The 226,609-nt window shown below is 71.1% G+C and carries 211 protein-coding genes, 2 tRNA genes and 7 pseudogenes (2 of these 220 only partly in view); 121 read left to right on the top strand and 99 right to left on the bottom strand.

The genetic code is table 11. The features are described 5' to 3' along the window. The 3 genes from AS594_RS17175 to AS594_RS17165 form a co-directional block, all read right to left on the bottom strand. Positions 1 to 586 carry the 5' portion of a PadR family transcriptional regulator gene (locus AS594_RS17175; RefSeq protein WP_069927884.1) on the bottom strand. It extends 158 nt beyond the left edge of the window, so 586 of the gene's 744 nt are visible here — the first part of the coding sequence; it begins with the start codon at positions 584 to 586; the stop codon falls past the left edge of the window. A gap of 92 nt (positions 587 to 678) precedes the next feature. Continuing rightward, positions 679 to 1,392 carry a hypothetical protein gene (locus AS594_RS17170; protein ID WP_069927883.1) on the bottom strand — a complete coding sequence of 238 codons (714 nt, stop codon included), beginning with the start codon at positions 1,390 to 1,392 and terminating at the stop codon, positions 679 to 681. Positions 1,393 to 1,577: 185 nt separating this feature from the next. Next, positions 1,578 to 3,233 carry a protein kinase domain-containing protein gene (locus tag AS594_RS17165; RefSeq protein WP_069927882.1) on the bottom strand — a complete coding sequence of 552 codons (1,656 nt, stop codon included), beginning with the start codon at positions 3,231 to 3,233 and terminating at the stop codon, positions 1,578 to 1,580. 331 nt (positions 3,234 to 3,564) lie between these two features. Between AS594_RS17165 and AS594_RS17160 the strand changes: the two genes are divergently transcribed. Continuing rightward, positions 3,565 to 5,214: a protein kinase domain-containing protein gene (locus tag AS594_RS17160; RefSeq protein WP_069932673.1), complete on the top strand. Its 1,650-nt coding sequence runs from the start codon at positions 3,565 to 3,567 to the stop codon at positions 5,212 to 5,214. A gap of 11 nt (positions 5,215 to 5,225) precedes the next feature. Here the strand turns inward: AS594_RS17160 and AS594_RS17155 are convergent, their stop codons facing one another. The 3 genes from AS594_RS17155 to AS594_RS17145 form a co-directional block, all read right to left on the bottom strand. Next, positions 5,226 to 6,239, bottom strand: coding sequence for a phosphotransferase (locus tag AS594_RS17155; RefSeq protein WP_069927880.1), 1,014 nt, complete (start codon positions 6,237 to 6,239; stop codon positions 5,226 to 5,228). Positions 6,240 to 6,262: 23 nt separating this feature from the next. Continuing rightward, positions 6,263 to 6,679 (bottom strand): pyridoxamine 5'-phosphate oxidase family protein, encoded by a 417-nt coding sequence (locus AS594_RS17150; protein WP_069927879.1) that lies wholly within the window; start codon positions 6,677 to 6,679, stop codon positions 6,263 to 6,265. A 67-nt stretch (positions 6,680 to 6,746) separates the two neighbouring features. Beyond that, positions 6,747 to 7,421: a response regulator gene (locus tag AS594_RS17145; RefSeq protein WP_069927878.1), complete on the bottom strand. Its 675-nt coding sequence runs from the start codon at positions 7,419 to 7,421 to the stop codon at positions 6,747 to 6,749. Positions 7,422 to 7,747: 326 nt separating this feature from the next. Here AS594_RS17145 and pdhA point away from each other — a divergent pair, with 326 nt between their 5' ends. Genes pdhA through AS594_RS17130 form a run of 3 tightly spaced genes read left to right on the top strand, consistent with a single transcriptional unit; the run spans position 7,748 to position 11,324 of the window. Beyond that, the gene (gene pdhA, locus AS594_RS17140) at positions 7,748 to 8,896 is read left to right on the top strand and encodes a pyruvate dehydrogenase (acetyl-transferring) E1 component subunit alpha (RefSeq protein ID WP_069927877.1); all 1,149 of its coding nucleotides are present in this window, start codon (positions 7,748 to 7,750) and stop codon (positions 8,894 to 8,896) included. 2 nt (positions 8,897 to 8,898) lie between these two features. Then, a complete protein-coding gene (locus AS594_RS17135) occupies positions 8,899 to 9,879 on the top strand; it encodes an alpha-ketoacid dehydrogenase subunit beta (protein WP_069927876.1) in 981 nt (326 codons plus the stop codon). A 14-nt stretch (positions 9,880 to 9,893) separates the two neighbouring features. Then, positions 9,894 to 11,324, top strand: a complete 1,431-nt coding sequence (locus AS594_RS17130; RefSeq protein ID WP_069927875.1) for a dihydrolipoamide acetyltransferase family protein — start codon at positions 9,894 to 9,896, stop codon at positions 11,322 to 11,324. Positions 11,325 to 11,404: 80 nt separating this feature from the next. On the opposite strand, the gene AS594_RS17125 is transcribed toward AS594_RS17130, so the two are convergent. Beyond that, entirely contained in the window at positions 11,405 to 12,349 is a 945-nt protein-coding gene (locus tag AS594_RS17125) for a D-alanyl-D-alanine carboxypeptidase family protein (protein WP_420877793.1), read from the bottom strand. Positions 12,350 to 12,564: 215 nt separating this feature from the next. Here AS594_RS17125 and AS594_RS17120 point away from each other — a divergent pair, with 215 nt between their 5' ends. Both AS594_RS17120 and AS594_RS17115 read left to right on the top strand, forming a co-directional pair. Beyond that, on the top strand, positions 12,565 to 13,236 hold the full coding sequence (locus AS594_RS17120; protein WP_069932674.1) for a GntR family transcriptional regulator: 672 nt from the start codon (positions 12,565 to 12,567) through the stop codon (positions 13,234 to 13,236). After that, positions 13,233 to 14,558: an MFS transporter gene (locus AS594_RS17115; protein WP_069927873.1), complete on the top strand. Its 1,326-nt coding sequence runs from the start codon at positions 13,233 to 13,235 to the stop codon at positions 14,556 to 14,558. Before AS594_RS17120 ends, AS594_RS17115 begins: the two co-directional genes overlap by 4 nt. Positions 14,559 to 14,642: 84 nt before the next feature. Here the strand turns inward: AS594_RS17115 and AS594_RS17110 are convergent, their stop codons facing one another. Next, positions 14,643 to 15,467, bottom strand: coding sequence for a maleylpyruvate isomerase family mycothiol-dependent enzyme (locus tag AS594_RS17110; protein ID WP_069927872.1), 825 nt, complete (start codon positions 15,465 to 15,467; stop codon positions 14,643 to 14,645). 209 nt (positions 15,468 to 15,676) lie between these two features. Here AS594_RS17110 and AS594_RS17105 point away from each other — a divergent pair, with 209 nt between their 5' ends. Next, complete coding sequence (locus AS594_RS17105) at positions 15,677 to 16,462, top strand: carbon-nitrogen family hydrolase (RefSeq protein ID WP_069927871.1); 786 nt, start codon at positions 15,677 to 15,679, stop codon at positions 16,460 to 16,462. A 163-nt stretch (positions 16,463 to 16,625) separates the two neighbouring features. Here AS594_RS17105 and AS594_RS17100 read toward each other — a convergent pair whose 3' ends face one another. Beyond that, positions 16,626 to 17,150, bottom strand: coding sequence for an LURP-one-related/scramblase family protein (locus tag AS594_RS17100; protein WP_069932675.1), 525 nt, complete (start codon positions 17,148 to 17,150; stop codon positions 16,626 to 16,628). A 127-nt stretch (positions 17,151 to 17,277) separates the two neighbouring features. Between AS594_RS17100 and AS594_RS17095 the strand changes: the two genes are divergently transcribed. Next, complete coding sequence (locus tag AS594_RS17095; RefSeq protein WP_069932676.1) at positions 17,278 to 19,083, top strand: NHL domain-containing thioredoxin family protein; 1,806 nt, start codon at positions 17,278 to 17,280, stop codon at positions 19,081 to 19,083. Positions 19,084 to 19,126: 43 nt separating this feature from the next. Here AS594_RS17095 and AS594_RS17090 read toward each other — a convergent pair whose 3' ends face one another. The 4 genes from AS594_RS17090 to AS594_RS17075 form a co-directional block, all read right to left on the bottom strand. After that, complete coding sequence (locus tag AS594_RS17090) at positions 19,127 to 19,354, bottom strand: DUF6458 family protein (protein WP_069927868.1); 228 nt, start codon at positions 19,352 to 19,354, stop codon at positions 19,127 to 19,129. Between the two features lie 104 nt (positions 19,355 to 19,458). Further along, positions 19,459 to 20,751, bottom strand: coding sequence for a M18 family aminopeptidase (locus AS594_RS17085; RefSeq protein WP_069927867.1), 1,293 nt, complete (start codon positions 20,749 to 20,751; stop codon positions 19,459 to 19,461). A 65-nt stretch (positions 20,752 to 20,816) separates the two neighbouring features. Next, positions 20,817 to 21,530, bottom strand: coding sequence for a hypothetical protein (locus tag AS594_RS17080; protein ID WP_069932677.1), 714 nt, complete (start codon positions 21,528 to 21,530; stop codon positions 20,817 to 20,819). A gap of 94 nt (positions 21,531 to 21,624) precedes the next feature. Next, positions 21,625 to 23,451: an acyl-CoA dehydrogenase gene (locus AS594_RS17075; RefSeq protein ID WP_069927865.1), complete on the bottom strand. Its 1,827-nt coding sequence runs from the start codon at positions 23,449 to 23,451 to the stop codon at positions 21,625 to 21,627. A gap of 135 nt (positions 23,452 to 23,586) precedes the next feature. Here AS594_RS17075 and AS594_RS17070 point away from each other — a divergent pair, with 135 nt between their 5' ends. The 4 genes from AS594_RS17070 to AS594_RS17055 all read left to right on the top strand — a co-directional run bounded on the left by AS594_RS17070 (position 23,587) and on the right by AS594_RS17055 (position 26,991). After that, positions 23,587 to 24,060, top strand: coding sequence for an SseB family protein (locus tag AS594_RS17070; protein ID WP_069935146.1), 474 nt, complete (start codon positions 23,587 to 23,589; stop codon positions 24,058 to 24,060). A gap of 128 nt (positions 24,061 to 24,188) precedes the next feature. Continuing rightward, positions 24,189 to 24,734 carry an LppU/SCO3897 family protein gene (locus tag AS594_RS17065; protein WP_069932678.1) on the top strand — a complete coding sequence of 182 codons (546 nt, stop codon included), beginning with the start codon at positions 24,189 to 24,191 and terminating at the stop codon, positions 24,732 to 24,734. Positions 24,735 to 24,882: 148 nt separating this feature from the next. After that, on the top strand, positions 24,883 to 25,845 hold the full coding sequence (locus AS594_RS17060; protein ID WP_069935145.1) for a pirin family protein: 963 nt from the start codon (positions 24,883 to 24,885) through the stop codon (positions 25,843 to 25,845). Between the two features lie 90 nt (positions 25,846 to 25,935). After that, positions 25,936 to 26,991, top strand: a complete 1,056-nt coding sequence (locus tag AS594_RS17055) for an AI-2E family transporter (protein ID WP_069932680.1) — start codon at positions 25,936 to 25,938, stop codon at positions 26,989 to 26,991. Positions 26,992 to 27,067: 76 nt separating this feature from the next. Here the strand turns inward: AS594_RS17055 and AS594_RS17050 are convergent, their stop codons facing one another. Together AS594_RS17050 and AS594_RS17045 are read right to left on the bottom strand one after the other, a co-directional pair. Then, on the bottom strand, positions 27,068 to 27,901 hold the full coding sequence (locus AS594_RS17050; RefSeq protein WP_069932681.1) for an oxygen-binding di-iron domain-containing protein: 834 nt from the start codon (positions 27,899 to 27,901) through the stop codon (positions 27,068 to 27,070). A 98-nt stretch (positions 27,902 to 27,999) separates the two neighbouring features. Further along, the gene (locus AS594_RS17045) at positions 28,000 to 30,120 is read right to left on the bottom strand and encodes an ATP-binding SpoIIE family protein phosphatase (protein ID WP_069927860.1); all 2,121 of its coding nucleotides are present in this window, start codon (positions 30,118 to 30,120) and stop codon (positions 28,000 to 28,002) included. Between the two features lie 143 nt (positions 30,121 to 30,263). Between AS594_RS17045 and aspS the strand changes: the two genes are divergently transcribed. Both aspS and AS594_RS17035 read left to right on the top strand, forming a co-directional pair. Beyond that, positions 30,264 to 32,030, top strand: coding sequence for an aspartate--tRNA ligase (gene aspS / locus AS594_RS17040; RefSeq protein WP_069927859.1), 1,767 nt, complete (start codon positions 30,264 to 30,266; stop codon positions 32,028 to 32,030). Between the two features lie 208 nt (positions 32,031 to 32,238). Continuing rightward, positions 32,239 to 33,027, top strand: a complete 789-nt coding sequence (locus tag AS594_RS17035) for a hypothetical protein (protein WP_240509033.1) — start codon at positions 32,239 to 32,241, stop codon at positions 33,025 to 33,027. A gap of 67 nt (positions 33,028 to 33,094) precedes the next feature. Here AS594_RS17035 and AS594_RS17030 read toward each other — a convergent pair whose 3' ends face one another. The 3 genes from AS594_RS17030 to AS594_RS17020 form a co-directional block, all read right to left on the bottom strand. Beyond that, positions 33,095 to 35,188: a hypothetical protein gene (locus tag AS594_RS17030; RefSeq protein WP_069932682.1), complete on the bottom strand. Its 2,094-nt coding sequence runs from the start codon at positions 35,186 to 35,188 to the stop codon at positions 33,095 to 33,097. Positions 35,189 to 35,489: 301 nt separating this feature from the next. Next, entirely contained in the window at positions 35,490 to 37,109 is a 1,620-nt protein-coding gene (metG, locus tag AS594_RS17025; protein WP_069932683.1) for a methionine--tRNA ligase, read from the bottom strand. A gap of 116 nt (positions 37,110 to 37,225) precedes the next feature. Further along, entirely contained in the window at positions 37,226 to 39,121 is a 1,896-nt protein-coding gene (locus tag AS594_RS17020; RefSeq protein WP_069935144.1) for a VWA domain-containing protein, read from the bottom strand. A gap of 473 nt (positions 39,122 to 39,594) precedes the next feature. Here AS594_RS17020 and AS594_RS17015 point away from each other — a divergent pair, with 473 nt between their 5' ends. Then, the gene (locus AS594_RS17015) at positions 39,595 to 41,658 is read left to right on the top strand and encodes a PhoX family protein (protein ID WP_069927855.1); all 2,064 of its coding nucleotides are present in this window, start codon (positions 39,595 to 39,597) and stop codon (positions 41,656 to 41,658) included. Between the two features lie 108 nt (positions 41,659 to 41,766). On the opposite strand, the gene AS594_RS17010 is transcribed toward AS594_RS17015, so the two are convergent. Together AS594_RS17010 and AS594_RS17005 are read right to left on the bottom strand one after the other, a co-directional pair. After that, positions 41,767 to 42,768, bottom strand: a complete 1,002-nt coding sequence (locus tag AS594_RS17010; RefSeq protein WP_240509032.1) for a hypothetical protein — start codon at positions 42,766 to 42,768, stop codon at positions 41,767 to 41,769. Positions 42,769 to 42,861: 93 nt separating this feature from the next. Continuing rightward, entirely contained in the window at positions 42,862 to 44,337 is a 1,476-nt protein-coding gene (locus AS594_RS17005; RefSeq protein WP_069927854.1) for an APC family permease, read from the bottom strand. A 212-nt stretch (positions 44,338 to 44,549) separates the two neighbouring features. Between AS594_RS17005 and AS594_RS17000 the strand changes: the two genes are divergently transcribed. After that, on the top strand, positions 44,550 to 44,960 hold the full coding sequence (locus tag AS594_RS17000; protein ID WP_069927853.1) for an RNA-binding S4 domain-containing protein: 411 nt from the start codon (positions 44,550 to 44,552) through the stop codon (positions 44,958 to 44,960). A 20-nt stretch (positions 44,961 to 44,980) separates the two neighbouring features. Then, entirely contained in the window at positions 44,981 to 45,196 is a 216-nt protein-coding gene (locus AS594_RS16995) for a hypothetical protein (protein ID WP_069927852.1), read from the top strand. A gap of 351 nt (positions 45,197 to 45,547) precedes the next feature. Here AS594_RS16995 and AS594_RS16990 read toward each other — a convergent pair whose 3' ends face one another. The 3 genes from AS594_RS16990 to AS594_RS16980 all read right to left on the bottom strand — a co-directional run bounded on the left by AS594_RS16990 (position 45,548) and on the right by AS594_RS16980 (position 48,868). Beyond that, positions 45,548 to 47,518, bottom strand: coding sequence for an FUSC family protein (locus tag AS594_RS16990; protein ID WP_069932685.1), 1,971 nt, complete (start codon positions 47,516 to 47,518; stop codon positions 45,548 to 45,550). 135 nt (positions 47,519 to 47,653) lie between these two features. After that, positions 47,654 to 47,914, bottom strand: a complete 261-nt coding sequence (locus AS594_RS16985) for a DUF2630 family protein (RefSeq protein ID WP_069932686.1) — start codon at positions 47,912 to 47,914, stop codon at positions 47,654 to 47,656. A 117-nt stretch (positions 47,915 to 48,031) separates the two neighbouring features. Then, the gene (locus AS594_RS16980; RefSeq protein ID WP_069932687.1) at positions 48,032 to 48,868 is read right to left on the bottom strand and encodes an alpha/beta fold hydrolase; all 837 of its coding nucleotides are present in this window, start codon (positions 48,866 to 48,868) and stop codon (positions 48,032 to 48,034) included. A gap of 138 nt (positions 48,869 to 49,006) precedes the next feature. Between AS594_RS16980 and AS594_RS16975 the strand changes: the two genes are divergently transcribed. From AS594_RS16975 to AS594_RS16955, 5 genes are all read left to right on the top strand, one after another. Next, positions 49,007 to 50,386 (top strand): aminotransferase-like domain-containing protein, encoded by a 1,380-nt coding sequence (locus tag AS594_RS16975; protein WP_240509031.1) that lies wholly within the window; start codon positions 49,007 to 49,009, stop codon positions 50,384 to 50,386. Positions 50,387 to 50,492: 106 nt separating this feature from the next. Then, positions 50,493 to 50,948, top strand: coding sequence for a hypothetical protein (locus tag AS594_RS16970; RefSeq protein WP_069932689.1), 456 nt, complete (start codon positions 50,493 to 50,495; stop codon positions 50,946 to 50,948). A 133-nt stretch (positions 50,949 to 51,081) separates the two neighbouring features. After that, entirely contained in the window at positions 51,082 to 52,113 is a 1,032-nt protein-coding gene (locus AS594_RS16965; protein WP_069927847.1) for an ATP-binding cassette domain-containing protein, read from the top strand. Then, positions 52,110 to 52,976, top strand: a complete 867-nt coding sequence (locus tag AS594_RS16960) for an ABC transporter permease (protein ID WP_069927846.1) — start codon at positions 52,110 to 52,112, stop codon at positions 52,974 to 52,976. The genes AS594_RS16965 and AS594_RS16960 overlap by 4 nt, the downstream gene beginning before the upstream one ends. A 111-nt stretch (positions 52,977 to 53,087) precedes the next feature. Further along, the gene (locus tag AS594_RS16955) at positions 53,088 to 53,669 is read left to right on the top strand and encodes a tellurite resistance TerB family protein (protein WP_069927845.1); all 582 of its coding nucleotides are present in this window, start codon (positions 53,088 to 53,090) and stop codon (positions 53,667 to 53,669) included. 154 nt (positions 53,670 to 53,823) lie between these two features. Here the strand turns inward: AS594_RS16955 and AS594_RS16950 are convergent, their stop codons facing one another. From AS594_RS16950 to AS594_RS16930, 5 genes and pseudogenes are all read right to left on the bottom strand, one after another. Further along, entirely contained in the window at positions 53,824 to 54,174 is a 351-nt protein-coding gene (locus AS594_RS16950) for a PIN-like domain-containing protein (RefSeq protein WP_069932690.1), read from the bottom strand. Then, entirely contained in the window at positions 54,164 to 54,820 is a 657-nt protein-coding gene (locus tag AS594_RS16945; RefSeq protein WP_069933888.1) for a DUF433 domain-containing protein, read from the bottom strand. Before AS594_RS16945 ends, AS594_RS16950 begins: the two co-directional genes overlap by 11 nt. A gap of 59 nt (positions 54,821 to 54,879) precedes the next feature. Continuing rightward, positions 54,880 to 55,842 (bottom strand): hypothetical protein, encoded by a 963-nt coding sequence (locus AS594_RS16940; RefSeq protein WP_069935143.1) that lies wholly within the window; start codon positions 55,840 to 55,842, stop codon positions 54,880 to 54,882. A 206-nt stretch (positions 55,843 to 56,048) separates the two neighbouring features. Further along, a complete protein-coding gene (locus AS594_RS16935) occupies positions 56,049 to 56,291 on the bottom strand; it encodes a DUF397 domain-containing protein (protein ID WP_069932692.1) in 243 nt (80 codons plus the stop codon). Then, positions 56,288 to 57,158: pseudogene (locus AS594_RS16930) on the bottom strand (helix-turn-helix domain-containing protein). The gene AS594_RS16935 and the pseudogene AS594_RS16930 overlap by 4 nt, the downstream one beginning before the upstream one ends. Before the next feature lie 123 nt (positions 57,159 to 57,281). On the opposite strand from AS594_RS16930, the pseudogene AS594_RS16925 reads away from it, so the two are divergent. After that, positions 57,282 to 57,697: pseudogene (locus AS594_RS16925) on the top strand (ATP-binding protein). Between the two features lie 45 nt (positions 57,698 to 57,742). Here AS594_RS16925 and AS594_RS16920 read toward each other — a convergent pair. From AS594_RS16920 to AS594_RS47260, 9 genes and pseudogenes are all read right to left on the bottom strand, one after another. Next, positions 57,743 to 58,378: an FMN reductase gene (locus AS594_RS16920; RefSeq protein ID WP_069932693.1), complete on the bottom strand. Its 636-nt coding sequence runs from the start codon at positions 58,376 to 58,378 to the stop codon at positions 57,743 to 57,745. Further along, positions 58,375 to 59,469: an LLM class flavin-dependent oxidoreductase gene (locus tag AS594_RS16915; RefSeq protein WP_069927840.1), complete on the bottom strand. Its 1,095-nt coding sequence runs from the start codon at positions 59,467 to 59,469 to the stop codon at positions 58,375 to 58,377. The genes AS594_RS16920 and AS594_RS16915 overlap by 4 nt, the downstream gene beginning before the upstream one ends. A gap of 225 nt (positions 59,470 to 59,694) precedes the next feature. After that, a complete protein-coding gene (locus AS594_RS16910) occupies positions 59,695 to 61,044 on the bottom strand; it encodes a cation:proton antiporter (protein WP_240509030.1) in 1,350 nt (449 codons plus the stop codon). A 3-nt stretch (positions 61,045 to 61,047) separates the two neighbouring features. Continuing rightward, a complete protein-coding gene (locus tag AS594_RS16905; RefSeq protein WP_069927839.1) occupies positions 61,048 to 61,518 on the bottom strand; it encodes a cation:proton antiporter regulatory subunit in 471 nt (156 codons plus the stop codon). Between the two features lie 250 nt (positions 61,519 to 61,768). Further along, positions 61,769 to 61,942, bottom strand: coding sequence for a hypothetical protein (locus AS594_RS44695; protein WP_167367942.1), 174 nt, complete (start codon positions 61,940 to 61,942; stop codon positions 61,769 to 61,771). 127 nt (positions 61,943 to 62,069) lie between these two features. Next, positions 62,070 to 62,507, bottom strand: coding sequence for a hypothetical protein (locus AS594_RS16900; protein ID WP_069932695.1), 438 nt, complete (start codon positions 62,505 to 62,507; stop codon positions 62,070 to 62,072). Between the two features lie 194 nt (positions 62,508 to 62,701). After that, positions 62,702 to 63,229, bottom strand: a complete 528-nt coding sequence (locus tag AS594_RS16895) for an ATP-binding protein (protein WP_069932696.1) — start codon at positions 63,227 to 63,229, stop codon at positions 62,702 to 62,704. Continuing rightward, positions 63,223 to 63,837, bottom strand: coding sequence for an MEDS domain-containing protein (locus tag AS594_RS16890; protein ID WP_276207466.1), 615 nt, complete (start codon positions 63,835 to 63,837; stop codon positions 63,223 to 63,225). The genes AS594_RS16895 and AS594_RS16890 overlap by 7 nt, the downstream gene beginning before the upstream one ends. Positions 63,838 to 63,905: 68 nt before the next feature. Next, positions 63,906 to 64,067: pseudogene (locus AS594_RS47260) on the bottom strand (MEDS domain-containing protein); the annotation flags it as partial. A gap of 301 nt (positions 64,068 to 64,368) precedes the next feature. Between AS594_RS47260 and AS594_RS16885 the strand changes: the two are divergent. Continuing rightward, the gene (locus tag AS594_RS16885) at positions 64,369 to 64,755 is read left to right on the top strand and encodes a VOC family protein (protein ID WP_069932697.1); all 387 of its coding nucleotides are present in this window, start codon (positions 64,369 to 64,371) and stop codon (positions 64,753 to 64,755) included. Between the two features lie 85 nt (positions 64,756 to 64,840). On the opposite strand, the gene AS594_RS16880 is transcribed toward AS594_RS16885, so the two are convergent. Then, positions 64,841 to 65,485, bottom strand: coding sequence for a TetR/AcrR family transcriptional regulator (locus AS594_RS16880; protein WP_069932698.1), 645 nt, complete (start codon positions 65,483 to 65,485; stop codon positions 64,841 to 64,843). 98 nt (positions 65,486 to 65,583) lie between these two features. Here AS594_RS16880 and AS594_RS16875 point away from each other — a divergent pair, with 98 nt between their 5' ends. From AS594_RS16875 to AS594_RS16830, 10 genes are all read left to right on the top strand, one after another. Continuing rightward, positions 65,584 to 67,140, top strand: a complete 1,557-nt coding sequence (locus tag AS594_RS16875) for a DHA2 family efflux MFS transporter permease subunit (RefSeq protein ID WP_079148180.1) — start codon at positions 65,584 to 65,586, stop codon at positions 67,138 to 67,140. Between the two features lie 334 nt (positions 67,141 to 67,474). Further along, complete coding sequence (locus AS594_RS16870) at positions 67,475 to 68,863, top strand: MFS transporter (protein WP_069933890.1); 1,389 nt, start codon at positions 67,475 to 67,477, stop codon at positions 68,861 to 68,863. A 138-nt stretch (positions 68,864 to 69,001) separates the two neighbouring features. Next, complete coding sequence (locus AS594_RS16865; protein ID WP_256096909.1) at positions 69,002 to 69,238, top strand: acyl carrier protein; 237 nt, start codon at positions 69,002 to 69,004, stop codon at positions 69,236 to 69,238. 2 nt (positions 69,239 to 69,240) lie between these two features. After that, a complete protein-coding gene (locus AS594_RS16860) occupies positions 69,241 to 70,497 on the top strand; it encodes a beta-ketoacyl-[acyl-carrier-protein] synthase family protein (RefSeq protein ID WP_107358092.1) in 1,257 nt (418 codons plus the stop codon). Between the two features lie 125 nt (positions 70,498 to 70,622). After that, positions 70,623 to 71,531 carry an alpha/beta fold hydrolase gene (locus tag AS594_RS16855; protein WP_069932699.1) on the top strand — a complete coding sequence of 303 codons (909 nt, stop codon included), beginning with the start codon at positions 70,623 to 70,625 and terminating at the stop codon, positions 71,529 to 71,531. A gap of 29 nt (positions 71,532 to 71,560) precedes the next feature. After that, the gene (locus AS594_RS16850) at positions 71,561 to 71,752 is read left to right on the top strand and encodes a hypothetical protein (protein WP_069932700.1); all 192 of its coding nucleotides are present in this window, start codon (positions 71,561 to 71,563) and stop codon (positions 71,750 to 71,752) included. A gap of 90 nt (positions 71,753 to 71,842) precedes the next feature. Then, positions 71,843 to 72,430 carry a hypothetical protein gene (locus tag AS594_RS16845; RefSeq protein WP_069932701.1) on the top strand — a complete coding sequence of 196 codons (588 nt, stop codon included), beginning with the start codon at positions 71,843 to 71,845 and terminating at the stop codon, positions 72,428 to 72,430. Between the two features lie 267 nt (positions 72,431 to 72,697). Continuing rightward, the gene (locus AS594_RS16840) at positions 72,698 to 72,931 is read left to right on the top strand and encodes a chaplin (RefSeq protein WP_069927830.1); all 234 of its coding nucleotides are present in this window, start codon (positions 72,698 to 72,700) and stop codon (positions 72,929 to 72,931) included. Positions 72,932 to 73,070: 139 nt separating this feature from the next. Further along, positions 73,071 to 73,967, top strand: coding sequence for a chaplin family protein (locus AS594_RS16835; protein WP_240509029.1), 897 nt, complete (start codon positions 73,071 to 73,073; stop codon positions 73,965 to 73,967). A gap of 249 nt (positions 73,968 to 74,216) precedes the next feature. Further along, on the top strand, positions 74,217 to 74,534 hold the full coding sequence (locus tag AS594_RS16830; RefSeq protein ID WP_069932703.1) for a hypothetical protein: 318 nt from the start codon (positions 74,217 to 74,219) through the stop codon (positions 74,532 to 74,534). Between the two features lie 180 nt (positions 74,535 to 74,714). On the opposite strand, the gene AS594_RS16825 is transcribed toward AS594_RS16830, so the two are convergent. Beyond that, entirely contained in the window at positions 74,715 to 75,107 is a 393-nt protein-coding gene (locus AS594_RS16825) for a rodlin (RefSeq protein ID WP_069932704.1), read from the bottom strand. A gap of 209 nt (positions 75,108 to 75,316) precedes the next feature. Here AS594_RS16825 and AS594_RS16820 point away from each other — a divergent pair, with 209 nt between their 5' ends. After that, entirely contained in the window at positions 75,317 to 75,712 is a 396-nt protein-coding gene (locus AS594_RS16820) for a rodlin (protein WP_069927826.1), read from the top strand. A gap of 208 nt (positions 75,713 to 75,920) precedes the next feature. Here the strand turns inward: AS594_RS16820 and AS594_RS16815 are convergent, their stop codons facing one another. Further along, the gene (locus AS594_RS16815; RefSeq protein WP_069932705.1) at positions 75,921 to 76,418 is read right to left on the bottom strand and encodes a DUF5949 family protein; all 498 of its coding nucleotides are present in this window, start codon (positions 76,416 to 76,418) and stop codon (positions 75,921 to 75,923) included. Positions 76,419 to 76,476: 58 nt separating this feature from the next. Beyond that, on the bottom strand, positions 76,477 to 76,890 hold the full coding sequence (locus tag AS594_RS16810; protein ID WP_069932706.1) for an ArsR/SmtB family transcription factor: 414 nt from the start codon (positions 76,888 to 76,890) through the stop codon (positions 76,477 to 76,479). 126 nt (positions 76,891 to 77,016) lie between these two features. On the opposite strand from AS594_RS16810, the gene AS594_RS16805 reads away from it, so the two are divergent. Further along, positions 77,017 to 78,996, top strand: a complete 1,980-nt coding sequence (locus tag AS594_RS16805; protein ID WP_069935142.1) for a heavy metal translocating P-type ATPase — start codon at positions 77,017 to 77,019, stop codon at positions 78,994 to 78,996. Between the two features lie 214 nt (positions 78,997 to 79,210). Here the strand turns inward: AS594_RS16805 and AS594_RS16800 are convergent, their stop codons facing one another. Then, a complete protein-coding gene (locus AS594_RS16800) occupies positions 79,211 to 79,540 on the bottom strand; it encodes an ArsR/SmtB family transcription factor (protein ID WP_069935141.1) in 330 nt (109 codons plus the stop codon). A 119-nt stretch (positions 79,541 to 79,659) separates the two neighbouring features. On the opposite strand from AS594_RS16800, the gene AS594_RS16795 reads away from it, so the two are divergent. Further along, entirely contained in the window at positions 79,660 to 81,027 is a 1,368-nt protein-coding gene (locus tag AS594_RS16795; protein ID WP_069932709.1) for an NAD(P)-binding protein, read from the top strand. A 37-nt stretch (positions 81,028 to 81,064) separates the two neighbouring features. Continuing rightward, the gene (locus AS594_RS16790; RefSeq protein ID WP_069935942.1) at positions 81,065 to 82,030 is read left to right on the top strand and encodes an endonuclease/exonuclease/phosphatase family protein; all 966 of its coding nucleotides are present in this window, start codon (positions 81,065 to 81,067) and stop codon (positions 82,028 to 82,030) included. A 51-nt stretch (positions 82,031 to 82,081) separates the two neighbouring features. On the opposite strand, the gene AS594_RS16785 is transcribed toward AS594_RS16790, so the two are convergent. The 3 genes from AS594_RS16785 to AS594_RS16775 all read right to left on the bottom strand — a co-directional run bounded on the left by AS594_RS16785 (position 82,082) and on the right by AS594_RS16775 (position 84,368). After that, positions 82,082 to 82,537 carry a CAP domain-containing protein gene (locus AS594_RS16785; RefSeq protein WP_069932710.1) on the bottom strand — a complete coding sequence of 152 codons (456 nt, stop codon included), beginning with the start codon at positions 82,535 to 82,537 and terminating at the stop codon, positions 82,082 to 82,084. A gap of 168 nt (positions 82,538 to 82,705) precedes the next feature. Then, the gene (locus tag AS594_RS16780; protein ID WP_079144557.1) at positions 82,706 to 83,116 is read right to left on the bottom strand and encodes an ATP-binding protein; all 411 of its coding nucleotides are present in this window, start codon (positions 83,114 to 83,116) and stop codon (positions 82,706 to 82,708) included. Positions 83,117 to 83,177: 61 nt separating this feature from the next. Further along, the gene (locus AS594_RS16775; protein ID WP_069932711.1) at positions 83,178 to 84,368 is read right to left on the bottom strand and encodes a PP2C family protein-serine/threonine phosphatase; all 1,191 of its coding nucleotides are present in this window, start codon (positions 84,366 to 84,368) and stop codon (positions 83,178 to 83,180) included. A 199-nt stretch (positions 84,369 to 84,567) separates the two neighbouring features. On the opposite strand from AS594_RS16775, the gene AS594_RS16770 reads away from it, so the two are divergent. Then, the gene (locus tag AS594_RS16770) at positions 84,568 to 84,915 is read left to right on the top strand and encodes an STAS domain-containing protein (protein ID WP_240509028.1); all 348 of its coding nucleotides are present in this window, start codon (positions 84,568 to 84,570) and stop codon (positions 84,913 to 84,915) included. Here AS594_RS16770 and AS594_RS16765 read toward each other — a convergent pair. Both AS594_RS16765 and AS594_RS16760 read right to left on the bottom strand, forming a co-directional pair. After that, on the bottom strand, positions 84,912 to 85,412 hold the full coding sequence (locus AS594_RS16765) for a MarR family winged helix-turn-helix transcriptional regulator (protein WP_069932713.1): 501 nt from the start codon (positions 85,410 to 85,412) through the stop codon (positions 84,912 to 84,914). The genes AS594_RS16770 and AS594_RS16765 overlap by 4 nt on opposite strands. Positions 85,413 to 85,478: 66 nt before the next feature. Next, on the bottom strand, positions 85,479 to 86,360 hold the full coding sequence (locus tag AS594_RS16760; protein ID WP_069932714.1) for a SigB/SigF/SigG family RNA polymerase sigma factor: 882 nt from the start codon (positions 86,358 to 86,360) through the stop codon (positions 85,479 to 85,481). A 189-nt stretch (positions 86,361 to 86,549) separates the two neighbouring features. On the opposite strand from AS594_RS16760, the gene AS594_RS16755 reads away from it, so the two are divergent. Then, on the top strand, positions 86,550 to 87,182 hold the full coding sequence (locus AS594_RS16755) for a hypothetical protein (protein WP_069932715.1): 633 nt from the start codon (positions 86,550 to 86,552) through the stop codon (positions 87,180 to 87,182). A gap of 64 nt (positions 87,183 to 87,246) precedes the next feature. Here the strand turns inward: AS594_RS16755 and AS594_RS16750 are convergent, their stop codons facing one another. Together AS594_RS16750 and AS594_RS16745 are read right to left on the bottom strand one after the other, a co-directional pair. Beyond that, entirely contained in the window at positions 87,247 to 88,359 is a 1,113-nt protein-coding gene (locus AS594_RS16750) for a serine/threonine-protein kinase (RefSeq protein WP_167368025.1), read from the bottom strand. Positions 88,360 to 88,576: 217 nt separating this feature from the next. Beyond that, positions 88,577 to 89,158 (bottom strand): hypothetical protein, encoded by a 582-nt coding sequence (locus AS594_RS16745; RefSeq protein WP_069932716.1) that lies wholly within the window; start codon positions 89,156 to 89,158, stop codon positions 88,577 to 88,579. Between the two features lie 204 nt (positions 89,159 to 89,362). Here AS594_RS16745 and AS594_RS16740 point away from each other — a divergent pair, with 204 nt between their 5' ends. Continuing rightward, complete coding sequence (locus AS594_RS16740) at positions 89,363 to 90,871, top strand: alpha/beta hydrolase (RefSeq protein ID WP_069932717.1); 1,509 nt, start codon at positions 89,363 to 89,365, stop codon at positions 90,869 to 90,871. Positions 90,872 to 90,977: 106 nt separating this feature from the next. Here the strand turns inward: AS594_RS16740 and AS594_RS16735 are convergent, their stop codons facing one another. Next, positions 90,978 to 91,721 carry a PP2C family protein-serine/threonine phosphatase gene (locus AS594_RS16735; RefSeq protein WP_069932718.1) on the bottom strand — a complete coding sequence of 248 codons (744 nt, stop codon included), beginning with the start codon at positions 91,719 to 91,721 and terminating at the stop codon, positions 90,978 to 90,980. Between the two features lie 173 nt (positions 91,722 to 91,894). Here AS594_RS16735 and AS594_RS16730 point away from each other — a divergent pair, with 173 nt between their 5' ends. After that, positions 91,895 to 92,536, top strand: coding sequence for a LuxR C-terminal-related transcriptional regulator (locus AS594_RS16730; RefSeq protein WP_338120167.1), 642 nt, complete (start codon positions 91,895 to 91,897; stop codon positions 92,534 to 92,536). A gap of 97 nt (positions 92,537 to 92,633) precedes the next feature. Here AS594_RS16730 and AS594_RS16725 read toward each other — a convergent pair whose 3' ends face one another. The 6 genes from AS594_RS16725 to AS594_RS16705 form a co-directional block, all read right to left on the bottom strand. Further along, complete coding sequence (locus tag AS594_RS16725) at positions 92,634 to 94,553, bottom strand: ATP-binding cassette domain-containing protein (RefSeq protein ID WP_069935140.1); 1,920 nt, start codon at positions 94,551 to 94,553, stop codon at positions 92,634 to 92,636. Next, positions 94,550 to 95,512: an ATP-binding cassette domain-containing protein gene (locus tag AS594_RS46175; protein ID WP_240509266.1), complete on the bottom strand. Its 963-nt coding sequence runs from the start codon at positions 95,510 to 95,512 to the stop codon at positions 94,550 to 94,552. The genes AS594_RS16725 and AS594_RS46175 overlap by 4 nt, the downstream gene beginning before the upstream one ends. Positions 95,513 to 95,565: 53 nt before the next feature. Further along, on the bottom strand, positions 95,566 to 96,459 hold the full coding sequence (locus tag AS594_RS46170; RefSeq protein WP_069932721.1) for an ABC transporter transmembrane domain-containing protein: 894 nt from the start codon (positions 96,457 to 96,459) through the stop codon (positions 95,566 to 95,568). 122 nt (positions 96,460 to 96,581) lie between these two features. Next, positions 96,582 to 96,710: a SapB/AmfS family lanthipeptide gene (locus AS594_RS43025; protein WP_107357924.1), complete on the bottom strand. Its 129-nt coding sequence runs from the start codon at positions 96,708 to 96,710 to the stop codon at positions 96,582 to 96,584. 6 nt (positions 96,711 to 96,716) lie between these two features. After that, positions 96,717 to 99,365, bottom strand: a complete 2,649-nt coding sequence (lanKC, locus tag AS594_RS44690; RefSeq protein WP_069935139.1) for a class III lanthionine synthetase LanKC — start codon at positions 99,363 to 99,365, stop codon at positions 96,717 to 96,719. 155 nt (positions 99,366 to 99,520) lie between these two features. Then, the gene (locus tag AS594_RS16705) at positions 99,521 to 100,282 is read right to left on the bottom strand and encodes a DUF72 domain-containing protein (protein ID WP_069932724.1); all 762 of its coding nucleotides are present in this window, start codon (positions 100,280 to 100,282) and stop codon (positions 99,521 to 99,523) included. A gap of 219 nt (positions 100,283 to 100,501) precedes the next feature. Between AS594_RS16705 and AS594_RS47255 the strand changes: the two genes are divergently transcribed. Then, complete coding sequence (locus tag AS594_RS47255; RefSeq protein WP_069932725.1) at positions 100,502 to 101,299, top strand: LysM peptidoglycan-binding domain-containing protein; 798 nt, start codon at positions 100,502 to 100,504, stop codon at positions 101,297 to 101,299. Positions 101,300 to 101,769: 470 nt separating this feature from the next. Here the strand turns inward: AS594_RS47255 and AS594_RS16695 are convergent, their stop codons facing one another. From AS594_RS16695 to AS594_RS16680, 4 genes are all read right to left on the bottom strand, one after another. Beyond that, the gene (locus tag AS594_RS16695; protein ID WP_069932726.1) at positions 101,770 to 102,075 is read right to left on the bottom strand and encodes a putative quinol monooxygenase; all 306 of its coding nucleotides are present in this window, start codon (positions 102,073 to 102,075) and stop codon (positions 101,770 to 101,772) included. Between the two features lie 141 nt (positions 102,076 to 102,216). After that, positions 102,217 to 102,897 carry a type II toxin-antitoxin system HicB family antitoxin gene (locus AS594_RS45415; protein ID WP_069932727.1) on the bottom strand — a complete coding sequence of 227 codons (681 nt, stop codon included), beginning with the start codon at positions 102,895 to 102,897 and terminating at the stop codon, positions 102,217 to 102,219. A 175-nt stretch (positions 102,898 to 103,072) separates the two neighbouring features. Beyond that, positions 103,073 to 103,978, bottom strand: a complete 906-nt coding sequence (locus AS594_RS16685) for an SCO2400 family protein (RefSeq protein WP_069932728.1) — start codon at positions 103,976 to 103,978, stop codon at positions 103,073 to 103,075. A gap of 1,052 nt (positions 103,979 to 105,030) precedes the next feature. Continuing rightward, complete coding sequence (locus AS594_RS16680; RefSeq protein ID WP_069932729.1) at positions 105,031 to 106,548, bottom strand: FG-GAP-like repeat-containing protein; 1,518 nt, start codon at positions 106,546 to 106,548, stop codon at positions 105,031 to 105,033. Between the two features lie 269 nt (positions 106,549 to 106,817). On the opposite strand from AS594_RS16680, the gene AS594_RS16675 reads away from it, so the two are divergent. From AS594_RS16675 to AS594_RS16665, 3 genes are all read left to right on the top strand, one after another. After that, entirely contained in the window at positions 106,818 to 107,273 is a 456-nt protein-coding gene (locus AS594_RS16675; RefSeq protein WP_176741036.1) for an excalibur calcium-binding domain-containing protein, read from the top strand. Positions 107,274 to 107,422: 149 nt separating this feature from the next. Next, on the top strand, positions 107,423 to 107,845 hold the full coding sequence (locus AS594_RS16670) for a hypothetical protein (protein WP_069932730.1): 423 nt from the start codon (positions 107,423 to 107,425) through the stop codon (positions 107,843 to 107,845). Positions 107,846 to 108,050: 205 nt separating this feature from the next. Next, complete coding sequence (locus AS594_RS16665) at positions 108,051 to 108,449, top strand: VOC family protein (protein ID WP_069932731.1); 399 nt, start codon at positions 108,051 to 108,053, stop codon at positions 108,447 to 108,449. Between the two features lie 154 nt (positions 108,450 to 108,603). Here AS594_RS16665 and AS594_RS16660 read toward each other — a convergent pair whose 3' ends face one another. Both AS594_RS16660 and AS594_RS16655 read right to left on the bottom strand, forming a co-directional pair. Beyond that, positions 108,604 to 110,649 (bottom strand): PA14 domain-containing protein, encoded by a 2,046-nt coding sequence (locus tag AS594_RS16660; protein WP_069932732.1) that lies wholly within the window; start codon positions 110,647 to 110,649, stop codon positions 108,604 to 108,606. Positions 110,650 to 110,931: 282 nt separating this feature from the next. Continuing rightward, positions 110,932 to 111,005, bottom strand: a tRNA-Gly gene (locus tag AS594_RS16655). A 187-nt stretch (positions 111,006 to 111,192) separates the two neighbouring features. Between AS594_RS16655 and AS594_RS44685 the strand changes: the two genes are divergently transcribed. From AS594_RS44685 to AS594_RS16645, 3 genes are all read left to right on the top strand, one after another. Next, the gene (locus AS594_RS44685) at positions 111,193 to 111,366 is read left to right on the top strand and encodes a hypothetical protein (protein ID WP_167368023.1); all 174 of its coding nucleotides are present in this window, start codon (positions 111,193 to 111,195) and stop codon (positions 111,364 to 111,366) included. A 104-nt stretch (positions 111,367 to 111,470) separates the two neighbouring features. After that, positions 111,471 to 112,046, top strand: coding sequence for a dCTP deaminase (dcd, locus tag AS594_RS16650; protein ID WP_069927801.1), 576 nt, complete (start codon positions 111,471 to 111,473; stop codon positions 112,044 to 112,046). Between the two features lie 22 nt (positions 112,047 to 112,068). Beyond that, positions 112,069 to 112,566, top strand: a complete 498-nt coding sequence (locus AS594_RS16645) for a phosphoribosyltransferase (protein WP_069927800.1) — start codon at positions 112,069 to 112,071, stop codon at positions 112,564 to 112,566. A gap of 71 nt (positions 112,567 to 112,637) precedes the next feature. Here the strand turns inward: AS594_RS16645 and AS594_RS16640 are convergent, their stop codons facing one another. The 5 genes from AS594_RS16640 to AS594_RS16620 form a co-directional block, all read right to left on the bottom strand. Further along, positions 112,638 to 113,582, bottom strand: a complete 945-nt coding sequence (locus AS594_RS16640; RefSeq protein ID WP_069932745.1) for a Yip1 family protein — start codon at positions 113,580 to 113,582, stop codon at positions 112,638 to 112,640. Positions 113,583 to 113,700: 118 nt separating this feature from the next. Then, positions 113,701 to 115,152 (bottom strand): FG-GAP and VCBS repeat-containing protein, encoded by a 1,452-nt coding sequence (locus tag AS594_RS16635; RefSeq protein WP_069932746.1) that lies wholly within the window; start codon positions 115,150 to 115,152, stop codon positions 113,701 to 113,703. Between the two features lie 144 nt (positions 115,153 to 115,296). Further along, on the bottom strand, positions 115,297 to 116,445 hold the full coding sequence (locus AS594_RS16630; protein WP_069932747.1) for an FG-GAP repeat domain-containing protein: 1,149 nt from the start codon (positions 116,443 to 116,445) through the stop codon (positions 115,297 to 115,299). Positions 116,446 to 116,574: 129 nt separating this feature from the next. Then, entirely contained in the window at positions 116,575 to 118,842 is a 2,268-nt protein-coding gene (locus tag AS594_RS16625; RefSeq protein WP_069932748.1) for a (Fe-S)-binding protein, read from the bottom strand. A gap of 167 nt (positions 118,843 to 119,009) precedes the next feature. Further along, the gene (locus AS594_RS16620; protein WP_069932749.1) at positions 119,010 to 119,510 is read right to left on the bottom strand and encodes a sugar transferase; all 501 of its coding nucleotides are present in this window, start codon (positions 119,508 to 119,510) and stop codon (positions 119,010 to 119,012) included. A 180-nt stretch (positions 119,511 to 119,690) separates the two neighbouring features. Between AS594_RS16620 and dnaK the strand changes: the two genes are divergently transcribed. From dnaK to AS594_RS16600, 4 genes are read left to right on the top strand one after another with little or no spacing between them, the layout of a single operon-like run. Continuing rightward, positions 119,691 to 121,547: a molecular chaperone DnaK gene (gene dnaK, locus AS594_RS16615; protein ID WP_069927794.1), complete on the top strand. Its 1,857-nt coding sequence runs from the start codon at positions 119,691 to 119,693 to the stop codon at positions 121,545 to 121,547. Next, positions 121,544 to 122,221 (top strand): nucleotide exchange factor GrpE, encoded by a 678-nt coding sequence (gene grpE, locus AS594_RS16610; RefSeq protein WP_069927793.1) that lies wholly within the window; start codon positions 121,544 to 121,546, stop codon positions 122,219 to 122,221. The genes dnaK and grpE overlap by 4 nt, the downstream gene beginning before the upstream one ends. Before the next feature lie 48 nt (positions 122,222 to 122,269). After that, positions 122,270 to 123,475 (top strand): molecular chaperone DnaJ, encoded by a 1,206-nt coding sequence (gene dnaJ, locus AS594_RS16605; protein ID WP_069932750.1) that lies wholly within the window; start codon positions 122,270 to 122,272, stop codon positions 123,473 to 123,475. Between the two features lies 1 nt (position 123,476). Further along, positions 123,477 to 123,932 carry a heat shock protein transcriptional repressor HspR gene (locus tag AS594_RS16600; RefSeq protein ID WP_069927791.1) on the top strand — a complete coding sequence of 152 codons (456 nt, stop codon included), beginning with the start codon at positions 123,477 to 123,479 and terminating at the stop codon, positions 123,930 to 123,932. Between the two features lie 66 nt (positions 123,933 to 123,998). On the opposite strand, the gene AS594_RS44680 is transcribed toward AS594_RS16600, so the two are convergent. The 4 genes from AS594_RS44680 to AS594_RS16580 form a co-directional block, all read right to left on the bottom strand. Further along, on the bottom strand, positions 123,999 to 125,963 hold the full coding sequence (locus AS594_RS44680) for a fibronectin type III domain-containing protein (RefSeq protein ID WP_069932751.1): 1,965 nt from the start codon (positions 125,961 to 125,963) through the stop codon (positions 123,999 to 124,001). A 204-nt stretch (positions 125,964 to 126,167) separates the two neighbouring features. After that, positions 126,168 to 128,171, bottom strand: a complete 2,004-nt coding sequence (locus tag AS594_RS16590; protein WP_069932752.1) for a hypothetical protein — start codon at positions 128,169 to 128,171, stop codon at positions 126,168 to 126,170. Between the two features lie 85 nt (positions 128,172 to 128,256). Continuing rightward, complete coding sequence (locus AS594_RS16585; protein WP_069935138.1) at positions 128,257 to 129,267, bottom strand: LuxR C-terminal-related transcriptional regulator; 1,011 nt, start codon at positions 129,265 to 129,267, stop codon at positions 128,257 to 128,259. Positions 129,268 to 129,344: 77 nt separating this feature from the next. Beyond that, complete coding sequence (locus tag AS594_RS16580) at positions 129,345 to 130,328, bottom strand: helix-turn-helix transcriptional regulator (RefSeq protein ID WP_079144560.1); 984 nt, start codon at positions 130,326 to 130,328, stop codon at positions 129,345 to 129,347. A gap of 178 nt (positions 130,329 to 130,506) precedes the next feature. Between AS594_RS16580 and AS594_RS16575 the strand changes: the two genes are divergently transcribed. Further along, positions 130,507 to 130,650 carry a hypothetical protein gene (locus AS594_RS16575; protein ID WP_240509026.1) on the top strand — a complete coding sequence of 48 codons (144 nt, stop codon included), beginning with the start codon at positions 130,507 to 130,509 and terminating at the stop codon, positions 130,648 to 130,650. Then, positions 130,647 to 130,967 carry a Rieske (2Fe-2S) protein gene (locus tag AS594_RS16570; protein ID WP_069932754.1) on the top strand — a complete coding sequence of 107 codons (321 nt, stop codon included), beginning with the start codon at positions 130,647 to 130,649 and terminating at the stop codon, positions 130,965 to 130,967. Before AS594_RS16575 ends, AS594_RS16570 begins: the two co-directional genes overlap by 4 nt. A gap of 151 nt (positions 130,968 to 131,118) precedes the next feature. Here AS594_RS16570 and AS594_RS16565 read toward each other — a convergent pair whose 3' ends face one another. Then, entirely contained in the window at positions 131,119 to 131,556 is a 438-nt protein-coding gene (locus tag AS594_RS16565) for a pyridoxamine 5'-phosphate oxidase family protein (protein ID WP_069932755.1), read from the bottom strand. Between the two features lie 117 nt (positions 131,557 to 131,673). Here AS594_RS16565 and clpB point away from each other — a divergent pair, with 117 nt between their 5' ends. Both clpB and AS594_RS16555 read left to right on the top strand, forming a co-directional pair. Further along, positions 131,674 to 134,259, top strand: a complete 2,586-nt coding sequence (clpB, locus tag AS594_RS16560) for an ATP-dependent chaperone ClpB (RefSeq protein ID WP_069935137.1) — start codon at positions 131,674 to 131,676, stop codon at positions 134,257 to 134,259. Positions 134,260 to 134,388: 129 nt separating this feature from the next. Further along, the gene (locus AS594_RS16555; protein ID WP_069927783.1) at positions 134,389 to 134,931 is read left to right on the top strand and encodes a type III secretion system chaperone family protein; all 543 of its coding nucleotides are present in this window, start codon (positions 134,389 to 134,391) and stop codon (positions 134,929 to 134,931) included. Between the two features lie 226 nt (positions 134,932 to 135,157). Here AS594_RS16555 and AS594_RS16550 read toward each other — a convergent pair whose 3' ends face one another. After that, positions 135,158 to 136,381 (bottom strand): pyridoxal phosphate-dependent aminotransferase, encoded by a 1,224-nt coding sequence (locus AS594_RS16550; RefSeq protein ID WP_079148182.1) that lies wholly within the window; start codon positions 136,379 to 136,381, stop codon positions 135,158 to 135,160. Positions 136,382 to 136,499: 118 nt separating this feature from the next. Here AS594_RS16550 and AS594_RS41105 point away from each other — a divergent pair, with 118 nt between their 5' ends. From AS594_RS41105 to AS594_RS16475, 16 genes and pseudogenes are all read left to right on the top strand, one after another. Then, positions 136,500 to 136,700, top strand: coding sequence for a hypothetical protein (locus AS594_RS41105; RefSeq protein WP_176733118.1), 201 nt, complete (start codon positions 136,500 to 136,502; stop codon positions 136,698 to 136,700). A gap of 478 nt (positions 136,701 to 137,178) precedes the next feature. Then, positions 137,179 to 137,697, top strand: a complete 519-nt coding sequence (locus AS594_RS16545) for a DUF2617 family protein (RefSeq protein ID WP_069932758.1) — start codon at positions 137,179 to 137,181, stop codon at positions 137,695 to 137,697. A 54-nt stretch (positions 137,698 to 137,751) separates the two neighbouring features. Beyond that, the gene (locus AS594_RS16540) at positions 137,752 to 139,398 is read left to right on the top strand and encodes a polyamine aminopropyltransferase (RefSeq protein ID WP_338120166.1); all 1,647 of its coding nucleotides are present in this window, start codon (positions 137,752 to 137,754) and stop codon (positions 139,396 to 139,398) included. A gap of 87 nt (positions 139,399 to 139,485) precedes the next feature. Continuing rightward, entirely contained in the window at positions 139,486 to 140,358 is an 873-nt protein-coding gene (locus tag AS594_RS16535; protein ID WP_069932760.1) for an SRPBCC family protein, read from the top strand. A gap of 40 nt (positions 140,359 to 140,398) precedes the next feature. Then, the gene (locus tag AS594_RS16530) at positions 140,399 to 141,193 is read left to right on the top strand and encodes an aldose epimerase family protein (protein WP_069932761.1); all 795 of its coding nucleotides are present in this window, start codon (positions 140,399 to 140,401) and stop codon (positions 141,191 to 141,193) included. Positions 141,194 to 141,202: 9 nt separating this feature from the next. Continuing rightward, positions 141,203 to 141,742 (top strand): orotate phosphoribosyltransferase, encoded by a 540-nt coding sequence (gene pyrE / locus AS594_RS16525; protein ID WP_069927777.1) that lies wholly within the window; start codon positions 141,203 to 141,205, stop codon positions 141,740 to 141,742. 199 nt (positions 141,743 to 141,941) lie between these two features. After that, complete coding sequence (fbaA, locus tag AS594_RS16520) at positions 141,942 to 142,964, top strand: class II fructose-bisphosphate aldolase (RefSeq protein WP_069932762.1); 1,023 nt, start codon at positions 141,942 to 141,944, stop codon at positions 142,962 to 142,964. Positions 142,965 to 143,162: 198 nt separating this feature from the next. Continuing rightward, a complete protein-coding gene (locus tag AS594_RS16515; protein ID WP_069932763.1) occupies positions 143,163 to 144,638 on the top strand; it encodes an MFS transporter in 1,476 nt (491 codons plus the stop codon). An 81-nt stretch (positions 144,639 to 144,719) separates the two neighbouring features. Then, on the top strand, positions 144,720 to 145,133 hold the full coding sequence (locus AS594_RS16510) for a DUF3151 domain-containing protein (protein WP_069927774.1): 414 nt from the start codon (positions 144,720 to 144,722) through the stop codon (positions 145,131 to 145,133). 150 nt (positions 145,134 to 145,283) lie between these two features. Next, positions 145,284 to 146,126, top strand: a complete 843-nt coding sequence (locus AS594_RS16505) for a tryptophan 2,3-dioxygenase family protein (protein WP_069927773.1) — start codon at positions 145,284 to 145,286, stop codon at positions 146,124 to 146,126. After that, on the top strand, positions 146,119 to 147,336 hold the full coding sequence (gene kynU, locus AS594_RS16500; protein WP_176742710.1) for a kynureninase: 1,218 nt from the start codon (positions 146,119 to 146,121) through the stop codon (positions 147,334 to 147,336). The genes AS594_RS16505 and kynU overlap by 8 nt, the downstream gene beginning before the upstream one ends. A 136-nt stretch (positions 147,337 to 147,472) precedes the next feature. Then, positions 147,473 to 148,372, top strand: a complete 900-nt coding sequence (locus AS594_RS16495) for an alpha/beta hydrolase (protein WP_069932764.1) — start codon at positions 147,473 to 147,475, stop codon at positions 148,370 to 148,372. A gap of 86 nt (positions 148,373 to 148,458) precedes the next feature. After that, positions 148,459 to 149,334, top strand: a complete 876-nt coding sequence (locus tag AS594_RS16490) for an NmrA family NAD(P)-binding protein (protein ID WP_069932765.1) — start codon at positions 148,459 to 148,461, stop codon at positions 149,332 to 149,334. A 196-nt stretch (positions 149,335 to 149,530) separates the two neighbouring features. Further along, positions 149,531 to 150,817 carry a sensor histidine kinase gene (locus tag AS594_RS16485; RefSeq protein WP_420877898.1) on the top strand — a complete coding sequence of 429 codons (1,287 nt, stop codon included), beginning with the start codon at positions 149,531 to 149,533 and terminating at the stop codon, positions 150,815 to 150,817. Further along, a complete protein-coding gene (locus tag AS594_RS16480; protein ID WP_069932767.1) occupies positions 150,814 to 151,482 on the top strand; it encodes a response regulator in 669 nt (222 codons plus the stop codon). Before AS594_RS16485 ends, AS594_RS16480 begins: the two co-directional genes overlap by 4 nt. A gap of 69 nt (positions 151,483 to 151,551) precedes the next feature. Beyond that, positions 151,552 to 152,759 (top strand): annotated as a pseudogene (locus AS594_RS16475) (cytochrome P450). Positions 152,760 to 152,829: 70 nt separating this feature from the next. On the opposite strand, the pseudogene AS594_RS16470 reads toward AS594_RS16475, so the two are convergent. Together AS594_RS16470 and AS594_RS16465 are read right to left on the bottom strand one after the other, a co-directional pair. After that, positions 152,830 to 154,487, bottom strand: a pseudogene (locus AS594_RS16470) (ABC transporter permease). Next, positions 154,484 to 155,380 (bottom strand): ABC transporter ATP-binding protein, encoded by an 897-nt coding sequence (locus AS594_RS16465; protein WP_069927766.1) that lies wholly within the window; start codon positions 155,378 to 155,380, stop codon positions 154,484 to 154,486. The pseudogene AS594_RS16470 and the gene AS594_RS16465 overlap by 4 nt, the downstream one beginning before the upstream one ends. Positions 155,381 to 155,471: 91 nt before the next feature. Between AS594_RS16465 and AS594_RS16460 the strand changes: the two genes are divergently transcribed. Continuing rightward, positions 155,472 to 155,990, top strand: a complete 519-nt coding sequence (locus tag AS594_RS16460) for a GbsR/MarR family transcriptional regulator (RefSeq protein ID WP_069927765.1) — start codon at positions 155,472 to 155,474, stop codon at positions 155,988 to 155,990. A 53-nt stretch (positions 155,991 to 156,043) separates the two neighbouring features. Here the strand turns inward: AS594_RS16460 and AS594_RS16455 are convergent, their stop codons facing one another. Beyond that, on the bottom strand, positions 156,044 to 156,859 hold the full coding sequence (locus AS594_RS16455) for a diacylglycerol kinase family protein (RefSeq protein ID WP_069927764.1): 816 nt from the start codon (positions 156,857 to 156,859) through the stop codon (positions 156,044 to 156,046). 165 nt (positions 156,860 to 157,024) lie between these two features. On the opposite strand from AS594_RS16455, the gene AS594_RS16450 reads away from it, so the two are divergent. Then, the gene (locus tag AS594_RS16450) at positions 157,025 to 158,308 is read left to right on the top strand and encodes an adenylosuccinate synthase (RefSeq protein ID WP_069927763.1); all 1,284 of its coding nucleotides are present in this window, start codon (positions 157,025 to 157,027) and stop codon (positions 158,306 to 158,308) included. A gap of 113 nt (positions 158,309 to 158,421) precedes the next feature. Here the strand turns inward: AS594_RS16450 and AS594_RS16445 are convergent, their stop codons facing one another. The 3 genes from AS594_RS16445 to AS594_RS16435 form a co-directional block, all read right to left on the bottom strand. Further along, positions 158,422 to 160,275 carry a serine/threonine-protein kinase gene (locus tag AS594_RS16445; RefSeq protein ID WP_069932770.1) on the bottom strand — a complete coding sequence of 618 codons (1,854 nt, stop codon included), beginning with the start codon at positions 160,273 to 160,275 and terminating at the stop codon, positions 158,422 to 158,424. A gap of 81 nt (positions 160,276 to 160,356) precedes the next feature. Next, on the bottom strand, positions 160,357 to 160,806 hold the full coding sequence (locus AS594_RS16440; RefSeq protein ID WP_069927761.1) for a MarR family winged helix-turn-helix transcriptional regulator: 450 nt from the start codon (positions 160,804 to 160,806) through the stop codon (positions 160,357 to 160,359). Further along, positions 160,803 to 161,402: a DJ-1/PfpI family protein gene (locus AS594_RS16435; RefSeq protein WP_069932771.1), complete on the bottom strand. Its 600-nt coding sequence runs from the start codon at positions 161,400 to 161,402 to the stop codon at positions 160,803 to 160,805. The genes AS594_RS16440 and AS594_RS16435 overlap by 4 nt, the downstream gene beginning before the upstream one ends. 160 nt (positions 161,403 to 161,562) lie before the next feature. On the opposite strand from AS594_RS16435, the gene AS594_RS16430 reads away from it, so the two are divergent. The 4 genes from AS594_RS16430 to AS594_RS16415 all read left to right on the top strand — a co-directional run bounded on the left by AS594_RS16430 (position 161,563) and on the right by AS594_RS16415 (position 166,910). After that, positions 161,563 to 162,924 (top strand): aspartate aminotransferase family protein, encoded by a 1,362-nt coding sequence (locus AS594_RS16430; protein WP_069932772.1) that lies wholly within the window; start codon positions 161,563 to 161,565, stop codon positions 162,922 to 162,924. Between the two features lie 119 nt (positions 162,925 to 163,043). Then, entirely contained in the window at positions 163,044 to 163,739 is a 696-nt protein-coding gene (locus AS594_RS16425; protein ID WP_069932773.1) for a GntR family transcriptional regulator, read from the top strand. Next, positions 163,736 to 166,174, top strand: a complete 2,439-nt coding sequence (locus AS594_RS16420; RefSeq protein ID WP_079148183.1) for a dolichyl-phosphate beta-glucosyltransferase — start codon at positions 163,736 to 163,738, stop codon at positions 166,172 to 166,174. The genes AS594_RS16425 and AS594_RS16420 overlap by 4 nt, the downstream gene beginning before the upstream one ends. An 85-nt stretch (positions 166,175 to 166,259) precedes the next feature. Next, positions 166,260 to 166,910, top strand: a complete 651-nt coding sequence (locus AS594_RS16415; protein ID WP_069930555.1) for a hypothetical protein — start codon at positions 166,260 to 166,262, stop codon at positions 166,908 to 166,910. A gap of 17 nt (positions 166,911 to 166,927) precedes the next feature. Here the strand turns inward: AS594_RS16415 and AS594_RS16410 are convergent, their stop codons facing one another. Beyond that, positions 166,928 to 167,677, bottom strand: coding sequence for an SLATT domain-containing protein (locus AS594_RS16410; RefSeq protein WP_069927756.1), 750 nt, complete (start codon positions 167,675 to 167,677; stop codon positions 166,928 to 166,930). A 333-nt stretch (positions 167,678 to 168,010) separates the two neighbouring features. Here AS594_RS16410 and AS594_RS16405 point away from each other — a divergent pair, with 333 nt between their 5' ends. The 7 genes from AS594_RS16405 (at position 168,011) to AS594_RS16375 (ending at position 174,575) form a co-directional block, all read left to right on the top strand. Continuing rightward, a complete protein-coding gene (locus AS594_RS16405) occupies positions 168,011 to 168,346 on the top strand; it encodes a YbaB/EbfC family nucleoid-associated protein (protein ID WP_079144563.1) in 336 nt (111 codons plus the stop codon). A 63-nt stretch (positions 168,347 to 168,409) separates the two neighbouring features. Next, positions 168,410 to 169,009, top strand: coding sequence for a recombination mediator RecR (recR, locus tag AS594_RS16400; RefSeq protein WP_069927754.1), 600 nt, complete (start codon positions 168,410 to 168,412; stop codon positions 169,007 to 169,009). After that, positions 169,002 to 169,670, top strand: coding sequence for a DUF5063 domain-containing protein (locus AS594_RS16395; RefSeq protein ID WP_069927753.1), 669 nt, complete (start codon positions 169,002 to 169,004; stop codon positions 169,668 to 169,670). The genes recR and AS594_RS16395 overlap by 8 nt, the downstream gene beginning before the upstream one ends. A 209-nt stretch (positions 169,671 to 169,879) precedes the next feature. Then, complete coding sequence (locus tag AS594_RS16390; protein ID WP_069927752.1) at positions 169,880 to 171,151, top strand: aspartate kinase; 1,272 nt, start codon at positions 169,880 to 169,882, stop codon at positions 171,149 to 171,151. Between the two features lie 7 nt (positions 171,152 to 171,158). Further along, positions 171,159 to 172,217, top strand: coding sequence for an aspartate-semialdehyde dehydrogenase (locus AS594_RS16385; protein ID WP_069932775.1), 1,059 nt, complete (start codon positions 171,159 to 171,161; stop codon positions 172,215 to 172,217). Positions 172,218 to 172,485: 268 nt separating this feature from the next. Beyond that, positions 172,486 to 173,145, top strand: coding sequence for a SigE family RNA polymerase sigma factor (locus tag AS594_RS16380; protein ID WP_079148185.1), 660 nt, complete (start codon positions 172,486 to 172,488; stop codon positions 173,143 to 173,145). Beyond that, positions 173,142 to 174,575 carry a hypothetical protein gene (locus AS594_RS16375; RefSeq protein WP_240509025.1) on the top strand — a complete coding sequence of 478 codons (1,434 nt, stop codon included), beginning with the start codon at positions 173,142 to 173,144 and terminating at the stop codon, positions 174,573 to 174,575. Before AS594_RS16380 ends, AS594_RS16375 begins: the two co-directional genes overlap by 4 nt. 58 nt (positions 174,576 to 174,633) lie before the next feature. Here the strand turns inward: AS594_RS16375 and AS594_RS16370 are convergent, their stop codons facing one another. Together AS594_RS16370 and AS594_RS16365 are read right to left on the bottom strand one after the other, a co-directional pair. Then, the gene (locus tag AS594_RS16370) at positions 174,634 to 175,503 is read right to left on the bottom strand and encodes an SURF1 family protein (protein WP_069935136.1); all 870 of its coding nucleotides are present in this window, start codon (positions 175,501 to 175,503) and stop codon (positions 174,634 to 174,636) included. Between the two features lie 31 nt (positions 175,504 to 175,534). Continuing rightward, positions 175,535 to 177,370, bottom strand: a complete 1,836-nt coding sequence (locus AS594_RS16365) for a S9 family peptidase (RefSeq protein WP_069932777.1) — start codon at positions 177,368 to 177,370, stop codon at positions 175,535 to 175,537. Between the two features lie 278 nt (positions 177,371 to 177,648). Here AS594_RS16365 and AS594_RS16360 point away from each other — a divergent pair, with 278 nt between their 5' ends. The 5 genes from AS594_RS16360 (at position 177,649) to AS594_RS16340 (ending at position 182,841) form a co-directional block, all read left to right on the top strand. Further along, positions 177,649 to 178,956 (top strand): lipase family protein, encoded by a 1,308-nt coding sequence (locus tag AS594_RS16360; protein ID WP_069932778.1) that lies wholly within the window; start codon positions 177,649 to 177,651, stop codon positions 178,954 to 178,956. A 336-nt stretch (positions 178,957 to 179,292) separates the two neighbouring features. Continuing rightward, positions 179,293 to 179,748, top strand: a complete 456-nt coding sequence (locus AS594_RS16355; RefSeq protein ID WP_069927748.1) for a helix-turn-helix domain-containing protein — start codon at positions 179,293 to 179,295, stop codon at positions 179,746 to 179,748. A 170-nt stretch (positions 179,749 to 179,918) separates the two neighbouring features. Then, positions 179,919 to 180,446 (top strand): regulator component, encoded by a 528-nt coding sequence (locus AS594_RS16350; RefSeq protein WP_079144566.1) that lies wholly within the window; start codon positions 179,919 to 179,921, stop codon positions 180,444 to 180,446. Then, positions 180,443 to 181,666: an MAB_1171c family putative transporter gene (locus tag AS594_RS16345; RefSeq protein ID WP_069932779.1), complete on the top strand. Its 1,224-nt coding sequence runs from the start codon at positions 180,443 to 180,445 to the stop codon at positions 181,664 to 181,666. Before AS594_RS16350 ends, AS594_RS16345 begins: the two co-directional genes overlap by 4 nt. Further along, positions 181,663 to 182,841, top strand: a complete 1,179-nt coding sequence (locus tag AS594_RS16340) for a cytochrome P450 family protein (RefSeq protein ID WP_069927746.1) — start codon at positions 181,663 to 181,665, stop codon at positions 182,839 to 182,841. Before AS594_RS16345 ends, AS594_RS16340 begins: the two co-directional genes overlap by 4 nt. 438 nt (positions 182,842 to 183,279) lie before the next feature. Here AS594_RS16340 and AS594_RS16335 read toward each other — a convergent pair whose 3' ends face one another. From AS594_RS16335 to AS594_RS16325, 3 genes are all read right to left on the bottom strand, one after another. Then, a complete protein-coding gene (locus tag AS594_RS16335; protein WP_069927745.1) occupies positions 183,280 to 183,744 on the bottom strand; it encodes a hypothetical protein in 465 nt (154 codons plus the stop codon). Positions 183,745 to 184,346: 602 nt separating this feature from the next. Further along, positions 184,347 to 185,048 carry an HAD family hydrolase gene (locus AS594_RS16330; protein WP_069927744.1) on the bottom strand — a complete coding sequence of 234 codons (702 nt, stop codon included), beginning with the start codon at positions 185,046 to 185,048 and terminating at the stop codon, positions 184,347 to 184,349. After that, the gene (locus AS594_RS16325; protein ID WP_069927743.1) at positions 185,038 to 185,904 is read right to left on the bottom strand and encodes a GntR family transcriptional regulator; all 867 of its coding nucleotides are present in this window, start codon (positions 185,902 to 185,904) and stop codon (positions 185,038 to 185,040) included. Before AS594_RS16325 ends, AS594_RS16330 begins: the two co-directional genes overlap by 11 nt. 139 nt (positions 185,905 to 186,043) lie before the next feature. Between AS594_RS16325 and AS594_RS16320 the strand changes: the two genes are divergently transcribed. From AS594_RS16320 to AS594_RS16275, 11 genes are all read left to right on the top strand, one after another. Further along, positions 186,044 to 186,364, top strand: coding sequence for an SCO3933 family regulatory protein (locus tag AS594_RS16320; RefSeq protein WP_069927742.1), 321 nt, complete (start codon positions 186,044 to 186,046; stop codon positions 186,362 to 186,364). Positions 186,365 to 186,367: 3 nt separating this feature from the next. Then, positions 186,368 to 187,711, top strand: a complete 1,344-nt coding sequence (locus AS594_RS16315) for an FtsK/SpoIIIE domain-containing protein (RefSeq protein WP_069927741.1) — start codon at positions 186,368 to 186,370, stop codon at positions 187,709 to 187,711. A gap of 4 nt (positions 187,712 to 187,715) precedes the next feature. Next, a complete protein-coding gene (locus tag AS594_RS16310; protein ID WP_069932780.1) occupies positions 187,716 to 188,342 on the top strand; it encodes a DUF2637 domain-containing protein in 627 nt (208 codons plus the stop codon). A 14-nt stretch (positions 188,343 to 188,356) separates the two neighbouring features. Further along, complete coding sequence (locus tag AS594_RS16305; RefSeq protein WP_069927739.1) at positions 188,357 to 188,545, top strand: mobile element transfer protein; 189 nt, start codon at positions 188,357 to 188,359, stop codon at positions 188,543 to 188,545. A 19-nt stretch (positions 188,546 to 188,564) separates the two neighbouring features. After that, on the top strand, positions 188,565 to 188,720 hold the full coding sequence (locus tag AS594_RS43010) for a hypothetical protein (protein ID WP_107357925.1): 156 nt from the start codon (positions 188,565 to 188,567) through the stop codon (positions 188,718 to 188,720). Between the two features lie 11 nt (positions 188,721 to 188,731). Further along, positions 188,732 to 189,022: a hypothetical protein gene (locus AS594_RS16300; RefSeq protein ID WP_069927738.1), complete on the top strand. Its 291-nt coding sequence runs from the start codon at positions 188,732 to 188,734 to the stop codon at positions 189,020 to 189,022. Positions 189,023 to 189,111: 89 nt separating this feature from the next. After that, positions 189,112 to 189,660: a GGDEF domain-containing protein gene (locus AS594_RS16295; protein ID WP_069927737.1), complete on the top strand. Its 549-nt coding sequence runs from the start codon at positions 189,112 to 189,114 to the stop codon at positions 189,658 to 189,660. Between the two features lie 96 nt (positions 189,661 to 189,756). After that, positions 189,757 to 189,951, top strand: coding sequence for a hypothetical protein (locus AS594_RS16290; RefSeq protein WP_069927736.1), 195 nt, complete (start codon positions 189,757 to 189,759; stop codon positions 189,949 to 189,951). Then, a complete protein-coding gene (repSA, locus tag AS594_RS16285) occupies positions 189,948 to 191,348 on the top strand; it encodes a replication initiator protein RepSA (RefSeq protein ID WP_069927735.1) in 1,401 nt (466 codons plus the stop codon). The genes AS594_RS16290 and repSA overlap by 4 nt, the downstream gene beginning before the upstream one ends. Continuing rightward, positions 191,345 to 191,533 carry a helix-turn-helix domain-containing protein gene (locus AS594_RS16280; RefSeq protein ID WP_069927734.1) on the top strand — a complete coding sequence of 63 codons (189 nt, stop codon included), beginning with the start codon at positions 191,345 to 191,347 and terminating at the stop codon, positions 191,531 to 191,533. The genes repSA and AS594_RS16280 overlap by 4 nt, the downstream gene beginning before the upstream one ends. After that, positions 191,533 to 192,699, top strand: a complete 1,167-nt coding sequence (locus AS594_RS16275; RefSeq protein WP_069927733.1) for a site-specific integrase — start codon at positions 191,533 to 191,535, stop codon at positions 192,697 to 192,699. Before AS594_RS16280 ends, AS594_RS16275 begins: the two co-directional genes overlap by 1 nt. A gap of 77 nt (positions 192,700 to 192,776) precedes the next feature. Here AS594_RS16275 and AS594_RS16270 read toward each other — a convergent pair. Both AS594_RS16270 and AS594_RS16265 read right to left on the bottom strand, forming a co-directional pair. Further along, positions 192,777 to 192,850: transfer RNA gene (locus tag AS594_RS16270), tRNA-Pro, on the bottom strand. 317 nt (positions 192,851 to 193,167) lie between these two features. Then, positions 193,168 to 194,115 carry a metallophosphoesterase gene (locus AS594_RS16265; RefSeq protein WP_069927716.1) on the bottom strand — a complete coding sequence of 316 codons (948 nt, stop codon included), beginning with the start codon at positions 194,113 to 194,115 and terminating at the stop codon, positions 193,168 to 193,170. Between the two features lie 76 nt (positions 194,116 to 194,191). On the opposite strand from AS594_RS16265, the gene AS594_RS16260 reads away from it, so the two are divergent. Next, entirely contained in the window at positions 194,192 to 194,656 is a 465-nt protein-coding gene (locus AS594_RS16260) for a GatB/YqeY domain-containing protein (protein ID WP_069927715.1), read from the top strand. Positions 194,657 to 194,885: 229 nt separating this feature from the next. Here AS594_RS16260 and AS594_RS16255 read toward each other — a convergent pair whose 3' ends face one another. After that, entirely contained in the window at positions 194,886 to 197,129 is a 2,244-nt protein-coding gene (locus tag AS594_RS16255) for a transglycosylase domain-containing protein (RefSeq protein ID WP_069927714.1), read from the bottom strand. Positions 197,130 to 197,536: 407 nt separating this feature from the next. Here AS594_RS16255 and AS594_RS16250 point away from each other — a divergent pair, with 407 nt between their 5' ends. Further along, entirely contained in the window at positions 197,537 to 197,878 is a 342-nt protein-coding gene (locus AS594_RS16250) for a WhiB family transcriptional regulator (RefSeq protein ID WP_069927713.1), read from the top strand. A 36-nt stretch (positions 197,879 to 197,914) separates the two neighbouring features. On the opposite strand, the gene bagB is transcribed toward AS594_RS16250, so the two are convergent. After that, entirely contained in the window at positions 197,915 to 199,294 is a 1,380-nt protein-coding gene (bagB, locus tag AS594_RS16245; RefSeq protein ID WP_240509263.1) for an ATPase BagB, read from the bottom strand. Between the two features lie 92 nt (positions 199,295 to 199,386). Further along, positions 199,387 to 200,376 (bottom strand): ATPase BagA, encoded by a 990-nt coding sequence (gene bagA, locus AS594_RS16240; RefSeq protein WP_069927712.1) that lies wholly within the window; start codon positions 200,374 to 200,376, stop codon positions 199,387 to 199,389. Between the two features lie 70 nt (positions 200,377 to 200,446). Between bagA and AS594_RS43005 the strand changes: the two genes are divergently transcribed. Genes AS594_RS43005 through AS594_RS16225 form a run of 4 tightly spaced genes read left to right on the top strand, consistent with a single transcriptional unit; the run spans position 200,447 to position 202,847 of the window. Next, entirely contained in the window at positions 200,447 to 200,608 is a 162-nt protein-coding gene (locus AS594_RS43005) for a Sp36 family protein (RefSeq protein WP_019355547.1), read from the top strand. Next, entirely contained in the window at positions 200,605 to 201,075 is a 471-nt protein-coding gene (locus tag AS594_RS16235) for a RidA family protein (RefSeq protein ID WP_069927711.1), read from the top strand. The genes AS594_RS43005 and AS594_RS16235 overlap by 4 nt, the downstream gene beginning before the upstream one ends. Positions 201,076 to 201,126: 51 nt before the next feature. Continuing rightward, positions 201,127 to 202,020: an NUDIX hydrolase gene (locus AS594_RS16230; RefSeq protein WP_069927710.1), complete on the top strand. Its 894-nt coding sequence runs from the start codon at positions 201,127 to 201,129 to the stop codon at positions 202,018 to 202,020. Then, on the top strand, positions 202,017 to 202,847 hold the full coding sequence (locus AS594_RS16225) for an MBL fold metallo-hydrolase (protein WP_069927709.1): 831 nt from the start codon (positions 202,017 to 202,019) through the stop codon (positions 202,845 to 202,847). The genes AS594_RS16230 and AS594_RS16225 overlap by 4 nt, the downstream gene beginning before the upstream one ends. A 77-nt stretch (positions 202,848 to 202,924) precedes the next feature. Here AS594_RS16225 and AS594_RS16220 read toward each other — a convergent pair whose 3' ends face one another. Beyond that, positions 202,925 to 203,599: a Crp/Fnr family transcriptional regulator gene (locus tag AS594_RS16220; RefSeq protein WP_014046869.1), complete on the bottom strand. Its 675-nt coding sequence runs from the start codon at positions 203,597 to 203,599 to the stop codon at positions 202,925 to 202,927. Between the two features lie 254 nt (positions 203,600 to 203,853). Here AS594_RS16220 and nth point away from each other — a divergent pair, with 254 nt between their 5' ends. The 4 genes from nth (at position 203,854) to AS594_RS16200 (ending at position 208,477) form a co-directional block, all read left to right on the top strand. Beyond that, a complete protein-coding gene (gene nth, locus AS594_RS16215; RefSeq protein ID WP_420877792.1) occupies positions 203,854 to 204,879 on the top strand; it encodes an endonuclease III in 1,026 nt (341 codons plus the stop codon). A 232-nt stretch (positions 204,880 to 205,111) separates the two neighbouring features. Next, positions 205,112 to 205,852 carry an NUDIX hydrolase gene (locus AS594_RS16210; protein ID WP_069927707.1) on the top strand — a complete coding sequence of 247 codons (741 nt, stop codon included), beginning with the start codon at positions 205,112 to 205,114 and terminating at the stop codon, positions 205,850 to 205,852. A 12-nt stretch (positions 205,853 to 205,864) separates the two neighbouring features. Then, entirely contained in the window at positions 205,865 to 207,064 is a 1,200-nt protein-coding gene (locus AS594_RS16205) for a MarP family serine protease (RefSeq protein ID WP_069927706.1), read from the top strand. 30 nt (positions 207,065 to 207,094) lie between these two features. Further along, positions 207,095 to 208,477, top strand: a complete 1,383-nt coding sequence (locus AS594_RS16200) for a 6-phospho-beta-glucosidase (RefSeq protein ID WP_069927705.1) — start codon at positions 207,095 to 207,097, stop codon at positions 208,475 to 208,477. A 23-nt stretch (positions 208,478 to 208,500) separates the two neighbouring features. Here the strand turns inward: AS594_RS16200 and AS594_RS46150 are convergent, their stop codons facing one another. The 6 genes from AS594_RS46150 to AS594_RS16175 all read right to left on the bottom strand — a co-directional run bounded on the left by AS594_RS46150 (position 208,501) and on the right by AS594_RS16175 (position 216,727). Next, complete coding sequence (locus tag AS594_RS46150) at positions 208,501 to 208,689, bottom strand: hypothetical protein (protein WP_079144569.1); 189 nt, start codon at positions 208,687 to 208,689, stop codon at positions 208,501 to 208,503. A gap of 212 nt (positions 208,690 to 208,901) precedes the next feature. Next, entirely contained in the window at positions 208,902 to 209,915 is a 1,014-nt protein-coding gene (locus AS594_RS16195) for an alpha/beta fold hydrolase (RefSeq protein WP_176742711.1), read from the bottom strand. Beyond that, positions 209,912 to 210,376 (bottom strand): phage holin family protein, encoded by a 465-nt coding sequence (locus AS594_RS16190; RefSeq protein WP_069927703.1) that lies wholly within the window; start codon positions 210,374 to 210,376, stop codon positions 209,912 to 209,914. Before AS594_RS16190 ends, AS594_RS16195 begins: the two co-directional genes overlap by 4 nt. Before the next feature lie 40 nt (positions 210,377 to 210,416). Then, entirely contained in the window at positions 210,417 to 211,856 is a 1,440-nt protein-coding gene (nhaA, locus tag AS594_RS16185; RefSeq protein ID WP_069927702.1) for a Na+/H+ antiporter NhaA, read from the bottom strand. 252 nt (positions 211,857 to 212,108) lie between these two features. Then, entirely contained in the window at positions 212,109 to 214,076 is a 1,968-nt protein-coding gene (gene acs, locus AS594_RS16180) for an acetate--CoA ligase (protein ID WP_176733123.1), read from the bottom strand. A 200-nt stretch (positions 214,077 to 214,276) separates the two neighbouring features. Beyond that, the gene (locus tag AS594_RS16175; RefSeq protein WP_069930548.1) at positions 214,277 to 216,727 is read right to left on the bottom strand and encodes a bifunctional SulP family inorganic anion transporter/carbonic anhydrase; all 2,451 of its coding nucleotides are present in this window, start codon (positions 216,725 to 216,727) and stop codon (positions 214,277 to 214,279) included. Between the two features lie 281 nt (positions 216,728 to 217,008). Here AS594_RS16175 and AS594_RS16170 point away from each other — a divergent pair, with 281 nt between their 5' ends. Beyond that, on the top strand, positions 217,009 to 218,508 hold the full coding sequence (locus tag AS594_RS16170) for a polysaccharide deacetylase family protein (protein ID WP_107357927.1): 1,500 nt from the start codon (positions 217,009 to 217,011) through the stop codon (positions 218,506 to 218,508). Here the strand turns inward: AS594_RS16170 and AS594_RS16165 are convergent. Beyond that, entirely contained in the window at positions 218,486 to 219,481 is a 996-nt protein-coding gene (locus tag AS594_RS16165; protein WP_069927701.1) for an ATP-binding protein, read from the bottom strand. The genes AS594_RS16170 and AS594_RS16165 overlap by 23 nt on opposite strands. A gap of 102 nt (positions 219,482 to 219,583) precedes the next feature. Here AS594_RS16165 and AS594_RS16160 point away from each other — a divergent pair, with 102 nt between their 5' ends. Then, positions 219,584 to 220,408: a Fic family protein gene (locus AS594_RS16160; protein WP_069927700.1), complete on the top strand. Its 825-nt coding sequence runs from the start codon at positions 219,584 to 219,586 to the stop codon at positions 220,406 to 220,408. Between the two features lie 371 nt (positions 220,409 to 220,779). Here the strand turns inward: AS594_RS16160 and AS594_RS16155 are convergent, their stop codons facing one another. After that, the gene (locus AS594_RS16155; protein WP_069932783.1) at positions 220,780 to 221,655 is read right to left on the bottom strand and encodes an HAD family hydrolase; all 876 of its coding nucleotides are present in this window, start codon (positions 221,653 to 221,655) and stop codon (positions 220,780 to 220,782) included. Positions 221,656 to 222,085: 430 nt separating this feature from the next. Here AS594_RS16155 and ssd point away from each other — a divergent pair, with 430 nt between their 5' ends. The 7 genes and pseudogenes from ssd to AS594_RS41090 all read left to right on the top strand — a co-directional run. Next, positions 222,086 to 223,207: a septum site-determining protein Ssd gene (ssd, locus tag AS594_RS16150; RefSeq protein ID WP_069927698.1), complete on the top strand. Its 1,122-nt coding sequence runs from the start codon at positions 222,086 to 222,088 to the stop codon at positions 223,205 to 223,207. After that, positions 223,204 to 224,351, top strand: a pseudogene (locus tag AS594_RS16145) (TadA family conjugal transfer-associated ATPase). Before ssd ends, AS594_RS16145 begins: the two are co-directional and overlap by 4 nt. After that, positions 224,348 to 225,224: pseudogene (locus AS594_RS16140) on the top strand (type II secretion system F family protein). Before AS594_RS16145 ends, AS594_RS16140 begins: the two co-directional pseudogenes overlap by 4 nt. Further along, positions 225,221 to 226,021 carry a type II secretion system F family protein gene (locus AS594_RS16135; protein ID WP_069932784.1) on the top strand — a complete coding sequence of 267 codons (801 nt, stop codon included), beginning with the start codon at positions 225,221 to 225,223 and terminating at the stop codon, positions 226,019 to 226,021. The pseudogene AS594_RS16140 and the gene AS594_RS16135 overlap by 4 nt, the downstream one beginning before the upstream one ends. Positions 226,022 to 226,052: 31 nt before the next feature. Next, positions 226,053 to 226,247: a DUF4244 domain-containing protein gene (locus AS594_RS16130; protein ID WP_069927696.1), complete on the top strand. Its 195-nt coding sequence runs from the start codon at positions 226,053 to 226,055 to the stop codon at positions 226,245 to 226,247. After that, complete coding sequence (locus AS594_RS16125) at positions 226,234 to 226,578, top strand: TadE family type IV pilus minor pilin (protein ID WP_069932785.1); 345 nt, start codon at positions 226,234 to 226,236, stop codon at positions 226,576 to 226,578. The genes AS594_RS16130 and AS594_RS16125 overlap by 14 nt, the downstream gene beginning before the upstream one ends. Continuing rightward, positions 226,575 to 226,609 carry the 5' end (the start) of an Rv3654c family TadE-like protein gene (locus tag AS594_RS41090; RefSeq protein WP_069932786.1) on the top strand. 496 nt of this gene lie beyond the right edge of the window, so only the first 35 of its 531 coding nucleotides appear in the window; its start codon is at positions 226,575 to 226,577; its stop codon lies beyond the right edge, outside the window. Before AS594_RS16125 ends, AS594_RS41090 begins: the two co-directional genes overlap by 4 nt.

Below are 226,609 nucleotides of genomic sequence, written 5' to 3'. Positions count from 1 at the left end.
CGGCCGTCGCGGGAGCGTTCCCGGCCCTGCGCGCGGCCGTCGCGGAGAGCCGGGCGAGCCGGGACTCGGAGTGGTCGAGCCAGCGCGCCTCGGCCTCGGTCTGGAAGATCAGTTGTTCGAGTACGAGAAGCCAGGCGACGTCGTCGCGCGCCTTCCCGGCGTCCGCGCCCTCCACGGCGACCAGGGCCCGGGCCTTCAGGCGCGTGTAGTCCTGCATCGCCCGCAGAGTGGCGTGGCGCTGGGCCTGGATGACGGCCCGGATGTCGACGCCGGGGGCGCCGACGGCCATGGCGAGCTTGATGGCCAGTTCGTCGCGGGGCGGACTGGCGCGGTCGACGGGGCGCTCGAACCAGCTCCTGAGTTCGCCCCGCCCCGCGTCCGTGATCGCGTAGAGCGCGTGACCCGCGTCGTCCTCGCCGTCCTGGACGACCATGCCGTCGCGTTCCAGTCGGTTCAGGGTCGTATAGACCTGCCCCACGTTGAGCGGCCAGGTGGCACCGGTGCGCGACTCGAACTCGGTGCGCAACTGGGAGCCGTAGCGAGGGCCGTGCTCAAGAAGGGCAAGCAGCCCGTGACGGATCGACATACCGAGTATGTATACCGAGTATGTCGCCCGTAGCCAACCGTCCTGAGGGGGACATCGCGCGTAGGTCTTGAGGGGGACGGCCGCCGGGCAGGTCAGCCGCGCCGGAGCCGCAGACCTAGAAAACCGAGCCCAAGACCGAACAGCGTCAGCCCGGCGCCGAGCGGCAGCACATGGACGTCCAGCGGGTCGGACTGCGCCACGACCTGCTCATCGCCCCCGGGTGCCGCGCCCGGCGGGCGGTCGGACGGCGAGGCGGCGGGCGGCTGGACGGCCTCGTCGAGCGCCTCCTCGTGTACGTCCCAGGACTCGGGCGCGTACGACGTGCGGGGGGTCGCCGACGCGCTCGCCGACGCGGAACCGGAACGCGAGGCGGAGGGCCTCGGGCCGGCCGTGGCACTGCCCGACGGGCTCGCGCTGCCGCTCGGGGACGCCTTCTCGTCCGCCTCGTCGCTCCCGCCCGGGTCCGTGTCCTGTTCCGGCGCCCTGCCCGGACGCGTACGTCCCACCCCGGCCGGCCGGCCCGCCAGGCTCTCGGCCGGCGCGGCGGCGGAGGCAGCGGGCCGCCGCGGCCCGTCCGGGCCCGCGACACCCGCCTCGCGCTCCCGGCCGTCGCCCCGGGAAGCCGCGGACCCCGACGGTTCGGGCGGCCCGGACGGTTCGGACGGCTTCGACGGTTCGGACGGCCCGGAGGTGGCCACGGACACGGACACCGGCGTGGGTCCCGGCACGCGCTCTCCGGCGTACGCCCCCGGGACCGGCAGCGCCAGGACTGCGGCCACCCCAACCGCCGAGAACCGGACAGCCATGGGACTCCGCCTCCTGAACCGAAACGCGACGCCGGACCACCGTGTGAGCCGGACCACTGGACAACAGGCTCAGCGTCACACGCCGCGACACTCCCGGCACCTCGGGTCACACGAAAGGGGCCCTGCGCGCGTCACGCGCACCGGGCCCCTTCCCGCGTCCGCACCCGACGGCGCGGCCGTCCGGCCTAGTCCGACGGCGGGTTGCCGGTGGAGATCTCCAGCTCGATCGTGGCGTCGTCCGGGTCGATGTCGGAGCCACGCTTCGGATACTGGTTGACCACGAGGTCCTCGCCCCAGCTGGGGTCGTCGACCCGGGTCTCCTTGATCTTCCAGTTCGCCGCCTGGAGGCACAGCTTGACCGAGCGCAGGTCCTTGTAGAGGAAGCTCGGCACCTCGACCTTGTCCGGGTCCGTCGCCGACTCCCGGCCGGGGGAGCAGTCGGTGGTCTTCATGGTCCGCGTACGGTCCGGACCCCGGTAGCCGGGCTTCGCCGCGACCTCACTCTGCGTGGGGTCGTCGGTGCCCTGGCTCCCGCCCTCGGGGTCGTCCTCCTTGAGCGAGATGGCGGTGATCACGCCGCCGAGCGCCAGCAGTACGACCGCGATCGCCCCCACCAGCACCGGCATGTTCCGGTTGCCGCCACCGCCGCCGGGGGCGGCGCCCTGGGGCGCCATCGTGTACGGCGGCGGGGTCTGGGTGCCCTGCTGCATGTTGTGCGTCGCGTACGGCGCCGGCGTCGGATAGCCGTACGCGGGCTGCGCCGGGCCGGGAGCCGGGGTGGGCGGGCCGTACGGACCCGGCGTCGGCTGGTACGGCGCCTGGACGCTGCCGCTCTGCGGGAAGCCCGCCTGCTCGACCGGCGGGAACACGGCGGAGCCGACCCCGGACCCGCTCTGCGAGGGACCACCGGCGACGATCACCGGCGCGGCGCCCGCCTGGCCGGAACCCGAGACCCGCGCGCACTCGTCGCGCATCGCGGCGGCGCTCGGGAAGCGCTCGTTCGGGTTCTTCTTCAGCGCCCGGGCGACCAGCGCGTCGACGGCCGGCGGGATCGACCGGTTGATCGAAGAAGGAGCCACAGGCTCCTCCTGGACATGCGCGTACGCGATGGCGAGCGGGGAATCGGCGTCGAACGGCAGCCGCCCCGTGACCAGTTGGAACAGCATGATGCCGACCGAGTACAGGTCGGAGCGCGCGTCGACGCCGCGCCCCAGGGCCTGTTCGGGCGACAGGTACTGCGGCGTACCGACGACCATGCCGGTCTGCGTCATCGAGGTGACACCGGACTGCATGGCGCGCGCGATGCCGAAGTCCATGACCTTGACGACGTCGCGCTTGGTCATCATCACGTTGCCGGGCTTGATGTCGCGGTGGACCAGGCCCATCTCGTGACTGGTCTCCAGCGCCGCCAGCACATCCGATGTGATCTTCAGCGCTTTGTCGGCCGGCATGGCGCCGTACCGCTCGATGTCCGCCTGGAGTACCGAGCCGAGCGGCTGCCCCTCGACGTACTCCATGACGATGTACGGCATCAGAGCGCCGTCGCCCGCGGCGGAGTCGCCGTGGAACACGGTGTCCTCGCCGGTGTCGAAGACCGAGACGATGTTGGGGTGGGACAGCTTGGCGACCGCCTGCGCCTCGCGGCGGAACCGCTCGCGGAACGACTGTTCGCGCCCCAGCTCCGTGTGCAGCGTCTTGATGGCCACCTGGCGGTCCAGCGCGGAGTCGTACGCGAGGTACACCGACGCCATGCCGCCTTCTCCGAGCAGGTCGCGCAGCTGGTACCGCCCGCCCGCGACCGAGCCGCCCGCGTAGCGGCCCTGTCCGCCGTCCTGGCTCATTACTGTGCTTCCCCCTCAGCGCAAGATTTACGGGCCAAGTCTGCCCGAGGGCACTGACACGTCAAGCGCGATGCCCGTTCCGTGACCGTACGCGCAAGAAGCGTCGCGGAAGCGTTACAGCGCGGCTGTGGCACGGGGCCGCGGCCCGTCCGTGGCGTGTCCGGAATTTGCACGGGTACATCGGCAACGGCTTTGATGACCGGTCCATCTCGAACCGGAGCGTCGCGCGGAGGCTGTAGCGTGACGTGGCGGAGCACCTTGAGGACCATGTGCTCGAGGCCCATGAGGACGACCGCGGACGCGGCGCGGACAGAAACGACGGCGAGGACTGATGGCACCCGAACCCGAGGGAAGCGGCGGCGGAGTGTCGGATGCCCCGGAATCATGGGGTATGGGCGGATTGGTCGGCGATGGTCGCTACCGGCTGACGCACCGCCTCGGCCGCGGCGGCATGGCGGAAGTGTTCGCCGCCGAGGACGTACGGCTCGGCCGTACCGTGGCGGTCAAGCTGCTGCGCTCCGATCTGGCCGAAGACCCGACATCCAAGGCCCGCTTCACACGTGAGGCACAGTCGGTGGCCGGCCTGAACCACCACGCGGTGGTCGCCGTGTACGACTCCGGCGAGGACCAGGTCGGCGGCAGCGTCGTCCCCTACATCGTCATGGAGCTCGTCGAGGGCCGGACGATCCGCGAGCTGCTCCAGAACGCCGAGGCCCCTGGCCCCGAGCAGGCGCTGATCATCGTCTCCGGCGTGCTCGAAGCACTCGCGTACAGCCACCAGCACGGCATCGTGCACCGCGACATCAAGCCCGCGAACGTGATCATCACGCACAGCGGCGCGGTCAAGGTCATGGACTTCGGCATCGCCCGTGCCCTGCACGGCGCCCAGTCGACGATGACGCAGACCGGCATGGTCATGGGTACGCCCCAGTACCTCTCCCCGGAGCAGGCACTGGGCAAGGCCGTCGACCACCGCAGCGACCTGTACGCCACGGGCTGTCTGCTGTACGAACTGCTCGCGCAGCGGCCCCCCTTCACCGGTGAGACGCCGCTGTCGGTGGTCTACCAGCACGTGCAGGACATCCCCGTGCCGCCGTCCGAGATCTCGGAGGTGGCGCCGCCCGAGCTCGACGGGCTCGTCATGCGCTCCCTCGCGAAGGACCCGGACGACCGGTTCCAGAGCGCCGAGGAGATGCGCGGTCTCGTCCAGTACGGCCTGTCGATGCTCCAGGAGCAGGGCAGCCACACCGGCATGTGGAACACCGGCCCCGTCGCGATGCACGAGGGCGCGGGCACCCCGGCCGGCGGCACCTATCCGACGACCGCCATGGGCCACCCGAACCACGGCGACACCTCGCAGATGCGGGCCGGCGGCGCGATGCTGCCGCCGATGAACCCGGACGACGGGGCGTACGACGGCGGGCACGGCGGCAACCGCGGCAAGATGTGGATCTTCGCGGTGCTCGCGATCATCGCCATCGCGGCGGGTGTCGCCTTCGCGGTGGACCGGGCCGGCGACGGTGGCACCAAGGAGAAGAAGGATCCGCCGAAGGTCTCCCAGAGCGGCCCGACCAAGTCGGAGAAGGAGCCCTCCAAGGAGCCTTCCGACGACGAGGAGACCTCGCCCGGCACCGACCCGGGCACCTCCTCGACCGGTGGTCAGCAGCCGAGCTGGACCCCGTCCGACATCCCGTCGGCGCCCCCGAGCCACACCCCGTCGAACACGCCCAGCATCACGCCGTCGAGCCCGTCGGCGACCGCTCCGGGCACGACGACGGACGGTGGCACGACCGACGGCGGCACGACCGACGGCGGCACCGACCCGGGTGGCACGGACCCCGGCGACACCGACGCGGGCGGTACGACCGACGGCGGTACGACCGACGGCGGTACGGACCCCGGCGGCACCGACCCCGGCGGCACGACCGACGCCGGTACGACCGACGGCGGCACGACCGACGCGGGGGTCACCGGAGGCTGACCGGGGCGCTCTCACCCCGCGAAGGCCGCGCACACCGCCTCGTACTCCTTCGTCCACCACACCGCCAGGGCCGACGCCGCAGGGAACTGCGGGTCGGCCCTTCGGTCGTGCCGCTGGTAGCGCCAGCGCAGTATCCAGAAGTCGTTGAGCCGCTCCCACCACACCCGGTGCACCGCCGCGGCCAGCTCCTCCGCCCCGGCCCCGGCCGCCTCCCGGTACGCCGCCGCGTACGCCCGTACCTTCGCCAGCTCCAGCTCGCCGTCCGGCCGCACGAAGAAGATCGCGGCGGCCCGAACCGCCTCCTCGGCGCGCGGCTGCACCGCGAGCCGGTCCCAGTCGACGATCGCGGCGGGCTCGGCGCCCCGGTAGAGCAGGTTCAGCGGGTGGAAGTCGCCGTGCACCCACCCGGTGGCGGGCTCGGTGACCGGCGGGGGCCGCCGGTGCGCGTGCCGTTCGAGGAGCGCCCGCCGCTCGACGAGACGGTGTTCGGCCAGTACGTCGAAGGTGTCCCGGGGCCGCCGCCCGCGCGCCAGCGTCAGCAGCTCGTCGATCAGGGCGAAGGTGTCGGCGGGGTCGGCGCAGTCGTGCGTACGCCGGTCCGCCTCCTCCATGACCCGGTCGAGGCAGGTGTGCACGAGCCCCAGCAGCGCGCCCAGCCGCCGCGACTCCACCGTCGTGAGCTGGGCGCCGTCCCGGTGCCGGCCCTCGATCCAGGGGTGCAGGGCGTAGCAGCGGCCGCCGATCACGGTGACGGTGCCGCCCTGGGTGTCCTCCACGGGCGGCGCCACCGGGACGCCGAACGCCTGGAGGTGGCGGGTGGCGCGGTGCTGGCGTCGGATCGTGTCGCGGTCGCCGTCGAGGTGGTGCTTGAGGAAGTAGTCGCCGCGCGTGGTGACGAGGCGGTAGCCGTGGTTGAGCAGGCCCTGGGCCACGGGTTCGCAGGAGAGCGGGTCGCCGGTGTCGCGGTAGCGGCGCAGCAGGTCACCGACGGGCGGCGGAGGGGCGAGTACAGATGAGCGTGGCACCCGCCAGATGTTAGATCACCGAGTCACAGAGCGTGCTCGAACCGTCGCTCGGGGGCGCTGTTCAGGGTGTGCGCGGTGGCGAACTGCGGCTCTATGCGCATGTAGACGGGGTCGAACGGCTTCCCGTCGACGTAGTGGGGCCCACGGCCGAACAGCTCCAGCTCGGCCTCGGCCGGCTCGAAGATCTCGGCCGTGCCGGTGCACTGGACGGCCCACAGGAGCCCGTGGCCGGACTGGAAGTTGTCCGCGCCGTACGCGACCACGCTGCCGTGGCACGCCTGGTGGTGGTTGAAGCCCGCGTGCATGCGCAGCAGTACGCGCCCCTGTACGACGACGTGGCGGGCGACGGCGAGGAAGGGCAGGGCCCGCATGCTCGTGGCCACCCGGCCGTAGGGGACACGGCGGAGAAGTTCGATGGCGCGTAGGTCCTCGGTGGGCATGCCACTCACTGTCGGTCACCGGTGAGGGCCGGGAAAGGGACGGAAGTCCCGAATGGCGCGGGTGTGGCTAGCGTCTCTCCTCCGCCTGCTTGCGCGCCACGTACGCGGCGGCCTGCGAGCGGCGTTCCATGCCCAGCTTGGACAGCAGGCTGGACACGTAGTTCTTGATGGTCTTCTCCGCGAGGTGCAGCCGCTCGCCGATCACCCGGTTGGTCAGGCCCTCACCGATCAGGTCGAGGATTCTGCGCTCCTGCTCGGTGAGGTTCGCGAGCCGGCTGTCGCCCGTGGTGCTCCTGCCGTCGGCGTTGCCGGAGCGCAGCCGTTCCAGTACGCGGGCGGTCGCCACCGGGTCGAGGAGGGACTTGCCCGCCGCCACGTCGCGTACGGCGGTCAGCAGCTCATTCCCCCGAATGGCCTTGAGGACGTATCCGGACGCACCGGCCATGATGGCGTCGAAAAGTGCCTCGTCGTCGGCGAACGAGGTCAGCATCAGGCATTTGATGTCCTCATTTCGTGACCGGACCTCGCGGCAGACCTCCACGCCGCTTCCGTCCGGCAGCCGTACGTCGAGAACGGCCACGTCGGGACGGGTCGCGAGGATTCTGACCTGCGCTTCTTCGGCCGTACCGGCCTCCCCGACCACCTCGATGTCGTCCTCTACGGAGAGCAGTTCGTGGACGCCGCGCCGGACCACCTCGTGGTCGTCGACGAGAAATACGGTGATTTTTCCATCTTCGGGCACGCCGTCATCCTTACATGCGAACTCTTCCCGTGCCGTGGGTCGCCGGGATAACGTGCCCCTGTTCCGGCGGCCCGCAAGGCTGTGACCAGTGGTTGTTCCCGAATTCTTCGATTTACTTGGATTTCCAAGCAAAATCGCAGGTCAAATGGGGTTTCGCAGTTGTGCGAGGCACTGGGTAACGTTCCTTTGACAGGGCGTTTCGCCGGGGCACCTGTCACACCTGTTCCCGGCCGAGTCGCACCCACCCCGTGCACGAGGACGCAAGCAGGTGAGCCGCACTGGTCACCGGCAGACCCCGGGGGCCGGACAGACGGAGGAGCACGCACGTGACCGTGGAGAGCACTGCCGCGCGTAAGCCGCGACGCAGCAGCACCAAGCGCGTCAGCGCCAAGAAACCCCAGCGATCCGAGCCGGAGCTCGTACAGCTGCTCACCCCCGAGGGAGAGCGCGTCGAGCACCCCGACTACTCGATCGATCTCACCCCGGACGAACTGCTCGGCCTGTACCGGGACATGGTCCTGACCCGCCGCTTCGACGCCGAGGCCACCTCGCTCCAGCGCCAGGGAGAGCTGGGCCTGTGGGCCTCGCTGCTCGGCCAGGAGGCGGCCCAGATCGGCTCCGCACGCGCTCTCCGTGACGACGACTACGTCTTTCCGACGTACCGCGAGCACGGTGTCGCCTGGTGCCGTGGCGTCGACCCGACCAATTTGCTCGGAATGTTCCGTGGCGTGAACCACGGTGGCTGGGACCCCAGCACCAACAATTTCCATCTGTACACGATCGTGATCGGCTCGCAGACGCTGCACGCGACCGGTTACGCGATGGGTGTCGCCAAGGACGGCGCGGACTCCGCGGTCGTCGCGTACTTCGGCGACGGTGCCTCCAGCCAGGGTGATGTCGCTGAATCGTTCACCTTCTCGGCGGTCTACAACGCCCCGGTCGTGTTCTTCTGCCAGAACAACCAGTGGGCGATCTCCGAGCCCACCGAGCGCCAGACCCGCGTTCCGCTCTACCAGCGCGCCCAGGGCTTCGGCTTCCCGGGCGTGCGGGTCGACGGCAACGACGTGCTCGCCTGCCTCGCCGTGACCCGCGACGCGCTGGAGCGCGCCCGCCGGGGTGAGGGGCCGACGCTGGTCGAGGCCTTCACGTACCGCATGGGCGCGCACACCACCTCCGACGACCCGACGAAGTACCGGGCCGACGAGGAGCGCGAGGCGTGGGAGGCGAAGGACCCGATCCTGCGCCTGCGCACGTACCTGGAGAAGGAGGGCTTCGCCGACGCGGCCTTCTTCGACGGTCTGGAGACCGAGAGCGAGAGCCTCGGCCGGCGGGTCCGCGAGGCGGTGCGGGCCATGCCCGACCCGGACCAGATGGCGATCTTCGAGAACGTCTACGCGGACGGCCACGCCCTGGTCGACGAGGAGCGGGCGCAGTTCGCCGCGTACCAGGCGTCCTTCGCCGAGGAGGGAAAGTAGCCATGCCCGTACAGAAGCTTCCCCTCGCCAAGGCGATCAACGAGTCGCTGCGCACCGCCCTCGACACGGACCCCAAGGTCCTGATCATGGGCGAGGACGTCGGCAAGCTCGGCGGCGTCTTCCGCGTCACCGACGGCCTCCAGAAGGACTTCGGCGAGGAGCGGGTCATCGACACCCCGCTCGCCGAGTCCGGCATCGTGGGCACCGCGATCGGCCTGGCCCTGCGCGGCTACCGCCCGGTCGTGGAGATCCAGTTCGACGGCTTCGTCTTCCCGGCGTACGACCAGATCGTCACGCAGCTCGCGAAGATGCACGCCCGCTCGCTCGGCAAGATCAAGATGCCGGTCGTCATCCGCATCCCGTACGGCGGCGGCATCGGCGCGGTCGAGCACCACAGCGAGTCGCCGGAGGCGCTGTTCGCGCACGTCGCCGGTCTGAAGATCGTCTCGCCGTCCAACTCCTCGGACGCCTACTGGATGATGCAGCAGGCCATCCAGAGCGACGACCCGGTGATCTTCTTCGAGCCGAAGCGGCGCTACTGGGACAAGAGCGAGGTCGACACCGAGGCCATCCCCGGCCCGCTCCACACGGCGCGGGTGGTGCGTGAGGGCTCCGACATCACGCTCGCGGCGTACGGCCCGATGGTGAAGGTCTGCGTCGAGGCGGCAGCGGCCGCGGCCGAGGAGGGCAAGTCCCTGGAGGTCCTCGACCTGCGGTCGATGTCCCCGATCGACTTCGACGCGATCCAGACGTCGGTCGAGAAGACCCGCCGCCTGGTCGTGGTCCACGAGGCCCCGGTCTTCTACGGCTCGGGTGCCGAGATCGCCGCTCGCATCACGGAGCGGTGCTTCTACCACCTGGAGGCGCCGGTGCTGAGGGTGGGCGGCTTCCACGCGCCGTACCCGCCGGCGCGCCTGGAGGAGGAGTACTTGCCGGGACTGGACCGGGTACTCGACGCCGTCGACCGCTCGCTTGCGTACTGAGGAGAGCCGTGACGATGACTGAGATTTCCGCTCCCGCCGCCGACACGGCGCGCTTCCGCGAGTTCAAGATGCCCGATGTGGGCGAGGGTCTGACCGAGGCCGAGATCCTCAAGTGGTACGTCCAGCCGGGTGACACGGTCACCGACGGCCAGGTCGTCTGCGAGGTCGAGACGGCCAAGGCCGCCGTCGAGCTGCCGATCCCGTACGACGGTGTGGTGCACGAGCTGCGCTTCGCCGAGGGCGTGACGGTCGACGTCGGCCAGGTGATCATCACGGTGGACGTGGCACCGGGGACGACGGCCGGGGCGGCTCCGGCCGCCGCGCCGGCTCCCGCACAGGCTCCGGTCGCGGAGCCCGAGCCCGAGGCGAAGCCCGCCGCCCGCCAGCCGGTGCTCGTCGGCTACGGCGTCTCCGAAGCCTCCACGAAGCGCCGGGCGCGCAAGGGGACGGCGGCTCCGGCGGCCGCGGTGGCGGCCGTCCAGACCGAGCTGAACGGGCATGGGCCCGGGGCTGCCGCCCTCACGGCGGTGCCCGAGTCGCGCCCGCTGGCCAAGCCTCCGGTCCGCAAGCTCGCCAAGGACCTGGGCGTCGACCTGGCCGCGGTCACCCCGACCGGCCCCGACGGGGTCATCACCCGCGAGGACGTCCACGCGGCGGCCGTGACGCCGGCGCAGCCCGAGCCGGCCGCGGCGGCGCCCGAGCCGGCCGCGCCGCAGGCACCGGCCGCAGCCGCCGCCGAGGCGCCCCGGGAGTCCCGTACCCCGATCAAGGGCGTACGGAAGGCGATCGCGTCGGCCATGGTGAACAGCGCGTTCACCGCGCCGCACGTCACAGAGTTCATCACCTTCGACATCACGCGCACCATGAAGCTGGTCGAAGAGCTGAAGGCCGACAAGGACATGGCGGGCCTGCGCGTCAACCCGCTCCTGCTGATCGCCAAGGCGCTCCTGGTCGCGATCAAGCGCAACCCGGACGTCAACGCGTCCTGGGACGAGGAGAACCAGGAGATCGTGCACAAGCAGTACGTGAACCTGGGCATCGCGGCGGCCACGCCGCGCGGCCTCATCGTCCCGAACATCAAGGACGCCCAGGCGAAGACCCTGCCGGAACTCGCGGCGGCGCTGGGCGAGCTGGTGGCGACGGCCCGCGAGGGCAAGACGTCGCCGGCGGCCATGCAGGGCGGCACGGTGACCATCACCAACGTCGGCGTCTTCGGCGTCGACACCGGTACGCCGATCCTCAACCCGGGCGAGTCCGCGATCCTCGCGGTCGGGGCGATCAAGCTCCAGCCGTGGGTCCACAAGGGCAAGGTGAAGCCCCGCCAGGTCACCACGCTCGCGCTCTCCTTCGACCACCGCCTGGTCGACGGCGAGCTCGGCTCCAGGGTCCTGGCGGACGTGGCGGCGATCCTCGAACAGCCGAAGCGTCTGATCACCTGGGCCTGATCCGGGTCCGCCCGCAGCGGTCGCGTACGACGGTGCCCCGCCGGGATTCCCGGCGGGGCACTCGTACGTACGGAAGGTGATCAGTCCTGCTGTGCGCCCGAGGGCAGGGTGCGCAGCTTCATCGGGGACGACGTGGTGCTCGTGCCGAAGCCGTAGTTGAGCATCTTGCCGGCGTCGCTGTAGCGGTTGGTGACACTGGTGCTGTTCAGGACGACACCGACGAGCGTCTTCGTGCCGCGGGTGGCGGCGAAGACCAGGCAGGGGCCGGCCGTCGAACCGGTGCCGGTCTTGATGCCGATGGCGCCGCTGTAGGAGCCCAGCAGCTTGTTGGTGTTGTACCAGGTGTACGTGCGGGTGCCGCCCGTGCTGGTCGTCGCGGTGCTCTTGTACGACTTCGCCTTGACGACGGCGCGGAAGGTGCTGTTCTTCATGGCGTAGCGGGCGAGCTTCGCCAGGTCGCGCGGGGTCGAGTAGTTGTTGCCCGTCGTCGAGATGCCGTCGAACGAGTCGAACTTGGTCTTCGTCATCCCGAGGGAGCCGGCCTTCGAGTTCATCTTGGCGATGAAGGACTTCTTGCGGGCCGCGACGGTGGTGCCGGTGCCGAAGGTGTCGGCCAGGGCGTACGCCGCGTCGCAGCCGGAGGGCAGCATCGTGCCGTACAGGAGCTGACGGACGGTCACCTTGTCGCCGGTCTTCAGGTCGGCGGTGCTCGCGCCCTGCGCGGTGACGTAGTCGCGGTAGGTCCGCTTGACGGTCACCTTGCGGTTGAGGTCGACGTTGGTCGTGCTGAGCACCACGGCGGCCGTCATGATCTTCGTCGTACTGGCCATCTGGCGCTGGGTGTCCGCGCCCTTGCTGTAGACCGTGGCGCCGGTCGCGTTGTTCAGCATGAAGGCGCCCTTGGCGGTGACCGCCGGCGCTGTGGCCGCCTGCGCGGGCGCGGCCAGGGGCGAGACGGTCAGCAGCGCGCCGGTGGTGACGAGGACCGCGGCGGCTCTGCGGACGGCCGGGAGGCTGGTGATCAAAGAACGCTCCGAAGTTCGCGAATGCGTCGAAAGAGGACCACCCGGAGACGGGGGCCCCGAAAAGAGACTCGCGAGCGGGCCGAAAGGATGTATCTGATCGGCCGGTAATTTCATCACTTCACGAGCGGACGCGTAGAGCCGGGCCGCCCAGGAGCTCCCGTTCCGGGATGCGGACGCGTCTTTCTGTTGAACCCTGTTGTATCTATGCTGTGCGCATGCCTGCCGCGCCCCTCGCATCCCCTCCCGTCGTGAAGCAGCCCCCCGCCGCCGAGCGCGTCTACGCCCACATCAAGAAGGGCGTGCTGGACCGCCATTACGAAGGCGGCACCCTGCTCACCGAGGGCGACCTCGCCGACGCCGTCGGCGTGTCCAGAACGCCCGTACGGGAAGCGCTGCTGCGGCTCGAAGTCGAAGGGCTCATCAAGCTCTATCCGAAGAAGGGGGCCCTGGTCCTCGCCGTCTCCGCCCAGGAGATCGCCGACGTCGTCGAAACCCGGCTGCTGGTGGAGGAGTTCGCGGTGCGCCGCGCCGTGCCCGCCTCCCCCGCCCTGATCGCCCGTCTCGAGGAGCTGCTGGAGGAGCAGCGGCAGCGCGCCCTCGAAGGCGACCTCGCCGAAGTCGCCGCGGCCGACCGCTGTTTCCACGCCGAGATCGTCCGCAACGCCGGGAACCAGATCCTCTCCCGCCTCTACGACCAGCTCCGCGACCGCCAGCTGCGCATGGGCGTCACCATCATGGAGGCGCATCCCGACCGCATCGCCAAGAACATCACCGAGCACGCCGAGATGCTCGAAGCCATCAGGGCGGGCGACGTCGAGCGCGCAGCCCAGTGCGTACGCCGCCACGTCGGCCGGGTCAGGGTGCTCGTGCGGGGTGAGGACCGGTGAGGAGGCGCTCCAGGAGGAGCCCCTCCGCTCCCGCTCCCTGCCTGCCCGGCGATCCGCCCGGCGGCCGCCGCGCCGCCGCCGTCTGGGGCATAGGCGTCGCCGTCTACTTCGTCGCCGTCATCTTCCGTACGAGCCTGGGCGTCGCTGGCCTCGACGCCGCCGACCGGTTCGACGTCAACGCCTCCGCCCTGTCGACGTTCTCCATCCTCCAGCTCCTCGTGTACGCGAGCATGCAGATACCCGTCGGCCTCCTCGTCGACCGCCTCGGTACCAAGAAGGTCCTGACCCTGGGTGTCGTGCTCTTCACCCTCGGACAGGCCGCCTTCGCCCTCTCCCCCTCGTACGGCATGGCCCTCGCCGCCCGCGCCCTGCTCGGCTGCGGCGACGCGATGACGTTCATCGCCGTACTGCGCCTGGGCGCCCGCTGGTTCCCCGTCCGGCGCGGACCGCTGATCGCGCAGCTCGCGGGCCTGTGCGGGATGGCGGGCAACCTCGTCTCGACGCTCGTCATCGCGCGTCTGCTGCACGGGGTCGGCTGGACCGCCACCTTCGCGGGCAGCTCGCTCGCCGGGGTGCTCGTGCTCGTACTGCTGCTGCTGTTCCTCAAGGACCACCCCGAGGGGTACGAACCGGCCCCCGCCGAGCACGCGGGCGCCGCGTACGTCCGCAAGCAGATCGCCGCCGCGTGGCGCGAGCCGGGGACGCGGCTGGGGATGTGGGTGCACTTCACGACGCAGTTCCCCGCGATGGTGTTCCTGCTGCTGTGGGGGATGCCGTTCCTCGTCGAGGCGCAGGGGCTCACGCGCGGCACGGCGGGCGAGCTGCTGACGCTCGTGGTGCTGTCCAACATGGCCCTCGGCCTGGTGTTCGGGCAGATCATCGCCCGCCACGGCGCCGCCCGCGCGCCGATCGCGCTCGGCACCGTCGGGGCCACCGCCCTGCTGTGGGCGGCGGCCATCGCGTACCCGGGCGACCACGCGCCCATGTGGCTGCTCGTCACCCTGTGCCTGGTGCTCGGCGCCTGCGGCCCTGCCTCGATGATCGGCTTCGACTTCGCCCGTCCCGCCAACCCGCCCGAGCGCCAGGGCACCGCCTCCGGCATCGTCAACATGGGCGGCTTCGTCGCGTCGATGACGACGCTGCTCGCGGTCGGCGTGCTGCTCGACGCGACCGGCGACAACTACCGGATCGCGTTCGCCTCGGTCTTCGTGCTGGAGACGCTCGGCGTCGTACAGATCCTGCGCCTGCGCAAGCGGACCGCGCGCCGGGAGCGGGACCACCTGGTCGCCAGCCGCGTCGAGGCGGTACACGTCCCGGCCTGACGGGTTCGGCGGCCTCGGCGGCCTGCCGGTCTCGGCGGCCGTGTCCGGCCCGACGGGCCCGAGCGGCCTGACGCCGCCGCAGGATTACGGCGTGACGGCGAAGTTGCGCAGGATCGCGTCGGCCAGCTCCTGGTCGCCCTCGACCTTCACGAGGTCGGCCACCGCGTCGTAACGGACCCGCCCGCAGGCCAGGCGTACGTACGTCTCCCAGTCCAGGGCGATCGTCGAGAGCGGGCCGAGCGACGGCGTGCCGTCGACCGTGCCGCGCCCCTCCGCGTCCACCCGGACCGTGCGCATGAACTCCACCGGGCCGTGGACGTCGAACACGACGGCGGAGTTCGCGGGCGCGCCGGCGTGCTTCGCGACGACCTTGGGCAGGCCGAGCACGAGGACGTCGCGGGCGACGATCGCGCCGGGCGAGTCGAGGTTGCCGGGACGGCCGAACGTCGTACGCAGGTCCTGCTCGTGCACCCACGTGTCGAACGCCCGCATCCGCAGCGCCAGTTCCAGGGTCTGCTCGGCGCCGAGGGGGGCGCGGACCATGGTGTCGGGCGAGCGGGTCTCGTTGCGGAGCTGACGCTGGCGGCGGATGATCGTGTACTCGAGCTCCGAGGTCATCTCCGGCGCGGTGTGGTGCCGTCGTACGTCGACCTGCATCTCCATGTACCGCGCGAACTCCGAGGTCACGTGGTACAGGTCGCGCGGCAGCGAGTGGATCGGGCGCGGGTCGCCGAGCATCTCGCACTCCATGCCGATGATGTGCGAGACGATGTCGCGCACCGACCAGCCTGGGCACGGCGTGCGGCGGTTCCACTCCCCTTCGACGAGCGGTGTCACCAGCTCGGATATCGCTTCGATGGAGTGGGTCCAGGCTTCGGCGTACGTCTGGAGGCTGGGATGGACGGTCACGGGACCCCTCGTGCGGTTCAGTGGCGGTGGCGCGGGCTGGCTGGTCTGGCGGGACTGACTGGCTGGCGGGCGGGCTGGACTGACGGTGCGTGCCGGACTGCGTGGGAGGCTCGCACGCTAAGTTACGCTGCCCCGTGGCACCCTGGCAGTGCTTTGGTGTGACGATCGTAGGCCCGTGTTGACGGCTCGAATGCCAGGACGGTGGTAGTGTGCGCGCCTCTCTCATCCAGATCGCAGTAGACCCGGACGAACCGGTCAATTCCCGTCGGCAGCGCGTGGCTTCACTCGTGCGCGAACAGCGCGAGCGGCACGGCGCCGAGCTCGTCGTCCTTCCCGAGCTGTGGCCGACGGGTGCCTTCGCGTACGAGTCCTTCGTCACCGAGGCGGAGCCCCTCGAAGGGCCGACGTACGAGGCGATGTCGAAGGCGGCGGCCGAAGCGGGCGTGTGGCTGCACGCCGGCTCGATCGTCGAGCGCGACCCGGAGGGCCCCCTCTACAACACCTCGCTCGTCTTCGCCCCCGACGGCGAGCTGGTCCGTACGTACCGGAAGATCCACCGCTTCGGCTTCGACAAGGGCGAGGCCGTCATGATGGGCGCGGGCGGGGAGCTGGTCACGGTGGCGGCCGGGGGGCTCACCTTCGGCCTCGGCACCTGTTACGACCTGCGCTTCCCCGAGCTCTTCCGCGGCCTGGTCGACGCGGGCGCGACGGCGTTCGTCGTTCCGGCCGGTTGGCCCGCGAGGCGACGCGAGCACTGGACGCTGCTGGCCCGCGCCCGCGCGGTCGAGAACCAGGCGTACGTCCTGGCCTGCGGCACCGCCGGCACGCACGCGGACGTGGAGCAGGCCGGTCACAGCATCGTCGTGGACCCGTGGGGCGAGGTGCTGGCCGAGGCTGGCGCGGCGGAGGAGGTCCTGACCGTCGACCTCGACCCGGCGAAGGTGGCGGCCACGCGCGAGCAGTTCCCCGCGCTGAAGGACCGCCGCCTGCGGTAGGGCCGGCGCCCCCGGGGGCCGGCCCCTACCGGCCGGGCGCCCCCGGGGGCCGGCCCGCTCGTGCGGCGTCGGCCGAGGCCCGGGGCGCCGCTCGTGCGGCGCCGTCCGCGGCTCCCGGGCCCTGCTCCGGCTCCGGGCGCTGTCCGCGGCTGCCGGGCGGGCCCTACTCCCGCTCCCGCTCCGCCATCCGGATCACGCACACCGCCACCGCGATCAGCAGCGCCGGATCGGCTCCGGCCCGTACGACGTCCACGGCGTACGTGTCCCGCGTCCGGAACCACTTCCGCGAGATGCGGGCCAGCGGCTCGCCGTCGTGCTCGACCGTGAACTCACGGTCGAGCACGCGCCCCGTGACATCCAGCTCGGCCCCCGGCCCGGCCCCCAGCCCCGCCGCGGCCCCGGCGTCGTCCGCCAGGGCCACCCGGTAGTGGTTCCGCAGCAGCGACAGCCGCTTCTTGCGCACGGTCGCCAGCGTCTGCCCGTCCCGCTCCACGGTCATCGCGTCCCGGACGCTGAGCGCCTTCTCGCGCAGGGTGACCAGCACCCGGCCGGCCGGGTCCTTGATCTCCAGGGTGTCCCGCAGCCGCATCGCCTTGCCGTCGACGAGGAAGGCGTGGTGTCCGTTCTCGTCCTCGATCCAGTAGTCGTCACCGATGCCGAAGATCCTGTCGCGAACCAGATATTTCATGCCGCGATGCCTACCCGGTGCCCGTGGCGGGACGGGGGTCCGTACGCATATGCACGCTTTCGGGCCCACACGCCCCCGGCAGCACGGGCGTGATCCGGTGTGCGCGGGCGGATGGCAAGCTTGAAGCATGAACGATGCCGCCCCGGCGCCCACCCCCGCGCCCCGCCGTGCCCGTGTCCGTGCCCCCGAGCTGATCGGCAAGGGCGGCTGGCTGAACACCGGGGGCGAAGAGCTCAGCCTCGCCGACCTGCGAGGCAAGTGCGTAATTGTCGACTTCTGGACCTTTTGCTGCGTCAACTGCCTCCATGTCCTGGACGAGCTGCGGGAGCTGGAGGAGAAGCACCGCGACACCGTGGTGATCATCGGGGTCCACTCGCCGAAGTTCGTGCACGAGGCCGATCACGAGGCCGTCGTCGACGCCGTCGAGCGGTACGGCGTGCACCACCCGGTCCTCGACGATCCCGAGCTCGCGACCTGGAAGCAGTACGCCGTCCGGGCCTGGCCGACGCTCGTCGTCATCGACCCCGAGGGGTACGTCGTCGCCCAGCACGCAGGTGAGGGCCACGCGCACGCCATCGAGAAGCTCGTCGAGGAGCTGGAGGCCGCCCACGAGGCCAAGGGCACGCTGCGGCGCGGGGACGGCCCGTACGTCGCGCCCGAGCCGGTCGCGACCGACCTGCGCTTCCCGGGCAAGGCGCTGGTGCTGCCCGGCACCGGAAACTTCCTGGTCTCGGACACCACCCGGCACCAGCTCGTCGAGCTGGCGGCCGACGGCGAGAGCGTCGTACGGCGCGTCGGCGGGGACGGTGCCTTCAAGGAGCCGCAGGGACTCGCGCTGCTGCCGGACGGGCGGGTCGTCGTCGCCGACACCGTCGGCCACCGGCTGCGTACGTACGACCCCGCGACCGGCGCGATCGAGACCGTCGCCGGAACCGGGAAGCAGTGGTGGCAGGGCTCCCCCACCTCCGGGCCGGCCCGCGAGGTCGACCTGTCCTCGCCGTGGGACGTGGCGTGGTGGCAGGGCAAGGTGTGGATCGCCATGGCGGGCGTGCACCAGCTGTGGACGTACGACCCCGAGGCGGGGACGGTCCAGGTCGCGGCCGGGACGACCAACGAGGGACTGGTGGACGGGCCCGCCGCCGAGGCGTGGTTCGCGCAGCCGTCGGGGCTCGCGGCGGACGGCGACCGGCTGTGGGTCGCGGACTCGGAGACGAGCGCGCTGCGGTACGTCGACAGCGACCTGGCCGTGCACACCGCCGTCGGGACCGGGCTCTTCGACTTCGGGCACCGGGACGGCGCGGCGGAGCAGGCGCTGCTCCAGCACCCGCTCGGCGTGACCGCGCTGCCCGACGGGTCCGTCGCGGTCAGCGACACGTACAACCACGCCCTGCGGCGCTACGACCCGGCCACCGGCGAAGTGACCACCCTCGCGACCGACTTGAGGGAACCCAGCGACGCCGTTCTCGTCGGTGACGACATCGTCGTCGTCGAGTCCGCCCGGCACCGGCTGACCCGGCTGCGGCTGCCCGACGAGGCGGTACGCGTCGAAGCCGTCGCGCGCCGGACCCAGCGCGCGGCGACCGAGGTGGCGTCCGGGAAGCTGCGGCTCGACGTCGTCTTCCAGGCACCCGCGGGTCAGAAGCTGGACACGCGGTACGGGCCCTCCACGCGGCTGCTCGTGTCCTCCACCCCGCCCGCGCTGCTGAGCGCCGGCGAGGGTGCCGGGACCGACCTGAGCCGCGAACTGGAGCTGAACCCCGACGTCACCGAGGGCGTACTGCACGTCTCGGCGATGGCCGCCTCCTGCGACGACGACCCCGCCAACGAGTACCCGGCGTGCCACGTCCACCAGCAGGACTGGGGCGTTCCGGTCCGCGTGAGCGCGGAGGGAACGCCCCGGCTGCCGCTCGTGCTCGCCGGCCTCGACGGCTGAACCCGTCCAGGGCCCGGCGCGCGCGGACGACCGCCGCCGGGCCTCAGGGGTTGTGGTGGTGGTGCTGGTCGTCGGAGACCACGGTGGTGGTGGGGGGAACGACCATGCGACGGCGCCTGGCGACGCTGGCGTAGACCGCGACCCCGATGATCCCCACGAGCATCATGATGACCCCGACGAGGTCGAGGTTGACGCTTTCCATCTCCCAGTCGGTGGCGAATGCGAGTATCGCTCCGCCCGCGATGAGGAGAATAAATCCTCCCAGTCCCATGAGTTCCGCCTCCCTGTTGGCCCGGCTGTTCCGGGCCGGTGTACGTCCTTCGCGTACCCGGCCCTTCAACGGACAAGCCTGCGAGCGGTATTCGGGATTCGGGACTAGCCCTCCAGGAACGCCGTCATCGCGTTGGCCAGCAGGTACGGGTCGTCCGCCCCGCACAGTTCCCGCGCGCTGTGCATCGACAGGATGGCGACGCCGATGTCGACGGTCTGGATGCCGTGCCGGGCCGACGTGATCGGACCGATGGTCGTGCCGCACGGCATCGAGTTGTTCGACACGAACACCTGCCACGGCACCCCGGCCTTCTCGCACGCCGCGGCGAAGACCGCCTGGCCGCTGCCGTCCGTCGCGTACCGCATGTTGACGTTGACCTTGAGGATCGGTCCGCCGTTGGCGCGCGGGTGGTGCGTCGGGTCGTGGCGCTCGGAGTAGTTGGGGTGCACGGCGTGCCCGGTGTCGGACGACAGACAGATGGTGCCGGCGAAAGCCCGGGCTCTGTCGTCGTAGCTGCCGCCGCGCGCGAACACCGAGCGCTCCAGCACGTTGCCGAGCAGCGGACCGTCGGCGCCCGTGTCCGACTGCGAGCCGTTCTCCTCATGGTCGAAGGCGGCGAGCACCGGAATGTAGGGCAGGTGCCCGTCCGCCGCGCTGACGGCCGCCAGCGACGCGACGCCCGCGTGCACGGAGATCAGGTTGTCCATGCGCGGCCCCGCCACCAGCTCGCGGTCGCGGCCGAGGTAGGCCGGCCGGTCGATGCTGTGGGCCATCAGGTCCCAGCCGGCGATCTCGCCCTCGGCGAGACCCTCCTCGTCCTCCAGGAACCGGATCAGGTCCCCTTCGTGCACGTCGCCGAGGCCCCAGATCGGCTGCATGTGGCGCTGCTTGTCGAGCTTGAGGCCCTCGTTGACCGACCGGTCCAGGTGCACCGCGAGCTGCGGTACGCGCAGCAGCGCCCGGTCGATGTTGACCAGCCGGTACGAGCCGTCGCGCAGCGTCAGCCGGCCCGCGATCCCCAGGTCGCGGTCGAGCCAGGTGTTGAGCAGCGTTCCGCCGTAGATCTCGACGGCGATCTGGCGCCAGCCCTCGGCGCCCATGTCGGGCAGCGGCTTCACATGCAGGTGGGGGGAATCGGTGTGCCCGCCGACGATCCGGAACGGAGTGCTCGCTTCGGCGCCCTCCGGTACGTACCAGGCCACGATTGCTCCGCCGCGCAGCACGTACTTGCCGCCGGAGGTCGCGTCCCAGGCATCGGTCTCCGCGACCTGCCGGAACCCGGCCTTGTCCAGGCGCTCGGCGGCATTGGCCACCGCGTGGTACGGCGACGGGCTGGCCGCCAGGAAGGACATCAGGTCGTCTGTGTGGCCGCGGTCGAAGCGGGGAGGTGCGCTCATGGGGTTCACCATAACGAGGGTTAACCCCCGCCCCCAGCGCCCGCCTCGGAGCCCCGGCACCCGCCTCAGAGGCCCGGCGGCCGCTCGAACCGGCGCTGTATGGTCCGGCGTTCGCCGCGGCGCACCTGCGGCAGCATCCGCGGTATGCCGGGCGGCCGCTGCTGCTGCCGGCGGCGTCCCACGCAGAACAGACAGCCGTCCCCGGGCGGCGCGGTCGGGTCGATGGGCGAGCCGGGGTGTTCGGAGCAGCCCGACGCGTTGCGCGGCCGGGACAGCTCGCGGGCCACGATGAAGGCGCGGTGCAGGGTGTCCGCCAGCTCCACGAACTCCTCGCCGGGGGAGGAGACGGTGACGGCGAAGGCGCGGTCGTTGACCCGCCGGACGTATCCCTTGAGGACGTCCAGCGTGTACGGCGGGTCCGGTACGGGGTAGCCCAGGCGGCGCTGTTCGGCCGGTGCGGGGACACTGCGCTCGCCCCGGCGGCGGCGGTCGTTGCACAGCAGGCAGCGGCCCCAACCGGTGGGGGCCTCGGGGTCGATGGCGCCGTTGGGGTGCAGCTCGCAGCCGGTGTAGCTCTTGACGGGCGCGAGGTCGGCGGCCGTCTTGAAGGCGACGTACAGGGTGTCGGCGATCGGCTCGTACTCCAGCGGGTGGGAGCCGTTGTACAGGTCGCCGATCTGGTCGCCCACCGAGCCGAGCTTTCCGCGCAGCTCACTGAGCGCGTACGGCCGGCCGGCCGGGACGGAATAACCACCCCTGCGGGGTTCCATGGAACTCATGCCCACCAGAGTCGCACGGCTCACTGACAACGGGCCGGGTCCGTCCCCGGAGGGAAGGTCCCGGCCCGATGCCAGAGGGTTTTCCAGTGGTGGACTAGAAGGCCGCCTCGTCCAGCTCCATCAGGGACTGGTCGACGGACTCGGCCAGGGCGCGCTCGACGCCCACGCCCGGCAGGACGTTCGCGGCGAAGAACTTCGCCGCCGCGATCTTGCCCGTGTAGAACGGGACGTCCTTCGGGGAGGCGGTCGGCAGCTTCTCGGCGGCCACGGCCGCGCCGCGCAGCAGGAGGTAGCCGACGACGACGTCACCGGAGGCCATCAGCAGGCGGGTGGTGTTCAGACCGACCTTGTAGATGGACTTGACGTCCTTCTCGGTGCCCGCGAGGTCCGTGAGCATGGTGCCCACGATGGCCTCCAGGTCCACGGCCGCCTTGGCGAGGTGGTCGCGGGCCGCGGCGAGGTCCTCGCCGCCGGTGCCGACCGCGAGGAACTTCTTGATGTCCTCGGCGAGCGAGTTCAGCGCGGCGCCCTGGTTGCGGACGATCTTCCGGAAGAAGTAGTCCTGGCCCTGGATCGCCGTCGTGCCCTCGTACAGGGTGTCGATCTTCGCGTCGCGGATGTACTGCTCGATCGGGTACTCCTGGAGGTACCCGGAGCCGCCGAACGTCTGGAGCGACTGCGCGAGCTGCTCGTACGACTTCTCGGAGCCGTAGCCCTTGACGATCGGCAGCAGCAGGTCGTTCATGGCGACGAGCGCCTTGGTGTCCTCGCCCGCGGCCTCCTTCGCCGCGATCTCGTCCTGGACGGACGCGGTGTGCAGGACCAGGGCGCGCATGCCCTCGGCGTACGCCTTCTGCGTCATGAGCGAGCGGCGGACGTCGGGGTGGTGCGTGATGGTGACCTTCGGCGCGGTCTTGTCCATGAAGTTCGCCAGGTCGGGACCCTGGACGCGCTCCTTGGCGTACTCCAGGGCGTTCAGGTAGCCCGACGACAGTGTGGCGATGGCCTTCGTGCCGACCATCATCCGGGCGAACTCGATGATCATGAACATCTGGCGGATGCCGTCGTGCTTGTCACCGATCAGCCAGCCCTTGGCGGGGTGCTGGTCGCCGAAGGTCATCTCGCACGTGTTGGACGCCTTGAGGCCCATCTTGTGCTCGACGTTCGTGGCGTAGACGCCGTTGCGCTCGCCCAGCTCGCCGGTCTCCCAGTCGAACTCGTACTTCGGGACGAGGAAGAGCGACAGGCCCTTGGTGCCCGGTCCCGCGCCCTCGGGGCGCGCCAGCACGTAGTGGAGGATGTTCTCCGACATGTCGTGCTCGCCGGACGTGATGAAGCGCTTGACGCCCTCGATGTGCCAGGAGCCGTCCGCCTGCTGCACGGCCTTCGTGCGGCCCGCGCCGACGTCCGAGCCGGCGTCCGGCTCGGTGAGGACCATCGTCGAGCCCCACTGCTTGTCGACGGCGATCTTCGCGATCTTCTTCTGCGCCTCGTTGCCCTCCTCGAAGAGCACGCCGGCGAAGGCCGGGCCCGAGGAGTACATCCAGACGGCGGGGTTGGCGCCGAGCAGCAGCTCCGCGTACGCCCAGATCAGGGAGCGGGGCGAGGTGGTGCCGCCGATCTCCTCGGGCAGGCCCAGGCGCCAGTACTCGCTGTCCATGAAGGCCTGGTAGCTCTTCTTGAAGGACGCCGGTACGGGCGCGGTGTTGGTGGCCGGGTCGAAGACCGGCGGATTGCGGTCGGCGTCCTCGAAGGAGGCGGCGAGGTCGTTCTCCGCGAGGCGGGCGATCTCGTCGAGGATGCTCTTGGCGGTCTCGACGTCCATCTCCGCGAACGGGCCGGTGCCGTACAGCTTGTCGCGGCCGAGGACCTCGAAGAGGTTGAACTCGATGTCGCGGAGGTTCGACTTGTAGTGACCCATGGCAACGGCTCCGTTAAGGATCGGGAGGGCAGGTTCCTCGTACATCTACTACTAGCAAGTAGCTACGATGATGCTACCCGTCGGTAATAAGGCGCAACCCCTTCGGGCGATGTGTGACTGAGTAGGCTTGCCGCCATGTACGGCTACGACCAGAACCAGGGTGGACAGCAGCAGCAGCAGCAGCAGTACGCGCCGCCGCAGCCTCCGCCCCAGGGCGGCTACGGGGAGCAGCCGCTCTACCCGGAGCCGTCTCCGCCCTCGCTCGCCGACGCGGTGCGCGCCTTCACCACCGGATCGCTGTCCGCCGAGGACTTCCAGCAGATCTTCGCGACGTCGAAGGTCTACTGCCCGCGCGGCGACAACCCGGGATTCCTCGCGCTGCACAACACCCAGCAGCCGGTGATCCCGATGTTCACCTCGCTCAAGGAGCTGCGGAAGTACGCGGGCAAGGAGTCCAAGTACTTCGTGATCACCGGGGCGGAGGTGATCGATCTGCTCCCGACCGGGTACGGCTTCGTCCTCGACATGGAGGGTGAGCACCGGATGGTCTTCGACGCGAAGGCGGTGGAGCAGATGGTCGACTTCGCGATGCGGCGGATGTACGGCTAGACGCCGGTGCCGCGCAGGCGGCCGAGCGGGCCGTTCGTGGCCGGAGGGCCGCCTCGGTGGGGGAGTGTCGGCGTGATGTCATAGCGTGCTCACGCCAAGCACTCGCGACGTCACGGGGGAACATCCGCATGACTCATCCGCCGCAGCAGGGCCCCGGCCCGTACGGCCAGCCCTACCCGCAGGGCCAGCAGCCTCCGCAGCCGGGCTACGGCTACCCGCAGCAGCAGCCGTACCCGCAGCAGCAGGCGTATCCGCAGCAGCAGCCCTATCCGCCGCAGCAGCAGCAGTACCCGCCCCAGCAGCAGTGGAACGCGCCGCCCGCGCCGGCTCCGCCGTCCCGCAGCGGCCCGGGTGCCAAGAAGATCTTCCAGATCGTGGCCGGTGTGATCGTCGCGATCATGTGCGTGGTCGGCTACTTCGCGAGCCAGAACGACGCCGACCACGCGGAGGCCGGTGACTGCCTCAAGAACAACGGCACCACGGTGAGCCCCGACCTCCAGGTGGTGGAGTGCGGGGGCGCCGAAGCCGCGTACAAGGTCGTCGAGGTGATACCCGACACGCTGGAGACCTCGAAGTGCGAGGGCAAGTCGGACATCGGCTACCAGGAGAGCCGGACCGGCCGGCGCAGCTCGGGCAAGCAGTTCGTGCTCTGCATCGACGAGATCAAGAAGTAGGGACCGGCGGTACGCGAGAAGCGGTGCGAGCGGTGGCCGCGACGGACGCCCGACGGGACGCCCGGGAGGAATTCCTCCCGGGCGTTTCCCGTTACGGGTGGCAAGAAGTTCTACGTTCAACTAAAGTGGACGTACAAGGAGGCCCGCCATGCCCGCAGTAACCGTTGAAAACCCGCTGACCCTGCGGAAGGTCGCGGCGCCGATCGGCGCCGCAGCGCGTCCCGTGCTGGCCGTCACGACCGCTCCGGGCGGTTTCGAGGGTGAGGGCTTCCCGGTACGCCGTGCCTTCGCCGGCATCAACTACACGTACCTCGACCCGTTCATCATGATGGACCAGATGGGCGAGGTGGAGTACGCCCGGGGGGAGCCCAAGGGCACCCCGTGGCACCCGCACCGCGGCTTCGAGACGGTCACGTACCTGATCGACGGCACGTTCGAGCACCAGGACAGCAACGGCGGCGGCGGAAGCATCCAGAACGGCGACACCCAGTGGATGACCGCCGGGGCCGGCATCCTCCACATCGAGGCGCCGCCGGAGTCGCTGGTCGTGTCCGGCGGTCTCTTCCACGGCCTCCAGCTGTGGGTCAACCTGCCGGCCTCCGACAAGATGATGGCCCCCCGCTACCAGGACATCCGCGGCGGCCAGGTGCAGCTCCTGACGTCCCCCGACGGCGGAGCGCTGCTGCGCGTCATCGCGGGCGAGCTGGACGGTCACGAGGGCCCCGGCATCACGCACACCCCGATCACGATGATCCACGCGACGCTGCGGCCGGGTGCGGAGATCACGCTGCCCTGGCGCGCCGACTTCAACGGCCTGGCGTACGTCCTGGCCGGGCGCGGCGCCGTCGGTACGGACCGCCGTCCCGTCCACAAGGGCCAGACCGCGGTCTTCGGCGACGGCGGCTCGCTGACCGTGCGCGCGGACGAGCACCAGGACTCCAACACCCCGGACCTGGAGGTCGTCCTGCTCGGCGGGCGGCCGATCCGGGAGCCGATGGCCCACTACGGTCCGTTCGTGATGAACACGCAGGAAGAACTGAAGCGCGCCTTCGAGGACTTCCAGGGTGGCCGCCTCGGCACCATCCCGGCCGTCCACGGCATCGGCGAGTAAGAGTCCGGCACGCCCGCCCGGTTGACGAACGGTCACCCGGGCGGGCGCCCCCGGCGGGCCGTCGCGCGCCGTCCGTGATCCGCTGGGGCGGTGCAGCCGCCCGAGCCGACTCAGCCGCTCCTCCCCGAGTCCGCACGCCGGGTCGCCGCCTGGTGCGGTGTCGCCCTGCTCGTCACCGGGGTCGCCGCGGTCGGGGTCTGGCTGTGCGTCACCCTCAAGACCGCCGTCACGCCCGTACTGCTGGCCATTCTCGGTACGGCGCTGCTCGGCCCCCTGCACCGGCGGCTCGTCGCGATGCGGCTGAACCGGTCGCTCGCCGCCATGCTGACCTGCGTCGCGGTCGTCGCCGTCGCGGGCGGCGCGACGTACATCGTCGTCAGCGCGCTCGCCGAGACCGGCGACCAGATCATCGCCTCGCTCCGACTGGCCGCCAAGGACCTGGCCACGCACTTCGGGGCGGCGGGCACCTCCCTGGACGACGTGGCCGGCAACGCCAAGGAACTGCTCGGGAAGTTCGGTGGTACGGCGGCTTCCGGGCTGATCGCCGGGCTCAGCGTGGTCGGCGAGATGACGGCGGTCGCCGTCCTGGCGCTGCTGCTGATCTTCTTCTTCCTCCGGGACTCGGACAAGGCGGCGGACACCCTGAAGTCGCTCGCGCCGGGTTCGACGGGCGAAACCGCCGAGGCGATGGGCCGCCGCGCGTTCGAGGCCGTCGAGGGCTTCATGCGCGGTACGACGTTCATCGCGCTCATCGACGCGCTCCTCATCACCGTCGGGCTGCTGATTCTGCGCGTGCCGGGCGCGGTCGGGCTGGGCGCGCTGGTTTTCGTCGGCGCGTACATCCCCTACCTCGGCGCGTTCATCTCCGGCGCGGTCGCGATCCTGGTCGCGCTCGCCGACCGGGGGGTCGTGATCGCGCTGTGGACGCTCGGGATCGTGTTCGCCGTGCAGATGTTCGAGGGGCACGTCCTCATGCCCGTGATCCAGAGCCGGACCGTCCAGATGCATCCGGCCGTGGTGATGATCGCGATCACCGCCGGGGCGTCCGTCGCGGGCGTCCTCGGGATGCTCCTCGCGGTGCCGCTGACGGCAGCCGTCTTCGGGGTGGTCGGGGAGATGCGGCGGGGCGAGTACGAGCGGCACTGACCGGAGCCCCGGCCGTGCGGGCTGCGGGGCCGTGGCCGGTTCTGCGGTGCGGGGGCGGTTCCGTCGTACGGGCCGTTCACATGGCCTGTGGCGGGACGGCGCCGCCCGGGCCCGGTTCGAAGCTCGCCAGCATCTGTTCGAGCGCCTGCTGGTCGGGACCGACGAACGGATCGGCGCCGGGGGCCCCGGCGATCGTGTCGAGCATCCTCGGCGTGAGGCCGACGGCCGGCGGCAGGTGGGTGCACAGCACGGTCTCCGCTTCCATGGCGCGCAACGGCTGCACGGTGGCGAGGTACTTGCCGGTGTCGACGGTGTGGACCCACGGGCTGTCGACGGTGGCCCACAGCAGTTGTGCGGCCCGGAGGTCCTCCGGGGTGAGGTCGGCGGCCGTACTGTCCACGGCGGCCTCCGCGCTGGGCATGGGCCCGCCGAAGCAGTCGGAGCTGAAGCACGTCCGCGTGCGGTCGTCGTAGAAGCCGACGGTGGCCGGGTTGTCGAACAGCGGCGGCCGGAAGGCCCGGAGCATACGGCCGCCGCCCACGTCCAGCGACTGCCCCGGGTTGACCAGGCACACGCGGTCCAGCGGCAGGGGCCGCTCGGTCGACATGATCCCGGCGCCGAGGAACGTCGTCACGACGCGGGCCTCGGGGGCGGCGACCAGCAGGTCGAACAGGCCGCCCGTGTGGTCGCGGTCGGGGTGGGTGAGCCAGATCCAGCGCACGTCGGCGGGGTCCATGACGGAGCCGAGCGTGTCGAGGAAGTTCCGGTCGGGGAGGCTGAGGCCCGTATCGACGACGACCGGCTCGTCGGCGAGCAGAACGAAGGCGTTGACCGGGAGGAAGCCGATGCCCGGCACCTCCAGACAGTCCGCCAGGACGGTGGTGTCGGTTCCGATCTTCTGCATGCTCATGGCGGGTCTCCGTGGTCCCCCCGAGGGCGGAGCAGGGCGTCTTGTCGACCATTTTCCCTCTGTGGGGGCGGTACGGCGCTCCGGGAGCGAGGTGCCCGCTACAGCTGCGGCGCTCGGTCCTCGTACAGCTCGAACCAGATCGCCTTGCCCTCGCCCTTCGGGTCCACGCCCCACGTGTGCGCGAGCATCTCCATGAGGATCAGCCCCCGCCCGCTGGACGCCATCTCCCCCGGGCGCCGCTTGTGCGGCAGTTCGTCGCTGGCGTCCGTCACCTCGACCCGCAGCCGCCGTACGCCCGGTTCGCCCGCCGCCTCGGCGATCAGGAGCGCGTCGCCGTCGGTGTGCACCAGGACGTTGGTGACCATCTCCGAGACCATCAGCACGGCCGCGTCGAGCTGTTCCCCGTCCGCCCAGTCGTGCAGCAGATCCCGCAGCTGCTGCCGGGCGGCGGCGATACGTTCCGGCTCGGTCTGGGCGACCGTCAGTGCCGTACGCCGTACGGGGGCCAGCGGCACCGCCGTACCGGGGCCGCAGCCGCAGCCGTTCCCCTCGCGGCACAGCAGCAGTACGGCGATGTCGTCCTCGCGGCGGTCCACCAGCGGGCCCGTGGTGTGGTGCGAGGAGGGGCCGTGGACGCCCGACACCAGCGCGTCGGCGAGCTTTTCCAGGCTGTCGCCGGTGTGCTCCTCCATGATCGTGCGCAGCCTGGCCCAGCCGGTGTCCAGGTCGTGGCCGCCGGTCTCGATGAGACCGTCCGTACAGATCATGATCGTCTCGCCCGGTTCGAGAACGAGCCGCGTCGTCGGATAGTCCGTGTCCGCCACGATGCCCAGCGGCAGCCCACCCGCCGTGGGCCGGACCAGCACCGTCCCGTCACTGAGGCGCACGGCCGGGTCGGGGTGGCCCGCGCGGGCGATGTCGAGGAGCCCGGTGGCGGGGTCCGCCTCGATGTAGAGGCAGGTCGCGAAGCGCGGACCGGAGTGGTCGGCCGGGTCGTGGGTGTCCGTCCCCGGGAAGTCGTGCAGCCCGTGCAGGAAGCGGGAGGCGCGGGAGAGGACCGCGTCCGGGCGGTGGCCCTCGGAGGCGTACGCGCGCAGGGCGATCCGGAGCTGGCCCATCAGTCCGGCGGCCCGTACGTCGTGCCCCTGTACGTCCCCGATGACCAGGGCTATTCGCCCGCTGGGCAGCGGGATCATGTCGTACCAGTCGCCGCCGACCTGAAGGCCGCCGCCGGTCGGAACGTACCGGGCGGCCACCGTCATCCCCGGGATCTCCGGCCCCAGCGTCGGCATCATCGACCGCTGGAGGCCCAGGGACAGCTCGCGCTCGTTCTCGGCCACCGAGGCCCGCTCCAGGGCCTGCGCGAGCATCCTGGCGACCGTGGTCAGCACGGAACGCTCGTCGGGCGTGAACGCCACGGGGTGCGCGAAGCCCGCCATCCAGGCGCCCATGGTGCGGCCGGCCACCGTCAGGGGCACGAACGCCCAGGAGCGCGGCTCGTCGTTGCGGGCGAGGGGCCGGCCGGCGGGGTAGCGGCGGCTGTACTCCTCGGGGGACGAGAGATAGATGGCCCGCCCGGTCCGTACGACCTCGGACGCCGGATGGTCGGTGTCGCGCAGCATGTCGGCGAAGGGGAGGTCGTCGTCCGGCCCGTACCCGTGGTGGCCCAGGACCGTGATGCGGCTGCCCGACGAGCCGAAGACGGCGAGGCTGTCGGGTGAGAAACCGGGCATCGACAGGGACGCGGCGACCCGCAGCACCTCGGCGGTGGACCGCGCCTCCGCCAGCGCACGCCCCGCGTCCAGCAGGAACGCCTCGCGGGAGCGCCGCCAGTCGCCGGTGACGGGGGTGTGGGCGGCGTCGCCCGGCCGGGGCTCCGCGACCTCCTGGAGGGTGCCGAAGAGCTGGTAGTCGTTGCCCTCGACGACCGGCTTGGAGCGGCTGCGCACGGTTCTGAGCAGCCGTCCGTCGACGTCCATGATCCGCAGCCGGGCCTCGGCCAGCGTGCCCTCGGCGACCGCGAGGTTCACGACCCCGTTGATCTCGTTCCAGTCGACCGGGTGAAAACGGGAGCGTACGGCGGCCTCGGGCAGCGTCACGGGCTCGGCGGGCAGCCCGAGCAGCCGGGCGGCCTCCGCGTCGAGCGTGACGACCCCGGATGCGTTGTCCCAGCGCCACAGGCCGGTCGCGATGGCGGCCAGGATGTCCTCGGTACGCATTGCTTCATCTTTACAGGTCGTGGCCGGACCGGCTGGCCGAGGCCCGTCGGGGCGGGTACCGAACGGCAAATTAAAGGGGATGCGCCGGGCGGTAACCTTGGGTGCTCCGACTACCCCGAATCCCGAAGGCTGGATGAACGACGATGCATCGGTACAGGTCCCACACCTGCGGCGAGCTCCGCGCCTCTGACGTCGACACCGACGTCCGGCTGAGCGGCTGGCTGCACAATCGTCGAGACCTGGGCGGCATCCTCTTCATCGATCTGCGCGATCACTACGGCATCACGCAGCTCGTCGCCCGCCCCGGCACCCCCGCGTACGACGCCCTCGACAAGGTGAACAAGGAGTCGGTGGTCCGCGTCGACGGCCGGGTCGTCTCGCGCGGCGCCGACAACATCAACCCCGAGCTGCCCACCGGCGAGATCGAGGTCGAGGTCGCGGACGTCGAGCTGCTGGGCGCGTCGCAGCAGCTGCCGTTCCAGATCAACACGGACGACGGGGTCGGCGAGGAGCGCCGCCTGGAGTACCGCTTCCTGGACCTGCGCCGCGAGCGCATGCACCGCAACATCATGCTGCGTACGGCCGTCATCTCGGCCATCCGTCACAAGATGACGGCGCTGGGCTTCAACGAGATGGCCACGCCCATCCTGACGGCCACGTCGCCGGAGGGCGCGAGGGACTTCGTCGTCCCGTCCCGCCTGAACCCCGGCAAGTTCTACGCGCTGCCGCAGGCGCCCCAGCAGTTCAAGCAGCTCCTCATGATCTCGGGCTTCGACCGGTACTTCCAGATCGCGCCGTGCTTCCGCGACGAGGACGCCCGCGCCGACCGCTCGCCGGGCGAGTTCTACCAGCTCGACGTGGAGATGTCCTTCGTCGAGCAGGAGGACGTCTTCCAGCCGATCGAGAAGCTGATGACGGAGCTCTTCGAGGAGTTCGGCAACGGCCGCCACGTCACGTCTCCGTTCCCGCGGATCCCGTTCCGCGAGTCGATGCTGAAGTACGGCAACGACAAGCCCGACCTGCGCGCCAAGCTGGAGCTCGTCGACATCTCCGACGTCTTCGCCGGCTCGGAGTTCAAGGCATTCGCCGGCAAGCACGTCCGCGCGCTGCCGGTGCCGGACACGGCAGGCCAGTCGCGCAAGTTCTTCGACGGCCTCGGTGACTACGCCGTCGAGCACGGCGCGAAGGGCCTGGCCTGGGTACGGGTCGGCGAGGACGGTTCGCTGAGCGGCCCGATCGCCAAGTTCCTCACCGAGGAGAACGTCAAGGTCCTCACCGAGCGCCTGTCGCTGGCCCCCGGCCACGCGATCTTCTTCGGCGCGGGCGAGTTCGACGAGGTCTCCAAGATCATGTCGGCGGTCCGGGTCGAGGCCGCCAAGCGCGCCGGACACTTCGAGGAGGGCGTGTTCCGGTTCTGCTGGATCGTCGACTTCCCGATGTACGAGAAGGACGAGGAGACCGGCAAGATCGACTTCTCGCACAACCCCTTCTCGATGCCGCAGGGCGGCCTGGAGGCCCTGGAGACCCAGGACCCGCTGGACATCCTCGGCTGGCAGTACGACATCGTCTGCAACGGCGTCGAGCTCTCCTCCGGCGCGATCCGCAACCACGAGCCCGAGCTGATGTTCAAGGCGTTCGAGATCGCGGGCTACTCGAAGGAGACCGTCGAGCGCGAGTTCGCCGGCATGCTCCGCGCGTTCCAGTTCGGCGCCCCGCCGCACGGCGGCATCGCCCCGGGCATCGACCGCATCGTGATGCTGCTGGCCGACGAGCCGAACATCCGCGAGACGATCGCCTTCCCGCTCAACGGCAACGCGCAGGACCTGATGATGGGCGCGCCGACGACGCTGGAGGAGGCACGGCTGCGGGAGCTGAACATTCAGCTGCGCAAGCCGGTGTCCGAGAAGTAGGCGGCCGACACACCGCGTACCGACGCACGCGAAGAAGGGGCCCGGAACCGATCGGTTCCGGGCCCCTTCTTTCAGGTCGCGCGGGTGCCGTGGCCAAGCCGATCCGTCTCCCTGCGCGTTGAACGTCATGAGGGACCCACGCCGTGTCGGAACAGGCGCGGGGTACAGGACTCCTTACGTTCGGCAGCAAGAAGACGAAGGGGACAAAATGACGCGCCGGAACCGCACCATGGCTCCGCTGACCGCGCTGCTGACGGCAGCCGCACTCCTGACGACGGGCTGCGGCACCACGGGCACCACCCACACCCCACGCGCCGTGTCCGACCCCGGCGCCCCCGCGCACGAGGCGGCCGGGGGCCAGGCCGGCAAGGCCGCCCCGGGCCCGCAGAGGCCGCCCGGCCCCCTTCTCAGCCTGCCGGGCCTCGGCCCCAGGACCCTCGGCGCGGTCCCCGCGCACACCCGCCAGGCGCTGGTCGTCACCGGCGAGGGCCGCGACAAGAGCCGGGGCACGGCGGTCCTGTACGAGCGTGACCGCCCCGGCGCCCCCTGGCGGCCGGGTCCCGCCTGGCCCACCCACAACGCGGTGCGCGGCTGGACCGACAAGCACGTTCACGGAGACCTGCGCTCCCCGGTCGGCGTCTTCTCCCTCACCGACGCGGGCGGCCTGCTGCCCGATCCGGGCACGAAGCTGACGTACGACTCGGGCCCGGCCTTCACCGCCACGGGCACGGGCTCGGCCGGCGAACCGCTCGCGGGCTCCTTCGACTACGTCATCGCCATCAACTACAACCGCAGGCCCGGAACCACCCCCCTGGACTGGACGCGCCCGCTGGGAGCGGACCGGGGAGGCGGCATCTGGCTCCATGTGGACCACGACGGTCCGACGCAGGGCTGCGTCTCCTTCGAGAAGAAGGTGATGAAGCACCTGCTCCGCACCCTCGACCCGGCGAAGAAGCCGGTGGTGGTGATGGGCGACGCGTCGTCACTGCGCAGGTGACGGCGCTTCCTCACCGCGCAGGTGACGGCGTTTCCTCGCCACCCGCTCCACCCCGGCTCCCGCCCGCCTACGTGGTGACCGGCTCGGGGGATCCGTTCGGGCCCGAGTTCCGCGCCTCGGCGGCGGCGGTCTCGTCGGAACCGGGACCGCGCTGGCTCGGAATGCCCGGGGTGAGGTGGGCCGTCATGAGCGTGCGACGTTCGTCGGCCTCCGCGCACAGGGCCACGGCCGCCGCGTTGAAACGGACCAGGGAGGGCGGGTCGGAGGGGCCGAGGAGGTGCGCCTTCAGTTCCGTACGGGCCTTCGTGTACTGGTCCTTCTCCGGGAACCGGACCGACTCCAGGAGTTCCGCGACGCCGGACGCGTCGGGGCTGAGGACGGCGGCGGCGCGCACGGTCGGGAAGGCTGCCCGGAACTCCTCCTCCGTCATGCCGCTGGTGTTGGCGACGGCGTACGGCTTCTCGCTGTGCAGGTAGTCCGAGACGACGCTCGACACATCGCTGATCAGCAGGTGGGACTGGTTGAAGCAGCTGTAGATGCCCAGTCGCGGGGTGACGACGATCTGGTGCTGCCACTCGGGGAACGAGGCCCAGTAGGCCGCCTCCCAGGCTTCCGTCGCCGCCGCGACGAGCGCCGCGCGGCCGTCCTCGGGCCGGCCCTGGACCATCATCCGTTCCAGTTCGTCCGCGCCCGTGCGGAAGTCGCTGCTGGTGAGCCGGTCGAGTTCGGCCTTGCGGCGGTCGAGTTCGGCGACGGCCTCCACGCCGGGGCGGGGGCCGGACCGCCCGGCGGCGGCCTCGTTGATCATCGCCCGGATGCGCCGGTCGGCGGCGCCGGCCTCCGGGTCGACCGAGCCGGTCATCGGGTGCGGCTTGTAGAGCAGGCGTACGCCGTCGTCCTCCAGGAGCGCGCGGACGAGGTTCTCGCCCGCCAGGACGACGGACGTGTTGCCGGGGTTGCCGTCCCAGCCCTCCCAGGTGGGGGCGTACAGCACGGTCGTGTACGTGCCTTCGGGGGCGCCCGTCCAGGGCTGGATCGGGGCCAGCTGCGGGCGTCCCACCTCGACGACGTCCTTGTCGTCGACGCCTATCTCGGCCTGCCGGTAGCGCTCGCGGGCCGCAGGTCCCGCCACCCACACCTCGTCGTACGCCTTGGCGTACGGGTTGCAGCTGGACAGCTTGTCGCTCTCGCCGTGGTTGGTGAAGGCGTGCTTGATGGAGGGGATGCGCAGTACCTGCGAGGTCTTGCCGGAGTTCGCGGGGTGCAGCATCATCTTCAGCGTCGATGCCTCCAGGGCGAACATGTGGGCCACCCGGGGAATGCAGATGATGGGCACGTCGGTGGCCTGGATCTTCTGCACCATGAACCGCTCGCGCAGCACGATCAGCGGCTTGCCGTCCAGTGCGGAGAGCGTGGAGAGCCACATGTTGGCCTGGTACGCCGACGAGGTGCCGCCGGAGAAGTACATCGCCACGGTCGGCCGGTACTCCTCCAGCCAGCCGTCCAGCCACTCCAGGGTCTGGTCCTTGCTCGCGGGGCGCTTGCCGGGCAGAAGCCACGTGACGAGGTGGGCGGTGCCGGCGGCCATCAGCAGGAGCGACAGGCCGAGGCCGGCGGCCCCGGCGTAGATGTCCCCGGTCACGGCGGTGACGAGCAGCCCCGTGGTGGCGGGCACGGAGAAGGCCAGCAGCCGGTGGCCGGGGCGGCGGGCCAGGATGCGCGGGGGAGCGGCGCACAGCCGCAGCGCCGAGGCGTCGATGTTGCGGGTGACGACGGGCAGCGTGCGGCTGCGGCGGACCATCACCGCGACTCCCTGGCAGAGGAAGTGCAGGGCGTACACGAAGAGCAGCGCCACGGTCAGCGGGGCCTGCTCGCGCAGTGGCTCGATCCCGTCTATTCGCAGCAGCCCGAGGAGGATCAGCATGTCGCGCAGCAGCTGCCGGACGGTGACGTCGAAACGGACTCTGCTCAGCATCGACAGCAGCGCGGGCTGCCTGTACCGGAGGTAGAGGTCGACGGCGAGGCCCGCGGCGGCAGCGGTGACGAACACCGGCAGGTGGGCCAGCAGAGCGCCGACGAGCTGAGCGGCGAAGGCGGCGAATATCGCGAGCAGCGCGCCGAGCTGCTTGACGCGGCGCTTGTTGAGTCCAACAGAGGGCACGGTGACTGAACTCCTGGCGGGGAGGGGGGATCGGCCGGGGAAGCCGTCCAGGGGGAGCCGGTCTTCGCGCGCGCGTGTGTGGGGTTGCACGGCAGCGAGGACAGTCGGCGGCTGACCGTATGCCGTGTACGGCATTCGTCGCAATGCGCCGTGACGACCATCACCGCTGACGAGGCGCATGTCAGCGGCATTTGATCAACGTCGGAGCACCCTGCCCGCCCCGGGTGGACGGACAACGCGGCGGGGCCGGTCGGGGAGAGTGTCCCAGACCGGCCCCGTCGAGTGGTAGCTCACGTTCCGCTTACACCTTCTTCGGGTCCTCCAGGCGCGGGAACAGCACCGCGCCCTTCGTCACCGTCGCACCCGCCGGGAGCCGGCCCCAGTCGGCCGCGTCCTGGAGCGGCTGGTCGGCCAGGGCGCCCAGGGGCTCCTCGGCGCCCAGGGAGTCCCACAGCTTCTGCGAGGTCTCCGGCATGACCGGGTTCAGCAGGACGGCCATGGCGCGCAGCGACTCGGCGGCCGTGTAGAGGATCGTCGCGAGACGGGCCCGGCCCTCCGGCGACTCGTCCTTGGCGACCTTCCACGGTTCCTGCTCCGTGATGTAGCCGTTGACCTGCTTCACGAAGTCGAACACCGCCAGGATGCCGCCCTGGAAGTCCAGCTCCTCGCCGATCTTCCGGTCGGCCTCCGCGAGCGCCTTCGTGAGGCCGGCCTGAACCGCCGCCTCCGCGTCACCGGCCGCCGTCGCCTCCGGCAGCGTGCCGCCGAAGTACTTGCCGACCATCGCGGCCACGCGCGAGGCGAGGTTGCCGAAGTCGTTCGCGAGCTCGCTCGTGTAGCGGGCGCTGAAGTCCTCCCACGAGAAGGAGCCGTCCTGGCCGAACGCGATCGCGCGCAGGAAGTACCAGCGGTACGCGTCCACGCCGAAGTGCGAGGTCAGGTCCTGCGGCTTGATGCCGGTCAGGTTCGACTTCGACATCTTCTCGCCGCCTACCATCAGCCAGCCGTTCGCGGCCACCCGGCCGGGGACCGGCAGGCCCTGCGCCATCAGCATCGCGGGCCAGATGATCGCGTGGAAGCGCAGGATGTCCTTGCCGACCAGGTGGACGTTGGCCGGGAACGTGGTGTCGAACTTCGCCTGGTCCGCGCCGTAGCCGACGGCCGTGGCGTAGTTGAGCAGAGCGTCGACCCACACGTAGATGACGTGCTTCTCGTCCCACGGGACCGGGATTCCCCAGTCGAACGTCGAGCGCGAGATCGAGAGGTCCTGGAGGCCCTGCCGCACGAAGTTCAGGACCTCGTTGCGGGCGGACTCCGGCTGGATGAAGCCCGGGTTCGCCTCGTAGAACTCCAGCAGCTTCGGGCCGTACTCGCTCAGCTTGAAGAAGTAGTTCTCCTCCTTGAGGATCTCCACCGGCTTCTTGTGGACCGGACACAGCTTCGTGCCGTCCTCCGCCTCGATGAGATCACCGGGGAGCTTGTACTCCTCGCAGCCCACGCAGTACGGGCCCTCGTACCCGCCCTTGTAGATCTCGCCCTTGTCGTACAGGTCCTGCACGAACTCCTGCACACGGTCCGTGTGCCGCTTCTCCGTCGTACGGATGAAGTCGTCGTTCGCGATGTTCAGGTGCTCCCAGAGGGGCTTCCAGGCCTCCTCGACGAGCTTGTCGCACCATTCCTGGGGCGAGACCCCGTTCGCCTCGGCAGTGCGCATGATCTTCTGACCGTGCTCGTCCGTGCCGGTGAGGTACCACACCTTCTCGCCGCGCTGACGGTGCCAGCGCGTGAGCACGTCCCCTGCGACGGTCGTGTAGGCGTGGCCCAGGTGAGGAGCGTCGTTGACGTAGTAAATGGGGGTCGATACGTAAAAGGCCTTCACGCCTTCGCTCGTCCCCTGCTTCTCGGATCCAGTGGCCGCCATGGGCGAAATCCTAACGGCCCACAGGTGATCCACTCACACGCTTAACCGACGGTGAGACGCGGACGGCGGTGCCCGGACCTGCCGGGCACCGCCGTCTACGTGTCGCAGGGTGCCGCTCAGCCCTCGGTGCTCCGGAGGCTGGTGAGGCCGGTGACGAGCTGTGCGTACAGCTCCGCGTCCGCGACCTCGCTCGGGGCGGGGCCGGCGTGGAAGAACGCGGCGTTCGGGGCGTCCAGCTTCCGGAGGAAGTCGAAGCCCTTCGCGTCGTGCTCACCGAACGCGACGAACTGCCAGAAAAGCGGCTTCTCGGCGGTGTCGGCGAGGGCCTGCTTGGCCGGTCCCTTGGCGTCCGGGGGGCCGTCCGTCTGGAACACGACCAGGGCGGGGCGGTCGCTGCCGGACTTCTCGTGGTGCGCGACGACCTCTTCGACGGCGCGGTGGTAGCTCGTACGCCCCATGTGACCGATGGCGGCGTGCGTCTCGTCGACGAGGCCCTCGTACGCGTCCAGGGTGACGTCGACGGTGCCGTCGATGTCGGTGGAGAAGAAGACGACGTGTACGGCGGCCTTCTCGTCGAGGTGGGCCGCGAGCGCGAGCGTCCGGTCGGCGAGGTGCTGGGCACTGCCGTCCTTGTAGAACCCGCGCATGGAGCCGGACCGGTCGAGGACCAGGTAGACGTCCGCCCGTACGCCGTCCAGCCGCTCGGCCGCGAGCGCGGCGCCGGCGGCCTTGTAGTGGGCTGCCAGCGCGGGCGCGTGCGACGTCACGTGCGAGAGGGGGAGCGCAGGACCCGCGTCCCCGGCCCCGCCGCTTCCGGCGACGGGCCGGGGCTCGGGCTCCGGCTCGGCCTCCGCCGCGACGGGCTCGGCCTGGGCGGCTTCCGGCTCGGGCTCGGCTTCCGCTTCGGCTGCGACGGGCTCCGGCTCGGCGGCGGGGGCGGCCTCGGGCTCCGGCTCCGGCTCGGGCTCGGCGACGGCCTCGGCGGCGACCGGCTCGGGCTCGGGCTTTGCCTCGGCGGTCTCGGCGGCCTCGGGGGCGGCCGGCTCCGGCTCGACCTCGGCGGCCTCCGGGGTGGCCTCGGCGGCGGTGGCCGCAGGGGCTTCGGCGGCGGGCGGTGCGGGCTGGGCGTCGGCCTGCGGCTCGGGCTGAGGCTCGGCCTCGGTCACGACGGCGTCCGCGGCCGCGTCCACTTCCGCCGCGTCTGCCTCCGCCCCGTCCTTCTCCGCCGCGAGCGGCTCGGGCGCGGTCTCGGGCTCGGCGGCGGCAGGGGTCTCGGTGACCGGCTCCGCCTCCGGCCCGATGGCCGCTTCCGGTGCCTCGACGGCGGCGGTGGCCTCCGGCTCGGCGGCGGGGGCGGCCTCGGACGGTGCCTCGGCGGCGGCTTCCGGGGCCGCCGTCTCCGCAGCGGCGGTCTCCAGGGCCTCGGTCTCGGAGGTCACCGCATCCGAGGCCACGGGCTCGGGGGTCTCGGTCTTCGCAGCCACCGTCTCCGCCTCCACGGGCTCCGGGGCCTCGGCTTCCGCGGCCACCGTTTCCGGGGCCGTTTCCGCTGCGGCCGCGACCGCGGCCGGTGCCGGATCGGCCGACGCCGCCGTGGGCTGGGACGGGACCGGAGCCGAGGGCTTCTGGTCGGCCGGGCCGGACTGGGCCGGGACGTTCGGTCCGGGTGCGGGGGTCTTCGTACGGGACGAGGAAGCGGACGGCGACGGGTTGTCGAAGGCCGCCGCCACCAGGTCCGACGCGATACCCGGCGTCGGCTTCCCGGCCGGCTTCTCCGCCGCCGCGCTCTCGTCCTCCTTGGCCGGGGCCTGGGCGGGGGCCGGTACCGACGCCACCGTCTCCCGGGCCTCGGCGGTCGCGGATTCCGGTTCCGGCGCGGTGGCCGGCTCCGGCTTACGTTCGGCCTGGGACGGAACGGAAGCTGCCGCCGAGGTCTCCCGTGCCGGCGGCTGCTCGTTGCTCTCCGCTCGATCGCGTCCGAACACCTTGCGCAGCAAGCTCCGAATGCCCATGGGCGAGGCCTTTCGCATGAGTTGGGTGCGATGCACGCCCGCACCCGGCGGATGATCCCTGGCCAGGGCGGACACGTAAGGTTAGCGGCCCCGCCCGCCGATCTTCGGGAGGGTCGTACGTGCCGTTCCGGTTGCAGGCGCACGCGGCTCGCGCCGACGAACACCGGTACCGTACGCGCCCCCTCCGGGCGCCCCCGCCGGCCAGGTCGGCCCGTACCGCCAAAGCCTCCTGCGCGCCGACCACTTCTACCCCACCCGCCGTCGCGGGCGGCAGGAGCGAACCGGTGCGCACCGGGCGGAATCGCCGCCGTCAAGTCAACTTCCGCACGGCCGTCCCGCATTCACCTCACGTTCACCGTAAGGCCGCCGGAACGCGGGCGTACGCCCCTAACGTCACGGCCGAACACATTCCGACACGTTGTCGGCGCGGGTCGCGCCGAACCACATCCCGTAGAGCCATTCCGGAGGGGTCCGTGCGCAATCTGCTGCCGCTGCTCAACTCGCCGCACTCGGGTGGGCGCTCCGCGCTGACCTGTCGCTACCGCTGCGGAGACGCCTGTTTCCAGGACGTCCCGAACACCAGCGACAACGAGTACGCCGGCGACGTCATAGCCAGCGCTCTGTCGAGACGATCGATGATGCGCGCCGCCGCGGTGGTGACCGTCGCCGCCGCCGCCGGAACCTCGGCCCTCGCGGGCCCGGCCGCCCCGAGCGCCGTGGCCGCCGAGAGCGCCGCGAAGCCGCAGGCCGGCCCGTTCGGCAGGACGGACGGCGCCCGCGGCCTGCGCTTCGCGCCCGTCGCGCCCAACACGACCGACGCCGTCACCGTGCCCGACGGCTACACCCAGAACGTCGTCATCCGCTGGGGCGAGCCCATCCTGCGCGGCGCGCCCGCCTTCGACCCGGACAAGCAGTCCGCCAAGGCGCAGGCCGGTCAGTTCGGCTACAACAACGACTTCCTCTCGCTGCTCCCGCTGCCCGGCGAGCACGGCCGCCAGGTACTCGTCGCGAACCACGAGTACACGGACGAGATCCTGATGTTCAAGGGGTACGACCCGGCCAAGCCCACCCGCGAGCAGGTCGAGACCGCCTGGGCCGCGCACGGCCTGTCCGTCGTCGTCGTCCAGGAGGAGCGCAAGTCCGGCAAGCTCACGCCGGTCCCCCGCCACCACCTGAACCGCCGCCTGCACACGACGTCCGAGTTCCGGCTGACCGGCCCGGCCGCCGGCAGCGACCTGCTGAAGACGTCCGCCGACCCGACCGGCACGAAGGTCCTCGGCACGCTCAACAACTGCGCCGGCGGCACCACCCCCTGGGGCACGACGCTCCACGGCGAGGAGAACTTCAACCAGTACTACGCCAACGGCTCCAGCGCCACCGACAAGCGCTACGGCATCTCCACCGGCGCCACCGAGCGCAAGTGGGAGCTCTTCGACAAGCGCTTCGACGTCAAGCAGGAGCCGAACGAGCCGCACCGCCAGGGCTGGGTCGTCGAGCTCGACCCGTACGACCCCGACTCGACGCCCCGCAAGCACACCGCGCTCGGCCGCTTCAAGCACGAGGCCGCGCAGCCCCGCCTGACCGCCGACGGCCGCCCCGTCGTCTACATGGGCGACGACGAGCGCTTCGACTACTTCTACAAGTTCGTCTCCTCGAAGCGGATGAAGAAGGGCACCTCGCGGGCCGCCCGCGAGCACAACCTCACGCTCCTCGACGAGGGGACGCTGTACGTCGCCAAGATCACCGGCGACAGCCCGGCCGCCGAGATCGACGGCACGGGCAAGCTGCCCACCGACGGCGAGTTCGACGGCAGCGGCCAGTGGATCCCGCTCGCCACCGGCGACGTCTCGCACGTGCCCGGTATGACCGCCGAAGAGGTGTACGTCTTCACGCGCCTCGCGGGCGACAAGGTCGGCGCGACCAAGATGGACCGCCCGGAGGACGTCGAGCCGAGCCCCCGCACGGGCCGCGTGTACGTCGCGCTGACGAACAACACGGACCGGGGCAAGCCCGGCAAGGCGGGCGCGGACGAGGCCAACCCGCGCAACCTCAACAAGCACGGCCAGGTGCTGGAGCTGGCCGAGCACTGGGACGACCCGGCGTCGGACGGTTTCGCCTGGCGGCTGTTCCTGGTCGCGGGCGACCCGGAGGACCCGGCGACGTACTTCGCGGGCTTCCCGAAGGACAGGGTCAGCCCGATCTCCTGCCCGGACAACGTGGCCTTCGACCCGCACGGGAACCTGTGGCTGTCCACGGACGGCAACCAGCTCGGCTCGCACGACGGCCTGTTCGGCGTGGCGACGCGCGGTGAGCGGCGCGGCGAGCTGAAGCAGTTCCTCACGGTCCCCAAGGGCGCGGAGACCTGCGGCCCGATCATCCAGGACCGCCGCGTGCTCGTCGCGGTCCAGCACCCGGGCGAGATCGACGGCGCGAGCGTCGAGAAGCCGGCGTCGGTGTGGCCCGACGGCCCCGGCAGGATCGTCCGCCCGTCGGTGGTGGCGGTCTACCGCAAGGACGGCCGCGACATCGGCGTCTAGGGATGACACCGGAGGGGCTGGACGGTACCGCGCTGCGGCCACCGTCCAGCCCCTTCCGCGTCCAGGCGGCGAACACGGGCAGCGGACACCCCCCACACCCACGCGCCCCTACCCGACCTGCCCCCGCCACCTCACGTACTGCTCGTGAGCGTCCCCCGTGTACGACCACGGCACCCGCGCCGCGCGCCCTCCCAGCAGGGCGAACGTCTCTCGCGCCACCTCCGGCAGACCCGCGTAACAGGCGGCGTGGGCCAGGTGGTTCAGCTCGCCGACCTCCTGCGGCGCGACCGGTCCCGGCGGCCGCCCGCCCAGCCACCGCTCCCTCGTCCGGAGCACCTCCGTCACCGCGAGCTCGTGGTGCCAGTGCTGGTCGAAGCCGCGTACCGGCCGCCCCTGCGCGGCGGCGGCGACGTACCGGTACTCCTCCACCCGCGCGATCTGCACCAGCACCGGCAGCGGGGAGCCCTCGGGCGCCGCGCCCGCCGCGTCACGGGCGAAGTCGTACATCCGGCCGTGCGTACCGTGCCAGCGTGCCGAGTGGTAGCGCAGGAGCTGCACGTGGCCCTCCATGTTGTACGGATCGCGGCGCCGCAGTTCCTCCCACCACTCGCGCAGCTCCGCCCGGCCGACCCCGTCGCCGTACAGCCGCGCCACCGTCAGCAGCGACACCCACGGCATCGGGTCGGCCGGCCGCGCGTCGGCGGCGCTCAGGCAGGCCATGACGGCGACGTCGATGCGGGTGCGGTCGACCTCGGTGCCGCGTCCCGCCTCGATGGCCTGGTTGAAGACCCGTACCACCTCGGTCGCGGCCCGCAGCACCGCCGCGTCGGGGCTGTCCGGTTCGGCGGCCCGCCACGCCTCCACCACCGAGCTGGCGGCGGCGGCGTGCGAGAGCAGCCGCAGCCGGTGGGTGCGCAGGGGCCAGTCGTCACCGGTCGCGCGCAGCAGATCGCGTACGCCCTGCCAGCGGCCGATGACGATGTCCTGGCGGGCGGCGGTCAGCGGCCGGTCCCCGAAGTCCGGGTCGAAGTCGGGGGCCGGTCCGGGGCCGGTCCGGGAGCGGGAGCCGGAACCGGAGCCGGAAGAGAAGCGGCGGCGGAGTGCGGCCATCGGGACACCTCCTGCGCGGAAGACGTGACGGTCGGAGAACGGAGGCTGAAGGACGGTGGTGGCGGAAGCGGGGACGTAGCCGGCCGGGCCGGGTCAGAAGTCGGTGGGGAGGCCGGCATCGGCGTAATCCCGCCGCTCCGAGCCGGAGTTGACGTGCGCGGCCTCGATCGCGATGGCGCGGGTGGCGTCGAGGTGCGCCGGGCTGTAGTACGTGCTGCCGCGCCGCCAGTACCAGAGCATCGGTACGACGCCGACGGCCAGCCCGCCGAGGCCGATCGCGATGGCCGCCGCGTTCAGCTCGGTGAGCGAGGCCGCGAAGACGCAGAACATGAAGAGGGAGCCGAGCAGCGGCCACGCCCCGCCCAGCAGGAAGTCCTTCGGTGAGGCGAGGAGGGTCTTGCGGTAGGCGACGACGGCCGCGAGGCCCGCCAGACCGTAGTAGAGCGTGGTCTGGAGGCCGATCGCGGCGAGTGCGTCGGCCATGATCTCTTCCGTCGAGCCGAGCGCGTTCGAGGCGACGAAGAGCACCAGTGCGACCGTTCCCACGACGGCGACGGCGACCCATGGGGTGTTCCACCGGCGGTGTACGAGGCCGAACGCGGCCGGCATCGTACGGTCGCGGCCCATCGCGAAGAGCGAGCGCGTGACCTGGATCAGGGTGGTTTCGAGGGTGGCGATGGTGGAGAGCACCACGGCCAGAACCATGAGCTTGCCGCCGACGCCCGGCAGGATCGCGTCGCCGAGGACCGCCAGCACGTTCGTGTCGTGTGCCGAGATCTGTTCCGTCGTCAGAATGATGTTGACGGCGATGGTGAAGACGACGAACAGCAGGAAGACGACGCCCACGCCGACGAGCGAGGCGAGCCCGGCGGTGCGGCGGCTGTCGCGGGTCTCCTCGCTGAGGTTGCTGGTGACGTCCCAGCCCCAGTAGTAGAAGGCGGCGATCAGGGTGCCGGTGGCGAAGCCGGTGAATCCGTCGAAGTGGCCGAAGCCGAGCCACGACCAGTCGAAGGCGACCGCCGCGCCCCGGTGGAAGAGGGCCGCGACGGCGAAGAGGACGAGGATCACGAGCTCGACGCCGGAGACCAGGAGCTGGGCGCGGGCCGACAGACGCGCTCCGCCGAGTACGACGGCCAGCATCAGCAGGAACCAGCCGGCGCCGGCGGTGGTGGCGAGCGCGGTGTTCGACGCGAGGTCCGGGTCGAACAGGGAAAGAGTCATCTGACCTGCGGGAAGCGACCCGGCGACCATGAAGATGGTGGCGGCGACGACGAGTGCCCAGCCGCTGATGAAGCCGAGGAACGGGTGCAGGGTGCGGCCGACCCAGGAGTAGGTGGCGCCCGCGTTCACGTCGATGCGGCCGAGACGGCCGAAGGCCAGGACGATGCCGAGCATGGGTATCGCGCAGTAGAGCAGCGCGGCCGGACTCGCGAGCCCGACGGCTCCGACGAGCACGGCGGTGGTGGCGGCGAGGGAGTAGGCGGGAGCGCTGCCCGCGACGGCCATCACGATCGTCTCGAAGGTGCCGAGGGCGTTGGGCTGGAGCCCTCTGCCGGAGTTGTGGCTCATGCGGTTCCCCCACTGCTTCCGGAAGGTGCGCCGGGCGCAATGGGAATTCCCTGTTCCTCTTGCGTGGCACGAATTTGGCGACAAGTCAGAGATGCGGCCCACCCTTCCGGAGGCGGCGGAGTGGCTCCCTCCGGACGGGAGATGGTGCGCATAGTAGTGCGGGCGGCGGGGAAGCCGGGCACGCGGCGGCCGCTGGTCGTACCCTCGGAGGCATGGCTTCGGACGAGGTGGCGAACGGCCCTGGTGGCGGGAGCGTGCGGGTCGACGTCTGGATCTGGTCGGTACGGCTCACCAAGACCCGCGCGCAGGCGGCAGCCGCCTGCAAGGCGGGCCACGTCCGCGTCGGCGGCGAGCGGGTCAAGCCGGCGCAGGCGCTGAAGGCGGGCGACGAGCTGCGGCTGTTCCATGCTGGGCGGGAGCGGATCGTCGTGGTCTCGCGGATCATCCGCAAACGCGTGGGCGCTCCGGCGGCGGCCGAGTGCTACGTCGACAAGAGCCCGCCGCCACCGCCCCGGGAGTTCGTCGCACCGGTCGCCATCCGCGACCGGGGGGCGGGCCGCCCGACGAAGCGCGACCGGCGCGAGATGGAGCGGCTCCAGGGGCCGAGGCCGACGGCGGGCTGATTGCTGGCAGAGTGAGGCACATGTCGTCGACCTCTCCGCGCCGCCCGTGCCCCTTCTGTGGCCGTGAGGTCGCCGTCGTCGCGGGCCGGTTCGTACGCCACGACCCGCGCACGCGGACCGCCGCGGAGCTCACCCTGTGCCCCGGCTCGAAGCGCGGGGCGCCTTCCTCCGCGGCGCAGCGCACGCTCGACGGGTACGAGCTGCCGCCGTTTCCGGGCCAGTTGCCGCTGTTCTAGCCCCCTCCCCGAACCGGGGCTCCGGCCCGGACCCCGCTCCCCGAACGCCGGAGAGGCTCAGGGCCGCCCCCACACCCCACGGTGCCGGGAGGGGCTGTGGCGGGGCACTCCCCGCAGGGTGTCGAACGCGACGGGCCGGAAGCGAACGCAGCGGTGCCGGAAAGGTTCGGAACCCGAGGAGACGCCCCGGCGCGGCACCGGCCCCGAAGCCGCCGCGCACGGACACGCCCCGGCGCGGCACCGGCCCCGAAGCCGTCGCGCACGGACACGCCCCGACGCGGCACCGGCCCCGAAGCCCCCGCGCGCGGACAGGCCCCCGGCGTCGGCACCGGCCCCGAAGCGCCCCGCCGCCTACCCCCGCGGTCGCACCGGTGAAGCCACCGCCCGTGCCGCCGCCACCTCCTGGCGCAGTGGCGCCAGGACCGTCTCGTCGTCGCGCGGCAGTGCCGTGCGCACCTCCACCAGCGTGTCGCTCGCCCGCAGCCCCTCCGCCAGCTCGCGCAGCTCCCGGGCCACCTCCGCCACCTCCGCCCCGGCCGGCGCCTGCGCCCCGTGGTTGATCCGCACCCGCGCAGCCGTCGTCGCGTCCACGATCCGCTCGGTCGCCACCACGAGCGGCCACCACGCCGCCGCCCGCGCTCCCACGGGCGGCGGCTCGGTCAGCGCGCGCTGGAATTCGGAGCGTACGACCGACAGGTCCCGGTAGAGCCGCCTCCGCAACCGCTGCCGCTGCCGTTCCCCCTGCGCGTCCGGCGGCCCGAACGCGCACTCGACGTACCCCGCCGCATCCGCCACCGTGTCCGCGAGCCGTGCCCCCACCCGCGTGTGCCAGCTCTCCGGCCACAGCAGGTACCCGGCCACCAGTGAGATCGCGCAGCCGATGAGGCTGTCGTACAGACGCGGCAGGACGAGCCCGAACCCTTCATGGTTCAAGATGTCCGACAGCAGCAGGATGACCGGCGTGATGGCCGCGGTCTGGAACGCGTACCCCTTCGCCGTGAACGCCGGAATGAGCGCCGCCAGCACCAGCATCACCGGCACGTCCCACCACCCGCGCTCCAGTTCCGCCAGCACGGCCGCCGCGACGACCAGCCCCAGCGCCGTCCCGGACGCCCGCTGCACGGCCCGCGAGAAGACCGACCCGAAGTCGGGCTTCAGCACGAACACCACGGTCAGCGCCACCCAGTACGAGCGCGGTACGTCGATCAGCGACACGAGCGCCTGCGCCAGCCCGATGCACAGGGCGAGCCGCAGCCCGTAACGCCAGGACGACTGCGACAGCAGGACGTTCCGGGTGGCGCGGCGGACCCGCGCCCCGAGCGCCGCCGGACGGCCGAGCCGGTCGTCCAGGGTGCCCGCCTCGGGGTCCGCGCTCAGGACGACGGCCGCCGCGTGCCGCAGCGCGTGGTCGACGGCGCGCCCGGACTGCGAGGTCGGCGCGGGGAGCCGGAGCGCGAACGCGGACGCGTCGCCCGTGCCCCCGCTCGCCACCGCGTCGGCCAGCTCCCGCACGGCGGCCGGGATTTCGGGCGGCAGCGCCCGTCGGCGCAGGTGCGCGGCGGGCGCGGATTCGACGAGCGGTACGACGACGTTGAGCTGCGCGAGCAGCCGTACGAGCGGACTCCGCCGCCCGTGGTCCCGCGCCCGCCGCGCCAGAACCAGGTCGTACGCCGTGTTCAGGGCCTCGGTGACGGCCTGGCGCCTCGCGTCGTAGGTGTCCGAGTCCCGGCCCGCCGCCTCCAGCAGCCCGGCCGCCGCCCGGTACGTCTCCGCCACCGCGTCCCGCTCCGGCACCCCGCCCCGCAGCGGCCACGCGATCAGCGTCAGTACGAGGACGAACAGGCCGCCCAGCGTGAGCAGCAGCGGCGCGGTCCACCAGGGGTCGGGCATCGGCAGCCCGGCTCCGACGACGGCCTGGAGCAGGAGCAGCAGCCCGGACACGGAGGCGACGGCGCCGATCGTCGAGATCATCCCGGACACGAGCGCGACGAACGTCAGCACTCCTACGGCGAGCCACCCCTGCCCGTACACGAGCGTGCCGAGGGTGACGCCGATCGCGCCGAAGAGCTGCGGTACGGCGATGTTGAGCAGCCGCATCCGGTACGCGTCGGCGGTGTCGCCGATGACACCGGACAGCGCGCCCATCGACACGAGCGCCCCGTACACCGGCTCGTCGACGGCGAATCCGACGGCGAGCGGAGCGGCCATCGCGATCCCGGCGCGTACGACGGCGGCCCACGGCACGGGCGCGGACTGCGGCCGCAGCCCCTGCGTCAGCCACTCGGGCGGCGCCAGCCGGCCCCCTGCTCTCTGCTCAGCCATGCCCCCAACAGATCGAAATCGATCTCCTTATGCAAGTCCCGGCCGCCCGCCGCCCCACTGTCCACAGCCTGTGGACAACTTTCAGGGATGCCTCCGGGTCCTCTCCCGGCCTCAGCCCCGGCCGCAGCCCCGGCCTCAGCTCTTGTAGTTCTCCACCTCCGATGCCGGCCGCACCCGCGCCTCCCCCGGGTCCTCGCCGAACTCCGACTTCGCCCGGCGCTGACGCAGCAGGTCCCAGCACTGGTCCAGCTGGATCTCCACGGCTTTCAGCCGGGCGCGCTCCGCGTCGTCGAGTCCCAGCTTCCGGGTGGAGCGGTCGCGCAGCTCGCGCTCCTCGCTGACCAGACTGGTGATGTTGTCGAGAATCTCCTGGTCGGCGTCTTGCCTGTCCTCCATGACGACTCGCCTCCGTCGGCTCGTCAGGGCCACTCTCGGCAGGATCACTCCCACCAGCCCAGCACACCTCCGACCGCCGTGCAGCTCAAGCCGGTGATCAGCGCGCGTCAGCCTGCGTCAGCGCGCGCCGGGGCCCGGAACGGCCCGCCCGGCCAGGTCCAGGTGGTCCCGGAACACGGCGTTGAAGGCGCCGGGCCGTTCCAGGTTGGGGAGGTGGGCCGACGACTCGATGACCGCGAGGGTGGAGCCGGGGATCGCGGCGTGCATCGCCTCCGCGTCCGCCACGGGCGTGTACGTGTCGTCGCGCCCCACCACCACCAGGGTCGGGACGCTCACGCGGGTCAGCAGGTCGCGGTAGTCGGGCCGCTGGGCCCGCCCGCGCAGGGCCGCCGCGGCGCCCTCGGGGGAGGCGGCGGTCATCATGCGGTGGACGTGGGCCGCCGCTTTCGTGTTGTACGGAGCGACCATCCTGTCCAGTACCTCGTCGGCGTACCCCTTCATGCCCTCGGCGAGGAGCCGGTCGGCGGCGGCGTTGCGCGACCGCTTCCCCTCCTGTGTCTCGGCGGCGGGGAACGTGTCGGCGAGGACCAGCCCGGTGATGCGGTGGGGGAAGAGGCGGTAGCACTCCATCACGATCTGACCGCCCATGGAGAGCCCGCCGAGTACGGCGCGCTCGATGCCGAGGTGGTCGAGCAGGGCCGCGATGTCGTCGGCGAAGGAGGAGAGCGGGGTGATGCCGGGCACGACGTCGCTCTCGCCGTACCCGCGCAGATCGGGGGCGATCACGCGGTGCGTGGGGGCGAACGCGTCGACCTGCGGGGCCCACATGGTGCGGTCGAAGGGGTGGCCGTGGACGAGAACGAGCGGCGGGCCGCTGCCCTCGTCGGTGTAGCCGACGGTGAGGCCCTCGGGGCCCTTGCCGCTGACGCGTGCTGCGAGCTGTGCGGTTGCCATGGTGAGGAGGCTAGGCGCGGTCAACTGCTCGGTGCAATAGGCTCTTTGCTCTCGGTGCAATGTGCCGGGCGGTGGCGGGCGCGGGCCGTGAGCGGCGGTGATGTGGAGGGATGCGGCTTGGCGGAGGACTTCCGGCGGGTGGCCGATCGTGTGGCGGCCGAGATCGCGGCGGGCCGCTTGCGCCCCGGCGACCGGCTGCCCACGCAGCGCGCCTTCGCCCGCAGCCACCGGATCGCGAACTCCACAGCGATCAGGGTGTACGGCGAACTCGTGCGGCGGGGTCTCGCGGTCGGCGAGGTCGGACGCGGCACGTTCGTACGGGCAGCGCCGCCCTCCCCCGGACACGCGCTCGCGGAGGAGCGGACGCCCGAGCCGGAGACAGCCATGCAAGCCGGAACCAGCGGCTCAGCACCCACGACATCCGGCGCCCCCGCCATCAACCTGGAGCTCAACTACCCGGTCGCCGAGGGGCAGTCGGAACTCATGGCCGCATCCCTCGCCGGCCTCCTGCGCCCCGACGTGCTCGAAGCGGCCACCCGTCCGGCCGCGGCCGACGGCACCCCCGCGGCCCGGGAGGCAGCCGCGTCGCTGCTGGCCAGGGGCGGCTGGCGGCCCCACGCCGGGCAGCTCCTCTTCGCGGGCAACGGCCGCCAGGCCATCGCGGCGGCCATCGCGTCCTTCGTACGCCCGGGCGGCCGGCTCGGCGTGGAGGCGCTCACGTATCCGCTGGTCAAGGCGGTCGCCGAGCGGCTCGGGGTGACCCTGGTGGCGATCGAGGCGGACGACGGCGGCCTGTCCCCCGACGCGCTGTACGCCGCCCACCGCCGCGCGCCGCTCAGCGCGGTGTACGTCCAGCCGACCCTGCACAATCCGACGTCGGTGACGATGAGCGAGGAGCGGAGGGAGCGGCTGGCTGCGGCCTGCGAGGAACTGGACATCGGCGCGGTCGAGGACACGACGTGGGCCTTCCTCGCCCCGGAAGCCCCGGCTCCGCTGGCCGCCCGCGTACCCGCCCGCACGGTCCTCGTCGACAGCCTCTCCAAGCGGCTCGCCCCCGGCCTGACCACCGGTTTCCTGGCCGCCCCGGTTTCCCGCACCAGCCAGCTGGCGGAGGCCCTGCGCTCCGGTGCCTGGACCGCCGCCCGCTTCAATCTGGAGGCGGCCACCCGGTGGATCACGGACGGCACGGTCGCCACCGTCGAGGCCGCCAAGCGCGCGGACGCCGAGGACCGCCACCGACTGGTCCGGCGCCGGCTCGCCGGCTTCCGGGTCCGCACGGAGCCGCGCGCGTACTACTGCTGGTGGGAGCTGCCCGCGCCCTGGCGTACGGACACCTTCGTCGCGGCGGCGGCGGCCCGTGGCATCGCGGTCTCTCCCGGCCGAGCCTTCGCCGTACCGCCGTACGCCGCACCGGACGCGGTGCGGATCGGCCTGGCGACCCCGCCCGTCGAGGTGCTGTCGTACGCGCTGCGCACGCTCGCGGAGGTGGCGGAGCAGGGGCCGCCGGGCCGTCCGTAGATCCACTTGCCGACCACCGCCCACGGGTGTGACCTGGTAGCGAGGGTGGGGTGTGCGCGCGGGTGCGTCTGCGGGAGTGCGTGTGCGCGGCGGAAGGAGCTCTGCGATGGCTGGACACGCGGCGATCCCCGGCCGGTCTCGCAGGCCGGTCAAGCGCGGCAGGCCGACGGGACCGGCCCGCTCGGCAGGACCGGCGGGTACGACGGAACGGACCGGTGCGGCACGACGTCTCCGCGGCATCGTGCCCGCGGTGCTCGGCGTGGTGTACGGCTTCTACGCGTCCTTCCTCGCCCGCGACGCAGGCCCCATTACCGGCTGGAACGTCGTCTTCGGCATCCTGTGCGCGGTCGTCCTGGCTGCCCTCTGCTTGCTCCTGGGCCGCGTCCAGGGCGCGCTGATCCCCCTGGTCCGCGCCTCGGCGTACGGGACGCTCTTCGGCGTCGCGCTGGGCTTCCTGCACAGCCTGGCGGGCAACACCATTCTCGAATCCGCGGTGGTGGGACTGGCGCTGGCGGCCGGCATGGCAGCCGCGACGTTCTACATCTTCTACACGCGCGAATGAGCCACCGCGCCCGCTCGTCGCGGCGCCCGTGAATTTCCACGCGGGTTCTAGGACCAAAGAACGATTACTTCCGGCCCCCGGGGCGGTCAACACTGGGTAAGTCGAACCGACGACCCCTCGGAGGGGCGGAGACATGAGTGGTGGACACCCCGGGCCGGAGCTCGCCATCGAGACGGCGGGCCTGGTCAAAGTGTTCGGTGAGAACCGGGCCGTCGACGGAATTGACCTGGCCGTACCCGCCGGCACCGTGTACGGCGTACTGGGCCCCAACGGCGCGGGCAAGACCACGGCGGTGAAGATGCTCGCGACGCTCCTGCGCCCGGACGGCGGCGAGGCGCACGTCTTCGGCAAGGACGTGGTGCGTGAAGCCGACGCGGTGCGCGGAAGGGTCAGCCTCACCGGCCAGTACGCGTCGGTCGACGAGGACCTGACCGGTACGGAGAACCTCGTGCTCCTCGGCCGCCTCCTCGGCCACTCCAAGGCCGCCGCACGCGTCAGGTCGGCGCAGCTCCTGGAGGCGTTCGGGCTGGCGGAGGCGGCCGACCGGCAGATCAAGAACTACTCGGGCGGTATGCGGCGCCGTATCGACATCGCGGCGAGCATCCTCAACACCCCCGACCTGCTGTTCCTCGACGAGCCGACGACCGGCCTCGACCCGCGCAGCCGCAACCAGGTCTGGGACATCGTCCGGGCGGTGGTGGCGCAGGGGACGACGGTGCTGCTGACCACGCAGTACCTGGACGAGGCCGACCATCTGGCGTCCCGTATCGCCGTGATCGACCACGGCAAGGTCATCGCGGAGGGCACGAAGGGCGAGCTCAAGGCGTCGGTCGGCTCGGGCTCCGTGCATCTGCGGCTGCGGGACCCCGCACAGCGCCCCGAGGCCGAGCGGGTCCTGCGCCGGGCGCTGAACGTCGCCGTACAACTGGACCCGGACCCCGTCGCCCTGACGGCGACGGTCAACGGGAGCGCGAGCGACCTCGGCGCGGCGGAGCAGGCGGCGCGTGCGCTGTCGGAGCTCGCTTCGTCGGGAATCACGGTCGACAACTTCGCCCTGGGGCAGCCCAGCCTGGACGAGGTCTTCCTGGCGCTGACCGACCGGAACAAGCGGAGTGACCCGGAGAGCGGGACGATGAACGACTCGACCACAGGAGTGTCGGCATGAGCACCGTCGCGACCAAGGACAAGGGCCAGGCCCCCGACGAACTCACTTTCGAAGCTCCGAAGGCGGAGGAGCTCGCCGCGCTCCTCGTCAGCAAGGACCGGCCGCCGCGCCCCAGCGCGCTCTCCGCGTCCCTGACCTTCGGCTGGCGCGCCATGCTCAAGATCAAGCACGTGCCGGAGCAGCTCTTCGACGTGACGGCGTTCCCGATCATGATGGTGCTGATGTACGCGTACCTCTTCGGCGGGGCGCTGGCCGGATCGGTCGAGGAGTACGTCCAGTTCCTGCTGCCCGGCATCCTGACCATGAGCATCGTGATGATCACGATGTACACGGGCGTCGCCGTCAACACCGACATCACCAAGGGCGTCTTCGACCGCTTCCGCACATTGCCGATCTGGCGCCCGGCGCCGATGGTCGGCTACCTGCTCGGTGACGTGATCCGCTACCTGATCGCGTCCGTCGTCATGCTGTCCGTCGGCATGATCATCGGGTATCGCCCGGACGGCGGCGTGGTCGGCGTGGCCGCCGGTGTGGCGCTGCTGATGGTCTTCTCGTTCGCGTTCTCGTGGATCTGGACGATGTTCGGCCTGCTGTTGCGCACCGAGAAGTCGGTGATGGGCGTCAGCATGATGGTGATCTTCCCGCTGACGTTCCTGAGCAATGTCTTCGTCGACCCGAAGACGATGCCGGGCTGGCTCCAGGCATTCGTGAACAACAGCCCCGTCACCCATGTGGCCACGGCGGTGCGGGAACTGATGGCGGGCAACTGGCCGGCCGCCGACATCGGCTGGACGCTGGGCTGGTCGGCGGTGCTGCTTGCGGTGTTCGGGACGGTGACGATGCGCCTCTACAACCGGAAGTGACGGGCCCTTCTTTACTCCACCTTTGCCATTCGGGAACCCGGCCGCTGGCGGGGACGTTCACCTGACAGATCGCGAAGGCAATCGACAGCCGTACAAGCCGAGGTGGCACCAGTGGTGAAGTGGGACCGGATCAAGGACCAGGCCAAGAGCTTCCAGCAGGCCCAGAGCGCTCGGGGCGCGGGCGGGGCCCACGGGCAGAGCGGTGTCCAGGGGCAGAGCGGGGCCCACGGATCGGGCTCGGCCTCGGGCGGGTCCAAGGCCCAGCTCATCGGGCTGTTCAAGACCCAGCTCGCGTCGGTCAAGACGGAACTGAAGAGCGGCGCCTACCGGGACGCCAGCATGGCGATGTGCGCCCTGGTGGCCGCTGCCGACGGGCAGGTGGAGCCGGCGGAGCGACAGCGCGTGGAGGAGCTGATCGTCTCCAACGAGGTCCTCCAGAACTTCCCGGCGGACCAGCTCCGCCAGCGCTTCAACCAGCATGTGGACCAGCTCCTGGCCAACTTCGACCTGGGCAAGGCGGAGGCGCTGAAGGTGATCGGCAAGGCCGCGAAGAAGCCCGCCGAGGCCCGCGCGGTCATCCAGACCGGCATCGTGGTCGCGGGCGCGGACGGGCACTTCGAGCCGTCCGAGCAGTACGCCATTCGCGAAGCCTGCGCCGCGCTCGGTGTGCCGCCCACGGAGTTCGGCATCTGAGCCACGAGCACGCCACCCGGGCCGCCGGGCCGAGATCGTTCGGCGGCCCCGGGTGCCGCGCGCGCCCGGGGAACCGTGCCCTGGAACCGTACGTACCCGATCGGATCGTGCCGTCACGGCAGCGCGGGCACCGGCTCCCCGCCGGCGGCAGCACTCACGGCCGGGTGCGATCGATACGATCGCATCGCACGGCGTAGGCGGCCGGGCCACCTCGGCCGACCGCCTTGTGGATTACATCCTGATGAGCATGGAGGCGTTCGACCATCTGCACCGCCGCACCGTCCCGCACCGGCTGAATCTCCCGGTCCCTCGTCTTGATCCGGCCGTCCTTCGACAAGGGCACCCATCCCTGTGCCAGCCCGTGGACGATCCACTCCTCATCAGGGACATCCTGTGCGTCTGCGGGGAACACCTCCCCGATCCGGTGGACGCGCCATCCGAGCGCTCCGAGTTCCTCGGCGACACGTCGACCCAGATTCCGGTCGAGGAAGAACTCAGGCGGCAAGGCGCACCACGGCCCGGCACAGCGCGTGCACCTGCTCCGGCTCCATCTCGTACTCGTACGCGATGTCCTCGACCGATTCTCCGGCCTCCCAGAGGTAGGTCACCGCCTTGACCGGCACGCGGTTGGCCTCGACCACGGGAAGTCCGTGTCCGAACCGGGGGTCGATGACGACAGGGACCGTGGCCGGGTACTGCCTCAGCCGAAGGCTGAAAGGAAACTCGTCCCCCGCCTCCCACGACAGATAACGCAGGTACTCCGCGACGACCTCGTGGATGGGAGCCTGCCCGTCCCGGGCTAATCGGAGGTCGCCAAGCCCGTGCTCGACGAAGATGTCGACGCCGTCGGTCGCGATTCGCTTCGAGACCAAGCCGTACGGCGTGTCGAAAGCGTCTCGTACGGCCTCGGCCGCTTCGCGGATCTCACTCATCCGCAGTCCGAGGTCCCGCAGTGACCGCAGCACGTACGCCTCGGCCACGGCGACGAAGGGCACCGAAGGCTGTCGAGGGCCCACTGGCTCGACCCGATGGACCAGCGGCGCGCCGGCGGCTCTGCCCTTCAGCCAGCTGTCCAGCGTGGACTTGGGAATCTGTAGGTACGACGAGGTCTCCGTAGGCGTCAGGAGCCCGTCCGTGAACCTGTCGATCATGACCGTCTCCCTTCCGTCGAGCCCGTTGCTCGAATCCACATGGGTCTGCACGGCGGGCCTCAGCTCGTGCCCATGGCCATGCCCACGGCGGGGGCCGGGGCGAGGGGCGGGTACTTCGCGTGGTGGGTCTGCCAGGCCGCTTGCCGGCGGCAGTGGCCGCACTGGGTCTCGTCGCCCACGGGGCGGAAGACGTGTTCGGAGCCCGGCCCCTCGCAGGTGATGAGCGACCTCGGCAGGCTGTCCGTACGCGGGGGCCCGTCGGGCGTCCGGGGGGCGACGATCGCTCGCTGCTGCGGCATCTTCACCGTCAGGCGGTGCCGCAGGAACCCGACGGCGGAACGGACCCCGTTCGGGGGCAGTGCGCTGGTCAGCGCGTACCGCAGGTCGGCCGGGCTGATGCCTCTGCGCAGCCAGTCGGCCGCGATGCCGGAGAGCGTACGGGCCTCACTCACCCCCAGGTGCAGTTCGCGGCGCGACTGCCGCAGGGACAGCAGCACGTTTTCGGCGACGGCCCGTTGCGGGTCGTCCTCCTGGCTGCCCTCGGACTCGCCCTCGGACTCGTCCTCCGGTTCGTCCTGCGTCTTGGCGGGTGGGTGGGGGGTGTTCTCTTCCCCGTTCTTGTCCCCCGAAGGGTAGTCACCGGCCACCTGAGGCACCGGTTCACCGACCGTCCGCATGTGCGTACTCGGTACGTCGCCGTTCCGGACGGCCGCCGCCTCCTCGCTGGTGAGCTGGACGTTGGTGAGGAGCTGGTCCGTCACCCACCGGCCGCGCTCGTTCTGGTGCCGCCACTCGTGCAAGTACCCGCAGACGGTGAGGAGTTGCTTGACCTTCTGGTACGCCCGGCCCTTGATCCCGAGCCGCTCCGCGTGCGCGCTCAGCGGCCTCTCGGTCGAGCCCTCGGGGAGCCCCTGTACGTACAGAAGTAGGATCTTCGCGTCGCTGTTCAGACGCGGGTGCTGCACGACGTCGTGCGAAGCCTTGGTGTAGCGCCGAAGCGGCGCGATAGCATGCCGAAGCATCCTCGGGACTCCTTGGTAAGTCCTTGATGGTGAAGGTCCTCGGATTGGTGTTGGTAGCACCGCCGGGGACCGCCCCGTGTCCGGACGGACACGAAGCGTGATGATGCGGTCACCGTACAGCACCACGCCCAACTCCCGCATATGCCCAGCGAAATGCCCCCACCGACGGGTGAGGGCACTCGATTTCCGCTGTGTGGAGCGGTGCGTCAGGCGCGGGCGTACGAGACGAACGCGGCCCAGGACTCGGGAGCGACCGCCAACTGCGGGCCGTCGGTGACCTTGGAGTCCCGGACGTGGATGGCGGCGGGGTGCGCGGCGACCTCGACGCATTCGCCGCCCTCACGGCCGCTGTAGCTGGACTTGCGCCAGTCGTAGGCGACTTCGACGCACGTGCCGCCTTCAGCACCGCTGTAGCTGGACTTGAACCAGGTGAGCTCGTCGGTGTTCATCGGTCTCCCAGCATCTTCTCGATCAGGGCCAGCGACTCGCGGGACGTAAGAGCCTCCGCCCGGATCATTGCATAGCGATCCGCGAGTTCACGGACCTCCCGGGCGTCGGTGAACAGGTGCGGGTGGCCCTGGGCTTCTGTGTATCCGACCTGCTGCTCACCCTTGGTGGTCAACAGAGTGAGAGAGCCGTCCATGTTCGGGTGTTCCTCGCACTGTGTAGGCATCACCTGCAACTCCACGGTCCGCAGGCGACCGAACCGCAGCAGTTGCCGCAACTGCCCCTCGTGCACCGCGCGTCCGCCGATGGGCCGGCTGAGCACCGCCTCCTCGAAGACGAAACTGAACGTCGGCGAAGGCCATTGCTCGAAGACCTGCTGCCTCGACAGCCGGTCCGCCACCCGCTTCTCCACGATCTCTTCGCTCAGCAACGGCCGCCGCTGCGTGAAGATGGCCCGCGCGTATTCCTCGGTCTGAAGCAGTCCGTGCACAACCTGATTGCCGTAGTGCAGGAGTTGGACCGCCTCCGCCTCCAGTTTCGCGTAGTCCCGGTACCAATCGGGGTGTCGCGTTCGAGCCTTTTTCTGCGCCTCCCGTACGTCCGGGATCGCCGCCCGCAGCACCCCGCCCGCCTTCAGCGCGTCATCGGCCCGGTCCAGGAACTCCGGCTGCGGGTGTCCGTACGCCGCGTTCCATCGCGGAGATGAGGTCGAGCCCGCAGTGGGTCGCCGTCGCCAGGTCCTTCTGGCTCATGGCGAGGTTCTCGCGCAGGACCCGGACCTGTTTGCCGAGCGCGCGGAACAGGTGCGCGGTGCCGTCCGCCTCCGAGGGCAGCTCGGGGCGTGATTCCTGATGCGCGGATTCCGTCATGCCGTACCGCTTTCTCGGTCACGGCCGACGTGCCGTACATCGCGCCGTGCGTACCCGTACAGTTACCCAGCGTCCAACGGTTACTCCTGGTCAGGGTACGGCCGGGCAGACACGCTCTGTCACATGAACGCCGAAATCGCTTCCGTCACCGCCGAGTTCGTCCAGCGCTTCAGCTCCACCCGTCGCGGGGCCCGGCTCGCCCGCGTCCTCGCCGTCCAGCAGCTCGACGCCTGGGGCGTGCCCTTCGGCACGGGCCCTTCCGACGCCGTCGCCCTCGTCGTCGCCGAACTGGCCGCGAACGCGGTGACGCACGGTCACGTGGCCGGGCGGGACTTCGAGGTGCGTCTCCTGCTGCTCCGGGGAGGACGGGTCGTATCGAGGTGGCGGACACGCGCGGTGAGCGATGGCCGCGCGCCCGCCCCGGCGGGGACGGCGAGGGCGGGCGCGGACTGCTCGTGGTGGAGGCGCTGACGGACGCGCGGGGTGTGACGGAACGTCACGTCGGCAAGGTGGTGTGGGCGGACCTCGCCGTCACGTGAACCGGTCAGCCGCTCAGGGCCAGCCGGTCAGAGCCACTCAGCGGGTCAGCCGACCCGCAGCGCCGCGAGCTGCTCCGCGAACGGCACCACCGCTTCCTCGGTGGGCCGGCGCGTCCGGGCGCGCGACTCCATGAGCTCCGCCAGCTCGGCGCCCGCCCGCTCGATCCGGCGCGGAAGGTCGTCCGTACGGGAGTCTCCCTCCGAGCCCCAGTCCTCCGAGGCGGCGTACACCGCCGTCGGCACGACCAGCGCCCGCAGGTAGGCGAAGAGCGGGCGCATCGCGTGCTCCAGCACCAGGGAGTGGCGGGCCGTGCCGCCGGTCGCGGCGATGAGGACCGGCTTGCCGGCCAGGGCGGTGTTGTCGATCAGGTCGAAGAACGACTTGAACAGGCCGCTGTACGAGGCGGAGAACACGGGGGTGACGGCGATCAGTCCGTCCGCCTCCGTGACCGCGTCGATCGCGTCGGAGAGAACCGGGCTGGGGAAGCCCGTGACCAGGTGGTTCGCGATGGCGGTGGCCAGCTCCCGTACCTCGACGACCCGTACGTCGACGACCGGTACCTCGACGGCCGGCACGTCCGCGTCGCCCAGGGACGTGCGCGTCGCCTCCGCCAGCCGGTCCGCGAGGAGCCGGGTCGACGAGGGCACGCTCAGGCCCGCCGATACGACCACGAGCTTCATGCCGTCACCCCTTCCTGGGCGATCGCGGCGGCGACACGCGCCGCGTGGGTGGGACCGTCCGGCACCCGGGCCGGGCGGTTCTTGGCGAATTCCTTGCGGAGGACCGGCACGACCTCTTCGCCGAGCAGGTCGAGCTGCTCCAGCACCGTCTTGAGCGGCAGCCCGGCGTGGTCCATCAGGAAGAGCTGGCGCTGGTAGTCGCCGAAGCTCTCCCGGAATGTGAGCGTCTTCTCGATGACCTCCTGCGGCGAGCCGACGGTCAGCGGGGTCTGCTCGGTGAACTCCTCCAGGGAGGGGCCGTGCCCGTACACCGGCGCGTTGTCGAAGTACGGACGGAACTCGCGCACCGCGTCCTGCGAGTTCTTGCGCATGAACACCTGGCCGCCGAGCCCGACGATTGCCTGGTCCGGGGTGCCGTGGCCGTAGTGGGCGTAACGCTCGCGGTAGAGGTTGATCAGCCGGCGGAAGTGGTCCTTCGGCCAGAAGATGTTGTTCGCGAAGAAGCCGTCGCCGTAGTACGCCGCCTGCTCCGCGATCTCCGGGCTGCGGATGGAGCCGTGCCAGACGAAGGGCGGTACGCCGTCGAGCGGACGAGGGGTCGAGGTGAAGCCCTGGAGGGCCGTACGGAACTTGCCCTCCCAGTTCACGACGTCCTCGCGCCACAGCCGGTGCAGCAGGGCGTAATTCTCGACGGCGAGCGGGATGCCCTGGCGGATGTCCTGGCCGAACCACGGGTAGACGGGGCCGGTGTTGCCGCGCCCCATCATCAGGTCGACGCGGCCGTCGGCGAGGTGCTGGAGCATCGCGTAGTCCTCGGCGATCTTCACCGGGTCGTTGGTGGTGATCAGCGTGGTGGACGTCGACAGGATGATGTTCTCGGTGCGGGCCGCGATCCAGCCGAGCATCGTGGTGGGGGAGGACGGCACGAAGGGCGGGTTGTGGTGCTCGCCGGTCGCGAAGACGTCGAGCCCGACCTCCTCGGCCTTGAGCGCGATGGCCGTCATGGCCTTGATGCGCTCGTTCTCGCTGGGTGTCCTGCCCGTCGTGGGGTCGGTCGTCACATCACCGACGCTGAAGATCCCGAACTGCAACGCGCTCACCTCCGGGGTGGCGACCGTCCTGCGGCCTGTCGTTGAAAGTTTAACGACCGCTACAACGGTGCACGTCGCCCAGGTATTCCAGGGCCGCGCGACGGGTGTCGAGGGGTGCGCTTCGTGCGCAGGGCGCCTCCGTACTCCGGTGCCCACACGGCGCCCCCGCCCCCGCGACAGCCGGGCGGCGGAGGCCCGCTCACCGCCTCGGAGTTCCTCCGGCCCTCACCCGGTGGCCTGCGTCGCCGCCTCGCTCGGCTCGTCCGGGGACGGGAGGCCGGACGGGCGCAGGCCGGACGGCCCCAGGCCGGGCGTCCCGTCGGCTTCTCTCCCCGCCGCCTCCCGGCTGGCCTCGCCCCCGCTCTCACCCGCGCCCATCCCCCCGCCCTTTCCCTCGCCCGGGGCCTCGCCCCGGGCGCTCCGCTTTCCCCGCCGCATGCGCCAGACCAGTGGTTCCGTCCAGCGGGCCGCCAGGGGCCCCAGGATCACCAGGATCAGTACGTACGCCGTGGCGATCGGCCCGATCCGGGGCTCCGTCGCCACCGCCAGGCCCGCGATCACGATCGAGAACTCGCCTCGCGCCACCAGCGCCCCGCCCGCCCGCAGCCGGCCGCGCGGACCGATGTCCGCCCGCCTCGCGGCGTACCAGCCGGTGGCGATCTTCGTGAGCGCCGTCACGACCGCCAGCAGCAGTGCGGGCAGCAGCACCGGCGGAATGTCCGCCGGGTCGGTCGACAGTCCGAAGAAGACGAAGAAGACGGCCGCGAAGAGGTCCCGGAGCGGGGTGAGCAGCTTGTGCGCACCCTCCGCGACGTCCCCCGACAGCGCGATGCCGACCAGGAACGCCCCCACCGCCGCCGACACCTGCAACTGCTGCGCCACACCGGCCACCAGCACCGTCAGCCCCAGCACGACAAGCAGCAGCATCTCCGGGTTGTCCGACGACACCGCCCGGCTGATGAGACGACCGTGCCGCAGCGCGACGTACAGGACAAGACCGACCGTACCCAGCGCGATCACCAGCGCCACGCTGCCGCCCGCCAGACCGACGCCGGCGACCAGCGCCGTCAGCAGCGGCAGGTACACCGCCATCGACAGGTCCTCCATCACCAGGACCCCGAGGACAACCGGCGTCTCACGGTTACCGAGTCGGCCCAGGTCGGTGAGCACCTTGGCGATGACCCCCGACGACGAGATCCAGGTGACCCCGGCCAGCGCCACCGCCGCCACCGGCCCCCACCCCAGGAGGAGTGCGGCGACCGCGCCGGGTGTCGCGTTGAGTACGAAGTCGACCGCTCCCGACGGGCACTGGGTCTTGAGGCTGGTGACCAGCTCCGACGCGCTGTACTCCAGGCCCAGCAGGAGCAGCAGCAGGATGACGCCGATCTCGGCGCCGACCGCCACGAACGCCTCGCTCGCGTCGAGCGGCAGCAGCCCCCCGTGCCCGAACGCGAGCCCGGCCAGCAGGTAGAGCGGTATGGGGGAGAGGCCCACCCGCCCCGCCAGCCTGCCGATGAGACCGAGGGCCAGGATGACCGAGCCGAGCTCGATCAGCAGCGCGGTGGTGTTGTGCACGGCTCAGCCCCCCGCGATGATCTCGGCGAGCGCGTCGACGCCCTCGCGCGTGCCGACGACGACCAGCGTGTCCCCGATGGAGAGCCGGAAGTCCGGCCCCGGTGACGGCGTCGCGGTGGTCCGCCGGAGTACGGCGACGATCGACGCGCCGGTACGCGTGCGGGCCCGCGTGTCGGCGAGCGGCCTTCCGGCGTACGGCGACTTGCTCGTCACCGGGATGTGCTCGGTGACCAGGTCGATCCCGTCCGTGCGTACGGCGTCGATGGGAGCCGTGTCGATGAGATGCGCGAGGGCCGTGGCCTCGTCGGGCGACAGGGGCACGGAGAGCAGACAAGCGTCGGGATCGTCGCGGTCGTAGAAGCCGATGAAGCGCCGGCCGTCCTTGTGCACGACCACCGAGATGTGCTGGCCGTCCTCGGTGGTGAAGTCGTACTGCGTACCGACTCCCGGCAACGTGGTCCGCCGCGTGCCCATGGTCTGCCTCCCGGTGTCCCGCGCGGCCGGCGCATACGGACTTCCGGGCACGGCGGCCGGAAATCAGGACAGGGCGACCGGCTGCTTTGCCTTGGCATTACCTTACTCCGGGCCCGCGCGGCCTACCCGCCGGATGCTTCCTGCCTGATGGGCCCCGCCGGATGCGCCAGTCTCGACGGGCGCCCGCCCCTCCGGGCGCATGACGAAGGCGGCGGCGCCCCCCTCGGGGGACGCCGCCGCCCGGGCGGGGTCAGGGGCGGTGAGCGACCGCCGGGTCCTCGCCGCGGCTTTCACCGGCGTCGTCGGCCGCCTGCGACTGCTGCGGCTCGTGCGAGCCGGCGGACGCGGCGGCGGGCGGTTCGGACGAGCGGGCGACTTCGGCGCGCACCATGGCGTTCAGGGCGGCGTACGGGTCGATGGGCATGATGAACGTCCTTACGGTCGAGGGTGATCCAGCGCTGGAGCGGTCCTGAGCGCACGGCACGGCACGGACGTACCGGCCGAGCGGCTCTGACGGCACGGCACGGACGTACCGGCCGCGCCCGGCCCTCTCAGCAGCGCAACACCACCCACCGCCGCCCCCCGAGCGCCTCCGGCGCCTGGCGCGGCCCCTCCACCGGCCCGTCGAGGGCCGGGTGCCGAACGGCCGCCGTACGCCGGTACGACGCCACCGCGCCCGCCGCCCGCCCTCTGCTCCCGCTCCGCACGTGCGCCCGCCGGGAACCGCGGGCGCTCTCCCCGGCACCCCGCACTTCGCTGTCGGCGGCGTCCGACGGCTGGCCCTCCGCACCGGGCCCCGACCCGGAACCGGCAGGCGCCACTTCGCCCACCACACCCCACACGGGTGACCGGGCGGGCCCGGACGACCCCGGTGCCCCGGCCGGCCCCAGCACCGCGGCGAAGACCGCGGTGAGCACCAGCAGCACCGTCAGCGCGCCACTCGGCGCGCCGCAGCGCACCGCGCGTGGGACGTGGCGCATCGCAGGCATGTGGCTCTCGTCCCACGGGCGGGCGGGTTCCTAGCCGTACGCCGCCCAAGTCCCCTCCACCGGGCTAGCGCACGCCGTAAGACGTTCGTCACCGCGATACCGAGGCCGTCACCACCTCGTACGCCGCTGAAGGGCAACAAGGGCGACCAGAACTACGCGCTGCCGGCCGGCCTGGACCTCAAGGGCCGCCCGGCCTATCCCGGCAGCCACATGGCGAACACCACGACACTGCCCCCGGAACCACCCGAGGCACCGGCGCCACCCTCGTCGCAACCCACACCAGCCACACCGTTCGTACCAGCACCAGCAGCACCAGCACCAGCACCAGCACCACGAGTGATCACCAGCCGGTCGGTGATGAGCCGCGTCAGCCACAGCCCCCGTCCGCAGTGGCTGCCGGCCAGCCCCGGCGCAAGCTCCGGGATGACCGAGGAGGCGAAGCCGGGCCCCGAGTCGCTGACCGTGCATTCCAGAGCGCCGGGCGAACCCGGCGACCGGTGGAGCACCAGCCTGCCGCTCCCGCCGCCGTGCTCGACGGCGTTCGTCGCCACCGCGTCCGCGGCGAGGACGAAGTCGCCCCGCCGGGGCTCCGGGAGCCCCGCCCAGGCGGCGTACTGGTCGACGAGTACACGCAGCCGGGGTATGTCCTCCTGGGTGAAGTCGAACTCGAGCAGCGGCTCCCGCGGCCCGCCGTTGCTGAGGTGCACCCCTTCCGTCACCATGCCCGGACCACCTCCGTCAGCGTGAGGCGCCGTACCCGCTCCGAGCCGAGCCGGCGCAGCAGCACTGCCTGCGCGGTGGCGCAGCGGACCTCGACGCCGTCGTGCCCTGCGGCACCGGCGACGTGGTCGATGAGGTCGAGGGCGCAGCGTACGCCGAGAAAGTGCAGAGGCATCAGGTCCACCAGCAGCCGCCGGGATCCGGCGGTGCGCTCCAGTGCGTCGGTCAGGGCGGTCAGGAAGGTGTCGCGGGTGGCGTGGTCGGCCTCGCCCGCGATGCGGACCGACTCCCGCGTCCGTACGACCCGGAGTTCACCCAGCGACCCGAGCAGAGAACGCGGGTGCGCGTCCGACATCACGTCGAGCACGTCACCGTCGAACGCGCGCCGGTCGTAGGAACAAACCTCGTTGTACGGGCGCCCCTCGAACAGATGCTCGGCGTGGGACTCGCGGTACATCATCGTCTCGATGTCGGCGCCGAGGTCCGCCACCCAGTGCATGTCGATGAACGCCCGCAACCCCCGGTAGCCCTGCGCGACGGCGAGCGCCGTCTCCTCGCGGAGCCGCTCCCACTGCCGCTCGGGGGTGAACGCGCGGTCGGGCCGGACCAGTGCGATGCGCGCATGCTGCTGTGCGTCAGCTGCCCCCGCCCACGGGCCTCGGCGAGCAGCCGGCCGGTCGCGTCCAGGCGCGCGCGTACGACGTCGGGGTCGAGCTGCGGCGCCGGGAACACGATCACTTTCTCACCACGCGCCAGACCGGTACGGGCGTACGTGATGAGCGCCTCCCAGTTGGCCTCGTCGTCCTCGTAGCTGAGGAACGCGTGGTCCCCGGAACGCATCCCCTGTACGGGAATCAGGCCCGGATGCGCGTCAGCCCGTTTGTGCATCGTGTGTGCAGGTCCCTTCTCGCCGTCCGCCCAACCCTATGGATAGCGGAAGGAGTTGCGTAGCCGTACCGGAAGTCGCGGGACGGCACCCGAACGAAACAGGAACCGGCGCTCTCAAGCCCGCCCCCGGCCCGAAAACACCTGACACACACCGGGGCGCGGCCTAGGCTTGACCCACGGCATCGCGTGTCGGTCACCGTCCGGGTGAGGCATGGAGGTAGCCTGTGAGTTTGCCTTACGGAGGCATTCCACAGTGTCAGTGCAGCTGAATCACACCATCGTTCACTCCCGGGACAACCGGGAATCCGCCGAGTTCTACGCCCACATCCTGGGCCTGGAGATCTCGGCCGAGTGGGGCCCGTTCATCGCCGTCGAGCTGAGCAACGGCGTCACCCTGGACTTCGCGACGGTCCCGGCGGAGTCGATCACCGTCCAGCACTACGCCTTCCTCGTCACGGAGGAAGAGTTCGACGGCATTTTCCAGCGCGTCAAGGACGCCGGGATCACGTACTACGCCGATCCGCACGGCAAGCGGCCGGGCGAGATCAACCGCAACGACGGCGGTCGGGGCGTGTACTTCATGGACCCGGCCGGCCACGGCCTGGAAGCGATCACGCGCCCGTACGGCAGCGGGGCCTGAGGCACAACGGCCTGACCAGGGGGCGGGGCCGGGAGACCACTCTTCCGGCCCCGCCCTTCACCCGTCGCCCTTCACCCTTCGCCCGTCACTCGTCCCGCGGCGCGTAGTGGCTCAGGAACATGTCCACGCCACCGGTGATCAGGCGCTCGGTGAGGCTGTCGTCGATGGTGGTGCCGTACGCGCCGAAGACCACGTGCGGGAAGACCAGCAGGGCGTAGAGCTGGATGATCGCGGTCTCCAGGTCCGGAATGACGAGCCGCCCCTGCTCCGCCAGGCTGCGCAGCGCGCCCGCGACCGCCGGGTGGTGCCCCTCGGGCCCGTGGCCCTGCCACGCCTTGCCGAGTTCGGGAAAGCGGTGCAGCTCGGCCGCGACGAGGTTGCGCAGGGCGATGACGTCCTGATTGGTCCTCAGGGCGTTCACCCAGGTCCTGGCCGCGTCGACGAGCGCGGTACGGAGGTCCTCGGCCTCGGCGAGGTCTTCGAGGGCGGCGGCCGACGCGCTGCCGAGCGGCTCGTCGAGGGCCTCGGTGATGACGGCGGTGAAGAGCGCCTCTTTGCTGCCGAAGTGGTTGTAGACGGTCACCTTGGACACGCCCGCCCCGGCGGCGATGGCGTCCATGCCGACGCCGAACCCCTCCCGCAGAAACGCCTCGCGCGCGGCCCGGACGATCGCCTGCCGCTTGAGAGCGGCGCGGGGACCGCTGGGGCCCGGCTTGCTGTCCACGCTCATGCGATCACTATAACATTCAACTGAACTGAACAGTTGAGTTCAGTTGAACTGATCGGTACAGTACATTTCAACTTCCATCCCTCCCCTGGACGTGAACCGTGACCTCGACCACCAGCGCACCCCCACCCCTCGCCTCCGGCGCCCCGCCCGGCAGCCGGCGGTGGCTCACCCTCTCCGTGCTCGGCGTCAGCCTGTTCGTCGTGGGCCTCGACACCACGGTCCTGAACGTCGCCCTGCCCACGCTGGTGAGCGAACTGGGCGCGTCCACCAGCCAGCTCCAGTGGATCGTCGACAGCTACCTCCTCATGGCGGGCAGTCTGGTGCTCTTCTGCGGCAGCCTGGCCGACCGCCTGGGCCGCAAATGGGTGTTCATGGCCGGCCTGGGGCTCTTCACGGCGGCCTCGGTGGCGGCCGCGTACGCCGGATCGGTCACGACGCTGATCGTGGCGCGGGGCGTCATGGGCATCGGCGAGGCGCTGATCATGCCGGCGACCCTCGCGGTCATCGGCAACGTCTTCCCGCGAGGCGCCGAACGTACGAAGGCGATCGGGATCTGGTCGGCGGCGGTCGGCGCCGGAACAGTGGTGGGCCCCATGGTGGGCGGCTGGCTGCTGAGCCACTTCTGGTGGGGATCGGTGTTCCTGATCAACCTGCCGATCGGCATCGCGGGCCTGGTGGCGGCGGCCTACCTCGTCCCGAACTCCCTCTCCGCCACACCTCGGCGGCCCGACGTGCCGGGCGCGCTGCTGTCCATGGCCGCCGTGGCCAGTGTGCTGTGGGGGGTGATCGAGGGCCCGGCCAAGGGCTGGACCAGCCCGGCCGTACTCACCGCGTTCGGCGTGGGCGCCCTGCTGCTGGCAGCCTTCGTCGCGCACCAGCGGACCGGCGCGGCCCCGATGCTGCCCCTGCGCATCTTCCGCCACCGGGCCCTGGCGGCCGGCGACGTCCTCGCCCTGCTGGGCGCCTTCGCTCTCATCGGCACCCTGTTCATCGCCGTCCAGTACCTCCAGTTCGTGCTCGGGTACGACGCCGGGGAGACCGGCCTGCGCCTGGGGCCGGCAGCCGTCACGCTGCTGATCGCGGGCCCGCTCGCGGGCGTACTGGCGCCACGGATCGGTGTACGGGTCGTCTCGGCGACGGGCCTGGCCCTCCTGCTGGGAGCGGCGGTGGTCCTGGGCACGACCACACCCTCGGACGGCTACCCGCGCGTACTGATGTCGCTGCTGCTCCTGGGAGCGGGCGCCGGGTTCGTCATCACGTCCACGAGCGACGCCATCGTCGGCTCGCTCCCGGAGGCGGACCTGGGCATCGGCTCCGCCACCAACAGCGCGTCCATCCAGCTCGGCTCGGCGATCGGCGTCGCCGTCACCGGCAGCCTGCTGTCCGACCGTTACGCGGCAGCCCTGGCCGACACCCCCGAAGCCCGCGCCGTACTCGCCGACGCGCTGGCGTCCGCCGGGGAATCCCTGGGGACGGCCCTGGCGACCGCCCAGCACCTGCCGGCCGAAGCGGGCCGCGCCTTCGCCGAAGCGGCCCGGCGGGCGTTCATCGACGGCATGACCCCGGCGATGGCCGCGGCAGCGGCGGTAACCGCCCTGGGCGTGGCAGTGGCTCTGCTTTTCGCCCCCCGCAAGCCCACTCCCGAGAAGGACTGACGATGCCCCCCACCCCACCCGCCGACCGCCCCGACGCCACGGTGCCGACCCCGGAGCCCGCCCGTCCGGCCACCACCCCGCAGTCGCGTGCCACGGTGGCGGGAGGGGACGTGCCGGGGCGCTCCCCGCAGGGTGTCGAACGCAACGAGCCAGGGGGAAGCACCCCGCCGAACGTTCGGCTCCCGAGGAGACGCCCCGGCGCGGCACCGACCCCGGAACCCGCCCACCCCGCCACCCCGCCACCGCCCGCCCAGACCCACCACGCCGACGCCCACCACGGCCACGCCCACCACCACGACCACCACGCCCCACCCCCCGCCCCCGCCGCTGGCTCATGCTCGTCATCGTCTGCGTGGCTCAGTTCATGCTGATCCTCGACGTCACCGTCGTGAACGTCGCCCTGCCCGACATGGCAGCCGACCTCCACCTCGGCCGGGCCACCCTGACCTGGGTCGTCACCGCGTACACCCTCTGCTTCGGCGGCCTGATGCTCCTGGGAGGCCGGCTCGGCGACGCGTTCGGCGCGCGCCGCACCCTCGTCGCCGGGCTGTCGGTCTTCACCGCCGCCTCCCTGGTCACCGGCCTGGCCGAAACCGCCCCGGTCCTGCTGGGCGGCCGCATCGCCCAGGGAGTCGGCGCGGCCCTGCTGTCCCCCGCCGCGCTCGCCCTGGTCACGACCACCTTCCACGGAAAGGAGCGGAACAAGGCCCTGGGCGTCTGGGCCGCCATCGGAGGCACAGGTTCCGCGGCCGGTGTCCTGCTCGGCGGAGCCCTGACCGCCGGACCGGGCTGGCAGTGGGTGTTCTACGTGAACGTCCCCGTCGGCATCGCCCTGCTCGCCGCCGTACCCGCCTTCGTCCCGGCCCGCACCCCGCGGCCCGCCCGGCTCGACGTGCCCGGCGCACTCCTGGTCACCGCGGGCACCGGCTCACTCATCTACGGCCTGGTCAAGGCGGGCGACGCCGGCTGGGCGGCCCCCGCCACCCTGGTCCCGCTGGCCGGAGCCGCCGTCCTCTACGCCCTCTTCGCCGTCGTGGAACGCGTCACCCCCGTCCCCCTGATGGACCTCAGGATGTTCACCCGGCGCCCGGTACTCGCCGGCGCGTTCCTGATGCTGACCGCCACCGCGCTGCTCATCGCGTACTTCTTCCTCGGCTCCCTCTACCTCCAGCACGCCCGCGGCCTCGGCCCCCTGCGGACCGGCCTGGTGTTCCTGCCCGTCGCGGTCGCCATCGGCATCGGCGCCCACCTGGGTTCGCGCCTGGTCGGCAGAATCGGCAGCCGTACGACAGCGGTCGCCGGCATGGCGGTCGCCGCAGCCGGCACGGTGCCCCTCACCCGGCTCACCACCGACGGCAGCGTGTACGCGACGCTCCTCCCCGGCCTGGTTGTGGCGTCCCTCGGCATCGGCGCGGTGTTCGTGACCGCCACCGCGACCGCGCTGGCCATGGTGGACCACCATGAGGCGGGCCTCGCCTCCGGCGTCGTGAACACCTTCCACGAGGTGGGCGGTTCGATCGGCGTGGCCGTCGTCTCCACCGTCGCCGCGGCCGGCATCGAGGGCGGAATGGAAGCGGCCACCGGGTCCGCCACCGCGTCCACCACCGGCTTCACCGCCGCCTTCACCGTCTGCGCGCTGGCCGCGGCGGCGAGCGCGGCCGTGGCCCTGGCCCTGGTCCCGCGAGGAAAACCGCAGATGACGAACGGCCCGCACGTGCACTGAACCGCACCCCGAATCCCCGGAGCCGCCACTCCATTTCCGCACGCGCGAGCTATACGTCATTACATCGGGCGAACGTTGTAAGAGCCCGTCCGGGTGGGCGCGTATAAAGGTTGCCGGACGAACTCGGAGGAGCGACGAGTGGCCAGTGCGACAGATGCCGTCAGCACGCTGATGGTGCAGAAATTCGGAGTAGACCCGGCGGCCGTCCGTCCCGAGATCCCGCTCTACGAATTGCGTATGGATTCACTCGCACTGGAAGAATTCCGCATCCTCATCGAGGAGCAGCTGAATATCGACCTGGAGGACGCCACCCTGACCTCACGGAACACCGTGGGTGAACTGGTGGAACTCGTACACACCAGGACCCTCGGATGACCATGAGCGAACCCCGGACGAACCCGCCCTTCACGGCGGCGGTGACAGGGCTGGGCCTCGTCACAGCGGCAGGGGTCGGTACCGACGAGGCGTGGCGAAACGTCACGCGGGGTGAAGTCCGCGCCTCGTCCGTGGGCCGGCGCGACGAACTGCGCGACCTCCCGTGCGACTTCATGTACGGCATCCCGGTGGACGACCTCGACACCGAGCAGCTCCTCGGCGTCGCGGCCCAGCGCCTGATGGACCGTTTTTCCCAACTCGCCGTACTGGCCGCACGGGAGGCGGTGGCAGACGCCGGCCTGGACCCCTCCGTCTGGGAGAGCGGCAGGGTCGCGGTCGTCATCGGAAGCGCCCACGGCGGTCTCCCCTTCTACGACGAGCAGCACACCGCACTGACCACCAAGGGCCCGCGCCGGGTCTCCCCCAAGCTCGCGCCGCTGACGGTGGTCAACAGCGCGGCCAGCAGTGTCTGCATGGACCTCGGCGTCCGCGGACCGAGCCTGGCCGTCTCCACCGCCTGCTCGTCCGGCACGGTGGCGATCGGCACCGCCCACCAGATGCTGCGTACGGGTGCCTGCGACATCGCCGTCGCCGGCGGCGCGGAGTCGGTGTGCTCGCGGCTGCTGATCGCCAGCGCGTGCCAGATGAGGGCGGTGTCGACCCGCCGGGAGGACCCCGCCGCGGCCTGCCGCCCGTTCGACGCGGACCGCGACGGCTTCGTGGTGGGCGAGGGCTCCGGGCTGCTCGTCATGGAACGCCCCGAGCACGCCAGGGCGCGCGGCGCCCGGGTCCGGGCGGGCATCGCCGGCTACGGGGCGTCCAGCGACTCGTACTCGGCCGTCGCACCCGATCCCGAGGGCAAGGGCATCGAGAGCGCGCTGCGGACCGCGCTGACGGACGCGGGCGTCTCCCCCTCCGAAATCGGCCACGTCAACGCCCACGGCACGTCCACCGTGTTCAACGACCTCATCGAGGCGACGATGCTGCACCGGGTCCTGGGCTCCGGTCCCCTCGTCACCTCGACCAAGGCCATGACGGGCCACACCCTGGGCGCGGCCGGCGGGATCGAGACCGCGCTGACCGTGCTCGCCCTGGAGAACCAACTCGTCCCGCCGACAGCCAACCTGGACGCACTCGACCCCCGCATCCCGGTCGAGGTGGTCGCCAAGGCCGCACGCCCCGCCGCGTTCGACTGCGCGGTCAAGACCTCGCTCGGCTTCGGCGGCCACAACGCCGCGCTCGTCCTCACCCGCGGCTGACCGCACCCGCACCGCACCCGCACCCGAGCCCCACAGCGACCGCATCCCCACGCCCCCGCCCGCAGCCCGCCGCCCCGCCGGGAACCCGGCCGCACCCACCCCGCACGTCGAGAAGGAGAAGGAGCATGCCCGAGGAAACCGTTCGCTCGCTGTCGGTGGACGGGCTGCGCTACTCCTACCGGGTGCTGCGGCGGACCGGCCCAGACACCGGACCGCACACCGAACCGGTCGTCGTCCTCGGCGGCGCCTTGCAGGGAATGCTCGGCTGGCCCCAGATGGACGGGCGCCTCGGCCCGGTCGCGAACGTGGTGACCGCGGACCTGCCGGGCATGGGCAGCGCGGCGCCCCTGCCGCCGGGCCCGAGCGCGGACATCCTGTGCGCCGCCGTCACCCGGATCATCGACGATCTCGGCGTACCGCGCGTCAATCTCTTCGGCTTCTCGTACGGCGCCGCGCTCGCCTTCCGCTGCGCCCAGCACAACCCGGGCCGTATCGCCCGGCTGATGCTCGGCGGGGTCCCCGCGCACATCACGGAAGCCCAGCGGGCCCACTGGCAGTGCGCCACCGACCGGCTCGCCGCCGGGGACAGGGAGGGCTTCGCGACCCTGGTCACGGAGGCCCTGATGTGTCTCGACCCGGACCGGTACGTCGCCCGCCGCGACCTCGCGTACCGGTACGTGAGGCGGTCGATGCTGCACGCGGTCGAGCACTCCCCGCACGCCGCGGACTCCATGTTCCGCTCCCTCGGGGACCGGCCGGACTTCTCGGGCGGCCTGTCCGGAGTCCCGGCGCTGGTCTTCACCGGGGAGCACGACACGGTGACGTCGGCGGAGCGCCAGCGGGCGTTCGCCGCGACCATCCGGGGGAGCCGCTTCACCACCATCCGGGACGCCGACCACTGGGTCGTACTCGAAAAGGCGGACGAGGTCGCGGAATTGGTACTGCGCTTCTTCACCGACCGCCCGCTGGAGCCGGCCGGGTACCTGAGCGCGGTGCCGCACCAGAGTCACCCGGGTGTCCGGCCGCGGCCGTGACCTGCGGCGGCCGGGACCGTTGGCAGGACATGAAGACACCCAGCACGGCCGCCGTCGCCGGTGCCGCCGCAGCGCTCGTCACCGGTCTGGCGGCGGTTCTCGCGGGGCCCGCCCCGCTGGCTCTGGCCGATCAGCCCGACCGCCCGGCGCGCCTGCCGATCGAACTTCCCGACGTGGGTCACGAGAGCTTCCAAGGCATCGACAAGGCGCTCCAGTGCTGACAGAGCGTGCGGGAAAAGTTGCGGAGTGTGTTCACCGGTTGCACGGTGGCGTTGTCCCCACTCCGTAACCCCTCACGTAAGGACACTCGCATGGCGTTCGGCTCGGCCGGGGGCGCGATAGCGGCTCCGGTACCGGCCTCCGTAACGGCGCCGGCCGCCTCCGGAGACCCGCTGCCCGGCGCCGACAAGCTCACCCCGCAGGTCAAACTGCTGAGTGAGATGGGCGGGGTGGTGGCCCCCGTCACCCGCCTCCTCGACGCCGTGATCGCAGGGGGCGGCAAGCTGCCGCCCGAGGAGACCGCCAAGCACACCAAGGCGATCGACGAAGCCCTGAAGGCCCTCCCCAAGGCCCCCGGAACGGCCCTCGAAGTCCCGGCCGGACCGACCCCGGAACTGCCCTCCGTGGTGGCTCCCCGCGCCGCCGACGCGGGCCTGGAGCTCAAGGTCAAGGCGGTCGCCGACCTGCGCACCAAGGTCGACGTACTGCTCAAGGCCGCTGAGAAGGGCGACGCGGCGAAGGTGAAGGAGGCGGTCACGGCCACGATCACCGCCGTCCTCAACGTGGTCGTCAGCATCGTCGTCGGCGGCGGTCTCCCGGCTCCGGACCTCGCCGGTCTGCCCCCGCTGCACAAGGTTCCCGGCGCCGACGCGCCCAAGGCCCCCGGCTCGCCCGTCTGATCCCCCCGGCGACGCCTGCCCCTACCCGGTTCTCCCTGTTGGGGGGACCGGGCATTGGCGTACCGATGGCAATTCCCGCCCCGCCGGGCCGAAATGGAAGTTAGGGCGTTCGGGTGACGGTGGAAAGATAGCTTCTTTTATGGAGTTTCCTCGCTGGAAGCGGATCGTTACCGATGACGACGGCGACGCTACGGGCGTGAAGAAACAGACTCGTGCAGCGCGAAGGACGTGGCTGTGTAGGGTGTCGCCGCCGGAAAGGTTCTTAAAGTGAAGTACATGAAGAGCGCCGCATTCATCGCCGGCTCGCTCCTGGCCGTCGGTGTCGCCTCCCCGGCCATCGCCGACTCCGGTGCGAACGGTGACGTCAAGGGCAACCCGGGTGTCATCTCCGGCAACAACGTGCAGGTCCCGATCCACATCCCGGTGAACGTCTGCGGCAACACCGTGAACATCATCGCGCTGCTGAACCCGGCCTTCGGCAACGAGTGCATCAACAAGTAGTTCCCAGTCCGAACCGCTAGATGTTCGGTCGCGGTCGGCCCCCCGAGCGCACGCCATGCGCTCGGGGGCTAACTCGACCTCCCTCATCGCGCGCGAGCAATCGGCTCGTCCGCAGGCATGAAAGACAGGGAACGGCAAAGTGCGACAGGTTTTGAGCAGGGGCGTGTTCGCTGCGGCGGCGGCCTCCGGACTCCTCGCCATGACCGGGGGTACCGCTCTGGCGGACTCCGGGGCCGAGGGGGACACTTCCAACTCGCCGGGTGCTGTGTCCGGCAACAACGTTCAGGCGCCTGTACACGTTCCGGTGAACGCGTGCGGCAACACCATCAACATCATCGCGCTCCTGAACCCGGCCTTCGGCAACGAGTGCGTCAATGGCAAGCCGTCGAAGCCGCACAAGCCGGGCCACGGGAACCCCGGTCACGGGAACCCCGGTCACGGTGACCCCGGCCACGGGAACCCCGGTCATGGGAACCCGGGCCACGGTGACCCCGGCCACGGCAACCCCTCTGGTGGCGGCCACCCCGGTAACGAGCACCCCGGCGGCGGCAACCCCGGTGACAACCCGGACAGCAAGCCGCCGGTCGGCGGGCACCCCGGTGACGAGGGTCCGGACGAGGAGCGCCCGGACGACGAGCGCCCCGGTGGCGGTCACCCGGGTGACGAGCCGCCCCGCCACGAGCCGCCCCACCAGGAGCACCCCGGCGACGACGACTGCGAGGAGCCCCCGGCCGAGGAGCCCCCGGGCGAGACTCCGCCCGGCAACGGCCCGCCCGTCGAGGAGCCCCCGGCCCACGAGCCGCCGGTCCACCAGCCGCCGGCCGAGGAGCTGCCCACCGAAGAGGTGCCGGCCGACGAGCCGTCCGAGGAGCCCCGCGCCCAGGAGCCGCCCGCCGAGGTGCTCCCGGCCGCGCAGGAGGCCCCGAGCCTGGCCGACACGGGCGCCGGTGAGCTGGGAGCCGCCGCCGCGATCAGCGTCGCGCTGCTCGGTGGCGGTGTGCTGATGTTCCGTCGTGCCAGGGCCGCCCAGGTCTGAGCCCAGTACGCACGACAGCACGGTACGGAGCGGGTTCCCCGGAACCCGCTCCGTTCGCGTGTCCGGGGACGGCCGGGTCCTTGTTCCGGTGTCCGCATCCGAGTGAATCGCCAAGAACGGCGTACGACTTCAGTTTCTCACCGTCCGGGCCTTCGTTAGTCATGGTGTAAGTGGCATGGAACAGCAGCGTGGGAATGTCACGGGATTCGTAGTTCGCGGATTACGCCAGCACGAAGAGGGATTACTTGTATGAAGTACATGAAGGCCGCCTCGGCCATTGCCGTTTCGATGATGGCCGCCGGAACGGCCGCGGGAACGGCGTCTGCGACCGAAGCCGCCGACTACCGGGCGATGAGCCTGAACTCGGGTGTGCAGCAGCTGACCGACGCTCTGAACACCCACCAGCCCGTCGACTCCACCGTCCAGCCCCTCCTGCACACCGCGACCGACACCGCGCAGGCCGTCAACGAGGCCAGGAACGGCGACCCCTCGAAGCTCCTGGGCAACGCCGGGGAGGTCGCGAAGACGGCGGCTCCCATGCTCGGCGGGATGCCCGCCGGGGGCTGACAGCCTCCCGCGTTCCCCGCGGTGCCGGAAGGCCGGCGCGTACACCGTCTCTCCCGGTGTGTGCGCCGGCCTTCCGGCGTGTCCGGCCCGCCCGCCTGTACGTCCCGGGCAGGCCGCGGACACAGCAGTGCGCCCCTGACGACGGTCAGGGGCGCACGGGGGATCAGACCGCGATCAGCGTCAGTTGTTCTCCGCGCCGTTGGCCGCGATGGCGTTGTCCAGGACGTGCGACAGCGTCTCGTCGTCCTTGTTCTGCGAGGAGCTCTCGGCGCACTGCTGCTCCTGCGGGTTGGACAGGATGTCCTGAACGCCGATGTTGATGATGAGCACGTTCTGGAGGTTCTTCACCGGGACGGTGATGCACGGCTTGTTGAGCGTGCCCTGGATGATGGACAGCTGCGGGCTCTGCTTGCCCTTCGTGATGGAGTTGCCGTACTTCTGCACCGATCCGTTGCCGCTCGCGTTCGCGGTCGCCTGGTCGTCGCCGGCGGCGATCGCCTGACCGGCTCCGGCAGCGCCGAACCCGACTACAGAGGCCGCTACTGCCGCCGTGGCCATCATCTTCTTGAGCATTTGATTTCCTTGTTAGTCCGGTACTCAGGGTTCTGCGTCAGGCTCAACTTTCGTTATGATGATTGGTTGCGCTGATTCACTCGAATGGTATTCAAGGTCCTACGGCCCAATCTCGCAGGGCCAAATGGGTGACGCAGGAGAACTAACCCAGTGCTGCGGAGTTGGGCAGTGCGCCTCACCTCGGGGTACGACATGGAAAGAGGAAAACAGTGATCAAGAAGGTCATGGCTACCGCTGCCGTCGCCGTCTCCGTCATGGGCCTCGGTGCCGCGGCCGCCCCGCAGGCAATGGCGGCCGCTGACGACCAGGACACCCGCACCGCGAGTGGCAACGGGTCGAAGCAGATCTACGGCAACTCCGCCACGCACGGTGACATGAGCCCCCAGATGTCGCTCATCCAGGGCTCGTTCAACAAGCCGTGTGTCGCCGTTCCGATCAAGAACATCCAGAACGTGATCGGCCTCATCAACGTCGGCGTTCAGGACATCCTGTCCAACCCGCAGAACCAGCAGTGCGTCGAGAACTCCACCCAGAACAAGGGTGACGAGACGCTCTCGCACGTCCTGGACAACCTCCTCGCGGGCAACGGCGCGGAGAACAACTGACACCCGTCAGCGACGGCCCGGGTCACCGCACTCCCTCCTGCGCGGTGACCCGGGCCGGCACCCGGCCGGGACGCGGTGGAGACCCCAGCCACTCCTTCCGCCCCTGGTCACAGCCTTCAGGCCCTGTAGACGTGAATCGTTTACAGGGCCTGAAGGCTGTGGGGGGCGATCCTGGTACGGCGTGGGACCGGCGGACTGCCCGCGTGGGTCACTTGCGCAAGGTGGTCACGGGAATGACGCAGTGCGCGGAGGCCGCGATCACTTCCTCGTCGGCGACGAACGCCTTCAGGTCCTCCGCGTCGACGGGGACGCCCGGGGTGCCCCCGGGCCACGGGCGGGTGGTGAAGATGAAGTGCACGTGCTTGCGCTTGAGAGCCGCCGCGGTCCACTCCTCGGGGACGAGGCACTGAACGCGCAGGCTCGGCATCGTCAGTGACGCACTGCCACTCTCCAGGAGCAGGCTGATGGGCTCCTTGGACTTGGAGCCGTCGAAGATGCCCCCGCCGACCGGCAGGCCGGTCTGTTCGAGCAGCGCCCGCACGGCCTTCTCGCCGGCCTCGGGGCCGGCCGATCCGTCGCCCAGCGAATACGCGAGCAGGAAAGCCACGTCCCGGCCGTCATCAATATTCTCACCGGACCATGCGATTACCGAGATGGTGCCCAAGTGACTTTGTTCGACAGCGGTTTGAGCGGTCTGTGAGGTCATACAGCGGGACCTTAATTGCCCCCGGCTGGTACGCCCGTCCATAAGTCACCCGGTCGGCCTAACCGGATTCCCTCAATACCTCTGACGAGGAGGGCCCTTCGGTGACGTCCGGCCGGGTCTTCGCGGGAGCGTCGCGGGTGCCGAGGCGCAGGTGCTCGATGTGGTAGACGGCTTCGTCGAGGAGCTGGGCGACGTGATTGTCGTACAGGCTGTAGACGATCCGGCGGCCTTGCCGGGCGCCGGTCACCAGGCTCAGGGCGCGCAGCAGCCGGAGTTGGTGGGAGACGGCCGACTGTTCCATCCGTACCGCTTCGGCGAGTTCTGTGACGCCGCAAGGGCTCTGGCGGAGGCGGGTCAGGATCATCAGCCGGGACGGAGTGGCCAGGGCCTGGAGCGTGGCGGCGATGGTGGCGGCGGCGTCCGCGTCCAGGTGACCTGTGGGTGTGGCGCGTTCGTCGACTCCGTGTCCCATGGGTCCATCGTATCGGGGACGTCCCGGCCTATTAATGAAGATCTCTTCATGTATTCCGTTATGGTGGGGGCGTCCTTGCCGCTGGTGCGCTGCGTCCGGTTGCGCCCGATCGAGAGGTGTCCCTCGATGGTTTCCCTCCTGCTCGACGACCGGCCCGCGGCGCGGCTGCTCGCGGCGCCCGTGCCGGCCCGCCGTACGCGGCTGCTCGCGCTGCCGGAGGTGCGCTGGGCGGCCCTGTCCGCCGTCGCGTTCCTGCTCGCCTTCCCGCTCGACCTGGCTGGGGCGCCGGGTTGGACCTGGGGGCCGCTCTATGTGCTCTGTTACGTCGCGGGGGGCTGGGAGCCGGGGTGGGCCGGGCTGCTGGCGCTGAGGGAGCGCAGCCTGGACGTCGACCTGCTGATGGTGGTCGCCGCGGTCGGGGCGGCGGCGATCGGGCAGTTCCTCGACGGCGGGCTGCTCATCGTGATCTTCGCGGTGTCCGGCGCACTGGAGGCGCTGGCCACGCGGCGTACGGCCGACTCGGTGCGGGGGCTGCTGGACCTTGCTCCGGCCACGGCTGTGCGGCTGGGGGATGCGGACGAGGAAGTGGTGGGGCTCGAAGAGCTGCGGGTCGGCGACCTGGTGCTCGTACGGCCGGGGGAGCGGCTGCCGGCGGACGGCACGGTGGTCGACGGCGCCGGTGAGGTGGACCAGGCGACCATCACCGGGGAGCCGCTGCCGGTGGCCAAGGAGCCGGGGGACGAGGTGTTCGCGGGCACGCTGAACGGCACGGGGGCGCTGCGGGTCCGGGTGGACAAGGACGCGTCCGAGTCGGTCATCGCGCGCATCGTGGAGATGGTCGAGGAGGCGAGCGAGACCAAGGCGCCGACGCAGCTGTTCATCGAGAAGGTCGAGCAGCGCTACTCGGTGGGGGTCGTCGTGGCCACGCTGGCGTTGTTCGCCGTTCCGCTCCTGCTGGGGGCGGACTTCACCTCGACGCTGCTGCGGGCCATGACGTTCATGATCGTGGCGTCGCCGTGCGCGGTGGTGCTGGCGACCATGCCGCCGCTGCTTTCGGCGATCGCCAACGCCGGGCGGCACGGGGTGCTGGTCAAGTCGGCCGTGGTGATGGAGCGGCTGGGGGGCGTTACGCGGGTGGCGCTGGACAAGACCGGCACGTTGACGGAGGGGGCGCCCCGGGTTGCCGAGGTGCGGGTCGTCGGGGAGGGGGCGGCGAAGGGGCTCGGGTCGGCGGAGGTTTTGGCGCTCGCTGCCGCCGCCGAGCATCCGAGCGAGCATCCGCTCGCGCGGGCCGTTGTGGCGCTGGCGAAGGAGCGGGGGCTGCGGCTCGTGGCCGCCGAGGACTTCTCGTCCGTGCCGGGGCGGGGGGTGCGGGCCGTTGTGGCGGGGCGGGTGGTGCAGGTGGGCAGTCCTGCGGCGCTGCTCGGTGCTGGTGCTGCTGGTGGGGGTGCCGAAGTTGTTGTGGAGGAGATCGAGGGCTTGGGGCGTACCGCTGTGGTGGTGCTCGTCGACGGGGACCCCGTGGGCGTGCTCGGCGTCGAGGACCGGGTGCGTGCGGGGGCCGGGGAGGCGGTCGCCGCGCTCGGGCGGCTCACTGGCTCCGCGCCGGTGCTGCTGACCGGCGACAACGAGCGCGCGGCCGCGAAGCTCGCCGGCGGGGTCGGCATCACGGAGGTCCGGGCCGGGCTGTTGCCGCAGGACAAGGTCGCCGCAGTGCGGGAGTGGGAGGCGGCGGGGGAGAAGGTCCTGGTGGTCGGGGACGGGGTCAACGACGCACCCGCGCTGGCCGCCGCGCACAGCGGCATCGCGATGGGCCGGGCCGGGTCGGACCTGGCCCTCGAGACGGCGGACGCGGTGGTGGTGCGGGACGAGTTGGCGACGGTGCCGGCGGTCGTCGCGCTTTCCCGGCGTGCGCGGCGGCTGGTCGTGCAGAACCTCGTCGTCGCCTCCGTGTGCATCGGGGCGCTGGTGGTCTGGGACCTGGCCGGGCACCTGCCGTTGCCCCTGGGAGTGGCGGGCCATGAGGGGTCGACGGTGCTGGTGGGCCTGAACGGTTTGCGGCTGCTGCGCGAGTCGGCCTGGCGGAAGGCGGTACGGGACGCGTAGCCCGGGGCTTCGCCTCGCCGGGTGCGGGTGCGGGTGCGGGTGCGGGGGCTTCGGGGTCGGTGCCGCGCCGGGGCGTCTCCTCGGTTGCCGAACCTTCGGGCGGCGCTGCGGTCGGTTCGGGCGCGTCGCGTTCGACACCCTGCGGGGAGCGCCCCGGCACGTCCCCTCCGGCGGAGAGACGTCGCGAGGGGGGGCGGCCTTTGGCTCAGTGGGGTCAGGCGGTGTACTGGCCCAGCATTTTGCTCATCGCCGACAGCACCGACGGTGCCACCCGGTAGTAGACCCAGGTGCCGCGGCGCTCGGAGGTCAGCAGGCCCGCCTCCCTGAGCTTCTTCAGGTGATGGCTGACCGTGGGCTGGGAGACGCCCACGTCGGAGATGTCGCAGACGCACGCCTCGCCGCCCTCGTGCGACGCGACCGCGGAGAAGAGCCGCAGTCGGACCGGGTCGCCGAGTGCCTTGAACATGGCCGCCGTACGGACCGCATCCTCCGCTGAGAGCGGACGCTCGTTCAGCGGCGGGCAGCAGGGCTCCACATTCGACATGCGTCTATGTTGACACGCGTCGAAGCAGACCCTTGATTTGACCTCCATCTATGTTGACCGTTGTCAAATCAGGTGCCATGCTGACCGGACATTGATGGATGTCTATGTGAGGAGTTGCCATGAGCGAGTCGCGCGCGGTGCCCACCGTCGTTGTCGGCGCGGGCCCGGTCGGTCTGGCGGCCGCCGCCCATCTGGTCGGGCGCGGTCTGGAACCGCTCGTTCTGGAGGCGGGGCCGCGAGCGGGCGCGGCTGTTCGCGAGTGGGCTCACGTACGGCTGTTCTCCACCAGGGCCGAGGTCGTCGATCCGGCTGCCGAGAAGCTCCTGGCGCCCAGCGGGTGGAGCGCGCCGGACGGTTCGGTGTACCCCACCGGCGGCGACTGGGCCGAGCTCTATCTCCAGCCGCTCGCGGATGTCCTGGGGGAGAGAGTGCGGTACGGCGCCCGGGTCGTCGGCGTCTCCCGGGTCGGGCGGGACCGTGTGGTCGACGCCGGGAGGGAAGAGCAGCCGTTCTCGGTTCTGGTCCGGTACGGGGACGGGGCGGAGGAGCGGATTGTCGCCCGTGCCGTGATCGACGCTTCCGGTACGTGGGCCACTCCGGCTCCGATCGGCGGTGACGGGCTCCCGGCCCTCGGGGAGAGCGCCGCCGGCGACCGGATCTCGTACCGCGTCCCGGATCTCAAGGACCCGGCGGTCAGGGCCCGTTACGCGGGTCGGCGCACCGCCGTCATCGGCTCGGGCGCCTCCGCGTTCACCGCCCTGTCCTCACTGGCCGATCTGGCGAAGGACGCCCCCGGTACGCACGCCGTGTGGGTCCTGCGCCGTGGCATCGGAGGTGACACCTTCGGCGGCGGCGAGGCCGACCAGCTCCCGGCGCGCGGGGCGCTGGGGCTGCGGGCGAAGGCCGCCGTCGACGGCGGGTACGCCGATGCCGTCACCGGATTCCGTACGAGCGCCGTGGACCCGGGCGAGGACGGCCGGCTCGTGCTCGTGGCCGACGACGGGCGGCGGCTCGAACCGGTCGACGAGGTGGTGGTCCTCACCGGCCTCCGTCCCGATCTGTCCTTCGTCTCCGAGCTGCGGCTCGGACTCGACGAACGCCTTCAGGCGCCGACGGCGCTCGCCCCGCTGATCGACCCGAACGTCCACTCCTGCGGCACCGTCCCTCCGCACGGCGTCGTCGAGCTCTCGCACCCCGAGCAGGACGTCTACCTGGTCGGCATGAAGAGCTACGGCCGCGCGCCGACGTTCCTCGCCATGACCGGTTACGAGCAGGTGCGCTCGATCGCGGCCGCGCTCGCGGGGGACCGGGAGGCTGCCGAGCGCGTCGAACTCACGCTTCCCGAGACGGGTGTGTGCGGGGGCGCGGGCGTGTTCGAGGAGCCGGCGCAGGACGCGGAGCCCGCCGCCGGCGGCTGTTGTGCCGCTCCCTCCGGTGCGCAGGTCGTGCGGCTCGGCGCCGGGCCGGCCTCCGGAGGGGGATGCTGAGCGCCGGGGTGTGAAGGGTGCCCGCTACGGTCGGGCCATGAGCGGAGCGGGGAGCAGTGCCGGCGCCCGGGGGCGCTGGGGATGGCGGCGAGGGCGTGTTCTCGCCGGGGTGACCGTGTTGGTGGCCGGTCTCCTGGCCTTCCCTTCGGCTGTGCCGGACACGGCCGGGCGGCCCGGCAGCCTCCTGGAGACGTTCCTGCCCTGGCTCGGGCTCGTGGTCCCCGTACTGCTGGGCCTGGCGGTGCTGCGCCGCTCGCTCACCGCGCTGGTGGCCCTGCTGCTGCCCGTCGGCGCCTGGCTCGGCGGCTTCGGCGGGTTGCTGCTGAGCGAGGGCGGTCCGGCGTACGACCTGGTGGTCGTTCAGCACAATGTCAGCGACGAGAACACCGATCCGGCGGGCACGGCGCGGGCGTTGACGGAGCCGGATCCCGGGCTCGTCGCCGTCGAGGAGCTGACCGCCGGCGCCCTTCCCGCGTACGCGGCGGCGTTCGGTGCGCGGTATCCGCACCACGGCGTGGTGGGGACCGTGGGGCTCTGGTCGAAGTACCCGCTGACGGGCGTGCGGGTGGTGGACATCAGGCCCGAGGGGATCGGACCGGAATGGAACCGGGGGCTGCGGGCCGATGTGCGGCTGCCGGGTGGGGAGACCGTCGCGGTGTACGTCGCGCACCTGCCTTCCGTACGGATCCGGCCCGCCACCGGATTCGCTTCCGGGTGGCGGGACGAGAGCGCCCGTCTGCTGGGCGCGGCCATCGCCGAGGAGCGGCGGGGGAGGGTGATCCTGCTCGGCGACCTCAACGGCACGGTGGACGACCGTGGGCTCGATCCGGTCCGTGAGCAGATGTCGCCACCCGGTCGAGGCTTCGCCTTCAGCTGGCCCGCCTCCTTCCCGGTGGCGCGGATCGATCAGGTCCTGGCCCGCGAGGCGACCGTCACCGAGGTGTGGTCGCTGCCCGCGACGGGAAGCGACCACCTGCCGGTCGCCGCCCGCATCCGGCTGTGACGCTCGCGCGGTCCCGTGGCACGGAGCAGGGCTGACGGGTGCGGGGCGGGGCTAGCGGGGGACGGCGAGCACGAGCGTCCACCACGCCTGGCCCCGGCGGCTGCTGACACCCACCCCGGCGTGGCGGTAGGCGCAGGTGAGCATCGCGGCGCGGTGCTTGGGGCTGGCCTTCCAGAGGCGCAGCGCCGTGGCCGCGTTCGGCTTGGAGCGGGCGAGGTTCTCGGCGGCCCTGCGCCACCTGTAGCCCTCCTCCGTCAGCCGGTCACCCGGGCCGGACGTGTACGGACCGGCGTGGGAGAGCACGCCGGCGCGCGCCATGTAGTCACTGTGCCGCTGGGCGGCTCTGGTCATGGTGCGGTCGAGCCGTACCGGGCGGCAGCCCTGGCGGGCCCGCTCGCGGTTGAGGAGGCGGATCAGTACGGTCCGGTTCTGCGGCCGGTACTGCTGCCCGGTGACGGGGGGCCGCCACGTGTCCTCCCACGGGTCGGGCAGGAACTGGTGCGTCACGGGAGGGGGCGGTTCGGCCGGACGGGTGCCCGCGGACGGGGCGTGCGCCGCGACGCCGGCCAGCGAAAGGGCAAGGACCGACAGTGCGCCGTACGGCTTCTGACGGTACGTTTCCCCGGTCCGCGCACGGTTGCCCCTGTCTCGTCGGCGACTGTGACAACCATCGTGTCAGAGGCTGACGGCCGCGCAGATCTTCTTGCCTCCGCCGGGGGACGGGGTGACCGTGACGAAGCGGGCGAGGTAGTTGACCAGGGTCAGGCCGTAACCGCCCTCGTAGCCGGTGATGTCGGGGTGACGCGGGCGCGGCCGGGACGGGCTCGGGTCCTGCACGGTGATCTCCACCGCCTGGCGGACCCTGGCCAGCCGCAGCGCGGTGATGCCTCCCGCGTGCCGCAGCGCGTTGGTGACCAGCTCGGAGACGACCAGTACCACGTTGTCGGTCGTCTCCCGGGTGGGCGCCGGGGTCAGGTCGGACAGGAAGTCGCGAGCGGTGTCGCGCGCCTCGGCCGCCGTGTCGGGCCGCGTGATCGTCTCGGCGCTGCCGGTCCTCCGGTCGCGGGTCGTCTGCGTGCGGTTCATGTCGTTCACCTCCGTCGGACGGTAGGCCCTGCTCCGGTAACCCGGGGGCTCCTGCCCAGCTTTACCGGGCGCTAACTTCGTGTGTCCTGCGACCGAACCAGTCCAGACACACGACGAGGGCGTCGTCGCCGGGGTCCCCGTCGGTGTCGCGGTACGAGTCCAGCTCCTGGAGCACCGCGCGGGGTACCGCCGCGGCGGGCAGGAGGCTCGCCGCCTGGATGGCCCGCGCGAGAGCGCGTTCGCCGTAGGTATCGCCTGCCCGGGTGGCCGCGGCGTACACACCGTCGCTCACGAAGACGAGCCGGTCCCCGGGCAGTGCACGGAACTCCTGGGCGATGTACGCCGTCTCCTCGAACATGCCGAGGGGGAGCTGCGCCTCGAAGGGCACGCGCTCTACGGTCTTGTCGCGCTGCCGCCACAGCTGTGGCGAGCCGGCGTCGACGACCTGCACGTGGCCGGTGGCCAGCTCGAACGAGAGCAGGAGCGTGGAGACGTACGCCTCGCCGTGGTGCTGTCCGTAGATGGCCTGGTCGGCGAGGGCGGCCTGGTCGGCGATGCCGATGCCGGCGCGACGGGCGTTGCGCAGGGCGTTGACGGCGAGGTTGGTGAGAAGGGACGCCTGGATGCCTTCGCCCATGCCGTTGGTGACTGTGAGGGTGAGGTTCTCGGCCGTGGTGGCCCAGTCGAAGTTGTCGCCGTGGATCGCGTACGCCGGCTCCAGCTGGGCCCCGATGGCGTACTCCTGGCGGGAGCAGGCGCGGCCGGGCAGCAACTGCCACTGCATTTCGGCGGCGAGGGTGAGGCGGCTGACCCGGCGGGCCTGGAGGTACAGGTCGGTGTCGCGCTCCGCGACGATTATCTCGTGGCCGAGGAGTTCGGCCAGTTCGGTGAGTTCTTCGATGGCGTGGGGCGTGCATCTGTGTTTCGGCAGGCGCACGGTCAGGATGCCAAGTCTGTCTCCGCGGACGGTGACCGGCAGGTGCAGGTCGACGGCACCGTCCCGGGCCACGTACTGGCCGTACGGTTCCTGGCTGCCGAAGGCGCGGCCTTCGGGGCTGGCGTGGACGGGCAGGGGCTTCGAGGTGTGGGGCAGGGCGGTCACCGGCCGCAGGACCGTGAGGCTGTAATCGGCCATCAGGAGGCCCACCTCGGTGGCCTCGTAGTGCTCGACCAGTGCGGCACGTGCTGAATCGAGGAGGGCGTGCGGTGCGGCGGTGCGCACGGCACGCTCCACGGCCAGGAAATGCGTCACGGTCGGAGGTCCTCTTGTAAAGAAGTGGTGTGTTCGGGACGGTGCAGCGTAACGGTACGAAGGAGATTCGGTGTGCTCGATGGTGAGGAGAAGTCAATAGTTGCCAAGTAGCAACTGTTCCCCTACGTTGATTGTGCCGCACCATAGGGGCAGTGGCGCCGGTTCCGGCCGGTTCGCTGCCACATCTGAGGGGCCAGTTGTGCACACACGCAGCACCGGACAGCGCATGCTCCTCGTCACCCACCGGTCCGACCGGGCCGTCGTCATAGCCCTGCGCGGCGAAGTCGATCTGGAGTCGGTGGAACCCCTGCGCCTGGCGCTGGACCGCGAGGCCCGTCAGGGGGGAGTGCCGGTGGTGCTCGACCTGTCGGCCGTGGGATTCGCCGATACGGCGATGATCAACGTACTGCTCCGGGCGCGCCCCGGGCTCGGGGACCGGTTGCGTCTCGCCGCGCCCTCCGCGCTGGTGATGCGTCTGCTGCGGGTGCTCAGCCTGGACGAGGTGTTCACCATCCGGGCCGGCCGGGCCGCCTGCCTGGACGTCTAGGCGGGGCGCACCGCGCGGACCGGGGAGTCCTGCGAGGCCGCGCCGCCGACGGCGGCGGCCGCGGCGGCGCGGAAGGCGGCGAGACCGGTGGCCAGCTGGGCCAGGGCCTCGGGTGACATCGTTTCGAGTACGGGGGCGAGCTCCAGCACCTGGTACCCCCGTACCTCTTCAAGCAGCACGCGGCCCGGCCGGCTCAGATGCAGCTCCACTTCACGGCGGCTGGACGGGCTCAGGCGGCGTTCCACCAGGCCGGCCGCCTCCAGGCGGTCACAGAGCCGGCTCGTGGCGGGAGGGCTGGAGTCGAGCGTCTCGCCCAGCGCGCGCAGGTTGCCGCCGTCGAGGCGTTCGATGGCCAGCAACGCGCGGAGCTGCGAAGGCGAGATGGGCCCGGCCGGCGCTTTCAGGCGCGCTCCGCCCCACAGGACCGCGAGCAGATCCGTCACCTCGGACGCGGTGTGCGCCGGGTGTGGCGGGGGCGACGGAGGTCTGCGGGGCATCGTTCCACTGTGCCACCCCGGGGGCGGCGCTGTCAGTACGGGCCCGGTGATCGGGGACCGCACCCGTCAGTTCTCGGCGAGCATTCCGCTGCGCAGCTGCTTCAGTACGCGCGACAGGAGCCGGGAGACCTGCATCTGGGAGACGCCGAGCTCGGCCCCGATCTGGGCCTGGGTCAGCTCCTGGCCGAAGCGCATTTCGACGATCCGGCGGTCGCGCGCGTCGAGGCGTTCCAGGAGCGGCGCCAGGGTGTGCAGGTCCTCGACGCTCTCCATCGCCGGGTCCGGTGCACCGAGCCGGTCGGCGAACGTCGGACCGCTCGCGTCCGGTCCGTCGGCGTTGTCGTTCGGGGCGTCGAGGGAGCCGGCGGTGTAGCCGTTGGCTGCGACGAGGCCCTCGATGATCTCTTCCTCGGAGAGGCTCAGGTGCTCGGCGAGCTCCTGCACGGTGGGGTCGCGGTCCAGGCGCAGGGAGAGTTCCTCCTTGGCCTTCGCCAGGTCGACGCGCAGCTCCTGGAGCCGCCGCGGGACGTGGACGGCCCAGCTCGTGTCGCGGAAGAACCGCTTGATCTCACCGACGATGTACGGCACGGCGAACGTGGCGAACCCGACCTCGCGGCTGAGGTCGAACCGGTCGATGGCCTTGATCAGACCGATGGTGCCGACCTGGATGATGTCCTCCATGTCGCCGCCGCCGCCGCGGTTGCGGAAGCGGCCGGCGGCGAACCGCACGAGGGACAGGTTCATCTCGATGAGGGTGTTGCGCGCGTACTGGTATTCGTGCGTGCCCTCTTCGAGCACCTGGAGCTGGTCGAAGAAGAGCTGCGACAGGGCGCGGGCGTCCTTCGGGGCGACCTTGCCGGCGTCCTCGATCCAGGGCAGTCCCCCGACCGTCTCCACCTCAGCAGCGGTCTCCACAGACGCCGTCGTCGTTGTCGCCGTGCTCGTCATTGTCCTGCCCCTCCCGGTTTTCGGACCCTTCAAGAGGCGCTCCTGCCCCGGAAGCGGGATCCCATGCCTCGCAATCCGGATGACCTTCCTTATTACTCTCCGCGTTTACCTGGGGAAGATCTGGTAACACTCCGTAGCGACACAGTGGAAATCCTCGTGCGAGGAAGCCCCAAAGAAAGGCGGTAACTCATGTCTACGGGTGCTGTGGTTCTTCTGGGTGTGGTGGCCGCGATCATCACGGCTCTGTTGCTGGCCCGGCCGGTCGCGCAGGCCGCGCCCGGCGATCTGCGCCGCAGGTTCGGGCCGGAATTCGACGAGACGGCCGCTCGGCACGGCGGTGACGCCGGAGCGGCGGAACACGAGCTGGGCGAGAGGCTGCGCCGGTACGGCGGACTGCGGGTCAGGAGCCTGTCGCTGGAGGCGCGTGAGCAGTACGCCGCGCAATGGGCCGGATTCCAGGAACAGTTCGTCGACGCGCCGGGGCCGGCGGTCGCGCGCGCCAACCAACTGCTGAGCAGCCTGGCTCGCGACCGGGGTTTCCCGGCCGAGTCCGTGCAGCGGCAGTACGAGGCGCTGTCCGTGCACTGCCCGCACGAGGCGGGCGCCCGCCGGCTGCTGCACGAGGCGGCCGAACGGGCCGCGGCGGGTGACACGGACACCGAGGCGATGCGGCGGGCCCTGATCGCCGGGCGTGCGCTGTTCGCGGAGCTGGTCCGCACGCGGCCGCACGACGAGGGCGCCCGCGTGATCCGCGCGCTGCGCCTCACCCGCCGCCCGCGCCTGCCTGCCCAGCGGGTCGCCGCGCACACCCGCGCCGACTGAGCCGCGCCCGCCGCGTTGCGTGCCGCGTCACGGTGGTGCCCCGCGGCGGTGGCGCGCGGCGGGGCTACCGGGGTGACTCGGTGGTGGCTGTGGGGCTCGGCTCCGGGGTTTCGGCGGAGCTGCGTTCCGGGGACAGCCAGGCCATGCCGACGAGCACCGCCGCGAGGAAGGCGATGGCACCGGCGATCGCGCTCGCGACGCGCGGGCGGCGGCGTACGAACTTCCGGGTGCTCGGACGCTGCGTGGGCGGCGCCGCGCGGCGCCGGGAAGCCGGGCGCGGGGCGCCGGTGGAGGGGAGCGAGTACGTCGTTGTCGCGGGGGACGCGGGGGCGCCGGCTGGGAGCGGCGCGGGCAGCGGTTCGGGGTGGCCGCGCCAGGAGTCCAGGCGGAACCAGTCGGCCACCTGCTCGGCCGTCGGCCGGTCCTCGGGCTGCTTGGCGAGCAGACGCAGCAGGTACGACTCGAAGGGGCCGGGCACGTCGACGCCGAGGTTGCGCGGCGGTACGGGCACGGCGTCGACGTGCTGGTACAGCGTGCCGGTCGCGGTGTCGGCCTGGAACGGCGGGCGGCCCGCCAGCAGTTGGTAGAGGACGCAGCCGAGGGAGTACATGTCGGAGGCGGGGCCGGCGGGTCTCCCCAGCGCCCGCTCCGGTGCCAGGTAGAGGCTGGTGCCCACGATCTGGCCGGCGGTGGTGAGCGCCGTGGCGGGGTCGTCGACAAACTGGGCGATGCCGAAGTCGGCGATCTTGACCGTGCCGTCGTTGCTGGTCATGAGGTTGCCGGGCTTGATGTCGCGGTGCACGACGCCCTGGCGGTGGGCCGCTGCCAGGCCGGCGGCGGCCTGGGCGGCGATGTGGGCGACGCGATCGGCCCGCAGCGCGCCCTCGGAGACGAGGGTCTGGGCCAGGCTCGTCCCCTCGACGAGCTCCATGACGAGGTAGAAGCGGTCCTCCCACGCCCCGAAGTCGAACACCGCCACCAGGTGAGGGTGGCTCAGCCGGGCGGCGGTCTGGGCCTCCAGCCGGAACCGGGCCGCGGCCGAAGCGTCGGCCCCGTTGCCGAGCAGCAGTTTGACGGCGACTGGCCGGCCCAGCACCTCGTCCGTGGCCCGCCAGACCTCACCCATCCCGCCCCGCCCGATGGGTGTGTCCAGCCGGTATCTGTCCGCCACCAGCACTTGCGCACCAACCCCGATTCAATCTGACAATCTCAAGGCTGCTGAACCTACTTCACCCCGTTGCCGCCCCTTTCGGTGAGGGCGAGTTACGTACCGCGGTCGCGGCCCTGGAGTCGCGCACCATGGAGAGGTACGGCAACCCGCTCGGGCCGACGGCGGATCAGCAGTACGCCGGGCCTAACCGGTTGCGGTCCCGTGTGAGGCCCCCCGGAGGGGCTCAGACGACCAGGAACAGGAACGGAGCCGAGGTGGCCGCACCGGCGGCCGCTCCGGCCACCGTCTGCGCGACGGTGTGGTACCGCAGGGCGACCCGGGACCAGCAGACAGCGGCGGCAACGGCGTACGCGATCAGCCACCAGAGGGAGTGCACGGCGGCGAGCAGGGCCACGACGGCCGACGCGACCGCCGAGTCCACCGAGATCTTCCAGACGGTGTTCACGGCCAGCAGGAGGACGGTCATCGCCCAGAGGCCGAGCATCGCGTACAGAATCCCGGCGGGGGCGCCGCCGAGGACCATGAGGAGCGAACCGGCGCCGACCGAGCCGAGGATGACGAAGAAGATCGGTGCCCGCTTGGTGCGGTCGACGACGTGCCGGTCGCCCCAGGTTCCGCGCTTGCGCTCCCACTCGATGTACCCGGCGGGGACCAGACCCGCGCACAGGGCGCCGAGCAGGCCCCACAGCAGCCCGGTCCAGTCGCCGGCGGCGGCGAGCCCGATGCCTGGCATGCCCGCGAGCAGAACGTTGCGGGGCTGGAGGACATCGGTGACGGCACGGGCCGCCGTCATCGGTGCCGTCATCGATGCGGGCGCCTGCGGTGGTGCCGGCGTCGGACGGGCGGGGCCGTTCAAGTGCTTCTCTCCCGGGACGGACGTTCGAATGCCATCGGAACCGTAAGCGGCACACCCGTAGTACGCGTAGGCGGCCCTTGCGGGGGCTACCCCCACGTGCGGTGTCATGCCTGCCGCATGGGCAGTGGCGGTTCGCTCAACAACCCTTGTCGCATGACGACTTACTCCCGCAGAGCCCCCAGAACCCTCCTCCTCGCACTCTCCGCCGCAGCCGTCGCGTCCACCCTGAGCGCCGTCCCCGCCGCCACGGCTGCGACAGCCGTGCCCACCCTCACGTGGGAGCCGTGCGCCAGTACCGGCGGCCCCACCGACCAGGAGTGCGCGGAGCTGCCCGTACCGCTCGACTACCGCTACCCCGGCGGACGGCAGCTCACCCTCGCCGTCTCCCGTCTGCGCAGCGACCGCCCCGAGGCACGGCGCGGGACGCTGCTGGTGATCGCCGGGGGTCCCGGCAGCTCCGGCGTGCAGCGGCTGACGCAGAAGGCGGCGGCGCTGCGCAAGGAGATGAAGGGCGCGTACGACATCGTCAGCCTCGACCCGCGCGGCGTGGGCGGGAGCACGACGGCGAGCTGCGGGCTCGACGAGGGGGACCGCGACCTGGTGACCCTCCGGTCCTGGCCGGCACCGGACGGCGGGATCGCGGACAACCTCGCCCGATCCCGGCGCGTCGCCGACGCCTGCGCACGCAACGGCGGAGCAGTGCTGCGCAGCTTCACCACGGCGAACGAGGTGCGTGACATCGACCGCTTCCGTCAGGCCCTGGGCGAGGAGAAGCTCTCGGCGTGGGGGATCTCGTACGGGACGTACGTGGGAGCGGTGTACGCGCAGAAGTTTCCGCGGCACACCGACCGCTGGGTGCTGGACAGCAGCGGGGACCCCGACCCGTCCCGCGTCGCGCGGGGATGGCTGGCGAACATGTCGGCGGGTGCCGACAGCCGCTTCCCCGACTTCGCGGCCTGGGCGGCGGACCCGGCGCGGGAGGACGCGGGGCTGCGGCTGGCCCGGCGCCCGGAGGACGTACGCGCTGTGGTGCTCGGTCTGGCGGCGGAACTGGACCGGCGGCCGAAGGCTTCCGACCGGCCGGGCAGGCCGCTGACGGGCAACCGCCTGCGTCAGGCCCTCCAGGGCGCTCTCTACAGCGACAGCGCCTTCCCCCAGGTGGCGCGGCTCATCCAGCAGGCCCAGGACCCGGCCGCGACGCCGGTCCTGACGCCGGACATCGCCGGGGCACTGTCCGATCAGGTCGCGGCGGTGACGATGGGGGTGGTCTGCAACGACGTACGGTGGCCTGCCGCTCCGGCGTCCTCGTACGCGCGTGCGGTCGCCGCCGACCGGGTGCGGTACCCGCTCACGGCCGGTATGCCGGTGAACGTCACGCCCTGCGCCTTCTGGAAGGGCGCGCCGGTGGAGAAGCCCACCCGGATCACCGGCCGGGGCCCGTCCAACATCCTGATGGTCCAGAGCCTCCGCGACCCCTCCACGCCGTACTTCGGGGCCCTGCGGATGCGCGAGGCCCTGGGCGACCGCGCCCGCCTCGTCACGGTCGAGCACGGCGGCCACGGCGTCTACCTGGGCAACGGCAACGCCTGCGGGGACCGCGAGGTCACCCGGTTCCTGACGACGGGTGTCCGGCCGGGGCGCGACACGTACTGCGCGGACTGACGTCGCGGACTGACGTGCTGCGGGGACTGGCGTGGTGCGGGGACGGGCGTGCTGCGGGGACTGGGGTCAGCGGGCCGACGTACCGACGCACCGCGCGGACCGGCGGCTATTCGCCGATGTGCAGCGTCGCGAAGGTGATGTTGTCCGGGCCCCCGGCCTCGATGGCCCCCTTCCACAGTTCGAACGCGGCCCGCGCCCCGTCGTACTTCCGCATCACACCGTCGATCGCCTCGTCCGGGCACGGGTCGGTGAGCCCGTCCGTGCACACCAGGTAGCGGTCGCCGACGGACAGCGCGCGGGCCGTCACGTGCGGGGTCACGGCGCTGAACACGGGGCTGCCGCCGAGAGTCTGGGTGACGGCCGACGTGGTGCGGTGACCCGGCGGCGGCAGCGGGCTGTCGTCCACGCTCACCTGGCGGAGCCCGTCGGGGACGGCGGCGTCGTACACTTTGCTGTCGCCCACGTTGAACACCAGCAGCGCATCCGGCAGGACGACGGCGCCGGCGACCGTCGTTCCCATGGTGGTCAGGTCGGGATCACCGTCGGCGGCCGAGTACACCGAGCGATTGCAGATGTCCAGGGCTTCGAGGACGGACTGTTCGTCGCTCAACGCGGGCCCCAGCGTGGCGAGTTGGCGTACGACGAGCGAGCTGGCTACCTCGCCGGCCGGCTGCCCGCCGAGCCCGTCCGCGACGGCTACGACGAGCGGTGTGCCGAGGGGGAAGACGAGCGTCTGTGGATTCTCGGTCACGGTGCCGCACAGCGTCCACGGTCCGGCGACGAGGCTGTCCTCGTTGTGATCGCGAATCAGTCCGGGATGGCTCAGGGCAGTCACGGCTATGTACGGCACCGGAAGTCCCGCCTCTCCGCATGGAAGGCATGTCCCCTCCCCACCATTGTCCCGCCGGGACGCGCGGCTCGGCCAATGGCGATCCGGGTTTCGGCGGGGGATGATTCGACCGGGTGTGTTCGTCCGGTTGCGGCCGGATGCCCGACTTCGGCAGGGGACAGATGAAGCGACGTGTGACAGCAGGCCGCATGCGCCGGGTGGGAGCCACATTGATCCGGGTTCTGCTCGTCGAGGACACCGGCCTCATGCGCGGCGCGCTCGCCGCGCTCCTCGCCCGTGAGGGGGACATCGAGGTCGTCGTGGAGGCCGAGGGGAACGGCTCGGTGCTGGCGCGGGCACTGTCGTACCGGCCCGATGTCGCAGTGATCGACGTCGACTCCCCGCAGCGCGAGGAGCTGGCTCTGGGGGGCGCACTGTCCGCGCAGCTCCCGGACTGCCGGATGCTGCTGGTCACCGGCTCGTCCACCCGCGAGTGCCTCTGGCGTGTGCTGGCCCAGCACACGCCCGGCCTCATCGGGAAGGACGCGCCCGCGGACCGGCTGGTGGAGGGCATCCGCAAGGTGGCGAGCGGCCAGCGGTACATCGACCCGGAGCTGGCCGTACTGGCGGTCAACGCGGCCGAGAGCCCGCTGACGCCGCGCGAGCTGGAGGTGCTGCGGATGGGTGCCGAAGGGACTCCGACCAGGGAGATCGCGGACCGGCTGGCACTCTCGGTGGGGACGGTTCGCAACCACCTCTCGGCGGTCGCGAACAAGGTGGGGGCACGCAACCGGGTCGACACCATCCGGATCGTCCGGGAGTCGGGCTGGCTGTGAGGGTGGGCGGCCCCGGACCGGCGGGTCGTCCCGGACCGGCTGCTGGTCCCGGACCGGATGCTGGTCCCGGACCGGCTGGTCGTCCCGGACCGGCTGGTCATTCGGTCGTCCGGTGGGTGCGGCGGGCGCGGTGCGGCTGCACGGCGTACGCGTAGGCGGACGTGGGCGCGGGTGCGGGCTGGGGTGCCGCCTCGGGTGCGGGTGTCTGCGGCGTGGCGGGTGCGGGTCCGGCCGGGGATGCCGCCGCGGGTGCGGGGGCCGGTGGCCGGGCCGTGGCCTCCCAGTGGCCGACCAGGTCGCGGTAGAGGGCGGAGGAGGCCATCAGCTCCTCATGGGTGCCGAGCCGGGTCTGCGGACCGTCCAGTACGAGCACGACGTCCGCCCGCAGTGCCGAGCTGATCCGGTGGGCGATCACGATGAGCGTGCCGGGACGGCGGGCGAACGCCTGCTCCGCGACCGCTTCGGCGGCCGGGTCGAGGTGGCAGGTGGCCTCGTCCAGCAGAACGAGCTGTGCGGGCGGCAGGTACGCGCGGGCGAGCGCGAGCAACTGGCGCCCACCGGCGGAGAGTTCCTGCGGGTCGAGCGGCGCGTCGTAACCCCCCGGCCGTTCGGCCAGCGGGCCCGCGCCCACGGACTCCACCGCCCTGTCCAGCTCCGCCGCCGGGGCGTCGGGACTGAGGTAGGCGAGGTTCTCGCGGAGCGTGCCGTCGAACACGTACGCCTCCTGCGGGATCAGCACGCGCCGGCCGGCGAGGGCCGCGGGGGCGCAGGCAACGGGCGCCCGGACCGGATCGCCGCCGAGGAGCACCTGCCCCCTCAGCGGTACGAGCAGCCCGGCGACCAGCGCCGCCAGGGTGGACTTCCCCGCGCCGCTCGGCCCCACGACGGCCAGATGGTGGCCGGGGTCCAACCGGAGGTCGAGGTCCCGGATCACCGGCTCGGCGGAACCGGCGTACCCGAAGGTCACCCCGCACAGCTCCACCGACGGCCGCCGTGTCTCCTGTTCCGGCCCTGCCTCCCGCTTCCGCGGCGCGACGTCCGCCCGCTGTTTGTCCTCCTCCGGCGGCGTACGGGCCGCTTCCGCTATGCGGGCCAGTGAGACCGCCAGCCAGAGGCCGCTGCCCGCCAGGCCCCGTACGAAGTCCTGGAGGGCCGGTTGCAGGCCCTGCGACACGTACGCCACCGCCCCGAGGATCGCCCCGGCGCTCACGCCGCCGCGCACCAGCCACGGCGTACCGGCCAGGATCAGCAGGAGGGGAACCCAGCCGCTGATGCCCAGGGCGGCGGTCCGCAGCGCGGTGAGCCGGGCCAGGGCGCGGGCGGCCCGCACCGAGGCGTCGATCCGTTCACCGGTCCGCGCCTCGACGCGTTCCTCGGCGCCGCACGCCACCACGTCACGAAGTCCCCCCGCCGCCGCGCTCATCGTCTCGGCCAGACGCTCGTCAGCCACGACGACCGCCCGCTGACGCGCGGCCATCGCGCGCAGCGCCGACAGGAAGACGCCGAGCCCGAGCAGCAGCGGCGGCAGGACCAGCAGGAGCAGGGCGGGGTCCAGGGCGGCGAGTCCCAGCACGACACTCACCGCCGTGATGAGGAAGGTCTGGACGAACATGATCACCGCCCCGTACGCCTCCCGGGCGATCTCCACGTGCTCCGTCAGGCGCGCCACGGAGCCGGTGTCGGCGGGTTCGCCGTGCCGGGCCGAGCGGTGCAGGGTGCCGGTGGTGACCAGGGTGACCAGCTCGTCCCGGAACGGTTCGACGACCGAGGCGAGCCCGAGCGCGGTGTGCCGGGTGCCCCACGCGCCGACCAGGACGGCGACCGCCAGGACCCCCAGCCAGGCCGCGCCCTGGCCGGGCCGCCCGGCGAGGAAGCCGTCGTCGACGGCGCGGGCGATGACCCAGCCGGACAGCAGGGCCGGTACCGCCTGTACGAACGACCAGCCGGCGATCCGCAGGAACTCCCGGCGCCGCCGGTGCAGCGCCGAGCGGAGCAGCCTGCCCGCCTCCCGGTTCACGGGGCACCTCCCGGAGCAGCGACCGGCCGGTCCGGTCGGTCCGGTGGATCGCTTCTGCCGGACTGACCCGCCCGGTCCGCCCGGTCCGCCCGGTGCACCCGGTCCGGCCGGTCCGCCCGGTCCGGTCCGGCAGGTCCGGCCGACTGGAACACGGACCGGTAGCCCGGGTCCGTCCACAGCTCCCCGTGCGTTCCCTCCGCCCGGACCCGCCCTCCGGCCAGCCAGACGACGTGCTCCGCCCTCGCGGCGGTCGACGCCCGGTGCGTGACGACCAGGCGGGTACGGTCCGCCAGCGCGCCGGTCAGTACCCGGCTGATGTGGTGCTCGGTCACGGTGTCCAGGCTCGCGGCCACGTCGTCGAGCACCAGGACCCGCCCCGCCTGCACGAACGCGCGGGCTAGCCCGATGCGCTGAGCCTCCCCGCCCGACATCGGGGCCTGGCTGAGCGGGGTGTCGTACTTGGCCGGCAGATGCCGGACGAACGCGTCGGCCCTGGCCGCCGCCGCGTGGGCCACCAGTTCGTCGGCCGACGGCCGCCGGGGCCCGAACCCGATGGCTTCGGCCACCGTCTCGCCGAGCAGCACCGGGCGTTCGAAGCCGTAGGCGACCGCCCGGCGCAATTCGTCACGGGCCAGCCGCGGCATCGGTACGCCGTCCAGCAGCACCTCGCCCTCGTCCGGGTCCAGCAGCCGCCCGGCCAGCGCGGCCAGCAGCGACTTGCCCGACCCCGACCGCCCGACGACCGCGACCAGGGCTCCGCCGGGCACGGTCAGATCGAGACCGTCCAGTACGACGCCACCGTCCGCCGCGCGCACGGTGACCTGCCGGAAGTCGAGCCGCCCGAGCCCCGAGCCGCTCTCACGTCCTGCGCCCCCGTTCCCGAGCCCCGCACCACCGCTCCCGTCGCCCACCGCGCCGCCCGCGTCCACAGCCGGCAACCGCTCGTCGCCGTACCGCATGGCGGGTTCGTCGAGGACCTCCGCGATGCGCGACGCGGTCGCGCGCGCGAAGGTCAGCTTGCTGACCGAGGCCACGACCGAGCTGACCCCCATCGCCAGCAGCACGTACTCGCTCGCCGCCACGACCTGGCCGATGCTGATCCGCCCGCGCGACAGTTCCAGCCCCGCCACCGCCAGTACGGCGACTTGCAGCAGCGGTACGACCAGGGCGCTGCGCGCGCCGAGACCCTGGCGTACGCGCGCCACATGCCCAGGCCGTTGCTGTGCAGCTCCGGCAGCGGCGAGAGCACGCGCCCGGCCTCGCGGTCCACCGTCCCCGCCCCGGCGATCGTGCGGATTCCGGCGAGGGCGCCGACGAGCCGCCCGGCGATCCGGCCCTGGGTCGCGAAGTACTGCTCATTGAGGTCCGAGACGTCGCGGACGAACGCCCGCACCAGGAGTACGACAAGGGGGAGCCCGGCGAGGAACGTGACGCAGAGCCAGGGATCGATGAGCGCCAACGCCACGATGCCGCCGACGGGAGGCACGAGGTCGGTGAACGCCCACACCAGGCTGGAGGGCGCGCTGCCGGTCCGGGCGGTGTTGCCCACCAGGCGGCTGACCAGGTCCCCGGCGCCGAAGCGCCGGGCGGCGCGCTTGCCCAGCGCGAGTACCTGCCGCAGCAGGGTGCGGCGCAGCCACGCGATGGACCGGGCGTTGGCCACCGCCCCGATGAAGTCGTCCGAAGCGTCGCACGCCACCAGCAGCGCGACCGACACAGCGGCCAGCGACAGCCACAGCGCCGCGTCCTCGCCGCCGAGAACGGCGTCAAGGGCCCGGCCGACGACCGCCGGCAGGGCCAGGTAGACGCAGGCCAGCAGCAACGACGTGGCGGCCAGCGCGCCGACCGGCGCACCGCCCCGCCGGACCGCCGTGAGCAGCAGTTGGTCCGCCGCACGTCGGGACACGGCCCACCCACTCCCTGCCGGTACTGGCACTGGCACTGGCACTGGTACGCGCGCTCGCGATGACGTTCGCGGTCACAGGTACGGCGGGGACACGCGGAGGTGTCCCCGCCTTTCACGGTCACTCAGAACAGCGAGCACAGAAGGCTAAGCGCGCTGTACCGGTTGTTGCCGCAGCCCTTGCTCGCCCGGCTTCCGGGCGGCGGCTTGGCGCTGGTTTCGGCCGACAGCCCTTGCAGGTCGAGGAGTGTCATGTCCTGTCACCTCCTTTCTGTACGGTCCGTTTCGAGGTCGGGGAGGTGGTCCGGCGTGTGCTGCCCGGTTGCCGCCCGCCCCGGCGGGGCGAGGAAGGGCAGCAGCACGGTGTCCTGGTGGAGGGCGGATCCGAGGGCCAGCAGCACACCGGCGCTGCCGGTGGCCAGGTCCATGGAGAGCCGCATGAGCTGTTCGCCGGGGAAGGCCAGGTCGCCCTCGTACGTGCAGGCGTAGCGGGCCAGGCGGCGGATGTGCGCGGCGACCACCGGGTCGCGCCCGGCGGCCGTTCCGGGCGGGTGCGCCCGGCTGAGGTGGAAGATCATTCCGGCGAGCCCGTCGAAGAGCCCGGGTTCCAGGTAGAACGGCGCGGTGGCGGCCCTGCGGACAGCGGCGGCGGCCTCGGCGAACCGCTCGTCCTCGCGGTGGGCGAGGTAGTCGTCGAGTACCAGTCCGATGCCCACACTGCCGTCGGCGAGATAGGGCATCGTCCGGAACCCCTCGTTGACCTCCATCGCCCCGTCCTCCCGCACCACGCAGCGGCGGAGATCCTGCCGGAGCGCCGTCGCCGCGAGGTCGAGGAACCCCGTGTCGCCGGTGTACTCGTGGAGCCGTACGAACATCAGCGCGGGCCCGGCGGACCCGGCCATCAGCCCGGCGTACGGCTGCTCACCGCCACTGACCTCCGGCACCGAGTCGGCGGCTCCGAGCCGCCCGGCGACGACGTCCGCCACCTGGAGTGCGGCGTCCCGGAACGCGGGGTCCTGCGTGCGGGCCGCGAAGTGCAGCAGGTTCAGGCCGATGCCGGACAGTCCGCCGCGCAGGTCGAGGCCGAGCCGCTCCCACCGTTCGCCCGAGCACATGTCGAGGATCTTCATCGCCTCGGCGCGGTGCCCCAGGTGTTCGAGTACGTACGCGACCCCGTGCAGGCCCTCGTAGAAGCCGGGACGCGTCCCCGGCTCGGGGCGCAGGGAGTGCTGGACCAGCCAGTCCTCGTACCGCGGATGACGGCCCGCGCCGGTCACGTCCAGGGCGTACAGGACGCCGGCCGCGCCGTGCGCGAAGGCCAGGCCGCTGCCCGTCGTGAGGAACTGCTCGACGTCCCCCGGGAAGAGGCGGTCGTCCCGCTCGGGCGTGGCACTGGCCAGGACGGCGGCGGACAGGGAGTCCCGTGCGCGTACCCAGCCGCTCGGGTCGGGGTCGAGACGCGGCTCGCCGGCGGGCGGCGCGGGCGCCCGCCGGCTCCCCTTCCCCTCGATCACACGTACGGCGTCCTCCAGGTAGCCCGGGGGCAGCGGGAACAGCCGGGCGGCCTCCCTCGCGAACTGACCGGCCTTGCTCGCGTCGAGTGCGATCAGGCCGGTCAGCGGCATGAAGAGGAAGAGCCGCAGACAGGCGAGGGCGTACCGGTCGATGTCGAAGCCGGTGGCCTCGTGCGGGGCGACGAAGCCGGGAGCGGCGAGGGTCTGGTGCCGGGCGTGGGCGGCGTCGGACGCGCCCTCGAAGTCGATCAGTACCGCGCGCCCGTCCGGCCGGACCAGCGTGTTGAACGTATGCACGTCGCCGACGACCACACCGCGCTCGTGCACGGCGGCGACGGCCGCCTCGATCTGCCGGATCATGTCGAGGGCCCAGGAGGTGTACCCGGCGTACGCCGCTTCGTCCGCCTCCAGCGCCACCAGGGGGTACCGCTCGGCGAACTGCTCGTACAGCGTCGGTCCGTCGATGAAGTCCTCGACGAGGAAGTGGTGCTCGCCCAGCTCGAAGTGGTCGCGCACGGCCGGCACGCAGTCGAGGCCGGCCAGCCGCTCCAGCGCCTCCCGCTCGCGCCGCAGCCGGGTCACGGCGTCCGAGCCGTCGGGCGTGAGTCCCGCGTGCGGCCGGGCCTCCTTGAGTACGACGCGCTCGTCGGTCCGCAGATCCACGCCCGCGTACAGGCCGCCGCCGTTGGAGAAGTGGAGCGCGCTGTCGATGCGGTACGGGAGGTCGGAGACGGTCGTACGCGCCCGCTCGGCGAGGTGGGGCTCCAGGAACTCCGGCAGCCGGATCCAGTCCGGCACCTGGAACGTCGGCCCCCGCACGTCGGGCACCAGCCGCCCGCTCGCGTCCTCGATCGCCGGCGACACCTCGCCGCCGGGCGCGACGCAGTACCGGTCGGCGAAGGCGCCGTACCTGACGTAGAGCGGCCCGGGGCCCCAGCGCAGGTCGCTGAGGATGTACGGTCCCCGGCGGCCCTCCAGGACCCGGCCGAGCTCGGTGAGAACGCTCCGCAACTGCGTCTCGTCCGCCGGGTAGACCGTCACGAACTTGCCGCTGGCGCCGCGGTGCGCGTACTTCGCGTTCGCCAGGAGCAGGAAGTCCTTGCTGGGGAGGAACTTGAACGAGATCCGGCGGGGGACGCAGTAGTCCCACACAGCGGCCAGGATCTCCTCCGCGTTGTCGAGGCGCGCGGAGGCGTGGATCTTCCAGCCCTGGACGGGCAGCTTCAGGTCGTCCGGGCGGTAGACCAACCAGTCGCCCAGTTCGCTGCGTACCCACCCGTCGGGTACCGGGCGGCGGGCGGCCTCGAAGTCGTGGCTCTCGTCGCGCCCTGTGTGCGCCGGGGCGTCGTAGAACCACGGGTCGACGAGGCAGTACACCTCATACCGCTTGTCCATGGAAGCCTCCGGTCTGCGAACCAGCCGGGTCACATCAGACGATTCCATGGCCACTCGTCATCAACCACCACCATCTGTCACGCGATGGCCGTGAAAAGGACACCGGCGGACCATGACGTCCGCACAGGCGGCTCCGGTGGGCCGTCGCACCGTGATCAAGGGGTGGGCGTACGGCTCACCGTGCGGCCCAGCGCGGCGGCTTCCTGTGCGAACTTCGCGGCGTCGAGGACGGCCGCGCCACCCGTGTCGTTGTTGAAGTACACGAACACGTCGTCCTCGTCGGACCACGCGTCGCCGATACGCCGGGCCCAGGACTTCAGCGCCTGGCGGCCGTAGCGCGGCGGCTGGGCGGTGCCGCCGTGGAAGCGCACGTACCCCCAGGACGCGGTACGCCAGAGCGGTGTCACCGGACGGGAACCCCGGTCCGCCCAGCACAGGGCGCTGCCGTGCCGCTCCAGTACTTCCCTGAGCTCGCTTTCCGCGTCCCACCACGAGGTGTGGCGCAGCTCGACGGCCACCCTGACCGTGCCGGGGAAGCAGCCCAGGCAGGCATCCAACAACCCTGTGTCAGCACGGAAGTTGGGCGGGAGTTGCAGGAGGACGGGCCCCAGCCGGTCACCCAGGCCGTCGATACGGTCCATCAGCCGGCTCACCGGCTCCTGCGGCTCGCGCAGCCGCTTGATGTGCGTCAGGTAGCGGCTGGCCTTGACCGCCATGACGAAGCCCTCCGGCGTCCGTTCCCGCCAGGAGGCGAAGATCTCCGTGGTGGGGAGCCGGTAGAAGGCGTTGTTGTTCTCGACCGTGGCGAAGTGCCGGACGTACTCCTCCAGCCAGAGCCGCTGCGGCAGCCCGGGCGGGTACAGACCGCCGCGCCAGTCCTTGTACTGCCATCCCGAGGTTCCGACGAGCATGGGCATGCTCCGATCTTTGCCCCCCGGTCCCCGCCTCCGCACAGTGCGACGTCGGGACTGATCCCGCTACGTCGGCACCAGCCACCAAGCGGGTGAAAGCGCGGCACGTCGCGGTCGGCGTGCGCACAGAAAAGCGTACTGCCGGGTTATCTGTTGCTCACCCACCGGCCGTGGCGAACAACGCGTCACGGCGCTCCCGGAGTCAGTCAGCGGAGGAGTAACCGGATGTCGCCTTCACCCTTTGCCAAGCGGTCCGTCCAAACGGTCCTGTCTCTGCTGCTGGTCCTCCTGAGCGCCCTGGGCCTCGCGGGCCAGAGCACCGCGAGCGCCGCGCCGCGGTCGGTCCCGGAGCAGACGGTCGCGCAGCTGACGGTCGCGCAGCTGACGGGAGCGCCGCAGACGGTGACGGCCGGGCCCGACTGGGAGAGCATCGCCGCCTGCGAGAGCAACGGCCGCTGGAACATCAACACGGGCAACGGTTACTACGGCGGCCTCCAGTTCGCCGCCTCCACCTGGCGTGCGTACGGCGGCCACCGCTACGCGCCGAGAGCCGACCTCGCCACCCGCTCCGAACAGATCGCCGTAGCCACCCGGGTGGCCCGGGGCCAGGGCCTCGGAGCCTGGCCCAACTGCGGACGCCATAGCGTGAGCGGAACCGGCAGCGCAGGGACCGCCTCCGGAAACAGCGGGTCCGCCGCGACCGCCCCCCAGCAGCAGGTACAGCGCCAGCCGCAGGTGCAGCCCCGTGAGGCCCAGCCCCAGAACCAGGTCCAGCCCCAGCGCCGGCCGCAGGTCCAGTCCCAGGCCCAGTCCCAGGCAGCGGTGACCGCACCGTCGCGCGCTCAGCAGGAAGCCATCGGCTCCGAGACCTATGTCGTGCAGCCGGGCGACTGCCTGTCCGTCATCGCGGACCGCGCCGATGTCCCCGGCGGCACGCACGCTCTGTACGAACTGAACCAGCACAAGCTCGACGAGGGTCCCGACCGCATCTACCCCGGCCAGCGTCTGCGACTGCGCGCATGAGGTGCGGATCGCGGTCAGGAGTGGGCCGGCTCGCGGCCCGGCGCAATGAGTACGACGGAAACTGCCGGAGCGCTAACACCGGTAACACCGGCAACACCGGTAATAAGGTCCGGGTCCGAGAAGGCAGCCGGTGCGAGGCCCGTGCAGTGGGCGGCCAAGAAGAGACAGAGACAGAGACAGAGACCGAGACAAAGGCGGAGTACCGCGAGTCCCGCGAGTCTCGTGTTCAAGACGGCTCCCCGGTAGCGACCGGAGCCTTCCCTTACCAGAGCGACCGTACGCACATCGGACTGCGACAGTTCCGCGCGCAGTTCCCCGGCAACCAGCGAACCGAACCAGATGCCGCCCGGCAATCCCAAGCCGACGTCCAGACCACTGGTTCCACCGCTACCGCTACAGCTACTTCTCCCGCTACCTATCTCCGTGCAGCGCCCGCTGTTGACCGCTCACCCGCCCGGGTAGTGAGCCCGTCAGGAGGAGCCGCCCGTCGGAATGGCCAGCTCGCCGCCGCGGTAGTAACCCTCCCGTTCCTCCTCGACGTACGGAGCCATCGAGTCACGCCGTCGCTTCTCCGCTTCGGACGCCCGCCACGCGTCGCACGCCTGCCTGGAGTCCCAGAACGACACGCCCGTAACCTCTTGCCCGTCCTCCGACCAGTACGCGAAGGCCCTGCTCATGCCGTCGGGGTGCGCGCTCGGGCGCCATGCCCGCTCGAATTCCTCCAGGGTGCCCGGCTTGACGCGGCGCGTCGTCACCCAGACGAAGTGCTCGTCCATCGTGGCCTCCTCCGGAGCGCGGGTTCGGGTCGGCGGCGCTCCCTCCGACCACCGTAGGCGCGTGACGTCCCGCCCGCCCACTGACGGCCTGCGAGCAGGATCGGTGGCCTGCCACGACGGTGGTAGCGCCGGCCCCACGCGTCAGGCGTCACTCCAGGTACGAGCCCCGGCGTCGGCGTCATCGTCCCTGACCGCCCAGGCGGGGCGGCTGGTTGGTGCGTGGAGTCGCCGGTTCGGGCGGATCGTGCCGCCGTCGGAGGAGCCGTAGCCGTCGGCTCGTCCGGGGCCCGGTGCGCCCGGTCCGACCGGTGCGCGTGGGCCGGCCGGTCCCTGTCCGCCCGGCGGTCCGCCCTGTCCACCCGGTCGGCCCTGTCCCCCCGGTGCAGCCTGTCCACCCGGTGCGGACAGCGGGCCGAGGCGCCACGGGCGTGATTCGGCGGCGCCGCGGGCTGTGGAGAGGCGGGAGACGTCCTGGTGGGACAGTCCGAGCAGTCGCCCGGCGTCGTTCTGGCTCACGCCCAAGTCCTCGACCAGGGAACGCGCGGCGTCGGCGAGTGCCCGGAGTTCGGCGGCATCGGCAGCGGCACGGCGCGTCCGTGCCTCCAGTACGCCCTCCAGCAGCGGGGCGAACTCCGGAACCGCCAGCTCAACGGCGATGGTGTCCGGCACCGTGCCGAGCGCTTCGGCGATGGCGTCGCGCGCCATGTCCTCGGCCTCGTCCAGGGTGCGGCACTGGGTGTGGACGGCGACTTCGGGGATGTCGACGGCCCACCACCGGCCGATCCGATGCAGTCGGGCGTGGTAGCGGGTGCGTGTGGTCACAGGGGCTCGGCCTCCTTGCCTGCCGCGGCGATGAGAATTTGCCTGCCGCGGCGATGAGAATCCGGTCGGTGACGCAAAGCGGGTCGGCGACGTACATCCGGTCGGTGACGTACAGCGGGTCGGTGATCAAGATCCGTGGCGTACGGCACCTGGGGTCTTGCGGGTCCCACTGCCCTCACCGTTCCCCGACGCACACACCGATCAGGCACACGTGCGCCGGTGAAGCGGGCTCGTCCGCCGAGGCGGTCGGCAGAAGACCGCCCACAAGGGTGCGGACGAGGCCGGGGCCTTCGCCGGCGGCGGGCGCGTCCGTTTCGGGGAGCGGCGCCGGGCGTGGGGCCGCGGCGTCACCGCCCCCCGCCGCCTGTGCGGACTCTCCGGCCTGCGCCGCTCCCGCACCGGTGGCCGCCTCGGGTGCGGACTGCCCGGCCGACTGCCGTGCCGCCCGCCCCGCTGCCTCGCCCACCGCCTGTCCCGCCGTCTCTCCCGCGGAGTCGAAGCCGGAGTCCGGGGCCGTGTTCGGGTGGGCGGGGAGGCCGGCGGCCGTGCCGGTTTCCGTCTGCCCGCCGGGGGCCGGTGCGGGATCGGCGGCGGCTGTGCCGTCCTGCCGGCCGGATGCGGCGGCGCGCCGTGTGCGCGGGTCACGCGCGTCGGAGGCGTCGGGCTGCTCCGAAGGTGTGCCGGCGGCCACGGCCCCGGGAGTGGCCGAACCGCCGACCGGTTCCGGCGGCGGGGCGGCGTGGGTGTGGCTCGACGGTCTGGAGGACGGCAGTGCGGCGACCGTGAGGCCGCCACCGACCAGGGCGACGGCCGTCGCGAGCACGGCCCGCCGCCGGTGCTTCTTCCACCGGGCGAGCTGCCGCCGCCGGGCCGCCCGGCCCTGGCCGGAGGCGGAAGTGCCCTCGACCGGCGCGGCGTCGCCGTGCTGAGCGCCGGCGCCGGAAACCGGCCCGGGGGCCTCCGCCGGTATGCCAGCCGGTAGGTCCGCCGGTGTCTCCTCGCTGTGGAGAAGGTCGGTGCTGTGGAGAAGGTCGGTGGGCGGAGCGATGTCCGGAGCGTAGGCGCCGCACCCGGGGCACACGAGCGCCCCATTGAGATGTCGGCGGCACGAGGAGCAGTAATCCATCTGCGATCTTTCTGGCTGCTGACTGCGCCGCCAGGGACGTCGGCGACCTGTTCATGTTCTGGTGGACGTTCTCCTGTGCGCTCTTCACACACGGGCTCGGGCGGCCGTAACGCTAACCGCACCCCCCGAAGGCCGTGCGCAGCCCTTGTGACGCTGCTGCGAAGATTTCCAGCCCGTCGCATCCGTCGCTCCCGGACATGTCGTGACCAATGCCGGCATGGCGGCCCGGTTGTCTGTCAAGGGCTCGGGCGAGCGACACGGATTCAGCCGAACTGCGCGGCCCGGGCTTGGGTGGATCGCGCGCGGGACGCCTTCCTCTGGCATCGCGCCAGGCAGGAACAGGTCCACAGGCCCCGGCCGGGTCGTCCCCAGCCCCGACCGATCCCCAGCCGTCGGCACAACGTCACGCGCGTCGGCCGCGTGCCTTCGCTTCGCGTTCCGCTTCCTTGCGCCTCTGCACGGTGTACGAGGACCAGTCGTGGCGGTGGAGATCACACCTCGACGCGTCCACCATCGCCAGTCGCCGGCACTGGGTTCCCTTCTCCGTCGGTGCTCCACACCTGGACTGCCTGCGAGCCACGATGCCTCCCTGGTCTCCGTTGTCGTACGGATGTCGTACGGGCTGGTCCAGCGTCGCGGGGCGTGTGCACTCCGCAGAAGGCGCACCGCTCGGCGGAGCGTTGCACGGCGGCCCCAGGCGGTCGTTCGGGGGCTCGCGCCTCGCAGGTCAGGCGGTGACAGCGGCGGGAATCGACGGACGGCCGCGTACGGGTGCACGACGCACATCGCCCCGCCGGCTGTCCGGCGGGGCGATGTGGGCGTGCTGCTACGCGTACGCACCGTGCGCGGCCCACGCGCCCGCTCGCCCCACGTGCGTACTCGGCCGCGGCGCCTGCGTGCGTTACGCGCGTACTCGGCCGAGGACTCCAGGTGCCCGGCAGCCCACTCGGCCTGCTCGGCTCACTTGTCCCACTCGTCCTACTCGCGGCGCGGTCAGCGGTCAGCGGTCAGTTGGCGTCCGAGGCGATCTCCGAAACCTTGCGCGTGTTGTGCAGCGCGGCGCCGAACTGCGGATAGCCCACCGGATCCATGCCGGCCTCCTTGCCGCGAAGCCGCACCACACCCGGCACGGTCGCGCTCGCCTGCCGGCCGTCGGACGGGAGGACGGTCACGGAGCCGTCGCCGTTGTCGTCCCACTGGGAGCCAACGGCCACGTCGGACTTACCGTCACCGTTGATGTCGTTCATGAGGAGGGCGGCACCCCACTGGTGGCCCGAGGAGAGGCTGCCCGGCACCCCGACGCTGGCCTGGTGGAAGTACTGCGTCCGCTCGCCGGTGCCGACGCCCTTGGACGTGCCGTACAGCACGGTCAGCGTGCCCTTGTTGTAGCGCATGCCTTCCGCGGTCCGGAAGTTCTCCCGCGGCGTGCCGACGGACAGGTCCATCCTGCCGTCGCCGTCGATGTCGCCGAGCGCGACCGCTTCACCGAACTTGTCCCAGTCCTCGGAGTCGCCACGGATGCTCCCGGACTCCTGCGTGATGGTCTGCGTACGTATCGAAGGGCCGTTCGCGGAACCGTAGTTGACGAGGACCTTGCCGCCGATGGCGCCGTCCGGCGTGGCGCGCCCCCAGTAGACGCCGGTGACGATGTCACCGAAGCCGTCGCCGTCGATGTCGCCGATGGCTCCGCTGACGCCACCGGGCATCCGCCGGCTGCCGATCGCGGTCGGGCCGTCGGCGGAGCCGGGCAGGTAGTAGTTGACGTTGTGGTACTTGCCGTCGGTCGCGGACGCGGTCCGGTTAAGGCCGTTGACCACCAGGTCCGCCCGGCTGTCCTTGTTTACGTCGCCCGCGGTGAGGTTGAAGATGCCGGCGTCCGTGGCACTGCGCAGCGGCAGCCCGCGCGCGGTCACGGCGCCCGGCTTGCCGGACTTCGAGATGCCCTTCTTGAAGACATGGAGGGTGGCCGAGGTGGAGCCGACGGCCAGGTCGTCCTTCCCGTCACCGTCGAAGTCCCCCGCGGCGAGAGCGGCGCCGAAGTGGTCGTGCCGGGTGGGCTCCGGATCCGCGACGGTCGCGCCGCCGGCCAGACCCTGGGCGGCCCCCCACAGGATCTGTACCGTACCGCCGTTGGCGTCACCGCCCACGTCCTCGCGCGGGCTGGAGACCGCCAGGTCGGCGAAGCCGTCGTCGTCGAAGTCGCCCGTGGCCGTGGCAGCGCCGAAGAGGTCGTACGACTCCGCGGAACCGGGACCGCCCACGACGTTCTGATCGATGAGGGTGTGCCGCGCGGGGCTCACGCCGTCCGAACCGCCGTAGTACGTGATGACCGCACCGGCCCCGTGGATTCCTGCGGCCCGGGCCCCGGGCGCGCCGACCGCCAGGTCCCGTACGCCGTCGCCGTTGAAGTCGCTCTGAACCTCTGACCCGGCCGCGGCCGCGGTCCCTGTGGCCGTCGTGACCAGGCTCCCGGTGAGGACGGCGACAACGGAGGCGGCGAGGGCGGCTCGATGGTTGTACTTCACCTGGAGGTCTCCTGTGGTTCAGGTGGTGTCTGACGCTCAGGAGACCTACGAAGCACCCGAACGGTTGTGCCCCGCCGCGCCGCAATGGCCCGCCGCGCCCCAACGCGCCGCGCACCACCCGTGTTTTCCGACTCAAGCCCTCCGCGCGGGACTCGGCGCTACGGTGTGCCTTCACACGAACTGCACAAGGGGGGACCTTGAGCAACCCGTACACGATCAGTCCGCTGCCCGATCCTCAGCCCGCTGCAAGCCCACGGCCGCTGCGGAAGATGAAGCGCGTATACGTCGGTGGTGTGCTGATCATGCTGGTCGGTTTCGGCTGTGGCAGTGCTGACGGGCCGGAGCGCGACCGAGCGGCGGCAGTGGGCGCGAAGCCGCGCCCCGGCCCGACCGTCACCGAGACGGTCACTGCCAAGCCACTCGCCAAGTCACTCGCCGGGCCGACCGCCACGGCGACTGTCACCGCGGATCCCAGGCCCAGGGTGACCATCACTGAGCCCGGCCCGACCGTGACCGTCACGGAGACGGAAACCGCCGAGGTCTACGACGCCGGGAGCGGGGGGAGCTGGGGGAGTGGAGGAAGCGACGACGGGGGCTCGGACGTCTACTACGAGAACTGCTCCGCCGCCCGCGCCGCCGGCGCCGCACCCGTTCACCGGGGCGACCCCGGCTACGGCAGCCACCTGGACCGCGACAACGACGGCACGGGATGCGACTGGGGCTGACGCGCCTCGTACGTCCGGAAGCAGCAGCTCTCGAACGCCCCACCTGCGTGGCGGCGCTTCGACCGGTCGCTGATCGAGGCTGAAGTACTCGGGTGGAGCTGAGTACTTGTCCCCTGGCCGGTCACGGTCCGAGCAGGAACGCTGGGGCCATGAGACAGGGACTTCTGAAGCTCGCTCCCCAGGTGTCGGCGATCGTCGTACTGGCCGTGGTTACGCTCGCGCTGTGGGCTGCATGGCTGGGCTGGGACCAGAACCGTGACGTGCAGCCCGACGGGACGACGACGGGCCCGTACGAGGCGTGGCAGGTGATCGGGCTGGTGCTGACGCTGCTGGCGCCGGTGTGCTGGGCAGCATCCCGGCGCTATATCGCCGGCGCTGTCCTCGGCAGTACGGCCGGCCTGACCGGCGCCGCGTACTACGACTGGTCGGACGACGGCAGCGGCCTCTTCGTGATCGGCGTGGGGATGGTCATGATGGGCAGCTTCGTCGTGACCGCCGTGCTTTCCGCGGTGATCGCCTCCGCGACACGAAACGGCCGATGGGCTGCCGTGGCTCCCGGCGGTCGCCCGTAGAGGCCGGTCCGGAGGGACACGGCACCCCCGGCCTTGTGCAGGCGCCCGCCTCGCGTTGTGATCACCGGCGGGGGACGGCCCGCGCCGGAGCTCGGTCGCCGGAGTTCGGTCGGCGGGGCTCGGGCGGCGGAGGACAGGCGGCGCACGGGTGGGGCGGCGTAGCATCGGAGATGAGGCAGCGCACCACCACGAGGAGGTGTCGTACATGCCCGAGGTTCTCGGAATTGGGCACATCACCCTGACCGTGAGCGACGTGAAGCGCAGCGCGGAGTTCTACAACCGGGTGCTGGACACGCAGACGGTTCTCGACGTGGAGGACGAATACGGACCATTCGTGGTCGACGCCTCCCCGTCGTTCGTCCTGGGCTTCCGCAAGCACGAGGCGACGAGCCAGGCGGACGTGTTCGCCCCGTCGCGCGTCGGGCTCGACCACTGCGGGTTCCATGTCGCCGACCGGGGCCAGTTGGAGGCTTGGGAGGCCCGGCTCGACGAGCAGGGAGTGTCGCACTCCGGCATCGTCGAGGACCCGTACGGACTCCATCTCAGCTTCAAGGATCCGGACAACATCGCTCTGGAGTTCTTCTGCCCGCCCGAACAGGGCTGATTCAGAAGCGACTCGACTCGGAAGCGCCTCGACTCGCCTTGCCTCACCTCCCGAAGCAGCCGCTCGGCCGAGCAGGACGGAATCGCGCCGGGGCCGGAACCCAACGGTTCTGGCCCCGGGCGACCGGGTGGAGATGGTCGGCGCGTCGTTGCGCTCAGTAGCTGACGGTGACGGCCTCGGACGCACCGGACTCGGTGCCGTCCGTGTAGAGGACGCTGACGCGGTAGCACACCGTGGTGGCGGTCGGCATGCTGGTGTCGTACCAGCTGATGTCGCCGCTGCCGTTGGGCTCTGTTCCGATCAGCTCGAACGACTCCGTCTGCGGGTTCCAGCGGCGGATCTTGTAGCCGGAGACCTTGCTCCCGTCCTCCTCCACGGACAGCCACCACGACAGCCGGCCGCTGCGGTCGGCGCCGAGGTGGCCCAGCGGAGCGCCCGTCGCGGCCGGCGCGGTCGGGCGGAGGTCCAGCTCGGTGGCATCGGCGACGGTCGCGCCGGTGTCCGGGGTGAGCTGGTTGCCGTACTGGTCGATGGCCACGACGCTGTAGCGCACCTTCTGCCCGTCAGCGGGCACGGCGTCGTGGAACGTCGTCCCGGTGATCTCCCAGGGCTTGAGGTGCCAGGAGTCGATCACCGGCGCGTACGTCCACTGACCATCCGCAAGGGTGCCGCGCAGCACGCGATAGTGGTCGAGGCCGGGCTCCTTGCTTGCGTCCCAGGAGAGGGTGACGCCGTTCTCCTTCGGGACGGCGGTCACTCCGGTGAGCGCGGCCGGCGCGGTCGTGTTGCCGGCGACGCTGACGGCCACCTCGTTGGACACGGGGCCGCCGTTTCCTGCGTGGTCCACGGCGACCACCCAGTAGTAGTACGTGGCGCCGGCCGGCGGGGCCGCGTCGGTGAAGGAGGTGCCCTTCACTCCCTTGCCGACGTCCTCACGCGGGGCCTTGGCGTCGCGCGGCTTGAGCGAGCGGAAGACCGAGTAGCCCGCGAAGTCGTCGCTGGTCCGCTCCGAGGCGTCCCAGGTCAGCGTGACGCCCGCCTCGCTTTCCGTGGCCCGCGCGTTGTGGGCGGTGTCGACCGGGCCGGTCAGGTCGCGGGTGTAGTACATCGCCTTGTGCGAGGCCACCGACTCGTTGCCGTGCGTGTCGACGGCGGTGACGACGTAGTAATAGACGTCGCCGGTCTGCGGCAGGGGCCCGGTGTAGCCGCCGGACGACAACGTGTCGCCGGTCATCCGGTTCTCGGCGGTGAGGGCGACCGTTGAGGACGTCGAGCGGTACACGCGGTAGCCGGCGAGGTCGGGCTCCGTGTTGCCGTCCCAGTAGAGGGTGATCTCGTCCGGGTATTCCATGGTCCAGTTGTCCTCGACGCCTTTCGGGGCGGCGGGGGCGGTGCGGTCGACGGTGGTGACCCCGAGGTCGGCGGTGCCCGAGGAGGCGTTGCCGGCCTTGTCGTAGGCGCGGACCTCGTAGTAGTAGACGTTGCCGTCCTTCGGGACGGCCGTGTCGGTGTACGAGGTGGACGTCGTCGTCGCGATCGGCGTCGCGGGGTAGGAGGCGCCCTTCAGCCGCCGGTACACGCGGTACCCGGCGAGGTCCATCTCCACGTTCTTGGCCCAGCTGACCTTCGTGGACGTGGCCGCCGTGCTGTAGGTGACGGTGGTCCCGGCCGGGACGAGCGGCTTGACCGTGTCGACCGTCGCCGAAGTGCGGGGCGCGTAGCCGAACTTGACGTTGGCGGCGCCGGTCCAGTTGACGAAGTCGATGCGGAGGCTGTGCTTGCCCGACGGAATCGTGACGTTGACGGTCTTGGAGACGGTGGTGGAGACGTTCTTCCACAGGTCGACCTTGCGGACGCCGTCGAGGTAGACGCGGATGCCGTCGCGGGAGGAAGCAGTGAACGTGAAGGGCCCGCCGGAGCCGAAGTCGCGGGTCACGGCCCAGCGGACACCGAAGTTGTCGGCGGGCATGCCGCTGGTGCGCGGAGCGCCGGTGCCCCAGTTCTCGTCGATCGCGGAGTCACAGTCCGTGGCCTTGGGGGTCCCCGAGAAGGCGGTGTTCGCGTAGAACGTCCGCTTGAAGACGGGCGACGCGCAGGTCACGGCGGCGGAGGCGGGAGCGGCCGCACTGAGCAGGCCGCCCGCGGTGGCGAGCACGACGGCGCTGGCGGTGGCGACCGTTGTGCCTCTGGGTCGGTTCATGCGTTCCTTCGGTCTTGATCGTTTACGGCAGGATGTGACAGCCGCCGATCAAGACTCGCGAAGAACCCACATGGTTGTAGCCCAGCACGTCACCTTGCGGGCGGCTCAGGGGCCGGGCGCGCAGCAGGTCGTAAGAGCGGGTGTGGCCGCAGGCCGCGGGGTTACCGGCGGGCCCAGCGCAAGGCGACCGATGATCAAGCGTCCGGCACGGATCTGGCAGGGCGTGCCTGAGCTGGTCCAGACAACAAAGAAGCCCCGGGCTCGTGGCCTGGGGCTCTTGCGTGGAGCGGGTGACGAGAATCGAACTCGCGCTCTGAGCTTGGGAAGCTCATGTTCTACCATTAAACTACACCCGCGCGGCGGGCCGTTGGCTGGCTCCGCGTCGTCCCACAGTGTACCTCAGTCCCCGCCCCGGTGTGCGCTGCGGGGGTTTTCGTGGTGTCGGGTGGGCGTACCTTTGAGGGCGGAGTGCCGCCTGGAGTGGCGTCCCGTTCATCCCCTAATGTGGCCTTCTCGTCCACGCTTTGTTGGGGAAGGGACTTGATGGACTTGATGGAGCCCACCGTCGTCCGCTGTGCCGAGGGGCACGTGTTCAGCACCACATCGTTCCCGTTGCAGCAGCTCGGCGCCGGCCGGATCGGGCCGGGCCGGCTCATCCGCTGTCCGCGCTGTGCACGGCTTCGGCATGCCGTGCCGGTGGTGCTGGAGCAGCGCTAGCGGTCGGCCGGAGGCCGGTGAGCGGCCGGTCGGCGGTACGGAGTGAGAGGCGCGCGGGGTCGTCCGATTGGGGCGGGCCCGCGCGCTCTGCGTATCCTCGGGGCGTGCTTCTCTCAGACAAGGACATCCGGGCCGAGATCGACGCCGGACGCGTGCGTATTGATCCGTACGACGAATCCATGGTGCAGCCCTCGAGCATCGACGTGCGGCTCGACCGCTACTTCCGGGTGTTCGAGAACCACCGCTACCCCCACATCGACCCGGCCGTGGAGCAGGCGGACCTGACGCGCGAGGTCGAGCCGGAGGGGGACGAGGCGTTCATCCTGCACCCCGGTGAGTTCGTACTGGCCTCGACGTACGAGAAGATCACGCTGCCGGACAACCTCGCGTCGCGGCTGGAGGGCAAGAGCTCCCTCGGGCGGCTCGGGCTCGTCACCCATTCGACCGCCGGGTTCATCGACCCCGGGTTCTCCGGGCACGTCACCCTTGAGCTCTCGAATCTGGCCACCCTGCCGATCAAGCTCTGGCCGGGCATGAAGATCGGGCAGCTGTGCATGTTCCAGCTGAGCTCGCCCACGGAGTTCCCGTACGGTTCCGAGCGGTACGGGTCGCGTTACCAAGGGCAGCGCGGGCCGACGGCCTCGCGGTCCTTCCTCAATTTCCATCGGACGCAGGTGTGATGCCGGGTATGGGTGCATGGGTATGAGTGCTGTACGGGAAAATCTGACGTACGAGGGGTTCGGCGTCGCCGTGCGCGAGCTCGCGCAGAGCATCGCCGACGACGGGTACGAGCCCGACATCGTGCTGAGCATCGCGCGCGGCGGGGTCTTCGTCGCCGGCGGCCTGGCGTACGCGCTCGACGTGAAGAACATCCACCTGGTGAACGTCGAGTTCTACACCGGGGTCGGGACGACCCTCGAAATGCCGGTCATGCTGGCGCCGGTGCCGGACGCGATCGACTTCAGCAACAAGAAGGTGCTGATCACGGACGACGTCGCCGACACCGGCAAGACGCTCAAGCTCGTCCACGACTTCTGCCTCGATCATGTGGCGGAGGTCCGCAGCGCGGTCGTCTACGAGAAGTCCCACTCGCTCGTGAAGTGCGAGTACGTGTGGAAGCGCACCGACGAGTGGATCAACTTCCCGTGGAGTGTGCAGAAGCCCGTCGTGCGGCGCACCGGGCAGGTCCTGGACGCGTAGCCCCACGGTGATGTGAGAAGGCCCCGGCGCGTCGTCGCGCCGGGGCCCTTTTCGGTTCGTCGTGCCGTTCCTCAGATGGTGCCCAGCTTGATCAGTGACAGCAGCGCCACCAGCTGGATCGCGGACGCGCCGAGGGCCTTCTGCCACGGCAGGTCGTGCGACTTGCTCACCATCGAGGTGAACAGGGCCGCCGCGCCCAGCCAGGTCACCCAGCCGAGCACCTGGACCAGCGCGTTCTCGCCGCCCAGGAACATCGCGAAGACCAGGCGCGGGGCGTCCGTCATCGACATGATCAGCATCGAGAGGCCGACGGTCGGCTGCCAGGAGCCGTCACCGCCGAGCTGGCGGGCCAGGGTGTGCGTCACCGCGCCCAGGATCAGGCCGCAGATGATCACCGCGATGCCGGTGGTCAGGACGTACGGGATGGCGCTCGTCAGGGTCGCGTTGATGGCCTCTTCGCGCGCCTTGTCGAAGCCGAAGATCGCGAGCAGCCCGTAGAGGAACGTGACGACCAGGGCGGGTCCCCACACCGGGTAGTCGCGCATCTGCCAGAACGTCGGGCCGGGGCGCAGCACGATGCCGCTCAGCAGCTGCTTCCAGTGCAGGCGCGGGCCCGCGGGCGGGGCGGCGGTGTTGCCGGCGTGGTAGGTGCTGCCGTCGCCGTACGGGTCCTCGCCGATGCTGAAGGCCGTGGTGTGACCCGGGTTGTTGGGGTTCCCGCGGGAGTTGTCGCCGTGCGGGTACTGGCCGCCTCCCCCGGGGGCCGACCCGCCTCCGTAGCCGCCCCGGGACTGGCCCTGGTGCGCGTGTGGGTCCGGGTCGCCGAAGTATTCGGGCTCGCCGTGCTGTCCGCCGTACTGCGGTGCCTGCGGCCACTGCTGCTGGCCGTACGGGGGCTGAGGCGATGACGCCTGCTGCCCGTACGGCTGTTGCTGCCGTTGCTGCTGCTGTTGCCGCTGCGGTTGTTGTTGCGGGGTGCGGTTGTCCCGGCCGCGTCCGATCCTGAATCCAGCCACGTAATCGAACGTACCTGGTCCGGATGCGCCGTATGCCGGGCCTGCCGCAACAGGCCCGGCTTTGCGGCCGAGCTGTGACATCCCCTAGGGGGTCCCTGACGGGTTGTCGCCGGGTTCGTCAGCCGGAGATGTTCGCGCCCAGCCGCGGTGTGCCCGCCGTCGAGATGCCGGCGGCGGTCAGCCCGATGCCCCTGCCCGCCGTCGAGATCTTCGTGCCGTCGGAGCGGAACGCCACGACGTAACCGTCCTGCGCGTTCTCCCACGGCACGCCGACCGTCAGGTCCGCCTTGCCGTCGCCGGTCGTGTCGGAGAGGAAGACCTCGCCGCCGAAGCCGTCGAGCTTCTCGCTCGCGCCGGGGACGCCGGGGGTGTCCTGCTCGATCGCCTGGGCGCCCGAGGTGGAGAAGCCGCTCGGGGTGCCGTACATGACCGTGACCATGCCGGTGTCGGCCACGCCGCCGATGTCCTCGTTGGCGGCGCCGACGGCCAGGTCCTGGAGGCCGTCGCCGTTGATGTCGCCCAGGGAGAGCTCCCAGCCGAACCCGTCGCCGGTCTCCGAGCTGCCCGGAACGCCGGGGCTGTCCTGGGTGATGGTGTCCTTGCCCCCGGTCGGGCCGCCCGCCGTGCCGTAGACGACCTGGACCGCGCCGCCCTTCGCGACGCCTCCGTCGGTGTCCCACGAGTTGCCGACGACGATGTCACCGAAGCTGTCGCCGTTGGTGTCGCCGATGTCGGTGATGATGCCAGCCGGGAGCTTCCTGGCGCCGGTCGTGGTGATGCCGGAGGAGCTGCCCGGCAGGTAGTAGTTGGCGTTGTACGACCACTCGCCGGTGGCGTCGCCCTCGTAACCGTCGACGACCAGGTCGGTGCGGCCGTCGTTGTTCACGTTGCCCGCGGTGACGTTGAAGATGTCGTGGCCCTCGACCGCGAGGACCGGGGTGGTGAGGGTGTAACGGCCGCCGGTGGTGCCGGACTTGCTGATACCGCCGCGGAAGACGTCGATCCTGTTGTTGTCGGCGGTGACGGCCAGGTCCGGCTTGCCGTCCCCGTTGAAGTCGCCCGCGGCCATGACCGAGCCGAAGTGGTCGTGCTTGGTGCTCGTCGGGTCCGCGACGGTCACGCCACCGGTCAGGCCGGTCGCGCTGCCGAACACGACGGTGACCGTGCCGCCGTCGACGTCCGAGCCGACGTCCTCGAAGCGCGCGCCGATGGCGAGGTCCGCGTAGCCGTCGCCGTTGAAGTCGGCGGTGGCGGTGTGGCCGCCGAAGGCGTCCCCCTTCTCGGCGGTGCCCGGGACGCCCGGGGTCTCCTGGGTGATCGTCTGGGTCTTCTGGGCGCCGGCGCCGGCCGGGGAGCCGTACAGGACGGTCAGGGCGCCCGCGCCGCTGTGGCCCTTGACGGTGGCGCCGGCCGCGGAGACCGCCAGGTCGCGGTAGCCGTCGCGGTTGAAGTCGCCCTGGAGGCCGGCGGTGGGCGCGGCGGCGGCCGCGCCGGCTCCGGCGACGAGCAGGCCGCCGGTGAGGGCGGCAGCGGTGGCGGTGGCGAGCGTGGTGCGAAGGCTTCTGTGCATGCGGAGCTCTCCTGCGGCATGCCGGGACGCGGGGGCGCGTCCGGGTCAGTGGGGTGCGATCACCCCGTGTGCCGGGAGGTGTCCTCCGGGGCACGGGTGGTCGGCGCACAGGAGACCGCCGGTGGGCCCGAAGGGTTGTACGGATCAGGGCTGCTGGGCGGAGAAAACCTCGGTGGAGAAGGTGAGCGCTCTCCCACCGGCGGCGGAATCGGACGAATGCAGCGTGATCGCGTCCATCGTCTCGCCCCGGTGCGTACGCACCACCGTGTCCGGCTTCTTGTCACCGTCGAAGTCGGCGTGCCGCAGGACGGCCGTCGTGGACGTCTCCTCACCGGCCGCGAGGGCGGCCGGCCGCGCCGTCACCGCCTTGAAGGTGTACGCACCGCCCGGCCGCCCGGGGCCCGCCGGACCGCCGAGCAGCAGCGTCGCCCGTGCGGCCGTCCCCGGCTCGTGCGGGCGGGTGGCGGAGACCAGGTCGTCGTAACCGTCGCCGTTGACGTCGGGCGCGAGGTCGGGGGAGGCGAGCACGGGTCCGGCGCTCGGGATGGCGCTCCCGGCGGCGCGCGGGGCTCCGGCGCGCGTGAAGGGGCCGCGCAGGTGGCTGAGGCGGCCGCCGCTCGCCGTCACCGCCAGGTCGTTGCTGCCGTCGCCGTCGAAGTCGCCGCAGACGGGGTGGCCGGGCCATTCCCTGCCGAACCGGGCGCCGTCGGGGATGCGGAGCTTGACCGCCTTGCCGGTGAGGCCGTTCGCGGAGCCGAAGAGGATCTGGAGCGGTACGGGCGGTGCCCCGGTGCCGTTGTACGGCGGGTCCGTGGTGACCACCAGGTCGGCGAAACCGTCCTTGTCGAGGTCGCAGGCCGCCTCGGCGTCGAAGGCCGCGGGGAGGACGCCCTCGGTGCGGGCCGCGTTGCGGGCGGGCGTGAGGAGCTGGCGTACGGAGGGGTCGAGGGACCGCGGGGGCTCGGAGCCGTACACGATGCCGATGCCGGCGTCGTCGCCCAGGCGGTCCTCGGGGCCCTTGACCAGGTCGTTGAGCACGAGGTCGCGGTGGCCGTCGCCGTTGAAGTCCTCGGCGACGCGGCTGCCCCTGCCGTGCGGTACGGGGCGTACGGGCGCGGCGGCCTTCTTCACCGTCGCGGTGGGCGAGGAGTCCGCCTTGGCGCCCGGTGTCGGGGAGCCCCCGTCGGCGGAGGCGCCGCAGCCCGTCAGTAATACGGCGCAGCCCACTGCTGCCCCGGCCAGCCTTCTTCGCACGACCCACCCCACCCGTATCACCGGTTCCAGATGGCACATGATGCTCGTTTTTGACCACTGCGGTAAGCCGTGCGTACGAAATGCGCCCGGAACTGCAAGCCGTGCGCAACAAAGCGGCCGGACCTGCCCCCGAGGCAGATCCGGCCGCTTCCTGGTACCGCGTACGCGCTACTTCACCGGCTCCGGTTCCGGAGCGTCCTCGGTCTCGGCCTCGCCCGCGGGCTCGGCCGGCGTCTTCACCGAGTCCAGCAGCAACTGGGCCACGTCCACGACCTGGAGCGATTCCTTCGCCTTGCCGTCGTTCTTCTTGCCGTTCACCGAGTCGGTGAGCATGACGAGGCAGAAGGGGCAGGCGGTGGAGACGATGTCCGGGTTGAGGGACAGGGCCTCGTCGACGCGCTCGGTGTTGATGCGCTTGCCGATGCGCTCCTCCATCCACATGCGCGCGCCGCCGGCGCCGCAGCAGAAACCGCGCTCCTTGTGACGGTGCATCTCCTGCTGGCGCAGGCCCGGGACGGCCGACATGATCTCGCGCGGCGGCGTGTAGACCTTGTTGTGGCGGCCCAGGTAGCACGGGTCGTGGTACGTGATGAGGCCCTCGACCGGGGTCACCGGGATCAGCTTGCCCTCGTCGATGAGGTGCTGGAGCAGCTGCGTGTGGTGGATGACCTCGAACTCGCCGCCGAGCTGCGGGTACTCGTTGGCGATGGTGTTGAAGCAGTGCGGGCAGGTGGCGACGATCTTCTTGGCCGACTTGGGCTTCTTCGTCGACTCGTCCTCGTCGTCCTCGCCGTACGCCATGTTCAGCATCGCGACGTTCTCCTGGCCGAGCTGCTGGAACAGCGGCTCATTGCCCAGACGGCGGGCGGAGTCACCGGTGCACTTCTCGTCGCCGCCCATGATCGCGAACTTGACGCCCGCGATGTGCAGCAGCTCCGCGAAGGCCCTCGTGGTCTTCTTCGCCCGGTCCTCCAGGGCGCCGGCGCAGCCGACCCAGTAGAGGTACTCGACCTCGGACAGGTCCTCGATGTCCTTGCCGACGATCGGGACCTCGAAGTCGACTTCCTTCGTCCACTCGACGCGCTGCTTCTTGGCGAGACCCCAGGGGTTGCCCTTCTTCTCCAGGTTCTTGAGCATCGTGCCGGCCTCCGACGGGAAGGCGGACTCGATCATCACCTGGTAGCGGCGCATGTCGACGATGTGGTCGATGTGCTCGATGTCGACCGGGCACTGCTCGACGCAGGCGCCGCACGTGGTGCAGGACCACAGGACGTCCGGGTCGATGACGCCGTTCTCCTCCAGCGTCCCGATCAGCGGACGCTCGGCCTCCGCGAGAGCCGACGCGGGAACGTCCTTCAGCTGCTCCTCGGTGGCCTTCTCGTCGCCCTCCATGGTCTTGCCGCCGCCCGCGAGCAGGTACGGCGCCTTGGCGTGGGCGTGGTCGCGCAGCGACATGATCAGCAGCTTCGGGGACAGCGGCTTGCCCGTGTTCCAGGCGGGGCACTGCGACTGGCAGCGACCGCACTCGGTGCACGTGGAGAAGTCGAGGATGCCCTTCCAGCTGAACTGCTCGACCTGGCTGACGCCGAACACCGCGTCCTCGGCCGGGTCCTCCCAGTCGATCTCCTTGCCGCCGGACGTCATCGGCTGGAGCGCGCCCAGGGCGGTGGAGCCGTCGTCCTCGCGCTTGAACCAGATGTTCGGGAAGCCGAGGAAGCGGTGCCACGCGACACCCATGTTGGTGTTCAGCGAGACGGTGATCATCCAGATCAGCGAGGTGCCGATCTTGATCATCGCGGTGAAGTAGATCAGCGTCTGGAGCGTGGAGACGCTCAGCCCGTCGAAGGCGAGGACGAGCGGGTACGACACGAAGTACGCGGCGTCGTAGCCGTCCACGTGGTGGATCGCGCCTTCGAGGCCGCGCAGCACCAGGATCGCGAGGCCGATCGTCAGGATGATGTACTCGACGAAGTACGCCTGCCATGCCTTCGAGCCGGCGAACCGCGACTTGCGCCCGGCCCGCGAGGGCAGGTTGAGCAGGCGGATCGCCATCAGGACGACGATGCCCACCACCGTCATCAGACCGATGAACTCGATGTACATCTCGAACGGCAGGAAGCCGCCGATGACGGGCAGCACCCAGTCGGCCTGGAAGAGCTGGCCGTACGCCTGGGCGAGGGTCGGCGGCAGCGTCAGGAAGCCGATCGCGACGAACCAGTGCGCGACGCCGACGATGCCCCACCGGTTCATCCGGCTGTGGCCGAGGAATTCCTTGGCCAGGGTGATCGTGCGCTGTTTCGGGTTGCCTGTGCGGCTGCCCGCGGGGACGGGCTGGCCCAGCTTGACGAACCGGTAGATCTGCGCGACGGCTCGGGCGATGAGCGCAACGCCGACCACGGTCAGGACCAGCGACACGATGATCGCGGCGAGTTGCATTTTGGGGGCTCCTCGGGCCTGCGAGGGTGAGAAATTCTGGGGGACGGCTGAGCAGCGGTGGGACGGGATTACTAAGCGGTAACTTATTCAGTCCGTGCTGAGCGTACCCATTTATGCCGCCGCACTGTAGTTGCGTCGGCGGTGATCTGTGTCGCGTAAGGCTTCCCTCAGCCCCGCGGTCCCCCGGCGGCGAGGGCCGCGGGCACGGTGCGGGCCAGGATGGCCAGGTCGAGCCCCAGCCAGTGCTGCTCGATGTAGTGCGTATCCAGTACGTCCATCTCCTCCCACGGCAGCTCCGAGCGCCCGCCGACCTGCCACAGCCCGGTGATGCCCGGCCGCACCACCAGTCTCGCCCGAGTCGCCGACGGATGGCCCGGAGGCAGCGGGCACGGCCCGACCAGGGACATCTCGCCGCGCAGGACGTGGATCAGCCGCGGCAGTACGTCCAGACGCGTCCGGCGCAGCAGCCGGCCGACGGGGGTGCGGGGGTCGGTGCGGACCGTCACCATGCGGAAGGGGCGGCCGTGCAGCCCGGCCCGGGTCGTCCCCGTGAATACCGGGCCCGGCGACGTTACGGCCGCGGCCAGGGCGGTGAGGAGCAGGAGCGGGGCGGTGAGCGGCAGCAGGGCGGACGTGACCGCCAGGTCGAAGATGCGCTTCGCGAGCATGGAGCGTACCTTTTCATGCCTTTAGTCCGTATACGGTGGTCCGCTGGACGCTGGCGTGCCGTGCCCATGCCCAAAAGGGCCGCATAAGAGTTGCGTCCCCTCGACTCAGGTCTGTTGACGCGGGTGGATCCGTCATGCATCCTTGAGTCTGTTCCACTCAAGTCAGCTGGAGGAATCGAAATGGCACGTGCGGTCGGCATCGACCTGGGCACCACTAACTCCGTCGTCAGCGTTCTGGAGGGCGGCGAGCCCACCGTCATCACCAACGCCGAAGGCGCCAGGACCACGCCGTCCGTCGTCGCTTTCGCGAAGAACGGTGAAGTGCTGGTAGGCGAGGTTGCCAAGCGCCAGGCAGTCACCAACGTCGACAGGACGATCCGGTCGGTCAAGCGCCACATGGGCACCGACTGGAACATCGAGCTCGACGGCAAGAAGTTCAACCCGCAGCAGATGAGCGCCTTCATCCTGCAGAAGCTGAAGCGCGACGCCGAGGCGTACCTGGGTGAGAAGGTGGCCGACGCGGTCATCACCGTCCCCGCGTACTTCAACGACTCCGAGCGTCAGGCGACGAAGGAGGCCGGCGAGATCGCGGGCCTCAACGTCCTGCGCATCGTCAACGAGCCGACCGCCGCCGCCCTGGCGTACGGCCTCGACAAGGACGACCAGACCATCCTCGTCTTCGACCTCGGCGGCGGCACCTTCGACGTGTCGCTGCTGGAGATCGGTGACGGCGTCGTCGAGGTGAAGGCCACCAACGGTGACAACCACCTCGGTGGTGACGACTGGGACCAGCGCGTCGTCGACTACCTGGTGAAGCAGTTCCACTCCGGCCACGGTGTGGACCTCTCCAAGGACAAGATGGCGCTCCAGCGTCTGCGCGAGGCGGCCGAGAAGGCCAAGATCGAGCTGTCCTCCTCCACCGAGACCTCGATCAACCTGCCGTACATCACGGCGTCGGCCGAGGGCCCGCTGCACCTGGACGAGAAGCTCACGCGCTCGCAGTTCCAGCAGCTGACCGCCGACCTCCTGGACCGCTGCAAGACGCCGTTCCACAACGTCATCAAGGACGCGGGCATCCAGCTCTCCGAGATCGACCACGTCGTTCTCGTCGGTGGCTCGACCCGTATGCCGGCCGTCGCCGAGCTCGTCAAGGAGCTCACGGGCGGCCAGGACGCCAACAAGGGTGTGAACCCGGACGAGGTCGTCGCCATCGGCGCCTCGCTCCAGGCCGGTGTCCTCAAGGGTGAGGTCAAGGACGTCCTGCTCCTCGACGTCACGCCCCTGTCTCTCGGTATCGAGACCAAGGGCGGCATCATGACGAAGCTCATCGAGCGCAACACCACGATCCCGACCAAGCGCTCCGAGATCTTCACGACGGCTGAGGACAACCAGCCGTCCGTGCAGATCCAGGTCTACCAGGGCGAGCGCGAGATCGCGGCGTACAACAAGAAGCTCGGCATGTTCGAGCTGACCGGTCTGCCGCCGGCCCCGCGCGGTGTCCCGCAGATCGAGGTCGCCTTCGACATCGACGCCAACGGCATCATGCACGTCGCCGCGAAGGACCTCGGCACGGGCAAGGAGCAGAAGATGACCGTCACCGGTGGCTCCTCGCTGCCGAAGGACGAGGTCAACCGGATGCGCGAAGAGGCCGAGAAGTACGCGGACGAGGACCACAAGCGCCGCGAGGCCGCCGAGACCCGCAACCAGGCCGAGCAGCTCGTCTACCAGACGGAGAAGTTCCTCAAGGACAACGAGGACAAGGTCCCGGGTGACGTGAAGACCGAGGTCGAGACCGCCATCACCGAGCTGAAGGAAAAGCTCGCGGGTGAGGACACGGCCGAGATCCGCACGGCGACGGAGAAGGTCGCGGCCGTCTCCCAGAAGCTCGGCCAGGCCATGTACGCCAACGCCGAGGGCGCCCAGGCCGCGGGCGGCGACGCTCCCGGCGCCGAGCAGGCCAAGGCGGACGACGACGTCGTCGACGCCGAGATCGTCGACGACGAGAAGGACGCCGGCCGGCAGGGAGGCGCCGCATGACGGAGGAGACTCCGGGCTTCGAGGAGAAGCCCGACGTCCCTTCCGGCGCCACTCCCGAAGACGCCGAACCGCAGGCCGCCGCGCCCGAAAAGGCAGGGACCGACTCCGTCGAGGAGTCGGGCCCGGCGGCCCCGGCCGGGGACGTACAGGACGTAGCTCTGACCGCGCAGCTGGACCAGGTACGCATGGCGCTCAACGAGCGCACCGCGGACCTCCAGCGGTTGCAGGCTGAGTACCAGAACTACCGTCGCCGCGTGGAGCGGGACCGGGTCACGGTCAAGGAGATCGCCGTCGCGAACCTGCTGACCGAACTCCTCCCGACCCTCGACGACATCGGTCGCGCGCGTGAGCACGGCGAGCTGGTGGGCGGGTTCAAGTCGGTGGCCGAATCGCTGGAGACGGTCGCCGCCAAGATGGGCTTGCAGCAGTTCGGCAAGGAGGGCGAGCCCTTCGACCCGACGATCCACGAGGCGCTGATGCACTCGTACGCGCCGGATGTCGACGAGACCACGTGCGTCGCGATCCTCCAGCCCGGATACCGGATCGGCGAGCGGACCATCCGTCCCGCGCGGGTCGCGGTGGCCGAGCCCCAGCCCGGTGCCACGTCCGCCAAGGCGGACGAGCCCGAGGCCAAGGCTCCGGACGAGGAGAGCGGTGGCCCGGACGAGGGCTGACGTGACCAGGAGCAGTACACGTAGCGGCAGGAAGGAGGGACGTCGGGGATGAGCACGAAGGACTTCGTCGAGAAGGACTACTACAAGGTTCTCGGCGTCCCGAAGGACGCCACCGAGGCCGAGATCAAGAAGGCGTACCGGAAGCTCGCCCGCGAGTTCCACCCGGACGCCAACAAGGGCGACGGCAAGGCGGAGGACCGCTTCAAGGAGATCTCCGAGGCGAACGACGTCCTCGGCGACCCCAAGCGGCGCAAGGAGTACGACGAAGCGCGTGCTCTGTTCGGGAACGGCGCCCTGTACAACAGGCAGGGTCGTCCGGGCCCGGGCGCCGGTGGCGGCACCTTCAACTTCGACCTGGGCGACCTCTTCGGAGGCGCCCAGGGCGGGGCCCAGACCGGCGGTGCCGGCGGGTTCGGCGGCGGCCTCGGGGACGTGTTCGGGGGCCTGTTCAACCGGGGCGCCGGCCCGGGTGCGCGTACGGGTACGCAGCCGCGCCGCGGTCAGGACATCGAGTCCGAGGTGACGCTCAGCTTCACCGAGGCGGTCGACGGGGCCACGGTCCCGTTGCGGATGTCCAGCCAGGCCCCCTGCAAGGCGTGCTCCGGCACCGGCGACAAGAACGGCACACCGCGGGTGTGCCCGACCTGCGTCGGTACGGGACAGGTCTCGCGCGGCGGCGGTGGCGGCTTCTCGCTCACCGACCCGTGCGTCGACTGCCGGGGCCGCGGGCTCATCGCCCAGGACCCCTGCGAGGTGTGCAAGGGCAGCGGCCGCGCCAAGTCGTCGCGCACCATGCAGGTCCGGATCCCGGCGGGCGTCTCCGACGGCCAGCGGATCCGGCTGCGCGGCAAGGGCAGTCCCGGTGAACGGGGCGGTCCGGCCGGTGACCTGTACGTCGTGGTCCACGTGGACGCCCACCCGGTCTTCGGCCGCAAGGGCGACAACCTCACCGTCACCGTGCCCGTCACCTTCGTGGAGGCGGCGCTCGGCGGCGAGGTGAAGGTCCCGACACTGGGCGGCCCGCCGGTCACCCTCAAGCTGCCGGCCGGCACACCCAACGGCCGCACCATGCGCGCCCGCGGCAAGGGCGCGGTCCGCAAGGACGGCACCCGCGGCGACCTGTTGGTCACCGTGGAGGTCGAGGTGCCCAAGGACCTTGACGACAAGGCCCGGGAGGCGCTGGAGTCCTACCGTGAGGCGACCGCCGGGGAGGACCCGCGGGCGGAGCTGTTCCAGGCCGCGAAGGGAGCATGAGATGGACCCACGCATGCGTCGTAACCCGTACCAGCTGACCGACGAGACGCCTGTGTACGTCATCTCGGTCGCGGCCCAGCTCTCCGGCCTGCACCCGCAGACCCTGCGGCAGTACGACCGCCTCGGCCTGGTCTCCCCGGACCGCACGGCCGGGCGCGGCCGGCGCTACTCGGCCCGCGACATCCAACTGCTGCGCCAAGTGCAGCAGTTGTCGCAGGACGAGGGCATCAACCTGGCCGGCATCAAGCGCATCATCGAGCTGGAGAACCAGGTGACCGCGCTCCAGCAGCGCGTGGCCGAACTCTCGACGGCGGTGGAGGGCGCGGCGGCGGCGTTGCAGCAGCGCGAGGCCCAGGTGCACGCGTCGTACCGGCGCGACCTCGTCCGCTACGAGGACGTGCAGCAGGCCAGCGCACTGGTGGTCTGGCGGCCCAAGCCCAAGAGGACGGCGGAGTAGCTCCGTTCAGCACGCGAAGGCCCGGCATCCCGTGAGTGGGGTGCCGGGCCTTCGCCGTGGGCGGGTTCAGCCGACCTTGAACGTGAGTGTGGTGGACAGGCCCCGGCTGCCGTACGCGCCCCGCGACCACACCTCCAGGGTGTAGTAGCCGTTCAAGGGCGGCGTCCAGGTGACCGCGGAGTCCGCCCCCGTGACGTTCTGGTAACCGGTCTCCTCGGGGCCGCGGATGTGCCACGTGTACCCGCCGACCGTGCCCTCCTCCGAGGCGTTGGGGCGCATCGTGACGGTCAGCGGGATGTCGCGGCCGCCGTGCGGACCGCAGTCGTTGGCGGTGCACTCGGTGTACGGAGCGGAGAGCTTCACCTGTGGGGCGAGGGTCGCCAGGTGCCAGGCCGGCGCGATGCGGTCCACGGTGACCTCGGCGGAAGGTGCCGACTCCTGCCCTTCGTCGTTCACGTGAGTGACGTAGTAGTACGACACACCGGTGGGTGCCGTCTCGTCACGGAATTCCGCCGACTTGGTCACCGACGTGGTGAGCCTGGTCCAGGCCCCGGTGGGAGTGCTCCGGCGGTAGACGTGATGCCCGAGGGCGAAGTCCGCACGGGTCCATCCGAGCCGGGTCGAGAAGTCGCTCGGGGTCGCCGTCAGGGCGGTCGGCGGGGCGAACTGCGCCGGGGCCGGCCTGGTGACCGGTCCGGCGGTGGCTGCGGGCGCGACGTTCCCGTACACGTCGACCGCGCGCACCTCGTACTGGAAGGCGACGCCTGCTTCCGCCCGGGCATCGGTGTAGGAGTCGCCCAGCACGGTCTCCGGGCCGTCCGGGTCGCTCTGGCCGGCCGGAGCCGCCCAGACCTCGTACTGGTGGGTGTCGTCCGCGTTGGCCGTCCAGCGCAGGACATTGCCGGCGGTGGTGCCGTCGGCCGTCAGGCCCGTCACCTGTGCGGGCGGGGTGGTGTCGGGCTCGCCCGTGTCCGCCGCCGCGGACTGCGCGGACTCGTTGCCTGCGGCGTCGAGTGCGCTCACGCGGTAGTACCAGCGCCGGTGGATGTCGGCGGTGGTGTCGCGGTACGCGGCGTCGGTCAGGTCCCCGCCGACGCGGGTGAACGGACCGGCCGCGCTCTGCGACCGGAACACGCGGTACGTGGTGGCTCCGCCGACGGGCGACCAGCCGAGCGTCACGCTGCCGGGGCCGACCTTCGCGGTCAGTCCGGTGGGTGCCGCGGTCGCGGTCCTGTCGGCGGTGGTGACGGGCATGTCGGTGGTGCCCACCGACTCCCGGCCGGCCTTGTCGACCGCGCGCACCTCGTAGAAGTACACGGCTCCGGTGGCGGCCGGGGTGTTGGTGTACGACGTGGTGGTGACCGGCGTGCTGTTCAGCCGCGTGTAGGTGCTGCTGCCCTTCGCGCGGCGGTAGACCCGGTACCCGGCGAGGTCCATCTCCGGGCTCCTGGACCAGGTGACGGTCGCCCTGAGGGTGGAGGCGCTGTACGCCGCCGTCGCGCCGAGCGGGGCGAGAGGCGCGACCTTGTCGACGTCGGCCGAAGTACGGGGCGTGTACGCGAACTTGACGTTCGCCTCACCGGTCCAGGCGGCGAAGTCGACGCGCAGGGTGTGCTTCCCCCGGGGAACGGTGAGGTTGACGGTCTTCTTCTGCGTCGTGGAGACGTTCTTCCAGACGTCGACCTTGCGCACTCCGTCGAGGTAGACGCGGATGCCGTCGCGCACCTCGGCACTGAAGGCGAACGGACCGCCGGAACCGAAGTCGCGGGTCACGGTCCAGCGGACGCCGAAGTTGTCCCTGGGGAGAGTGACGCCGGCCGGGTCGCCGGTGCCGTAATTCTCGTTGATCGCGGTGTCGCAGGCGGTGTGCTTGGGCGTACCGGAGAAAGACGTGTTCGCGTAGAACTGCGCCTTCCACACCGGCGGGGCGCACGTGACCGCGGCATGGGCGGTGGCGGGCAGGCTGAGGCCGGCAACGGCCGCGCCGAAGGCGGCGGCGGTCGCGCAGGCAGCGCGCAGGCGCTGGTTCATGGAAGTCGGGGTCGCTCTCGGTCCGGTCTGAGGGGGCACCAGGAGTGTGGGGGGAGCTCCGGGCGTGATCATGTCACGGCCCCGGCGCCCCGGCAACGCACTCCGGCGCCCGGCAGCGCACTCCCGGCGCCCCGTCAACGGCACCCGCGCCCGGACTCCCGCACCCGCGTCACGGGTGCGGGAGTCCGGGCGACGCCACTGCGCCTACGGGAGCGGGGGTGCGTCGGGCGTCGGAGTGGCCGAGACTTCCGCCGACAGGGGGGCTTCGCCGCCCGTCGCGTCGACGGCGGCGACCGCGTAGTAGTACGTCGTCCCGTTGGTCACGTCCGTGTCCCTGAACTCGTTGTCGGTGGTCAGGGGCAGGGCGGTCGCGTTCTCCTTCGTGACGCCCGGCCGGGTCGCGCGGTAGACGCGGTAGCCGGTGATCGCGGGGGCGCCCTCGTCGGCGTCCACGTGGTCCCAGACGAACCACACCATCCCGTCGTGGCCCGACACGTCGTAGATCCGGGTCGCGGCGGGCGGCTGGTGGGCCTGGTAGACGGGCTTGAAGGAGCCGGAGGCGGGGGAGGCCACGCCGTACCGCGTGACGGCCACGACCGCGTAGAAGTGGTCGCGTTCGCCGGCCGGGATGTCGTCGGCCGTGAGGGCGGGCGTCTGGGTGACGCGGTAGGGCTGCGCGTCGGGGCCGGTGGGGACGGGGCTCGTCGCGCTCCGGTAGACGCGGTACTCGGTGACCGGGACGTACGGACCGGCGGCCCACGTCAGCTCCAGGCGGGCGCCGGTGAGCGTGCCGGTCAGTTCCCGGGGCGCCGTGGGCACGGCGTCGGGGCCGACCGCGCGGGTGCCGTACACCCACTGGGTCTTCGCCGATTCGTTGCCCGCCGCGTCGACGGCGGCGACGCGGTAGCGGAAGCGCTGCCCCGCCTGGCCGGTGGTGTCCTGGAGGGTGAGGGCCTCGGTGGTGCCGACCCTCGTCTCCACGTCGAGGTCCTCGGGGGCGCGGTAGACGTGGTACGCCGTGGTGTCCGCGGCCGCGCCGCTCTGCCAGGTCAGCGTGACGCCCTTGTCGTCCTCGGCGGTGACGGCGGGCGCGGTGGGCGGCGGGGGCGGGGTCGTGTCCGGACGGGCGACGGCGACGTGGGCGGCGTACGGAGAGGCGTTGGCGGCCGCGTCGAGTGCCTTCACCGTGTACTTGTACGAGGTCACCGCCGGGTCGAGGGCCGTGTCGGCGTACGCCGGAGTCTCCACCGTGGCGATCCGCGTGTAGTCGCGGGAGTCGCCGGCCGCGCGGTACACGTCGTACTTCACCGCGTCCGTGACCGGCTGCCAGGTCAGGGAGTTGGCGGGGCCCTCGGGCTTCCCCGCCAGGCCGGTGGGGGCGGCCGGCGGTGTCGCGTCGACGGTGGTCACGGGCATGTCGACGCTGCCGGGGCCCTCGCGGCCCGCCTTGTCGACCGCGCGGACCTCGTAGTACCAGACCTCGCCGGTCGCGGGCGGGACGCCGGTGTACGTCGTGCCGGTCTGGTGGGCGGCGCCCGTGACGTCGAGGTACGTGCTGCTGCCCTTGAGGCGGCGGAAGACCCGGTATCCGGCCAGGTCCATCTCCGCGTTGGGCGCCCAGGTGACCGTCGCCCTGCGGGTCGCCGTGTCGTACGTCGTCCTCGCGCCCGTGGGGGCGAGCGGCGGCGTGGTGTCCACGTCCGGGGACGTGCGCGGCGCGTAGGCGAAGCTGACGCTCGCGGAGCCGGTGAAGGCGGCGTAGTCGACGCGCAGGGTGTGGGTGCCCTGGGGGATCGTGACGTTGACGGTCCTCTTCTGGACGGTGGTCACGTCCTGCCACAGGTCGATCCTGCGGACCCCGTCGACGTACACCCGGACGCCGTCGAGAGCCTCGGCGGTCAGCGAGAACGGTCCGCCGGAGCCGAAGTCCCGGGTCAGGGACCAGCGGACACCGAAGTTGTCGCTGGGCAGGGTGACGCCGGCCGGGTCGCCGGTGCCGTAGTTCTCGCTGATGGCGGCGTCGCAGACGGTCGCGGCGGGGGTTCCGGCGAAAGTGGTGTTGGGGAAGAACTGCGCCTGCCACTGCGGCGAGGCGCAGGCGGCGGCGGAGGCGGGGCTGGCGGTGAGGGCGTACACCGTCGCGGTGGCCGTCAGCAGCGCGGTGGCCGCGGCGGTGGCACGGAGGGCGGCTCGGGAATCCACGTACACGGCTGGGCAGCTCTTTCTGTCGAGGAAGAGGAGTCACAGACGTGGGGGGAAGGACGCTGACTGTACCGGTGGTGGTGGTGCGTAACTACTGGTTCTTCGAGCCAAGTTGCGGCAGCGCGGGACCAGGGGTGTCGACGATGCCGGACTGGACGAGGAGCGCCCCGAGGTGGGTGCGGCCGGAGGCGTTGAGCGCCTGGGTGAGCTTGGCGATGTGGGAGCGGCAGGTCCGTACGCTGATGCCCATCCTGCGGGCGACGACCTCGTCGGTGTTCCCCTCGACGAGCAGGCGCGCGATGCCGCGCTGCACGGCGGTGACGGGGGTGTCCGGGGACACCAGGGGCAGGAGCTCGGCAATGGGGGTGGCCTGCGCCCACAGCACTTCGTAGACCTGTACGAAGTAGGTGACGAGGGCGGGGTGCCGGATTTCGAGGGCGACGTCGCGCTGGCGGGTGGCGGGGATGAACGCGACCTCACGGTCGAGGATGATGAGACGGTCGCATGTCTGTTCCATCGTGCGCACCTGCACCTGGCCGGGGGTGAAGTGCTCCAGGTAGTCCCTGACGTGCGGGCTGTAGCGCGCCGAATGCTGGTAGATGTGCCGGATGCTGATCCCCCGTTCGATGGCCGACAGGGCCTGGCGCAGTGCCGGCCCCAGCACTTGGGGCGACCGTGTGCTGCCCGGCTGAAGCGTCAGGAACTCCCTTGTGGCGGCGCTGGTCGCCTGGGCGAGGGCGGATTGGATCAGCGGCATTCCTTCGAGCACGGTGATGGCGAGGTTGGGGTCGTCGCTGGCCACGGCCGTCAGCGGCGTGAGCGTCTCGGTCAGCGCGGTCGTGAGCCGTACGCGTTCGTGGATCTCCCGCGTGATCGGCTGGAGCAGGTGCGCCAGCGCGGCGGACGGCGGCACGGGTTGCAGCCACGCGGCGTCCTGTGGGTCGGGGCGGACCAGAGCCATGTCGATGAGGCACGGAGCGGGCGTCAGGTCGGAGCGGGCGATCCGGCCCTTGCGGAGTGCCTCGGTGTAGAGCTGGACGGCCGGCTCGCACAGCTCCCGGGGGCCGTGCGGATGCGCCGGTATGTCCGTGTCTTCGCCCATCTGGAATCCCCCCGCTTTTTGCAGTGCAACAAGATGACGGTGGCGAAATCGTAGCCAGACGAGGAGTGTTGGCGTGGTCAGTGATCCTGATCGAGGATGCCGGACTGGGCGATGAGGTACCCAAGCTGCGCCCGGCTGCCGCTGCCGAGCGCCGTGTTCAGTTTGGCGATGTGCGCCCGGCAGGTCCGTACGTTCATGCCGAGACGGCGGGCGATGGAGTCGTCGACGTGTCCCTCGACGAGCAGTTGGGCGATGGACCGCTGAACGCCGCTGATCCCCTTGGGGACCGGGTCGTACTGCACTTCCTCCAGCAGAGGGGCCGCGCGGCTCCAGAGCTGTTCGAAGACCTTGACCAGGTACTCGACCAGTCCGGGGTGGCGGAGCTCCAGGGCTACCTGGCGGTCGTCGCGGGCGGGGATGAAGGCGACCGTCCGGTCGAAGATGATCAGGCGCTCGATGAGCTCTTCGAGCGTACGGATCTCCACCTTGCCCTCGGCAAGACGCTCCGCATAGGCGAATGTGCCCTGGCTGTGCCGGACGGTGTGCTGGTAGAGGGTGCGCATGCTGACACCGCGGTCGACCACGGACAGGCCGCGTTCCAGCCCTTCGCTCAGACGGTCCTCGCTCCGGCCGCCGCCGGGCTGGACGGTGAGGACCTCGGTGTGGCACTCGGCGGTGGCGAGGTCGAGTGCGGCGTTGATCCGGTTGACGCCCTCCAGGACCGTGATCGCGTGGGTGGTCGGCGGGTCCTGGGCGCTGATGTCCATGAAAGGCTCGAAAGACTCGGCCAGTTCGACCGAGTGCCGCCTCCGCTCCTGGATCTCCCGCTCGATCGGATGGAGACGCTGGGCCAGTGCGGCGGACGGCGGAACAGGCCGAAGCCAGTCGGCGTCGTCCGGGTCGGGGTGCAGGAGCGCGAAGTCCATCAGGCAGGGCGCCGGCTCCACTTCGGCGCGGGCTATGCGTCCGGAGCGCAGTGCGCTGGCGTAAAGGCGCCTCCCCTCGTCGCACAGTTCGGTGATCCCATGAGGATGTGCCTGTTTCGTGTTACTTGTGGTCATTCCTCCACCCCCCAGGTTCCTGAACATGCAGGAACATGATGCATCGACCCGGTGGTGTTCGAGTGCTCAGGTGAGACATCGTCGTATGGCGGGGAAGATGAATCCACAAGTGAGGACGAAGCCGACTATGTATAAGCGAATGCTTCGCTCGGTGCTTGCCGCTACTTTTGTCGCGGCCTTGGCCTATGGCGCGCTGGGCGGCGATGACATCAGCTGGAACACCGAGGCATCCGCGCCCGGTGACATCAGCTGGGGCACCGAGGCGGCGTCCGCGCCCGGTGACATCAGCTGGGGCGTCGCGCCGGCCCACGCAGACGCATGACCGTTCCACCGGACGACCGCACCTTCAGGCGCGAAATGGCCACCGCCTACCGCTCGGGCTGGCACTTCATCGACCTGGTCACGGCCATCCCCCACCGTGGCGACTCGGTGATGGTCACCCTGTTCGGCGAGCCGATCCTGGTGGCTCGCGAAGAGGATGAGGACGTCCGTGCCTACCGGTGCCTCCGCAAGCCCCGGGGCGCCCCGAAACCCGTTCGCTGTGCCGTGCGCTACGGCATGGTGTTCGTCAATCTCGATCAGCGCGACCACCAACTGATCGAACCGGAAACCAGCACCGCCACCCCCCGCAGCGCCTGACGCGATTCCCCCGTCGTTCCCAATCGCCCAGGCGCTCCCCCACACAGCGGCGCCATCGTGGACCTGAACACGATGGCGCCGTTGTGCTGCCCGGATTCGGATCGGACGGCCCTGATGCGGCTCCGACCGGACGGCCCGACGCGGCGCGCGATCAGGCCGTCATGGCCGTCGTGGCGGCCGGGGCGCGGCCCATCGCCCGGTCCAGGGTGATCTCGATCAGCACGCGGTCCGGGTTCGGCGCCGGTGTGCGCTCGTACCGCTCGGCGTAGCGGCGTACCGCCTCCGCGATCAGCTCCGGTTCCGTACGGACGACCGCGCGCCCTTCCAGCGTCGCCCAGTAGCCGCCCTTCACCTGGCAGACGGCGACCCGCGCGCCCTCCGGTCCGGCGGCCAGCACGTTGGCGACCTTCGTACTGCCCTTGTTGGTGATGACGCGGGCGAGCCCCGCTTCGGGGTCGTACGTCACGCCGACCGGCACGACGTGCGGCGTGTCGTCCGGGCGCGGGGTTGTGAGGGTGCACAGGTGGTACTCGCGCCAGAAGGCGAGGTACTCGGGGCTTGGATTCCGTACGTCGAGGTCATTGGCCATGGCGCCAGCGTAGTCCGGCTACCGCTTCCCGCCTTGAGTGGAATAGACTCAACTTTGCGTATGCTTGATAAGTCATAGCTGACGAGAAGCACCGCCCGCCGAGGAGGAGAGAGCGCAGTGGACGCAGAGCTGACCAACAAGAGCCGGGACGCCATCCAGGCGGCGAGCAGTCGCGCCGTCAAGGACGGACATGCGGACCTCACGCCCGCGCATCTGCTGCTGGCCCTGCTCTCGGGTGAGGACAACACCAACATCATCGACCTGCTGGCCGCCGTCGAGGCGGACCAGGCGGCCGTACGCGCCGGAACCGAGCGCGTGCTCGCCGCACTGCCCAGCGTGACCGGAGCCACCGTCGCGCCGCCCCAGCCGAACCGCGAGATGCTGGCGGTGATCGCCGACGCCTCGCAGCGGGCGAAGGAGCTGGGCGACGAATACCTGTCCACGGAGCACCTGCTCATCGGCATCGCCGCCAAGGGCGGCAAGGCCGGGGACGTACTGTCCGGGGAAGGCGCGAGTGCCGGGAAACTGCTGGACACCTTCGAGAAGATCAGGGGAGGACGCCGGGTGACCACACCGGACCCGGAGGGCCAGTACAAGGCCCTGGAGAAGTTCGGCACCGACTTCACGGCCGCCGCGCGCGAAGGCAAGCTCGACCCGGTCATCGGGCGGGACCAGGAGATCCGGCGCGTCGTGCAGGTCCTGTCGCGGCGCACGAAGAACAACCCCGTGCTGATCGGTGAGCCGGGTGTCGGCAAGACGGCCGTCGTCGAAGGGCTCGCCCAGCGCATCGTCAAGGGCGACGTGCCGGAGTCGCTCAAGAACAAGCGGCTGGTCGCGCTCGACCTCGGCGCGATGGTCGCCGGCGCGAAGTACCGCGGCGAGTTCGAGGAGCGGCTGAAGACCGTCCTCTCCGAGATCAAGGAGAGCGACGGCCAGATCATCACCTTCATCGACGAGCTGCACACCGTCGTCGGCACCGGCGCCGGCGGCGATTCCGCCATGGACGCCGGCAACATGCTCAAGCCGATGCTGGCCCGCGGCGAGCTGCGCATGGTCGGCGCGACGACCCTCGACGAGTACCGGGAGCGGATCGAGAAGGACCCCGCCCTGGAGCGCCGCTTCCAGCAGGTGCTGGTCGCGGAGCCGACCGTCGAGGACACCATCGCGATCCTGCGCGGACTCAAGGGCCGGTACGAGGCCCACCACAAGGTGCAGATCGCGGACTCCGCGCTGGTGGCGGCCGCGGCCCTGTCCGACCGGTACATCACCTCCCGGTTCCTCCCCGACAAGGCCATCGACCTCGTCGACGAGGCCGCGTCGCGGCTGCGGATGGAGATCGACTCCTCGCCGCTGGAGATCGACGAACTCCAGCGCGCCGTCGACCGGCTGAAGATGGAGGAGCTGGCGCTCAAGAACGAGTCCGACCCGGCGAGCAAGCAGCGGCTGGACAAGCTCCGCCGCGACCTCGCCGACAAGGAGGAGGAGCTGCGCGGCCTCAACGCCCGCTGGGAGAAGGAGAAGGAGGGCCTCAACCGCGTCGGTGAGCTGAAGGAGCGGCTCGACGACCTGCGCGGCCAGGCCGAGCGCGCCCAGCGCGACGGCGACTTCGACACCGCCTCCAAGCTGCTGTACGGCGAGATCCCCGGCCTCGAGCGCGAGCTGGAGGAGGCCGCGGCCGCCGAGGCGGAGGCCCGTACCGACACCATGGTCAAGGAGGAGGTCGGACCCGACGACATCGCCGACGTGGTGGGCTCCTGGACCGGCATCCCCGCCGGGCGCCTGCTGGAGGGCGAGACGCAGAAGCTGCTCCGCATGGAGGACGAGCTCGGCAAGCGGCTGATCGGACAGCACCAGGCGGTGCGCGCGGTCTCGGACGCGGTACGCCGCACCCGTGCGGGCATCGCCGACCCCGACCGGCCGACCGGCTCGTTCCTCTTCCTCGGCCCGACCGGTGTCGGCAAGACCGAGCTGGCCAAGGCGCTCGCGGACTTCCTGTTCGACGACGAGCGCGCCATGGTCCGCATCGACATGAGCGAGTACGGCGAGAAGCACAGCGTCGCGCGGCTGGTCGGCGCGCCTCCCGGTTACGTCGGCTACGAGGAGGGCGGCCAGCTCACGGAGGCGGTCCGCCGCCGCCCGTACAGCGTCGTACTCCTCGACGAGGTCGAGAAGGCGCACCCCGAGGTCTTCGACATCCTGCTCCAGGTCCTCGACGACGGCCGGCTGACCGACGGGCAGGGCCGCACGGTCGACTTCCGCAACACCATCCTCGTCCTGACGTCGAACCTCGGCAGCCAGTACCTGGTCGACCTGCTGACCAGCGCGGAGGAGAAGAAGGAGCAGGTCCTGGAGCTCGTGCGGACCTCGTTCAAGCCGGAGTTCCTCAACCGGCTCGACGACCTGGTCGTCTTCTCGGCCCTGTCCGCCGAGGAGCTGGCGCACATCGCGGAGCTCCAGATCGGCCGGCTGGCCAAGCGCCTCGCCGACCGCAGGCTCACCCTCGACGTCACCCCCGGGGCGCTGGCCTGGCTGGCGGACAAGGGCAACGATCCCGCGTACGGGGCCCGGCCGCTGCGCCGCCTGATCCAGACGGCGATCGGCGACCGGCTCGCCAAGGAGATCCTCGCCGGCGAGGTCACGGACGGGGACACGGTGAGGGTGGACCGGTCCGAGGACGGTCTGACGGTGGGCGCGGTGCGCTGAGCGGCACGGCGGCGGTTCGGCGCGGCGCTTTCAGCGCAGGGCGAAGGACCGCCGCCCGCTTTCGCGACTAGGGTCGATGTCAGGCAGCCACGCGAAGACCGCACACGCGAGACCCCAGGAGTATTGAACATGTCTATCGACCCGTCCTCGATCCCGAACTTCGGGGGCCAGCCCGAACCGCAGCCCGAAGGCCCCGCCGGCCCGGTGGTCCCGGACCAGGACCTCGTCAAGCAGCTGCTGGAGCAGATGGAGCTGAAGTACGTCGTCGACGACGAGGGCGACCTCGCCGCGCCGTGGGAGGAATTCCGCACGTACTTCATGTTCCGTGGCGAGGACGACCAGCAGGTCTTCTCGGTACGGACCTTCTACGACCGGCCGCACCAGATCGAGGAGAAGGTCCAGCTCCTCGAGCTGATCGACGACTGGAACCGCCGCACGCTGTGGCCCAAGGTCTACAGCCACACCCACGACGACGGCACCGTCCGTCTCATCGGTGAGGCGCAGATGCTGATCGGCACCGGCGTAAGCCTTGAGCACTTCGTGTCCTCGACGGTCGGCTGGGTGCGCGCCTCGATCGAGTTCGACAAGTGGCTCGTCGAGCAGCTCGGCCTGGAGAAGGACGTCGACTCCGCCGAGGGCGAAGGCGAAGGCGACGGCGGCGACCAGGTCTGAGCGGCGCGCTCGGCCAGGTCTGAGCGGCGCGCTTCACGGCGCGACCGGAGCGAGCCTCACCGGTCGCGTCCCGTAGTCGGCCAGAGCCCGGCCGGGGCGGCGGTCACCACGACCGCGGCCCCGGGCCGGGCTCTCGTCATGGCGTGCGCGAGGACCCTCGCCACCGCCGGTACGTGCCTGCCCGGCCGGCGGACGGCCAGGAACGGCCGGCGGCGGCCCCGGCCGCCTAGGCGGCTGCCAGGCCCTTCAGGCGGGCCACCGCCTCCTGGAGCACTTCCGTCCGCTTGCAGAACGCGAAGCGGACGAACGGCGAGCCCTGGTCGCGGTGGTCGTAGAAGACCGCGTTCGGGATGGCGACCACTCCGCACCGCTCCGGCAGCGCGCGGCAGAAGGCGACTCCGTCGCTCCCGCCCAGCGGCCGGATGTCCGTGGTGACGAAGTACGTGCCGGCGGGGCGGTAGACCTCGAAGCCCGCGTCGGCGAGTCCGGCGGACAGCAGGTCCCGCTTGTCGCGCAGATCGTCGCGCAGAGTCGTGAAGTACGCGTCGGGCAGGCGCAGCGCCTCGGCGACGGCGTACTGGAAGGGCCCGGCCGACACGTACGTCAGATACTGCTTCGCACTGCGTACGGCCGTCACCAGGGCGGGGGACGCCGTGATCCAGCCGACCTTCCAGCCGGTGAAGGAGAACGTCTTCCCGGCGGACGAGATGGTGACCGTACGGTCCCGCATGCCCGGGAAGGAGGCGAGCGGGATGTGCTCGCCCTCGAAGACCAGGTGTTCGTACACCTCGTCGGTGACGACGAGGAGGTCGCGCTCGACCGCCAGGGCGGCGATCTCCGTCAGCTCCTCGCGGGTCAGGACGGTGCCGGTGGGGTTGTGCGGGGTGTTGAGCAGGATGAGGCGCGTGCGCGGGGTGACGGCGGCACGCAGCTCGTCGAGGTCGAGTACGTACCGGCCCCCGTGGGGGCGCAGCGTCACCGGGACACGCGTGCCGCCCGCCATCGCGATGCACGCGGCGTACGAGTCGTAGTACGGCTCCAGGGCGACGACCTCGTCGCCGGGCTCCACCAGCGCCAGCAGTGACGCGGCGATCGCCTCGGTGGCCCCGGCGGTGACCAGCACCTCGGTGTCGGGGTCGTGGGACAGGCCGTAGCGGCGCTGCTGGTGGAGGGCGATCGCGGTGCGCAGTTCGGGGACGCCCTGGCCGGGCGGGTACTGGTTGCCGAGGCCGTCGCGCAAGGCGCGGACCGCCGCTTCCCTGACCTCCTCGGGGCCGTCGGTGTCGGGGAAGCCCTGGCCGAGGTTGATGGAGCCGGTGCTCAGGGCCAGGGCCGACATCTCCGCGAAGATCGTCGTCCCGAACTCCGCCAGCCTGCGGTTGAGGAGAGGGCGGGAGCCGTGGCCCCGGCCGCGTGCGTCGTGGTCTGTCGGCGTCGTCATGGCGGCCATCCTGGGCCGAACCTCTGGAGTTGCTCAAGTCTGCTTTGCCTTCCGGCGGCCGAGGGCATTTCCCCGTCACACAGGAAGCGAGCTCCTCGCTTCGGGGGAACGGAAGGCGGTGAGGGCCGTGGAGTTTCTGGTACTGGGCCTGCTGGTGGTGCTGGTCCTGGTGGTCGTGGGGGTGACCGCGTCGGCGGGGAGGCGCGGCGGCCGGCGGTCAAGCAGCAGCAGTGGCGGCGGCTGGTGGAACAGCGGTGGTTCTTCGTGCGGCGGCGGTTCCTCCTGCGGGGGTGGCGGAGGCTGCGGCGGCGGTGGCGGCGGCGACTGACGGACGCTGCCGGGGCGGCTGATGGACGGTGCCGGGCGACCGCCACGGGGCGGCCGCACGGTGCGCGGCCCCGGCGGCACCTGCGGGGCGGTCGCCCAGCCGGCCGCCCGGCAGAACGGGGGCAGCCGTCACCCGGCCGACTGACACGGGGCAGTCGGCCGGGTGGCGACGGTGCCCCGTCGCCGCGTACCACACCGGCACCTTTCCAAGCGTCAGGACCGTGCGCCCGGCGGGTTAACTCCCGTGGGGCGCTTTGTGGTTGAACAGTTGAACCGTGCAGCCCCCGAGGGGATGGAAACCCCTCCAAGTTGGGTAAAAACGCTGTGAGCGCAGCGCACTTCATGATTCCCTCGCAGTCGAGAACCTCAGCCCTCGGACCTCATGTGGACCCGAGCAGGCGGTCCCCGAACCTCCTCTTACCCCACCTTCCAGGTGACCCCGGTCCACCATTCCAAACGCCTGTCTGCGGAGCCCACTCATGCTCACGACTCTCAAGACTGCCTACACCGACACGCGCGCCGCCGATCTCGCCTGGGCGCTGGGGCGGGAGCCGCTGCCGGCCCTGGCCGTGCGCGACCTCCAACTCAACGGCGCGGTCCTCCAGTTGAGGCTCCTCGGTGCCTCCCACCAAGTGCTCCTGGAGGAGGACGAAGGGTCCTGCTCAGAGACGGTCGCCTGTATGCCCGGCAGCAGTACGCCGCTGCCGCTGGGCGTGGCGAAGCGGCTCGGGGAATGGGAGTACGAATTCGCCGCCCGCGTCGAGACGCTCACCCAGGGCCAGTTCGCGGGGAGGGCCCAGGAACTCCTCGCACTGGTCGCCGACCATCCCAACGGCCTGGCCGGGACGTTCCCCGGCAGCCCGCACGCCTTCACGGCGATGCTGGCGCAACGGTACGAGGGGCAGGTGCGGTGGCGTACCTGGCACGCCTACCCGCAGGAGGGGCAGCTCGTCGTCACACGGTCAAGAGTCGGCGTACGTATGCCTACTGCCCGCTAGTTGCACTCTTGTGGGTGACGGGTGGTTAGCCCTTTGTGACGTAGCGTTCGCATGGTGATCGATTCGCCTGTGTCGCTGTCGGTGCCGGAAGCCCCGGCGGCCCTGCCCGTGCGGCCGCGGACGGGCAGGTTCATGGTGCTCGCGGTGGTGTTCGTCTGCGCCGCGTGCGGACTCGTGTACGAGCTCGAACTGGTCGCGCTCGCGTCATATCTGATCGGCGACTCGGTCACCCAGGCGTCCGTCGTGCTCTCCGTGATGGTCTTCGCGATGGGCATCGGATCGCTGCTCGCGAAGCGGCTGCGGTGCCGCGCGGCCGTGGGCTTCGGCCTGCTGGAGGCCGCGCTGGCGCTGTGCGGCGGCAGTTCGGCGCTGGTGCTGTACGCGACGTTCGCCTGGCTGGGCGGCGCGCGGTACGCGCTGGTCGTCTTCTCGCTGGTGATCGGCGTGCTCATCGGAGCCGAGATCCCGCTGCTGATGACGCTGATCCAGCGGTTGTCCCGGCGCGGGGAGCGCCGGGACACGAGTGGTGACGTGGCGGACCTGTTCGCCGCGGACTATGTGGGGGCGCTGGTCGGCGGGCTGGCGTTCCCCTTCCTTCTGCTGCCGCTGCTCGGCCAGTTGACGGGCGCGCTGCTCACCGGCGCGGTCAACACGGTGGCGGGCGGGGCGCTCGTGCTGTGGCTCTTCCGGCACGAGCTGACGCGGCGCGAACGCTGGCTGCTGGTGGTGGCGAACACGGTGGTGCTGACGCTGCTCGCCACCGCGACCGCCCTCGTCGGCGACTTCGAGCGGGCGGCGCGGCGGGCGGTGTACGGCGAGCGGGTGCGGGTCGCCGTACATACGGATCTTCAGGAGATCGTCGTCACCGGCGACGCGGGCCGTGACGCCGCAGGCGGCCGGGGCAGGTCGCTCGACCTGTTCCTCGACGGGCGGCTGCGGGTCAGCGGCCGTGACGAGCACCGGTACCACGAGGCGCTCGTGCACCCCGCGATGCGGGGGCGCCGCGCGCGCGTGCTGATTCTGGGCGGCGGCGACGGTCTGGCGGCCCGCGAGGTGCTGCGCTATCCGGGGGTGGACTCGGTCACGGTGGTCGAGCTGGACCCGGCCGTCGTCGCACTGGCCCGTACGGACCCCGCCCTCTCGGCGCTGAACGGCGGCGCGCTCGCCGACCCCCGGCTGCGGGTCCACACCGCCGACGCGTTCACCTGGCTGCGGGACGAGGGGCAGCGCGGGCGGCCGTACGACGTGGTGATCTCGGATCTGCCCGACCCCGGCATCACCCGCAGCACGAAGCTGTACTCGCAGGAGTTCTACGGCCTGGCCTCGCGCGTCCTCGCCCCCGGCGGGCGGGTGGCCGTCCACGCGGGGCCGCTGGCGACCCGGCCGCGGGTCTACTGGACGGTGGAGGCGACCCTGCGGGCGGCGGGGCTGCGGACGCGTCCGTACCGGGTGACCGGCCGCCTCTCCGGATTCACGGCGGGTCCCGACCGGGCGGCGGGCGCGGCGGTGGCCCCGCACGACTGGGGCTTCGTACTCGCCGCGCGGGCCACGGAGCCCGGCCTCGCTCTCGCCGCCGAGGCCCCCCGGCTGCGGTCGCTCTCGCCGGCGGTCCTCAGCAGGGGCGAGCGGTCGGCCGAGGGGGTGCGGGTGCGGGGGGTGCCGCCCTCGACGCTGGTGCATCCGCGCTATACGCAGGGGTGAAAACCGGTGACCGAGGAGCGGATCGCGTGTGCCGATTAACGGCAGAGTCGGGTACATGACGGGCGGGCGTGAGTAGGCTCGGTTCCCATGGAGCATGAGGTGTTCGTTCCGGTTCCGGTAGAGGCCCTGCGAGAGGCGTTCGGGGACCCCGCCCGGGTGGCGCGCTGCGTCCCCGGGCTCCAGCAGGACGCCGACGAGGCGTCTGGCCCGCTCGCCGGACGGCTGAAGGTCCGTATCGACGGCCACACGATCACGTACCGGGGAACCCTGCGCCTCACCGGGCGGCCGGACGGCTCTTTCGGCGTCGAGGGCGAGGGCACTGAGGCGCGCGGCACGGGTTCGGCCGAGCTGGCGCTGACGGTGCGTCTGACGGAGACCGACGGCGGTACGACGGTGACGTACGCGGGCACGGCGGGCGGAGAGGGCCGTATCGCGGAGCTGGACGCGGCGGCGACACTGGCCGCGTGCGGGCGGCTGCTGGACCGCTTCACCACCCGGTTGGCGGAGGAGGCGGAGGGCGGCGCGTCCGGGACGGCGGCCGAGTCCGGCGCGGTCGACGAGTCCGGCGCGGTCGGCGAGGTAGGCGAGGCGCGGTCGTCCGTCTTCGAGACCGAGGTGCCGCCGCCGTCGCTGGACCCGTCGGCCGACGTACCGGACGTACCGGACCTGCCCGAGGTGCCGGACGCGCCCGACGCACCCGAACTGGCTGACGTGTCCGGGCTTCCCGCGCCCGCTGAGCTGCCCGCCGAGCCGCCCGCCGAGGCGGCTCACGCGCGGCGCACGATGATCGGCCGCAGCGCGGAAGAGGTCGACCACGCCCCGCCGCGCGGCCGTTACGCGCCGGTCCCGGCCCCGCAGTCGACGTCGACGACGGACACCCTGCGCTGGATCGCCCCGGCAGCCGCGCTCGCGCTCGCTTCGGCGGTGGTGGTGAGCCGCGTCCTGCGGCGCAGACGCTGAGCCTGCCCCGCCCGGCCCCACCAGACCTTAGGGTCGGTGCGTGAGCATCCAAGAGACGCGTCTGGCGGCGGGCGACGCCGAGCTGACCATCGCCCAGGACAACGGCTGCCGCATCGCCGGCCTCCGTGTCGGCGGCACCGAACTGCTGCGCCAGGGGGAGCGGTACGGCTGCTTCCCGATGGTGCCGTGGTGCGGTCGCCTCAAGAACGGCAGGTTCCTCAACGGGGCGACGATCCACCAGTTGCCGCTCAACGCCCCGCCCCACGCCATGCACGGCACCGGCCGCGACGCCGCCTGGCGGCCCGCGCGGGTCGAGAAGAGCGAGGCCGCGTTCACGTACGACCTGGAAGACCCGTGGCCGTACGAGGGCCGGGTCACCCAGGCGTTCGCGCTGGCCGAGGACTCCCTGACCCTGACGATGGGAATCGAGACGTACGGCGACTCCTTCCCGGCGCAGGCCGGCTGGCACCCCTGGTTCCTCCGCAACCTCGGCGGTGGCGGGCAGGACGTGGAGATCGACTTCGACCCCGCCTGGCAGGAGGAGCGGGGCGAGGACCACCTCCCCACCGGGCAGCGGATCACTCCCCGCCCCGGCCCCTGGGACGACTGCTTCGGGATGCCGTACGGCGTGGATGTCACGCTCACCTGGCCGGGACAGCTGGAACTGAAGGTGACGAGCCGCGCCGAGTGGGTCGTCGTGTACGACGAGCAGGCCGAAGCGGTGTGCGTGGAGCCGCAGTCCGGGCCGCCGAACGGGCTCAACACCATGCCCCGGTTCGTGACGCCCATCGAACCGCTGGAGATCGAGACCATCTGGACCTGGCGGCGGCTTTAAGCTCATGGCATGACTGACGTACGTGGTGAGCTGCTCCAGCAGATCAAGGACAAGGCCGTGGTGCACGGCAAGGTGACGCTGTCTTCGGGGATCGAGGCCGACTGGTACATCGACCTGCGCCGGATCACGCTGGACGGCGAGGCCGCGCCGATGGTCGGCCAGGTGATGCTCGACGCCACCACCGAGCTGGACTACGACTGCGTGGGCGGCCTCACGCTGGGCGCCGACCCGGTGGCCACGTCGATGCTGCACGCCTCCGCCGCGCGCGGACAGCGGCTCGACGCCTTCGTCGTACGCAAGGCGGGCAAGGCGCACGGCATGCAGCGCCGCATCGAGGGCACGGACGTCAAGGGCCGTCGCTGCCTGGTCGTCGAGGACGTCTCGACCACCGGCGGTTCGCCCCTGACCGCCGTCGAGGCGGTCCGTGAGGCGGGCGGCGAGGTCGTCGGTGTCGCGGTGATCGTGGAGCGGGGCGCTGCCCCGAAGATCGCGGAGGCGGGCCTCCCGTACATCAACGCCTACTCGCTGGAGGAGCTCGGGCTCGCCTAGTACGGGCGACCATCCGGCCTGACCTGTGCTTTTCCTCGAGGGCGGACTGTTTCACGTGAAACAGTCCGCCCTTCGCGCACGTCCGGGCCGTACGCAGGGTGGAGCCGAAGCGAGAGTCTGGAAAGATAGGGGCGACGATGACGTCGCCCCCAGGTCAGGGCCCAGCACCACACACCCGCACGTCATAAGGAGCGGACAGATGCCCATCGCAACCCCCGAGGTCTACAACGAGATGCTCGACCGGGCGAAGGCAGGCAAGTTCGCCTACCCGGCCATCAACGTGACCTCGACCCAGACCTTGCACGCGGCGCTGCGCGGTTTCGCGGAGGCCGAGAGCGACGGCATCATCCAGATCTCCACCGGTGGCGCCGAGTTCCTGGGCGGCCAGTACGTCAAGGACATGGTGACCGGCGCGGTCGCGCTGGCCGAGTTCGCGCACATCGTCGCCGAGAAGTACCCGGTGACCATCGCGCTGCACACGGACCACTGCCCCAAGGACAAGCTCGACACGTACGTACGTCCGCTGATCGACGTGTCCGCGGAGCGTGTCGCCAAGGGCCAGAACCCGCTCTTCCAGTCGCACATGTGGGACGGCTCCGCCGAGACCCTCGCCGACAACCTGGCCATCGGCCAGGAACTGCTCGCGAAGGCCGCCGCCGCGAAGATCATCCTTGAGGTCGAGATCACCCCGACCGGCGGCGAGGAGGACGGTGTCTCGCACGAGATCAACGACGAGCTCTACACGACCGTCGACGACGCGCTGCGCACCGCCGAGGCGCTCGGCCTGGGTGAGAAGGGCCGCTACCTGCTGGCCGCCTCGTTCGGCAACGTGCACGGCGTCTACAAGCCGGGCAACGTCGTGCTGCGCCCCGAGCTGCTCAAGGACCTCCAGGCCGGCGTCGCCGAGAAGTACGGCAAGGCGTCGCCGTTCGACTTCGTCTTCCACGGCGGCTCCGGCTCCACGGCCGAGGAGATCGCCACCGCGCTGGAGAACGGCGTCGTGAAGATGAACCTCGACACGGACACCCAGTACGCCTTCACCCGCCCGATCGCGGACCACATGTTCCGCAACTACGACGGTGTCCTGAAGGTCGACGGCGAGGTCGGCTCGAAGAAGACGTACGACCCGCGTACCTGGGGCAAGCTGGCCGAGGCGTCGATGGCCAAGCGCGTCACCGAGGCGTGCGCGAACCTGCGCTCGACGGGCACGAAGCTCAAGTAGTCGGGCACGAAACCGACGTAGTCGCGCGAGCGCTCGGCCGAGCGCTCGCACGACCAACGAGTGAACGCAAGGGCCCGGTACCGGACGCGGTACCGGGCCCCGCCCATGTCCACCGCAGCAGGGCCGGCTCGTCCGCCCGCCGGCCACGTCGGGCCGTCCCGGCTGGCCCGCCGGGCCGGGAGCCGCGAGGATGCCTGCATGGACGATCGGCCCCCGGACATCCGGCTCTCCTCGGCCCGGGGGCGGTGGGTCGTGCTCACCACGGTGCTCGGGTCCGCCATGGCGATGGTGGACTCCACCGTCGTCAACGTCGCCCTGCCCCGCATCGGCGCGGACCTGGACGCCGATCTGGCCGCCCTCCAGTGGACGGTCAACGCCTACATGCTCACGCTCGCCGGGCTGATCCTGCTCGGCGGCGCGCTCGGCGACCGGTTCGGGCGACGGAAGGTCTTCGTGACCGGCGTGGTGTGGTTCGCGGTGGCCTCGCTGCTGTGCGGGCTGGCGCCGAATGCCGGCATCCTCATCGCCGCCCGCGCCCTCCAGGGCATCGGCGGCGCCCTCCTGACGCCCGGCTCCCTCGCGATCATCCAGGCCACCTTCCACCCTGACGACCGGGCGAGGGCGGTGGGGCTGTGGTCCGGGCTCGGCGGCGTGGGGGCGGCCGTCGGCCCCTTCCTGGGCGGCTGGCTGGTGGACGGGCCGGGCTGGCGGTGGGTGTTCCTGCTCAACGTGCCGCTGGCCGCGCTCTGTGTCCCGGTCGCGCTCAGGCACGTACCCGAGTCGCGGGACCCGCAGGCGCACGGCCGGTTCGACGTGCTCGGGGCCGGGCTCGCGGCGCTGGCTCTGGGACTCGTGACCTACGCGCTCATCGCGGCGCCGGACCAGGGCGCCTCGGTGGTGGTAGTCGGCTCCCTGGTGGTCGGGACCGCCCTCGGGGCGCTCTTCCTGTACGTCGAGAAGCGGCGGCCCGACCCGATGATGCCGCTCACGCTCTTCGCGTCCCGGCAGTTCACGGCCATCAACGCCGTGACGCTCTGCGTGTACGCCGCGTTCAGCGGCTTCTTCTTCCTCACCGCCCTCCAGCTCCAGGTCGTGGTCGGCTACTCCGCCCTCCAGGCCGGTACGGCGCTCCTCCCGACCACCGTGCTGATGCTCTTCCTCTCCTCGAAGTCCGGCGAGCTGGCCCAGCACATCGGGCCGCGTCTCCCGCTCACCGTCGGACCGCTGCTGTGCGCGGGCGGCACGCTGCTCATGCTGCGGGTGGGAGAGGGATCGTCGTACGCCGCCGACGTGCTGCCCGCGATGCTGGTGATGGGCGCCGGCATGGTGACCCTGGTCGCGCCGCTCACGGCGACGGTGCTCGCCTCCGTGCCGACCGGGAGGGCGGGCCTGGCCAGCGGGATCAACAACGCCGCCGCACGGGCGGCGGGCCTGATCGCGGTGGCCGCGCTGCCACTGCTGGCGGGGATGGGGCCGGAGGCGTACCGGTCGGCGGCGGAGTTCGGGGAGACGTTCCGGCGGGCGATGCCGATGTGTGCGGGGGCGCTGGTGCTGGGCGCGGCGATCGCGTGGGCGACGGTGCGGACGCCCGGTCCCGAGGGCGGGGCGCCGGAGTGCAAGGTGCACTGCGGGGTGACCTCGCCGCCGCTGGAGGGGGCGGCGGGGGAGGGATAGCGGGGCGCCTCCGCCGGTCGCGCTGTCCGAACGCCGGAGGGCTGGCCCCGGTTGCCCGGACCACCAGGCAGACTGGGGCTCATGGCCATTCACAAAGATCTGCTCGGGGGACCGCCCCCGACCCACCTGCCCGACGACCCGGAGCCGCGCGAGCTGCTCGCGACCGGTGCCGCGCCGACCGACGTCGCCGCGAAGTACCCGGCGTCCTCGCTCGCCTGGGCGCAGCTCGCCGACGAGGCGTTCGAGAACGGCCGGGTGATCGAGTCGTACGCCTACGCCCGTACCGGCTACCACCGCGGCCTCGACGCGCTGCGCCGCGCCGGCTGGAAGGGCCACGGCCCCGTGCCGTGGGACCACGAGCCGAACCGCGGTTTCCTGCGCGCGCTGCACGCGCTCGCCCGCGCCGCGCAGTCGATCGGTGAGCAGGAGGAGTACGAGCGCTGCTCCACTTTCCTGCGGGACTCGTCACCGGCGGCGGCCGACACCCTCGGCTGAGCACAGCGGTGAGCAGGGAGGCCCGTGCCACACGGCACGGGCCTCCCGCGTTCCACGGCTACCTCTTATGATGCCGGGAAGGGACCGGGGCTCCGTAGCCACAAGGAAGGGGCGGACCGCTACCTGCAAGTTAGTGTCGAGGAGACAGCGATGTCGCAACACCCCGATGCCCCCGGTGCAGGTTCGGACACCCCGAACCTGGATTTCGCGGGCACTACTCCCTACGAGGACTACGTCCAGGCGGACGTTCTCACCCACCTCCAGCACACCCTCTCCGACGACCCCGGAGAGATGGTCTTCCTGGTGACGACCCAGGTCATGGAGCTGTGGTTCACCGTCATCGTCCACGAGTGGGAAACCGCCGCGAAGGCGCTCGGTGAGGACGACCTGCGGGTCGCGACGGACGCGCTCAAGCGCTCCCTGCGCCAGCTGGAGGCCCTCAACGCCTCCTGGCGGCCACTCGCCCACCTGACCCCCGCCCAGTTCAACTCGTACCGCAGCGCACTCGGCGAGGGCTCCGGATTCCAGTCCGCGATGTACCGCCGGATGGAGTTCCTGCTCGGCGACAAGTCCGCCTCGATGCTCGTCCCGCACCGCGGCGCGCCGCGCGTGTACGCCGAGCTGGAGAAGGCGCTGCACGAGCCGAGCCTGTACGACGAGACGCTGCGGCTGCTCGCCCGGCGCGGCCTGCCGGTGCCGGCCTCCGTACTGAACCGCGACCTGTCGCAGAAGTACGAGCCCTCCGCCGAGGTCGAGGCGGTCTGGACGGAGCTCTACCAGGGCGACCAGAACCACGAACTCGTCCGCCTGGGCGAGTTGCTGACCGATGTCGGTGAGCTGGTGTGGCGATGGCGCAACGACCATCTGGTCGCCACCCGGCGCGCCATGGGTTCCAAGGTCGGCACCGGCGGTTCCGCCGGGGTGGCCTGGCTGGAGAAGCGGGCCACCAAGAACGTCTTCCCCGAGCTGTGGACGGCGCGCAGCCATGTCTGAGGCCCTGAACGATCTCCAGCGGCGGGCCGCGGCGCTCGATTCCGCCGACCCGCTCGCCAAGCACCGCGAGCTGTTCGCGCTCGACGACACCGAGACGGTGTACCTCGACGGCAACTCGCTCGGCGCCCTGCCCCGCCACGTGCCGGAGCGCGTGGCCGACGTCATCACCCGCCAGTGGGGCGAGCTGCGCATCCGCTCCTGGGACGAGAGCGGCTGGTGGACCGCGCCGGAGCGGATCGGCGACCGGATCGCGCCGCTCGTCGGTGCGGCGGCCGGGCAGGTCGTGGTCGGTGACTCGACAAGTGTCAACATCTTCAAGGCGGTTGTGGGCGCGGCCCGGCTGGCGCCGGAGTCCAGGGACGAGATACTCGTCGACGCCTCCACGTTCCCCACGGACGGCTACATCGCCGATTCCGCCGCTCGTATGACGGGCCGGCGGGTCGTCCCCGTCGCCCCCGCCGACCTGCCGGCCGCCCTCGGGGCGCGCACCGCGGCGGTTCTCGTCAACCACGTGGACTACCGCACCGGCCGCCGCCACGACCTGGCCGGCCTCACCGCCGCCGCGCACCAGGCCGGCGCCCTGGCCGTCTGGGACCTGTGCCACAGCGCGGGCGCGCTGCCGGTCGGGCTCGACGAGCACGGCGTCGACTTCGCCGTCGGCTGTACGTACAAGTACCTCAACGGCGGACCGGGTTCGCCCGCCTTCCTGTACGTCGCCGAGCGCCACCAGGCCGCCTTCGACTCGCCGCTGCCGGGGTGGAACTCGCACACCGATCCCTTCGGGATGACCCCGGGTTACGCCCCGGCGGACGGCGCGGCGCGGGGCAGGGTCGGCACCCCCGACATCCTGTCGATGCTGGCGCTGGAGGCCGCGCTCGACGTCTGGGAGGGCGTCGGCGTCGAGGACGTACGCGAGAAGTCACTCGCCCTGACGGACTTCTTCCTGGAATGTGTGGAGACGTACGTGCCCGAGGGGCGGGTCGCCTCGGTGACCCCCACCGCCCACGAGGAGCGCGGCAGTCAGGTCTCGCTGCGGTGCGAGGACGGTACCGACGCGAGCGCCGTCATGCGGGAGCTGATCGCCCGCGGTGTGGTGGGCGACTTCCGCCGCCCCGACGTGCTGCGCTTCGGCTTCACCCCGCTGTACGTCGGCTTCGCGGACGCGGAGCGGGCGGCGCGTGTGCTCGGTGAGGTCCTGGCCGGGGCCTGAGCGGGAGGTGCGGGAGTCCTGAGCGGCTCCCGGGTCCGGCGGCGGGGCGGGACCTGGCATCGGCGCAGGCCCGGTGGCTGGTAGCGTCCCGACCGCTAGATCAATTGGCTGTACGTACCGAAGGGTTGGTCCCCGCATGCCGGACCCCTCAGCCGAACGGGACGCCGTCGAGGCGGAGTCGGCCTTCTCTCACCCGGCCGTCGCCCCCGACGCCACTGCGGCGTACGGCGAACACCCCGACCAGGTGGTCGACTTCTACGCACCGCGCGACGGCCGGGACCGGGCCCCGCTGGTCGTCGTCCTGCACGGCGGCGCCTGGCGGGCACCGTACGACCGGCAGCACATCTCGCCGTTCGCGGACTTCCTGGCGCGCCGGGGCTTCGCCGTCGCCAGCGTCGAGTACCGGCGGGGCGGCGAACCCGGCGGCCCCGGCGGCGCGCTTCCGCAGCAGTCCGATGCGGGGACCGAGCCGGTCGCGGGGCGCTGGCCGGACACGTTCGACGACGTGGCGGCGGCGATGGACCTGCTGCCCGCTCTCGTACGGGAGGCGCTGCCCGGCGCGGACACGCGGCGGATCGTCGTCACGGGTCACTCGGCCGGCGGCCACCTGGCACTGTGGGCGGCCGCCCGGCACGTACTGACCCCCGATTCGCCGTGGCACCTGCCGGTGGCGCCCGCCCTGCGCGGTGTCGTGGCGCTGGCGCCGATCGCGGACTTCGGCGCCGCCTGCGAACTGGGCGTGTGCGCGGACGCGGCCGTCCAGCTCCTCGGCGGCAAGGAGCACTTCGACGAGCGCAGGCCGTACGCCGATCCGGCCGCGCTGCTGCCGACCGGTATCGCCACCGTCCTCGTGCAGGGCCGTACGGACATCGTCGTACCGCAGGCGGTCGCGGAGGCGTACACCGAAGCGGCCGCGAAGGCGGGGGAGCCGGTCTGGCTGACCCTGCTGGAGGACGTCGGGCACTTCCCGCTGATCGACCCGGCGGCGGACGCCTGCGCGGTGGTCGCGGAGGAGATCGAACAGCTCGCCTACTGAGGCCGTGCGCGGCTCGCGATCGCGGACCCTGCCTGTCCGCAAGGGTTCCTACGGTGGTGGCACAAGCCGACCCGAGGGAGCCCGTAATGACAATTCTCGTGACCGGAGCGACAGGGACCGTCGGCCGCCGGGTGGTGGCCGAGCTGGTCCGCAGGGGCGAGCGGGTGCGGGCGCTGACCCGTGACCCGGCGAAGGCGGACTTCCCGGCCGGGGTCGAGACCGTACGCGGAGACCTGACCGACCCGGGGACGCTGATCCCCGCGCTGGAGGGCGTCACCGGACTGCATCTGATCACTTTCGGGGGCGCGTACTTCGAGCCGCTGACCACCGGCCGTGAGATCGTCGCGCTGGCGGCGAAGGCGGGCGTACAGCGCATCACGGTCCTCAACGGCGGCGGGCCGAGTCCGCTCCAGGAGGCGGTGGAGGCGGGGGACGTGGGCTGGACGCTGGTGATGCCGGTCGAGTTCATGGCGAACGCGCTGGAGTGGGCCGAGGGAGTCCGTACGGCGGACAGCGTCGCGGAGCCCTTCGTCGACCGGCTGAGCGCGATGGTCCACGAGGCCGACATCGGCGCGGTCGCCGCGGTGGCGCTGACCGAGGACGGGCACGCGGGGCGCACGTACACGCTGACCGGACCCGAGACGCTGACCGTGCGCGACAAGGTCCGGACCCTGGCGGCGGCGCGCGGGCGGGAGATCGCGCTGACCGAGCTGAGCGCCGGACAGGCGGCCGAGCGGTGGCGCGGCGCGGGGATGGACCAAGAGACCGTGGAGTTCATGCTGGACGTGTACGGGAACACCCCGGAGGTGGGACGGACCGTCGTGGACACGGTCGAGCGGGTCACCGGGCGCCCGGCGCGTACCTTCGCCCAGTGGGCGGCGGAGCACGCGGACGCGTTCCGGGCGGAGCGGGCGGACGACTCCGGTGAGGGGGACGCGGACATCGTCCCGGCGCGGGTCTGAGGCGGGGCGGTTCCGAGGCCCGCGCCGGTCCGAAAGGGGCGCGGGTCCGAGGAGAGGCGACGTGCGGTGGGCAGGCGTAGTACCTGGGACGGACGCGGGAGGATCCCCATCGGGGCTGACGACCGCGCCCGCCCCGGCGCCTACCGTTGGGTACGTGACCGAAACCGAGAACCGCAGCCCTGAGCTGCGCCTGGCCATGGGGGCGCTGAGCGGCCTCCGCGAAGACCTCGTCGAGGGGACGCTGGCCTACCGCCCGCTGCCGCGGATGCGAACGGACGGTGCCTACCTCCGCAAGCTCCCGGCCCGCTTGAGGGAGTACGCGGCTTGGGCGCCCCACGCGGTGGTGCTCGGCTGCGCCCTGCTGACCGTGCTGGTGGCGACGACGGTGGGGGCGAGCGGCTGGTTCTCCGGGGCGACCCTGCTGCTGCTCGGCGGCGTGTCGGCCGTCCCGGTGGCCCTGACGCTGTTCCGGCCGGTCCTGGCGTGGTGGCTGTCGCTCGTGGCCACGCTGTTGTCCGCCGGCCTGGCGAGCGGCGGCTTCGGAGCCACGTACCCGTGGATCGAGAGCGCCTTTGTCGGACACCTCGTGGTGATGGTCGTGGTGGCGGCCAGGACCAGGCCGCGCACGGCCGGCTGGATGTGGGTCCTGACGCTGGTCTTCGGGCTCATGCTGTCCACCAACAACTACGGCGGGGCGGACGACACCGCGGCGATGGCCTTCCTGTCTCTCTTCGCGCTGCTCGTCGTCACCGTGCTGCACATCCGCCGGGAGGCGAAGGAGGAGGTGACCGTGCAGCGGACCGTCACCGCCGTCGAGCGCGACCGGCGCACGCTGCTGGAGGAGCGCACGACGATCGCCCGCGAGCTGCACGACGTGGTCGCGCACCACATGTCGGTGGTCGCGATCCAGGCGGAGGCCGCCCCGTACCGGGTGGAGAACCCACCGCCGGAGCTGGAGCAGGCGTTCGTGACGATCCGCGAGAACGCGGTGGCCGCGCTGACCGAGCTGCGGCGGGTCCTCGGCGTCGTACGGGCGGAGGACCACGAGGCCCCGGACGCGCCCCAGCCGACGCTGGCGGAACTGGACGGGCTGCTGTCGAACGTGCGGGACGCGGGCCTGACGGCGGACAAGACGGTGACCGGTTCGGTGCGCGACCTGCCGCAGGGCGTCGAGCTCTCGGCGTACCGGATCATCCAGGAGGCACTGAGCAACGCGCTGCGCCACGCGCCGGGTGCGACGGCGAAGGTGGAGGTGTCGTACGTGCTCGGCGGTCTGGGCCTGCGGATCGTGAACACCGCGCCGCAGGGCCTGGTCAAGCCGTCGCCGGGGGCGGGGCACGGCATCACGGGGATGCGGGAGCGGGTGTCGATGCTGAACGGCGAGATGACGGCCGAGGCGACGGAGGACGGCGGTTACGAGGTGTCCGCGTTCATACCTGTGGCGCCCGCCGCGCCCGTGGTGGCACCGGAGCCGGCCGCGTGAGCGCCGGGAACATCCGCGTCCTGATCGTCGACGACCAGATCATGGTCCGCGAGGGTTTCACGGTCCTGCTGAACGCGATGCCGGAGATCGAGGTCGTCGGCGAGGCGGTCAACGGGCGCGAGGCGATCGCGCAGGTCGCGGCGCTGCGGCCGGACGTCGTACTGATGGACATCCGCATGCCGGAGCTGAACGGAATCGAGGCGACGCGCGAGATCGTCGCCGCCGACGCGGACGCGAAGGTGCTGGTCCTGACGACGTTCGACCTGGACGAGTACGTGTACCAGGCGCTGCGGGCCGGTGCCTCGGGCTTCCTGCTGAAGGACGCCTCGGCGCGGCAGCTCGCGGACGGCGTCCGGGTGGTGGCGTCCGGGGAGGCGCTGCTGGCCCCGACCGTCACCAAGCGCCTGATCTCGGAGTTCTCCAAGCTGTCCGAGGCCCCCCGGCCGCCCGCCCTCGCACAGATCGGGGACCTGACGGAGCGCGAGACGGAGGTGCTGGTGCTGATCGCCCAGGGACTGTCGAACGCGGAGATCGCCGCGCACCTGGTGGTGGCCGAGTCCACGATCAAGACGCATGTGAGCCGGGTGCTGGTGAAGCTGGGTCTGCGCGACCGCACACAGGCGGCGGTGTTCGCGTACGAGGCGCGGCTGGTGACACCGGGGTAGCGGGACCGGAGGCGGAGGAACGCGGGAAGCACCCGCGCCGACGCCTCCCCGTGGCGCTAACGTCTCCCCATGGCAGAGACGTTCGATCCCTGGTCGCCCTCCTTCGTGGCCGACCCGTACCCCGCCTACGCCGAGCTGCGCGCCCGTGGCCGCGCCCACTGGTACGAGCCCACGCGGCAGTGGCTGATCCCGCACCACGCCGATGTTTCCGCCCTGCTGCGCGACCGCCGCCTCGGCCGTACGTACCTGCACCGCTTCACGCACGAGGAGTTCGGCCGTACGCCGCCGCCCCCCGGGCACGAACCGTTCCACGTCCTCAACGACAGCGGGATGCTGGACCTCGAAGCCCCGGACCACACGCGCATCCGGCGGCTGGTCTCCAAGGCGTTCACCCGCGTACGGTCGAACAGCTCGCGCCGACGGTGCGACGGCTGGCGGCGGAGCTGGTGGAGGCGTTCGTCGCGCGGGGCGGCGGGGATCTGCTGTCCGAGGTCGCCGAACCGCTCCCGGTCGCCGTCATCGCGGAGATGCTCGGCATCCCGGAAGCGGACCGCGGACTGCTGCGGCCCTGGTCGGCCGACATCTGCGGGATGTACGAGCTGAATCCGCCGGAGGAGACGGCGCGGCGCGCGGTCCGGGCCTCGGTCGAGTTCTCCGCGTACCTGCGGGAGTTGATCGCCGTACGCCGCAAGGACCCGGCCCGCGACCTGATCTCCGCGCTGATCGCCGCGCACGAGGAGGGCGGCGACCGGCTCAGCGAGCAGGAGATGGTCTCCACGTGCGTGCTGCTGCTGAACGCCGGGCACGAGGCGACGGTGAACACGACGGCCAACGGCTGGTGCACGCTGCTGCGCCACCCGGAGCAGCTGGCGGCGCTGCGGGCCGATCACGGTCTTCTCCCCACGGCCGTGGAGGAGTTGATGCGGTACGACACTCCGCTCCAGCTCTTCGAACGGTGGGTGCTCGACGACATCGAGGTCGGCGGGGTGGTCGTCCCGCGCGGCTCGGAGGTGGCGCTGCTGTTCGGCTCCGCGAACCGTGACCCGGCGGTGTTCGGCCGTCCCGAGACGCTGAATCTGGCCCGCGCCGAAAATCCGCACGTCTCGTTCGGCGCGGGCATCCACTACTGCCTGGGCGCGCCGCTGGCCCGCCTCGAACTGGCGGCTTCGTTCGGCGAGCTGCTCCGCCGCGCGCCCGCGATGCGCCTCGTCGCGGAGCCGCGCTGGCGCCCGGGCTTCGTCATCCGGGGTCTCGGGGAGCTGCTGGTGGAGGTCTGAGACGGCGCGGCGCCCGGACCTCGCTCGGGTCCGGGCGTCGCGCGGTGCTTCGTGTCCCGCCTCCCGCGGGTTACTTCGTCTCCAGGTCCCGGCGGCGGAAGCCCTCCAGGCCCAGCCACACCAGCCCGGCCGCTACCAGGGTGAGGACCGCCATCGGCGTCCATTCCATCTCGGCCGCCGGCAGCTGCGGCACGTGACCGAAGGGCGAGACGAGGTTCAGCCAGTCCGGGAACTGGAGCAGCTCGCCCAGGTACCCCACGACGAACCCGTACACCGGCACGATCCACGCCGCCGCACTCGCGCGCGGGAACCAGCCGAAGAGCACGACCGCGATCCCGGCGGTGACCCACAGGGCCGGCGCGTAGGCGAGCGCCGCGCCCACCAGTTTGAGGAACAGGGAGCCGTCGGACGCCGAGGCCGCGCCGGCGAGGCCCAGTCCGATCCCGGACAGGAGCAGCACCGCCGTGCCGCCCGTCATGGCCACGACCAGGTGGCTGCCGACCCAGCTCCGGCGGGACAGACCGGTCGCCAGCAGCGGCTCCGCGCGGCCCGCGTTCTCCTCCGCCCGGGGCCGCAGCGACGCCATCACGACGTACACGCCGGCGACGAGCGCGATGATCACCATGATCATCGAGGCGAAGGACTCGGCCATCGAGGCGCCGCCGATCTCCTCCAGGGCCTCCTGGATCGGGTCGATGTTCTTGAGCGTCTCCTCGGCGTTGCCGAGGATCGACCCGTACATCGCGCTCATGAGGAACAGGCCGATGGCGAAGCCGGCCAGCGTGGAGCGGTGCAGCCGCAGCGCGAAGCCGAACGGCCGGCTGAGGGACTCGGACGCCTCCGGACTGCCGAGCCGTGCGGCGCGCAGGCCCGCGCCCACGTCCCGTCGGGTGGAGAGTACGAACCCCGCGGCCGCGCAGGCGACGGCGAGCGCCAGGCAGAGCAGAAGCGGCCACCAGCGGTTGTCGACGTAGACGTACGTGCGCTGCGCCCAGCCGATCGGCGACAGCCACGACAGCGCGCCGCTGCTGCTCGGGTCACCGGCGGCGCGCAGGACGTACGCGACGCCCAGGGCGGCGAGGGCCATGCCGGAGGCTCCGCGGCTGTGCGCGGTGAACTGCACGGTGATCATGGCGACGGCGGCGAAGACGATGCCCACGGCCGCGTGCGCGAAGCCGTACAGCAGCGAGCCGCTCGTGTCGATGCCATCGGTCCCGCGCCGGCCAGGCCGAAGGCCATGAGCAGGGCCAGTACGAGGTTGACGATCACCGCCACCGTCAGTGCGGCGGTCAGCTGCGCGTGGCGTCCGACGACGGTGGAGCGCACCAGCTCGGCGCGGCCCGTCTCCTCCTCGGTGCGGGTGTGCCGGGTGATGATCAGTACGCTCATCAGCGCGACCATCACGGCCGTGAAGCCGAGCATCTGGTGGCCCAGGATCGCGCCGACGTTGTAGTCGGACACGTAGTGGGGCGGGCCGGACATGGCGAGGCCGCCCGGGCTGTCCATGGTCTTGATCAGGGAGGCGCGGTCGGCCGGGTCCGAGTACAGCGTCTTGTAATTGTTGGCTGTGCCGAGCGTTCCCAGTAAGAGGGCGACGATCCACACGGGGAGCCGCACCCGGTCCCGGCGCAGGTTGAATCGGATCAGTGTGCCCGTTCCGGCCAGCGCGTTGCCTCCGGCGACGGAGCCCGTGGGTGCGGGCGTCCTGGTGGCGGTGGCGGTGGTCATCGGACCTCACCGTCGGCCCCGTAGTGACGCAGCATGAGCTCTTCGAGGGTGGGCGGGTGGCTCACCAGGCTGCGGATGCCGAACTCGGTCAGCTTGCGCACGGCGCCGTCGAGCTGGGCGCCGTCCACCGCGAACCGCACCCGGCCGCTGTCGGTCCGCACATCGTGCACGCCGGGCAGTGCGTCGATCCCGGTGGCCGGCCGCTCGGTCTCCGCCTCGATCGTCGTGCGGGTCAGGTGCCGCATCTCGCTGAGCGTGCCGGACTGCACGGTCCGGCCCTGGCGGATGATGCTGACGCGGTCGCAGAGCTTTTCCACCTGGGCGAGGATGTGGCTGGAGAGCAGCACGGTCTTGCCCGCGGCCTTCGCCTCGGAGATGACGTCCTGGAAGACGACCTCCATGAGCGGGTCGAGGCCGGCGGTCGGCTCGTCGAGCAGCAGCAGCTCCGCGTCGGAGGCGAGCGCGGCGACGATGGCGACCTTCTGCCGGTTGCCCTTGGAGTAGGCCCGGCCCTTCTTGGTCGGGTCCAGGTCGAAGCGTTCGACGAGGTCGTCCCTGCGCTTCTTGTCGAGGCCCCCGCGCAGCCGCGAGAGCAGGTCGATGGACTCGCCGCCGGTGAGGGTGGGCCACAGTTCGACATCGCCGGGGACGTAGGCGAGGCGCCGGTGCAGCTCGACGGCGTCGTTCCACGGGTTCTGGCCGAGCAGCCGGACGGCGCCGGAGTCGGCGCGCAGCAGGCCCAGGAGGATCCGGATGGTGGTGGACTTCCCCGCGCCGTTGGGGCCCAGGAAGCCGTGCACCTCGCCGGTCTCGACGTCGAGGTCGAGGCCGTCCAGTGCGTGCGTCTGGCCGAACGACTTGTGCAGTCCGGCCACGGTGATTGCCTTCGTCATGGTTTAGAACGTACGTTAATTTCACAAAGTTGTGAAGTTCACAAAGTGGATAAACTCGGGGGTACGGTCGACCAGAGGAGGCGATGAGCCGATGAGCAGCGAGAACACGTCCGCGACGGACCTGGAGGTGGCGGGTCCGGACGAAGAGGCGGTGTCGCGGTTCGTGGAGCGGTTCGCGTCGGAAATGACCGAGGCGGGCATGCAGCGCATGGCGTCCCGCGTCTTCGCGGCGCTGCTCGCGTCGCCGAACGCCAGCATGACCTCGGCGGAGCTCGCCGAGCAGCTCCGGATCAGCCCGGCCGCGGTCTCGGGCGCCGTCCGGTACCTCACTCAGGCCAACATGGTCAGCAGGCAGCGGGACCCCGGCACCCGGCGCGACCGTTATGTCCTGCACAACGAGCTCTGGTACGAGACCTTCACCCGCCGCGACCAGGTCCTCAGCCGCTGGGAGAAGGTTCTGCGGGACGGCGCGCAGATGCTGGGCCCATTCACGCCGGCGGGCGCTCGGGCGGCCGAGACGGCGGAGTTCTTCGAGTTCCTCCAGAAGGAACTGCTGCAACTGCTGGAGCGCTGGAAGGAGCACCGGGGCACCCCGCAGGACCGCTCCTGAACGCCCGGCCGCGAGCCGCGACCGTCAGCCGTCAGCCAGCCGTCAGCCAGCCGTCAGGCCGGCAGCGTCAGCGACCACGCCCCCGGCCGCACCGTCCAGGTCCTCGTCCGGACCGGGCCCGCCACCAGCGCGTCCGCCCGGTACCGGAAGTCCGGGCCGGAGACCGTCACGGCCAGCGCCTCCACCCGCACGTGCTCGCCGCCCCGGGGCCGGATCACCACCTCGGCGCGCCCGGCGCGCGAGCACACCGACACGTCCTCCACCGGCCGGTCCAGGTCGTTCAGCAGCACCCCGTCCGCCTCGACGCGCAGCCGGTACGTACGGACCGGGTGCGGGGCGGAAGGCGGCGCCGGCCGCACCAGCGTCCGTACCAGCGAACGGCACGTACCCCACAGGGACGCGGCGGCGGCCTTCGGGGACGGGGCGGCCGGGATGCGCAGGTCGCCCAGCACCACCCCGTCACTGTCGTCCACCAGCAGGTCCAGCCGCCGTGCCCTGCCCTCCAGGACCGCGCGTGCCGCCGCCACCGCCCCTATGGGCACGCCCAGCGCCTGCGCGATGTCCACGGACGCCCCCACCGGGATCAGCGCCAGCGCACCCGCGCCCAGCTCCCTCTCCCGGTGCAGCAGGGCCACCGCGCGCAGCAGCGCCCGGTCGTCGCCGACGACCACGGGGCGGCGGCTGCCCCGGCGGGCCAGGGCCCGCGCGAACTCCTCGGGCCCCTCCGGGAGGCAGACCCTGACGTTGGCGCCGGCGCACAGCACGTCCTTGGCGATGCGTACGGACTCGCCGTCCGAACGGCGGGCGACCGGGTCGATGACCACCAGCAACGGGTGCGCGGTGTTCACGGCGGGCTCTGGAGCCGACACCTCGGTCCTTCCTCGGGTAGCATCTTTGTGCAAGAGCCCCTTGCGCTATTGCGCCAGGGGCTTCGTCTATTCCGGGGCAACCGGTCCGACGGCTCAGTATCGGGTGTACGCCCTACGTACGCCCCCTGACCTTGGACATGCCCCGCCCGGAAGGGGTGTACGCCTGTGCCCGCACTTGTGCTGCTCGGTGCTCAGTGGGGTGACGAAGGCAAGGGAAAGGCCACCGACCTGCTCGGTGGATCCGTTGATTATGTAGTGCGCTATCAGGGCGGCAACAACGCCGGCCACACGGTTGTCGTCGGCGACCAGAAGTACGCGCTGCATCTTCTCCCTTCCGGAATCCTCACGCCAGAGTGCACGCCGGTCATCGGTAACGGCGTCGTCATCGACCCGTCGGTCCTGCTCTCCGAGCTGAGCGGTCTGAACGAGCGAGGCGTCGACACGTCCAAGCTCCTGATCAGCGGCAACGCCCACGTCATCACGACGTACAACGTCACGGTCGACAAGGTGACGGAGCGCTTCCTCGGCAAGCGCAAGATCGGCACCACGGGCCGCGGTATCGGCCCGACGTACGCGGACAAGATCAACCGCACCGGCATCCGCGTGCAGGACCTCTACGACGAGTCGATCCTGACTCAAAAGGTCGAGGCGGCTCTGGAGATCAAGAACCAGCTGCTCACGAAGCTGTACAACCGCCGCGCGATCGAGGCCGGGCAGATCGTCGAAGAGCTGCTGACGCACGGCGAGAACATCAAGCAGTACGTCGCCGACACGACGCTGATCCTGAACAACGCGCTCGACGAGGACAAGGTCGTCCTGTTCGAGGGCGGCCAGGGCACGCTGCTCGACGTCGACCACGGCACGTACCCCTTCGTCACGTCGTCGAACCCGACCGCCGGCGGTGCCTGCACCGGCACGGGCGTGGGGCCGACGAAGATCAGCCGGGTCATCGGCATTCTCAAGGCGTACACCACCCGCGTCGGCGCCGGTCCGTTCCCGACGGAGCTATTCGACGAGGACGGCGAGGCGCTGCGCCGCATCGGCGGCGAGCGCGGTGTCACCACCGGCCGCGACCGTCGCTGCGGCTGGTTCGACGCGCCGATCGCGCGGTACGCGACGCGGGTCAACGGTCTGACGGACTTCTTCCTCACGAAGCTGGACGTGCTGACCGGCTGGGAGGAGATCCCGGTGTGCGTGGCGTACGAGATCGACGGCAAGCGCGTCGAGGAGCTCCCGTACAGCCAGACCGACTTCCACCACGCGAAGCCGATCTACGAGACGCTTCCGGGCTGGTCCGAGGACATCACCAAGGCGAAGACCTTCGACGACCTTCCGAAGAACGCGAAGGCGTACGTGAAGGCGCTGGAGGAGATGTCGGGCGCGCCGATCTCGGCGATCGGTGTCGGCCCCGGCCGGACCGAGACGATCGAGATCAACTCGTTCATCTAGCGGTTGCCGCTCCTGCGGCAGAAGGGCCGTGGCGTGTTCGCACGCCACGGCCCTTCGCGCTGTCCGGGACGACGCCGGAGCCGCTGCGGCCGGCAGGCACCGCTCCGGCCCCGTCACCCCGACTTCGTGTACGTGAGGGACTCGCCCGTGGCCGGGTTCACCCGGCGCAGGCGGCCGTCGGGGAGCAGGGTCACCTCGGTGGCCGCGCCCGGGGAGCAGGAACTCATCGGCTCCCCGACCGTCACCCGGGACGGGCCGATCCTGAGCGGGCCGTCGCCGGTGGGGGCGGCGGACAGGTCCGCCTGGAAGACGCAGTGGTACGTGCCGCCGCCCTGGGTGGGGCCGTCGGCCGTGAGGGACAGGACGGTGTCGCCGGCGTCTCCCTGCTGGATGACCAGGCTGCGCGTGCTGCGGCCCGCGTCGCTGTCGAGGCTGCCGCTCCAGGTGCCGAGGTAGCCGGTGGGTACGGCGCCGCCGCCCGGGGTGGCGCTCGGGGCCGGGGTGGCGGGGGAAGCGGTACCGGTCGCCGGGGTCTGCTTGGCCGGCTGCCGGGCGGGCGGTGTGGTGGTCTTCTTCGTGTGGTCGCCCGTCGCGTTCATGAAGGCGTACACCGCGCCGCCCGCGCCCAGGGCGACGATCAGCGCCACGGCGATCAGCGCGGCGGTCGAACGGCCGCTGCGGGGCGGCGGCTCGGCGAGCGGGGGCTGGTAGGCGTACTGGGTGGCCGGGTAGCCGTAGCCGCCGGGGGGCGTGTGCGGCTGTGACGGCTGCGGCGGGACGTACGGGATGTACGGGGCGGACGGGGCGGACGGCGACACCAGCGTCGGCGTCGCGTACGGAGCGGGGGCAGGTGCCGCTGGGCCGGGGGCTGCGGGGCCGGGTGCCGCCGGGCCGCTGCCGCGCCGCGGCGTCTGCTCGGTCGCCGGGTCTCCGGGGTGGTGAGTCGTTGTGGCGGGTTGCGTTCCACGCCCTGCGGGGAGTGCCACGGCGCCGCCGCTCCCGGCGCCCTGGTCCGCGGGGCCGGGGGTCTCGGGCGGCCCGGACACCTCCGCCTCCGGGTTCTCGACCTCCAGGAGTTCCACGGCGTGGCGCCCGAGCCGGGCCACCAGGGCGGCCGGGAGCCAGGGATCGCCGCCGTCGCCGGACCGGGTGCGCGCCAGTACGTCGTCGAGGGCGGGGCGCGCCGCCGGGTCCTTGTGCAGGCAGGAGCGGATCAGGTCCTGGAGGCCCTCCGGGGTCCCGTCCAGCCGCGGCGGTTCGGTGGCGATGCGGTACATCAGCGCGTGGATCCCGCTGTCGGCCGTGCCGAAGGGGAGGCGGCCCGTCGCGGCGTACGCCAGTACCGAACCCAGACAGAAGATGTCGCACGCCGGTGTGATCCGCTCGCCCCGGACCTGTTCCGGCGCCATGAAGCCGGGGGAGCCGACCAGGGCGCCGGTCCTCGTCAGGGCGGCCGCGTCCGTGACCGTCTCCAGGGCGCGCGCGATGCCGAAGTCGATGACGCGCGGGCCGTCGATGGTGATCAGGATGTTGGACGGTTTCAGGTCGCGGTGGATGAGGCCCGCCGCGTGGATGTCGCGCAGCGCGTGCGCGAGGCCCGCCCCCAGGATGTGGACGGAGCGTTCCGGCAGCGGGCCGTGGCCGCTGGAGACGCCGGAGATCACGGAGTGGAGGTCCGGGCCCGCGACATAACCCGTGGCCACCCACGGGACCGTCGCTTCCGTGTCGGCGTCCAGCACCGGCGCCGTCCACTGGCCGCCTACCCGCCGCGCCGCCGCCACTTCCTGGCGGAAGCGGGCGCGGAACTCCTCCTGCTCGGCGAGTTCCTCGCGCACCAGCTTGACGGCGACGGTACGGCCACGGCCGGAGCGGGCCAGATAGACGTGCCCCATCCCGCCCGCGCCGAGCCGGGCCAGCAGCCGGTAGGCGCCGATCCGTTGCGGGTCGCTCGGTCCCAGTTTGTCCATGGCAGCGCCACCCCTCCCCCGGGACGTCCCCCAGTGGCCCGAGGATAATGCGCCGGTACGACAACGACGGGCCTGGGCGCCCTACGGTTCCGCGACCCGCTCCAGCGCTTCGGAGAGCCGCTCCAGCACCCGTACGGTCTCGGCGAATCCCTCTTCGCCCAGCTCTGTCCGCAGCCGGGCGGCCAGCGCCGCGTGACCCGGCTCGATCTTCCGTACGGCGTCCCGTCCCGCCTGGGTGGGGCGCAGGAGTTTCGCCCTGCGGTGGGCCGGGTTCGGGGCATACTCCGCCAGTCCCTTCGTCACGAGCAGGTCGGCGATGCGCTGCACGCTCTGGCGGGTGATCCCCATGGTGCGGGCGATTCCGGCGACCGGCAGGGGCTCGCGCAGGACGGCGCCGACGACCTGCCACCAGGCGGCCGTCAGCCCCGCCGGGCGGGCCAGTTCCTCGGAGACGGCGAGGAACTGGCCGTTGAGGCGGAAGGTGCCGAGCGCGGTACGGCTCAGCAGCTCCTGCTCACGGGTGCCGCTCACGACTCCAGCACCTCGTAGGCGGCCGGGTCCGAGTCGTGGAACAGCCGGTACCAGGCGTCGAGCTTCTCGCCCTCGTACACACCGAGGCGGGCGAAGACCTCGCGGGCGAGCGCGACGGGTTCGGTCGGGCCGGCCGTGATCAGAAGGCCGTCGTCGTCTGTGACGGCGTCCTCGTCGCGGTAGTGCTCGCCGCCCTTGTACCCGGTGGCGGCGAGGTAGAAGGAGACGGCGCTGGTGTGTGCGCGGTCGTCGAGCAGTCCCTCGCGGGCCAGACCGGCCGTCGCGCCGCAGATGGCCGCGACCGGCACGCCCGCGTCGAGGAACGCGCGCGCCTTGCGGGCGAAGGGCGCCAGGTCGTCCGAGGTGTCCCAGAGGGAGGCGCCGGTGAGGATGAGCAGCGCGCTGTCCCGCGGCCGTACGTTGTCCAGGGTGAGGTCCGGCTGGATGCGTACGCCGCCCATGGTCGTGACGGGTGCGCCGGTCGCGGCGACGGTCCTGACGGTGTAGCCGTTCTGGGCGAGGAAGGCGGTGGTGTGGCCCGTCTCCCAGTCGGCATAGGTGTCGTAAACGGCGAGGTGCACGGTCTTGCCTGCCATGACGCTCTCCTCGGGTCGAAGCCTTATGGCAGAATGCTGTCATCATGACAGCTTGTTGTCAATGTCCTCGCAGTGCCATCGACACCCTGCCCACCAAAGTGGCGCAGGCCATACAAGGTGGCCATGTCGGCTCCCACCAGCGCGTCCCTACCCTGGGGCCATGACCCCTCATGTCGACTCCCGGGCCGGCGCGGCCGTGAAGGCCGCAGACCGCGCGCACGTGTTCCACTCCTGGTCCGCCCAGGGCCTGATCGACCCGCTCGCCGTCGCCGGCGCCGAGGGCTCGTACTTCTGGGACTACGAGGGCAACCGCTACCTCGACTTCACCAGCGGCCTCGTCTTCACCAACATCGGCTACCAGCACCCGAAGGTCGTCGCGGCGATCCAGGAGCAGGCCGCGAAGCTCTCCACCTTCGCGCCCGCCTTCGCCGTCGAGCCGCGCTCCGAGGCCGCACGCCTCATAGCCGAGCGCACCCCTGGCGACCTCGACAAGATCTTCTTCACCAACGGCGGCGCCGAGGCTATCGAGAACGCCGTCCGCATGGCCCGTCTGCACACGGGCCGCCACAAGGTGCTGGCCGCGTACCGCTCGTACCACGGAGGCACCACCACCGCGATCAACCTGACCGGCGACCCGCGCCGCTGGGCCTCCGACAACGGCACCTCGGGCACCGTCCACTTCTGGGCGCCGTTCCTCTACCGCTCGGCCTTCTACGCCGAGAACGAGGCCGAGGAGTGCGCCCGCGCGCTCCAGCACCTTGAGGACACCATCGCCTTCGAGGGGCCGGCCGCGATCGCCGCGATCGTGCTGGAGACCATCCCCGGCACGGCGGGCATCATGACGCCGCCCGCCGGCTACCTCGCCGGGGTGCGCGAGATCTGCGACCGGTACGGCATCGTCTTCGTCCTCGACGAGGTCATGGCGGGCTTCGGCCGTACGGGCAAGTGGTTCGCCGCCGAGCACTTCGACGTCGTACCGGACCTGATGACCTTCGCGAAGGGCGTCAATTCCGGTTACGTGCCGCTGGGCGGCGTCGCGATCTCCGGCGCGATCGCCGAGACCTTCGACAAGCGCCCCTACCCGGGCGGTCTCACGTACTCGGGCCACCCGCTGGCGTGCGCCGCCGCCGTCGCCACCATCCAGGTGATGGAGGAGGAGCGCGTCGTCGAGAACGCGGCGCTGATCGGCGAGACGGTGATCGCCCCCGGTCTGCGCGAGCTGGCGGAGCGACACCCGAGCATCGGCGAGATCCGCGGCACGGGCATGTTCTGGGCCCTGGACCTGGTCAAGGACCGCGAGACGCGCGAGCCGCTCGTCCCGTACAACGCCTCGGGCGCGGACAACGCCCCGATGGCGGCGTTCGGAGCGGCCTGCAAGAAGAACGGACTGTGGCCCTTCATCAACATGAACCGCACGCACGTCGTCCCGCCGTGCAACGTCACCGAGGCGGAGGCGAAGGAGGGCCTGGCCGCCCTCGACATCGCCCTGTCGGCGGCGGACGAGCACACCACCGCGGCCTGACGGCATCAGTGGCCGCGCGGGCGGGGACGACCTCCCCGTCCCGCCCGCGCGGGATCCTTCGGAAGGTTTCCGGCCGCACCGCCTAAGGTGTCCGGAGCCATACGAAGGGGAAAGACCTCATGCCCGCGAGCGGACCTGTCACCCGCAACACCCTGCGGCAGCAGATAGCCGACGCGCTGCGTGACGAAGTGCTCGCGGGGCGTCTGCGGCCGGGCCAGGAATTCACCGTCAAGCAGATCGCCGACCAGTACGGCGTCTCCGCGACGCCCGTCAGGGAAGCACTCGTGGACCTGGCGGCGCAGAGCCTGCTCGACTCCGACCAGCACCGCGGTTTCCGGGTCCGCGAGATCTCCGTGGCGGACTTCCGCTCCATGGTCGAGGCCCGTTCCCTGATCACCGACGGCGTCTTCCGCAACCTCGCCGAAGCCGGCTGGAGCGGCGCGCACGCCGACGTGCTGCTGGCCATCGGCCGCCGGGCCGACGAGGCCGCGCGGGCCGCGCGCGCCGGGGACCTGGACATCTTCATCGGGTACGACCTGCGCTTCTGGCGCGAGCTCGGCGCCCTCGTCGACAACCCGCACATCTCCGGTTTCCTGCACCAACTGCGGCTGCGCTGCTGGGTCTTCTCCGTGCCGTACCTGCGCGCCGACCCGGGGCTCAGGAACCGCTTGTGGCAGGACCACTCGCAGGTCGTGGACGCGGTGACGCGGGGGGACGCGGAAGCCGTACGGGCGGTCATCGGGGCGTTCCACGCGCAGATGCTGGCGTGGGCCGCGCGCCTGGACAGCGGCCGGCTGGAGCGTCCGCAGCAGTGACAGCCGACCTGACGGTCGTCGTCCCCGCCTACAACGAGGAACGGCGCCTGGGCCCCACCCTGGACGCGATCTGCGCCCACCTGAACGCGAACCCCGGCCGCTGGGGCGGCTGGGAACTGATCGTCGTCGACGACGGCTCCACGGACGGCACGGCCGACGCGGTACGGGCGGCCGCCGCCCGCGAGCCGCGCATCCTGCTCGTGGAGGCCGACGAGGCGGGCAACCGCGGCAAGGGCCACGCCCTGCGGCGCGGCGTCATCGCCTCGCGCGGCGCCCGGGTGCTCGTCACGGACGCGGACCTGGCCACCCCCATCGAGGAACTCGACCGCCTCGACAAGGAACTCTCCCAGGACGACGAGGGCCTCGCCGCCGCCATAGGCTCGCGCGCCCACCCCGAGTCGTCCATCGACGTACACCAGCGGCGCCTGCGCGAGTGGCTCGGGCGGATGGGCAACCGGCTCATACGGGCCGTCGCCGTGCCCGGCATACGGGACACCCAGTGCGGCTTCAAGCTCTTCGACGGCGACAAGGCACGGGCCGCCTTCGCCGACGCCCGCCTCGACGGGTGGGGGATAGACGTGGAGATCCTCCAGTTCTTCCGGCGGGCGGGCTGGCAGGTGGCCGAGGTGCCGGTGCGGTGGGCCCACCAGGAGGGCTCCAAGGTCAGGCCGGCCGACTACGGCAAGGTGCTCTACGAGCTCGTACGGCTGAAGGCGCGGCGCGTGCGGCGCGCCGACCTCGCCGTCGGCGCCCTTTTCCTGCTGGCCTCCGTACTGCTCTACAAGGGGCTGTGGGCCGACCTCGACCACCGGTATCTGGCCGACTCCGGACACGACCAGAACCAGTGGGAGTGGTTCTTCGCCGTCACCGCCGACAACGTCACCGGGCTGCGCAACCCGCTCTTCACCACCGCGCAGAACTACCCGGACGGCGTGAACCTCATGGCCAACACGGTCATGCTCGGCCTGTCCGTGCCCCTCGTCCCCGTGACGCTCGCCTTCGGCCCGACCACGACCTGGGCGCTCGTCCTGACGGCCGGCCTGGCCGCGACCGCCGTCGCCTGGTACTGGCTGATCGTCAGGCGGGTCGCGCGCGGCCGCTGGGCGGCCGCCGCCGGCGCGGCGCTGTGCGCCTTCGCGCCGCCGATGATCTCGCACGCCAACGCGCATCCGAACTTCGCCGTTCTCTTCATGATCCCGGTGATCATCGACCGGGCGCTGCGGCTCTGCGAGGGGAAGCGAGTCGTACGGGACGGGGTCCTGCTGGGGCTGTTCGCGACGTACCAGATCTTCCTCGGCGAGGAGCCGCTCCTCCTCGCCGCCATGGGCATGCTGCTCTTCGCGCTCTTCTACGCCCTCGCCCACCGCGAGGCGGCCCGTGCGGCGTGGCGCCCGCTACTCAAGGGGCTCGGGGTGGCGGCCGCCGTGTGCGTACCGCTGGTCGCCTTCCCGCTGTACTGGCAGTTCTTCGGCCCGCAGAGCTACCACAGCGTCCTGCACGGCGACAAAGCCGGCAACAGCCCGCTCGCCTTCCTGGAGTTCTCCGGGCGCGCCCTGCTCGGCGACGAGGCACGGGCCGATCCGCTCGCGATGAACCGCACCGAGCAGAACGCCTTCTACGGCTGGCCGCTGACGGGACTCGCCTTCGCCGTCGCGCTGGCCCTGTGGCGGCTGCCGCTGGTCAAGGCGCTCACCTGCACCACCCTGGCGGCGGCGCTGCTCTCCCTCGGGCCCAAGTTCCGTATCCCGTACACCGAGGTGATCCTGCCGGGCCCCTGGCGGGCGCTCGCCCACCAGCCGCTCTTCGAGTCGGTGATCGAGTCGCGGGTGGCGATGATCTGCGCCCCGGCGCTCGGCATCCTGGTGGCGCTCGCGGCCGACCGCCTGCGCACCGCTCCCGACCGCCTGTCGCGCACCCTCGGGCTCACCGCCGTCGCCCTCGCCCTGCTGCCGATCGTGCCGACGCCCATGCCGGTGCGGGAGCGGCCCCCGGTCCCGGCCTTCATCACCGAGGGGACGTGGAAGTCGTACGTCGCCGAGGGCGAATCGGTGGTCCCCGTCCCGCTCCCGGACCCCGGGAACGCGGAGGCGCTGCACTGGCAGTCCGCCACGGCGCCCGATTTCGCCGTACCCGGCGGGTACTTCAACGGCCCGTGGGGCCCGGACCGCATCGGCATCTACGGCGCCTCCCCGCGCCACACCTCGAACCTGCTGCGCGACATCCGGTACGGGGCCGCGACCCCCGTGATCGGCGCCAACTGGCGGGCGCAGGCCCGCGCCGACCTGGACTTCTGGCGGGCGGGCGTGGTCGTCCTGGCGCCGCAGGACAACGCCCGGGCGCTGCGCGACGCGGTCACGCGGCTGCTCGGCGAGCCGGGGAAACCGGTGGGCGGGGCCTGGATCTGGGACGTGGGCAGCGGTCGGCGGGACAACTGAGTCCCACCCGCCAACTGTCCGCGGCGACTTGCTGGCACTACGCTGCCTGGACCGTCGCACGAACCCAGTGGAGAGCGAGCCGTACGTGGCCTGTGACCTGTGGCTGGTCCCCCTCGTCGATGTGCTGTGCCACAGCCCCGACAATCCCTTCGCCGAAGAGATAGCGTCGTACGACAAGGCCCTCACCGACGCGGGCCTGCCGACCGTTCCCGTGTTCGCCTACATGCCGGGCCTCTCGGGCGATGTCGCCCCCGTGGCGGGCTTCGACTACGACGCCCTGCATTTCCTGCGGCGCGCGTACCTGCTTCAGCTGTGCGGTCTCGAAGTGACCCCGGTGGACGCCCTGGGCGGCGACTACGAGCAGCTCCTGGAGATGTTCGAGTCGACGGCCCAGCAGTCGCACCTGGTCTGGCACTACGACCACGCCGGCGCGTACGTCCCGGTGGACTACGCGGCGCCCCTGTCCAACGAGGAGCTCCTGGCGGGCGGTGGGCCCCTGGGCTCCACGCAGGGCCTGCTGCGGGAGCTGGAATTCGTCGCCCCCGCGATCGGCATCGACCCGGCGAACCCGCCGTCGGCGCCCCGGCCGCCGGAGCGCCCGACCACCCTGGAGGAGCCGGCCGACGCTCTTCCGTACGACGAGAACCCCTTCGCCCGCGAACGTCACGTCTGGCTCGGCCTGCACGCGGCGGCGACCAGGAGCCTGGGCCAAGGCTCCATGATCATATTCAGTTAGCGGTCCGCTCCGGCGCCTCAGCGCGGCTCCGGGGGCCGCTGGCGCGGCATGTTCGGCCGGGTGCCCGGAGGGAGCGTGTACCGCCCGGCCGACGCTCCGCCGTCCGGCCGGGCGGAGCCCGGCCCGCCCGCCGACTGCATCACCATCGGCGCCGGGCCCGCCCGGAACTCCACCATCCAGTCAGCCGTCTCCGACCGCACCAGCTCCGAGATGTCCTCCGAGAAGCGCCGCAGCACGTTCAGGCAGCGCTCGGCCGCCTCACCGGCCGTCCCCTCGGCGGGGCCGAGCATCTCCCGTACGCTCTCCGACGCCCAGTCGAACTGGAGCGCCTGCAACCGCCGCTGCACCGCCTGCGCCGCGGCCACGTCCCGCATCCACCCCGACGTGAATCCGAAGTACCGGTCGCAGGCCAGGCACGCGCCTCCCAGCAGCAGCGACAGGTATCCCCACCCCGCCGCGCCGTCCACCGCTCCCGCCAGGTCGACGAGCGGCAGCGCGGCCCCGACGATCACGCCGGCGGCCGTACCGGTGCGCAGGGCCCGCGCGGCGCGGCGCTTGCGGGCACGGTCGGCGAGGTACCAGTCGGCCGTGTGCAGCGCGCCCGCCTCCACCCACCGGTAGAGCTCGTCGAGACGCTCCGCGGGCTCGCCCCAGTCCCCGAGCGGAAAGGGCCTGCCGGTCAGATCGTCCTCGTCGTGCGACTGCTCGGTGGCACCCCCGCCCTCCTTCCGGGCGGGCCCCTCGGGCTGCATCTCCGGCTGGCTCACCGGGCACTCCTCTGCGCTTGCGCTCTGTCCGTGACCTTGCGAGTAAGTAGTGGTGCGGCGTGCGTGACGCGGTGTGACGCGATGCGACGTGCGATGCGCGCGTGCGTACCGATACGCAAGTCGCACCACGCATACGCAGGGCCTTCCTACCGCCGAATGGTGGGCCGTGGAGCCGGTATACCGGTTTTTCCGGCCGGAACCGCGCCGTGGTCAGGTAGAGGAGCCCGCAAGTCTCACCCGAAAGAGTCGCCTCGTACGGCATGGGCATGGTGCCCGGCGAACACGTAGGCTCGCCGTACCGAAACAATCGTCGTCGAAGTGCCAGGAGTGACCGTGATTCCCGGTGGTGGCCAGCCCAACATGCAGCAGCTGCTTCAGCAGGCCCAGAAGATGCAGCAGGATCTCGCCAGGGCCCAGGAGGAGCTCGCCGCGACGGAGGTCGACGGACAGGCCGGCGGTGGCCTGGTCCGGGCGACCGTCAACGGCTCCGGAGAGCTCCGTGGCCTGGTGATCGACCCCAAGGCGGTCGACCCGGAGGACACCGAGACCCTCGCGGACCTGATCGTCGCCGCCGTCCAGGCCGCGAACGAGAACGCGCAGCAGCTCCAGCAGGAGAAGCTCGGCCCGCTGGCCCAGGGGCTGGGAGGCATGCCGGGGCTGCCCTTCTAAGGCGGCCCCGCAGCAACTACCGTACGTATCAGGCACGACCGGCAGGGCAAGGAAGGCAATCCGTTGTACGAAGGCGTGGTCCAGGACCTCATCGACGAGTTGGGCAGGCTGCCCGGCGTCGGTCCCAAGAGCGCGCAGCGGATCGCCTTCCACATCCTCCAGGCCGAGCCGACCGATGTACGCCGCCTCGCCCATGCCCTCCTGGAGGTCAAGGACAAGGTCCGTTTCTGCGCGGTGTGCGGCAATGTCGCGCAGGAGGAGCGGTGCGGGATCTGCCGTGATCCCCGCCGCGACCCGGCGGTCATCTGCGTCGTCGAAGAGCCCAAGGATGTCGTCGCGGTCGAGCGGACGCGGGAGTTCCGCGGCCGCTACCACGTGCTCGGCGGGGCCATCAGCCCGATCGAGGGCGTCGGCCCCGACGACCTGCGGATCCGTGAGCTGCTCGCGCGGCTCGCGGACGGTGCCGTCACCGAGCTGATCCTGGCCACCGATCCCAACCTGGAGGGCGAGGCCACGGCCACCTACCTCGCCCGGATGATCAAACCCATGGGTCTGCGGGTGACACGCCTGGCCAGTGGACTCCCCGTCGGGGGAGATCTTGAGTACGCCGACGAGGTCACGCTGGGCCGTGCCTTCGAGGGGAGACGATTGCTCGATGTCTGACGCCAACGCAAAGCTGCTGCACGCGGTCGCGCAGGATCCGGACGATTTCGCCGTCCAGATCGCCGACCAGATCGAGAGCTTCATCGTCGCGGTCACGGAAGTGGCCAAGGGCGACGAGCCGGACAGCGCTGTCCCGTTCCTGCTGCTGGAGGTGTCCCAGCTTCTCCTCGCGGGAGGCCGGCTGGGGGCGCACGAGGACATCGTTCCCGACGAGCGGTACGAGCCGGACCTCGGCCCGGAGCCCGACCCGGACGACCTGCGGCAGCGTTTCGCCGTCATGCTCGACCCGATCGACGTCTACTCCGAGGTCTTCGACCCGTACGAGCCGCGCAAGGCGCCCGTCGCCTGCCGCATCTCCGACGACCTGGCCGACGTCATCACCGACCTGCGCCACGGCCTGGCCCACTACCGGGCGGGCCGCACCACCGAAGCCCTCTGGTGGTGGCAGTTCTCGTACTTCTCCAACTGGGGCTCCACCGCCTCCGCCTGCCTGCGCGCCCTCCAGTCCCTGGTGGCGCACGTCCGTCTCGACCAGCCGCTCCAGGAGCTGGACGGCCTGGACACGGACGAGGACCTGGGCGAGGAGGACCTGGAGCTGGAGGCGGGCAAGGTCATGGCCGAGGAACTGGCGGGCCCGCTGGGCCTGCGCACGGCCACCTGACGCCCCCCGCGACCGTGGGAGGAGACTGTGTGAGGAGGACCACGTTCCGCGTACTGCGAGTCGTCCGGGGCAGGCATCCTCACCGAGCGGGCAGGGCTGCCGCGTGATCGGATCGTGAGCGGGACATCTCACGATGCGATACCACGTAGGCGGGCCCGGTCCGCTCGGTAAACTGAGCCGACCGCAGTAATGACTAACGAGGAGCGCACGTGGGCCTTGTCGTGCAGAAGTACGGAGGCTCCTCCGTTGCCGATGCCGAAGGCATCAAGCGGGTCGCCAAGCGAATCGTCGATGCCAAGAAGAACGGCCACCAGGTCGTTGTCGTGGTTTCGGCGATGGGCGACACGACGGACGAGTTGATCGATCTCGCCGAGCAGGTATCCCCGATCCCTGCCGGCCGTGAATTCGACATGCTGCTGACAGCGGGTGAGCGCATCTCCATGGCCCTGCTGGCCATGGCGATCAAAAACCTGGGCCACGAGGCCCAGTCGTTCACGGGCAGCCAGGCAGGTGTCATCACCGACTCGGTCCACAACAAAGCGCGCATCATCGATGTCACGCCGGGCCGGATCCGCACCGCCCTCGACGAGGGCAACATCGCCATCGTCGCAGGCTTCCAGGGTGTGTCCCAGGACAAGAAGGACATCACCACCCTCGGCCGGGGCGGGTCGGACACGACCGCGGTCGCCCTCGCGGCAGCGCTGGACGCCGAGGTCTGTGAGATCTACACCGATGTGGACGGTGTCTTCACCGCCGACCCCCGGGTCGTGAAGAAGGCCCGGAAGATCGACTGGATCTCCTTCGAGGACATGCTGGAGCTCGCAGCCTCCGGCTCCAAGGTGCTGCTGCACCGGTGCGTGGAGTACGCACGCCGATACAACATCCCGATCCACGTCCGCTCGTCCTTCTCCGGACTGCGCGGCACCTGGGTCAGCAACGAGCCGCAAGGGGACCAGCAGGTGGAGCACGCCATCATCTCCGGAGTCGCCCACGACGTCTCCGAAGCCAAGGTCACCGTCGTCGGTGTGCCGGACAAGCCGGGCGAGGCCGCGGCGATCTTCCGGTCCATCGCGGACGCCGAGATCAACATCGACATGGTCGTGCAGAACGTCTCGGCCGCGTCGACGGGTCTCACCGACATCTCCTTCACCCTTCCCAAGACCGAGGGCCGCAAGGCCATCGACGCCCTGGAGAAGACGCGGAGCGCCATCGGGTTCGACTCGCTCCGTTACGACGACCAGATCGGCAAGATCTCCCTGGTCGGCGCCGGTATGAAGACCAACCCGGGTGTGACGGCCGGCTTCTTCGAGGCGCTGGCCGACGCGGGTGTGAACATCGAGCTGATCTCGACGTCCGAGATCCGCATCTCGGTCGTCACCCGCGCCGACGACGTCAACGAGGCCGTGCGCGCCGTGCACTCGGCGTTCGGCCTCGACAGTGACTCCGACGAGGCGGTCGTCTACGGCGGCACCGGAAGGTGACCCGCACGTGACGGACAAGCCGACGCTCGCGGTCGTCGGAGCGACCGGAGCCGTCGGCGCCGTCATGCTCCAGATCCTCTCCCAGCACGCCGATGTCTGGGGCGAGATCCGTCTCCTCGCCTCCCCGCGCTCGGCTGGCCGCAAGCTGGTCGTGCGCGGGGTGGAGACCGAGGTCCTGGCGCTGTCGGAAGAGGCCCTGGAGGGCGTCGACGTCGCGATGTTCGACGTACCCGACCAGGTGGCCGCGCAGTGGGCGCCGGTCGCCGCCGCCAAGGGCGCGGTGGTGGTGGACAACTCCGCCGCCTTCCGGATGGACCCGGACGTTCCGCTGGTCGTCCCCGAGGTCAATCCGCATGCCGTACGGGTCCGGCCGCGTTCCATCGTGTCGAGCCCGAACTGCACCACCCTCTCGATGATCGTCGCGGTGGGCGCCCTGCACGCCGAGTTCGGCCTGGCCGGGCTCGTCGTCTCCTCGTACCAGGCGGTGAGCGGTGAGGGCCGGGCCGGCGTCGACGCGCTGCGCGACCAGCTCTCGCTCGTCGCCGGTACGGAGCTGGGCACGAACCCGGGCGACGTACGGCGGGCGGTGGGCGACGACACCGGGCCCTTCGCCGCGCCGATCGCGCTGAACGTGGTGCCGTGGGCCGGGACGCTCATGGACGACGGCTGGTCGTCTGAGGAGCTCAAGGTCCGCGCCGAGTCGCGCAAGATCCTGGACCGGCCCGGGCTGCCGGTGTCGGTCACCTGTGTACGGGTGCCGGTGCTCACGACGCACTCGCTGGCCGTGCACGCGCGCTTCGAGAACGAGGTGTCGGTCGAGCGGGCGCACGAGATCCTCGCGACCGCCCCGGGTGTGGTGCTCTTCGACAATCCGGCCGCGGGGGAGTTCCCGACGCCGGCGGATGTCGTGGGCACCGATCCGACGTGGGTGGGGCGGGTGCGACGGTCGCTGGACGACCCCACCGCGCTCGAACTCTTCGTGTGCGGCGACAATCTCCGCAAGGGTTCCGCGCTGAACACGGCGCAGATCGCCGAGCTGGTGGCCGCCGAAATAAGGACGGCGTGAACCGGAACACTGCGTAGACTCTGTGAACGCTCTGTGAGTAAGTCGAAGTCTGTACTACTTGAACCGGGGCGTTGTTCTGTTCGATTATTCGCTCCCCGCCTTACTGCAACCGGCAGTCGGGAGGGGAGCGTCTTTGCGGTCGCCCCGGCACACTGTCGCGACACAAGGGGCATTCAGGAGGGCGAGTGCGCATGCGGGCGTTTGTCACACCGTCAAACACGGTGCCTCGCGCGTACAACCCTGGCGGGGGGAAGCGTGTCCAACAGGCGTGGCAGAGGTTCTCGACATCACAGTGGTCCCGGTTCGCGGCGCGGCGGTACGCCCGATCCGGCGGCCCCGCACGCTCGGCGGCATGCCGGTGATCGCCCCCATGCCGACGGCACGTACCGCCCGCATACCGTCTCCGCGCGAGGGCACTGAAGACGCCATGACCGCGGGCACCACAGTCGATCACCTGACCGAGACCTATCGGGCCCACTACCGCTCGCTGCTGGGCCTCGCGGCACTTCTCCTCGACGACACGGCCTCCTGCGAGGACGTGGTGCAGGAGGCGTTCATACGCGTGCACTCCGCGCGCAACCGTGTGCGCGACCCCCAGAAGACGCTGGCGTACCTGCGCCAGACCGTCGTCAACCTCTCCCGCTCCGCGCTGCGCCGCCGCATCCTCGGGCTGAAGCTGCTGTCGAAGCCCATGCCGGACATGGCGAGCGCGGAGGAGGGGGCGTACGACCAGCTGGAGCGTGACGCGCTGATCAAGGCGATGCGCGGACTCCAGCGGCGCCAGCGCGAGGTGCTGGTCCTGCGGTACTTCGCGGACATGACCGAGGCCCAGTGTGCCGAGACGCTCGGCATATCCCTGGGCTCGGTGAAGGCGTACGGCTCACGCGGCATAGCGGCGCTGCGCGTCGCCATGGAGGCTTCGGCATGAGCAGTAAGCAAGAGCGGCACGGGCCGGACGGGCCGTTGAACGACCTGACTGGAAAAGCGATTGTGAACGACGGTCCGAACGACGAGCGCAACGAGCACGACGAGCACGACGAGCACGACGAGCGCAACGAGCACGTCGAGCATGACGAGCGCGTTGAGCGTGACAAGGCCGCAGCTCCGGAGGAGCGCGCGGAGCGTGACGAGGCCGCAGCTCCGGAAGAGCGGGCAGAGCCTGACGAGGCCGCGGCGCCGGAAGAGCGCATCGCACGGCACGACGGGCGCGAGGTGCGCGAAGAGCTCGGCAAGACCTTCGACCTGAGCCTCGACGAGGAGCTCGGCACCGACGAGCTTGCCCTGCGCAGGCTGCTGCACGGCGCGGTGGACGAACTGGAGCCCTCCCAGGGCGCCCTGGACCACCTGCGCCGTGCGGTCCCCGCCCGGCGCGCCAGGAAGCGTCAGGCTGTCGTCGGCCTGGCGGCCGCCGCACTCTTCGTCGGAATGGCCGTCCCGGCCTTCGTCCACGTGGCGAACTCCGGCGGCGCGGCCGACGACCGTCCCTCGATAGCGGGCCACGGCCAGGAGGCGCAGGGGGGCACCGGCTGGGAGAAGGGCAACGGGGACAGCGAGAAGGTCAAGGAGAAGCCTTCCGGGAAGGCGTCCTCGAAGTCCGAGAAGGAGAAGCGCAAGGACAAGGCGAAGGGCCCCGGAAAGGGCTCTTCGGGCTCCGATGCGGGCCGGGGCGCGGGCGGCGGCACCGGCGGCGGCGCCGACGCCCCCGGCGGCGTACCCGCGTCGTCCCCGACGTGCGGCGCGGGCCAGCTCTCCGCCGGCTCGGCGGGTACCGGAGCGGCCGACGCGGAGGGCAAGGTGTACGGAACGTTCCGCATCTCCAATGTCTCGGCGACGGCGTGCACGGTCGCCGGCAGCGGCGGGTGGGGCTTCCAGACGACGGGTGCGGCCGACTCCGCCCGCATCGGCGTCGTCGACCACACTTCGGGAGACGCGGCGACCGGGCTGCCGGACCCGTCTCTGGAGACCACCGGGCTGCTGCTGGAGCCGGGCGCGGCGTACGAGGTGAAGTTCGCCTGGGTTCCGTCGGACAGCTGCCCGACGACCGGCACCCCGCCCGACCCCACGCCCACGGGCGACCCCGCGGCAGGCGGCACGACGGTCGGCGGCACGGGCCCCGGTGGCGGATCGGGCGGTACCGAGACCGGTGGCGCCGACGGCGGCACGGCGGACGGCGGCACCGGGGGCGAGCAGGAGCAGACCGGCACGGACACGCAGCTCGGCACCGAGGACGGCGGCACGATGGACGGCAGCGTCACGGTGATCCACACGCCGGGTGCGGGCGGTTCGAGCGCGGCGGCGACCATTCCGAACGCGTGCGCCGGGACGATCTACCGCACGGGCGTGCTGGCGGCGTCGTAACGGCGGGGGAAGGCAGCGGGGCGGGGCGCCGGAGAGGGCGCCCCGCCCCGCTGCCGTGTCAGCGGTCCTCAGCCGCGCGGCCCCGACCCGGACCCCGCGGGGGCCGCGCCAGGTCCCCGTCACTGCCGCGGCCGTCGTCGTCCGCGTCCCCGCCGTCCGTGTCCGTGTCGGCGTCCGCGTCCTTGGGAAGGATCCCCAGGGCCAGATCGCGGGCTGCTTCCGCCTCGCGGCGCATGAGCCGGAACCACATGAAGAGCACGAAGCCGGCGAAGACGAACCACTCGCCGGTGTAGCCGAGGTTCTGGAATGCCTTGAGGTCGAGGCCACTGCCCTGCGGCGCGACCGCCGGGACGGGGCGCAGACCGGCATCGGTCTCGGCGAGGGTGACCCAGGCGTCGTACACGTCGTACGGCACGAGATTGACGAGGGACGCGGCGCTGATCATCCCGAGCTGCCCCCCGGGCAGCCCGCCGCCCGCGTGCACGCCGTCGGTGCCCGCGTTCTCGGACGCCTGGAGCGCGCCGGTGACGGTGACCTCGCCCGAGGGGGCGGCGGGAGCCCGGGTCCCGGCGGGCAGCCAGCCACGGACGACGGGAAGTGCCTTGCCGCCGTCCGTGCGCAGCAGGGTCAGCACGTACGCGCCGCGCCTGCCGTCGATCTCCCGCTCGGGCACGACGAACTGCTCGGCGTAACGTCCGGTGGCGGTGGCGGGCCGCCCGGATGTCTCTTTGTCGACGGGCAGCAGTTCGTCGACCGGTACGGCGGCCTGCTCGCCGGGGTCGGGCTTCTCCTCGGCGGCCTGGTGGGTCTCGACACGGTCTTCGAACCGCCCGAGCTGCCAGGACCCCATGAACACGCAGAAGGGGATGGCCAGCACGACGAAGAGGTGGATCCCCCACCAGCGGGGCGTCAGCAGAAACCGGTACACCCCACCAAGGTACGGGCCCGCCCGCCCCCGCTCACATTCCGGGTCGGCTCGCGGCAGCCTCCAGATACCGCGCGGCGAAGTCGATCTCCAGCCGGACCTGCTTGATCCGCTCCTCCACCACCAGCGACCCGTGCCCGGCGTCGTACCGGTACACCTCGTACGCCGCCCCCCGGGCCTCCAGCCGGTCCACGTAGTTCTCGACCTGGCGGATCGGGCAGCGCGGATCGTTGACGCCCGCCGAGATGTAGACCGGGGCGCGCACCGCGTCGACGTACGTCAGCGGCGAGGACGCCTCGAAGCGCTCCGGCACCTCCTCCGGTGTACCGCCGAGCAGCGTGCGGTCCATGGCTTTCAGGGCCTCCATCTCGTCGTGGTACGCCGTCACGTAGTCGGCGACCGGCACGGCCGCCAGCCCCACCGCCCACGCGTCCGGCTGCGTACCGAGCCCGAGCAGGGTCAGGTACCCGCCCCACGAGCCGCCCGCCAGCACCAGCTTCGACGGGTCCGCGAGCCCGGAGGAGACGGCCCACTCGCGCACCGCGGCGATGTCCTCCAGCTCGATCAGCCCGATCCGGTGCTTGAGCGCGTCCGTCCACTCGCGTCCGTACCCGGTGGAGCCGCGGTAATTGACCCGCACCACGGCATAGCCGTGGTCGACCCACGCCGCCGGTCCGGCGGCGAACGCGTCGCTGTCGTGCCAGGTCGGCCCACCGTGGATCTCGAAGACCGTGGGGAACGGCCCCTCGCCCGAGGCCGGCCGCTGCACGAGCGCGTGGATGCGCCCGCCGGGCCCCTCCACCCACGCGTCCTCCACCGGAACCGAGGCCGGGGCCTTCATCCCGGGCGGGTCGAGCACGACTCGCCCGAACGTCGACCGCACCACCGGCGGCTCGGCCGCCGAGGACCAGAGGTACTCCACCGACCCGTCGGGCCGGGCCGTGGCGCCCGACACCGTCCCGGCGGGTGTCGGCACCGCCACGAGCTGCCGCGAGGCGAGGTCGTACCGCCACAGTTCGCTGCGCGCCTCGAAGCTGTGCGCGACGAGCAGCGCGGACCCGTCCGGACACCACTCGGCGGACACGTCACCGGGCAGCTCGATCCCGAGCTCCGTCTCCTCGCCCGACGCCACGTCCCACACCATCGGCTCCCAGCGCCCCCGCCGCTGGTGCCGGACGAGCAGCCGGGTGTCACCGGCGACCGGCGCGAAACCGAGCACCGCGAGCCCCAGCCCTGCCTCGCCGCCCCGGGTGTCGTCGAGGTCGGCCACGGCGCTGCCGTCCAGCCGCAGCACCCGCAGGGCGGAGTGCATGGCGTCGCCGTGCTCGGTGTGCTCGATCGCGATCAGCGTTCCGTCGCGCGACAGATCCCCCACCCCCGCCGACTCCCGGTGCCGGTAGATCTCGACGGGCCCGGCGCCGGGGCGTACGACATGCACCGTGGATCCGTCCTCGTCGGTCGAACGCCCCACGACCGCCGTCCCGTCCCGCCCGAGCGCGAGCCCGGCCGGGTACGACGGCTGGAGGCCCGGAGCGGCGGGCTCGTCCTCGCCGCCCGTGAAGGGCTGCCGCATCCAGACGCCGAACTCGTCCCCGTCCGTGTCGCTGAACCACCAGACCGACTCGCCGTCGGGCGTCAGCACCCCGTCCGTGGTGCCGTTCGGCCGGTCGGTGACCTGCCGCTGGGCCCCGGTCGCCCGGTCCCAGGCGTACAGCTCGTACGTCCCCGTCGCATTGGACACGAACAGCGCGCGGTCCGGCGCCTCTTCGGCCCACTCGGGCAACGAGACGCGCGGTGCCCGGAACCGCTTCTCCCAGTCGGGCATGGCAAGGGGCATGTCGTGCGCGGTGGACCCGGTCTTCTCAGTCATCCCCCCATTCTGCTCCGCCCCACCGACAGTCCTCCCGGCATTCCCGCCGACTGCGGCCATGAGGCCGGCCACGCACCGGTCTCCCTGCCGCACGGAGCAGTTGGGACGCGCGGGCCCGGCAGTGGCAGCAGGTGACCGCCGCCCGGACGGCCGCGGCTCACGGCGGCGGGTACGTCAGCCCGCCGCCACGACACAAAATAGACAGGACGTCATAATCAGTGACAATACGCACCCTCGTCCCTAGTCTCTGGTCCGGCACCGAGTGAATGGACAATCAGATGAGACGCAGGCTTTCGGCGATCACCGCGGCCGGTGTGGCCGTGATCCTCGCGCTGGGATGCGGCACCGCTGTCGCGCAACCGGCGAACCCGGACGAGGGCAGGGGCGCCGGGCAGTGCGCACCGGGCGTCCCGGTCGGCCCGGAGGGCAAGGACTTCTACGACCCCCCGTCGCCGCTGCCCGAGGGCGAGCACGGTGACCTGCTCTGGGCCCGTGAAGTGAACGCCCCCGACGGCGCGAGGGCCTGCCGGATCCTCTACCTCTCGACTCTTCACAGCGGTGCCCCGGTCGCCGTCTCCGGCATCGTGGCCTGGCCCGACAAGCCCGCACCGCGAGGCGGCCGCAACGTCGTGGCCTGGGCCCACGGCACCGTGGGCGGTCCGCGCATGTGCGCGCCCTCCGCCGTACCGGACCCGGCCGTCGACCTGGTGGACTACTTCACGTACGACAGCCCGTGGGGGATCGACGTCGGCGTGCCGGCGCTGACCCAGTTCCTCGGCTCCGGTGACGTCGTGGTCGGTACCGACTACCAGGGGCTGGGTACGCCCGGCGTGCACCAGTACGTCGTCGGCGCCACGGAGGCCAACAACGTCCTCGACTCCGTCCGGGCGGCCCGGCAGATCACCGACACCCACGCGAGCCACAGGACGGCGGTGCTGGGCTGGTCGCAGGGCGGCGGCGCCGCGATGTTCACCGGCCAGAACGTCCGCGCGTACACCCCCGAGACCCAACTGGTCGGCGTGGCGGGACTGGCGCCCGCGGCGAACCTGGGGCCGGACTTCGCCGGCCTGGTCCCGCCCGGACCGACCAGCGCCACCTCCGCCGCCCACAACGCGGCGCTGCGCATCAACGTCTACCGGGGCTTCCTGGCGGCCTACCCCGAGCTGAGGGCCGAGGACGTACTCAAGCCGGCCGGACTGAAGGCACTCAAGGGTGACGGGGAGGCGTGCATCGAGCACTTCTCCGACGTGATCCAGAACAACGTCGGGAACAACGGGAAGCTCGACACCCTGTTCCAGCCCCTGCGGGACGTGCCGCGCGCCTGGCACAAACGGTTCCGCGAGAACACTCCGGGCCATGCCACGACGGTGGCCCCGGTGCTGGTGATGCAGGGGACGGCGGACACCGTCATCAACCCCAACTCGACCACGCAGTACGTCAAGCGGGCGTGCAGGTTCGGCCAGCCGGTCCAGTACTCGAGGTACCGGGGCGCGACGCACCAGACGATCCCCGTCGTCGCCGAGAAGCAGTACCTGAACTGGATCGCGGACCGCTTCGCGGGCCGGCCGGCCCCGTCCACCTGCTGACACGACGCTTCACGGCCACTCGGAACACCAGGTCAGGCCCGGTCTCCCGTAACGGAGACCGGGCCTGACCTGGTTTCTCCACGCCAACACAGCGTCCAGGGTGGCCGGGCCCACCCCCGTGGAACCCGGCCACCTGCCTGGAAAGCAGTCATGTCCCCATGGCATCGGAGACACCTGCTCGCAGCAGAGGAACACTGTGGTGCGAGCAACTCCCTCAAGAACGTACACCTTGGTTGCGGGCAGCGGTCAACTAGAGTTGATCGGAAGCCACCGCTTTCTCCGCTCATCACGCACCAGAGTGGACACGGCGACGACCATGACAAGGACGTACCGGACGTGACAGACGACGAGCCGCGCACCTTCGCGCAGTTGCTGGACTACCTGTTCCAGCAGGTCCACCCGGAAAGTCGCGGACCCTACACGTACGCCGAGGTCGCCGAGGGCATCCGGGAGGCTTCGGGAGGCCAGGGCAAGGGGCTCACCGCGAGCGCGATCCAGCAACTGCGCACCGGTGCGAAGAAGAATCCCACGATGCACACCATCAAGGCTCTCGCCGACTTCTTCGGCGTGCCCGCCGGCTACTTCGTCGACGAGGAAGCCGCCCACCGCACCCGGGCGGAGATCGCCGTCCTCGCCGCCATGCGGGACCGGAACGTACGCACCGTCGCCCTGCGCGCCAACGGCCTGAGCACAGAGACCCTTCAGATGGTGACGGCGGTGATCGAGCAGGCCCGGATCCTGGAGGGCCTCCCGGGCGAAACCACTGCGAACAACCTCAACCTGGACGACTGACAGGTCTCAGTATCCGGCCATTCGGCCAGAGGGCCGAGATCCTCTTGGACCGGCCCGGGCCTTCGCCTAAGCTTTCGAGCGATGCGGCGCCGGGGATTCCGGATCGCACTCCGGCCGTACGGGGTCACGCCTTCGGGGGGCCAGGACCCGAGCAACGATCAGGACCGGACATGGACCTTGAGGGGCTTCGCCGCGAGTGCGAAGAGCGCGTGGACGCGCTCGGGCTCCCCCACCGCTTCAACACCCGGGACCTCTGCGACGCCGTGGCGGACAAGCGCGGCCGTCCGATCATCCTCAGGCCCCTGAACACACTCGGCGCGATCGACGCCCCCTGCGGAATCCGCCTGGAGACACCTGACGCCGATCTCCTCTTCTACGAGGAGGGAACGTCCGCCCTGCACCAGAACCACATACTCGCGCACGAGGTCAGTCACATCATCTGCGACCACCCCGGCAGCCTTGAGCTGGACGCCGACGCCTTCCGCGCCATCGGCTTCAACCCCACCCTCGTCCGGCGTATGAACGGACGCACGAGCTACTCCACGGACGACGAGCGCGAGGCCGAGATGATGGCCACCGTCATCCGACAGCACATCTACCGCGGACGTGAACTCCCCTCCAGCGAGCCCGAGAAGGGCGCCGAGCGCTGGGAGGCCCTGTTCGCCAAACCGACCAAGAAGGGCCGTCGGCACCCATGATCGACCTGTTGTTCTCGGGCGTGGCCATCGTGCTTCTCCTCGCCGCCGGCTACTGGGTCCGCGGGCGGGGCGGTCACCGGCCGACCGGCACGTGGGCCATGGCCGCGCTGCTGACGTCCTTCGCCCTCGCCTTCGCCTCGTACGTGTCGTTCGTGCAGAGCGCCGTCGAAAGCGTCGTCCCGCACGTCGGCCGCCTCCTCAGCAACTCGTTCACGCTGGCCGCGGCGACCGCCGTCCTGGCGTTCATGCTCCAGCTCAACCTGGAGCCCGACGAGGCCAGGCGAAGCATCCGGCTGCGGGTGCTTTTCCTCGGGATCTCCGTCGTCGGCATGGCGGCCCTGTTCACCGCCGGGCAGCTGAACGACCAGTCGCCCCAACTGCACGCGCTCTACGTGCTGGTCTACATCACGTACCTGGGTGTCACCGCGAAGGACTTCGGCAAGCAGACCTGGAAGCAGTCGAACCACTCACGGCGCAAGAGCCAGCGCATCGGACTGCGCGTCACCGCCGCCGGCTGCCTCTTCGCACTGCTGTACGCCGCGTACAAGGTGTTCGGCCTGGTATCCATCGGACTCGAACTGGGCCTCCTCCCGCACGGCGTCCGGTGCTCGACGCCCATCAGCCCGTTCCGCTGCGTGTTCAGCGTGACGGCGCCCGCCCTGGCCGTACTCCTCATCACCGTGGGGCTCACGCTCCCGGCGGTCGTCTGGCCGGTCAGCCAGTTCCTGCGCCGCCGGTGGGAGTCGCGGTCCTTCGCCGCGCTCGCCCCCCTGTGGGAGGACATCTCCGGCGCGACACCCGAAGTCGTCCTGGCCTCGGCCGGGTTCCCCGAGGAGCGGCACGCGGACGACTCCGACTTCCTCCTCCACCGTCGTGTGATCGAGATCAACGACGGCGGACTCGCCCTTCGCCCGCACCGTTCCCAGCGGGTCCGGGAGGACGCCGAGCGGGCCGTCGCCACCCGCGGCCTGGCCGGCACCCCCGAAGGCGACGCGATCGTGGAGGCCGCGATCCTGCGAGCTGCCGTACGCGCGAAGAAAACCGGGAGCGAACCGCAGACAGAAGCCGCTCCGCCGGCCCCCAGGACCGCCTCCCGGGCGGGCAACCTCCGGTCCGAGACCGAGTGGCTGCTCCTCGTCGCCCACGCCTACGCGCAGGGCGAGGTCGTACGTACTCCCACTGACGAACTGGCCCCCTCGGGAACGGACCCGCAAGCGTGAACGACCCGTTGCAGGACCCGCGGTTCTTCGTCGATCCCTACCCGACGTACGCCCGGCTGCGGAACGCGGCGCCCGTGCAGAAGGTGCCGACCGGTTCGGGAGGGCGCTACAGCTTCGTGGTCACGGGCTACGCGGAGGCCCGGGAGGCGTTCACCGATCCCAGGCTCTCGAAGAACACCGCGCGGTTCTTCGCCGGCCGGCCGTCGCAGCGCGATCTCCATCCGGCCGTGTCCCAGAACATGCTGGCCACCGACCCCCCGCAGCACGCGCGGCTGCGGGGCCTGGTGACGAAGGCGTTCACCACCGGGGCCGTCGCGCGGTTGCGCCCCTACATCACCGGGCTGGTCGACGAGCTGCTCGACGCCTGGCCGGACCACGGGCCGGTGGACCTCGTCGAGAGCCTCGCGGTACCGCTGCCGGTCACCGTCATCTGCGAGATGCTGGGGGTACCGGAAGCCGATCGCCGGCTCGTGCGTACGTGGTCGGGCGATCTGTTCGCCGCCGGGGATTCCACCCGGATCGACGCCGCCTCCCACGCCGTCGCCGGTTACATGACCGACCTTGTCACCGCCAGGCGCGGCTCGCCCGGCGAGAGCCTGCTCGACGACCTCATCGCCGTACGCGACGGCCAGGACAAGCTGACCGAGGACGAACTCGTGTCGCTCGCCGTGCTCCTGCTGGTGGCCGGTCACGAGACCACCACCAACTTCATCGGCAACGCGGCCCTGGCCCTCCTCCAGCACCCCGAGTCGCTGGCACGCCTGAGGGCCGAGCCGCAGCTCCTCGGGAACGCGCTGGACGAGCTGCTGCGCTTCGACTCGCCTGTCGGGATCGCCACGTTCCGCTACAGCACCGAAGCGCTCACGCTGGGCGGGACCGTGATCCCCGAAGGCGTTCCGGTACTCATCGCCCCCGGAGCCGCCAACCGCGACCCCGACCGCTTCCCGGCGCCGGACCAGCTCGACCTCGACCGCGGAGCCAGCGGGCACCTCGCCTTCGGCCACGGCATCCACAGATGCCTGGGAGCCCCCCTCGCACGAGCCGAAGGCGAACTCGCACTCCGGGCGGTCATCTCCCGCTTCCCCGACGTCCGGCTCGCAGTCCCCGCCGAGGAACTGGACTGGCGCCACACCCGACTGATGCGCGGCCTCACAACCCTGCCGCTGATCGTCTGACACCGCCGAACCCTTGAAAGCCCGGCCACCGCCCACGACGCATCCGTACGGAACAAGGGCCGGCGCCGCACGTCCGGACTCCGCGGATGATCGCCCGGCAGAGCCCGCCTACTACCTGCCCTCGTGGCGACAGGGCCGGGGCGGCGACCGGGCCGACCAGGCGCAGACAACAGGAAGGCCCTGATCCTCAGTGAGGATCAGGGCCTTGACCTGGTACTTCAGCTGTCGGGGTGGCGGGATTTGAACCCACGACCTCTTCGTCCCGAAGCAACTCGGGTGGGGCCACTTCCTTGGACTGCTGCGCCTCTCACCTGCGCTGATGGTCCGCAGACGTTCGCGCTCGTCCGCCGCTGTTCGTCGGCGTTGTCACGCAGTTAGACACGCACCGCTCATGTCAGTGCCGGTCTTAGAGGTGGCCCGACTATCAGACAGCTAGCCTCATAGGTGTTGCTTCGCTGCCCTTACTAGATGAGCAATGCCATCCCGCGTGTGCGTCCTGCGCTGATCCAGCTCTGACCGGTTGTCTGTTTTGTGTACGGCTGTGATCTCGGCAAGCAAGCTTTCACCCTTGCGGCTCAGCTCTTCATTGTCGGTGAGCATCTGCATCCGGAACAGAGCCTCCTGGGCCTTAGACCTGAGGTCGTATGCTCGGATTTGCACAGCCTCAGCGGCTTCCGGAGGGGGCTGCTCATGCGTACAAAACCAAAGGTGGACGAGACACCGCCGGTAGTTGATCAAAGCCGCCGCATAGGCCGTGTATGCGTCCAGCCGTTCCTGACGCAGCTTCTCGTCCCGTGTGAACTGGTGGCCTCTCTCAGTGGTGCGCCGTTGGACTCCCAGGGTGATCCCCGAACCAAGCAGGGTGCCCAAGACGGCGATGGCGCTGGCGATTATGGCTTCCACCCCTGTAGAAGACCACGGCTGAAGGCGCTCTGTGATCGTTTTCGCAGGAGCCACTGGGGCGCACGTTGGGGGGCAAGTCCTCTGTATGAGACAGAGCTTGCGGGTGCCGCCGAGCCTCTGCCCACCAACCACCCCGAACTCCCATCCCGTCTGCCGTCGACCCACACACCGTGGAGCAGGCGCGGTGCCGGGCGTCCAGGTGGAGCGCGCCACTGTACGAACGACCTGGACGCCCGGTGCCGTGTCTGCTCGGCTCTGCCTGGGTCGACGGCAGACGGGATGGGAGTCCCCCACCGCAACACCCCACGGCCGGCACCCGCCGGCGGAGCCCCCGCCATCCCGGAGTCGGAGCGCCCCCGCCGGAGGCATCATCTTGAACCCGCGGCTGCCCTGCTACGTCGCGCTTCGCGTAGCTCGCCGAGCTGTCCGCCCTGGTACGTGATGGGTTCTCGATTGCCCGCTGCACGTGGCGCGCCGCCGGGCGGGGCCGCCGCTGGCGAAGACAGTGGCGGCGGCCCCGCCGTAAAGGCGGCGCGCTCCCGCGCCGTGCGCGGGTCTTGATGAGGTAGAGAAACCTGTAACAGCTCTAGCGGAACTGGGACTCAGTCGTTCGACTGCGGCGGCTGGATCGCGTCAGCGATGGCTTGCATGTCCTCGGTGACGGCCTCGGCCCCGGCCTCGGTGAACGTCTGGTGCTTGTGCGGCTTGTTGGCGTACCCGATTGCTGCGGCACCGACCTTGTGGGCGGCCTGGATGTCCGTCAGCGAGTCGCCGATCAACGCGCACAAGGTGACGTCCACTTCGAGCAGCTCGGCGGCCTTGAGCAAAGAATGCGGGTTCGGCTTCATGAGGTCGGGCTGCCGTTCCGCGCGCCCCACTACCTCCAGCACGTGCTCGGCGAGATCATGTCGGCCGAGGAACACCCGGACAGACTCACCTGAGTTGTTGCTCACCACGGCGATCTTCCGGCCTGCCGCGCGCACCGCTTCCAGCGCAGCGACCGCCCCCGGCGTCGGCTCTCCCGCTACCGCCACCGCCTCGACCTCAGCCGCGGTGAGTGCCTCTTCCACCCGCAACCCCAGCTCCGGGTTCGCCGCGTGCGTCAGCCGCAGCACTTCGAGCGGATCGTCGGTCTCGGACAGCTTCGCGCTCAGCGCCGGGTCGGTGCTCGCCGCCAGCAGAGCCAGTTCCCTTGCCACCTCGGGCGCCGGGCGTCCCGCGAACACGTCGCACAGGGGGCCGTCGAAGTCGAAAAGCACGGCTACGGTACCGGCCAGCGTCTCAGTCAGGTTGTCAGTGCCCATCGAGATCGAATTCCCTTCCGATGGTCTCCCAGACGCTGTCGAACCACATACGCCCCTGCTGGACCTGCTGCGCGCCGCTTGAGGACTCGCTGTCGTTGACGGAGTGGTGGAAGAGAACGGTGTCCTTGCCGACCAGGTCATAGATCTCGATGGCCTCACCCTGAGCCATCACCTTGTTGGGCTTGATCGGGTAGTAGCCGAAGAACGCGTCTTCCTTGTTGATCACGTACAGCTTGAAGAACTGCGTCCCACTGTGGACCCGGACGTCGACTCGCGTGTCTGCCACCAAGCCCAAGTGGCTCAGCTCTGCCATGGAGTCACGGATGCTGCGGGCGTAGCCGACCATGATGTCCTGCATGCGCTTGCGCAGCCGTTCGTCGTCGCTACAGTCCTCGCGGCGCACCGGGGCAGCCTGCGGTACGGACATGTCCGGGACGAGTATGCGAACGGTGATGCTCGACGGGGTCAGCCTGCCGACGCGGATCTTGTCCAGCGGCTCTTGCAGTGCCCCATGCAGCGTCTCGCTGGAGAACCCGGCGAAGTCGATGGTGACGTCCTTGCTGGCGAACGCCTGCTCAACGTAAGGGCGTAGCCCCGCCGGCCGTTCCGTGCGGTTCCGGACGTAGACCCCGCTGCCCTTGCGGGACACCACAAGGCCCTCGTCTTCGAGGTCGCGAAGTGCGCGCTGGATCGTCGCCCGCGCGAATCCGTACATCTCAGTGAGCGTCTTGTGGGACGGCAGCTTCTCACCAGGAGCGAGCCTCCGTGTCCGGATGGCAGCTCCCAGGCTGCTCGCCACCTGCTCGTACGGCGGCCGGTCGTCATCGGGGTCTAGAGGCTCGGGGACAAAGGTCATGGGCTCGATGGTACGGGGCGGGGCCGCCAGTAGGACAGCCAAGACAGTCAGGTGTTGACATGACTAGCCAGGTTGCTTACGTTAGCCATGTAGCCAACAAGGCTAGCCAAGTCAGTCACCCTCTGTCTGGAGGCAACCCATGCCGTCCTTCAAGATCGACGTTTCGACCGCTGTCGTCTTTGTCGCGACCCCGCCCACGCCCAAGCTGGTGAACAAGCAGACCGGAGAGATCGCCGTCGACAGGGAGACGGGGGCCCAGCTCGCAACGGTGGGGCTTCTGATCTCCGACGACGGCGAGGGAAACCTGTACCAGGTGACCGTCCCTCAGACCGGAGTGCCGGAGGGTCTGGCGCCGGGCATGCCGGTGTCGGTGATCGGTCTCAAGGCCCGGGACTGGGAGCGGGACAACCGGCACGGCATCGCGTTCCGCGCTGTCGCCATCACTTCGCTGGCGGGCTGACCGATGACGACCGGACAGGTTTTCACGCTCGTCGGCCTGGTGCTGACAGCCGCTGGGCTCGTGATCCTGCGTCGACAGCGCCCCGTCTGGTTCTGGTTCGCCATCGGGGCCCCCATCAAGCTGACGCGGATCGCGTTCACGTACCGCTCAGTCATGGAGGCATGCGGGCTCACCGAGCCTCCGTCTCGCCTGCGTCTCACCGTAGCGGCGGCCACCAAGCGGACTCCTTCGCGGATGGTCCCCCGCTTGACCCGTGTCCGTGTCACCGCGAGTGGTCTGGTGTTACGGATCAAGATGCAGCCGGGGCAGGAGGTTCACGACTTCGAAACGGCGTCCGAACGTCTGCGGCACTCCTGGCGCGCCTACGCCGTGCACGTCGGTGCGCTCACTCCGGGGTGGCTCCAGCTCAAGGTCATTGGCCACGACGTGCTGAACCGGGTCGTGATGCCTCCGACGAAGGAACCGATGCTGCTGAGCGTGCCGGTGGCCCTGCGCTCCGACGGTGCGGTGCATGCGCGGAACTTCCGCACCATTCCTCACGAACTGGTGATGGGCGCGACAGAGTCGGGGAAGTCGGTCTACCTGCGCGGCCTGGTGAAAGGTCTCGCCCCTCAGGCGGTCGCCCTGGTCGGTATCGACTGCAAGTGGGGGGTCGAGCTGGCTCCGTTCGCCCCGAGGCTGTCGGCCCTGGCGTGCACGCCTGAGGAAGCTTCGGACTTGCTCGACGTTCTGGTGTCGGAGATGACCGAACGCTATGAGCTGATCCGGACCGTTCAGCGTCTTGGGCCCGGCGCTCTGGAGTCGATCACTTCGGACATCTGGGGTCTGCCCGAGGACATGCGGCCGGTGCCGGTCGTGGTCTTCATCGACGAAGTGGCGGAACTCTTCCTCACGGCGAGCAGTGCCGACGACAAGCGCCGGGACCAGATGGTCACTCAGCTCGTACGTCTCTCCCAGCTGGGCCGGGCCGCCGGCATGTATTTGGAGGTGTGCGGCCAGCGGTTCGGGTCCGACCTCGGAAAGGGAGCAACGGCCTTGCGGGCCCAGCTCACCGGTCGCATCTCGCACCGCGTGAACGATGAGGCCACAGCCAAGATGGTGCTGGGAGACATCAGTCCCCAGGCCATGCTCGCCGCGACCACGATCGCACCCGAACAACGCGGGCTGGCGGTCGCCGGGGACTCCTCCGGTGGCTGGTCTCTGGTCCGCAGCCCTTTCACCAGCCTTGAGGAAGCCGTCACGGCCTGCGTAAAGCATGCCGACCTGACGCCCGCCATCCCCGCCCTGGAGCCCTTCCGTCCCGAGACTGCGATCGGGCCTTTCGCCCTGGTCCCGGACAAGGACTGACGCCATGCGGTCCTCACTGCGACTCGACGCCGTATTGGTCCAGGCCGTGATCGCCGGTGCTCTGTCCTTCTCTCACCTGCACGACCTCGCCGCGGCTGCCGGACAGGACGGCTGGAAGGCGTGGGCCTACCCCGTCTCCGTGGATCTGCTCCTGGTCGCCGCGTGGCGTCAGCTCCGAAGCCTGCGGGGTACGGACGCTCCGAGGCGGGCGGCCTGGTCCTGGTTCGCGGTCGCTCTCGCCGCATCACTCGGGGCGAACGTCGCCACGGCTGGACTGCTCGACCTGAGTGACGTGCCGGACTGGCTCCGCATCCTCGTCGCCGGTTGGCCGGCGCTCGCCTTCCTCGGCGGCAGCCTCCTCATGCACGCCCCTGAGCCGCACCGCCCGGAGCCCGCGCCCGTAGAGCCCGAGCCGCAACCGGTACGCGAAGAGACCGCCGAACCGGTACAGGAACCGGCGGCCCTGCCTCCCGCTCCGCCCAACGTCCCGCCCGCGCTCGTCACCCACGCGCGCAAGCTCGCCGATGCCCACCATGCGTCGACCGGGCAACCCATGGACGCCGACACCCTGCGCACCCGGCTCGGCGTTCCCGCCCCGATGGCCGAAGCCATCGCCGCCCAGCTCGCCTGAGAGGAGGTAAGCCCATGGCCCGCAACCGCTTCTGGGACGTCGACCGCATCGGCCCCGTCCAGATCGGAACCCACCATGACCGCCACGGCCGCGAAGCTCACGCTGCCGCCTGCACCGCCCCCGGCTGCGATTGGTCCGCCGACTACCTGAACCGCGCCGCCGCCGAACTCGCCGCCCGGACCCACCGCTGCAACCCCCGCTGATCGCAAGGGAGATCACGCCATGGACGTACCGCTCTGGCTCGCCCTGATCGTCGTCGGCGCACTCGGCATCAAGCTCATCCGCCCGCCTCTGTGGCTGGTCGCCGTGCTCCTCCTGGGCGGTTACCTGCTCGCCGACAGCTTCCTGGCCCCGGCCATCGACCCGTTCACCAAGTAAGGAGATCCGCAGTGTTCAAGCCCAAGTACCCGCAGTCCGACACCCACACCGCGCTCACGCCCCACACCGAGCCCGTACCCGTCCCGGCTCGGCCAGCCGTCGCGCCTGTCGGTCAGGCCACGGCCGGACTCGTCGGAAAGGTCCGTTCGAAGCCGACCACTGCCGTAGTCGGCGTCGTCGCCGTCGGGGCCGTGCTCGTCTCCACGCTCCTGGCCGTCGCCATCACCGGGCTCGCGCTGTCCATCAGCGGCGTCGTACTGCTGCTCCTGGTCCGCCTGCTCCGCCAGGAACTCAACCGCTGACCGGCCTCCGGGTGGTGCCACAAGCCGCCAAGCATCGCCACCGCCCGGACGGCCCACGCAACCCCTTCCAACCGCAACGAAGGAGAACCGTGGACCCGCAAGCACTCGCCTTATCCCTGCCCCTGCTCGGCTGGGCCGCCCACTCCAGCTACCTCGCCCACCGGCTGGCCACCGCACGCCGCGACCCACTCACCGGTCTGCACACCCGCGCCGGATGGACCAACCGCGCCGAACGCCTCATCGCCAAGCACCCGAGTGCGCTCGTGCTCCTTGTCGACCTGAACGACTTCAAGGCCATCAACGACACCCACGGCCACGCCGCTGGGGATGCGGTGCTCACCGCCACCGCCCGACGGCTGAACGCCTGGTGCGGAAACCACGGCATCGCCGCCCGTCTCGGCGGAGACGAGTTCGCCGCCATCGTGACCAACATCGGCGCCGCCAACCTCTTCGACCTTTGGACCGCACTGGACCAGCCGGTCACACACAACGGCCATGTCCTGCCGGTCTCGGCATCGGTCGGCACCTGCTACCCCGACCACCTGCCCGTCCCCACCCTCACCGACGCCCTCTCGGCCGCCGACGCCGCGATGTACGCGCAAAAGGGAAAGGCCGGCCGCCGCGGCTCCACCACTTAGCACTGACCGGCCTCCGGGCGGCGCACAAGCCGCCAAGCATCGCCGCCGCCCGGACGGTCCGGCCCCTTCCAACCGCAATCGAAAGGAAGTCCCATCATGACCCGGCCCACCCCTGTCCCGACACGCGTCTGCCCCGACTGCGACGGCTTCCCCCTCGTCGCCATCACCACCGGTACCCGCCTCGCTGACGGCACTCGCGCCACCCTCCACGTGGCATGCCGCCGCTGCCACGGCACCGGCCACACGACCGCACCGGCCCCGGTCGTCCTAAACCACGAGGAGCGCGTGTGACCGACACCGCGACACTCGCGGGCCTGGACCCGGTCACCTTCGGCGATCTGCTGCGGGTGGCCGGGGCCCCGGGCTTCGACCGCTGGCAGGAGCAGGTACGCCGAACCGGTGGATGCACCGACCCGATCCACCTCATCGGTTCCACGAAGACCGTCGACCCGTCCACCGGTACGGTGCTGCACTCGTACTCGACGGACGCCGAACCGGGCGGACGGCTTCGCGTCGCATGCGGCAACCGTCGCGCCTCCCGCTGCCCCTCTTGCGCCTGGATCTACGCAGGCGACACCTACCACCTGATCCGTGCCGGACTCGTTGGTGATCCCGCGAAGGGCACCCCCGACACCGTTCGCGACCACCCCCGCGTCTTTGCCACCCTCACCGCCCCGTCCTTCGGTCCGGTCCACAATCGACCAGCCAACCGGCCGTGCCGCTGCGGTACCCAGCACTCCGAGGACGACCCGACACTCGGCAGCCCGCTGGACCCGTCCAGCTACGACTACGGATCGACGGTGCTGTGGAACAACCACGCCTCCGATCTTTGGCGGTACTTCACGATCTACCTCCGCCGTGAGATCGCCAGCCGAGCCGGACTCACTCAGACAGCCGCCCGCGAACAGTCCCGCCTGTCCTTCGGCAAGGTTGCCGAGTACCAGAAGCGCGGCGCAGTCCACTTCCACGCCGTGATCCGCTTCGACGGGCCGGATGGACCCGACACCCCACCCCCGGCCTGGGCCACTCTGGACCTTCTGACCGACGCCATCCGCGCCGCCGTCGAGCGCGTCCGGGTCGTGGTGCCCGCCGACGAGGAAGCCGGGTACATCAACGACTGGGTACTGCGCTGGGGCCAGCAGCTAGACATTCAGCCCATCGGAGCCTTCGGGACCGGTGAGATCACCGAACAGGCTGTCGCCTCTTACGTGGCCAAGTACGCCACCAAGGCCGCCGAGACCACCGGCACGCTGGACCGCCGCATCGGTGAACTGTCCGAGCTCGACCGCCACCAGGTCCCCGAGCATGTCCGGCGTCTCATCCAGGCGTGCAAAGATCTCGACCCCGTCTACCCGGATCGGCGGCTGTGGGCGTGGGCTCACATGCTCGGCTTCCGTGGTCACTTCTCCACCAAGTCGCGCCGCTACTCCACCACGCTGGGCGCTCTCCGCCAGGTCCGCGCCGACTACCGCGCCGCCCAGCAACGCGCCGCCCTCGGTCTGCCCGACCCGAACGAACACCCGGACGCATCCACGCTCGTCGTCGCCCACTGGGTCTATGCCGGCCACGGCCACACACCCGGCGAATCCTGGCTCGCGGCCAGCATCCGACGCGACATAGAGCACAGCCGCGACGCTGCGCGGGAAGCCCTAATCGACCAACTGGCCCTGGAAGGAGCCGCTGTATGACGACCGCACACACGGAACTGCTGACTGTGCCGGAGGTCATGGTGCGGCTCAAGTTGGGACGTTCGAAGGTCTACGACCTGATTCGTACTCGTCGGCTCACCTCCCTCAAGATCGACGGCGCTCGCCGCGTACCGGCCGATGCCGTGCGCGACTTCATCCAGAGCCAGCTGGCGGAGGCGGCCTGATGACCATGCGTCGCAGCCGTGGTGATGGCGGCTTGCACTGGGACGAGAGGAGGCAGCGTTGGATCGCTACGGCGAACCTCGGCTTTGACCCGAGCGGCAAGCGGATCGTCCGGCGGGGGAGTGGCAAGACCAAGACGGAGGCGAAGAACAAGCTCAAGGAGGTGCTGCGGGACTACGAGGACGGTCTCGCCATCGCGCCCACGAACTACACCGTTGCCGACGCCGTGAACGATTGGCTCGCCTATGGCCTGGCGGGCCGCGACGCGCGCACGGTCGAGAACTGCACCTACCTGAGTCACAAGCACGTCATCCCGGCATTGGGCGCCCGGAAGCTGCGCGACCTGAGCGCGGAGGACGTCGACCGCTGGCTAGCGGCCAAGGCCAAGATCCTCAGCACCCGCACGCTTCAGGCCGTCCACTCCTGCCTGAACCGCTCGGTCAAGCGAGCCATGGCCCGGGACAAGGTCAAGCGCAACGTCGTCGATCTGTGCTCCGTGCCCCAAGGGCAGGCCGGACGCCCGTCCAAGGCGCTCACCTTCGCCCAGGCCGAAGCCGTACTGAAGGCGGCGGAGGGGACCTCGATGCACGCGTACATCGTCGTCGCGTTGCTGACCGGTGCTCGGACCGAAGAACTGCGGGCCCTCACGTGGGACCACGTCTTCCTGAAGGGCCAGTCCGACGCGAACCCGCCGCAGCCTCCGCACATGGCGGTGTGGCGATCGGTCCGCCGCGGCGGGGACACGAAGACTCGGAAATCCCGGCGAACGCTCGCACTGCCGGCACGTTGCGTTGAGGTCCTCTGGCAGCAATTCGAAGACCAGGGCTGGGAGCGGCTGGCTGCGGGCGACAGCTGGGAGGAACACGGGCTGGTCTTCTCCTCGGCCGTGGGCAAGCCGCTCGACGCCACCAATGTCCGGCGCGCCTTCCGCCAGGCACTCAAGGATGCCGACGGGATCAACGCCGATGACTGGACGCCCCGGGAGCTCCGGCACAGCTTCGTGTCCCTGCTGTCCGACCGCGGTGTCCCACTGGAGGAGATATCCCGCCTCGTCGGCCACTCCGGTACGGCCGTGACGGAGGAGGTGTACCGCAAGCAGATCCGCCCCGTGATCCAGACCGGTGCCGTGGTCATGGACGGCATCTTCAAGCGCATTCCAGAGCGGTAGTCACGCAGATAGACACGCAGCAACGCCAGAGGGCCCTTACCTACCCGGTAAGGGCCCTCCGACCTGCTACTTAGCTGTCGGGGTGGCGGGATTTGAACCCACGACCTCTTCGTCCCGAACGAAGCGCGCTGCCAAGCTGCGCTACACCCCGATTGTCGCGCGCGTCGCGGCGACATCGATTACTTTAGCGGACTCGCGGCCGGAGGCGAAATCCGGTTTTCACGGGGCCGCAGGCCGGGGCGCTGGGTGGGGCGGATCCGGACCAGGTGGCGTCGTCCGTCATCGGGACGCGGAGCAGACTGCCGAGGGGCAGGGGCGGTGCCGAAGCCGGTCACCGCCGCCGCGCAGGCCAGCGTGCGGAAGGCCGGCGGTGTACGGACAGCGGGCCCGGCCGGACCGCGGCGGGCGCGGGGTGCCCGTGGGTACTGACGCGATCATCACCCGGGGTCGGCCCCGCCTTCCGCTCGCTCAGGGGCGCTCCACCAGCGTCAGCAGGGTCGCCTCCGGCGGGCACGCGAAGCGGACCGGGGTGTAGCGGTTGGTGCCGCAGCCCGCCGATACGTGCAGGTAGGCGCGCCGTCCGTCGGCCGTGTGCGTCGACAGCCCCTTGGCGCGGTCCTTGTCGATGTCACAGTTGGTGACGAGCGCCCCGTAGAAGGGGACGCAGAGCTGCCCGCCGTGCGTGTGGCCCGCCAGGATCAGCGGGTAGCCGTCCGAAGTGAAGGCGTCCAGCGAGCGCAGGTACGGGGCGTGGACGACGCCGATCGAGAAGTCGGCCGAGTGGTCCGGGCCGCCCGCGACCTCGGCGTACCGGTCCCGCTTGATGTGCGGGTCGTCGAGGCCAGTGAAGCCGATCTCCAGGCCGTCGAGCCCGCCCAGCTTGAGCCGGCCCCGGCTGTTGGTGAGGTCGAGCCAGCCCGCCGCGTCGAAGCCGTCGCGCAGCAGCTCCCACGGGTTGTGGACGGCGCCGACGGCCGGCGGATTGCCGTTCAGGCCGTACTTGCCCTGCGCCTTCTCCAGGAGATAGCGGGCGGGGTTGCGCAGCTTGGGGCCGTAGTAGTCGTTCGAGCCGAAGACGTAGACGCCGGGGAACTCCATCAGCGGGCCGAGAGCGTCGAGCACCTCCGGTACGCCGTCCGGGTCCGAGAGGTTGTCGCCCGTGTTCACGACGAAGTCCGGGCGCAGGCCCGCCAGCGACTGGAGCCAGCGCTGCTTCTTGCGCTGCCCGCCCACCATGTGGATGTCCGAGACCTGGAGCAGGCGCAGGGGGCGCGTCCCCGGTGGGAGGACGGGCACGGTCACCCGCCGCAGCCGGAACGACCGGGCCTCGAAGCCGGCGGCGTAGGCCAGGCCGGCCGCGCCAACAGCCGTGATTCCCGCGGTGACTTTCAGGGGTACCCCGTAACGTGCGCGCATGCGCCCATCGTCGCAGACAGCGAGGGCGCGCGAAATCGGCGGGCGTCAGTGCGTGCGTACCTGCCACACTTGGCCCATGACCACGCTCAAGTCCAAGCTCCAGGAAGACCTCACCGCCGCCATCAGGGCGCGCGACGAGCTGACCTCGTCCACGCTCCGGCTGACCCTCACCGCGATCACCAAGGAAGAGGTCGGCGGCAAGACGGCGCGCGAACTCTCCGACGACGAGGTGCAGAAGGTGATCGCCAAGGAGGCGAAGAAGCGCCGCGAGGCGGCCGAGGCCTTCACCCAGGGTGGCCGGACGGAGTCGGCCGAGCGTGAGAAGTTGGAGGGCGCGATCCTCGACGCCTACCTGCCGCAGCAGCTGAGCGACGACGAGCTGAACGCCATCGTCGGGCAGGCCGTCGAAGAGGCGAAGGCAGCCGGCGCCGAGGGGCCGCGCGCGATGGGCGCCGTCATGAAGATCGTGAACCCGAAGGTGGCGGGCCGCGCCGAGGGCGGCCGCGTGGCCACCGCCGTGAAGCGGCTCCTCGCGGGTTAGCAGCAGCGCGCCGAGGAGTACGGGCACGGGTACGGACGGGCAATGGGTACGGACGGGCCGGGTACGGACCGGCACGGGTAGGGACGGGCACGGCTACGGATACGGGCGCGGCGGACAAGCAGTGGTACGCGCACGCGTACGACGGAGGGGCGCCCGGTGGAGATGATCCACCGGGCGCCCCTCACTTGTCCGCCGTTACGCCGCACGGCGTACGCCGCACGCGATGCGCCTACGGCCCGTTCCCGCCCCGGCCGCCGCCATTGCCCCGGCCGCCGCTGATCAGGTCGGAAAGGTCGGGCCAGGGACTGCCGCCCCCGTCGTTGCCGCCGTCGCCGGGCTTGCCGTCGTCGTGGCCGCCGTCCTCGTCCTCGTCCCGGTCACCCTTGTCCCGGTCGCCCTTGTCCTTGTCCTTGTTGTGCTCCGGGATGTGCACGGTGTTGAAGCCGGGCGCCGGCTTGCCGTCCAGCGCGCCGCTCATCGCGTCCTTCCAGATCGGACCCGGGACCTGACCACCGAAGACCTTGTCGTGGTAGACGCCGCCGATGGTGATGTCCACCATGGGGATCTGCTTGGCGCCGGCCGCGCCGACCCAGACCGCGCCGGCCAGGTTCGGCGTGTACCCGACGAACCAGGCGTTGTGCCGCCCGTCCGTCGTACCGGTCTTGCCCGCGTTGTCGCGGCTGGTGAGCCCGGCCTGCTGACCCGTACCGGAGTCGACCACGCCCTTCAGCAGGGTGTTGATCGTGTCCGCGGTCTTCTCGGACATCGCCCGTGAGCAGGTGGACTTGGGCACCGGCAGTTTCTTGCCAAGTGCTGTCCTGACCGACTCGATGAAGACCGGCGTGCAGTACGTGCCGCGGTTGGCGAAGGTCGCGTACGCGTTCGCCATCGTCAGCGGCGACATGCCCTCCGTACCCAGCGAGATTGCGGGCACTTCCTTCAGCTTCTGCCCGTCGGCCTGGATGACGCCGAGCTTGCCGGCCATCTGCGTCACCGGGCAGATGCCGATCTCGGAGATCATCTGGACGAAGTAGGTGTTGACCGACTTCGCCATGGCCTCCTTCATGGCGTACGGGCCGACTTCCTGCTCGTTCTCGTTCTCGACCGTGTCACCCTGGTTGATCCACGGCTTGTCGCAGGTCTGCACGGGGCTCGGGTACGGCATGTCGTACGGCGCCGAGTAGGTCTTCGTCGCCGGAATGCCCTGCTCGATGGCCGCGGCCGCCACGAAAGGCTTGAAGGTGGAGCCCGTCGGGAAGCCGTAGGCCGATCCGCCCATGTTCTTGTTGGCGGAGAAGTTGATCGTCGTCTCGTCGCTCTTGAAGCCGTACGGCCTGGACTGGCCCATCGCGAGGACCTTGCCCGTGCCGGGCTCGACGAGTGTGACCGCTGTCGCGATCTTGTCCGACTGGTAGACGTGGTCCTTGATCGACGCCTGCACCGACCCCTGCGCCTGCGGGTCCAGCGTCGTACGGATCTTCAGGCCGCCCTGGTTCCAGACCTTGGCCCGCTCCTCCTTCGTCTTCCCGAAGACCGGGTCGGACAGGAAGACCTCGCGTACGTAGTCGCAGAAGAAGCCGGCGCCGGTGACGGCGGTGATGCAGCCGTTCTTCGGCCTGCTGACGTTCAGTTTGATCGGCGTGGCCTTCGCGCGGTCGGCCTCCGCCTGCGAGACGTCGCGGACGTCGGCCATGCGCTGGAGCACGATGTTGCGCCGCTTGGTCGCCTCTTCGGCGTCGTTGACGGGGTCGTAGCGGCTCGGCGACTGCACGATGCCGGCCAGCAGCGCGGCCTCCTCCAGCTTCAGGTCCTTGGCGGACTTGCTGAAGTAGCGCTTGGACGCGGACTCGATGCCGTACGCCTGCTGCCCGAAGAAGGTGATGTTCAGGTAGTTCTCGAGGATCTTCTTCTTGCCCAGCTCCTCCTCGACTTGGATGGCGTACTTGAGTTCGCGCACCTTGCGGCCGAGCGTCTGCTGGGTGGCCTGGGCGACCTTGGTGGGGTCGTCGCCGGCCTCCTCCACGAAGACGTTCTTGACGTACTGCTGCGTCAGGGTCGACGCGCCCTGGGACACGCCGCCCGACTGGGCGTTGCGGTTGGCCGCGCGCAGGACACCCTTCAGGTCGATCGCCCCGTGGTCGTAGAAGCGCGCGTCCTCGATCGCGACGATCGCCTTCTGCATGTACGGGGAGATGTCTTTCAGGCCCACGACGGTGCGGTCACGGGAGTAGACCGTGGCGATGGGGCGGCTCTGCGCGTCCAGGATGGTGGTGCGCTGACTCAGCGGCGGCGTCTTGAGGTTTGCCGGGATCTCGTCGAATCCCTCGACCGTTCCCTTGGCGGCGAGCCCCAGCGCTCCGGCCGCCGGCAGTGCGATGCCCGCCAGTACAGCTCCGGAGAGCGCGGCGACACCGATGAATTTGGCGGCCTGCTGGGTCCCGGTGAGACCCCCGCCCGAGCGCTTCTTTGGCATGGGGGCAGCCTACGTTCTCATTCGCCGGACACACGTATATGCCTTGGCCTAAGCTGCTCTCAACTGTCACAGCAGTGCGGTCCGGCATCAAGCCCCCTGGCACCGACGGCGTCAAATCCTCCCGCCCCGAAAAACTGGCAGAGGCATGCCCGAATCCGCCTCATGCGTCACCGGGTTTCCGTTGTGACCTTGTCGAACTGCCCTGCTTTGCCGGGTTGGTCACGTATGCCCTCGCCTCACTCCGTCGGGTGATCTGTCGCTTACGCATAGTCCGTTCGGGCCATTCAAGATTGGGCCCGAAGGGGGTGTTGCGCTGTGCCCACCTTCCGTAACGTCCTCAACTGGCAGCGGTGAATATGCCGCTGCCGCCGTGGGGGAGCCTCGATTCGGGAGAGGACGGCGCCGGTATGGGCTGGGTAACCGACTGGAGTGCGCAGGCAGCCTGCCGCACTACCGATCCGGATGAACTGTTCGTACAAGGAGCAGCGCAGAACAGGGCCAAGGCGGTGTGCACCGGATGTCCGGTGCGGACCGAGTGCCTGGCCGACGCGCTGGACAACCGCGTCGAGTTCGGCGTGTGGGGCGGTATGACGGAGCGGGAGCGGCGCGCACTTCTGCGCAGGCGCCCCACCGTCACGTCCTGGCGTCGGCTCCTTGAGACCGCCCGTACTGAGTACGAGCGCAGCACGGGCATTCTGCCGGAGGACGACGAGAGCGGGGCGTACATCGAGTTCGCGGCGGTCGGCTAGCCGGCAGGCGGGTCCGACCGGGCTCACTCACCGGGCTCACTCACCGGGCTCGACGGCCTCACCGGTCGCGAGCCGGTCGGCGATGGCCCGAAGGCCCGCGAGGTCGTGCACGTCGCCCGGCAGGGCGGCTACTTCGACCACCGCCACCTCGGGGTGGAGCGAGGTGAAGCGGTCGCGCGTTCGCTGTTCACGCGCGAGTACGTGCATGCGTTCGGCGTGCAGGCGCAGCAGGCCCGCGGTCAGCTGCTCGACAGTGTGGGCGCCGCTCCGGCTCTCGGAGTGCTGGCCAAGGGTCTGGTCCGGCGTCCGTCCCGGGCCGTCGTCCGTACGTCCCGGGCTGTCGCCAGTTCTGGCCGGGCTGTCCGCCGGGCTGTCGTCCGACGTCTGGTCCGGCGTGGGTCCGGTGTGGGCTTCGGCTTCGGGAGAGGTGGCCGAGGAGTCACGAACTCCAGCATTCCCGGCCCCCTGATCCACAATGCCGGCCTCATCAAGATTTTCTGCGGCGGCAAGTGCCCGCTCGGCCGAGAGCTGGGGGGCGCCGCTGCCGTGGACCCGGTTGAGTACGAGCCCGGCGAACGGCATCTCCTCCGCCGCCAGCCGCTCGACGAAGTACGCGGCCTCGCGCAGGGCGTCCCGCTCCGGTGCGGCGACCACCAGGAACGCCGTGCCGGGCGCCTGGAGCAGCCGGTACGTCGCGTCCGCCCGGGTCCGGAAGCCACCGAACATGGTGTCCATCGCCGCCACGAACGTCTGTACGTCGCGTAGCAGCTGGCCCCCCATCAGCTTGCTGAGCGTGCCCGTCATCATCGACATGCCGACATTGAGGAACTTCATCCCCGCCCGGCCGCCCACCTTGGCGGGCGCCATCAGCACCCGGATGAACTTGCCGTCCAGGAACGACCCGAGCCGCTTCGGCGCGTCGAGGAAGTCCAGCGCGGACCGGCTCGGCGGGGTGTCGATGACGATCAGGTCCCACTCGTCGCGGGCGCGCAGCTGACTCAGCTTCTCCATCGCCATGTACTCCTGCGTGCCCGCGAAACCGGCCGACAGGGACTGGTAGAAGGGGTTCTCCAGGATCGCGCGGGCCCGCTCGCCGTCGGCGTGCGCCTCGACGATCTCGTCGAAGGTCCGCTTCATGTCGAGCATCATCGCGGACAGCTCGCCGCCGGCCGTCTCGTCTATGCCCTTCACGCGGCGCGGGGTGTTGTCCAGTTCGTCGATGCCCATGGACTGGGCCAGCCTGCGCGCCGGGTCGATGGTGAGGACCACGACCTTGCGTCCGCGCTCGGCCGCCCGTACACCGAGCGCCGCTGCGGTCGTCGTCTTGCCCACACCGCCCGCGCCGCAGCACACGATGATGCGGGTGGCCGGGTCGTCGAGCAGCGGGTCGATGTCCAGCACGGGCACGGGGTCCATGGCGCCGGCGGTGTCCGTGCCGTCCGTCCCGTCCCTGCCGTCCATCCCGTCCGTGGTGTCTGTTCCGTCCGTGGTGTCCGTTGTCTCCATGGTCACGCAGTTCCCCCAGGGGCGATACGGGTCCGCAGTTCCTTCGCCAGCCGGTAGAGCCCCGCGAGGTCAACGCCCTCGCCGAGCAGCGGCAGTTCGTACGTCGCCAGGTCCAGCCGGGCCAGTACCGCGCGCTGCTCGCGCTCCAGCTCGACGCGCTGCGCGTGCTCCGCGGCCTGTTCCAGCAGCGGGTCGACGAGGCGCTCGGCGAGACCGCCGCGGCGCGCGCCGCCCAGACCGGCCCGGGAGAGCGCCTTGGCGACGTGCGCGCGCTGCTCGCCGGCCGCGGTGCGCAGGGCGTCCTCGTCGAGGAGGTGCGGGCGGACCATGTTGACGATGACGTTGCCCACGGGCAGTTCGGCGGCGCGCAGCTCGGCGATGCCGTCGGCGGTCTCCTGGACCGGCATCTCCTCCAGCAGCGTCACCAGGTGGACGGCCGTCTCGGGCGACTTGAGTACGCGCATGACGGCCTGGGCCTGATTGTGTATCGGGCCGAACCTGGCGAGACCGGCCACCTCGTCGTTGACGTTGAGGAAGCGCGTGATGCGGCCGGTGGGCGGCGCGTCCATCACGACGTAGTCGTACGCGTAACGGTTCTGCTTGTTCCGGCGGCGCACCGCCTCGCACGCCTTGCCGGTCAGCAGCACGTCTCTGAGACCCGGCGCGATGGTGGTCGCGAAGTCGATCGCGCCGAGCTTCTTGAGCGCCCGCCCGGCTCCTCCGAGTTTGTAGAACATCTGGAGGTAGTCGAGAAGCGCGCGTTCGGCGTCTATCGCGAGGGCGTACACCTCCCCGCCGCCCGGTGCGACCGCGATCTTCCTCTCCTCGTACGGAAGTGCTTCCGTCTCGAAGAGCTGCGCGATCCCCTGCCTGCCCTCGACCTCCACGAGGAGGGTGCGTTTGCCCTCCGTCGCGAGGGCGAGCGCGAGTGCCGCGGACACCGTGGTCTTTCCGGTACCGCCCTTGCCACTGACGACCTGGAGCCTGCTCACGTCTTTGAGCCTAACCAGTCGGCGCCCGGGCTACGCAGGAGGTGTCTGTGGCAGGCACTACAGTCGCCGTATGACCAAGTGGGAATACTCGACCGTGCCCCTTCTCGTGCACGCGACCAAGCAGATTCTGGACACCTGGGGCGAGGACGGCTGGGAGCTCGTCCAGGTCGTGCCCGGGCCCAACAACCCCGAGCAGTTGGTGGCCTACCTGAAGCGGGAGAAGCAGGCATGACCGGTGTGGTCGAGGCGAAGCTCGCAGAGCTCGGCCTGACGCTTCCGGAGGTCGTACCTCCGATCGCCGCGTACCAGCCGGCCGTGCAGTCGGGCGTGTACGTCTACACCGCGGGCCAGCTCCCGATGGTGGAGGGCAAGCTTCCGTGCACCGGCAAGGTCGGTGCGGAGGTCACGCCGGAAGAGGCGAAGAACCTGGCGCGTACCTGCGTGCTGAACGCCCTGGCGGCCGTCAAGTCGGTCACCGGAGACCTGGACCGCATCGCGCGTGTCGTGAAGGTCGTCGGCTTCGTCGCCTCCGCCGCGGACTTCACCGGCCAGCCGGCCGTGATCAACGGCGCGAGCGAGCTGCTGGGCGCGGTCCTCGGCGACAAGGGTGTGCACGCGCGCAGCGCGGTCGGCGTGACCGTGCTGCCGCTCGACGCGCCGGTCGAGATCGAGATCCAGGTCGAGCTCACGTCCGCCTGACGGGCCCCTGGTCCCCTCGAACATCCGACCGGGAGCGGATAGCCTCCGGCCATGTCCAATGGTCAGTGGTACCCGCCCGAGTGGCCGGACCGTATCCGCGCCCTCGCCCGTGGTGAACTCACCGCCGTGCCGCCCAAGCGGGCCGCCACCGTCATGCTCCTGCGGGACGCGGACGGCGGCCCTGTCGTGCACATGCTGCGCAGACGCGCCTCCATGGCATTCGCCGGAGGCGCGTACGCGTATCCGGGCGGCGGCGTCGATCCGCGCGACGACGACCACCAGGTGGGCTGGGCGGGCCCGTCCCTCGGCGACTGGGCCCTCCGGCTCGGGGTCGACCCCGCGTCGGCGCAGGCCATCGTGTGCGCGGCGGTGCGTGAGACGTACGAGGAGGCCGGCGTGCTGCTCGCGGGCCCGACGGCCGGCACCGTGGTCGGCGACACGACCGGGGACGACTGGGAGGCCGACCGGCGGGCGCTGGTCGCGCGGGAGTTGTCCTTCGCGGACTTCCTCCAGCGACGCTCGCTGGTCCTGCGCTCCGACCTGCTGGGCGCGTGGGCGCGCTGGATCACGCCCGAGTTCGAGCCGAAGCGGTACGACACCTGGTTCTTCGTCGCCGCGCTGCCGGCCGGCCAGCGGACCCGTAACGCCTCGACGGAGGCCGACCGTACGGTGTGGATCGGCCCGGCGGAGGCCGCCGAGGGCTACGACAAGGGCGAGCTGCTGATGATGCCGCCGACGATCTCGACGCTGCGTACGCTCCAGCCGTACGCCACGGCCGCCGAGGCGCTCACGGGCGCGGCGGAGCAGGACATGACGCCGGTCCTGGCGCGGGCGCGCCTGGAGGGCGACGAGGTGGTCCTGAGCTGGCCGGGCCACGACGAGTTCACGAAGCGCATCGGGGGCACAGGCACAGAGCAGGCCGAACGCGCAGGAGGCACCGCATGACCGACGCAGCCGCGCTTCCCGGACAGCCCCGCGGCGGCGTGCTCTCCGGGCCCGCCACCGAGCGCGCCGTCAATGTCCTCGCCCCGAACGCCTCCGCGATGACGCTCGACGGAACCAACACCTGGATCGTCTCCGAGCCCGGCTCTGATCTGGCGGTCGTCGTCGACCCCGGGCCGCTCGATGACGTACACCTGCGGACCGTGATCGACACGGCGGAGAAGGCGGGCAAGCGGATCGCGCTGACTCTCCTGACCCACGGGCACCCCGACCACGCGGAGGGCGCGGGGCGGTTCGCGGAGCTGACGCGTACGTCCGTACGGGCCCTGGATCCCGCCCTGCGGCTCGGGGAGGAGGGGCTGGCGGCGGGGGACGTCGTCACCACCGGGGGCCTGGAGCTGCGCGTGGTGCCGACTCCCGGGCACACCGCCGACTCGCTCTGCTTCCACCTGCCTGCCGACCGGGCCGTACTGACGGGCGACACCGTCCTCGGCCGCGGGACGACAGTCGTGGCGCACCCGGACGGGCGGCTCGGCGACTACCTGGACTCGCTGCGGCGGCTGCGTTCGCTGACCGTCGACGACGGGGTGCACACCGTGCTGCCGGGGCACGGGCCCGTCCTCGAAGACGCGCAGGGCGTGGTCGAGTACTACCTGGCGCACCGGGCGAACCGGCTGGCGCAGGTCGAGACGGCCGTCGAGAACGGGTACGCGAGCGCGTCGGAGGTCGTCGCCCACGTGTACGCGGACGTGGACCGGTCCCTGTGGCCGGCGGCCGAACTCTCGGTGCGGGCGCAGCTGGAGTACCTGAGGGAACACGGCCTGATCTAGAGCCGGCGGGCAGGCGCGCGAACGCGGAAGGGCCGCCCCAGGTGGGGGCGGCCCTTCCGGCGTCGTACGGGTCGGGGCTAGCGCGAGCGCTTCGCGAGGCGCTCCACGTCCAGCAGGATCACGGCCCGCGCCTCCAGGCGAAGCCAGCCTCGGCCCGCGAAGTCGGCGAGGGCCTTGTTGACCGTCTCGCGGGACGCGCCGACCAGCTGGGCCAGCTCCTCCTGCGTCAGGTCGTGCACGACGTGGATGCCCTCCTCGGACTGCACGCCGAAGCGGCGTGACAGGTCGAGGAGCGCGCGGGCGACACGGCCCGGCACGTCGGAGAAGACCAGGTCGGACATCTGGTCGTTGGTCTTGCGCAGCCGGCGGGCGACCGCGCGGAGAAGGGCCGTGGCCACCTCCGGGCGGGCGTTCAGCCAGGGCTGGAGGTCGCCGTGGCCGAGGCCGAGCAGCTTGACCTCCGTCAGGGCGGTCGCGGTGGCGGTGCGCGGGCCCGGGTCGAAGAGCGACAGCTCACCGATCAGCTCGCCGGGCCCGAGGACGGCCAGCATGTTCTCGCGGCCGTCAGGGGAAGTGCGGTGCAGCTTCACCTTGCCCTCGGTGACCACGTACAGGCGGTCGCCGGGGTCGCCCTCGTGGAAGAGGGCGTCGCCGCGAGCGAGCGTCACCTCACTCATCGAGGCGCGGAGCTCCGCGGCCTGCTCGTCATCGAGCGCCGCGAAGAGCGGGGCGCGCCGCAGAACGTCGTCCACGAGTTCTCTCCTTGTCGACCTGCTCATCACGGGAACCGTGGTCACCATGATGCCGGACGGTAAAACAGTGCGATCAATCACAAGTTTGACGTACCGGCGTGCCCGACCGTGCGGCAGGGGGCCGATTGGGGTGGCAATTGGCTGTGACCGGCCCGGATGTCAGTGCCGGGCTTTAGGCTGGCCGGGTGTCCAAATCGCCGGTGACAGCGCAGCCCAAGGGGGCCGGACAGGTGACTGAAGGCCGAAATTCCGCTGTGGGCGAACAGATTCCAAAGCGGCCCGAGAATGCCGCAAAAGAGGTAAAAGCGCCCACGTCCGCGAAGACGGAGAAGGGTGCCGGGTCCGCTGCCGCGGCGAAGAGGGCCGGGTCCTCGGAGGCCGGGAAGGGCGTGAAGCCCGCGACGGCGGACAAGCCCGCCAAGCCCGGGGCGGCGGACAAGCCGGCAAAGCCCGGGGCGGCGGACAAGCCGGCAAAGCCCGGGGCGGCGGTCAAGCCCGCGAAGCCCGCCAAGCCGGAGTCGCGCCTCGCCATGGTCCGGCGCGCCCGCCGGATGAACCGCGAGCTGGCCGAGGTCTATCCGTACGCCCATCCCGAGCTCGACTTCGAGAACCCCTTCGAGCTGCTGGTGGCCACGGTCCTCTCCGCCCAGACCACCGACCTGCGGGTCAACCAGACCACCCCGGCGCTCTTCGCCAAGTACCCGACGCCCGAGGACATGGCCGCCGCGGACCCGGAGGACCTGGAGCAGCTGATCCGGCCGACCGGCTTCTTCCGTGCCAAGGCCCGCTCGCTGCTCGGCCTGTCCGCCGCGATCAGGGACAACTTCGGCGGCGAGGTCCCCGGCCGCCTGGAGGACCTGGTCACGCTGCCCGGCGTCGGCCGCAAGACCGCCAACGTGGTGCTCGGCAACGCGTTCGGTGTCGCCGGACTGAGCGTGGACACCCACTTCGGCCGGCTCGTACGGCGCTGGAAATGGACCGCGCACGAGGACCCGGAGAAGGTCGAGGCGGACATCGCCGCGATCTTCCCCAAGAGCGAGTGGACGATGCTCTCGCACCGGATCATTTTCCACGGCCGCCGCGTGTGCCACTCCCGCAAGCCGGCCTGCGGCGCCTGCCCGATCGCGGACCTGTGCCCGTCCTACGGCGAGGGGGAAACGGACCCGGACAAGGCGAAGAAGCTCCTCAAGTACGAGATGGGGGGCCACCCGGGCCAGCGGCTCAAGCCCCCGCCCGGCTATCCCGGCAGGCCCGCACCGCCCCTGGGAGCCGCCGAGTGACGGACCGAGTGACGGACCGAGTGACGGGCCGAGTGACGGACCGAGTGGCAGGTCGGGTGACGGACCGAGTGGCAGACCGGGTGACGGACCGAGTGGCAGGCCGGGTGACGGACCGAGTGGCAGGCCGGGTGACGGACCGAGTGGCAGGCCGGGTGGCAGGCCGGGTGGCAGCTGTGCGCGGTCGCGCGGAACGAACGGGCCCGGTTAGGGCGTTGTGACGACGGGGGTGCCTATGACGCGTGGTAGCGAGACGTACGACGGCGGGGCGGCCGGGGCCGCCGGGACCGCCGAGGCGGCCGGCCCGGCCGAAGTCGCCGTGACGAGCCGGGGGCTGCCCACATGGCTCGATCCGGTGGCCGAGGTCGCCCGTTCCGTACGGCCCGAGCAGCTCAGCCGCTTCCTGCCGCCCGAGAACGGCACCGGGCGCCAGTCGGCCGTACTGATCCTCTTCGGCGAGGGGGAGAAAGGGCCCGAGCTGCTGCTCATGGAGCGCGCGGGCAGTCTCCGCTCGCACGCGGGACAGCTCAGCTTCCCCGGTGGTGCCCTCGATGCCGCCGACGGTGATCCGGAGACGACCGGCCCGCTGCGCGCCGCGCTCCGCGAGGCGGAGGAAGAGACCGGACTCGATCCCTCCGGGGTCCAGGTCTTCGGCGTACTGCCCCGCCTCTACATCCCCGTCAGCAACTTCGTCGTGACGCCGGTCCTCGGCTGGTGGCGCGAGCCGAGCCCCGTCGGCGTCGTCGACTCCGCGGAGACGGCGAGCGTCTTCACGATCCCCGTGGCGGATCTCACGGATCCGGCGAACCGCGTGACGAGCGTGCATCCACGCGGCCACACCGGTCCCGCGTTCCTGGCCGGACCGGCTCTGGTCTGGGGTTTCACGGCGGGTGTGATCGACAAGATCCTGCACTACGCGGGATGGGAGCGCCCCTGGGACCGCTCTCGGCAGGTGCCGCTCGACTGGCGCGCGTGACAGGGTGGCCATGTGAACGTCCTGGACATCTTGTTGCTGGTCGCTGCGGTGTGGTTCGCGATCGTCGGGTACCGACAGGGATTCGTCGTCGGCATTCTGTCGGTGATCGGTTTCCTGGGCGGCGGGCTGGTCGCCGTCTACCTGTTGCCGTTGCTGTGGGACCAGCTGACCGACGGATCGGAAGTCAGTTCGACCGCCGCCGTTGTCGCGGTCATCGTCGTGATCGTCTGCGCCTCGGTGGGCCAGGCCTTCACCACCCACCTCGGCAACAAACTCCGCAGGTACATCACCTGGTCGCCCGCCCGTGTCCTGGACGCGTCCGGTGGCGCGCTGGTCAACGTCGTCGCCATGCTCCTGGTCGCCTGGCTGATCGGCTCCGCGCTCGCGGGCACCTCGCTGCCCACGCTGGGCAAGGAGGTCCGTAACTCCAAGGTGCTCCTGGGCATTTCACGGGTGATGCCGGACCAGGCGAGCATGTGGTTCACGGACTTCAGCTCCGTCCTCACGCAGAACGGCTTCCCGCAGGTCTTCAGCCCCTTCTCCAACGAGCCGATCACCGAGGTCCGGGCCCCGGACCCGGCGCTCGCCGGCAGCCCCGTCGCCGCCCGCGCCAAGCAGTCGATCGTCAAGGTCGTCGGTACGGCCCCGAGCTGCGGCAAGGTCCTGGAAGGCACCGGCTTCGTCTTCGACGACCGCCGCGTCATGACCAACGCGCATGTCGTCGGCGGAGTGGACGAGCCGACCGTGCAGATCGGCGGTGAGGGCCGCCGGTACGACGCGACCGTGGTGCTCTACGACTGGGAGCGCGACATCGCCGTACTGGACGTCCCCGACCTGGACGCCCCGGCGCTGGAGTTCACCGACACGGACGCCCGTACCGGCGACAGCGCGATCGTCGCGGGCTTCCCGGAGAACGGCGGGTACGACGTGCGATCCGCCCGCGTCCGCGGCCGGATCAACGCCAACGGCCCGGACATCTACCACCGTGGCACGGTCCAGCGTGACGTCTACTCGCTCTTCGCGACCGTCCGTCAGGGCAACTCGGGCGGCCCGCTGCTGACGCCCGACGGCAAGGTCTACGGCGTCGTCTTCGCCAAGTCCCTCGACGACGCCGACACGGGGTACGCCCTTACGGCCGACGAGGTCAGCGAGGACGTCCGCCTCGGCCGCGCCGCCAACCAGCAGGTCGACAGCGAGGGATGCGCGCTCTGACGGACGCGCTCCGAGAGGCCGGTTCACCACATGCGTCTGACGATTCTCGGCGGCGGCGGCTTCCGCGTGCCCCTCGTGTACGGCGCGCTGCTGCGTGACCGCGCCGAGGGCCGCGTCACCCACATCACCCTCCACGACCTGGACGGGGCCCGGCTGAACGCGATCGCCCGGGTACTGGCCGATCAGGGCGCGGGGGTCCCGGACGCGCCGTCCGTGACGGTGACCACCGACCTCGACGAGGCCCTGCGCGGCGCCGACTTCGTCTTCTCCGCCATCCGGGTCGGCGGCCTGGAGGGCAGGGCCGCCGACGAGCGCGTCGCCCTGGCCGAGGGGGTCCTGGGCCAGGAGACGGTGGGCGCGGGCGGCATCGCGTACGGGCTGCGGACGGTTCCGGTCGCCGTCGACATCGCGCGCCGCGTGGCGAGGCTCTCCCCCGGGGCGTGGGTCATCAACTTCACCAACCCGGCCGGGCTGGTCACCGAGGCCATGTCCCGCCACCTCGGCGACCGGGTCATCGGGATCTGCGACTCGCCGGTGGGCCTCGGCCGCCGGGTCGCCCGCGTGCTCGGCGTCGCCGACCCGGCGCGTGCGCGCCTCGACTACGTCGGCCTCAACCACCTCGGCTGGCTGCGCGGGGTGTACGCCGACGAGGGCTCCGGGACCGGCGCCGGCGCGGTCAACCTGCTTCCGGCCCTGTTCGAGGACGAGAGCGCCCTGACCTCCTTCGAGGAAGGCAGACTCTTCGGCGCGGAGTGGCTGCGTTCGCTCGGCTCGGTCCCCAACGAGTACCTCCACTACTACTACTTCAACCGCGAGACGGTCACCGCCTACCGCGAGGCGAAGCAGACCCGCGGCGCCTTCCTCCGCGACCAGCAGGCGCGCTTCTACGACGGCATGGCGGAGCGCACGTCGGCGGAGGGCGCCCTGGCCGCGTGGGACCATACCCGCGCCGAGCGCGAAGCCACGTACATGGCGGAGAACAGGGAGGCGGCGGGCGCGGGCGAGCGCGCGGCCGACGACCTGGAGTCCGGCGGGTACGAGTACGTCGCGCTCGCCCTGATGCGGGCGATCGCGCGCGACGAGCAGGCCACCCTCATCCTCAACGTCCGCAACGGCACCACGTTGCCGCTGCTCGACGAGGACGCCGTCGTCGAAGTCCCGTGCCTGGTCGGCGCGACCGGTGCCCGGCCCGTCGCCGTATCACCGCTGACCGGCCATGAAGCGGGCCTGGTGGCCGCGGTCAAGGCGGTGGAGCGGTGCGTACTGGAGGCGGGGGAGAGCGGGTCGGCGCGGGCAGCGGTGAAGGCATTCGCCCTGCACCCGCTCGTCGACTCGGTCGGGGTGGCGCGGCGGCTGCTCGACGGCTACCGGAGCGCGCACCCCGGACTCGGGTACCTCAGGTCCGGAGCCTGACGGCCCGGACGGCTCGGACTGCTTCAGTCACGGGGGTGACGCAGCCTCGCCGAGACCCAGCGGGCGCGGCGGCGGAGGATGCGCGGAATCCCGATCGTGCGGGAAGGCGGGCCGTGGCCCTGATCCCGAGGACCGCCCCCTTCGTGGGTGCTCAGCGCTGTGGCGGAGCGGCGGTTGCGTGCTGCGTCACCGTAGTCGTGCGTCCAGCCCATACCCCGACGTTTGCCCGTGCCCCAAGGTCCGTAATCGCGTCGGGGGCAGCCAATTGGCCTATGCGCCGGGCAATTGGCTGTTCGTAGGACAAGCGTTCAGGTGGATGTGCGGTGCGCGGCGGTCGCCCTCGCGCGAAGGGACCCGGTCAACGGTGCGGCGGGACCGGTGAGCGGTTCGGCGGGACCCGGCCAACGGTCCCGGCTCGGCCCGGTCAGCGGTCCGGCTCGGGGTCCTTCAGCCAGTTGACCAGCTCGGCGGAGAAAGCGGCCGGGTCCTCCTCGTGCGGGAAGTGCCCGAGACCGTCGAACAGCCGCCAGCGGTACGGAGCTTCGACGTACTCGCCGGAGCCGGCCGCGCTGCGCGTGCGCATCACCGGGTCCAGCGAACCGTGCAGGTGCAGCGTCGGAACCCGTACCGGCCGCTTCATGCGCCGGTTGAACTGGATGCCGTCCGGCCGCGCCATCGACCGCACCATCCACCGGTACGGCTCGATCGAGCAGTGCGCCGTGGACGGAATCGACATCGCGCGGCGGTACACGTCCACGTCCTCGTCGTCCGGCAGCCGGGGCCCGGACCAGTCACGGACCAGTCTGCCCACCAAGGCCGCGTCGTCCGCGACAAGCTGACGCTCCGGCAGCCACGGACGCTGGAAGCCCCAGACGTACGACCCGGCGCGCGACTGCGACATGTCGGAGAGCATCGCCGAGCGCCAGCGCCGGGGGTGGGGCATCGAGGACACCGCGAGCCGGCGCACCAGCTTGGGCCGCATCACTGCCGCCGTCCACGCCAGGTAACCGCCCAGGTCGTGCCCGACCAGCGCGGCGTCCGGCTCGCCGAGCGAGCGCACCACGCCGGTGATGTCGAGCGCGAGGTTCGCCGGGTCGTAACCGCGCGGCGTACGGTCGCTGCCGCCCACGCCCCGCAGGTCCATCGCGACGGCCCGGAACCCGGCCTCGGCGAGCGCGGTCATCTGGTGCCGCCACGTCCACCAGAACTGCGGGAAACCGTGCAGCAGCAGCACGAGCGGCCCGTCCCCGACCTCCGCGATGTGGAAACGCGCGCCGTTGGCCGCTACGTCGCGGTGCGTCCACGGGCCCTCGGGACGTACGACGGAAGCGGCCGTCGGCATGGACGGCGCAGCCGGAGCCGGGGCAGGTGCAGGGGCGGCGGGGGTGGGAGCGGGTGCAGGGGCGGGTGCGCCGGAGCCGGAATCTGGGGCGGTCATGTGGATGAGCGTGCCACAGCCACCGCCTTGTCACCGACCTGGCGCGGGTGAGGCTTGACGCCCTGGAGTACGGCTGCCGTCTGCTTGGCCGAGGCGATGCTCTTCTCCGGCGGGGACACCTTCTTGAACTTCGTGACGGCGATCAGTGCCAGCAGGCCCGCCAGCAGCAGAAACGCTCCGCCGACGATCAGGAAGGACCAGGCGAGCCCGAGCCCCAGGTTGTGGATGCCGTACGCCGCGGCGAAGCTCAGTACCGGCAGCGAGAAGAGCGCGAACACCCCTGCGACACCGATGGCCGTGCCGCCCATGCCGACACGCTTGGCGTCCTGCCGCAGCTCGGCCTTGGCCAGCGCGATCTCGTCGTGCATGAGTGCGGACATCTCGGCGGTCGCCGTCGCGACCAACTGGCCGAGGCTGCGGTCGACGCTGTCAGCCGTCGCTGTGCGGGCGGGGTCGCTCATCGCTCTCTCCCTCTTGTACGTCGTCTTACCTGATGTCGAATCATGCCGGACTGTCGTCGCCGCCGCTGGATGCCCCCGCGACTTCCGCGAGCCTGCGGTGCTCGGCGGCCTTCGCCTCGTAGATCGCGGCCATCCGCAGGTGGTACTCGGGCCGATCGAGCTCGTAGATGTCCGGAATGCCGTCGTTGTCGTCGTCGCGCTCCTCATGCTCGACCAGTGCGCGGTACTTGCGTACCCGCAACTTGAGCAGAATCCCGGAGAGTGCGGCGGCGATCAGCGAGCCGACGAGTACGGCGGCTTTGATCTCTTCGGTGAGCGCGGCGTCACCGGTGAAGGCGAGCTCACCGATGAGCAGGGAGACCGTGAATCCGATGCCCGCCAGCGACGCGACGGCGAAGACGTCGGCCCAGGCGAGGTCCTCGTTGAGCTCGGCCTTCGTGAAGCGGGCCGCCAGCCACGTGCCGCTGAAGATGCCGACGGTCTTGCCGACCACGAGCCCGAGGACGACACCGAGGGTCTCGGGCCGCGTGAACAAGCCACCGAGCGCCCCGCCGGACACGGAGACACCGGCGGAGAACAGGGCGAACAGCGGCACGGCGATGCCCGCGGAAACCGGCCGGGCGAGGTGCTCGATGCGCTCGCCGGGGGAGTGCGCCTCGGTCGTGCCGCCGCGTTCTTCACGGGTGCAGCGCAGCATCAGGCCCATCGCGACACCGGCGATGGTGGCGTGTACGCCGCTGTTGTACATCAGGCCCCAGATCACCAGGGCGAGCGGTACGTAGACGTACCAGCCTCGGACGCGCTTGCGCAGCAGCAGCCAGAAGACGGCCAGTCCCGCGACCGCGCCGCCGAGCGCGGCGAAGTTGAGGTCGCTGGTGAAGAAGACGGCGATGATCAGGATCGCGAACAGGTCGTCGACGACGGCCAGGGTCAGCAGGAAGGCGCGCAGCGCGGACGGAAGCGACGTACCGATCACCGCGAGGACGGCGAGCGCGAAGGCGATGTCGGTGGCGGTGGGGACGGCCCAGCCGCCCAGCGACCCGTCCCCGATTACGTTGACCAGTACGTACACGAGGGCCGGCGCCGCCATGCCGCTGAGCGCGGCGATGACGGGGAGCGCGGCGGCCTTGGGGTCGCGCAGCTCGCCGGCGACCAGTTCGCGCTTCAGCTCGATGCCGGCGACGAAGAAGAAGACGGCGAGGAGGCCGTCGGCGGCCCAGTGCTGGATGGAGAGGTCGAGACCGAGGGAGGCGGGGCCCAGGTGGAAGCCGCGTACGGATTCGTAGGAGTCGCTGAAGCCGGTGTTCGCCCAGACGAGCGCGATGATCGCCGCCACGAGGAGCAGTACGCCGCCGACGGTCTCCGTGCGCAGCGCCTCGGCCACGTAGGTGCGCTCGGGGAGTGAGAGCCGCCCGAGAACCTTGCGGGCGCTGGGCGGGGTCGGCGGGCCGGACGGGGCGGTCGGACGGGGCGCGGGCACGGGTGAGACCTCCGGTCGGTGGGCAGCATGGAGCACATTGCCGACCAGACTTCCCGGCACACCTGTCGAGCTTTGACGCGTTCTTTACGCGAGCAGACACTCTACCGGGGGCGCGCAAGGGTGCAATCCGGCGAATCATCACTTTAGGAGCAGGGCGGGTAGAACGGGCATCCGGCGCGGAGAGCCGGATGCCCGTTCCGAAGACGTGTTGCGGATACCCGTTCCGAAGACGCTTTGCGGAGGCGGGAGCTGTCAGTCCTCGCTGGACGCGCTCGGAAGCTTCGTCTGGATCAGGTCCATCACCGAGGAGTCGGTCAGGGTGGTGACATCACCGAGCTGCCGGTTCTCGGCGACGTCCCGCAGCAGCCGCCGCATGATCTTTCCGGACCGGGTCTTGGGCAGCTCCGCCACCGGCAGGATCCGCTTGGGCTTGGCGATCGGCCCGAGCGTGGTGCCGACGTGGCTGCGCAGTTCCGCGACGAGGGTGTCCGTCTCGGACGCCGTACCGCGCAGGATCACGAACGCGACGATGGCCTGACCGGTCGTCTCGTCGGCCGCGCCGACGACTGCCGCCTCCGCGACGGACGGGTGCGAGACGAGCGCCGACTCGACCTCCGTGGTCGAGATGTTGTGGCCGGACACCAGCATCACGTCGTCGACCCGGCCGAGCAGCCAGATGTCGCCGTCGTCGTCCTTCTTGGCGCCGTCGCCCGCGAAGTACTTGTCGGGGAAGCGGGACCAGTAGGTGTCGAGGAAGCGCTGGTCGTCGCCCCAGATCGTACGGAGCATGGACGGCCACGGCTCGGTGAGGACGAGGTAGCCGCCGCCTCCGTCGGGCACCTCGTTGGCCTCGTCGTCGACGACGGTGGCACTGATGCCGGGCAGCGCGCGCTGGGCGGAGCCGGGCTTGGTGGCGGTGACGCCGGGCAGCGGCGCGATCATCATCGCGCCGGTCTCGGTCTGCCACCAGGTGTCCACGATCGGGGTCTTGCCCGCGCCGATGTGCTCCCGGTACCAGATCCACGCCTCGGGGTTGATCGGCTCGCCGACCGACCCGAGCACGCGCAGGCTACTCAGGTCGAACTTGGCGGGGATGTCGTCGCCCCACTTCATGAACGTGCGGATCGCGGTCGGCGCGGTGTAGAGGATCGTGACGCCGTACTTCTGCACGATCTCCCACCAGCGCCCCTGGTGCGGGGTGTCGGGCGTGCCCTCGTACATGACCTGCGTCCCGCCGTTGGCGAGCGGCCCGTACACGATGTACGAGTGCCCGGTCACCCAGCCGATGTCGGCGGTGCACCAGTAGACATCGGTCTCCGGCTTGAGGTCGAACACCGCGTGGTGCGTGTACGCCGCCTGGGTGAGGTAGCCGCCGGAGGTGTGCAGGATGCCCTTCGGCTTACCCGTCGTACCGGACGTGTAGAGGATGAAGAGCGGGTGCTCGGCGTCGAACGCCTCGGGGGTGTGCTCGGCGGACTGGCGGCCGACGATCTCGTGCCACCAGACGTCGCGGCTGTCGTCCCACGCGGTGTCCTGGCCCGTGCGGCGTACGACCAGGACGTGCTCCACCTGCGGGCACTTGGCGACGGCCTCGTCGATGGCGGGCTTGAGGGCGGTCGGCTTGGTGCGCCGGTAGCCGCCGTCCGAGGTGATGACGAGCTTGGCGTCGGCGTCCTGGATGCGGGAGGCGACGGCGTCGGCCGAGAAGCCGCCGAAGACGACCGAGTGTGCGGCACCGATGCGGGCGCAGGCCAGCATCGCCACGGCGGCCTCGGGAATCATCGGCAGGTAGACGGCGACCCGGTCGCCCTTCTGTACGCCCAGCTCCGTAAGGGCGTTGGCGGCGCGCGAGACCTCGTCCTTGAGATCGGCGTAGGTGATCGCGCGGCTGTCGCCGGGTTCGCCCTCGAAGTGGATGGCGACGCGGTCGCCGTGGCCGGCCTCGACGTGACGGTCCACGCAGTTGTACGCGACGTTCAGCTCGCCGTCGGCGAACCACTTCGCGAAGGGCGGGTTCGACCAGTCAAGTGTCTCGGTCGGCTCGGTGGCCCAGGTGAGCCGCCGGGCCTGCTCGGCCCAGAAGCCCAGCCTGTCTGCCTCGGCCTGCTCGTACGCCTGCGCCGTGACGTTGGCGTTCGCGGCCAGCTCGGCAGGCGGCGCGAAGCGGCGCTCCTCCTTCATGAGGTTGGCCAGGCTTTCGTTGCTCACGACATCTCCCATTCCCAGGGCGTCCGATGTGTCCCGTGCCCTAGCTCATCAGTCCCGCGCCCGGGAGACAAGAGCCTTCCGGGAATTGGTTTAGACCTGTGAGCTGCGGGCGGGCCGCATCAGGGGCAGTGTTGGTGGCGGCGTACGGCCCCTCCTCGCAGGGCGGCGCGGGGAGGGGCCATACGGTCTCACGGACGCGGGGGCCGGTCGGTTCAGGCGCGCGACTCTTCTAGGGAGCCTTCCGCTTCCGGGTCTTCGACCGGGCCGACCCGGTCGAAGACCGCGTCGGTCTCACCGATACGGATTCCGTCCTGGAGCAGGTATGCCTGCGCCTCGCCGACATGGAAGTACATGCCGTGCAGTTCGAGCGTGCCCTCGTCGAGCCGCCGGCGCACCGCCTCGTGTGCGTGCAGGTGCTCCAACTGCTGCACCACGTTGGTCAGGCAGAGCTGCTCGACCGCGTCGGCGGGCATCCTGCCCGAGATCCTCGCCCAGGAGTGCTTCTTGCTGCGCATCCGCTCCAGGCTGGGCACGGCATGCCGCAGCCAGCGCCGCAGCGGCGTCCGGTCCGCCTCCGGCGGGGTGTCGGGCGGCGAGTTGAGCAGGGCCTGCATCGCGCCGCAGCCGGAGTGACCGCAGATGGTGATGGACTGCACCTTGAGCACGTCCACGGCGTACTCGATGGCCGCTCCGACCGAATCGTCGGCGCTCTCCGCGCCGGGCGGCGGCACCAGATTGCCCACGTTGCGCACGGTGAAGAGGTCGCCCGGGCCGCTGGACGTGATCATGCTGGTGACCAGGCGGGAGTCGGCGCAGGTGATGAAGAGCTGCGACGGAGTCTGGCCCTCGCGGGCGAGGCGGGCCAGCTCCTCGCGGACCAGGGGCGCCGTATTGCGCTGGAACGCGCTCAGCCCGGTGGCCAGTTGGCCCGCGCTGCCACCGGCCCGCCCCGGCGTGGACTTGGACGCGGGGGCGTGGTGGTCGCAGTGGTGGTTGCGCCAGGGGGTCCACGGCCGGCAGCAGGTGTGCGTGGAGTGCGACGCGCTGTGCCGGCCGGTACCGGCGGAGCCGCCGGCACCGGCGCCGGAGGCGGGCCCGGCGAACCGCTGGCCCGAACGCCCGGTGATCTCCACGCGGCCGTTCTGCCCGGTGTGCGCGTCCCGCCAGTCCTGGAGCGTTTCGTACGCCGCGTGATCCATGAACGACCCGTCCAGCTCCACGACCGCCTCGGAACCCCGGGGCACCTGGTTCAGTGCCCGGCTCAGCCGGGGCACCGCGAGGAAGGTCAACTGGCCGCGCACCCGGACGTGATGGACGCCTTCCGGTGAGATCTCCGCGGTGACATGCGTCTTGGCCAGCCGGTGCAGCGCCACGGCGACCGCTACCGCGACCCCGATCGCCACACCTTCCAGCACGCCGAGAAGGACGACCCCGGCGACCGTCACCACGTAGACCAGCATCTCCCGGTGGCGGGAAGCGCTGCGGATGCGCGTGATGCTCACCATCTGGAAGCCGACGAGCATGACCAGGGCGGCGAGCGCGGGCAGCGGGATGAGGTCGAGGACCGGCACGAGCAACAGTGCGGCGAGCACGATCCACAGACCGTGCAGCATCGTGGAGTGCCGGCTGACGGCTCCCGACGACACATTGGCGACGCTGCGTACGGCGACACCGGCGACCGGCAGTCCGCCGAGCGCGCCGGACACGACGTTCGCGGCGCCCTGCCCGGCCAGTTCGCGGTCGAGGTTCGAGCGGGTCACCTCTGGCTGCGGTCCCTTGCGGGCGGCCACCAGTTTGTCCACGGCCACGGCCGACAGCAGTGACTGCACGCTGGTGACCAGCGTGACGGTGAGCACGCCCGCGGCGATGCCGAGCACCGGACCTTCCGGCAGCCCCGGCAGCGCGTGGCTCGTCCAGGACGGCAGATCGACGTGCGGCACCTTCATCCCGGTCAGCGCGGAGAGCGCGGCGGCGGCGGCCACCGCGACGAGGGCGGCCGGGACCCTCCGGGCGATCCGGCCCGTACGCCCCGGAAGGTGCGGCCAGACCAGCAGCACGGCAAGGGTGAAGGTACTCACCAGGATGGCCGGTCCGTGCAGGTTGGCCAACTGGGCGGGCAGCACGAGGACGTTGTCGACGGCGGAGCTCTCGGGGCTGCCGCCGAGCACGATGTGCAGCTGGGCCAGCGCGATGGTGACGCCGATCCCGGCCAGCATGCCGTGCACGATCGCCGGGCTGACCGCGAGAGCGGACCGGGCCACGCGCAGTGCGGAGAGACCGAGTTGGCAGATGCCGGCCAGCACGGTGATGGCGCAGGTGGCCCGCCAGCCGTACTGCTGGATCAGGTCGGCGGTGACCACCGTGAGGCCGGCGGCCGGCCCGCTCACCTGGAGCGGCGCCCCGCCGAACCGGCCGGCCACGAGGCCGCCGACGGCGGCGGCGACCAGGCCCGCCTGGAGGGGGGCGCCGGTGGCCAGGGCGATGCCCAGGGAGAGCGGCAGTGCGATCAGGAATACGGCGATGGAGGCGGACACGTCCGCTCCCGCGATACGCGGGCGGGGGCGGCGGCCACCGCTGCGCGGGGGCCTGTGCGGACGCTGGAATCGGGAGGCGCCGGTGGCGCTCGAAGAGTGGTCGGTGCGGGTCGGGACGCAAGCGGACATGGTTCCCGTCTCCTCCGGGGCAGCGCGGTCGCGGAATGTGGGGTCGCGGCCGTGGGTCACGGCGTGCAGCGGCGGGATTTTCAACTCTAGGTAAATGAATAGTAATGGAGAGTAAAGAACGAAGGGGGTGAATAGGCCCAAATGGCGCAAGCTTTCACCTGTTGTGGTGAATAAGTAATTTGAACGGCTTGTCATATCAACCCATCTATCAGTCCATGCGAAATTTGCACCGCTATGTCGGTATTCCAGCGCATACGAACTGACGGAAGTGGGTGGGCGGAATGATGGCCGCCACGAAGAGAATCGTCTTCGGCGTCACCGCCGTGACCTTGGCCGGCGCACTCGCCGCCTGCTCGGGACCGGCCGGTCCGGGTGCCGGGGGCACCGGGCAGGGTGCCCAGGGGGCGAAGAAGGACGTGCCCAAGGCGGCGCCCAAGAGCGCGGTACGTCTGATCGGCGACGGCTCGACGGCGTACACCGGGAAACAGCCGCACCTGACGCGGCCGGAGCGGCTGAAGCCAGGTCAGAAGCCGCCCCAGTTCGTCGTCTTCTCCTGGGACGGGGCGGGTGAGGACAGCCAGCGGCTCTTCTCCCACTTCCGCGAGGTCGGCAAGAAGTACGACGCGACCATGACGTACTTCCTCAGCGGCGTGTACCTGCTCCCGGAGGACAAGCGGCACCTCTACGACCCGCCGCAGCACTCCCCGGGGCGCTCCGACATCGGCTTCAACGACGTCGCGGGCATCAGTGACACCGTCGATCAGCTGCGCGCCGCCTGGCTCGACGGCAACGAGATCGGCACGCACTTCAACGGCCACTTCTGCGGCAAGGACGGCGGCGTCGGCACCTGGTCCACGGAGGAGTGGAAGAGCGAGATCGCGCAGGCCAAGGCGTTCGTGAAGCGCTGGAAGACCAACTCGGGCCTGAAGAACGCCAAGCCGCTGCCCTTCGACTACGACAAGGAACTCGTCGGCGCCCGCACCCCCTGCCTCGAGGGGCAGAAGAACATGATGCTGGCGGCGAAGGAGCTGGGCTTCCGCTACGACTCCAGCGGAGTCGGCAAGCAGGTGTGGCCGAAGAAGACCGAGGGGCTGTGGGACATGCCGCTCCAGCTTGTCCCCGTGCCGGGACGGGCCTTCGAGACGCTCTCGATGGACTACAACTTCATGGTCAACCAGTCGGGAACGGTCAAGGGCGATCCGTCCCGGCACACCTTCTGGGGCAACCAGATGCGCGACGGGCTGCTCCAGGCGTTCGACCGCTCGTACAACGGAAACCGCGCTCCGCTGATCATCGGCAACCACTTCGAGTCCTGGAACGGCGGCACGTACATGCGCGCCATCGAGGAGACGATCAAGACGGTGTGCGTGAAGAAGGAGGTGCGCTGCGTGTCATTCAGGCAGGTCGCCGACTGGCTGGACGCACAGGACCCGCAGGTGCTGGCGAAGATGCGCACCCTGGAGGTCGGCGAGGCCCCGAAGGAGGGCTGGGCGTCATTCCTGAGCCCCCCGTCCTCGGCCGCCCCGGGCGCGCGACAGCCGGGAGCGGGGAACCCGGATGCCACGCACCCGGATGCCACGCACCCGGGGGCCGAGCGGGAGGGGGCTGAGAGGGAGGGTGTCGCCACGGACGGCGCCGGGCAGGATGGCGCCGCTCGGGACAACGCCGCTCCGCAGGACGCCGGGCAGGAAGGTGCCGGGCAGGAAGGTGCCGGACGCCCCGGCGCCGCGCGGGCGGACGCCGGGGCTGTCACCCCGGTCAAGCAGGCTGAGCTGCGCTGACCTCCGCGAACCGCTCCCCGAGCACGAAGGCGGGGTCGACCTGGGCAGCCAGGTCGGCGCCCGTCTTCGCGTTGCCCCAGCTCTCCGCGTTCTTCAGGTGGAAGTGCACCATCTGGCGCGTGTAGCGCTCCCAGTCCCGCTCCGCGTAGGAGTCCTCCGCGGCGTTCTGAAGGGTCTGGAGGGCGAGGCGGTTGTCGGCCTCCAGAAGCTCGAAGCGGGAGGGGCGCCCCTTCTCCATCGAACGGACCCAGTCGGACGCCCGGACGGTGACCAGCAGATCGTCGCCCACCTGCTCGCGCAGGAACTCGATGTCGTCCTGGCCCTGCACCTTGTTGCCGACGACCTTGAGCGATACGCCGTAGTCCCGGGCGTACTCCTTGTACTGGCGGTACACGGACACGCCCTTACGGGTCGGCTCGGCCACCAGGAAGGTCATGTCGAAACGGGTGAACAAGCCCGAGGCGAAGGAGTCGGAGCCGGCCGTCATGTCGACGATCACGTACTCCTCCGGGCCGTCGACGAGGTGATTGAGACACAGCTCGACCGCCCCGACCTTGGAGTGGTAGCAGGAGACGCCCAGGTCGGACTCGGTGAACGGGCCCGTGGCCATCAGCCGGATCTCACCGTCGTCGAGCCGGACGGTGCGGGCGCACGCGTCGTAGACCGGGTTGTCCTCGCTCACTCGCAGCAGGCGCGACCCCTCTCCCGGCGGTGTTGTCTTGATCATCGTTTCGGCGGAGGTGATCCGGGGGTTGGAGCCGCGCAGGTAGTCCTTGATGAGGGGCAGGTGCGAACCCATCGCGGGCAGCGCCGCGGCCTCCGCCTCGTCGAGGCCGAGGGCGGCCCCCAGGTGCTGGTTGATGTCGGCGTCCACGGCGATGACCGTGGCCTCGTTGGCGGTGAGGTGGCGGATGAAGAGCGAGGACAGCGTCGTCTTGCCGCTGCCGCCCTTCCCTACGAAAGCGATCTTCATGTTCACCAAGGGTAATCGCATGATTGCGTGGTGTGCGCACAGTGAGTGAAGAAGACCACTCCAAGGTGGGGTGCGTGCCCGGGGTGCGTAGGCTCCTTACTTATGAGTACGACAGCTGATCCACTCGCGGCGCTCGGCGCGCTGCCCGGCGTGCCCGAGGCCGTGGACTCCGTACGCAAGGCCGTCGACCGGGTCTACGGACACCGCGTCATGCGGCGCCGCAGCAACGAGATCACCGCGGAGGCCGCGCTGCGCGGCGCGCGCGGGTCGGCGTCGCTGTCGGGCGCCGACTGGGCCCTGGAGGAGGTGCGCCGGCGTACCGACTTCAGCATCGATGCGGAGTCCCGTACGGTCGGCGCCGCGCTGCGGCTGACCGCTGAGGCCGGACAGCTGCTGTCCATCTGGCGCCAGTCACCGCTTCGGGTACTGGCCCGGCTGCATCTGGTCGCGGCGGGCGGCGCGGGAGTGTCGGACGAGCTGGTGGGGCGGCCTCGGCTCGCGGGCGAGCCGGTGGACGAGCCGCTGGTCGAGCTGCCGCTGCCGGGCGCCGACGAGGTCGCGGGCAGGCTCGAAGGGCTTTCGGAACTGATCATCGCGGGCGGCTCCGCGCCGGCCCTGGTGACCGCGGCCGTGGTGCACGGCGAACTGATGGCGCTTCGCCCCTTCGGCTCGCACAACGGCCTGGTGGCCCGCACCGCCGAGCGGATCGTTCTGATCAGCAGCGGCCTCGACCCGAAGTCGGTCTGCCCGGCCGAGGTCGGGCACGGGGAACTCGGGCGTGCGGCATACGTCGCCGCGCTGGACGGATACGTGTCGGGTACGCCTGAGGGCATGGCGTCGTGGATCACGCACTGCGGGCGCGCGGTGGAGCTGGGGGCCAGGGAGTCGACGGCCGTGTGCGAGGCGCTTCAGCGCGGAGCCGCCTGAGAGACCGCCGGACCGCGGGCCTGTGCCTGGCCGTACCGGCTCCGGCGAGTGGGTCGCGGGGTCGTTCCCGGCGCGGACAAGGGTTGCGGCGGTACCGGTGAGCGGTACCGCCGCTGGCATGTCCGCCGAGTTACCATGCGTCCTCGAATTTATGCCCATCAGGTCGGGAACTTTGCCCGTCACCTGGTGCGGCTGGCCCGTAATCGACGGGTCGACGTCGCGTGGGTGCTCAGCTTCCATGCGCGGTCCGTGGGGCCTTACTGCGTTATAGGTCATCCTCTCGGATGTCCCTGGTCTCGCGGGCCGTTAAATCCTTTGTACTCCTGAAGTCGGGGAAGTGAAAGCCCTGGACGGGCTTCTCGCCGTTTGTTTCAAATACGGGCAAAGGTTTCGTATCGCCGACGGGCCCGCCGGCCGGGCCTGCGGCTGACGTACCAGACCAGGCCCGCGGTGGCCGCCGCGGCTCCGACCGCGGCCGCGGCGACGAGCGCGGGGCGGGGCGGCATGGAGAAGGCGGGCAGCCGCTGCTTGAGTCGCACCGGCTTGTTGAAGACGAGAACCGGCCACTCGCGCGCGAGCGCTTCGCGACGCAGCGCCCGGTCCGGATTGACGGCGTAGGGGTGGCCGACCGACTCCAGCATCGGGACATCGGTGGCCGAATCGCTGTACGCGTAGCAGCGCGCCAGGTCGTACCCCTCGGACGCCGCCAGCTCCTTGATCGCCTCGGCCTTGGTGGGGCCGTACGCGTAGTACTCCACCTCCCCCGTGAAGCAGCCGTCGTCGCCCACGACCATCCGGGTCGCCACGACACGGTCGGCGCCCAGCAGCTCACCGATCGGCTCGACCACCTCCGCGCCGGACGTGGAGACGATCACGACGTCCCGGCCGGCGGTGTGGTGCTCCTCGATGAGCGAGGCCGCCTCGTCGTAAATGATCGGGTCGATCAGGTCGTGCAGGGTCTCGGCGACGATCTCCTTGACCTGTTGGACGTTCCACCCCTTGCAGAGCGCGGACAGATATTCGCGCATGCGCTCCATCTGGTCGTGGTCCGCGCCACCGGCGAGGAAGACGAACTGGGTGTACGCCGTCCGCAGCGCGGCTCTGCGGCTGATCAGTCCGCCTTGATAGAAGGACTTGCTGAAGGTCAGCGTGCTCGACTTCGCAATGACGGTCTTGTCGAGGTCGAAGAAGGCGGCTGTTCGCGGCAAGGAGCGTTTTTCCACGAGGTGAGCATAGGCGCCCACCATTCGGCGTACGCTGTGGCGCGTGGGTTTGCCTGAGAAGGCTCTCGGGTACACCATGGAAGTCACGGATCGTTCGCGACCGTGCTACCCCGGTCCGACTCCTCCCCCCCCGAGTCGGCCGTGGAGACGACCCCCGTTCTCCCCCCGACGGGGGTCGTCGCATGTCCGGATGCTTTTCTGCTCGCCGGTTCCGATCATTTCTCCCCCTCGTGGCCCCGTGGCCCAGCGGCCTTCCACTCATGAGACGCGTCACGCTTCGTAGTCGTTCCGCAGCTCTCCGGAAGTCACTGGTATAGGTGAGCGGGATATTCACAACGCGTCAGTTGTCCCCAGCTTTTCAGCAAGATCCACATGATTTTCCTGATCCCCCCACGGTGATTCCGTTCGCGAAGTTCGCGGACAGAAGGAATCGCAGTGAGAGGGGGCGGAGATCGTGGCCGGATCCATGACACCCGACCGACCGCAGACCGCGGAAGCGCGGCAGGGAGGTCCGCTGATCGTCACCGAGGACGTCGACCTGCTCGATGATCTGCTGCGGCTGTGCGCCGCGGCCGGGGCCGAGCCGGAAGTCCATCACGCGGTGCCCGAGCGCAGGGGGAGCTGGGAGAGCGCGCCGCTGGTCCTGGTCGGTGACGACGCCGCCGACCGGGTACGCGGGGCCGTCATCGAGCGGGGTGGCGCCCGCAGACGCGGCGTCATGCTCGTGGGCAAGGACCAGGACGACCCCGGCGTGTGGCGGCGCGCGGTGGAAATCGGCGCCGACCATGTGCTGCGGCTGCCCGACGCCGAGAGCTGGCTGGTCGAGCGCATCGCAGATGTCGCGGAAGGAGTGGGGCGGCAGGCACTCACCGTCGGCGTGCTGGGCGGGCGGGGTGGCGCGGGAGCCTCGACCCTGGCCTGCGCGCTGGCGGTCGCCGCGGCCCGCACGGGGCAGCGCACGATGCTCGTCGACGGCGATCCGCTGGGCGGCGGCCTCGACGTACTGCTCGGCGGGGAAGCCGTGGAAGGCATGCGGTGGCCGGATTTCGCCGAATCCCGAGGGCGGGTCGGCAGTGGCGCGCTGGAGGAATCGCTCCCCGAGCTGCACGCGTTGCGCGTGCTGAGCTGGGACCGCGGCGACCGGGTGGTGATCCCGCCGGAAGCGATGCGCGCGGTGCTGGCCGCCGCGCGGCGGCGGGGTGGCGTCGTGGTCGTTGACCTGCCGCGCCGGGTTGACGAGGCCGTGGCCGAGGCACTGGCCCAACTGGACCTGGGCCTGCTCGTAGTGCCCGCCGAGCTGCGGGCCGTCGCGGCGGCGAGCCGCGTCGTGTCGACCGCCGGGATGGTGCTGCGGGACCTGCGGGTGGTGGTGCGCGGACCGTACGCCGCGGGCCTGGACGACGAGACGGTGGCGAGGCTGCTTGGGCTTCCGCTGGCCGGCGAGCTGCCGGTGGAGGCGGGGCTCCTGGAGGCGCAGGCAGATGGAACGCCGCCGGGAGGCAGCGCCCGTGGACCGCTGGCTCGTTTCTGTACGGCTTTCTGGGAGCAGGCACTCGCCGGGGGCGGTGTCTCATGACCGCGCGCATGCTGGACGCGGTGCGGCAGCGGCTCGCGGAGAGCGGGGCGGAGCCGACACCGGCGCGGGTCGCGGCCGCGCTGCGGGCACAGGGGCGGCTGCTGGGAGACGCGGAGGTGCTCGGCGCGGCGGAGGAGCTGCGGTGCGAGCTGGTGGGCACCGGGACCCTTGAACCACTGCTCGCCGACCCTTCGGTGACGGACGTGCTGGTGTCCGCGCCGGACCGGGTGTGGGTGGACCGGGGCGCCGGGCTCGAACTCACCGGCGTCTGCTTCGCGGACGCGGCGGCGGTGCGCCGGCTCGCCCAACGGCTCGCGGCGGCGGCCGGGCGGCGGCTGGACGACGCGAGGCCCTGGGTGGACGCCCGGCTGCCCGACGGGACACGGATGCACGCGGTGCTGCCACCCGTGGCCGTCGGGTCCACGTGCCTGTCGCTGCGGGTGGTGCGGCCGAAGGCATTCTCGCTGGCCGAGCTTGTAGGAGCGGGGACGGTGCCGCCCGGCGGTGAGGCGGTGCTGCGGGCGGTCGTCGAAGCCCGGCTCTCGTACCTGATCAGTGGAGGCACGGGCACGGGGAAGACCACGCTCCTCTCGACGCTCCTCGGGCTCGTGGGGGAGCGGGAGCGGATCGTGCTGGCCGAGGACTCCGCGGAGCTGAGGCCCGATCACCCGCATGTGGTGCGGCTGGAATCGCGACCCGCGAACCAGGAGGGCGCGGGGCGGGTCACGCTGCGCGATCTGGTGCGCCAGGCGCTGCGGATGCGGCCCGACCGCCTGGTGGTCGGCGAGGTGCGGGGGCCCGAGTCACGGAGCTCCTCGCCGCGCTCAACACCGGCCATGAGGGCGGGTGCGGCACCGTGCACGCGAATGCGGCGACGGATGTCCCGGCGCGGCTGGAGGCGCTGGGTGCGGCGGCAGGGCTCGACCGGGCGGCGCTGCACAGCCAGTTGGCGGCGGCCCTCGCGGTGGTCGTGCATCTCGCGCGAGGCCCGGGCGGGACGCGGCGGGTCGCCGAGGTCCATGTGCTGGAGCGTGACGCGGCCGGTCTGGTGGTGACCGTGCCGGCCCTGCGGTGGGGTGCGGAGGCCTTCTCGTACGAACGCGGCTGGCCCCGGCTGCGGGCGCTGATCGGGGGTGCGCTGTGACGGGTGCAGGGACGGGACCCGTGTACGCGGCGGTGCTGTGCGCGGGGGCGGCGGCGTGGCTGCTGGCCGGGCGGGACCGGGACCTGCGGCGCGGGCGGCTGATGTTCGCGGGCGGGGCGGTGGATCCGGGCCGTCCGGGCGTGCTGGGGGAGCGGGTGGTGGCGCTGGCGCGGGAGCGGCTGAGGGGGCGACTGCGGCGGGAGTGCCTGTGTATGCCGCTGGCGGTGCTCGTCGCCGTGCTGGGCGAATCAGTGCTGCCGCTGGTGGCCGGAGCGGTGGCGGTGCCGCTGGTGGGGCGCCGGCTGCGGGCCGGGGAGCGGGGCCGGCAGCGGAAGCGGCGGGCGGATGCGGTCGTCGCGCTGTGCGGGGCGGTGGCAGGTGAGCTGCGAGCCGGGAGACAGCCGGGGCAGGCCCTGATCACCGCCGCCGCGGGCACCGGTGGGCTGGGTGCCGCGGAGGCCGAGGCGATGGCGGCTGCGCGGTTCGGCGGCGACGTACCGGAGGCGCTGCGCAGGGCGGCAGGTGAGCCGGGAGCGGAAGGGCACGTGGGGGTCGCCGCGTGCTGGCGGGTGGCGGTGGACGGGGGCGCCGGCCTGGCGGCCGGGGCTCGACCGGCTGGAGAGCGCGCTGCGTGCCGAGCGGGACGAGCGGGAGAACCTGCGGACCCAGCTGACGGGGGCGTGGGCGACGGTGGCGCTCCTGGCGCTGCTCCCGTTGGCCGGGCTGCTGATCGGGACCGCGCTGGGGGCCGGACCGCTGCGGGTGCTGCTGCACACGCCGGCCGGGCTCGGGTGCCTGCTGGTCGGCGGGCTGCTGGAGGGAGCGGGTCTGTTCTGGGCCCGGCGGATCGTACGGCACGGGGAGGGCTCATGAGCGCGGAGGTTTTCCACAGGCTGGGGGTGATGGTGTCGGTCGTGGCTCTGACGGCTTGGCTGGGCTTCGCGGTGGCTGGGGAGCGGCGGGAGCGGCTGCTGCGCAAGCGGCTGGGTTCGCTGCTGGCCGTGGAGGTGGCGGGAGCAGCCGGGGCGGCCGGCCCGGTCTTCAGGCGCGCATGGCGGTGGCGGCACGAACACGGCGCGCGGGTCCTGCGCTGGGGGCCACCGCTGGGGGCCGCCGCCATCGGCTGCGTGCTGGTCGGCGGGGTGCTCGGCTGGGCTCTGGGGGCGGTCGCGGCGTACGGGACGTGGCGGTGGCAGCGCGGGCGCGGGATGCGCGAGGACGTGCCGGTCGACACCCGGCAACTTCCGCTGGCGGCCGATCTTCTGGCGGCCTGCATCTCGGCGGGCGCGGGGCCGCGCGAGGCGGCGGAGGCCGTGGGGGATTCGCTCGGCGGCCCGGTGGGTGAGCGGCTGGCACGGGCGGCCGCCGAACTGCGGCTCGGCGGCGAACCGGCCGACGCGTGGGGCCGGTTCGGCGCGATACCGGGGGCCGCGGGGCTGGCCCGCTGTCTGGAAAGGGCGGGCGCCTCCGGCGCTCCGGCGGCGGAACCTGTTGCCCGGCTGGCCGAAGGCCTGAGAGCCGAACGGGCCCGGGAAGCCTCGGCTCGGGCCCAGCGGGCCGGTGTGCTGATGGTCGGGCCGGTCGGCCTGTGTTTCCTGCCCGCCTTCCTGGTGGCCGGAGTGGCGCCCGTGGTGATCGGACTGGCAGGCGGACTGATGAACGGCAACTGACCGATGAACGGCAACTGACCTTGGGGGCGACATGTGGAAGTGGATGCGGGAGCGGGCGTCCGGGGCGGCCGGCGGCGGGGACGCGGGGATGACGACGTCGGAGTACGCGATGGGGACGATCGCGGCCTGCGCCTTCGCTTCGGTGCTCTACAAAGTGGTCACGAGCGACATGGTCTCGTCGGCTCTGGAAGCGGTGGTCGGGAGGGCGCTCGATGTCCCCTTCTGAGGCCGGCCGGCGTACGGACAGGGGTTACGTCACGGCGGAGGCGGCCGTGGTGGTGCCGGCGCTGGTGCTTTTCGCCATGACCCTGGTCTGGGCGCTGGTGGCCACCCTGGCGCAGATCCAGTGCGTGGACGCGGCGAGAGCGGGCGCCAGGGCCGCCGCGCGGCAGGAACCGCAGGCGGCGCCGCGCGGGGCGCGCGTCACGATCAGCCGGGACGGCAGCCGGGTCCGGGTGGCGGTCGAGGCCCCGGCACCCGGCCTGGGAGCGCTGTCCCTGACGTTACGGGCCGAGGCGGTCGCGCCGGCCGAGGAGAGCGTGGGGGTGGCGGTGTGAGGGGGAGGCGGCACGGCTTCGGCGGCCCGGC

The organism is Streptomyces agglomeratus (genome assembly GCF_001746415.1).
Classification (GTDB): domain Bacteria; phylum Actinomycetota; class Actinomycetes; order Streptomycetales; family Streptomycetaceae; genus Streptomyces; species Streptomyces agglomeratus.
Note: the sequence above shows the minus strand (reverse complement) of the source record. Positions and strands in the feature narration are given on the sequence as shown.

Bases quoted from the DNA above. Each gene is read 5' to 3' on its own strand.
- AS594_RS17170 (WP_069927883.1), bottom strand. From the start codon at position 1,392: ATGGCTGTCCGGTTCTCGGCGGTTGGGGTGGCCGCAGTCCTGGCGCTG.
- AS594_RS17165 (WP_069927882.1), bottom strand. From the start codon at position 3,233: ATGAGCCAGGACGGCGGACAGGGCCGCTACGCGGGCGGCTCGGTCGCG.
- AS594_RS17160 (WP_069932673.1), top strand. From the start codon at position 3,565: ATGGCACCCGAACCCGAGGGAAGCGGCGGCGGAGTGTCGGATGCCCCG.
- AS594_RS17150 (WP_069927879.1), bottom strand. From the start codon at position 6,679: ATGCCCACCGAGGACCTACGCGCCATCGAACTTCTCCGCCGTGTCCCC.
- AS594_RS17135 (WP_069927876.1), top strand. From the start codon at position 8,899: ATGCCCGTACAGAAGCTTCCCCTCGCCAAGGCGATCAACGAGTCGCTG.
- AS594_RS17130 (WP_069927875.1), top strand. From the start codon at position 9,894: ATGACTGAGATTTCCGCTCCCGCCGCCGACACGGCGCGCTTCCGCGAG.
- AS594_RS17120 (WP_069932674.1), top strand. From the start codon at position 12,565: ATGCCTGCCGCGCCCCTCGCATCCCCTCCCGTCGTGAAGCAGCCCCCC.
- AS594_RS17100 (WP_069932675.1), bottom strand. From the start codon at position 17,150: ATGAAATATCTGGTTCGCGACAGGATCTTCGGCATCGGTGACGACTAC.
- AS594_RS17095 (WP_069932676.1), top strand. From the start codon at position 17,278: ATGAACGATGCCGCCCCGGCGCCCACCCCCGCGCCCCGCCGTGCCCGT.
- AS594_RS17090 (WP_069927868.1), bottom strand. From the start codon at position 19,354: ATGGGACTGGGAGGATTTATTCTCCTCATCGCGGGCGGAGCGATACTC.
- AS594_RS17085 (WP_069927867.1), bottom strand. From the start codon at position 20,751: ATGAGCGCACCTCCCCGCTTCGACCGCGGCCACACAGACGACCTGATG.
- AS594_RS17080 (WP_069932677.1), bottom strand. From the start codon at position 21,530: ATGAGTTCCATGGAACCCCGCAGGGGTGGTTATTCCGTCCCGGCCGGC.
- AS594_RS17075 (WP_069927865.1), bottom strand. From the start codon at position 23,451: ATGGGTCACTACAAGTCGAACCTCCGCGACATCGAGTTCAACCTCTTC.
- AS594_RS17070 (WP_069935146.1), top strand. From the start codon at position 23,587: ATGTACGGCTACGACCAGAACCAGGGTGGACAGCAGCAGCAGCAGCAG.
- AS594_RS17065 (WP_069932678.1), top strand. From the start codon at position 24,189: ATGACTCATCCGCCGCAGCAGGGCCCCGGCCCGTACGGCCAGCCCTAC.
- AS594_RS17060 (WP_069935145.1), top strand. From the start codon at position 24,883: ATGCCCGCAGTAACCGTTGAAAACCCGCTGACCCTGCGGAAGGTCGCG.
- AS594_RS17050 (WP_069932681.1), bottom strand. From the start codon at position 27,901: ATGAGCATGCAGAAGATCGGAACCGACACCACCGTCCTGGCGGACTGT.
- AS594_RS17045 (WP_069927860.1), bottom strand. From the start codon at position 30,120: ATGCGTACCGAGGACATCCTGGCCGCCATCGCGACCGGCCTGTGGCGC.
- aspS (WP_069927859.1), top strand. From the start codon at position 30,264: ATGCATCGGTACAGGTCCCACACCTGCGGCGAGCTCCGCGCCTCTGAC.
- AS594_RS17035 (WP_240509033.1), top strand. From the start codon at position 32,239: ATGACGCGCCGGAACCGCACCATGGCTCCGCTGACCGCGCTGCTGACG.
- metG (WP_069932683.1), bottom strand. From the start codon at position 37,109: ATGGCGGCCACTGGATCCGAGAAGCAGGGGACGAGCGAAGGCGTGAAG.
- AS594_RS17020 (WP_069935144.1), bottom strand. From the start codon at position 39,121: ATGGGCATTCGGAGCTTGCTGCGCAAGGTGTTCGGACGCGATCGAGCG.
- AS594_RS17010 (WP_240509032.1), bottom strand. From the start codon at position 42,768: ATGGCCGCACTCCGCCGCCGCTTCTCTTCCGGCTCCGGTTCCGGCTCC.
- AS594_RS17005 (WP_069927854.1), bottom strand. From the start codon at position 44,337: ATGAGCCACAACTCCGGCAGAGGGCTCCAGCCCAACGCCCTCGGCACC.
- AS594_RS17000 (WP_069927853.1), top strand. From the start codon at position 44,550: ATGGCTTCGGACGAGGTGGCGAACGGCCCTGGTGGCGGGAGCGTGCGG.
- AS594_RS16995 (WP_069927852.1), top strand. From the start codon at position 44,981: ATGTCGTCGACCTCTCCGCGCCGCCCGTGCCCCTTCTGTGGCCGTGAG.
- AS594_RS16990 (WP_069932685.1), bottom strand. From the start codon at position 47,518: ATGGCTGAGCAGAGAGCAGGGGGCCGGCTGGCGCCGCCCGAGTGGCTG.
- AS594_RS16985 (WP_069932686.1), bottom strand. From the start codon at position 47,914: ATGGAGGACAGGCAAGACGCCGACCAGGAGATTCTCGACAACATCACC.
- AS594_RS16980 (WP_069932687.1), bottom strand. From the start codon at position 48,868: ATGGCAACCGCACAGCTCGCAGCACGCGTCAGCGGCAAGGGCCCCGAG.
- AS594_RS16970 (WP_069932689.1), top strand. From the start codon at position 50,493: ATGGCTGGACACGCGGCGATCCCCGGCCGGTCTCGCAGGCCGGTCAAG.
- AS594_RS16965 (WP_069927847.1), top strand. From the start codon at position 51,082: ATGAGTGGTGGACACCCCGGGCCGGAGCTCGCCATCGAGACGGCGGGC.
- AS594_RS16960 (WP_069927846.1), top strand. From the start codon at position 52,110: ATGAGCACCGTCGCGACCAAGGACAAGGGCCAGGCCCCCGACGAACTC.
- AS594_RS16945 (WP_069933888.1), bottom strand. From the start codon at position 54,820: ATGATCGACAGGTTCACGGACGGGCTCCTGACGCCTACGGAGACCTCG.
- AS594_RS16940 (WP_069935143.1), bottom strand. From the start codon at position 55,842: ATGCTTCGGCATGCTATCGCGCCGCTTCGGCGCTACACCAAGGCTTCG.
- AS594_RS16935 (WP_069932692.1), bottom strand. From the start codon at position 56,291: ATGAACACCGACGAGCTCACCTGGTTCAAGTCCAGCTACAGCGGTGCT.
- AS594_RS16920 (WP_069932693.1), bottom strand. From the start codon at position 58,378: ATGAAGCTCGTGGTCGTATCGGCGGGCCTGAGCGTGCCCTCGTCGACC.
- AS594_RS16905 (WP_069927839.1), bottom strand. From the start codon at position 61,518: ATGGGCACGCGGCGGACCACGTTGCCGGGAGTCGGTACGCAGTACGAC.
- AS594_RS44695 (WP_167367942.1), bottom strand. From the start codon at position 61,942: ATGCCCATCGACCCGTACGCCGCCCTGAACGCCATGGTGCGCGCCGAA.
- AS594_RS16900 (WP_069932695.1), bottom strand. From the start codon at position 62,507: ATGCCTGCGATGCGCCACGTCCCACGCGCGGTGCGCTGCGGCGCGCCG.
- AS594_RS16895 (WP_069932696.1), bottom strand. From the start codon at position 63,229: ATGGTGACGGAAGGGGTGCACCTCAGCAACGGCGGGCCGCGGGAGCCG.
- AS594_RS16880 (WP_069932698.1), bottom strand. From the start codon at position 65,485: ATGAGCGTGGACAGCAAGCCGGGCCCCAGCGGTCCCCGCGCCGCTCTC.
- AS594_RS16870 (WP_069933890.1), top strand. From the start codon at position 67,475: ATGCTCGTCATCGTCTGCGTGGCTCAGTTCATGCTGATCCTCGACGTC.
- AS594_RS16860 (WP_107358092.1), top strand. From the start codon at position 69,241: ATGAGCGAACCCCGGACGAACCCGCCCTTCACGGCGGCGGTGACAGGG.
- AS594_RS16855 (WP_069932699.1), top strand. From the start codon at position 70,623: ATGCCCGAGGAAACCGTTCGCTCGCTGTCGGTGGACGGGCTGCGCTAC.
- AS594_RS16850 (WP_069932700.1), top strand. From the start codon at position 71,561: ATGAAGACACCCAGCACGGCCGCCGTCGCCGGTGCCGCCGCAGCGCTC.
- AS594_RS16845 (WP_069932701.1), top strand. From the start codon at position 71,843: ATGGCGTTCGGCTCGGCCGGGGGCGCGATAGCGGCTCCGGTACCGGCC.
- AS594_RS16830 (WP_069932703.1), top strand. From the start codon at position 74,217: ATGAAGTACATGAAGGCCGCCTCGGCCATTGCCGTTTCGATGATGGCC.
- AS594_RS16825 (WP_069932704.1), bottom strand. From the start codon at position 75,107: ATGCTCAAGAAGATGATGGCCACGGCGGCAGTAGCGGCCTCTGTAGTC.
- AS594_RS16815 (WP_069932705.1), bottom strand. From the start codon at position 76,418: ATGACCTCACAGACCGCTCAAACCGCTGTCGAACAAAGTCACTTGGGC.
- AS594_RS16810 (WP_069932706.1), bottom strand. From the start codon at position 76,890: ATGGGACACGGAGTCGACGAACGCGCCACACCCACAGGTCACCTGGAC.
- AS594_RS16805 (WP_069935142.1), top strand. From the start codon at position 77,017: ATGGTTTCCCTCCTGCTCGACGACCGGCCCGCGGCGCGGCTGCTCGCG.
- AS594_RS16800 (WP_069935141.1), bottom strand. From the start codon at position 79,540: ATGTCGAATGTGGAGCCCTGCTGCCCGCCGCTGAACGAGCGTCCGCTC.
- AS594_RS16795 (WP_069932709.1), top strand. From the start codon at position 79,660: ATGAGCGAGTCGCGCGCGGTGCCCACCGTCGTTGTCGGCGCGGGCCCG.
- AS594_RS16790 (WP_069935942.1), top strand. From the start codon at position 81,065: ATGAGCGGAGCGGGGAGCAGTGCCGGCGCCCGGGGGCGCTGGGGATGG.
- AS594_RS16780 (WP_079144557.1), bottom strand. From the start codon at position 83,116: ATGAACCGCACGCAGACGACCCGCGACCGGAGGACCGGCAGCGCCGAG.
- AS594_RS16765 (WP_069932713.1), bottom strand. From the start codon at position 85,412: ATGCCCCGCAGACCTCCGTCGCCCCCGCCACACCCGGCGCACACCGCG.
- AS594_RS16760 (WP_069932714.1), bottom strand. From the start codon at position 86,360: ATGACGAGCACGGCGACAACGACGACGGCGTCTGTGGAGACCGCTGCT.
- AS594_RS16755 (WP_069932715.1), top strand. From the start codon at position 86,550: ATGTCTACGGGTGCTGTGGTTCTTCTGGGTGTGGTGGCCGCGATCATC.
- AS594_RS16745 (WP_069932716.1), bottom strand. From the start codon at position 89,158: ATGACGGCACCGATGACGGCGGCCCGTGCCGTCACCGATGTCCTCCAG.
- AS594_RS16740 (WP_069932717.1), top strand. From the start codon at position 89,363: ATGACGACTTACTCCCGCAGAGCCCCCAGAACCCTCCTCCTCGCACTC.
- AS594_RS46175 (WP_240509266.1), bottom strand. From the start codon at position 95,512: ATGCGGTACGGCGACGAGCGGTTGCCGGCTGTGGACGCGGGCGGCGCG.
- AS594_RS43025 (WP_107357924.1), bottom strand. From the start codon at position 96,710: ATGACACTCCTCGACCTGCAAGGGCTGTCGGCCGAAACCAGCGCCAAG.
- lanKC (WP_069935139.1), bottom strand. From the start codon at position 99,365: ATGGACAAGCGGTATGAGGTGTACTGCCTCGTCGACCCGTGGTTCTAC.
- AS594_RS16705 (WP_069932724.1), bottom strand. From the start codon at position 100,282: ATGCCCATGCTCGTCGGAACCTCGGGATGGCAGTACAAGGACTGGCGC.
- AS594_RS47255 (WP_069932725.1), top strand. From the start codon at position 100,502: ATGTCGCCTTCACCCTTTGCCAAGCGGTCCGTCCAAACGGTCCTGTCT.
- AS594_RS16695 (WP_069932726.1), bottom strand. From the start codon at position 102,075: ATGGACGAGCACTTCGTCTGGGTGACGACGCGCCGCGTCAAGCCGGGC.
- AS594_RS16675 (WP_176741036.1), top strand. From the start codon at position 106,818: ATGAAGCGCGTATACGTCGGTGGTGTGCTGATCATGCTGGTCGGTTTC.
- AS594_RS16670 (WP_069932730.1), top strand. From the start codon at position 107,423: ATGAGACAGGGACTTCTGAAGCTCGCTCCCCAGGTGTCGGCGATCGTC.
- AS594_RS16665 (WP_069932731.1), top strand. From the start codon at position 108,051: ATGCCCGAGGTTCTCGGAATTGGGCACATCACCCTGACCGTGAGCGAC.
- AS594_RS16660 (WP_069932732.1), bottom strand. From the start codon at position 110,649: ATGAACCGACCCAGAGGCACAACGGTCGCCACCGCCAGCGCCGTCGTG.
- AS594_RS44685 (WP_167368023.1), top strand. From the start codon at position 111,193: ATGGACTTGATGGAGCCCACCGTCGTCCGCTGTGCCGAGGGGCACGTG.
- AS594_RS16645 (WP_069927800.1), top strand. From the start codon at position 112,069: ATGAGTGCTGTACGGGAAAATCTGACGTACGAGGGGTTCGGCGTCGCC.
- AS594_RS16635 (WP_069932746.1), bottom strand. From the start codon at position 115,152: ATGCACAGAAGCCTTCGCACCACGCTCGCCACCGCCACCGCTGCCGCC.
- AS594_RS16630 (WP_069932747.1), bottom strand. From the start codon at position 116,445: ATGTGCCATCTGGAACCGGTGATACGGGTGGGGTGGGTCGTGCGAAGA.
- AS594_RS16625 (WP_069932748.1), bottom strand. From the start codon at position 118,842: ATGCAACTCGCCGCGATCATCGTGTCGCTGGTCCTGACCGTGGTCGGC.
- AS594_RS16620 (WP_069932749.1), bottom strand. From the start codon at position 119,510: ATGCTCGCGAAGCGCATCTTCGACCTGGCGGTCACGTCCGCCCTGCTG.
- dnaK (WP_069927794.1), top strand. From the start codon at position 119,691: ATGGCACGTGCGGTCGGCATCGACCTGGGCACCACTAACTCCGTCGTC.
- grpE (WP_069927793.1), top strand. From the start codon at position 121,544: ATGACGGAGGAGACTCCGGGCTTCGAGGAGAAGCCCGACGTCCCTTCC.
- dnaJ (WP_069932750.1), top strand. From the start codon at position 122,270: ATGAGCACGAAGGACTTCGTCGAGAAGGACTACTACAAGGTTCTCGGC.
- AS594_RS16600 (WP_069927791.1), top strand. From the start codon at position 123,477: ATGGACCCACGCATGCGTCGTAACCCGTACCAGCTGACCGACGAGACG.
- AS594_RS44680 (WP_069932751.1), bottom strand. From the start codon at position 125,963: ATGAACCAGCGCCTGCGCGCTGCCTGCGCGACCGCCGCCGCCTTCGGC.
- AS594_RS16585 (WP_069935138.1), bottom strand. From the start codon at position 129,267: ATGGGCGAAGACACGGACATACCGGCGCATCCGCACGGCCCCCGGGAG.
- AS594_RS16580 (WP_079144560.1), bottom strand. From the start codon at position 130,328: ATGACCACAAGTAACACGAAACAGGCACATCCTCATGGGATCACCGAA.
- AS594_RS16570 (WP_069932754.1), top strand. From the start codon at position 130,647: ATGACCGTTCCACCGGACGACCGCACCTTCAGGCGCGAAATGGCCACC.
- AS594_RS16565 (WP_069932755.1), bottom strand. From the start codon at position 131,556: ATGGCCAATGACCTCGACGTACGGAATCCAAGCCCCGAGTACCTCGCC.
- AS594_RS16555 (WP_069927783.1), top strand. From the start codon at position 134,389: ATGTCTATCGACCCGTCCTCGATCCCGAACTTCGGGGGCCAGCCCGAA.
- AS594_RS16550 (WP_079148182.1), bottom strand. From the start codon at position 136,381: ATGGCCGCCATGACGACGCCGACAGACCACGACGCACGCGGCCGGGGC.
- AS594_RS16545 (WP_069932758.1), top strand. From the start codon at position 137,179: ATGCTCACGACTCTCAAGACTGCCTACACCGACACGCGCGCCGCCGAT.
- AS594_RS16535 (WP_069932760.1), top strand. From the start codon at position 139,486: ATGGAGCATGAGGTGTTCGTTCCGGTTCCGGTAGAGGCCCTGCGAGAG.
- pyrE (WP_069927777.1), top strand. From the start codon at position 141,203: ATGACTGACGTACGTGGTGAGCTGCTCCAGCAGATCAAGGACAAGGCC.
- fbaA (WP_069932762.1), top strand. From the start codon at position 141,942: ATGCCCATCGCAACCCCCGAGGTCTACAACGAGATGCTCGACCGGGCG.
- AS594_RS16515 (WP_069932763.1), top strand. From the start codon at position 143,163: ATGGACGATCGGCCCCCGGACATCCGGCTCTCCTCGGCCCGGGGGCGG.
- AS594_RS16510 (WP_069927774.1), top strand. From the start codon at position 144,720: ATGGCCATTCACAAAGATCTGCTCGGGGGACCGCCCCCGACCCACCTG.
- AS594_RS16505 (WP_069927773.1), top strand. From the start codon at position 145,284: ATGTCGCAACACCCCGATGCCCCCGGTGCAGGTTCGGACACCCCGAAC.
- kynU (WP_176742710.1), top strand. From the start codon at position 146,119: ATGTCTGAGGCCCTGAACGATCTCCAGCGGCGGGCCGCGGCGCTCGAT.
- AS594_RS16495 (WP_069932764.1), top strand. From the start codon at position 147,473: ATGCCGGACCCCTCAGCCGAACGGGACGCCGTCGAGGCGGAGTCGGCC.
- AS594_RS16490 (WP_069932765.1), top strand. From the start codon at position 148,459: ATGACAATTCTCGTGACCGGAGCGACAGGGACCGTCGGCCGCCGGGTG.
- AS594_RS16485 (WP_420877898.1), top strand. From the start codon at position 149,531: ATGGGGGCGCTGAGCGGCCTCCGCGAAGACCTCGTCGAGGGGACGCTG.
- AS594_RS16465 (WP_069927766.1), bottom strand. From the start codon at position 155,380: ATGACGAAGGCAATCACCGTGGCCGGACTGCACAAGTCGTTCGGCCAG.
- AS594_RS16460 (WP_069927765.1), top strand. From the start codon at position 155,472: ATGAGCAGCGAGAACACGTCCGCGACGGACCTGGAGGTGGCGGGTCCG.
- AS594_RS16445 (WP_069932770.1), bottom strand. From the start codon at position 160,275: ATGGACAAACTGGGACCGAGCGACCCGCAACGGATCGGCGCCTACCGG.
- AS594_RS16435 (WP_069932771.1), bottom strand. From the start codon at position 161,402: ATGGCAGGCAAGACCGTGCACCTCGCCGTTTACGACACCTATGCCGAC.
- AS594_RS16430 (WP_069932772.1), top strand. From the start codon at position 161,563: ATGACCCCTCATGTCGACTCCCGGGCCGGCGCGGCCGTGAAGGCCGCA.
- AS594_RS16425 (WP_069932773.1), top strand. From the start codon at position 163,044: ATGCCCGCGAGCGGACCTGTCACCCGCAACACCCTGCGGCAGCAGATA.
- AS594_RS16395 (WP_069927753.1), top strand. From the start codon at position 169,002: ATGTCTGACGCCAACGCAAAGCTGCTGCACGCGGTCGCGCAGGATCCG.
- AS594_RS16375 (WP_240509025.1), top strand. From the start codon at position 173,142: ATGAGCAGTAAGCAAGAGCGGCACGGGCCGGACGGGCCGTTGAACGAC.
- AS594_RS16365 (WP_069932777.1), bottom strand. From the start codon at position 177,370: ATGACTGAGAAGACCGGGTCCACCGCGCACGACATGCCCCTTGCCATG.
- AS594_RS16360 (WP_069932778.1), top strand. From the start codon at position 177,649: ATGAGACGCAGGCTTTCGGCGATCACCGCGGCCGGTGTGGCCGTGATC.
- AS594_RS16350 (WP_079144566.1), top strand. From the start codon at position 179,919: ATGGACCTTGAGGGGCTTCGCCGCGAGTGCGAAGAGCGCGTGGACGCG.
- AS594_RS16345 (WP_069932779.1), top strand. From the start codon at position 180,443: ATGATCGACCTGTTGTTCTCGGGCGTGGCCATCGTGCTTCTCCTCGCC.
- AS594_RS16330 (WP_069927744.1), bottom strand. From the start codon at position 185,048: ATGGGCACTGACAACCTGACTGAGACGCTGGCCGGTACCGTAGCCGTG.
- AS594_RS16325 (WP_069927743.1), bottom strand. From the start codon at position 185,904: ATGACCTTTGTCCCCGAGCCTCTAGACCCCGATGACGACCGGCCGCCG.
- AS594_RS16320 (WP_069927742.1), top strand. From the start codon at position 186,044: ATGCCGTCCTTCAAGATCGACGTTTCGACCGCTGTCGTCTTTGTCGCG.
- AS594_RS16315 (WP_069927741.1), top strand. From the start codon at position 186,368: ATGACGACCGGACAGGTTTTCACGCTCGTCGGCCTGGTGCTGACAGCC.
- AS594_RS16310 (WP_069932780.1), top strand. From the start codon at position 187,716: ATGCGGTCCTCACTGCGACTCGACGCCGTATTGGTCCAGGCCGTGATC.
- AS594_RS16305 (WP_069927739.1), top strand. From the start codon at position 188,357: ATGGCCCGCAACCGCTTCTGGGACGTCGACCGCATCGGCCCCGTCCAG.
- AS594_RS43010 (WP_107357925.1), top strand. From the start codon at position 188,565: ATGGACGTACCGCTCTGGCTCGCCCTGATCGTCGTCGGCGCACTCGGC.
- AS594_RS16290 (WP_069927736.1), top strand. From the start codon at position 189,757: ATGACCCGGCCCACCCCTGTCCCGACACGCGTCTGCCCCGACTGCGAC.
- AS594_RS16280 (WP_069927734.1), top strand. From the start codon at position 191,345: ATGACGACCGCACACACGGAACTGCTGACTGTGCCGGAGGTCATGGTG.
- AS594_RS16275 (WP_069927733.1), top strand. From the start codon at position 191,533: ATGACCATGCGTCGCAGCCGTGGTGATGGCGGCTTGCACTGGGACGAG.
- AS594_RS16265 (WP_069927716.1), bottom strand. From the start codon at position 194,115: ATGCGCGCACGTTACGGGGTACCCCTGAAAGTCACCGCGGGAATCACG.
- AS594_RS16260 (WP_069927715.1), top strand. From the start codon at position 194,192: ATGACCACGCTCAAGTCCAAGCTCCAGGAAGACCTCACCGCCGCCATC.
- AS594_RS16255 (WP_069927714.1), bottom strand. From the start codon at position 197,129: ATGCCAAAGAAGCGCTCGGGCGGGGGTCTCACCGGGACCCAGCAGGCC.
- AS594_RS16250 (WP_069927713.1), top strand. From the start codon at position 197,537: ATGGGCTGGGTAACCGACTGGAGTGCGCAGGCAGCCTGCCGCACTACC.
- bagB (WP_240509263.1), bottom strand. From the start codon at position 199,294: ATGGACCCCGTGCCCGTGCTGGACATCGACCCGCTGCTCGACGACCCG.
- AS594_RS43005 (WP_019355547.1), top strand. From the start codon at position 200,447: ATGACCAAGTGGGAATACTCGACCGTGCCCCTTCTCGTGCACGCGACC.
- AS594_RS16235 (WP_069927711.1), top strand. From the start codon at position 200,605: ATGACCGGTGTGGTCGAGGCGAAGCTCGCAGAGCTCGGCCTGACGCTT.
- AS594_RS16230 (WP_069927710.1), top strand. From the start codon at position 201,127: ATGTCCAATGGTCAGTGGTACCCGCCCGAGTGGCCGGACCGTATCCGC.
- AS594_RS16225 (WP_069927709.1), top strand. From the start codon at position 202,017: ATGACCGACGCAGCCGCGCTTCCCGGACAGCCCCGCGGCGGCGTGCTC.
- AS594_RS16210 (WP_069927707.1), top strand. From the start codon at position 205,112: ATGACGCGTGGTAGCGAGACGTACGACGGCGGGGCGGCCGGGGCCGCC.
- AS594_RS16200 (WP_069927705.1), top strand. From the start codon at position 207,095: ATGCGTCTGACGATTCTCGGCGGCGGCGGCTTCCGCGTGCCCCTCGTG.
- AS594_RS46150 (WP_079144569.1), bottom strand. From the start codon at position 208,689: ATGGGCTGGACGCACGACTACGGTGACGCAGCACGCAACCGCCGCTCC.
- AS594_RS16195 (WP_176742711.1), bottom strand. From the start codon at position 209,915: ATGACCGCCCCAGATTCCGGCTCCGGCGCACCCGCCCCTGCACCCGCT.
- AS594_RS16190 (WP_069927703.1), bottom strand. From the start codon at position 210,376: ATGAGCGACCCCGCCCGCACAGCGACGGCTGACAGCGTCGACCGCAGC.
- acs (WP_176733123.1), bottom strand. From the start codon at position 214,076: ATGGGAGATGTCGTGAGCAACGAAAGCCTGGCCAACCTCATGAAGGAG.
- AS594_RS16175 (WP_069930548.1), bottom strand. From the start codon at position 216,727: ATGTCCGCTTGCGTCCCGACCCGCACCGACCACTCTTCGAGCGCCACC.
- AS594_RS16170 (WP_107357927.1), top strand. From the start codon at position 217,009: ATGATGGCCGCCACGAAGAGAATCGTCTTCGGCGTCACCGCCGTGACC.
- AS594_RS16165 (WP_069927701.1), bottom strand. From the start codon at position 219,481: ATGAAGATCGCTTTCGTAGGGAAGGGCGGCAGCGGCAAGACGACGCTG.
- AS594_RS16160 (WP_069927700.1), top strand. From the start codon at position 219,584: ATGAGTACGACAGCTGATCCACTCGCGGCGCTCGGCGCGCTGCCCGGC.
- AS594_RS16155 (WP_069932783.1), bottom strand. From the start codon at position 221,655: ATGGTGGGCGCCTATGCTCACCTCGTGGAAAAACGCTCCTTGCCGCGA.
- AS594_RS16135 (WP_069932784.1), top strand. From the start codon at position 225,221: ATGAGCGCGGAGGTTTTCCACAGGCTGGGGGTGATGGTGTCGGTCGTG.
- AS594_RS16130 (WP_069927696.1), top strand. From the start codon at position 226,053: ATGTGGAAGTGGATGCGGGAGCGGGCGTCCGGGGCGGCCGGCGGCGGG.
- AS594_RS16125 (WP_069932785.1), top strand. From the start codon at position 226,234: ATGTCCCCTTCTGAGGCCGGCCGGCGTACGGACAGGGGTTACGTCACG.